Annotated in this window: 196 protein-coding genes and 1 tRNA gene (2 of these 197 running past the window's edge); 119 read left to right on the top strand and 78 right to left on the bottom strand. The window is 67.1% G+C overall.

What is annotated here, in order from left to right; translation table 11 throughout:
• Positions 1–378, bottom strand: the start of a protein-coding gene (locus tag N4261_RS20270) for a Gfo/Idh/MocA family protein (protein ID WP_261757068.1). It extends 603 nt beyond the left edge of the window; only the first 378 of its 981 coding nucleotides appear in the window; it begins with the start codon at positions 376–378; its stop codon lies beyond the left edge, outside the window.
• 114 nt (positions 379–492) lie between these two features.
• Between N4261_RS20270 and N4261_RS20265 the strand changes: the two genes are divergently transcribed.
• Positions 493–1,698, top strand: a complete 1,206-nt coding sequence (locus tag N4261_RS20265) for a multidrug effflux MFS transporter (RefSeq protein WP_261757067.1) — start codon at positions 493–495, stop codon at positions 1,696–1,698.
• Positions 1,699–1,836: 138 nt separating this feature from the next.
• Positions 1,837–2,910, top strand: coding sequence for a carbonic anhydrase (locus tag N4261_RS20260; RefSeq protein ID WP_261757066.1), 1,074 nt, complete (start codon positions 1,837–1,839; stop codon positions 2,908–2,910).
• A gap of 101 nt (positions 2,911–3,011) precedes the next feature.
• Here the strand turns inward: N4261_RS20260 and N4261_RS20255 are convergent, their stop codons facing one another.
• Positions 3,012–3,977: a polysaccharide deacetylase family protein gene (locus N4261_RS20255; RefSeq protein ID WP_435532083.1), complete on the bottom strand. Its 966-nt coding sequence runs from the start codon at positions 3,975–3,977 to the stop codon at positions 3,012–3,014.
• A 520-nt stretch (positions 3,978–4,497) separates the two neighbouring features.
• On the opposite strand from N4261_RS20255, the gene N4261_RS20250 reads away from it, so the two are divergent.
• Positions 4,498–6,327: a methyl-accepting chemotaxis protein gene (locus N4261_RS20250; RefSeq protein WP_261757064.1), complete on the top strand. Its 1,830-nt coding sequence runs from the start codon at positions 4,498–4,500 to the stop codon at positions 6,325–6,327.
• A 25-nt stretch (positions 6,328–6,352) separates the two neighbouring features.
• On the opposite strand, the gene N4261_RS20245 is transcribed toward N4261_RS20250, so the two are convergent.
• Complete coding sequence (locus N4261_RS20245; RefSeq protein ID WP_261757063.1) at positions 6,353–7,063, bottom strand: TetR/AcrR family transcriptional regulator; 711 nt, start codon at positions 7,061–7,063, stop codon at positions 6,353–6,355.
• A 214-nt stretch (positions 7,064–7,277) separates the two neighbouring features.
• Here N4261_RS20245 and N4261_RS20240 point away from each other — a divergent pair, with 214 nt between their 5' ends.
• Positions 7,278–8,339, top strand: a complete 1,062-nt coding sequence (locus tag N4261_RS20240) for an MBL fold metallo-hydrolase (protein ID WP_261760786.1) — start codon at positions 7,278–7,280, stop codon at positions 8,337–8,339.
• 9 nt (positions 8,340–8,348) lie between these two features.
• Here N4261_RS20240 and N4261_RS20235 read toward each other — a convergent pair whose 3' ends face one another.
• Entirely contained in the window at positions 8,349–9,521 is a 1,173-nt protein-coding gene (locus N4261_RS20235; RefSeq protein ID WP_261757062.1) for a serine hydrolase domain-containing protein, read from the bottom strand.
• Between the two features lie 465 nt (positions 9,522–9,986).
• On the opposite strand from N4261_RS20235, the gene mraZ reads away from it, so the two are divergent.
• The 18 genes from mraZ to N4261_RS20145 all read left to right on the top strand — a co-directional run bounded on the left by mraZ (position 9,987) and on the right by N4261_RS20145 (position 32,107).
• Positions 9,987–10,415 carry a division/cell wall cluster transcriptional repressor MraZ gene (gene mraZ / locus N4261_RS20230; protein ID WP_261757060.1) on the top strand — a complete coding sequence of 143 codons (429 nt, stop codon included), beginning with the start codon at positions 9,987–9,989 and terminating at the stop codon, positions 10,413–10,415.
• 8 nt (positions 10,416–10,423) lie between these two features.
• A complete protein-coding gene (gene rsmH, locus N4261_RS20225) occupies positions 10,424–11,440 on the top strand; it encodes a 16S rRNA (cytosine(1402)-N(4))-methyltransferase RsmH (protein WP_261757059.1) in 1,017 nt (338 codons plus the stop codon).
• Positions 11,437–11,769: a cell division protein FtsL gene (gene ftsL, locus N4261_RS20220; protein ID WP_261757058.1), complete on the top strand. Its 333-nt coding sequence runs from the start codon at positions 11,437–11,439 to the stop codon at positions 11,767–11,769. Before rsmH ends, ftsL begins: the two co-directional genes overlap by 4 nt.
• Positions 11,766–13,541, top strand: coding sequence for a peptidoglycan D,D-transpeptidase FtsI family protein (locus N4261_RS20215; protein WP_261757057.1), 1,776 nt, complete (start codon positions 11,766–11,768; stop codon positions 13,539–13,541). The genes ftsL and N4261_RS20215 overlap by 4 nt, the downstream gene beginning before the upstream one ends.
• Before the next feature lie 13 nt (positions 13,542–13,554).
• A complete protein-coding gene (locus N4261_RS20210; protein WP_261757056.1) occupies positions 13,555–15,075 on the top strand; it encodes a UDP-N-acetylmuramoyl-L-alanyl-D-glutamate--2,6-diaminopimelate ligase in 1,521 nt (506 codons plus the stop codon).
• 20 nt (positions 15,076–15,095) lie between these two features.
• Positions 15,096–16,529, top strand: a complete 1,434-nt coding sequence (locus N4261_RS20205) for a UDP-N-acetylmuramoyl-tripeptide--D-alanyl-D-alanine ligase (RefSeq protein ID WP_261760785.1) — start codon at positions 15,096–15,098, stop codon at positions 16,527–16,529.
• Entirely contained in the window at positions 16,519–17,697 is a 1,179-nt protein-coding gene (mraY, locus tag N4261_RS20200) for a phospho-N-acetylmuramoyl-pentapeptide-transferase (RefSeq protein WP_261757055.1), read from the top strand. The genes N4261_RS20205 and mraY overlap by 11 nt, the downstream gene beginning before the upstream one ends.
• Positions 17,698–17,738: 41 nt before the next feature.
• Positions 17,739–20,090: a UDP-N-acetylmuramoyl-L-alanine--D-glutamate ligase gene (gene murD / locus N4261_RS20195; RefSeq protein ID WP_261757054.1), complete on the top strand. Its 2,352-nt coding sequence runs from the start codon at positions 17,739–17,741 to the stop codon at positions 20,088–20,090.
• The gene (gene ftsW / locus N4261_RS20190; protein WP_435531958.1) at positions 20,087–21,361 is read left to right on the top strand and encodes a putative lipid II flippase FtsW; all 1,275 of its coding nucleotides are present in this window, start codon (positions 20,087–20,089) and stop codon (positions 21,359–21,361) included. Before murD ends, ftsW begins: the two co-directional genes overlap by 4 nt.
• Positions 21,358–22,446, top strand: a complete 1,089-nt coding sequence (gene murG / locus N4261_RS20185) for an undecaprenyldiphospho-muramoylpentapeptide beta-N-acetylglucosaminyltransferase (RefSeq protein WP_261757053.1) — start codon at positions 21,358–21,360, stop codon at positions 22,444–22,446. Before ftsW ends, murG begins: the two co-directional genes overlap by 4 nt.
• The gene (gene murC, locus N4261_RS20180) at positions 22,443–23,861 is read left to right on the top strand and encodes a UDP-N-acetylmuramate--L-alanine ligase (protein WP_261757052.1); all 1,419 of its coding nucleotides are present in this window, start codon (positions 22,443–22,445) and stop codon (positions 23,859–23,861) included. Before murG ends, murC begins: the two co-directional genes overlap by 4 nt.
• Positions 23,858–24,835 (top strand): D-alanine--D-alanine ligase, encoded by a 978-nt coding sequence (locus N4261_RS20175; RefSeq protein WP_261757051.1) that lies wholly within the window; start codon positions 23,858–23,860, stop codon positions 24,833–24,835. Before murC ends, N4261_RS20175 begins: the two co-directional genes overlap by 4 nt.
• Before the next feature lie 138 nt (positions 24,836–24,973).
• On the top strand, positions 24,974–25,813 hold the full coding sequence (locus N4261_RS20170; protein WP_261757050.1) for a cell division protein FtsQ/DivIB: 840 nt from the start codon (positions 24,974–24,976) through the stop codon (positions 25,811–25,813).
• Between the two features lie 8 nt (positions 25,814–25,821).
• Positions 25,822–27,051, top strand: coding sequence for a cell division protein FtsA (ftsA, locus tag N4261_RS20165; RefSeq protein ID WP_261757049.1), 1,230 nt, complete (start codon positions 25,822–25,824; stop codon positions 27,049–27,051).
• A gap of 113 nt (positions 27,052–27,164) precedes the next feature.
• Positions 27,165–28,403 carry a cell division protein FtsZ gene (gene ftsZ, locus N4261_RS20160; RefSeq protein ID WP_261757048.1) on the top strand — a complete coding sequence of 413 codons (1,239 nt, stop codon included), beginning with the start codon at positions 27,165–27,167 and terminating at the stop codon, positions 28,401–28,403.
• A gap of 490 nt (positions 28,404–28,893) precedes the next feature.
• Positions 28,894–30,936 carry a sensor histidine kinase gene (locus tag N4261_RS20155; RefSeq protein WP_261757047.1) on the top strand — a complete coding sequence of 681 codons (2,043 nt, stop codon included), beginning with the start codon at positions 28,894–28,896 and terminating at the stop codon, positions 30,934–30,936.
• A 24-nt stretch (positions 30,937–30,960) separates the two neighbouring features.
• Complete coding sequence (gene lpxC / locus N4261_RS20150; protein ID WP_261757046.1) at positions 30,961–31,896, top strand: UDP-3-O-acyl-N-acetylglucosamine deacetylase; 936 nt, start codon at positions 30,961–30,963, stop codon at positions 31,894–31,896.
• Between the two features lie 28 nt (positions 31,897–31,924).
• Positions 31,925–32,107 carry a hypothetical protein gene (locus tag N4261_RS20145; protein ID WP_435531957.1) on the top strand — a complete coding sequence of 61 codons (183 nt, stop codon included), beginning with the start codon at positions 31,925–31,927 and terminating at the stop codon, positions 32,105–32,107.
• 84 nt (positions 32,108–32,191) lie between these two features.
• Here the strand turns inward: N4261_RS20145 and N4261_RS20140 are convergent, their stop codons facing one another.
• The 3 genes from N4261_RS20140 to N4261_RS20130 all read right to left on the bottom strand — a co-directional run bounded on the left by N4261_RS20140 (position 32,192) and on the right by N4261_RS20130 (position 36,507).
• On the bottom strand, positions 32,192–33,979 hold the full coding sequence (locus tag N4261_RS20140) for an ABC transporter ATP-binding protein (protein WP_354005376.1): 1,788 nt from the start codon (positions 33,977–33,979) through the stop codon (positions 32,192–32,194).
• Entirely contained in the window at positions 33,966–35,717 is a 1,752-nt protein-coding gene (locus N4261_RS20135) for an ABC transporter ATP-binding protein (protein ID WP_261757044.1), read from the bottom strand. The genes N4261_RS20140 and N4261_RS20135 overlap by 14 nt, the downstream gene beginning before the upstream one ends.
• 418 nt (positions 35,718–36,135) lie before the next feature.
• A complete protein-coding gene (locus N4261_RS20130; protein ID WP_261757042.1) occupies positions 36,136–36,507 on the bottom strand; it encodes a COG4315 family predicted lipoprotein in 372 nt (123 codons plus the stop codon).
• 233 nt (positions 36,508–36,740) lie between these two features.
• On the opposite strand from N4261_RS20130, the gene N4261_RS20125 reads away from it, so the two are divergent.
• Entirely contained in the window at positions 36,741–37,085 is a 345-nt protein-coding gene (locus N4261_RS20125) for a DUF805 domain-containing protein (RefSeq protein WP_261757041.1), read from the top strand.
• 309 nt (positions 37,086–37,394) lie between these two features.
• Here N4261_RS20125 and ruvC read toward each other — a convergent pair whose 3' ends face one another.
• Genes ruvC through N4261_RS20100 form a run of 5 tightly spaced genes read right to left on the bottom strand, consistent with a single transcriptional unit; the run spans position 37,395 to position 42,593 of the window.
• Positions 37,395–37,943 (bottom strand): crossover junction endodeoxyribonuclease RuvC, encoded by a 549-nt coding sequence (gene ruvC, locus N4261_RS20120; protein WP_261757040.1) that lies wholly within the window; start codon positions 37,941–37,943, stop codon positions 37,395–37,397.
• Positions 37,944–37,945: 2 nt separating this feature from the next.
• Entirely contained in the window at positions 37,946–38,932 is a 987-nt protein-coding gene (locus N4261_RS20115) for a phosphatidate cytidylyltransferase (protein WP_261757039.1), read from the bottom strand.
• Entirely contained in the window at positions 38,929–39,558 is a 630-nt protein-coding gene (locus N4261_RS20110; RefSeq protein WP_261757038.1) for a lysophospholipid acyltransferase family protein, read from the bottom strand. The genes N4261_RS20115 and N4261_RS20110 overlap by 4 nt, the downstream gene beginning before the upstream one ends.
• A 7-nt stretch (positions 39,559–39,565) precedes the next feature.
• Positions 39,566–41,170 (bottom strand): GMC family oxidoreductase, encoded by a 1,605-nt coding sequence (locus tag N4261_RS20105; protein ID WP_261757037.1) that lies wholly within the window; start codon positions 41,168–41,170, stop codon positions 39,566–39,568.
• A gap of 13 nt (positions 41,171–41,183) precedes the next feature.
• The gene (locus N4261_RS20100; RefSeq protein ID WP_261757036.1) at positions 41,184–42,593 is read right to left on the bottom strand and encodes a coniferyl aldehyde dehydrogenase; all 1,410 of its coding nucleotides are present in this window, start codon (positions 42,591–42,593) and stop codon (positions 41,184–41,186) included.
• Between the two features lie 252 nt (positions 42,594–42,845).
• On the opposite strand from N4261_RS20100, the gene N4261_RS20095 reads away from it, so the two are divergent.
• A complete protein-coding gene (locus N4261_RS20095) occupies positions 42,846–43,058 on the top strand; it encodes a hypothetical protein (protein ID WP_261757035.1) in 213 nt (70 codons plus the stop codon).
• 367 nt (positions 43,059–43,425) lie between these two features.
• Here the strand turns inward: N4261_RS20095 and N4261_RS20090 are convergent, their stop codons facing one another.
• The 6 genes from N4261_RS20090 to N4261_RS20065 form a co-directional block, all read right to left on the bottom strand.
• A complete protein-coding gene (locus tag N4261_RS20090) occupies positions 43,426–43,941 on the bottom strand; it encodes a porin family protein (protein ID WP_261757034.1) in 516 nt (171 codons plus the stop codon).
• The gene (locus tag N4261_RS20085; protein WP_261757033.1) at positions 43,938–44,276 is read right to left on the bottom strand and encodes a hypothetical protein; all 339 of its coding nucleotides are present in this window, start codon (positions 44,274–44,276) and stop codon (positions 43,938–43,940) included. Before N4261_RS20085 ends, N4261_RS20090 begins: the two co-directional genes overlap by 4 nt.
• 75 nt (positions 44,277–44,351) lie before the next feature.
• On the bottom strand, positions 44,352–45,935 hold the full coding sequence (purH, locus tag N4261_RS20080) for a bifunctional phosphoribosylaminoimidazolecarboxamide formyltransferase/IMP cyclohydrolase (protein WP_261757032.1): 1,584 nt from the start codon (positions 45,933–45,935) through the stop codon (positions 44,352–44,354).
• Positions 45,936–46,023: 88 nt separating this feature from the next.
• On the bottom strand, positions 46,024–46,257 hold the full coding sequence (locus N4261_RS20075) for a helix-turn-helix domain-containing protein (protein ID WP_261757031.1): 234 nt from the start codon (positions 46,255–46,257) through the stop codon (positions 46,024–46,026).
• Complete coding sequence (dusB, locus tag N4261_RS20070) at positions 46,254–47,378, bottom strand: tRNA dihydrouridine synthase DusB (protein WP_435532082.1); 1,125 nt, start codon at positions 47,376–47,378, stop codon at positions 46,254–46,256. The genes N4261_RS20075 and dusB overlap by 4 nt, the downstream gene beginning before the upstream one ends.
• A 359-nt stretch (positions 47,379–47,737) precedes the next feature.
• Complete coding sequence (locus N4261_RS20065) at positions 47,738–48,637, bottom strand: substrate-binding periplasmic protein (protein ID WP_261757029.1); 900 nt, start codon at positions 48,635–48,637, stop codon at positions 47,738–47,740.
• Positions 48,638–48,742: 105 nt separating this feature from the next.
• Here N4261_RS20065 and N4261_RS20060 point away from each other — a divergent pair, with 105 nt between their 5' ends.
• Entirely contained in the window at positions 48,743–49,225 is a 483-nt protein-coding gene (locus N4261_RS20060) for a YqaA family protein (protein WP_261757028.1), read from the top strand.
• A 239-nt stretch (positions 49,226–49,464) separates the two neighbouring features.
• Positions 49,465–50,976 carry a carboxypeptidase M32 gene (locus N4261_RS20055; protein ID WP_261757027.1) on the top strand — a complete coding sequence of 504 codons (1,512 nt, stop codon included), beginning with the start codon at positions 49,465–49,467 and terminating at the stop codon, positions 50,974–50,976.
• Between the two features lie 449 nt (positions 50,977–51,425).
• Here the strand turns inward: N4261_RS20055 and N4261_RS20050 are convergent, their stop codons facing one another.
• The 5 genes from N4261_RS20050 to N4261_RS20030 form a co-directional block, all read right to left on the bottom strand.
• Positions 51,426–53,618 (bottom strand): prolyl oligopeptidase family serine peptidase, encoded by a 2,193-nt coding sequence (locus tag N4261_RS20050; protein ID WP_261757026.1) that lies wholly within the window; start codon positions 53,616–53,618, stop codon positions 51,426–51,428.
• 879 nt (positions 53,619–54,497) lie between these two features.
• On the bottom strand, positions 54,498–55,730 hold the full coding sequence (locus N4261_RS20045; protein WP_261757025.1) for a M20 family metallopeptidase: 1,233 nt from the start codon (positions 55,728–55,730) through the stop codon (positions 54,498–54,500).
• The gene (uraD, locus tag N4261_RS20040; protein ID WP_261757024.1) at positions 55,727–57,541 is read right to left on the bottom strand and encodes a 2-oxo-4-hydroxy-4-carboxy-5-ureidoimidazoline decarboxylase; all 1,815 of its coding nucleotides are present in this window, start codon (positions 57,539–57,541) and stop codon (positions 55,727–55,729) included. The genes N4261_RS20045 and uraD overlap by 4 nt, the downstream gene beginning before the upstream one ends.
• 48 nt (positions 57,542–57,589) lie before the next feature.
• Entirely contained in the window at positions 57,590–58,555 is a 966-nt protein-coding gene (gene puuE, locus N4261_RS20035; protein WP_261757023.1) for an allantoinase PuuE, read from the bottom strand.
• 63 nt (positions 58,556–58,618) lie between these two features.
• Complete coding sequence (locus N4261_RS20030; protein ID WP_261757022.1) at positions 58,619–59,320, bottom strand: GntR family transcriptional regulator; 702 nt, start codon at positions 59,318–59,320, stop codon at positions 58,619–58,621.
• A gap of 72 nt (positions 59,321–59,392) precedes the next feature.
• Between N4261_RS20030 and N4261_RS20025 the strand changes: the two genes are divergently transcribed.
• The 5 genes from N4261_RS20025 (at position 59,393) to N4261_RS20005 (ending at position 64,263) form a co-directional block, all read left to right on the top strand.
• Positions 59,393–59,833, top strand: a complete 441-nt coding sequence (locus N4261_RS20025; RefSeq protein ID WP_261757021.1) for a hydroxyisourate hydrolase — start codon at positions 59,393–59,395, stop codon at positions 59,831–59,833.
• A 12-nt stretch (positions 59,834–59,845) separates the two neighbouring features.
• Positions 59,846–60,649, top strand: a complete 804-nt coding sequence (gene xdhC / locus N4261_RS20020) for a xanthine dehydrogenase accessory protein XdhC (RefSeq protein WP_261757020.1) — start codon at positions 59,846–59,848, stop codon at positions 60,647–60,649.
• A 457-nt stretch (positions 60,650–61,106) separates the two neighbouring features.
• Positions 61,107–62,309: a urate hydroxylase PuuD gene (locus N4261_RS20015; protein ID WP_261757019.1), complete on the top strand. Its 1,203-nt coding sequence runs from the start codon at positions 61,107–61,109 to the stop codon at positions 62,307–62,309.
• An 86-nt stretch (positions 62,310–62,395) separates the two neighbouring features.
• Positions 62,396–63,343, top strand: coding sequence for a sugar kinase (locus N4261_RS20010; RefSeq protein ID WP_261757018.1), 948 nt, complete (start codon positions 62,396–62,398; stop codon positions 63,341–63,343).
• A 227-nt stretch (positions 63,344–63,570) separates the two neighbouring features.
• On the top strand, positions 63,571–64,263 hold the full coding sequence (locus tag N4261_RS20005) for a rhamnogalacturonan acetylesterase (RefSeq protein WP_261757017.1): 693 nt from the start codon (positions 63,571–63,573) through the stop codon (positions 64,261–64,263).
• Positions 64,264–64,360: 97 nt separating this feature from the next.
• Here N4261_RS20005 and N4261_RS26095 read toward each other — a convergent pair whose 3' ends face one another.
• Positions 64,361–66,292 carry a methyl-accepting chemotaxis protein gene (locus N4261_RS26095; RefSeq protein WP_290428833.1) on the bottom strand — a complete coding sequence of 644 codons (1,932 nt, stop codon included), beginning with the start codon at positions 66,290–66,292 and terminating at the stop codon, positions 64,361–64,363.
• Positions 66,293–66,722: 430 nt separating this feature from the next.
• Entirely contained in the window at positions 66,723–67,886 is a 1,164-nt protein-coding gene (locus N4261_RS19990) for a Bug family tripartite tricarboxylate transporter substrate binding protein (protein WP_261757016.1), read from the bottom strand.
• Between the two features lie 69 nt (positions 67,887–67,955).
• Here N4261_RS19990 and N4261_RS19985 point away from each other — a divergent pair, with 69 nt between their 5' ends.
• Positions 67,956–68,396: an HIT family protein gene (locus N4261_RS19985; protein ID WP_261757015.1), complete on the top strand. Its 441-nt coding sequence runs from the start codon at positions 67,956–67,958 to the stop codon at positions 68,394–68,396.
• A 130-nt stretch (positions 68,397–68,526) separates the two neighbouring features.
• Here N4261_RS19985 and N4261_RS19980 read toward each other — a convergent pair whose 3' ends face one another.
• A complete protein-coding gene (locus N4261_RS19980; RefSeq protein WP_261757014.1) occupies positions 68,527–68,976 on the bottom strand; it encodes a hypothetical protein in 450 nt (149 codons plus the stop codon).
• Between the two features lie 563 nt (positions 68,977–69,539).
• On the opposite strand from N4261_RS19980, the gene N4261_RS19975 reads away from it, so the two are divergent.
• Positions 69,540–72,410, top strand: a complete 2,871-nt coding sequence (locus tag N4261_RS19975) for a M16 family metallopeptidase (RefSeq protein ID WP_261757013.1) — start codon at positions 69,540–69,542, stop codon at positions 72,408–72,410.
• 228 nt (positions 72,411–72,638) lie between these two features.
• On the opposite strand, the gene N4261_RS19970 is transcribed toward N4261_RS19975, so the two are convergent.
• From N4261_RS19970 to N4261_RS19955, 4 genes are all read right to left on the bottom strand, one after another.
• The gene (locus N4261_RS19970) at positions 72,639–74,678 is read right to left on the bottom strand and encodes a M3 family metallopeptidase (RefSeq protein WP_261757012.1); all 2,040 of its coding nucleotides are present in this window, start codon (positions 74,676–74,678) and stop codon (positions 72,639–72,641) included.
• A 382-nt stretch (positions 74,679–75,060) separates the two neighbouring features.
• Entirely contained in the window at positions 75,061–75,921 is an 861-nt protein-coding gene (folD, locus tag N4261_RS19965; protein ID WP_261757011.1) for a bifunctional methylenetetrahydrofolate dehydrogenase/methenyltetrahydrofolate cyclohydrolase FolD, read from the bottom strand.
• Between the two features lie 166 nt (positions 75,922–76,087).
• On the bottom strand, positions 76,088–76,720 hold the full coding sequence (locus N4261_RS19960) for a response regulator transcription factor (protein ID WP_261757010.1): 633 nt from the start codon (positions 76,718–76,720) through the stop codon (positions 76,088–76,090).
• Positions 76,717–79,308, bottom strand: a complete 2,592-nt coding sequence (locus N4261_RS19955) for a PAS domain-containing sensor histidine kinase (protein WP_261757009.1) — start codon at positions 79,306–79,308, stop codon at positions 76,717–76,719. Before N4261_RS19955 ends, N4261_RS19960 begins: the two co-directional genes overlap by 4 nt.
• Positions 79,309–79,659: 351 nt before the next feature.
• On the opposite strand from N4261_RS19955, the gene aceE reads away from it, so the two are divergent.
• The 4 genes from aceE (at position 79,660) to N4261_RS19935 (ending at position 87,216) form a co-directional block, all read left to right on the top strand.
• Positions 79,660–82,365, top strand: coding sequence for a pyruvate dehydrogenase (acetyl-transferring), homodimeric type (aceE, locus tag N4261_RS19950; RefSeq protein WP_261757008.1), 2,706 nt, complete (start codon positions 79,660–79,662; stop codon positions 82,363–82,365).
• 141 nt (positions 82,366–82,506) lie between these two features.
• Positions 82,507–84,219: a dihydrolipoyllysine-residue acetyltransferase gene (aceF, locus tag N4261_RS19945; protein ID WP_261757007.1), complete on the top strand. Its 1,713-nt coding sequence runs from the start codon at positions 82,507–82,509 to the stop codon at positions 84,217–84,219.
• 112 nt (positions 84,220–84,331) lie between these two features.
• Positions 84,332–86,149 (top strand): dihydrolipoyl dehydrogenase, encoded by a 1,818-nt coding sequence (gene lpdA / locus N4261_RS19940; protein ID WP_261757006.1) that lies wholly within the window; start codon positions 84,332–84,334, stop codon positions 86,147–86,149.
• A 155-nt stretch (positions 86,150–86,304) separates the two neighbouring features.
• Positions 86,305–87,216, top strand: coding sequence for a delta(1)-pyrroline-2-carboxylate reductase family protein (locus tag N4261_RS19935; RefSeq protein WP_261757005.1), 912 nt, complete (start codon positions 86,305–86,307; stop codon positions 87,214–87,216).
• Positions 87,217–87,453: 237 nt separating this feature from the next.
• Here N4261_RS19935 and N4261_RS19930 read toward each other — a convergent pair whose 3' ends face one another.
• Positions 87,454–88,323 (bottom strand): HDOD domain-containing protein, encoded by an 870-nt coding sequence (locus N4261_RS19930; RefSeq protein WP_261757004.1) that lies wholly within the window; start codon positions 88,321–88,323, stop codon positions 87,454–87,456.
• A 127-nt stretch (positions 88,324–88,450) separates the two neighbouring features.
• Here N4261_RS19930 and N4261_RS19925 point away from each other — a divergent pair, with 127 nt between their 5' ends.
• Positions 88,451–89,137, top strand: a complete 687-nt coding sequence (locus N4261_RS19925; protein WP_261757003.1) for a transglutaminase-like cysteine peptidase — start codon at positions 88,451–88,453, stop codon at positions 89,135–89,137.
• 49 nt (positions 89,138–89,186) lie between these two features.
• The gene (locus N4261_RS19920; protein WP_261757002.1) at positions 89,187–91,115 is read left to right on the top strand and encodes a bifunctional diguanylate cyclase/phosphodiesterase; all 1,929 of its coding nucleotides are present in this window, start codon (positions 89,187–89,189) and stop codon (positions 91,113–91,115) included.
• 33 nt (positions 91,116–91,148) lie between these two features.
• Here the strand turns inward: N4261_RS19920 and N4261_RS19915 are convergent, their stop codons facing one another.
• Positions 91,149–91,697: an NUDIX hydrolase gene (locus N4261_RS19915; protein ID WP_261757001.1), complete on the bottom strand. Its 549-nt coding sequence runs from the start codon at positions 91,695–91,697 to the stop codon at positions 91,149–91,151.
• Positions 91,698–91,736: 39 nt separating this feature from the next.
• On the opposite strand from N4261_RS19915, the gene maiA reads away from it, so the two are divergent.
• Both maiA and pgeF read left to right on the top strand, forming a co-directional pair.
• A complete protein-coding gene (gene maiA, locus N4261_RS19910; protein ID WP_261757000.1) occupies positions 91,737–92,375 on the top strand; it encodes a maleylacetoacetate isomerase in 639 nt (212 codons plus the stop codon).
• Between the two features lie 154 nt (positions 92,376–92,529).
• On the top strand, positions 92,530–93,255 hold the full coding sequence (gene pgeF, locus N4261_RS19905; protein ID WP_261756999.1) for a peptidoglycan editing factor PgeF: 726 nt from the start codon (positions 92,530–92,532) through the stop codon (positions 93,253–93,255).
• Here pgeF and N4261_RS19900 read toward each other — a convergent pair.
• Complete coding sequence (locus tag N4261_RS19900; RefSeq protein ID WP_261760874.1) at positions 93,175–93,645, bottom strand: hypothetical protein; 471 nt, start codon at positions 93,643–93,645, stop codon at positions 93,175–93,177. The genes pgeF and N4261_RS19900 overlap by 81 nt on opposite strands.
• A gap of 322 nt (positions 93,646–93,967) precedes the next feature.
• On the opposite strand from N4261_RS19900, the gene phaC reads away from it, so the two are divergent.
• From phaC to N4261_RS19860, 8 genes are all read left to right on the top strand, one after another.
• A complete protein-coding gene (phaC, locus tag N4261_RS19895) occupies positions 93,968–95,635 on the top strand; it encodes a class I poly(R)-hydroxyalkanoic acid synthase (protein ID WP_435532081.1) in 1,668 nt (555 codons plus the stop codon).
• Between the two features lie 229 nt (positions 95,636–95,864).
• Positions 95,865–97,052 carry an acetyl-CoA C-acetyltransferase gene (locus N4261_RS19890; RefSeq protein ID WP_261756998.1) on the top strand — a complete coding sequence of 396 codons (1,188 nt, stop codon included), beginning with the start codon at positions 95,865–95,867 and terminating at the stop codon, positions 97,050–97,052.
• 136 nt (positions 97,053–97,188) lie between these two features.
• On the top strand, positions 97,189–97,926 hold the full coding sequence (gene phbB, locus N4261_RS19885; RefSeq protein WP_261756997.1) for an acetoacetyl-CoA reductase: 738 nt from the start codon (positions 97,189–97,191) through the stop codon (positions 97,924–97,926).
• Positions 97,923–98,861, top strand: a complete 939-nt coding sequence (locus N4261_RS19880) for an IclR family transcriptional regulator (protein ID WP_261756996.1) — start codon at positions 97,923–97,925, stop codon at positions 98,859–98,861. The genes phbB and N4261_RS19880 overlap by 4 nt, the downstream gene beginning before the upstream one ends.
• A gap of 304 nt (positions 98,862–99,165) precedes the next feature.
• A complete protein-coding gene (locus N4261_RS19875; protein ID WP_261756995.1) occupies positions 99,166–99,648 on the top strand; it encodes a VOC family protein in 483 nt (160 codons plus the stop codon).
• Positions 99,638–99,820 (top strand): hypothetical protein, encoded by a 183-nt coding sequence (locus N4261_RS19870; RefSeq protein ID WP_261756994.1) that lies wholly within the window; start codon positions 99,638–99,640, stop codon positions 99,818–99,820. The genes N4261_RS19875 and N4261_RS19870 overlap by 11 nt, the downstream gene beginning before the upstream one ends.
• Entirely contained in the window at positions 99,792–100,676 is an 885-nt protein-coding gene (locus N4261_RS19865; RefSeq protein WP_261756993.1) for a glycine betaine ABC transporter substrate-binding protein, read from the top strand. Before N4261_RS19870 ends, N4261_RS19865 begins: the two co-directional genes overlap by 29 nt.
• Before the next feature lie 155 nt (positions 100,677–100,831).
• Positions 100,832–101,392, top strand: a complete 561-nt coding sequence (locus tag N4261_RS19860; protein ID WP_261756992.1) for a RidA family protein — start codon at positions 100,832–100,834, stop codon at positions 101,390–101,392.
• 23 nt (positions 101,393–101,415) lie between these two features.
• Here the strand turns inward: N4261_RS19860 and N4261_RS19855 are convergent, their stop codons facing one another.
• On the bottom strand, positions 101,416–102,210 hold the full coding sequence (locus N4261_RS19855; protein ID WP_435532080.1) for an IclR family transcriptional regulator domain-containing protein: 795 nt from the start codon (positions 102,208–102,210) through the stop codon (positions 101,416–101,418).
• Between the two features lie 83 nt (positions 102,211–102,293).
• Between N4261_RS19855 and N4261_RS19850 the strand changes: the two genes are divergently transcribed.
• The 10 genes from N4261_RS19850 (at position 102,294) to ntrC (ending at position 114,029) form a co-directional block, all read left to right on the top strand.
• Positions 102,294–103,106: a TIGR00266 family protein gene (locus tag N4261_RS19850; RefSeq protein WP_261756990.1), complete on the top strand. Its 813-nt coding sequence runs from the start codon at positions 102,294–102,296 to the stop codon at positions 103,104–103,106.
• 446 nt (positions 103,107–103,552) lie between these two features.
• Positions 103,553–104,587 carry a YncE family protein gene (locus N4261_RS19845; RefSeq protein WP_261756989.1) on the top strand — a complete coding sequence of 345 codons (1,035 nt, stop codon included), beginning with the start codon at positions 103,553–103,555 and terminating at the stop codon, positions 104,585–104,587.
• A 10-nt stretch (positions 104,588–104,597) separates the two neighbouring features.
• The gene (locus N4261_RS19840; protein ID WP_435531955.1) at positions 104,598–105,464 is read left to right on the top strand and encodes a polysaccharide deacetylase family protein; all 867 of its coding nucleotides are present in this window, start codon (positions 104,598–104,600) and stop codon (positions 105,462–105,464) included.
• A gap of 45 nt (positions 105,465–105,509) precedes the next feature.
• A complete protein-coding gene (locus N4261_RS19835; RefSeq protein ID WP_261756988.1) occupies positions 105,510–106,589 on the top strand; it encodes a sterol desaturase family protein in 1,080 nt (359 codons plus the stop codon).
• Entirely contained in the window at positions 106,589–107,530 is a 942-nt protein-coding gene (locus N4261_RS19830) for an EI24 domain-containing protein (RefSeq protein ID WP_261756987.1), read from the top strand. Before N4261_RS19835 ends, N4261_RS19830 begins: the two co-directional genes overlap by 1 nt.
• Positions 107,531–107,671: 141 nt before the next feature.
• Positions 107,672–108,478, top strand: coding sequence for a competence/damage-inducible protein A (locus N4261_RS19825; RefSeq protein WP_261756986.1), 807 nt, complete (start codon positions 107,672–107,674; stop codon positions 108,476–108,478).
• 274 nt (positions 108,479–108,752) lie between these two features.
• A complete protein-coding gene (glnA, locus tag N4261_RS19820) occupies positions 108,753–110,171 on the top strand; it encodes a type I glutamate--ammonia ligase (protein WP_261756985.1) in 1,419 nt (472 codons plus the stop codon).
• Positions 110,172–110,699: 528 nt separating this feature from the next.
• Positions 110,700–111,161, top strand: a complete 462-nt coding sequence (locus N4261_RS19815; protein ID WP_261756984.1) for a hypothetical protein — start codon at positions 110,700–110,702, stop codon at positions 111,159–111,161.
• A 54-nt stretch (positions 111,162–111,215) separates the two neighbouring features.
• Positions 111,216–112,511 carry a nitrogen regulation protein NR(II) gene (gene glnL, locus N4261_RS19810; protein ID WP_261756983.1) on the top strand — a complete coding sequence of 432 codons (1,296 nt, stop codon included), beginning with the start codon at positions 111,216–111,218 and terminating at the stop codon, positions 112,509–112,511.
• A 42-nt stretch (positions 112,512–112,553) separates the two neighbouring features.
• Positions 112,554–114,029, top strand: coding sequence for a nitrogen regulation protein NR(I) (ntrC, locus tag N4261_RS19805; RefSeq protein WP_261756982.1), 1,476 nt, complete (start codon positions 112,554–112,556; stop codon positions 114,027–114,029).
• Positions 114,030–114,230: 201 nt separating this feature from the next.
• Here the strand turns inward: ntrC and N4261_RS19800 are convergent, their stop codons facing one another.
• Positions 114,231–115,301, bottom strand: a complete 1,071-nt coding sequence (locus N4261_RS19800; RefSeq protein ID WP_261756981.1) for an MBL fold metallo-hydrolase — start codon at positions 115,299–115,301, stop codon at positions 114,231–114,233.
• Positions 115,302–115,556: 255 nt separating this feature from the next.
• Between N4261_RS19800 and def the strand changes: the two genes are divergently transcribed.
• Both def and N4261_RS19790 read left to right on the top strand, forming a co-directional pair.
• A complete protein-coding gene (gene def / locus N4261_RS19795; protein WP_261756980.1) occupies positions 115,557–116,093 on the top strand; it encodes a peptide deformylase in 537 nt (178 codons plus the stop codon).
• 161 nt (positions 116,094–116,254) lie between these two features.
• Positions 116,255–118,411 (top strand): DUF6600 domain-containing protein, encoded by a 2,157-nt coding sequence (locus tag N4261_RS19790; protein ID WP_261756979.1) that lies wholly within the window; start codon positions 116,255–116,257, stop codon positions 118,409–118,411.
• Positions 118,412–118,846: 435 nt separating this feature from the next.
• Here N4261_RS19790 and fahA read toward each other — a convergent pair whose 3' ends face one another.
• The 5 genes from fahA to N4261_RS19765 form a co-directional block, all read right to left on the bottom strand.
• Positions 118,847–120,244, bottom strand: a complete 1,398-nt coding sequence (gene fahA, locus N4261_RS19785) for a fumarylacetoacetase (protein WP_261756978.1) — start codon at positions 120,242–120,244, stop codon at positions 118,847–118,849.
• A complete protein-coding gene (gene hmgA / locus N4261_RS19780) occupies positions 120,241–121,581 on the bottom strand; it encodes a homogentisate 1,2-dioxygenase (protein ID WP_261760780.1) in 1,341 nt (446 codons plus the stop codon). Before hmgA ends, fahA begins: the two co-directional genes overlap by 4 nt.
• Before the next feature lie 16 nt (positions 121,582–121,597).
• The gene (locus N4261_RS26245; RefSeq protein ID WP_435531954.1) at positions 121,598–122,005 is read right to left on the bottom strand and encodes a DUF2783 domain-containing protein; all 408 of its coding nucleotides are present in this window, start codon (positions 122,003–122,005) and stop codon (positions 121,598–121,600) included.
• Positions 122,006–122,092: 87 nt separating this feature from the next.
• On the bottom strand, positions 122,093–124,099 hold the full coding sequence (locus N4261_RS19770; RefSeq protein ID WP_261756977.1) for an FAD-dependent oxidoreductase: 2,007 nt from the start codon (positions 124,097–124,099) through the stop codon (positions 122,093–122,095).
• A gap of 4 nt (positions 124,100–124,103) precedes the next feature.
• Positions 124,104–125,057: an MBL fold metallo-hydrolase gene (locus N4261_RS19765; RefSeq protein WP_261756976.1), complete on the bottom strand. Its 954-nt coding sequence runs from the start codon at positions 125,055–125,057 to the stop codon at positions 124,104–124,106.
• Positions 125,058–125,271: 214 nt separating this feature from the next.
• Between N4261_RS19765 and N4261_RS19760 the strand changes: the two genes are divergently transcribed.
• Positions 125,272–126,105 (top strand): IclR family transcriptional regulator, encoded by an 834-nt coding sequence (locus tag N4261_RS19760; RefSeq protein ID WP_261756975.1) that lies wholly within the window; start codon positions 125,272–125,274, stop codon positions 126,103–126,105.
• Between the two features lie 59 nt (positions 126,106–126,164).
• On the opposite strand, the gene N4261_RS19755 is transcribed toward N4261_RS19760, so the two are convergent.
• The 4 genes from N4261_RS19755 to N4261_RS19740 form a co-directional block, all read right to left on the bottom strand.
• Complete coding sequence (locus N4261_RS19755; protein ID WP_261756974.1) at positions 126,165–126,797, bottom strand: hypothetical protein; 633 nt, start codon at positions 126,795–126,797, stop codon at positions 126,165–126,167.
• A gap of 95 nt (positions 126,798–126,892) precedes the next feature.
• Positions 126,893–127,171, bottom strand: a complete 279-nt coding sequence (locus tag N4261_RS19750) for a hypothetical protein (RefSeq protein WP_261756973.1) — start codon at positions 127,169–127,171, stop codon at positions 126,893–126,895.
• A 71-nt stretch (positions 127,172–127,242) separates the two neighbouring features.
• The gene (locus N4261_RS19745; protein ID WP_261756972.1) at positions 127,243–128,310 is read right to left on the bottom strand and encodes a HAMP domain-containing sensor histidine kinase; all 1,068 of its coding nucleotides are present in this window, start codon (positions 128,308–128,310) and stop codon (positions 127,243–127,245) included.
• Positions 128,311–128,312: 2 nt separating this feature from the next.
• Positions 128,313–129,017, bottom strand: coding sequence for a response regulator transcription factor (locus N4261_RS19740; protein WP_261756971.1), 705 nt, complete (start codon positions 129,015–129,017; stop codon positions 128,313–128,315).
• Positions 129,018–129,162: 145 nt separating this feature from the next.
• On the opposite strand from N4261_RS19740, the gene N4261_RS19735 reads away from it, so the two are divergent.
• The 4 genes from N4261_RS19735 to N4261_RS19720 all read left to right on the top strand — a co-directional run bounded on the left by N4261_RS19735 (position 129,163) and on the right by N4261_RS19720 (position 135,605).
• Positions 129,163–130,704 carry an efflux transporter outer membrane subunit gene (locus tag N4261_RS19735; RefSeq protein ID WP_261756970.1) on the top strand — a complete coding sequence of 514 codons (1,542 nt, stop codon included), beginning with the start codon at positions 129,163–129,165 and terminating at the stop codon, positions 130,702–130,704.
• Positions 130,701–131,900 carry an efflux RND transporter periplasmic adaptor subunit gene (locus N4261_RS19730; RefSeq protein WP_261756969.1) on the top strand — a complete coding sequence of 400 codons (1,200 nt, stop codon included), beginning with the start codon at positions 130,701–130,703 and terminating at the stop codon, positions 131,898–131,900. The genes N4261_RS19735 and N4261_RS19730 overlap by 4 nt, the downstream gene beginning before the upstream one ends.
• Entirely contained in the window at positions 131,897–135,064 is a 3,168-nt protein-coding gene (locus tag N4261_RS19725) for an efflux RND transporter permease subunit (protein ID WP_261756968.1), read from the top strand. The genes N4261_RS19730 and N4261_RS19725 overlap by 4 nt, the downstream gene beginning before the upstream one ends.
• Positions 135,065–135,254: 190 nt before the next feature.
• On the top strand, positions 135,255–135,605 hold the full coding sequence (locus tag N4261_RS19720; protein WP_261756967.1) for a bacteriocin: 351 nt from the start codon (positions 135,255–135,257) through the stop codon (positions 135,603–135,605).
• A gap of 122 nt (positions 135,606–135,727) precedes the next feature.
• On the opposite strand, the gene N4261_RS19715 is transcribed toward N4261_RS19720, so the two are convergent.
• On the bottom strand, positions 135,728–135,982 hold the full coding sequence (locus tag N4261_RS19715) for a hypothetical protein (protein WP_261756966.1): 255 nt from the start codon (positions 135,980–135,982) through the stop codon (positions 135,728–135,730).
• Between the two features lie 241 nt (positions 135,983–136,223).
• Here N4261_RS19715 and N4261_RS19710 point away from each other — a divergent pair, with 241 nt between their 5' ends.
• The gene (locus N4261_RS19710; RefSeq protein ID WP_261756965.1) at positions 136,224–136,919 is read left to right on the top strand and encodes a class I SAM-dependent methyltransferase; all 696 of its coding nucleotides are present in this window, start codon (positions 136,224–136,226) and stop codon (positions 136,917–136,919) included.
• Positions 136,920–137,047: 128 nt separating this feature from the next.
• Here the strand turns inward: N4261_RS19710 and N4261_RS19705 are convergent, their stop codons facing one another.
• From N4261_RS19705 to N4261_RS19660, 10 genes are all read right to left on the bottom strand, one after another.
• The gene (locus tag N4261_RS19705) at positions 137,048–137,302 is read right to left on the bottom strand and encodes a hypothetical protein (protein ID WP_261756964.1); all 255 of its coding nucleotides are present in this window, start codon (positions 137,300–137,302) and stop codon (positions 137,048–137,050) included.
• A 151-nt stretch (positions 137,303–137,453) separates the two neighbouring features.
• Positions 137,454–137,783 carry a hypothetical protein gene (locus N4261_RS19700; RefSeq protein ID WP_261756963.1) on the bottom strand — a complete coding sequence of 110 codons (330 nt, stop codon included), beginning with the start codon at positions 137,781–137,783 and terminating at the stop codon, positions 137,454–137,456.
• Positions 137,784–137,888: 105 nt separating this feature from the next.
• Positions 137,889–139,844 (bottom strand): MacB family efflux pump subunit, encoded by a 1,956-nt coding sequence (locus tag N4261_RS19695; protein ID WP_261756962.1) that lies wholly within the window; start codon positions 139,842–139,844, stop codon positions 137,889–137,891.
• Position 139,845: 1 nt separating this feature from the next.
• Positions 139,846–141,057 (bottom strand): efflux RND transporter periplasmic adaptor subunit, encoded by a 1,212-nt coding sequence (locus N4261_RS19690; protein ID WP_261756961.1) that lies wholly within the window; start codon positions 141,055–141,057, stop codon positions 139,846–139,848.
• Between the two features lie 11 nt (positions 141,058–141,068).
• Positions 141,069–142,406, bottom strand: a complete 1,338-nt coding sequence (locus tag N4261_RS19685; RefSeq protein ID WP_354005375.1) for an efflux transporter outer membrane subunit — start codon at positions 142,404–142,406, stop codon at positions 141,069–141,071.
• Positions 142,407–142,509: 103 nt separating this feature from the next.
• Complete coding sequence (locus N4261_RS19680) at positions 142,510–142,782, bottom strand: hypothetical protein (protein ID WP_261760873.1); 273 nt, start codon at positions 142,780–142,782, stop codon at positions 142,510–142,512.
• 69 nt (positions 142,783–142,851) lie between these two features.
• Positions 142,852–143,958 (bottom strand): alpha/beta fold hydrolase, encoded by a 1,107-nt coding sequence (locus N4261_RS19675; RefSeq protein ID WP_261756960.1) that lies wholly within the window; start codon positions 143,956–143,958, stop codon positions 142,852–142,854.
• Positions 143,959–144,183: 225 nt separating this feature from the next.
• Positions 144,184–144,945: a meso-2,3-butanediol dehydrogenase gene (budC, locus tag N4261_RS19670; RefSeq protein WP_261756959.1), complete on the bottom strand. Its 762-nt coding sequence runs from the start codon at positions 144,943–144,945 to the stop codon at positions 144,184–144,186.
• 89 nt (positions 144,946–145,034) lie between these two features.
• Positions 145,035–145,775: an alpha/beta fold hydrolase gene (locus N4261_RS19665; protein ID WP_261756958.1), complete on the bottom strand. Its 741-nt coding sequence runs from the start codon at positions 145,773–145,775 to the stop codon at positions 145,035–145,037.
• A 38-nt stretch (positions 145,776–145,813) separates the two neighbouring features.
• On the bottom strand, positions 145,814–146,503 hold the full coding sequence (locus N4261_RS19660; RefSeq protein WP_261756957.1) for an arylesterase: 690 nt from the start codon (positions 146,501–146,503) through the stop codon (positions 145,814–145,816).
• Here N4261_RS19660 and N4261_RS19655 point away from each other — a divergent pair.
• Positions 146,502–147,191 carry an ABC transporter ATP-binding protein gene (locus N4261_RS19655; protein WP_261756956.1) on the top strand — a complete coding sequence of 230 codons (690 nt, stop codon included), beginning with the start codon at positions 146,502–146,504 and terminating at the stop codon, positions 147,189–147,191. The genes N4261_RS19660 and N4261_RS19655 overlap by 2 nt on opposite strands.
• A gap of 60 nt (positions 147,192–147,251) precedes the next feature.
• Here the strand turns inward: N4261_RS19655 and N4261_RS19650 are convergent, their stop codons facing one another.
• The 6 genes from N4261_RS19650 to N4261_RS19625 form a co-directional block, all read right to left on the bottom strand.
• The gene (locus tag N4261_RS19650; RefSeq protein ID WP_261756955.1) at positions 147,252–147,812 is read right to left on the bottom strand and encodes a DUF2062 domain-containing protein; all 561 of its coding nucleotides are present in this window, start codon (positions 147,810–147,812) and stop codon (positions 147,252–147,254) included.
• Positions 147,813–148,037: 225 nt separating this feature from the next.
• A complete protein-coding gene (locus N4261_RS19645; protein ID WP_261756954.1) occupies positions 148,038–148,835 on the bottom strand; it encodes a peptidylprolyl isomerase in 798 nt (265 codons plus the stop codon).
• Between the two features lie 71 nt (positions 148,836–148,906).
• Entirely contained in the window at positions 148,907–149,218 is a 312-nt protein-coding gene (locus tag N4261_RS19640; RefSeq protein ID WP_261756953.1) for a BolA family protein, read from the bottom strand.
• On the bottom strand, positions 149,215–149,877 hold the full coding sequence (locus N4261_RS19635) for a septation protein A (RefSeq protein WP_261756952.1): 663 nt from the start codon (positions 149,875–149,877) through the stop codon (positions 149,215–149,217). Before N4261_RS19635 ends, N4261_RS19640 begins: the two co-directional genes overlap by 4 nt.
• A gap of 22 nt (positions 149,878–149,899) precedes the next feature.
• Complete coding sequence (locus N4261_RS19630; RefSeq protein ID WP_261756951.1) at positions 149,900–150,106, bottom strand: hypothetical protein; 207 nt, start codon at positions 150,104–150,106, stop codon at positions 149,900–149,902.
• Positions 150,103–151,644 carry a protein adenylyltransferase SelO gene (locus N4261_RS19625; protein ID WP_261756950.1) on the bottom strand — a complete coding sequence of 514 codons (1,542 nt, stop codon included), beginning with the start codon at positions 151,642–151,644 and terminating at the stop codon, positions 150,103–150,105. The genes N4261_RS19630 and N4261_RS19625 overlap by 4 nt, the downstream gene beginning before the upstream one ends.
• A gap of 284 nt (positions 151,645–151,928) precedes the next feature.
• On the opposite strand from N4261_RS19625, the gene N4261_RS19620 reads away from it, so the two are divergent.
• From N4261_RS19620 to N4261_RS19595, 6 genes are all read left to right on the top strand, one after another.
• Positions 151,929–153,590: a 3-(methylthio)propionyl-CoA ligase gene (locus N4261_RS19620; protein WP_290428832.1), complete on the top strand. Its 1,662-nt coding sequence runs from the start codon at positions 151,929–151,931 to the stop codon at positions 153,588–153,590.
• 204 nt (positions 153,591–153,794) lie between these two features.
• A complete protein-coding gene (locus N4261_RS19615) occupies positions 153,795–155,060 on the top strand; it encodes a branched-chain amino acid ABC transporter substrate-binding protein (protein WP_261756949.1) in 1,266 nt (421 codons plus the stop codon).
• A 482-nt stretch (positions 155,061–155,542) separates the two neighbouring features.
• Positions 155,543–156,487 (top strand): branched-chain amino acid ABC transporter permease, encoded by a 945-nt coding sequence (locus N4261_RS19610; protein ID WP_435532079.1) that lies wholly within the window; start codon positions 155,543–155,545, stop codon positions 156,485–156,487.
• A gap of 3 nt (positions 156,488–156,490) precedes the next feature.
• The gene (locus N4261_RS19605; protein ID WP_261756947.1) at positions 156,491–157,891 is read left to right on the top strand and encodes a branched-chain amino acid ABC transporter permease; all 1,401 of its coding nucleotides are present in this window, start codon (positions 156,491–156,493) and stop codon (positions 157,889–157,891) included.
• Positions 157,888–158,670 carry an ABC transporter ATP-binding protein gene (locus tag N4261_RS19600; protein WP_261756946.1) on the top strand — a complete coding sequence of 261 codons (783 nt, stop codon included), beginning with the start codon at positions 157,888–157,890 and terminating at the stop codon, positions 158,668–158,670. The genes N4261_RS19605 and N4261_RS19600 overlap by 4 nt, the downstream gene beginning before the upstream one ends.
• Before the next feature lie 16 nt (positions 158,671–158,686).
• Positions 158,687–159,403 (top strand): ABC transporter ATP-binding protein, encoded by a 717-nt coding sequence (locus N4261_RS19595; RefSeq protein ID WP_261756945.1) that lies wholly within the window; start codon positions 158,687–158,689, stop codon positions 159,401–159,403.
• A 34-nt stretch (positions 159,404–159,437) separates the two neighbouring features.
• Here N4261_RS19595 and N4261_RS19590 read toward each other — a convergent pair whose 3' ends face one another.
• A complete protein-coding gene (locus tag N4261_RS19590; protein ID WP_261756944.1) occupies positions 159,438–163,379 on the bottom strand; it encodes a hypothetical protein in 3,942 nt (1,313 codons plus the stop codon).
• Between the two features lie 289 nt (positions 163,380–163,668).
• Here N4261_RS19590 and N4261_RS19585 point away from each other — a divergent pair, with 289 nt between their 5' ends.
• The 6 genes from N4261_RS19585 to N4261_RS19560 all read left to right on the top strand — a co-directional run bounded on the left by N4261_RS19585 (position 163,669) and on the right by N4261_RS19560 (position 171,580).
• On the top strand, positions 163,669–164,091 hold the full coding sequence (locus tag N4261_RS19585) for a hypothetical protein (RefSeq protein ID WP_261756943.1): 423 nt from the start codon (positions 163,669–163,671) through the stop codon (positions 164,089–164,091).
• A 510-nt stretch (positions 164,092–164,601) separates the two neighbouring features.
• Positions 164,602–166,698: a 3-hydroxyacyl-CoA dehydrogenase NAD-binding domain-containing protein gene (locus N4261_RS19580; RefSeq protein WP_261756942.1), complete on the top strand. Its 2,097-nt coding sequence runs from the start codon at positions 164,602–164,604 to the stop codon at positions 166,696–166,698.
• Positions 166,699–166,818: 120 nt separating this feature from the next.
• Entirely contained in the window at positions 166,819–167,994 is a 1,176-nt protein-coding gene (locus N4261_RS19575; protein WP_261756941.1) for an acetyl-CoA C-acyltransferase, read from the top strand.
• Between the two features lie 272 nt (positions 167,995–168,266).
• Positions 168,267–170,165: an acyl-CoA dehydrogenase gene (locus N4261_RS19570; RefSeq protein ID WP_261756940.1), complete on the top strand. Its 1,899-nt coding sequence runs from the start codon at positions 168,267–168,269 to the stop codon at positions 170,163–170,165.
• A gap of 51 nt (positions 170,166–170,216) precedes the next feature.
• On the top strand, positions 170,217–171,077 hold the full coding sequence (locus N4261_RS19565) for an SDR family oxidoreductase (protein ID WP_261756939.1): 861 nt from the start codon (positions 170,217–170,219) through the stop codon (positions 171,075–171,077).
• Positions 171,078–171,091: 14 nt separating this feature from the next.
• Positions 171,092–171,580, top strand: coding sequence for a PaaI family thioesterase (locus N4261_RS19560; protein WP_261756938.1), 489 nt, complete (start codon positions 171,092–171,094; stop codon positions 171,578–171,580).
• On the opposite strand, the gene N4261_RS19555 is transcribed toward N4261_RS19560, so the two are convergent.
• Positions 171,552–173,129, bottom strand: coding sequence for a hypothetical protein (locus N4261_RS19555; RefSeq protein WP_261756937.1), 1,578 nt, complete (start codon positions 173,127–173,129; stop codon positions 171,552–171,554). The genes N4261_RS19560 and N4261_RS19555 overlap by 29 nt on opposite strands.
• Before the next feature lie 38 nt (positions 173,130–173,167).
• Positions 173,168–174,916 carry a hypothetical protein gene (locus tag N4261_RS19550; RefSeq protein ID WP_261756936.1) on the bottom strand — a complete coding sequence of 583 codons (1,749 nt, stop codon included), beginning with the start codon at positions 174,914–174,916 and terminating at the stop codon, positions 173,168–173,170.
• 453 nt (positions 174,917–175,369) lie between these two features.
• Here N4261_RS19550 and N4261_RS19545 point away from each other — a divergent pair, with 453 nt between their 5' ends.
• From N4261_RS19545 to N4261_RS19455, 19 genes are all read left to right on the top strand, one after another.
• A complete protein-coding gene (locus N4261_RS19545; protein WP_261756935.1) occupies positions 175,370–176,389 on the top strand; it encodes an NADP-dependent oxidoreductase in 1,020 nt (339 codons plus the stop codon).
• A complete protein-coding gene (locus N4261_RS19540) occupies positions 176,389–176,847 on the top strand; it encodes a GNAT family N-acetyltransferase (protein ID WP_261756934.1) in 459 nt (152 codons plus the stop codon). Before N4261_RS19545 ends, N4261_RS19540 begins: the two co-directional genes overlap by 1 nt.
• Positions 176,844–177,794 (top strand): glutathione S-transferase family protein, encoded by a 951-nt coding sequence (locus tag N4261_RS19535; protein WP_261756933.1) that lies wholly within the window; start codon positions 176,844–176,846, stop codon positions 177,792–177,794. The genes N4261_RS19540 and N4261_RS19535 overlap by 4 nt, the downstream gene beginning before the upstream one ends.
• Positions 177,791–178,684: an SDR family oxidoreductase gene (locus N4261_RS19530; protein ID WP_261756932.1), complete on the top strand. Its 894-nt coding sequence runs from the start codon at positions 177,791–177,793 to the stop codon at positions 178,682–178,684. The genes N4261_RS19535 and N4261_RS19530 overlap by 4 nt, the downstream gene beginning before the upstream one ends.
• A gap of 129 nt (positions 178,685–178,813) precedes the next feature.
• Complete coding sequence (locus tag N4261_RS19525; RefSeq protein WP_261756931.1) at positions 178,814–180,583, top strand: ATP-binding protein; 1,770 nt, start codon at positions 178,814–178,816, stop codon at positions 180,581–180,583.
• A gap of 223 nt (positions 180,584–180,806) precedes the next feature.
• The gene (locus N4261_RS19520) at positions 180,807–182,081 is read left to right on the top strand and encodes a BaiN/RdsA family NAD(P)/FAD-dependent oxidoreductase (RefSeq protein WP_261756930.1); all 1,275 of its coding nucleotides are present in this window, start codon (positions 180,807–180,809) and stop codon (positions 182,079–182,081) included.
• Positions 182,082–182,257: 176 nt separating this feature from the next.
• Complete coding sequence (locus N4261_RS19515; protein WP_261756929.1) at positions 182,258–182,530, top strand: helix-turn-helix transcriptional regulator; 273 nt, start codon at positions 182,258–182,260, stop codon at positions 182,528–182,530.
• Positions 182,531–182,691: 161 nt separating this feature from the next.
• Positions 182,692–185,031 (top strand): Tex family protein, encoded by a 2,340-nt coding sequence (locus N4261_RS19510; protein WP_261756928.1) that lies wholly within the window; start codon positions 182,692–182,694, stop codon positions 185,029–185,031.
• A 442-nt stretch (positions 185,032–185,473) separates the two neighbouring features.
• Positions 185,474–187,669 carry a TonB-dependent receptor plug domain-containing protein gene (locus N4261_RS19505; RefSeq protein ID WP_261756927.1) on the top strand — a complete coding sequence of 732 codons (2,196 nt, stop codon included), beginning with the start codon at positions 185,474–185,476 and terminating at the stop codon, positions 187,667–187,669.
• Positions 187,670–187,713: 44 nt separating this feature from the next.
• Complete coding sequence (locus tag N4261_RS19500) at positions 187,714–188,796, top strand: patatin-like phospholipase family protein (RefSeq protein WP_261756926.1); 1,083 nt, start codon at positions 187,714–187,716, stop codon at positions 188,794–188,796.
• Positions 188,797–189,058: 262 nt separating this feature from the next.
• Positions 189,059–190,984 carry a threonine--tRNA ligase gene (thrS, locus tag N4261_RS19495; RefSeq protein ID WP_261756925.1) on the top strand — a complete coding sequence of 642 codons (1,926 nt, stop codon included), beginning with the start codon at positions 189,059–189,061 and terminating at the stop codon, positions 190,982–190,984.
• A gap of 67 nt (positions 190,985–191,051) precedes the next feature.
• Positions 191,052–191,597, top strand: coding sequence for a translation initiation factor IF-3 (gene infC, locus N4261_RS19490; protein ID WP_261760777.1), 546 nt, complete (start codon positions 191,052–191,054; stop codon positions 191,595–191,597).
• Positions 191,598–191,917: 320 nt separating this feature from the next.
• Positions 191,918–192,121 carry a 50S ribosomal protein L35 gene (rpmI, locus tag N4261_RS19485; protein ID WP_029001830.1) on the top strand — a complete coding sequence of 68 codons (204 nt, stop codon included), beginning with the start codon at positions 191,918–191,920 and terminating at the stop codon, positions 192,119–192,121.
• 25 nt (positions 192,122–192,146) lie between these two features.
• Positions 192,147–192,503: a 50S ribosomal protein L20 gene (gene rplT / locus N4261_RS19480; RefSeq protein WP_058934277.1), complete on the top strand. Its 357-nt coding sequence runs from the start codon at positions 192,147–192,149 to the stop codon at positions 192,501–192,503.
• 146 nt (positions 192,504–192,649) lie between these two features.
• Positions 192,650–193,687 (top strand): phenylalanine--tRNA ligase subunit alpha, encoded by a 1,038-nt coding sequence (locus N4261_RS19475; RefSeq protein WP_261756924.1) that lies wholly within the window; start codon positions 192,650–192,652, stop codon positions 193,685–193,687.
• A 51-nt stretch (positions 193,688–193,738) separates the two neighbouring features.
• Positions 193,739–196,156 carry a phenylalanine--tRNA ligase subunit beta gene (pheT, locus tag N4261_RS19470; protein ID WP_261756923.1) on the top strand — a complete coding sequence of 806 codons (2,418 nt, stop codon included), beginning with the start codon at positions 193,739–193,741 and terminating at the stop codon, positions 196,154–196,156.
• A gap of 32 nt (positions 196,157–196,188) precedes the next feature.
• Positions 196,189–196,554: an integration host factor subunit alpha gene (locus tag N4261_RS19465; protein ID WP_261756922.1), complete on the top strand. Its 366-nt coding sequence runs from the start codon at positions 196,189–196,191 to the stop codon at positions 196,552–196,554.
• Between the two features lie 40 nt (positions 196,555–196,594).
• Positions 196,595–197,047, top strand: a complete 453-nt coding sequence (locus N4261_RS19460) for a MerR family transcriptional regulator (RefSeq protein WP_261756921.1) — start codon at positions 196,595–196,597, stop codon at positions 197,045–197,047.
• A 34-nt stretch (positions 197,048–197,081) separates the two neighbouring features.
• Positions 197,082–197,158 (top strand) — tRNA-Pro (locus N4261_RS19455).
• A gap of 222 nt (positions 197,159–197,380) precedes the next feature.
• Here N4261_RS19455 and N4261_RS19450 read toward each other — a convergent pair.
• Positions 197,381–198,679, bottom strand: coding sequence for an acyltransferase family protein (locus N4261_RS19450; protein ID WP_261756920.1), 1,299 nt, complete (start codon positions 198,677–198,679; stop codon positions 197,381–197,383).
• A gap of 123 nt (positions 198,680–198,802) precedes the next feature.
• Between N4261_RS19450 and N4261_RS19445 the strand changes: the two genes are divergently transcribed.
• The 5 genes from N4261_RS19445 to N4261_RS19425 all read left to right on the top strand — a co-directional run bounded on the left by N4261_RS19445 (position 198,803) and on the right by N4261_RS19425 (position 203,815).
• On the top strand, positions 198,803–200,011 hold the full coding sequence (locus N4261_RS19445) for a LytTR family DNA-binding domain-containing protein (protein ID WP_261756919.1): 1,209 nt from the start codon (positions 198,803–198,805) through the stop codon (positions 200,009–200,011).
• A 74-nt stretch (positions 200,012–200,085) separates the two neighbouring features.
• Positions 200,086–201,231, top strand: a complete 1,146-nt coding sequence (locus N4261_RS19440; RefSeq protein WP_261756918.1) for an ABC transporter permease — start codon at positions 200,086–200,088, stop codon at positions 201,229–201,231.
• Positions 201,228–202,115, top strand: a complete 888-nt coding sequence (locus N4261_RS19435) for an ABC transporter ATP-binding protein (RefSeq protein ID WP_261756917.1) — start codon at positions 201,228–201,230, stop codon at positions 202,113–202,115. Before N4261_RS19440 ends, N4261_RS19435 begins: the two co-directional genes overlap by 4 nt.
• Positions 202,116–202,145: 30 nt before the next feature.
• On the top strand, positions 202,146–203,111 hold the full coding sequence (locus N4261_RS19430; RefSeq protein ID WP_261756916.1) for an MlaD family protein: 966 nt from the start codon (positions 202,146–202,148) through the stop codon (positions 203,109–203,111).
• A gap of 104 nt (positions 203,112–203,215) precedes the next feature.
• Positions 203,216–203,815, top strand: coding sequence for an ABC-type transport auxiliary lipoprotein family protein (locus N4261_RS19425; RefSeq protein ID WP_261756915.1), 600 nt, complete (start codon positions 203,216–203,218; stop codon positions 203,813–203,815).
• 35 nt (positions 203,816–203,850) lie between these two features.
• Here the strand turns inward: N4261_RS19425 and N4261_RS19420 are convergent, their stop codons facing one another.
• Together N4261_RS19420 and N4261_RS19415 are read right to left on the bottom strand one after the other, a co-directional pair.
• Complete coding sequence (locus N4261_RS19420; protein WP_261756914.1) at positions 203,851–204,708, bottom strand: hypothetical protein; 858 nt, start codon at positions 204,706–204,708, stop codon at positions 203,851–203,853.
• A gap of 320 nt (positions 204,709–205,028) precedes the next feature.
• The gene (locus N4261_RS19415) at positions 205,029–207,242 is read right to left on the bottom strand and encodes a sodium-translocating pyrophosphatase (RefSeq protein WP_261756913.1); all 2,214 of its coding nucleotides are present in this window, start codon (positions 207,240–207,242) and stop codon (positions 205,029–205,031) included.
• A gap of 465 nt (positions 207,243–207,707) precedes the next feature.
• Here N4261_RS19415 and N4261_RS19410 point away from each other — a divergent pair, with 465 nt between their 5' ends.
• From N4261_RS19410 to N4261_RS19400, 3 genes are all read left to right on the top strand, one after another.
• Entirely contained in the window at positions 207,708–208,274 is a 567-nt protein-coding gene (locus N4261_RS19410) for a YceI family protein (RefSeq protein ID WP_261756912.1), read from the top strand.
• A 93-nt stretch (positions 208,275–208,367) separates the two neighbouring features.
• Positions 208,368–208,628, top strand: a complete 261-nt coding sequence (locus tag N4261_RS19405) for a hypothetical protein (RefSeq protein WP_261756911.1) — start codon at positions 208,368–208,370, stop codon at positions 208,626–208,628.
• 60 nt (positions 208,629–208,688) lie between these two features.
• Positions 208,689–209,201, top strand: a complete 513-nt coding sequence (locus N4261_RS19400; RefSeq protein ID WP_261756910.1) for a hypothetical protein — start codon at positions 208,689–208,691, stop codon at positions 209,199–209,201.
• A 10-nt stretch (positions 209,202–209,211) separates the two neighbouring features.
• Here N4261_RS19400 and N4261_RS19395 read toward each other — a convergent pair whose 3' ends face one another.
• The 3 genes from N4261_RS19395 to N4261_RS19385 all read right to left on the bottom strand — a co-directional run bounded on the left by N4261_RS19395 (position 209,212) and on the right by N4261_RS19385 (position 210,906).
• The gene (locus N4261_RS19395) at positions 209,212–209,688 is read right to left on the bottom strand and encodes a hypothetical protein (protein WP_261756909.1); all 477 of its coding nucleotides are present in this window, start codon (positions 209,686–209,688) and stop codon (positions 209,212–209,214) included.
• Positions 209,672–210,391 carry a hypothetical protein gene (locus N4261_RS19390; protein ID WP_261756908.1) on the bottom strand — a complete coding sequence of 240 codons (720 nt, stop codon included), beginning with the start codon at positions 210,389–210,391 and terminating at the stop codon, positions 209,672–209,674. The genes N4261_RS19395 and N4261_RS19390 overlap by 17 nt, the downstream gene beginning before the upstream one ends.
• A gap of 260 nt (positions 210,392–210,651) precedes the next feature.
• Positions 210,652–210,906 (bottom strand): hypothetical protein, encoded by a 255-nt coding sequence (locus N4261_RS19385; protein WP_261756907.1) that lies wholly within the window; start codon positions 210,904–210,906, stop codon positions 210,652–210,654.
• A gap of 223 nt (positions 210,907–211,129) precedes the next feature.
• Between N4261_RS19385 and ppa the strand changes: the two genes are divergently transcribed.
• Complete coding sequence (gene ppa / locus N4261_RS19380; RefSeq protein ID WP_261756906.1) at positions 211,130–211,669, top strand: inorganic diphosphatase; 540 nt, start codon at positions 211,130–211,132, stop codon at positions 211,667–211,669.
• A 150-nt stretch (positions 211,670–211,819) separates the two neighbouring features.
• Here ppa and N4261_RS19375 read toward each other — a convergent pair whose 3' ends face one another.
• Entirely contained in the window at positions 211,820–212,008 is a 189-nt protein-coding gene (locus N4261_RS19375; protein WP_261756905.1) for a hypothetical protein, read from the bottom strand.
• A 212-nt stretch (positions 212,009–212,220) separates the two neighbouring features.
• Between N4261_RS19375 and N4261_RS19370 the strand changes: the two genes are divergently transcribed.
• From N4261_RS19370 to N4261_RS19355, 4 genes are all read left to right on the top strand, one after another.
• Positions 212,221–214,320: a TonB-dependent siderophore receptor gene (locus N4261_RS19370; RefSeq protein ID WP_261756904.1), complete on the top strand. Its 2,100-nt coding sequence runs from the start codon at positions 212,221–212,223 to the stop codon at positions 214,318–214,320.
• Between the two features lie 41 nt (positions 214,321–214,361).
• The gene (locus tag N4261_RS19365) at positions 214,362–214,880 is read left to right on the top strand and encodes a M23 family metallopeptidase (RefSeq protein ID WP_261756903.1); all 519 of its coding nucleotides are present in this window, start codon (positions 214,362–214,364) and stop codon (positions 214,878–214,880) included.
• A gap of 221 nt (positions 214,881–215,101) precedes the next feature.
• Entirely contained in the window at positions 215,102–215,368 is a 267-nt protein-coding gene (locus N4261_RS19360; RefSeq protein ID WP_261756902.1) for a hypothetical protein, read from the top strand.
• A 242-nt stretch (positions 215,369–215,610) separates the two neighbouring features.
• A complete protein-coding gene (locus tag N4261_RS19355) occupies positions 215,611–216,657 on the top strand; it encodes a sensor histidine kinase (RefSeq protein ID WP_261756901.1) in 1,047 nt (348 codons plus the stop codon).
• A 55-nt stretch (positions 216,658–216,712) separates the two neighbouring features.
• Here N4261_RS19355 and N4261_RS19350 read toward each other — a convergent pair whose 3' ends face one another.
• Positions 216,713–219,556, bottom strand: a complete 2,844-nt coding sequence (locus N4261_RS19350; protein ID WP_261756900.1) for a PAS domain-containing protein — start codon at positions 219,554–219,556, stop codon at positions 216,713–216,715.
• Positions 219,557–219,670: 114 nt separating this feature from the next.
• Between N4261_RS19350 and N4261_RS19345 the strand changes: the two genes are divergently transcribed.
• Positions 219,671–219,868 carry a hypothetical protein gene (locus tag N4261_RS19345; RefSeq protein WP_261756899.1) on the top strand — a complete coding sequence of 66 codons (198 nt, stop codon included), beginning with the start codon at positions 219,671–219,673 and terminating at the stop codon, positions 219,866–219,868.
• 128 nt (positions 219,869–219,996) lie between these two features.
• Here the strand turns inward: N4261_RS19345 and N4261_RS19340 are convergent, their stop codons facing one another.
• Both N4261_RS19340 and N4261_RS19335 read right to left on the bottom strand, forming a co-directional pair.
• Positions 219,997–220,542 carry a hypothetical protein gene (locus N4261_RS19340; RefSeq protein ID WP_261756898.1) on the bottom strand — a complete coding sequence of 182 codons (546 nt, stop codon included), beginning with the start codon at positions 220,540–220,542 and terminating at the stop codon, positions 219,997–219,999.
• Positions 220,543–220,574: 32 nt separating this feature from the next.
• Positions 220,575–220,928, bottom strand: coding sequence for a hypothetical protein (locus N4261_RS19335; RefSeq protein WP_261756897.1), 354 nt, complete (start codon positions 220,926–220,928; stop codon positions 220,575–220,577).
• A 439-nt stretch (positions 220,929–221,367) separates the two neighbouring features.
• Between N4261_RS19335 and N4261_RS19330 the strand changes: the two genes are divergently transcribed.
• On the top strand, positions 221,368–221,871 hold the full coding sequence (locus tag N4261_RS19330) for a YciE/YciF ferroxidase family protein (protein WP_261756896.1): 504 nt from the start codon (positions 221,368–221,370) through the stop codon (positions 221,869–221,871).
• A gap of 141 nt (positions 221,872–222,012) precedes the next feature.
• Entirely contained in the window at positions 222,013–222,135 is a 123-nt protein-coding gene (locus N4261_RS19325) for a hypothetical protein (RefSeq protein WP_261756895.1), read from the top strand.
• Between the two features lie 35 nt (positions 222,136–222,170).
• On the opposite strand, the gene N4261_RS19320 is transcribed toward N4261_RS19325, so the two are convergent.
• Complete coding sequence (locus N4261_RS19320; protein WP_261756894.1) at positions 222,171–222,563, bottom strand: hypothetical protein; 393 nt, start codon at positions 222,561–222,563, stop codon at positions 222,171–222,173.
• 309 nt (positions 222,564–222,872) lie between these two features.
• Here N4261_RS19320 and N4261_RS19315 point away from each other — a divergent pair, with 309 nt between their 5' ends.
• A complete protein-coding gene (locus tag N4261_RS19315; RefSeq protein WP_261756893.1) occupies positions 222,873–223,526 on the top strand; it encodes a hypothetical protein in 654 nt (217 codons plus the stop codon).
• A 141-nt stretch (positions 223,527–223,667) separates the two neighbouring features.
• Here the strand turns inward: N4261_RS19315 and N4261_RS19310 are convergent, their stop codons facing one another.
• Positions 223,668–224,747, bottom strand: a complete 1,080-nt coding sequence (locus tag N4261_RS19310; RefSeq protein ID WP_261756892.1) for a tartrate dehydrogenase — start codon at positions 224,745–224,747, stop codon at positions 223,668–223,670.
• Positions 224,748–224,841: 94 nt separating this feature from the next.
• Here N4261_RS19310 and N4261_RS19305 point away from each other — a divergent pair, with 94 nt between their 5' ends.
• From N4261_RS19305 to N4261_RS19295, 3 genes are all read left to right on the top strand, one after another.
• On the top strand, positions 224,842–225,762 hold the full coding sequence (locus N4261_RS19305) for a LysR substrate-binding domain-containing protein (protein ID WP_261756891.1): 921 nt from the start codon (positions 224,842–224,844) through the stop codon (positions 225,760–225,762).
• Between the two features lie 183 nt (positions 225,763–225,945).
• Positions 225,946–227,160, top strand: coding sequence for a chromate efflux transporter (gene chrA / locus N4261_RS19300; protein ID WP_261756890.1), 1,215 nt, complete (start codon positions 225,946–225,948; stop codon positions 227,158–227,160).
• 279 nt (positions 227,161–227,439) lie between these two features.
• Positions 227,440–227,937 (top strand): universal stress protein, encoded by a 498-nt coding sequence (locus tag N4261_RS19295; protein WP_261756889.1) that lies wholly within the window; start codon positions 227,440–227,442, stop codon positions 227,935–227,937.
• A gap of 117 nt (positions 227,938–228,054) precedes the next feature.
• On the opposite strand, the gene N4261_RS19290 is transcribed toward N4261_RS19295, so the two are convergent.
• Complete coding sequence (locus N4261_RS19290) at positions 228,055–229,428, bottom strand: sigma-54-dependent transcriptional regulator (protein WP_261756888.1); 1,374 nt, start codon at positions 229,426–229,428, stop codon at positions 228,055–228,057.
• A protein-coding gene (locus N4261_RS19285; protein WP_261756887.1) for a sensor histidine kinase crosses the window boundary here: on the bottom strand, positions 229,425–230,686 show its 3' portion. The gene runs 679 nt beyond the window's last position; only the last 1,262 of its 1,941 coding nucleotides appear in the window; its start codon lies off the right edge, out of view; its stop codon occupies positions 229,425–229,427. Before N4261_RS19285 ends, N4261_RS19290 begins: the two co-directional genes overlap by 4 nt.

The raw sequence follows: 230,686 nt of genomic DNA, 5'->3' as shown, positions 1-230,686 counted from the left end.
CAGCGAATAGTTCACCGCCGCGCGACGACGCTCCCGCTCGATGCGGGCGATACAGGCTCGGCCCGCAGCGAAGTCGGTGGTCAGCGGCTTCTCGCATAGCACCGCCAAACCGGCATCGAAGGCCTGCTCACTCAGCGCGATGTGCGGCCCCGGCGGCGTGGCGATGTAGAGCCCGTGAAGACCCGGCTCACGGATCAGGGCATCCGCACTGGTCGCGGCACGCAGCAGCGGATAGTGAGCCAGCACCTGGGTCATGACGTCCGGGCTCTCATCCCAGACGCGGGTCACCCGCAGTCGCGCATGACCTGCCAGACGGGCCAGCATCCGCTGCCCCATCACGCCCAACCCGATCACGCCAATGCTCAACACACCCGGCACCGCAATTGCTCCTCGCCCGCAAAGTCGCCGCAGTGTAGGGGCCACCGCTACACTGACCGACCCCCGACCCCGCCGATCGCTTCGGTTGGGCGACCAACGCACGTCTGAGCCCGCATGAACCCTCAAGCCAGCCAACTGTGGCGCGCGCCCCGCTGGGCCTTGTCCATCCTGCTGGCCGCGTTGGCCACCGTCGGTCCCTTTTCCATCGACACCTACCTGCCGGCCTTCGCCGGCATCGCCCGCGCGCTGAACGCGACGCCGGTGGAGATGCAGCAGACCCTGTCCGGCTACCTGCTCGGGTTTGCGGTGATGAACCTGTTCCACGGCGCCCTGTCGGACAGCTTCGGGCGGCGGCCCGTGGTGCTCACCGGCATGGCGGTGTTCACCCTGGCGTCGATGGGCTGCGCCCTGTCCGGCAGCATCGGCCAACTGGTGTTCTGGCGCACGGTGCAGGGACTTTCCGCCGGGGCCGGTGTCGTGGTGTCGCGGGCCATCATCCGAGACATGTTCCCGCCCTCCGAAGCGCAGCGGGTGATGTCCCAGGTGACGATCTTCTTCGGGCTCGCGCCGGCGATCGCGCCGATGGTGGGCGGTTTCCTGTTCGCCCATGCCGACTGGCACGCCATCTTCTGGTTCCTGGTCCTGGTCGGCGCCGCATTGTTCATTGCGAACTGGCGTCTGTTGCCCGAGACGCTCCATGCGGACCACAAGCAGCCGTTTCATGTCGGGGACCTGATGCGGGGCTATCGCAGCCTGGTCGGCAGTCGGCGCTTCGTGCTGCTGGCCTTGGCCAGTGGCATTCCGTTCAACGGCATGTTCCTGTATGTGCTGGCCGCGCCGGTGTTCCTGGGGGAACACCTGCACCTGGCACCCACCCAGTTCTTCTGGTTCTTCCTGTTCAGCATCGGCGGGATCATGGGCGGCGCTTTCCTCAGCGGACGCTTGGCCGGCCGGATCAAGCCCCGGCACCAGATCCGGCGCGGCTTCGTGATCATGACGGTGACCTCCATCGTCAACATCGTCTGCAACCTGACGCTGCCGACCAGTCCGTACTGGGCCTTCCCGCTGATCAGCGCCTTCGCCTTCGGCTGGGCGCTGATGGTGCCCGTGGTCACGCTGATGGTCCTGGATCAGGCCCCTGACCGCCGCGGCATGGCCTCATCGCTTCAAGCCTGCGTGGGCAGCGCGGCCAACGGCCTGGTGGCCGGCCTGCTGGTCCCGCTGGTGATGCATTCGACGCTGTCGCTCGCACTCACCTCCGGGGGGCTGATGTGCATCGGCCTGGTCGCCTGGCTGTGGGTCAAGCGGGAAGTCGGCTGACCGAGCGGACCTCGCTGCCGGTCGCGCCCTCGTGAGGTCTTGCCTCATTGGATGAGGGTGTCATCCCGCGCTGGCCTCAAGCCCGCGACAAAATGTCCGAAGAAGCAGGGAGCGCCCTTTTTCCTGCAGGAGTTCCCGATGCCTCTTCGCGCCCGTGGTGGTCGTTTGTCTGCCGCGCCCTCCGCTGCGCCGCGCGCGGTGTCCATCCGCCCAGCCTCATTGACCACCGGTCCGTCCGCGTGGCGAGGCGCAATGCCATGGCTCGGATTCAGCCTGCTGGGCATCGCCTTGGCCTGGGCGATGCTGTCCCCCGCGCATGCGGCAGAGCCCTCGTCCACGCCGGCGGCCTCCGCCGCGCCGGCAGCAGAGGAATCGCCCGAGCAGTTGCGTCGGCGCCTGGCGGAACGCCTGCGTGACGATGTCAGCAGCCTCAAGCTCAACATCCCGGCCAACAAACCCAAGGACGATCCGAAGTCGCGCCGCGCAGCCGGCGGCAAGGCCGCGACCGCGGCCGTCGCCGCCTCTGCGGCGAAATCGGAGATTCGCTGGGGCTACACCGGTGATGGCGCCCCGGACCGCTGGGGGCAGTTGACGCCGGAGTTCCGCCAATGCGCCATCGGAACCCGTCAGAGTCCGATCGACATCCGCGACACCATCCGTGTCGATCAGGAAAAGATCCAGTTCGATTACCGGCCCAGCAAGTTCGCCGTGGTGGACAACGGCCACACGGTGCAGGTGAATGTGGCGCCTGGCAATGTCATCGAGATCATGGGGCGCCGCTATGAGCTCCAGGAGTTCCACTTCCATCGCCCCAGCGAGGAACGCATCAACGGCCGCCAGTACGACATGGTCGCCCATCTCACCCACAAGGACGCCGATGGCCGCGTGGCGATGATCTCGGTGCTGCTGGAGCGGGGCCAGGACCAGTCGCTGATCCAGACCGTCTGGAACTATCTGCCGCTGGAGAAGGGCGACACCTACGAAGCGCCGGTGCCCATCGACCTCAATCAGTTGCTGCCCAAGGACCGCGGCTACTTCACCTACATGGGCTCGCAGACCACCCCGCCCTGCACTGAGGGCGTGTTGTGGATGGTCTTCCGCCAACCGGTGCAACTGTCGACCCAGCAGATCGCGATCTTCAGCCGGCTCTATCCGATGAACGCGCGACCGCTGCAGGCAGCCTCGGGCCGGCTGATCAAGGAATCGAACTGAATCGCCGCGCTCCGGCAGCTTCGAGCCGGCTTCGCGTCGACATGAGGGGCTGAGACGGCACGCCGGTGAGGGCGCGCCGTCATGCGGCGGGGGCGATGGATTCAGCTGCGCTTGCGCGGCACGTTCGGCAGCTCCAGCGCCCATCGGGCAATCTGATCCTTGCGCACGAACGCGACACCGGGATGGGACGCGGCATGGCGCAGGAAATCGCCCAGCGCCTTGACGCGGGCGGGTGTGCCGCCAATGCGATCGTGGGTGGAGACCGACATCATCCGACGGCGCCGTCCCGCCTCTTCGTACAGCACGTCGAACTCGTCCTTCAGTTCCTGGGCGAAGGCGGCGGCCGTCATGGGACCTTCTGCACCGAGCCGTGCAATGTCATTGCAGCGCAAGGTGTACGGGACGATGCCGAACGGCTTGCCATGGACCTCGGTGAGCATCGGTTCGTCGGCGGACACATCGTCGATGTGATAGGCGAAGCCGAGGGATTGCAGCACCCCCAGCGTACGCGGCGTGCCTCGCATCCAGTAGGCATTGAAGCCGACCGGCCGCACGCCGGTGGCGCGCTGGATGGCGTCGATGTTGGCCTGGTAGGAGGCCCGTTCCTGAGCCTCGGTCATCGTCCAGTGCGGCTCCCAGGTTTGTCCATGGGCGGCGGCCTCATGACCGCGCGACACGATTTCCTTGGCCAGCGCCGGTTGCAGTTCCACCGCGCGGCCGATCATGTGCGAGGTCACCTTCACCCCGTGCCGGTCCCACAGGTCCAGCAGGCGAGGAATGCCCTCCCGCCATCCATAGTCGAACCAGGTGCGCGCAGGCAGGTCGGGGCCGTCGGCGGGGTTCATCGGCGCATAGGGTGAGCCATTGCCATGCTCGGTCTGTGCGCCGGCTTCGAACTGCATGGACACGGAAATCACCAGCCGGATGCCCTCCGGCCAGAAGCGGCCCTGGGCGGAGGGACGGACGATGGCCCCCGGAGCGGTCGAGGGGGGTGTCCCTGTTGCGGTGGATGCGGCGGTTGCGGGATCGGCAGCCGCCACGGTCATCGAGGCCCCGGCAGCGGCCATCGCCAGGCCGGACCGCAGGCAATGGCGACGGCTCAGGAAATCGGAATGGGCCGGATCATCGTCGCGGCGGGAGATGGAGAGCGATGCGGACGTGGAGGCCGGCGTGGACGTCACGCGGTCCGGCTTCGATGGGGTGTGGGTCATGCGCAATCCTGTTGAGGTGAACCGGAGCTGCTCGCCTGGGCGATGCAGCCTGCGTTCGACATGGTGCCGATGACAAACTGCCTGGTTCGACCTGCGTGATCGGTTCGCACCGTGGCGAGGGCCCCTGCGAGCAAGGTCAAGCGCTATCAGGACGGAACAGCACGGAACAGACAGAAACCTGCATGAACCGGACGGAACGGGCCACAAAGGACGCGCGGCCGCCTGGGCCGGCGTGAAGCTCCTCACGTGTCACTCGTTTTGCTGGTGTTAACCCTTGGTTTTGGTCGATGCGATCGGCAGAATTCGCCGCGCTTGTTTCAGCTTTGATGGATGTCATTGACAGCTGACATCGAAGTCCCACCAGCGAGGAAGTACCGTGTTGAAGACCATCAAATCCCGTCTCATTGCCATCAGCATCGCGATCGTGGTGGCCGCCGTGGCGCTGGCCACCTTCGCCAGTTACTGGGCCGTGCGTGACCATGCCCGGCGCCAGGTCCAGTCGCAGCTGACCGAACTTGCAGGCGCTCATGCCGCCGGCGTGGCGGCGTGGGTGAAGACACAAAAGGATGTGGTGGCCGCGCTCGCGCCCGCCGCGGCGTTGGACGATCCGCGTCCTGCGCTGACCCAGGCGCTGAATTCCGGCCGGCTGGATCTGGCCTATGTCGGCGGCGCCGACAAGCGGATGATCTCCATCCCCGATCGCCAGCGCGCCGCAGATTACGACCCCACCGCGCGCCCGTGGTTCAAGCTCGCCAGCGGCAGCGACCAGCCGGTGATCACGGCGCCGTATGTTGCGGCGTCGAGCAAGAAGCTGGTGGTGACCTTCGCCAGCGCGGTCAAGGTCGGCGGTGAGGTGAAGGCAGTCACCGGCGCTGATGTGACGCTGGATGATGTGATCGCCACCATGAAGGCCATCAAGCCGACCGACAGCGGCTTTGCGATGCTGCTCGACAAGAGCGGCAAGATCATCGCGCATCCGGATGCGGCACTGACGCTCAAGCCGGTCAAGGAACTGTCGGACACGCTGGATGAGCCGCTCATCGCCGCCGCGCATGGGGATGCGCTGACGATGGCAGCCATCGGTGATCACCGCTATTTCCTGAAGGCGGTGGACATCCCCGGCACCGACTGGGTGCTGGTGGCTGCGGCGGAGCGCGAGGAAGCGCTCTCCGCGCTGTCCAGCGTGCTGCGCAATGCAGGCTGGACGATGGTGGCGGTGACGCTCGCGGCGGCGCTGGTCGCTGCGGCAGCTGTCGGTGCCTTGCTCAAGGGGTTGGCCGGCATCAAACGCGCGATGAACGACATCGGCGCCGGCGAGGGCGACCTGAGCCAGCGCCTGCAGGTCAGGGGTGAGGACGAACTGGCCGAGATCTCGCGCGGCTTCAATCAGTTCGTGCAAAAGATCGAGCAGGTGATGCTGCAGGTGCGCGACACCAGCCAGTCGATTGCGGTGGCGTCCCGGGAAATTGCGGCGGGCAACCACGACCTGAGCCAGCGCACCGAAGAGACCGCCAGCAACCTGCAGGAAACCGCGAGCTCCATGGAGCAGCTCAACAGCACCGTGGCCAGCAGCGCCGACAGCGCCGCCCAGGCACGCGAGCTGGCGGACTCCGCCAGCCGTGTCGCCGAGCAAGGCGGCGCCGCCATGGCACAGGTGGTGTCCACGATGGAGGCGATCAGCGCCAGTTCCCGTCAGATCGGCGACATCATCGGCGTGATCGATGGGATCGCGTTCCAGACCAACATCCTGGCGTTGAATGCGGCCGTGGAAGCGGCACGGGCGGGCGAGCAGGGACGTGGTTTTGCGGTCGTCGCCAGCGAGGTGCGCGCGCTCGCGCAGCGTTCTGCCAGCGCCGCGAAGGAAATCAAGACGCTGATCACCGCCAGCGTGGAACGGGTCGAGACCGGCACCCGCCAGGTCTCGTCGGCGGGCGACACAATGGGCGAGGTGGTTGGCAGCGTCAAACGTGTGACGCAGATGATCGGCGAGATCAGCCATACCGCGCTGGAGCAGAGCCACGGGATTGGCCAGGTCAACCAGGCGGTGGCCCAGCTGGATCAGGTGACGCAGCAGAATGCGTCCCTGGTCGAGGAATCCGCGGCTGCGGCCGAGAGCCTGAAGGATCAGGCGCAGCGGCTGGCCGATGTGGTGGGCACGTTCCGCCTCAGCGGCGCACCGTCCTCCTCGTTCGGACGCAACTTCTGAACGCAGACCGGCGCCCGCCCGGGCGTCAGGTCTTGCCCTCGACCGCGTGGCTGCGCAGGAACATGTCGGCCGAGGCATCGGCCACCTGCCGCTGTTGGGCCGCATCCAGCGGCGGCTGGCCCATGGTGATCTGCGGCCAGAACGCAAAGCCCTTCACCAGGGCCTGCAACTGCGCGGCGGCGAAGACCGGGTCGCTGGACCTCAATCGGCCATCGGCCATGGCGGCGCGGATCCATACCGTCAGGCCTTCTTCCCGCCCGCCGAGCCGGCAGAGCATCTCCCGGGCGCGCTGAGGGGCATGGATGGCCTCCGCAATCAGCACCCGCGCCAAGTCAAGGAACTGCGGGTCGTCCGACATCGCCAGCTTCTGCTCGATCAGCATCAGCAACTGCTCCCGCAGCGGCCGATCCGCGCGATAGGCCAGTTTCACCTGCGCCTCGGTGGCCGCCCATAGCCGTTCCAGGATGGCGTCGAACAGGGCGTCCTTGCCGGGAAAGTGGTTGTAGACGGTGCGTTTGGAGACCTGGGCTCGGGCTGCGATACGGTCCATGTTCGCGACTTCGAAGCCGTGCTCACGAAACTCCGCGATCGCCGCGTCCACGATCGCCTGCCGTTTGCGATCGGTCAGCCGGGTGCGCTCAACCGGCTCCACGCTGCCGCCACACGAGGCGTCATCCGCGAGCGGGGTGGGGGCGTCGTCGGTTTCACCGGTCACTGGGAGCACGTCGGAAGTCATGCCGATGATGTTACACCGGACAGTTTACTTTTTCGATCCGGGTCACTACACTCCGCTGAAAACTACACTGTGTAGTGCATGTTTTGCACCGTTTGCAGGGTTTGCAGCGGTGAAACCCAACGAGACCGACGAGCCCCCGATGCCTTTGCCCCGACTCGCCGCGCTGATTCCCGCCCTCATCCTCGGAGTATTTGCCGTGACTGCTTCTCGTGTGATGTCTTCGCCTGTGGCCGCCGCCTCCGCTGCGGGCGGCCAAGCGCCGTCCGTCGACCAGGCGATCCAGCAATCGCCGCAATGGTCCGGCGGCAAGTTCCACAACCCGGCGGTGGAGCCCGAGCAGGGCTTCTGGAAGATGGCCGGCATCATGTGGGACGTCATCTTCCACAAGCCGGCCGGCACCGTGCCGGACCAGGCGCTGAATGTCCAGGCGCTGACCCGTTCCCAGCTGATGGCGGCGCCGGACCGCACCTTGTTCCGACTCGGCCACTCGACCGTGCTGCTGAAGCTGCGCGGCCGTTTCTGGCTGACCGACCCGGTGTTCTCCGAGCGCGCTTCGCCGTTCCAGTGGATGGGCCCGAAGCGTTTCCATGCGCCGCCGATCGCGCTGGACGAACTGCCCGAGATCGAGGCGGTGATCCTCTCGCATGATCATTACGACCATCTGGACCATGCCACCGTGCAGGCGTTGGCGCCCAAGGTGAAGCACTTCGTGACGCCGCTGGGCGTCGGCCAGCGCCTGATCGAGTGGGGCGTGCCCGCTGAAAAGGTCCAGCAGTTCGATTGGTGGCAGGGCACGACGATCGCCGGACTTCAGCTGACCGCGACGCCGGCGCAGCATTTCTCCGGCCGCAGCCTGAGCGACCGCAACACGACCCTTTGGGCGTCCTGGGTGCTGGTCGATGACGATCTGCGGGTCTTCTTCAGCGGTGACACCGGCTATTTCGACGGCTTCAAGACCATCGGCGAGCGCTTCGGTCCGTTCGACCTGACCCTGATGGAAACCGGCGCCTACGACCCGCGCTGGCCCTATGTCCACATGCAGCCGGAACAGACGGTGCAGGCCCACATCGACCTGCGTGGCAAGCGGATGCTGCCCATCCACAACGGCACCTTTGATCTGGCGATGCACCGTTGGCAGGATCCGTTCGAGCGCGTCAGTGCCCTGGCGCGACTGCGTGACGTCGAACTGGTGACCCCGTTGATCGGCGCGCCGCTGGACGTGATGCAGCCCGGCCCGACGCCCGCCTGGTGGCAAGAAGCGTCCGCCGCGCGCTGAGGCCTGCGCTCAGTCGCCGCCGCATCCCGGCGGCGCTGTCGGTGACGCGGCGGCTGTCGTCGCTGCCGCCGCGCCGGCGCTCAGCGACGTGGCAGAGGAGGGCACCGAGGAGCGCGTCGATCCGGAACCCGCAGAGCCGGACGTGGATCGCGCGCCGACAGCCCCCCGCTGCGCGGCCGTCAGCAAGGCCTGCAGAATCGCCTGTGAGCGCCGCTGTCCATACCCTTGGCCGTAGGCGGAAGAGGTGATGGCCACGACTAGGTTCCGTGTCGGGATGACATAGATCTTGTTGCCGCCATTGCCCGAGGCGAAGTGCACCGGCACCGTCTCGCCGCCGATCGGCAGCGCCTTGAAGTACCAGAAGCGGCCATAGCTGTCGGCATAGGGATCGTCCTCACCGATCGGCACCCGAGGCGCCAGCAGCGCCGCGATGCCCGCAGCGCTGACCAACTGATTCCCCCGATACCGACCTTCGCAGCGCACCAGCTCGCCGATCCGCGCCATGCTGCGCGCGCTCAGCCACAGGTTGCCCTGTCCCTTGGTTTGACCCGCCTTGTCTTGCGCCCACCGCCATTGGGTGATGCCAAGGGGGCGAAACAGCTGCACATCGGCAAAGTCCGACAGCCGCTGCCCGGTCGCCTGTGTGACGGCCACACCGACGAGGTAAGCCGTCAGCGAGTTGTACCGGTAGACCAGGCCCGGTGCCTGTGCCCGCGGGACCGCCAGCGCGAAAGCGATCGGATCCGGCGCCTCGTCCATCTTGTTTTCATTGCCGGGGGAGGCGGGGTCGTCGTCAAACGCATCCAGTCCGGATTGCATCGTCAATGCGGCGCTGAGCGGCACCTCGCCGACCGCCGTGTCGCTCGAAGCCGGCCACAGCCGCTTGAGCGGCGCATCGATGTCAGGGATGGCGCCCCTTTCCACGGCCAGCGTCGCCAGCAAGGCGGTCACGCTCTTGCCGGCTGAGCGGATGTCGTTGAGCGAGTCGGGGCTTGCGCCGTTGTCATAGCGTTCGGCGACGATCCGGCCTGATCGCATCACCACAATCCCCCGCAGGTCACCGCGCGTGTCGCCGTGCCAGTCGCGGAGCGCGGCGGCCAGGACCACATCGACGGGATCGAGCGGGCCCGACGTGGCCTGCGCCGGCGACTGGCTCTGGCATCCGGCCAGCAGTCCGGCCAAGATTCCGAGCAGAAGGACGGTCAGCCCCGTCATGGGCAAGGAATGGCTGCCACGCCGCTGCGTTGGGTGCTCTGGGGCCATTGCGCGCATCGCCATCTCCGGGTGTGGACCGGTGCAGTGTGGTCGTCCTCCGAGGCGCGGCCAAAGGTCATCGCACACCGCCAACAGCTGAAACGGTGCTGCAGGCGCTGTCCGCAGGCCGCTGACGACACCCAGCCGTGCGGCGCGCCGGGTGGCGCTCACGCAGTTTCACGGGGGTACAGACCCCTGTATTTGTTGATCCATCACTTGCACAGGGAACCTTAAGTCCTTCATTTTGAACGACTTTTATTTTGTGAAGTTGCTTGAGAATGCTTGCTAAGTAGTTGATTTGATTGGGAAAAACGCTCAATTTCCTTGACCGGAGCTAAATGCGCCATTAAAGTGGGAGAAAGTGCAATTTGGTGGGTCAAAGTGGCGAATGTCGTGTTTCAGGGGGCGAGTGCCTTGGCGTTGGACGCCAAGGGGCGCTTGTCCGTCCCTGCACGACACCGCGAAGTCCTGCAGGCGCTGTGCGCCGGTCAGTTGACGCTCACCAAGCACCCGGAAGGCTGCCTCATGGTCTTCCCCCGTCCCGCCTGGGAACAGTTCCGTGACCGTGTCGCGGCGCTGCCGATGTCCGCCGCAGGCTGGAAGCGCGTCTTCCTCGGCAATGCCCAGGATGTGGAGATCGACTCCGCCGCACGCGTGCTGGTGGCGCCTGAGCTGCGTGCCGCCGCTGGGCTTCAGAAGGACGTGATGCTGCTCGGCATGGGCAGCCACTTCGAGCTCTGGGACGCCCAGGCCTATGCCGCCCATGAGGCCGCCATCATGCAATCCGAGCTGCCCGATGCGCTCAAGGACTTCAGTTTCTGAGCCACCCCATGAGCGCCGAGCAGTCCCCCTCCTTCACCCACACGACCGTCCTGCTGGACGAGACCGTCGACGGCGTCCTGACCGATCCCGACGGCCTGTATGTCGACGGCACCTTCGGCCGTGGCGGTCATTCGCGCCTGCTGCTGTCCAAGCTCTCGGACCGGGGGCGGCTGATCGCCATCGACCGCGACCCGGAAGCGGTCGCGGCCGCCACGACCGGTCAGACGCGGGTCGACGACCCGCGTTTCTCCATCTGCCACGCCCCATTCGCCGACATGGCGGCGGAACTCGCCGCGCTGGGCATCACCCAGGTGCAGGGCGTGCTGCTCGACCTGGGTGTGTCCAGCCCGCAGATTGACAACCCGGAACGCGGCTTCAGTTTCCGGTTCGACGGCCCGCTCGACATGCGCATGGACACCACGCGGGGCGAAAGCGCCGCGGACTTCCTCGCCCGGGCCGACGTCACACAACTTGCACAGGTGATTCGTGACTATGGGGAAGAACGGTTTGCTTTGCCGATTGCAAAGGCGCTTGTGGCTCGCCGGGAAAGCGGGAGTCCTGTACGAAGCACCGCCGAGCTTTCCAAAGTCGTGGCTGGTACGGTCAAAACCCGCGAACCGGGCCAGGATCCTGCAACGCGCACATTTCAGGCTCTACGGATATTCGTCAACGCCGAGCTTGAAGAGCTGCAGCAGGGGCTGAATGCCGCGCTGAGCCTGCTCGCGCCGGGCGGCCGACTGGCGGTGATCAGCTTCCATTCGCTGGAAGACCGCATCGTCAAGAACTTCATCGCCTCGCACAGCAAGGACGAGGTCGATCGCCGCGCCCCCTTCGCCGCGCCCAAGCCGTTGCCGCTGCTGGCGCTGGGCCGGGTCAAGCCGTCGATCGGCGAGGTCCGTGCCAATCCGCGCTCACGCTCCGCCATCCTGCGGGTGGCCGAACGCACCGAGGCGCCGCTGCCTCCCGCTCAGCCGGAGCCCTCGGGCAAGCAGCGGCGTGGGGAGCGAGGAGGGCGCCGCCGATGAGCCGCATCAACCTGATCCTGCTCATCGCGGTGCTGGCATCAGGCATCTATATGGTGCGCAGCGCCTATGACGCGCGCCGCCTGTTCACCGAGCTCGACCGCTCCCAGACCGAAGCCCGTCGTCTGGAGGCCGACTACCAACGCCTGCTGGCCGATCGCCAGGCGCAGGCGACCAACCTGCGTGTGGAGCAGGTGGCCCGTGAACGGCTGAAGATGCGCCCGATCTCGCCGGCCATCACCTTCACCGCCGACGCATCCGCCCTGGCCGCCAGCGCGGTGCGCTCGACCGCGTCCAGCACGACCGCCCCGGCCACCGGAGCCGCCCGATGATCGGTCGCAAGCGCTCCCACAATGCCTCGCGCAGCGTCAGCTATTCGAGCAGCCCGCTGCTGGCCTCGAAGACCCCGCCGTGGCGGTCGCGCTTTCTCGTCGCCCTGGTCGGCCTGGCCTTCGCCGGCCTGCTCGGGCGCGCCGCCTACATCCAGTTGATTGGCGAAGACTTCTTCCAGCGCCAGGGCGAGGCCCGCTACGCCCACAAGATGGAGCTGCCGGCCAGCCGCGGCAAGATCAGCGACCGCAGCGGTCAGGTGCTGGCTGCGAGCGTCGCCGTGCCCTCGATCTGGGCCTTTCCCAAAGAAGTCGATGCCGACCCGGTGAAGCGTCGCCAACTGGCCAAGCTGCTGGACATGTCGCCCAGCGAGCTCGACAAGCGGCTCGACCCCGCCAACCGGTTCGTCTTCCTGCGCCGTCAGGCGGACGATCAGACGGCGGCCAAGATCAAGGAACTCAATCTCAAGGGCGTGTTCCAGGATCGCGAATACAAGCGCCAGTACCCCGAGGGTGAATCCGCCGCGCACATCGTCGGTTTCACCAACATCGAAGAGCAAGGCCAGGAAGGCATCGAGCTGGCTTTCCAGAAGGAGCTGCAGGGCCGCGACGGCAGCCGCTCGGTGGTGCGCGACCGCCTGGGCCGGGTGGTGGAAGACATGGGCGAGCGGGTGCCCGCGGCGAACGGCCGCGACATCGAGCTCTCGATCGATGCCAAGGTGCAGTTCTTCGCCTACCAACGCGTGCGCGACGCTGTGGCTGAAAACAAGGCCAAGGCCGGCTCGGTGGTGGTGCTGGATGTGCACACCGGCGAAGTCCTGGCCCTGGCCAACTTCCCCAGCTATGACCCGGGCCATCGCAAGAACCTGTCCGGCGAGCAACTGCGCAACCGCGCCCTGACCGATGTGTTCGAGCCGGGCTCGACCATGAAGCCCTTCACCACCGGGCTGGCGCTGGAAACCGGCCGGGTGAAGCCGGACACGCTGTTGAGCACCGGCCCGCGCAGCGTGGTGATCTCCGGCTGGTCACCCACCGATGCCCATCCGCACGGCGACCTGACGGTCACCCAGGTGATCCAGAAGTCCAGCAACATTGGTGCCGCCCGCCTGGCGCTGATGATGCAGCCGCGCGAGATGCATGAGATGTTCACCGCGATCGGCCTGGGTCAGCGCCCGCAGATCAATTTCCCCGGCGCGGTGACCGGCAAGCTGCGTCCCTACAAGAGTTGGCGCCCGATCGAACAGGCGACGATGAGCTATGGCTACGGCCTCTCGGCCTCGTTGCTGCAACTGGCGCGCGCCTACACCGTGTTTGCGCGTGACGGCGACATCATCCCGATCACGATGACCAAGCGCGGTCCCGACGAGCCGGTGGCCGGCATCAAGGTCTTCTCGCCGAAGACCGCCGCCGAGATCCGAGAGATGTTGCAGATGGCGGCCGGCCCCGGCGGCACCGCGCCGCAGGCCATGGTGCCGGGCTACAGCGTGGGCGGAAAGTCCGGCACCGCGCACAAGCAGGAAGGCAAGGGCTACGCCAGCAACAAGTACCGCTCCTGGTTCGTGGGCATCGCGCCGATTTCCAAGCCGCGCATCATCGTCGCGGTGATGGTGGACGAACCGAAGAACGGCCAGTACTTCGGCGGCGCCGTGGCCGGCCCGGTCTTCAGCCAGGTGGTGGCACAGACGCTGCGGCTGCTGGGCGAAGCGCCCGATCTGGAGGTCAAGCCTCAGATCGTGGCGTCCCAGAAGCTCCAGGCCGTGGACGAGAGTTTTTAAGCGGGCAACGATCATGTTGATGCACCTGAAATCCCCCGAAGCCGCCGCCCGCTGGCTGCAGGAATGGACACCGAGCGGTCTGCTGCGCACCGACAGCCGTGCCGTGGGCCCCGGCGATGCCTTCATCGCCTGGCCCGGCTATGCCAAGGACGCGCGCCAGTTCGTGGCGGGCGCCCTGGCAGCCGGTGCGGCGACCTGCCTGGTCGAGGACCAAGGCGTGGCCGCCTTCGGCTTCGTCGATGCCCGCATCGCCGCCTTGCCCGACCTCAAGGCCCGCTGCGGCCAGATTGCCGCAGCGTTCTACGGCCACCCGAGCGCCCGTCTGGACGTGCTCGCCGTCACTGGCACCAACGGCAAGACCTCCAGCGCCTGGTGGATCGCCCAGGCGCTGACGCTGCTGGGCGCGCGCTGCGGTGTGATCGGGACCCTGGGGGTCGGTCAGCCGCCGGTCCCCGGCGCGCCGGCGGGCGCCACCCCGTCCATTGAGGCCACCGGCCTGACCACGCCCGATCCGGTCCGTCTGCAGGAGGCCTTCAAGCGCATGGCCGATGACGGCTACGCGGCCTGCGCCATTGAAGCCTCGTCCATCGGGGTGGAAGAACACCGCCTGACCGGCACGCGGATCAAGGTCGCGCTGTTCACGAATTTCACCCAGGACCATCTGGACTATCACGGCGACATGGCCGCCTACTGGGCCGCCAAGCGCAAGCTGTTCGCCTGGGAAGGGCTGCAGGCGGCGGTGCTCAATGTCGACGACGAGAAGGGCGCTGCGCTGGCCGCCGAGCTGGCCGCATCAGGTGGTGCGCTGGACCTCTGGACCTACGGCCTGAATCGCACCGACGCCCGCCTGTGGGCCGAGGACCTGCGCCATGACGCCCAGGGCCTGGCGTTCACGCTGCGCGAGGGCGCGCAGGCGGTGGCGGTGCAGACCGCGCTGATCGGCGACTACAACGTCTCCAACCTGCTGGGCGTGATCGCCGGCTTGCGGGCGCTGGGGCATTCGCTGCAAGACATCGCCCGCGTCGCGGCCCTGGTGACCCCGGTGCCGGGCCGCATGCAGCGGGTGGGCAATGGGCGCGAGCTGCCGCAGGTGGTGGTCGACTATGCCCACACGCCGGATGCGCTGGAGAAGGCGCTGTCCGCCCTGCAACCGCTGGCCAAGGCCCGTGGCGGTGCGCTGCAGGTCGTGTTCGGCTGCGGCGGCAACCGCGATCCAGGCAAGCGGCCGCTGATGGGCGCGATCGCCGCACGGCTGGCGGCGCAGGTGGTGCTCACCAGCGACAACCCGCGGCACGAAGATCCGCGGCTGATCCTGGCGGACATCGAGGCCGGCCTTCCGGCGCAGACGTCGCATCAGGTGATCGTCGACCGGGCCGAAGCCATCGACCAGGCGGTGAGCCAGGCCGGTGCGCGCGACGTGGTGCTGATCGCTGGCAAGGGCCATGAGGACTATCAGGAGATCGCCGGCGAGCGCCGCGCCTTCTCCGATGTGCAGGCCGCCCGCGCAGCACTGATCGAAAGGGCCGGGCTGTGACCGACGCCACGCTGCCGATGATGACGCTGGGTCAGGCGCATGCGCTGCTGCAGCCGCTGCTGCCGGGCGTGGTCCTGGTGGGCGATGCGGCGACGCCGCTGTGGCGTGTCCATACCGACACCCGCAGCCTGCGCGCGGGCGACCTGTTCGTGGCGCTGCGCGGCGAGCGCTTTGATGCCAATGACTTCCTGCCCCAGGCCAAGGCCGCCGGCGCGGCCGCGGCGCTGGCGGAGCGCGGTCTGGACGAGGCCGGCATGCCGGGCCTGCAGGTGCCCGATGCCAAGCACGCGCTGGGCCTGCTGTCGCAGGCGTGGCGTGCGCAGCACCATCTGCCGGTCATTGCGGTCACCGGCAGCAACGGCAAGACCACGGTCACCCAGATGATCGCGTCCATCCTGCGCGCCTGGCTGGGCGATGCGGCGATGTTGGCCACCGAAGGCAACTTCAACAACGAGATCGGCGTGCCGCTGACGCTGCTGCGGCTGCGTCAGAACGAATCGGTCTGGCACCGCGCGGCCGTGGTCGAGCTGGGCATGAACCATCCCGGCGAGATCGCTCCACTGGCGGCGATGACCCAACCGGGCGTGGCGCTGGTCAACAACGCGCAGCGCGAGCACCAGGAATTCATGCACACCGTGGAAGCGGTGGCGCGCGAGAACGGCGCGGTCATCGATGCCCTGGGTGGTGCCGGTGTGGCGGTGTTTCCTGCCGAAGATCCTTGCGCACCGGTGTGGCAGTCGCTGTCTGCCGGTCGCGGCACGCTCACTTTCGCGCTGCAGGGCCAGGCCGATGTCATGGGTCGGGCGCAGTGGATCGCACCGGGCGATGACAGCGCGGCCGGCACCACCGGGCATTGGGCCATCGAGATCCTCACCCCCGCCGGTGCCGTGCCGGTGACCCTGGCGATGGCCGGTCAGCACAACGTGCGCAATGCGCTGGCGGCCGCGGCCTGCACCCTCGCGGCCGGGGCGCCGCTGGCAGCCATCCGCGACGGCTTGCAGGCCTTCAAGGCGGTGAAGGGCCGGTCCGCGCTGCAGACGGCGATCTGGAGGGGACGCCGCATCACCCTGATCGACGACAGCTACAACGCCAACCCCGACAGCGTGCGGGCCGCCATCGACGTGCTGGCCGAGTTGCCGGGTGCGTCCTGGCTGGTGCTGGGTGACATGGGCGAGGTCGGTGATCAAGGCCCGGCCTTCCACCGCGAGGTCGGCACGCATGCGGCCGATCAGCGCCTGGCGGCCCTGTGGACCGCCGGTGCAGCGGCCCGCGACGCCGCCCAGGCCTACGGCACCGGCGCGCGCGCCTTCGACACCGTGGCCGAACTCATCGCCGCGCTGGATGCGGCGCCGCAAGTGCAGAACATCCTGGTCAAGGGCTCGCGCTTCATGAAGATGGAACAGATCGTGGCCGCCTTGCAGTCCGGCGGCCCAGGAGGAACCCATGCTGCTTAGTCTGGCCCAGTGGCTGCAGGCCAATTTCCCTGACCTGGGTTTTCTCCGCGTCTTCAGCTACATCACCTTCCGCGCGGTGATGGCGGCGCTGACGGCCTTGCTGATCGGCCTGGCCTTCGGTCCGTGGGTGATCCGTCGCCTGACCGAAATGAAGATCGGCCAGCCGATCCGCGAATACGGCGTGCAGCAGCACCTGTCCAAGAGCGGTACCCCGACCATGGGCGGCGTGTTGATCCTGATCGCCATCGGCGTGTCCACCCTGCTGTGGTTCGATTGGGCCAACCGCTTCGTCTGGGTGGTGATGCTGGTGACCATGGGCTTCGGCGCCATCGGCTGGGTCGACGACTACCGCAAGGTGGTCAACAAGGATCCGGAGGGCATGCGCAGCCGCGAGAAATTCTTTTGGCAATCGCTGATCGGCCTGATCGCGGCGCTCTACCTGGCGTTCAGCGTGTCCGAAACCAGCTTCTTCGGCGTGGTGCAGCTGTTCTTCCGCTGGGTGTCGAGCGGCTTCTCGACCGAACTGCCGCCCAAGGCCGACCTGCTGCTGCCGTTCTTCAAATCGGTCAGCTATCCGCTGGGCGTGTTCGGCTTCATCGGCCTGTCCTATCTCGTGATCGTCGGCACCAGCAATGCGGTGAACTTCACCGACGGCCTGGACGGCCTGGCGATCATGCCAGTGGTGATGGTGGGTTCCGCGCTGGGCGTGTTCGCCTACCTGACCGGCTCGTCGGTGTTCAGCCGCTACTTGCTGCTGCCCTACATCCCCGGCGCGGGCGAGCTGTTGATCTTCTGCGCGGCGCTGGCGGGCGCGGGTCTGGCGTTCCTCTGGTTCAACACCCATCCGGCCCAGGTCTTCATGGGCGACGTCGGCGCCTTGGCGTTGGGCGGCGGGCTGGGCACGCTGGCGGTGATCACCCGCCAGGAGATCGTGCTCGGCATCATGGGCGGCGTGTTCGTGGCCGAGGTGCTGTCGGTCATGCTGCAGGTCAGCTGGTTCAAGTACACCAAGAAAAAGTACGGCGAGGGCCGACGCATCTTCAAGATGGCGCCGTTGCATCACCACTTCGAGAAGTCGGGCTGGAAGGAGACGCAGGTCGTCGTCCGGTTCTGGATCATCACCATGCTGCTGTGCCTGGTGGGTCTGGCCAGCCTGAAGCTGCGCTGAGCACCGCGCGCCACGACGAACCGACCCAGGATACGACACCCATGGACTTCCCCGCGCTCTTCCAGGAACAGCACGCCTTGGTGCTGGGCCTGGGCGACTCCGGCCTGGCGATGGCGGCCTGGGCCGCACGCCTGGGTGCGCGCGTGACGGTCTGGGACAGCCGCGAACAGCCGCCGCAACTCGCCGCGCTGCGCGAACGCCTGCCTGACGCGGGCTTCATCCATGGCGCACTGGACGCGTCGCAACTGGACGGCGTGACGCTGCTGCTCAAGAGCCCCGGCCTGTCGCCGCTGGATGCGCGCCTGCAGCCGTTGCTGGCCCGCGCGGCTGAGCGCGGCCTGCGGGTGCAAGGCGAGCTGGATCTGTTTGCGCAGGCGCTGGCCCAGCTGAAGGCGTCCTATCGCTATGAGCCGGGTGTGCTGGCCATCACCGGGACCAACGGCAAGACCACCACGACCAGCATGACGGCGCTGCTCGCCGAACGCGCTGGCCGCCGTGTCGCAATGGCCGGCAACATCGGGCCCACGCTGCTGGGCACCTTGTCTGACGCCCTCGATCGCGAACCGCAGCCGGTCTCAGCGGAAGACGCGGCTGCTGCCGAGGCGACGGCGCCTGCGGAGGGCGAGGATCGGTCGGATGAGGCCCATGAGGCCCATGAGGCCGATGTGGCGGATGCAGCCGATCTCGCTGATGCAGCCGATCTCGCTGATGCGGCTGATGCGGCGCACGCCCCGGCGTCCCCCGTCCATGCTGACGATTGCGCAGCCACCGAAGCCACGATCGCGGAAGATCCGTCCGTTGTGAGTGCCGATGCGGTCAATGTGGCTGCTTCCGATGCGGACACCATGGGAGGGGCCGAGACCCCGGCCGACACCCACGCCCAGACCGAGCCCGCACCGCCGACCGAGTACAGCGCCGATCTAAGCGGGGACGCGCTGGCGCAGACGTCCGTCAGCGACGATGCGTCCACCGACGTGCAGAGCGCCGCCCATGCGACGCCGATCGAGACTGCAGCTGGCGCAACGTCCGCCGCAGCAGTGGCCGTGACCACGGCGCAGGCCCGCATCGCGCTGCCCGAGTCGCCGGCCCAGGCCGCATCCACGCCAGCGCCGACCGAGGCCGCAGGGCAGGCCGATGCGGCACTGTCGGCGGACATGATCCATTCAGCCGACGGGTCTGCCGAGACCCCGTCGTTGCCGTCATCCGTGGACGCATCGACGGCAGACGCTACCTCGTCGACCGCCACGCTGATCGAGCCGGTGGCGGCCGATCCGGAGCGCACCGTCCTGGAGACGGTGGCGGACCTGCTGGACGAAGCCCCGCTGCCGATCAAGCCGCCGCCGCCGAAGCCGGCGGAATTCGAAGCCTTGCCGCAGGTCTGGGTGCTGGAGTTGTCCAGCTTTCAGCTCGACGGCGTGCAGGGCTTCGAGCCGAGCGCCGCTGCGGTGCTCAACATCACCCAGGACCATCTGGACTGGCATGGCGACATGCCGGCCTATGCACGGGCCAAAGGCCGCATCTTCGGCGAGCAGGCGGTGATGGTCATCAACCGGGACGATGCCGAGGTCGAGGCCCTGGTGCCGGCGCCCATCCAGGTCAAGCAGGGACGCGGTCGTCCCAGCAAGACGGTGGAGCGGGAGGTGGTGCGCTTCGGCCTGGATGCGCCGCGTCGGCCGGGCGACTTCGGTCTGGTCGTCGAGAACGGCATGGCCTGGCTGGTGCGCGCCCGCGAGCAGGAAGAAGAGCTCAAGGGTCTGAAGCGCCGCAAGGGCGAGGACGATGAACCGCTCTCGATCCAGCGCCTGATGCCGGCCGATGCCCTGCGGGTGCGCGGCCGCCACAACGCCGCGAATGCGCTGGCGGCGCTGGCACTGACCACTGCCATCGACTGCCCGCTGGCACCGATGCTGCACGGGCTGCGCGAGTACCGCGGTGAACCGCACCGCGTCGAATTCGTCAGCACGATCAAGGGTGTGGATGTCTACGACGATTCCAAGGGCACCAACGTCGGCGCCACCGTGGCGGCGATCCTGGGCCTTGGCGCGGATCGCGCTCCGGCCAAGCTGGTGATGATCCTCGGCGGCGATGGCAAGGGCCAGGACTTCTCCCCGCTGGCGACGCCGATCGCGCTGCATGCCCGCGCCGTGGCGCTGATCGGGCGCGATGCGCCGCAGATCGAAGCCGCGCTGCAGGGCAGCGGCGTGCTGATGCATCGTCACGATTCGCTGGAAGCCGCCACCCACTGGGCTCTGGTCCAGGCCCTGGCGGGAGACAGCGTGCTGCTGAGCCCGGCCTGCGCCAGCCTGGACATGTTCCGCAACTACGCCCATCGCGCCGAGGTGTTCATCGCCACCGTGCGCGAGCTGGCGCAGGATGAGGGACTGATCGAATGAGCCCGATCACCGGCTTCATCGAGACCGTCGGCGCCCGCGTGCGGGCGCTGATGTCGCGTCGCGACGCGGCCGCCGTCGGCGGCGTGGACGTGCCGGTGCGTGACTGGGTCTCGACCTCGGCCGGCCAGCCGACCCGCATCCTCGGCTTCGACCTGACGTTGGTCTGGGTGGTGCTGTCGTTGCTGTCGCTCGGTCTGCTGATGGTCTATTCGGCCTCGATCGCGCTGCCGGACAACCCCAAGTTCGCCAAGTACGCGCCCATGCATTTCTTCATGCGGCAGTCCACCTTCATCCTGCTGGGCTTGCTGGCCGGCTGGATCACGGTGATGGTGCCGGTGAATGTGTGGGAGCGCCATGCGCCGAAGATCTTCGTCGCGGCGCTGGTGCTGCTGGTGGTGGTCCTCATTCCGCATGTGGGCAAGGGCGTGAATGGTGCGCGCCGCTGGCTGCCGCTGGGGGTGATGAACTTCCAGCCGTCCGAACTGGCCAAGCTGGCCATCGCGATGTATGCGGCCAACTACATGGTCCGCAAGATGGAGATGAAGGAGAACTTCTTCCAGGCGGTCTGGCCGATGGCGTGTGCGCTGGCCTTTGTTGGCGTGCTGCTGCTGGCGGAGCCGGACATGGGCGCGTTCATGGTGATCGCGGCGATCGCGATGGGCATCCTGTTCCTGGGCGGCGTCAACGGGCGGATGTTCTTTCTCAGCGTGGCGGTGCTGATCGGTGCGTTCGTGCTGATGATCACCTTCAGTGATTTCCGCCGCGAGCGGATCTTCGCCTACCTCAATCCGTGGGATGAGAAGTATGCGCAGGGCAAGGCCTACCAGCTCACCCACTCGCTGATCGCCTTCGGTCGCGGCGAGTTCTTCGGGCAGGGCCTGGGCTCCAGCCTGGAGAAGCTGCACTACCTGCCCGAGGCCCACACCGACTTCCTGCTCGCGGTGATCGGCGAGGAGCTGGGCTTCATCGGCGTGGCGATCGTGATCTTCGCCTTCTTCTGGCTGTCTCGCCGGCTGTTCCACATCGGCCGGCAGGCGGTGGCGCTGGACCGGGTCTTCGCCGGTCTGTATGCGCAGGGCATCGGCATCTGGATGGGCGGACAGGCCTTCATCAACATGGGCGTCAACCTGGGCGCCCTCCCGACCAAGGGGCTGACGCTGCCGCTGATGAGTTATGGCGGCTCGGCCACAGTCCTGAATTGCGTGGCTTTGGCGATTGTTTTGCGAATCGATATCGAGAACCGACAGTTGATGCGGGGAGGGCGGGCATGAGCACGCGCCACCTCGTGGTGATGGCCGCCGGCACCGGCGGCCACGTGATTCCCGGCCTGGCGGTCGCGGCAGAAATGCAGCGTCGCGGCTGGACGGTATCCTGGCTGGGCACCGAAGCCGGCATGGAGAACAAGCTGGTGCCGCCGTCCGGCCTGCCGCTGGACCGCCTGGCCTTCGCCGGCCTGCGCGGGAAGGGTCTCAAGCATGCGGTGCTGGGAGTGGGGCGTCTGTTCCGTGCCTTGGCGCAGAGCGCGCATGTGCTGGGCGAGCGCAAGGCCGATGCGGTGCTGGGCATGGGCGGCTATGTCTGCCTGCCAGGCGGCCTGATGGCTTGGCTGATGCGTCGGCCGCTGTTGCTGGTCAATGCGGATGCGGCCCTGCTGCTGTCCAACAAGGCCTTGGCGCCGGTGGCCAGGAAGATCGCCTTCGGCTTCGACGGCCTGGCTGCGATCCAGCAGCGCAAGAGCGTCGTCACCGGCAATCCGGTGCGTACCGAGATCGAAGACCTTCCCGCGCCCGAGCTGCGCTTTGAAGGACGGACCGGTCCGTTGAAGGTGCTGGTGGTGGGCGGCTCGCTGGGCGCGCGCGCCATCAACGAGGTGCTGCCCCAGGCGCTGGCCCTGTGGCCTGAGGCCGAGCGGCCGCAGGTGACCCATCAGACAGGCGAAGCCAACTTCCCCTTGGTGCAGGCCGCGTATGAGCGCGCCGGTGTCCAGGCCGAGGTGCTGCCCTTCATTCATGACATGGCCGCGCGGCTCGCTGACGCGGATGTGGTGATCTGCCGCGCCGGCGCGGTGACGGTGTCCGAACTCTGCGCGGCGGGTGCCGCCAGCATCCTGGTGCCGCTGGTGGTCAGCACCACCTCGCATCAGCGCGACAACGCGCAGTACATGGCCCAGCATGAAGCGGCGGTGCATCTGCCGCAGGCCGAGCTGTCCGCACAGGCGCTGCACGATCTGCTGCAGGCGCCGCGTGAACGGTGGCTGGCCTATGCCGTCAAGGCCCGCTCGCTGGCGCGCCCGCGGGCCGCCTCGCGGGTGGCGGATGAGATCGAGGCCATGCTGCCTGCAGGAGCACGCGCATGAAGCACGCCATCCAGCGCATCCATTTCACCGGCATCGGCGGGGCCGGCATGAGCGGCATTGCCGAGCTGCTGGCCGCGCAGGGCTATCAGGTCAGCGGCTCCGACCAGGGCGAGGGCGAGACCACCCGCCGCCTGCGCGCGCTGGGCGTGACGGTGCACATCGGCCATGCGGCCTCGCATGTGGGTCAGGCCCAGGTGCTGGTGAAGTCCAGCGCGATCAAGGCGGACAACCCCGAGCTGATGGCGGCGCACACCCAAGGCATTCCGGTGCTGCTGCGCGCGCAGATGCTGGCGGAGCTGATGCGCCCGCGAATGGGCATCGCCATCGCCGGCACCCATGGCAAGACCACCACCACCTCGCTGCTCACCTCGGTGCTGCTGCAGGCGGGTTTGGATCCGACCTATGCCATCGGCGGACAGCTGCTGGCCAGCGGCGCCAATGCGGCGCTGGGTCGGGGCCCGCACATGGTGGTCGAGGCCGATGAGTCCGATGCGTCCTTCCTGCATCTGCTGCCGCAGATGGCGATCGTCACCAACATCGATGCGGACCACATGGACACCTACGGGCACGACATGGCCCGTCTGCGTCAGGCGTTTGTCGACTTCCTGCACCTGATGCCCTTCTGGGGTACGGCGGTGCTGTGTGGGGATGACCCCGGCGTGCGCAGCATCCTGCCGATGCTGTCCCGACCGGTGCTGCGCTACGGCATGGACGCCGCCAACGAGGTGCGCGCGATCGAGGTGCAGGCCGATGCCGGCGGCCAGATGCGCTTCACCGCGCTGCGCCGCCATGTTGACGGCCAGGCGCTGGCGCCGCTGCCGGTGCAACTGCGGCTCGCGGGTCAGCACAACGTGCTGAATGCGCTGTCGGTGATCGCGATGGCGATGAGCCTGGGCATTGCGGACGAGCCCTTGCAGCAGGCCCTGGCGAACTTCGGCGGCGTGGGACGTCGCTTCCAGTCCTACGGGGACCTGCCGGTGGACGGTGGCGCGGCGTTGCTGATCGACGATTACGGCCACCATCCGGTGGAGATGCAGGCGGTGCTGAATGCGGCCCGCGGCGCCTATCCGGGCCGTCGGCTGGTGCTGGCCTTCCAGCCGCACCGCTACACCCGCACCCGGGATTGCTTCGACGATTTCGTGTCGGTGCTGGCGCAGGCGGATGCGGTGCTGCTCACCGACATCTATGCCGCGAGCGAATCGCCGCTGCCCGGCATCAGCGGTGAAAGCCTGGCCCAGGCCGTGACGACCCGCGGCACGGCAGCCGGCTATGTGGGGGACTGGCAGCAACTGCCCGAGGCCATTCGGGCCGAGGCACGTGCTGACGATGTGGTGATCGTGATGGGGGCGGGCTCGATTGCGGCCGTGCCCGCACGCACCGTGGAATTGATGACGCAAGGGAAGGGCCGCACATGACGCTGGACCTCAACATGGACCGGATCTCGGTCTCCGCGCTCGGCAAGGTGGCCGTGCTGTTTGGTGGCGATTCGGCTGAGCGCGATGTCTCGCTGATGTCAGGTGACGGCGTGCTGGCCGCCCTGCGGGCACAGGGGGTGGACGCCCATGCCTTCGATCCGTCGAAGCGGCCGCTGCAGGCGTTGAAGGACGAAGGCTTCCAGCGCGTCTTCATCGCGCTGCATGGTCGCCATGGCGAAGACGGCACGGTGCAGGGCGCGCTGGAACTGCTGGGCATTCCCTACACCGGCTCCGGCGTGATGGCGTCCGCCATCGCCATGGACAAGATCACCACCAAGCGGATCTGGCTGGCCGATGGCCTGCCAACGCCCCGCTGGGTCAGCCTGCGCCGCGACGAGCAACAGCGCGAGCGGGTGCGCACCGTGCCGGACGAGCTCGGCTTGCCGCTGTTCGTGAAGCCGCCGCATGAAGGCTCGTCGATGGGGGCGAGCAAGGTGATGGGCTATTCGCAGATGCAAGAAGCCGTGGAGCTCGCCGCCCGCTTCGACGCGGTGGTGCTCTGCGAAGAATTCATCGACGGGCAGGAACTCACCTGCCCGGTGCTGGGCGACGGCGAAGACGCGGTGGCCCTGCCGGTCATCGAGATCCGCGCCGAGCAAGGCAACTACGACTACCAGAACAAATACTTCACCGACACCACGCAGTACCTCGTCGCCCAACTGCCGAGCGAGCTGCAGGAGGAAGTGCAGACGCTGGTGCTGGCCGCCTATCGCTCGCTGGGTTGCCGCGGCTGGGGCCGTGCGGACCTGATGCGCCGCAAGAGCGACGGCAAGTTGTTCCTGCTGGAAATGAACACCTCGCCCGGCATGACCTCCCATTCCTTGGTGCCCAAGGCCGCGCAGGCGGTGGGCGTCAGCTATGAACACCTGTGCCTGTGGCTGTTGAGCCAGGCCCGGTTGGACAGCCAAGCCTGATCGCCGCGACGAGCGCAATACCCGACCCCAACCCCGACCCCGACCCCGACCCCGACCCCGACCCCGACCCTAAACGCCGGACCCAGCCCCGTTCGAACACCCATCCCCTTCACCCACATCGACCGAGCCATCGCCACCATGGGCGCCACCTTCACCAGCCAGGCCACACCGTTGCCGTCGGACATCCGAGTGATGAACGCCGTCGCGGCGTTGCTGACCTTGCTGGTGGTGGCGGGCGGCCTGGCGATCGGGTTGCAGTGGCTGGTGCGGCAACCCTTCCTGGCCATCCGGTCCATCACGGTGGAAGGCGACGTCACCCGCAACAGCAGTGCCTCGCTGCGTGCCAATGCGCTGCCGCGTTTGAGCGGCGGTTTCCTGACGATGAACCTCAAGAGCGCGCGGCAGGCGTTCGAATCGGTGCCCTGGGTTCGGCACGCCACGGTGCAGCGGATCTGGCCGCGCCAGTTGGTGGTGCGTCTGGAAGAACATCGCCCCGCCGCCTATTGGGAAACCAAAGCGGAAAACGCGGACGCGGACAGCGACGCGGTGGTCGACACCCAACTGGTCAACAGCTTCGGCGAGGTGTTCGAAGCCAACCTCGGCGATGTCGAGGATGACGATCTGCCCACCCTGGCCGGCCCGGAGAAAACCTCCGGCGCCATGTTGTCGATGTGGCGGGAACTCGATCAACTGACCCGCAGGAAACTCAATGAAGGCGTGGAGCGGCTGGATTTGTCCGGACGAGGCTCCTGGCGCGCCACGCTGGAAAAAGGGTCGGTCATCGAATTGGGACGCGGGACCGAGGCGGAGGTGGTTGCGCGATATGGCCAATTTATCGCCAGCATTCCCCAGATCACCGCGCGCTATCACACCTCGCTGATTTCGGCCGATCTCCGCCATGAGCAGGGATATGCGGTTCGGCTGGCCGGTGTGACGACGGTTTCAAACGCGCCCAAGGGCGCCACCAAGAAGAATTGAGGACAGGCATGGCCAAGGAATACAAAGATTTGGTCGTCGGGTTGGACATCGGTACCGCCAAGATCATGGCGGTGGTGGCTGAGGTGATGGGCAATGGGGAATTGCGCATTGCCGGTCTGGGCGTGGCGCCCAGCCATGGACTGAAGCGCGGCGTGGTGGTCAATATCGACGCCACGGTGCAGTCGATTCAGCAGGCGCTCAAGGAAGCCGAAATGATGGCCGACTGCCGGATTGCCCGGGTTTTCACCGGCATTACCGGCAGCCATATTCGCGGTCAAAACTCCACCGGCATGGTGATCGTGCGGGACAAGGAGGTCACCCCGGTGGATGTGGCGCGGGTGGTTGAAACCGCCAAGGCCATCAATATCCCGAACGACCAGCGGCTTTTGCTGGTCGAGCCTCAGGAATTTGTGATCGATGGCCACGAGGTCAAGGAACCCATCGGCATGAGCGGGGGGCGGCTGGAGGTCAAGGTCCACATCGTGACCGGCGCTCAGAGTGCGGCTGAAAACATCGTCAAATGCGTGCGTCGCTGCGGCCTGGAAGTGGAGCAGCTTGTGCTGAATCCGAGCGCCTCCAGTTTGGCGGCACTCACTTCCGACGAGCGGGACCTGGGCGTCGCGCTGGTCGACATCGGCGCCGGCACCACCGATGTGGCGATCTTCACCGGCGGGTCGATCCGCCACACCGCCGTCATTCCAATCGCCGGGGATCTGATTACCAGCGATATCGCGATGGCCCTGCGCACGCCGACCAAGGATGCGGAGGAAATCAAGGTCGAGCACGGCGTGGCCAAACAATTACTGGCGGATCCGTCCGATCAGGTGGAAGTGCCGGGTTTGGGCGACCGGGCACCCCGCATGCTCTCCAAGCAGGCCTTGGCGGGCGTGATCGAGCCGCGCGTGGAAGAAATCTTCTCGCTCGTGCACCAGGTGATCCGGGAATCGGGCTATGAAGAGCTGCTGTCGTCCGGGATCGTGCTGTCGGGCGGATCGTCGGTGATGCCTGGGATGGTGGAACTGGCGGAGGATATTTTCCTGAAACCGGTACGACGGGGAAATCCCACTTACAACGGTGCCCTGTTTGACATGGTGGCCAATCCCCGTTCCGCCACCGTGATGGGTTTGCTGGAAGAGGCCCGCCTGTCGCGCACCCGGGGATTCAAGGCGGCCCAGCAGGCAGGTTCGGTGAAGACCCTCTTCGGACGGGCGAAGGATTGGTTTCTTGGTAATTTCTAGAGTTTTCCTGGCCTCTGTGACCGGGTATGGCCCCGGAACGAGGGGCAAAAATGGGGCGCGCCCCACTTCAATTTTGCTGATGGTAGTTGCACAATATGGACAGGAGGTTTGATATGGCCATCGAGATGATCGAAGAGTTTGATCAAGGCACCCAGATCAAGGTGATCGGTGTGGGCGGCGGCGGCGGTAATGCCGTTGAACACATGATTGCGCAAGGTGTCCAGGGCGTGGAGTTCGTCGTGGCGAACACCGATGCACAGGCCCTGAATCGCTCCAAGGCTGACCAACTCCTGCAACTGGGCCATACCGGCCTGGGCGCGGGTGCCAAGCCCGAGGTCGGCCGCACGGCCGCCGAAGAGGCCGAGGCGCGCATCCGCGAATCGATCACCGGTGCGCACATGCTGTTCATCACCGCCGGCATGGGCGGCGGCACCGGCACCGGTGCGGCCCCCGTGATTGCGCGCATCGCCAAGGAGATGGGCATCCTGACCGTCGGCGTGGTCACCAAGCCGTTCGAATTCGAAGGCTCGCGTCGCGGCAAGGCCGCCGATGCCGGTCTGGCCGAGCTCGAAGCGAATGTGGATTCGCTGATCGTCGTGCTCAACGACAAGCTGCTGGAAGTCCTGGGCGACGACATCACCCAGGATCAAGCCTTCGCGCATGCCAATGACGTGCTGAAGAATGCGGTGGGCGGCATCTCGGACATCATCCACATGCCTGGCCTGGTGAACGTCGACTTCGAAGACGTCAAGACGGTGATGAGCGAGCCCGGCAAGGCGATGATGGGCACGGCGGTGGCCGCTGGTCCGGACCGTGCCGCCAAGGCGGCCGAGCTGGCGGTGGCTTGCCCGCTGCTGGAAGGCATCGACCTGTCGGGCGCGCGCGGCGTGCTCGTGCTGATTGCGGCGGGTCGCAACAACTTCAAGCTGGCCGAAAGCCGCAACGCGATGACCGCCATCAAGCGCTATGCCGCGGACGATGCGCACATCATCTACGGCACGGCCTACGACGACAGCCTGGGCGACCAACTGCGCGTGACCGTCATCGCGACCGGCCTGAGCCAGCGCAACCAGAAGCAGCAGCCGTTGCAGGTCGTGCAGCAGACCCAGTTGCGCACTGGCACCGACAACATGCCGGTGCTGACGCAACCGGTGGTCATGCCTGGATCCGCGGCGGCACAGGGCGGCATCGCCACCCCGGCCGCCACGATGAGCGCAGCGGACTTCGGCAGCATGAACGTGCCGAGCGTCTGGCGCCATGGCCGTACGGCTGCAGCCAAGGTCGAGGCCCTGTCGTCCAACGGCATGGACGAAATCGAGATCCCGGCCTTCCTGCGCAAGCAGGCGGACTGAGTCGACCTCGATCGACACGCCAACTCACCATCAGCTTCAAGGCCATGCCGTCACCGGCATGGCCTTTTTTCTGGGTGAGCGCTTTTTCTTGTTTCAATTCTGGGCTCGTCCGCCAAGCGGAACTTCGGCACACTTGCGGCCCATGCGCCAGCGCGCAATAACACCGACAGAGTGCTGAATGGTCCAGGGAAGCCGAACAAGGGAGACAGCGACCGATCGCGCCGCGCGTGCGTTGGGTGCCGCCCGTGAGGACGGCGGTGGGCTCCGTGGCCCGATCCGGCTTCTGATGGCATTGATCGCTTTGATTGGTGCGATGGCATCGATCGCAAGGATTGCATCGATCGCAACGATCGCATCGATCTTCGGATCCCGGACGCCAGCCCGCACCGTGACGGCGGGGCTGTCGAATCTCTCCCAAGGTGCCGAGTCTGCCGCGCGCGCTGCGCTCACGGCGCGTTGGCCGCAGCTTCAATGGCTGCTCCTCGGGGTCTTGTCCGCGCTGATGTCGCTCTGTCCGGGGCTGGTGGCCGCACAGGTGGCTCAAACCGAGCCTCAGCCAACCCTGGTCGCACTGCCGCCGAAGGCCGCCCTGGTCGAAGGGGCTCCGGGCTCGGTGCTGGCCCCGATGACCGGGCCGGGTGCCCAGCGGGCCACCGAGGCCTGGGTGGCCACCACCGATTGGTCGCCGGAGCAACTCCGTGCCTGGTGGCGCGGCTTGCGCTCGATGGACGGCGGCGAAGGCAAGCTGCCGGCCGATCTCTTGCCCCCCACCCAGTCGCAGGCTTGGACAGCGGTGTCGCTGCCCGAGGTGCAGCAACGTGAGGCCGCAGGCGAAGAGGGCGGCGAGTCACGCCGATTCCAGATGCGTTGGTACCGGGTGCGCTACGCCGCACCGCAGGGTCGCTGGCCCACCAGCGTGGCCCTCTACATGCCGCGTCTGGTGGCACTGGCCGCGGCGGTGCTGGTCAAGACCGATGGCGGTTGGCGTCCGGTGTTCGACAACCAGTCCGGTGCGCGGGAGCAGTGGGTGCGGCCGTTGTGGGTGGTCCTGCCGGCCGCGCTCACCGAGTTGCAGGAAGAGCGCGAAATCGAAGTCGTGATCGCCGTGCCGGTGATGCAGGGCGGTTATTACTCGGTGTCCAGCGTGTGGCTCGGGGCCCGTGAAGACCTGGAGCCGCGGCATGATCGCCGCTGGGCGCTGCAGGTGGGCGTGCCGCAGGCGACCGGGCTGACGCTGGTGACGATGGGCCTGTTCGCGCTGGCGCTGTGGTTCAAGCGCCGCGAGGATCCGGCCTATCTGCTGTTTGCACTGGCCAGCGTGGCCTGGCTGCTGCGCAATCTCCACTATCACCTGGACCTGCCCCGTACCCGTGACGCCCTGGAATGGTTCTGGTGGCTGACCCATGCGTCGATGTCCTGGGTGATGCTGCTGACCTTCCTCTTTGCGTTGCGCTTCGCGCGGCAGCGCTTTGCCCGATTCGAGCGGCTGGTCGGGCTCTTCGTGCTGGTGGCCAGCCTGGCGTCGCTGCCGCTGTGGGGGCGGGGCTTCGATTCGCTGGTGCTGATGCACATCTGCAATGCGGTGGTGGGGCTGGCGGGCACCGGCTTTGTCGCCACCATTGCGTGGCGTCAAGGCACGCGGGAGCTGCGCCTGATCGCGGCGGCCTTGGTGATCGGCATTGCCCTGGGCATTCACGACCTGGGCCTGCTGGCCGGCTGGTGGTGGCCGGAACACGTCTATCTGATGCCGTTCTCCACCTTGGTGATCCTGGCCAGCTTCCTGTATGCGGTGCAGTACCGCTACATCGAGGCCCTGCGCGGCGTGGAGCGCGCCAATGGTGAGCTGGCCCAGCGTCTGTCCGAGCAGAGCGACCAGTTGCGCGCCCAGCACGACAAGCTGCGTGAAGCGGAGCGGCAGCAGGCGCTGCTGTTGGAGCGACAGCGTTTGATGCAGGACATGCACGACGGGCTGGGCTCGTCGTTGCTGTCGGCGATGGTGGCGGTGGAGCAGGGCTCCATGCCGCAGGAGCAGGTGGTCGACGTGCTGCGTGAATGCGTGGATGACCTGCGGCTGGTGATCGATTCGCTCGAGCCGGTGGGGCATGACCTGGTGTCGCTGCTGGCGACCATGCGCTATCGCCTGGGCAAGCGCCTGCAGCTCGGCGGACTCCGGCTCGAGTGGGATGTGCATGACCTGCCGGTGCTGGAATGGCTGGAGCCGCCGGATGCACTGCATGTGCTGCGGCTGATGCAGGAGGCGTTGACCAATGCGCTCAAGCATGCACGCGCCTCGCGGGTGCGTGTGGTAACGCGGGACCTGGGTAAGCGGGTGGAGATCCGGGTCGAGGATGACGGCGAGGGCTTCGACGTCGCCAGCGTGGCCCAGGGCCGCGGCTTGCGCGGCCTGCAGCGCCGCGCCCGGCAGCTCGGTGGCAGCATCCGGGTGGACAGCAGCCCCGGACACGGCACGGTGGTCACCCTGCGGCTGCCGGTGCATCGCAGTGATGCGGAACCGTTGCCCCAGCAAGGTTGACGCGGTTTTGGGACAATGCGCCCCATGCTGAAGCAACGAACCATCAAGTCGCTGACCCGGGCCGTCGGTGTCGGCATCCACAGCGGCCAGAAGGTCGAGATCACGCTGCGTCCCGCCGCGCCGGGCACCGGCATCGTGTTCCGCCGTGTCGACCTGGCCCAGCCGGTCGATATCCCGGTGAGCACGACCAATGTCTGCGACACCCGCATGGCCACCACCATCAGCCCGAAGGGCGATCCTGGACAGCCCAAGGTGCAGACCATCGAGCACCTGCTGTCGGCCTGCGCCGGCCTGGGTCTGGACAATCTGCTGATCGACATCAACGCGGATGAAGTCCCGGTGCTGGACGGCTCCGCCGCCAGCTATGTCTTCCTGCTGCAGTCGGCCGGCATCGAGCTGCAGAACGCGCCCAAGCAGTTCCTGCGGGTGAAGAAGCCGGTGGAAGTGCGTCGCGGCGAAGGCAAGAGCCTGATGTGGGCCAAGCTGGTGCCGCACCATGGCTACACCCTCAGCTTCCAGATCGAGTTCGACAACCCGGCAGTGGCCGCCACCGGCCAGCAGTACGTGTTCGACATGGGCAGCGGCGAGTACAAGCGCGAGATCGCGCGGGCCCGCACCTTCGGCATGACCAAGGACATCGAGCTCATGCGCTCGCGCGGCCTGACGCTGGGCGGCAGCATGGACAACGCCATCGTGGTGGACGACTACCGCGTGCTCAATGCCGAGGGCCTCCGCTACGACGACGAGTTCGTCAAGCACAAGATTCTCGACGCCATCGGCGACATGCAGGTGGTCGGCCATCCGCTGCTGGCGGCCTACACCTCCTTCAAAGGCGGCCATGCGCTGAACAACCTGCTGCTGCGGGAGCTGCTGGCAGACGCCGAGGCGTATGAGATCGTCACCTTCGAGGACGACCGCGAAGCCCCTCCCGGATTCGCCGAACTGGCGCCCGCCTGGTGACCGGTCGACCCGAGGAGTCCGTCTCGTGATGATCTTCCGACTCGTCTTCGGCTTGCTGCTGTTCGCGGGCCTGATCTGCTTTGCGGTCTACATCGGCACCAAGCAGCCGGTGTGGCGCCACCGCGGCATCCTGCTGATCAAGTGGACCGTGATCGCCGGCATCGGCTTCTTCGCCGTGCTGATCCTGGAACGTCTCGCGCTGCTGTTGTAGGGCTCGCGCCAAGGCGGCAGCGGGGGCTGACCGTCTCGGCGCGCCGCTGACAGCCGCATCGGCCGCGGGCGGCGCCGGGGAGGCTCACTCTTCCAGCGCCTGCAACTGCACCAGCCGCTGGTAGAGGCCGCCGTCGATGCGCATCAGCGCGTCATGGGTGCCGCGCTCGGCCAGGCGACCGTGATTCAGCACCACGATCTGATCGGCATCGCGCAGCGTGGACAGCCGGTGCGCAATCGCGATCACCGTGACCCGACCGTGCAGCGCGCGAAGGGCGTCGCCGACCTGCGACTCGGTGGCGCTGTCGATGTTGGCGGTCGCCTCATCCAGCAACAGGATGCGCGGATCGCCGGCCAGGGCGCGGGCCAGGGCGATCAACTGCTTCTGGCCGGTGGATACCGCCAATCCGCCGTCGCCCAGGCGGCTGTCGTAGCCGTTGGGCAGGGCCATGAGGAAGTCATGGGCCCGGGCATCGCGGGCGGCGGCTTCGATGCGGTCGTCCGACATGGCGCGGCCCATGCGGATGTTCTCCCGCACCGTGCCGGCGATCAGATAGGGCTCTTGAGGGACCAGGCCCAGCGCGGCGTGGAAGGCCTCGTCCGGCAATTGTTCCAGGGCCTGCCCGTCCACGAGGATGCGGCCTTGCTGCGGCTGATAGAAGCGCAGCAGCAGCGCCAGCAGGGTCGACTTGCCGGAGCCGGTGTGGCCGGCGATGCCGACGAAGCTGCCAGGCGCCACCTCCAGATCCAGATCGTGCAGCACCGGCTGCCCCGGCTTGTAGCTGAACTGCAGATGCTCGAAGCGGATCGCCCCCTGGGTCACCCGCAGGTCGGCGCGTTGGGAGCGCGGCTCGGCCGGCTCCTGCAGCAGCGCCCGGACCCGCGAGGCGGCCACCAGCGCCTGCTGCAACTGGCTGAACTGCATGGTGATCTGGATCAGCGGTTCGACCACCCGGGCGATGTAGGCCAGGAAGGCATAGAGCAGGCCGACCTCGATCCCGGAGACCTCGCGCAGGCCGAAGCCGTAGATCACGGTGACGATCAGCAGGACATTGAGCAGGTCCAGTGCCGGGCGCAGCAACCAGGCATTGGCGCGCAGTTCCAGCACACGCGCCTGCAGCTGCGCCTGATTGGCGGCCTCATACCGGGCGGCGAAACGCTGGGAGGCGCCGGCGGACTGCAGCATCGCCATGCCGGCCATGCTCTCGGCCATCTGGGCATTCAGGTCCGCGCGCAGGGCACGGGCGCGTTGCACCGGCTCGCTGCTGGCCCGCTGGTACAGCCAGATGATGCCGGAGCTGGCGGGCACCAGCGCCACCACGATCAGCATCAAGCGCCAATCCAGCCAGGCCATCGCCGCCAGCGCGCCCAGCACCACGATGCTGGAGTCCAGCATCACGAACAGCACCTGGCGGTAGAGGTTGTTCACCGCATCGGTGTCGTTGGTGATGCGGCTGAGCAGCTGACCGGAAATGCTGCGGTCGAAGAAGGCCATCGGCTGCGCCAGCACATGGGCATACACCTGCTCGCGCAGCCGCAGCACCGAGCGCCGAGCCACCGAGGCCATGCGCCGCAACTGCGCATACCGCAGCAGGCTCGCCGCCCAGCCGCTGAGCAGCATGGCGCCCAGCAGCAGCGCCATCGCGGCCAGGTCGAACTGGCGTGGCAGTACATGGACATCGATGAAGTGCTTGCCCAGGATCGGCCCGATGGCCTCCAGGGCGGCGGCGACCACCAGCCAGCCTAGTCCCTTCACCAGCCCGCGGCGTTCGGGCGCGGCGGCCTGCGCCAGCAGCTTGAGTGCTTCGCGCGGGGAATGGTCGGTGCCGGGGGCGGCCTTGCGCCCGTCGGCGGCGGTCTCAGGCAGCGTCAAGGCTGGCCTCCAATTGTTGATAGCGCCACTGGCTGGCATACCAGCCGCCCAGGGCCAGCAGGTCCTCATGGCGACCGCGTTCGACGATGCGGCCTTCACGCAGCACCACGACTTCGTCGGCCTCCATCACGGCGGACAGCCGATGGCTGACCACCACCAGGCTGCGCTCCGGATGTCGCAGCCGCAGCGCGCGCCAGTGGTCGAGGATCTGGGTTTCGGTGCCGCTGTCGACGGCGGAGAGGGCGTCGTCCAGCAGCAGCACCGGTGCGCCGGCCAACAGGGCGCGAGCGATGGCCACGCGCTGACGCTGGCCGCCGGACAGCGTCACGCCGCGCTCACCGACCAAGGTGTCATAGCCCTGCGGCAGTTGGGCGATGTCGTCATGCACGGCGGCCAGTTCGGCCATCTCCATGATCTGCTCGCGGGTGGCCTCGGGGCGTGCCAGGGCGATGTTCTCCGCCACCGAGGCCGAGAACAGGAAGGGTTCCTGCGGCACCCAGGCCAGTGCCCGGCGCAGCGCCTCCAGCCGGATCTCCGGCGCGGCCAAGCCACCCACCCGCACCGTGCCGACGTTCGGTTCGTACTGGCGCAACAGCAGCCGCAGCAGAGTGGACTTGCCGGAGCCGGTCGCGCCGACGATGCCCAGCGTGCGGCCCGGCGCCAGGGCCAGCTGAATGTCGCGAAGGGCCGGACGGGACATGCCGGGGTAGTGGAAATCGATGCTGTCCCAGGCGATGTCGGCCTGGGCGGGGACGTCGCGGGTGCCGGTGTCCACCAGCCCGGGGGGCGCCTCCAGGACCGGATGGAGCCGGGACCAGGCCGCGCGGCCGCGTTCGAGCAGGGACAGCACCCAGCCGGCGGCGAACATCGGCCAGATCAGTTGCCCGAGGTACATGGTGAACGCGGTCAACTGGCCGATGCTGATCACGTTCGTGCCGACCAGCCAGGCGCCGACGCCCAGCGCAATCACGGTGGCGGCGGTCAGCGACAGGCCCACCGCCGGCTCGAACATGGCTTCCCAGCGCTGCGCCTGGAACGTGGCGGTGCCGGCCTCCTGCGCCAGCTCGCTGAACTGGGCGCGGCTGCGTCCGACCAGCCCCAGGGCGCGCACCGTGCGCACGCCGGCCAGACTGTCCTGCACCTGCTGATTCAGCGAGGAGAAGCGTTTCAGTGAATCGGCGGAGGCCACATGCACATGGTTGGAGATGCGCCAGAACGCATACGCCATGAGCGGGAAGGGGATCAGTGCGGCCAGCCCCAGTCGCCAGTCGATGCCCAGGGTCATCATGGCCAGCACCAGCATCAAGGTCAGCGATCCGTCGAAGGCGGCGAGCAGGGCTTCGCCGGCGGCCATCTCGATCGCATCGACATCATTGGTCGCCAGCGCCATCAGATCGCCGGTGCGCTGCGCATGGAAGAACGTCGGCCCCTGGCGGGTCAACTGCGCATAGAGCCGGGTGCGCAGCTGCCGGCCCAGCTCATAGGCGGTGCGGTACAGCGCCAGCCGCCAGCCCACCCGCAGCAAATAGATCACCAGACCGGCGAGCACCAGCAGGCCCAGCTCGCGCAGCAGGTCCCAGCCGGCGATGCGGTGGGCCACCAACGCATCGACCACATGGCCGACCTGGCGGGGGATCCACACGGTCAGGATGGCGATGGTGCTGAGCATCAAGGCACTGGCGGCATAGGGACGCCAATGGCCGCGGATGTGGCCAGCGATCAAACGGGTGAGGGACATGAGCGACTTGGGGGAGGGGTGGCCGGCATTGTGCCGCCGGCAGCCGAGATGGCTTCGACGGTGCCTCCGGCGCGGTGCGGCAGACGGTCCGCGCACCGTCCGCTCAAGGCCTGCTCAAGGCCTGCTCAAGGCCTGCTCATGGCCCGCTCATGGCCCGCTTATGGCGTGTGCGGTCCACGTGCTGGGGCTGAGCCGGGCGAGGGAACTTGGATCGGCGCCGCAGACGCTCAGCCTTGAGACAGGTTGAGCGTCTGGCGAGGCGGTTTCACGGGGGCATCGATCCTGCGGCCGGCGGACTCATGGGCCTATGCCAGCGCGTTCCGGCGCGATCCCCTCGTGCGACGCTCAGCAGGATGGCGATCAAGCCGACGAGATGTGGCGCTGGCCTGAGGGGTGCGGGCCGGACGGTGGACGCGGATCAGGGCTTGGCGGTGTGCCAGACCTGATTGACGCCATCGCCGGTGCGGTCACCGGGTTTGGTGTCCTTGACCCAGAAGTAGAGCGGCTTGCCTTTGTAGGCCCACTGCTTGGCGCCGTCATCGCGGGTGATCAGGGTCCATTCGCCGGCGGGCTTGTCGTCGGCCTTGGCGACGAGTGGGGGCCAGTTCTTGGCGCAGGGGCCGTTGCAGGCGCTCTTGCCGGCGGTGTCCTTGTCGAAGGTGTAGAGCGTCATCTCGTTGGGGCCCACGAGGGCGCCGTCCTTGGCCATGGCGGGGGCCTGCTGTGCGCAGGCCAGGCTGGCGGCGGCCAGGAGGGAGGTGGCGGCGATGAGTCGCAGCGATGTCTTCATGCAGAGTCTCCTTGGGGGTGATTGCAACGACGCGGGCGCTGGGGGGAGGCCAGGGCCGGGGGCCATTGTGTCTGCATCGGCGGATTCGCGCGGATTTGTCCTTGATGGCTCGGGAGTTTCCCGATCCCCGCCCCTCGGGGGGATCGTTTTTGTGATGGTGGGTGGGTAGGATCGTGCGGATTCCAATAGCAACCACTGGATCCGAAGATCCGGACACGAGGAAAGAGGGAACCATGAACTTCACCGACGCCGTCAAGACCTGCTTCAGCAAATACGCCGACTTCACTGGGGTGGCCAGCCGCTCGGAGTACTGGTGGTTCACCTTGTTCATCATTCTGGCGGCGATGGTGACCAGCCTGATCTCCGACAAGCTGGCCGCGGTGCTGTGGGTGGCGATCTTGCTGCCTTCATTCGCGGTGGCGGCACGTCGTCTGCATGACATCGACCGCAGCGGCTGGTGGCAGCTGATCAGTCTGATTCCGCTCATCGGCGGACTGATTCTGCTGTACTGGCTGGTGCAGCCCAGTGGCCCGAACCGTTATGTCGGCGGCGTGGATACGCCCGGCGCATCGGTCTGAGGTCAGGGCTGGAGCGGCGGGCTGCAAGTTCATTCCTCGCTCCATGACAACCGGCGCAAGCCGAGAATCCACGAACAGCAAAGCCGAGCGCAGCGTCGCCGCCTCTCAAGCGGAGCACGGAGATCCGGCTTTGCCGGGCTCCTGCTCGTCCTCCTGGGGGCCGGCGGCAGCCGGTTGGGGACTAACTAACCACCGCTCAGCGAAAAGGCGAGCGCAGCGTCGCCGCCCCTCAAGCGGAGCATGGAGATCCGGCTTTGCCGGGCTCCTGCTCGCCCCCTCGGGGGCCGGCGCCAGCCGGTAGGGGGGGGCCTAGTATGTCCTTCCGCCCTTGAATTGCGCGTGCTGCTTGCGTTGCAGCGTCGTGCTGCGGCTCATGGCCTCGAACGAGACGCGCGCATGCGCATGCATGATCGCGATGCCCAGCGCATCCGCAGCGTCCTTGCCAGGCTCGCCCGGCAGGCCCAGCAGCCGCTGCACCATCGCCTGGATCTGCGCCTTGGCCGCGCCGCCATGACCGGCTATCGCCTTCTTCATCTGCACGGCGGTGTACTCCGAGACGCCCAGGTCGCAGGACACGAGCGCCGTCAGCGCCGCGCCGCGCGCCTGTCCCAACAGCAGGGTCGACTGCGGATTCACATTCACGAAGATGATCTCCACCGCCGCGCAATGCGGCTGGTAGCGCGCCACCACTTCGCGAATGCCGTCATACAGGATCTTGATCCGGCCCGGCAGGTCGCCGGTGGGCACGCCGTTGGTCTTGATCGTGCCGCTGGCGACATACGCCAGCTTCGAGCCTTCCGCGTCGACGACGCCAAAGCCGGTGGTCTGCAACCCGGGATCGATGCCGAGGATTCGCATGATCAGGTCCATCCTCCGAAGTACCAGCGCACCGAATGGAAGAACACCGGCGCCGCAAAGCACATCACCGCAATCCGGTCCAGCAGGCCCACCGCACCGGTGATGGCGCTGCGGTTGCCCCAGGCGTTGATGCCGGCATCCCGCTTGAGCGCCTGCATGACGAAGGTGCCGAAGCTGCCGCAGCCGGCGGCAATGAAGGCCGCGCCCGCCGCCTGACCGACCTTGAACGGCGTGATCCAGTACAGCAACGCTCCCGCCAGCGCGGCGGCAAACGCGCCGATCCACCAGGCCTTCATGGTGAACGAGCGACTGATGCGTCGCGCCACCGGCTTCGCGCGGAACTTGCCGGTGGCCACCGCCTGGGCGATCTGGCCGCACGCCACCACCGCCACCAGGAAGAACAACAGAAAGGCGCCGCGACCCTGGTACTTGGGGATGTCCAGCAGCAGCAGCGCCGGCGCATGCGACAGGCCATAGACGCACACCATGATGCCCCACTGGATCTTCGCATTGCGCTCCAGGAAACGCGCGGGATCATCCGCCAGCGCACTGGCCACCGGAATCGCCAGGAAGCCGTAGACCGGAATGAGCACCGAGAACAGGTCGAAATGACGGGTGCCCACCAACACGTACTGCAGCGGCAGGATGACGAAGAACGCCAGAATCAGGCCCCGATGGTCGGCGCGCCGGGTGTGCAGCAGGGTGATGAACTCGCGGAATGCCAGGAAGGAGAACACGCCGAACAGCAGCGTGGCGCCCACCGGTCCGGACACCCAGGCGGCCCAGAACAGGCAGGCCCCCACCCACACCATGTTGAGTTCATGCCGGAAGCGCGCCCAGCGGGCCTGCCATTCCTCCTGCTCCTCTTCCGGGCGCTCTCGCAGCGACCACAGCACCGAACCGATGCTCACCAGGATCAGCATGCCGAACAGCACCACGAACAGGAAGGCGACCTGTTCGCTGGTGGACAAGGTCTTGAGCCACCTCATTCCTTCCACCCTCCGGGACGCAACGCCATCACGGCCGCGCGGGCGCGTTCCAGAAAGGCGCGCTTGTCCTCGCCTGGCTCGATCCGCATCGGCTCACCGAAGGTGACGGTGCACAGGATCGGCACCGGCACGACCTCGCCCTTGGGCATGACGCGCTGGACGTTGTCGATCCAGGTGGGGATCAGCTCCACATCGGGGAATTGCTCTGACAAATGGAAGAGTCCTGCCTTGAAGGCCTGCGGCGCGCCCTTGTTGGAGCGGGTGCCTTCGGGAAAGATCACCAGGGAGTCGCCGCCCTGCAGCGCCTCGACCAACGGCTCGAGCGGATCTTCATCCGGCGTGCTGCGGGTGCGGCTGACATAGACCGCATTGAAGACGGCGGTGGTGAGCCAGGTGCGCAGCTTGCTGCCCGTCCAGTAGTCGCGGGCGGCGATGGGTCGGGTGCGCACCCGCAGCTCCCCGGGCAGAGAGGCCCAGATGAGCACCCAGTCGAAGTGACTCTGGTGGTTGGCAAAGTAGATGCGCTGTTCAGCGGTGGGGGGGCAACCTTTCCAGTGCCCCTGCGCACCAGTGATCAGGCGCGCCAGCCAGGCCAGGAAGAGGCCGGTGAGATCGGCAAGAACCATGGCGCGATTATCTCTGCCCGCTGTCGACCCGGATCATGTCCGCCGCCTTCTCTGCAATCATGACCGCCGGCGCGTTGGTATTGCCGCTCACGACCGCCGGCATGATCGAGGCATCCACCACCCGCAGCCCTTCGATGCCGCGCACCCGCAGGCGCTCTTCCACCACCGCCTGAGCGTCGCGCCCCATCCGGCAGGTGCCGACCGGGTGATAGACCGTGTCCACCCGCTGCCGCAGCAAGGCCTCGATGCGGTCGTCCTCGTCGATGCCTGCGCTCCACAGCTCGCGTGTCCACAGCGCCTTCATGCTGGGCGCGCGCATCAGGTCACGGGTCAGCCGGTAGCCCTCGATCAGCTCACGCACATCCTCCGGGTCTTGAAGGAAGGCCGGGTCGATCAGCGGCGCTGCGAGCGGGTCGGCGCTCTGCAGCCGCAAATGGCCGCGGCTGCGTGGGCGCAGCAGGCACACATGGCAGGACAAGCCGTGACCCCAACGCAGGCGCCGCGCATGGTCCTCGACGATCGACACCACCAGATGCAGCTGCACATTCGGTGCGGGGAGGCCGGACCGGGTGCGCAGAAAGCCGCCGCATTCGGCGAAGTTGGTGGTGATCATGCCGCGGCGCGTCGAGCGGTAGCGGGCGATCTCCTGAAGCAGTCGCACACCGCCGCGCATCGAAAAGCCGGCCAGGTCGATGCGATCGGAGGCATAACCGAACACGAAGTCCGGATGGTCATGCAGATGGGCGCCGACCCCGGGCAGATGCTGCATCACGGGCAGACCGAGCGACCGCAGCGCCTGCCCGTCGCCGATGCCGGACAGCATCAGCAGTTGCGGAGATTGCAGCGCACCCGCCGAGACGATGACTTCACGGGCGGCGCGCCAGGTGCGGCGCTGGCCGTGCTGCAGCGCCTCGACACCGACGGCGCGGCGACCCTCGAACACCAGCCGCAGCGCCCGCACGCCGGTCTGCACCTGCAGGTTGTGGCGCCGGCCCAGGTGCGGATGCAGATAACCGCGTGCCACGCTCCAGCGCTCGCCTTCGAACTGGGTGACCTGATAGGTGCCCAGGCCGTCCATCGAGGCGCCGTTGAAGTCGTCCTGCTCGGCGTGTCCGGACTCGCGCGCAGCGGCGCGCCAGGCGGCATGCACCGGGCTGTCGGTGCGCAGGTCGCCGACCCGCAGCGGCCCGTCCTGACCATGCCAGGGCGCGCCCAGGCGGGCATTGGCTTCGGAGCGAATGAAATAGGGCAGAACCTCGTCATAAGACCAGCCCGCATTGCCGGCAGCGGCCCAGGCGTCGTAATCACTGGGATGACCGCGGGTGTAGACCATCGCATTGATGGCCGACGACCCGCCGAGGACCCGGCCGCGCGGCTGATAACCACGTCGTCCGTTCAGGCCGGGCTGAGGCGTGGTCTCGAAGCCCCAGTTGTGCAGGCGTGTGGCGATCTGCAGCACGCCGGCAAACGGCGTCTGAACGACCCAGTCGTCACCGCGTCCGCCGGCCTCGAGCAACAGCACCTGGCAGCCGGGCGACTCGCTGAGTCGGCTCGCGAGTGCGGCACCCGAGGAGCCGCCTCCGATGATCAGGTAATCGGCATCCGCATTCATGAAGGCGGCGCGCTCAGGCGATCTTCTTCAACAAGCCCAGCAAACGATCGAAGGTCTTGCCGTACGGCGGATAGAACAGCTTGGTGCCGGCGAAGCGCGATTGCAGGAACACCGGCTTGAGCTTGCTGAAGGTGTTGAAGCCCCAGACCCCGTGATAGGCCCCCATGCCGCTCGCGCCGACGCCGCCGAAGGGCTGCTCCTCCTGCCCCAGGTGCCAGATGCAGTCATTGACCGTCACCCCGCCCGCATGGGTGCGCGCCAGCACCGCGTCCCGCGCGGCGTGGTCGTTGCCGAACCAGTAGAGGGCGAGCGGGCGGTCGCCCGCGTTGATGTGTGCGATGGCGTCCTCAGGTCGGTCGTAGCCGATGATCGGCAGCAGCGGACCGAAGATTTCCTCGCGCATGACGGTCATCTCGGCGGTGGTGTTCAACAGCAGCGTGGGCACCAGGCGGCGATCGGTCGGATGGTCCTCATGCGTGGGCAGCAGGGTGGCGCCGCGCGCTTGCGCATCGTCGAGCAGGCCTTGCAGCCGGGCGTGGTGGCGCGGACTGACGATGGCGGTGTAGTCCGGGTTGTCCGAAATGCGCGGATAGTGGCGCCGCACCGCTGCGATCAGGGCGTCCGCCAGCGGTCGCACCATCGCCTTCGGCGCCAGCACATAGTCCGGCGCCACGCAGGTCTGGCCGGCGTTGAGCAACTTGCCGAAGGCCAGTCGCTCGGCGGCCTGCGCCAGGTCGGCGCTGGCGTCGATGAGGGCCGGCGACTTGCCCCCGAGCTCCAGTGTCACCGGCGTCAGGTGCTTGGCAGCGGCTTGCGCCACGAGGCGTCCGACGGCGGTGGAGCCGGTGAAGAACAGATGATCGAACGGCAACTGGGTGAAGACCTTGCCGACCTCGGCATCGCCGGTGATGACCGTCATCTCCTCCAGCGCGAAATGCTCGGCCACGATCTTGGCCATCAGCTCGGAGGTGCGAGGGGTCAGCTCGGAGGGCTTGATCATCACCCGATTGCCGGCCGCCAGTGCCGCCAGCGCCGGCGCCATCGCCAGGTAGTAGGGATAGTTCCACGGCGCCACGATGCCCACCACGCCCAAGGGCTGCGGCATCAGGCGATTGCTGGCCGGCAGGAAGTGCAAGGCGGTGGGCGCGCGCTTGACTGCCATCCAGCGCTTCACATGCTTGATTGCGTGGCGCGCGCCGGACTCGACGGTGAACAGATCGGCCAGCAGGCTTTCCTGATGCGATCGATGGCCGAAGTCCTTGGACATCGCCTCGGCCAGCGCGTTGGCATGGGTGCGGGTCATGCGACGCAGGCGTTCGAGCCGATCCCTGCGTTGCGCGAGGCTGGGCAGCCGATCCCGATCGAAGGCGGCGCGTTGCTGTTCCAGCACCAGATGCAGATGTTCGTGAGGGGCGTTGTCCATGGGGCGAGTCTCCGCGTGTTCTTCTGATTTCTCGTCTTGGGGGGGGGCAGTGCGCACCCCCCATCTGCTACCAGTTTGGAGTATTGCCGCGAACCGTGGGATGCGTAGACATTTTGGTGACGCGCAGGGAGCCGTCTTCCGACGCATGCGAGCCCTCCCATGCAGATCGATTTTTTCACCGCACTCAAGTCCGCGAACATCAGTGATGACACCGCCAAGGGCGTCGTCGGTTCGCTAGAAAGGCACATCACCATGCAGATCAGTCAAGCCGTTCAGCCCGTCATCCAACGCATGGACAGCCTGGAGGCTGTGATCTCCGCGAAGATCGATGCGCTGGTCACCGTCAAGAGCCAGGCCGAACTCGAGCGTGAGCGGCGTCATCAGCGCATGCGCTGGGTCATCGGCACCAGCATCGGCGCGGTCGGCGCCACGCTGGGTGTGCTGAAGCTGCTGGGCATGTTCTGACGCGTGGACGAGGGCGCTCCGTTCGGAGCCGTGCATCACCGCGTGGAACCGGCATTCGGTGAGTGAGGCCGCGCGGCAAGGTGGCGCTGCGGCCTGGGTGCAGCGTCATTGGCGCAGTGGCCCGGGTGCCGCGATGGGCGGCGTCGTCGTGGGCGGGAGCGGCAGCGGCAGCGGCCTGGGTGACGCGATGCGTTGCGGCGAGGTGTGGGCAGCAGAGCGAGGCACAAGTCGACCTGCCGCAGGTACAGGCGAGCAGGTCTGGCGAGCAGGTCAGGGGAGCAGGTAAAGGCGAAATACAGACGAAAAAAAGCCCGGCAGATGCCGGGCCTTTTGAGGCGAGGGCTCCGAAGAGCCTTCAGCGCATCGCTCAGAAGCGATAGCCAACGCCCAGGGTGAAGCCAGTGCCCTTCACGCCGTCCTTGTCGTAGTAGCTCATGTAGTCAACGGTGCCGTAGACGTTCTTGTTGAAGCTGTAGCTGGCGCCGACGCCGTAGGACACGTCGTTGCCGGAATCGGTGCCGCTGGCGCCTTGGAACGACTGCTTCAGCTTCAGGTCAGCGTAGCCCAGGCGGCCGAACACTTCGAAGCCGTTGCCGAAGTCGTACTTCGGCTTCAGGTACACGCCGTAAGCGCGCGAGACCTTGGTCTTCAGGCCGAAGGTGTTGTCGTCCTTGACGCCGGTGGCCAGCATGCCTTCGATGGCCAGGTTGGGGTGCACGTTCCAGCCGACGATGCCACGCAGCATGCCGGGTTCCAGATCGGTGCCAGCGTCGATGGTCACAAAGGTGTAGCCCACTTCACCGTAAACGGCGGAAGTGTTCGATTGGGCTTGAGCGGCGCCAGCCAGCAGCAGGGCGGCGGCGATAACGGAGATCTTCTTCATATGACTTTCCAACTAATCTGGTTCAGCACTTGAGTGGTGCGGGTGGGGAAGTTACCAATCCAGTTTGGGGCGGTCAATGTGACAGAAGCAAAGTTGTCCAAATTTTTAAGCGCGAGTTGTCGGAAGGAGACGAAGGTGCGATCTGTGGCTGCGGCATCCCACTGATTGGGGGTGTTGACGACGTTGTCCACATTTGAGCTATGGACGAGGGAGAAACACGCATTCTGTTTCATCCCAAGACCAATGAAAAAGCCTGGCGGTGCCAGGCTTTGCTTCGATTTCATCGGGGTTCTGAGGCCTTCGACCTCAACGGATTGCCCTGGCGTGGTGCGCACCACAGTGGACTCTCATCACCTGGCGTCCAGTGATTCGATCACGCTGTGGCGGCGCTTTGCTTGTGGCTGTGGCGATCAGTGGCGGAAGTGACGCACGCCGGTGAACACCATCGCGATGCCACGCTCATTCGCGGCTGCGATGACCTCTTCATCGCGCATCGAGCCGCCCGGTTGAATGACGCAGCTCGCGCCCGCATCGGCCAGCACATCCAGTCCATCGCGGAACGGGAAGAAGGCATCGCTGGCCACGGCCGATCCCTGCAGCGTGAGGCCGGCGTTCTCGGCCTTGATCGAGGCAATGCGGGCGGAGTCGATGCGGCTCATCTGACCGGCACCCACACCCAGCGTCATGCCGCCGCCGCAGAACACGATGGCATTGCTCTTCACGTACTGGGCCACGGTCCAGGCAAACATCAGGTCGTCCAGTTGCTGCGCGCTGGGCTGCAGCGAGGTGACGACCTTCAGGTCCGCCTTGGTGAGGAAGTGGTTGTCGGCGGTCTGCACCAGCAGGCCCGAACCCACACGCTTGACGTCCTGCGCATTGCGTCCCTGTTCGAACGGGGTCTTGCCACCGGCGGCCGGCAGCTCGATCTGCAGCAGGCGAACGTTCACCTTGCTGGCGAAGATCTCACGCGCCTCGGCGCTGAAGGACGGCGCCATCAGCACTTCGACGAACTGCTTGGCGACGAGCTGCGCTGCCGCGCCATCCACCTCGCGGTTGAAGGCGATGATGCCGCCGAAGGCGCTGGTCGGATCCGTCTTGAAGGCCTTGGCATAAGCCTCTGCCGCATTCGCAGCCACCGCCACGCCGCAGGGGTTGGCGTGCTTGATGATCACGCAGGCCGGCACGTCGAAGCTCTTGACGCACTCCCAGGCGGCGTCGGCATCGGCGATGTTGTTGTAGCTGAGTTCCTTGCCCTGCAGCTGCTTGCCGGTGACCAGCGAGCCGGGGGCCGGATACAGGTCGCGGTAGAGCGCGGCGCTTTGATGCGAGTTCTCGCCGTAGCGCAGATCCTGCACCTTGATGAAGCTGCTGTTGAGCTGCGCGGGGAACTCGGCCAGCGAGCCGTCGTCCAGGCGTGCGCTGAGGTAGTTGCTGATTGCCGCGTCGTATTGGGCGATGCGGTTGAAGGCGGCGACCGATGCCGCGAAACGGGTCTTGTCGCTGGTCTTGCCGTGCGCCTTGAGCTCTTCCAGCACCTGCGCGTATTGCGAAGCGTCGGTCAGCACGGTGACGTCCTTCCAGTTCTTCGCCGCGCTGCGCACCATGGCCGGACCGCCGATGTCGATGTTCTCGATCGCGTCTTCCAGCGTGCAGCCGGGCTTGGCCACGGTGGCTTCGAACGGATAGAGATTCACCGCCAGGATGTCGATGGTGTCGATGCCGTGCTGCTGGATGGCGCTCACATGCTCGGGCAGATCGCGACGGGCCAGCAGGCCGCCGTGGATCTTCGGGTGCAGCGTCTTGACGCGGCCGTCCAGCATTTCCGGGAAGCCGGTGTGCTGGGCGACTTCGGTCACCGGCAGGCCGGCGTCGGCCAGCAGCTTGGCGGTTCCGCCGGTCGACAGCAGCCGCACGTTCAGTGCGTGCAGGGCCTGGGCGAATTCGACGATGCCGGTCTTGTCGGACACCGAGATCAGGGCGGTCAGTTGGGCCATGGAAGTTCTCTGGAGACAGGGGGATTCGGAGGTGGGCAGCGCAGGCGATGCCCGAGGGGAGGAGTGCGTGGCGGCGGTTGGCGCCAGGTCAGATCAGCTTGTGCTCCACCAGCTTGCGGCGCAGGGTGTTGCGGTTGATGCCGAGCCATTCGGCGGCCTTGCTCTGGTTGCCTTCGCTGTGTTGCATCACGACTTCCAGCAATGGTTTCTCGACCAGCCGGATCAGCATTTCATGCATGGAATGCGGGTCTTCGCCACCGAGGTCACGGAAATAGGCTTCCAGGTTCTCACGTACGCAGGTTTCAATCGGTTTGGGCGTCATGCCGTCAGCCTTCTTTCTTCTCGGTCTTGCTTCTGATCTCGATCGTCGTCGGAATGGCGATCGTGGTGTTCTTGTTGTTGTTCTTCATCGGGGTCGTCGTTCGCGGCGTGCGGCGTGGTCCGCAGGTAAGGCAGGCGGTCGTGATCGACGGCCAGTGCATCCAGCCAATCCGTCAGCGCGCTGACCTGGTGCTCGCAGCTCTCCAGCGTATTCATGTGGCGACGGAAGGCGTCGCCACCGGGCAGCGCCTGTACCGCCCAGCCGATGTGCTTGCGCGCGCTGCGCATGCCGGTGAGCTCGCCGTACAGGCTGTAGTGATCCTGCAGATGGTCGATCAGCCAGCGCTTGGCATCGGCAATGCGGGGCGCGGGCAGAAGCTCGCCGGTGGACAGGAAATGCGCGATCTCCGCAAAGATCCAGGGCCGGCCTTGCGCCGCGCGGCCGATCATCAGCGCGTCGGCGCCGGTGGCGGCCAGCACCTCGCGGGCCTTTTGCGGGCTGTCGATGTCGCCATTGGCGACGACCGGTATCCGCAAGGCCGCCTTTACCGCGGCAATGGTGTCGTATTCCGCCTGGCCGCTGTAGCCCTGCTCGCGTGTGCGGCCATGCACCGTGACCATCGCAATGCCCGCGCTCTCTGCGGCCCGCGCCAGCGTCAGCGCATTCTTTTCGGTCTGGCACCAGCCGGTACGCATCTTCAAGGTCACCGGCACGCCGTGGGGCGCGCAGGCCGCGACCACCGCATCGACGATCTCCATCGCCAGCGCCTCGTCCTGCATCAGCGCGGATCCGGCCCATTTGTTGCAGACCTTCTTGGCTGGGCAACCCATGTTGATGTCGATGATCTGCGCGCCGCGATCGATGTTGTAGGCGGCGGCCTCGGCCATCATCGCCGCGTCGGTGCCGGCGATCTGCACCGAGATCGGTGCCGCCTCGCCCTCATGGTTGGCGCGTCGCGAGGTCTTGAGGCTGTTCCACAGGTCCTTGCGCGAGGTCACCATCTCGCTCACCGCATAGCCCGCGCCGAGCTTCTTGCACAGCACGCGGAACGGGCGGTCGGTCACCCCGGCCATGGGAGCGACAAACAGCCGATTGGGCAAGCGATAGGGGCCCAGGATCATCGGACCGGGCAGCGGCGAAGGCATGGAGAAACTGCACAAAAAAGAGGCAGAAGTATAGCCTCCCGGGATGCGCCCGGCGGTCGGTCAAGCGCCTCGGGATCCCGGATAAGCAGGACATCGCGCCACCGATGTGCGCGCGTCGTGACCGGGAAGGTCCCGCCGGGAGCCGCTTGGCGACAGAGGGCAGCCCCGTGGGCACGGGCTCGAACGTTCAATGTGGTGGGTTCGCGTGGTGCGTCCTGCGGCGCGTCCATGCAGCGGATTCATTTGGCGCGTGCGCGCGCCGCCCGCATCTCGTGCATGGCGCATTCGAGGTTCGCGTGACCGATGTCACGAGCCGTTGCGACGGCATGCGCGGTTCAGGGCGCCGATTGCCGGCGCCACAGGAGCAGGCCTTGGTCCACGAAGCGGTTCATCACCTTGTCCTGACTCAGCTTGTAGACCGCTCGCGCCAGCCGGCCACGCAATTCCGGCGAGTTGCAGCGGGAGCGGTGGGACAGCGTCAGATAGAGCCCCTCATGCGCGACCGGCGGCGTCAGCGCCTTGATCGAGGGGGCGCCGATGCGCGCGGCATAGGCTTCGGCCGGCGCGTCTTCATAGATCATGTAGTCAGCCCGGCCTCGCTGCAGCATCTGGATCGCTTGCTCGATGCTGGCCACCTGTGTGACCTTGAGCGACTTGCGCGCGAAGTCGTCGAATTCGATACCGAAGCTGTTGTTGATCACCGTGACGCCTTGCCGTCCGGTCAGGTCGCCCCAGCGCTTGTAGAGGAGGGCGCTGTCCTCACGGGTCCAGACCACCGATCGCGTCTCGCGGAACGCGGGGTGAAAGTAGTCCATGTAGTCGGTGCGCGGCAAGGTGAAGAAGGCGCCCGCGATCAGGTCGATCCGGCCCGCGCGCATTTCTTCCTGCACCCGCCCCCACGGGCCGACATACCGTGTGTCGATCGGAATGCCGATTTCCTTGGCCAGCCATTGCATCAGCTCGGCATTGGCGCCCACGAGTCGCTGCTCATCGTCCGGATTGCGCCAGAGGTACGGTGGGTATTGCGGGTTGCCTGAGGCGATCAACTGCGTGCAGCCGGCCACCGCCGCAGCGGCAGGCATCGGGCTTGCCTGAGCCGGTGCAGACTGGACCGCGGGCATCTGGGCATGGGCCTGGGAACTCAGGCGCGGACAGGCTGCCGAGCCCAGCAGCACAATCGCGATTCCCGCGCTCCAGGCTGCAGCCAGGCTGCGAACCGACCTGCGAACGGACATAAGCACCTCAATCGATCGTCAAACCGCTCTTGTGCTCTTTTCTCGTTGTGACGGAGAGGGCGGCGCTGACGGACTCCTCCGCAATGCCTTCGGATAATCCCACGCATGGAAGCATGGCTGCAACAGATGATTCACCTGATGCTGGAAGCGTTATCGCTGCCGCAAGTCGGGTTGGGTGCGGTGTTCGTGATCGCCTTGATCTCCGCCACCCTGTTGCCCCTGGGCTCCGAGCCGGTGGTGCTGCTGCTGGTCAATGCCAAGCCCGAATTGTTCTGGCCCGCCATTCTGGTGGCCACGGTGGGCAACACCTTGGGCGGGGGCATCAGCTGGTGGATGGGCTGGGGTGCCGAACGTGCCTACGAAGCGGCCACGCACCACACGCCGCGCGATCAACGGGTACTGGGCTGGTTGCGTCGCTTTGGCGCCAAGGCCTGCTTGCTGAGCTGGTTGCCCATCGTCGGTGATCCGCTATGCGCCCTGGCGGGATGGCTGCGGCTGCCGTTCTGGCCGTGCCTGGGCTACATGGCGATCGGCAAGTTCGCCCGCTACCTGCTGATGACCGCACTGGGTGTGTACCTGCTGCGCTGACAGCGCTTCGGGCTGACGCGGCAGGCAAGGTCAGGGTGGGCGTCCGCCGGCGCTCCCGCCTCCCCCGAACGGATCCTGCGCATAGGTGTTCTCGCCAATTCGGGGGGCTGGGCCGGCAGGCCGATCCGCCGCCACAATGTGCGACACATCCAGCACTTCCGGACCGCCGGTAGCGAACCGATGGACGCGACCGCCCCAGGTCGGCCTTCTGCGCGCCGGTGACCGACAGGAGATTTCGAATGAGCACCCCCACCAGCACCGCGTCTCGCACGCCCGCCTATGAGGCCCTTTGCCAGCGCCATCAGCGCCTGCACCGGCTCAACCATCTGCAGTCGATTGCGTCCTGGGACCAGTCCGCCTTCATGCCGGCCAAGGGGGCCGAGGCCCGTGCCCAGGCGCTGGCAGAGATGGGCGGTTTGCTGCATCAGCAGGCCACCGATCCGGCGCTGCGTGATTTGCTGTCGGCGGCCGAGCAGGAACCGCTGGATGAGGTGCAACGCGCTTCGCTGAGGGAGATGCATCGCGTCTGGCGGGCGGCCAATGCGCTGCCGCAAAGTTTGGTGGAGGCCAAATCGCTGGCCAATTCCCATTGTGAGCATGCCTGGCGCAGCCAGCGCGGCGCCAATGATTGGGCCGGCTATGTGGAGAACCTGCGCCCGGTCGTCCGGCTGGCGCGCGAGGAGGCCCGACTGCTCGCCGAGGATTCCGGCCTGAGCCGCTATGACGCCTTGCTCGACCAGTACGAGCCGGGCATGCGTGCCGCAGAGGTGGATCGCGTCTTCGGCGAATTGCGCCAATGGCTGCCCGACCTGATCCGCCAGGTGATGGCGCGTCAGGCCGACGAGCAGATGCTGCATCCGCAGGGCACGTTCCCGGCCGCTGCGCAACGCGCCTTGGGCCTGGATGCGATGAAGCTGCTGGGCTTCGATTTCGAGGCGGGTCGGCTGGACGAGAGTGCCCATCCGTTCTGCGGCGGCGTGCCGGAAGACGTGCGCATGACCACGCGCTATCGCGACGACAGCTTCCTGCAAAGCCTCACCGGCACCATCCATGAGACGGGCCACGGACGCTATGAGCAGAACCTGCCCCGCGAGTGGCTGGGCCTGCCGATCGCCAATGCGCGCTCCATGGGTCTGCATGAAAGCCAAAGCCTGTCCTTCGAGATGCAGCTCGCCGCCCATCCCGGCTTTGCGAAGCTGCTCGAGCCGCTGGTCACGCGGCACCTGGGTCATCAGCGGGCTTTCTCCGCAGACAACCTGAACAAGATGATGACCCGCGTCGCCCCCGGCTACATCCGCGTGGATGCGGACGAGGTCACTTATCCCGCCCATGTGATCCTGCGCTATGAGATCGAACGCCCGTTGATCGAGGGCCAGATCGAGGTCGAAGACATCCCCGCGCTGTGGGACGCCAAGATGCGGGAACTGCTCGACCTGGACACACGCGGCAACTACAAGGATGGTCCGATGCAGGACGTCCACTGGGGCGCCGGGCTGTTCGGCTACTTCCCGTGCTACACCCTGGGCGCGATGTATGCCGCGCAGTGGTTTGCCACCATGCGCCGCGAACGGCCCACCCTGGACGATGACATCGCCCGCGGCGACCTGGCCCCGGTGTTCGATTGGCTCCAGGCTCGCATCTGGAGCCAGGGCAGCCGGTGGGAGACACCGGAGCTGGTGCAGCGCGCCAGCGGCGAGTCGCTCAACCCGGCGCATTTCCGCCGGCACCTCGAGTCCCGCTACCTGGGCTGATCCCGGCGCATCTGCACGAAAAAAAGCCCGACCCACGGGCGGTGGGTCGGGCAAGAGCGCAGGACGCCGCCTGGACGCTCGAACGAGATCGAGCGTGGTGCTGCAGCGTGGCGAGGTGTGGAGCGCGTGAGCGCCGGCGTGAAGCGACCCGGAAGGGACGCGGCCTGGGCGCTGTCGACAATCGGGAGGGTCAGTCGGCGTGGAGGCCGTCTGGGGCCGGCGGCGCCCCCCTTCGGCAGGGACGCGGGGGCGTGGTCTGCGGGGGGAGGGCGGTGCGGCGTGTCTTCATGCTTCGCATCATCGCTGTCACGCGAAAATCTGAGACCCAAAGAACAAGGCGCAAATCCGGCCAAACAAGTGGCTGGAATTTGCGCCTATTTCCTGGCTTTGCGTGAATCAGCGCACAGAGCGCCCACGGTCAGCCGGGTTCAGGGTCTGGACAAGCCGCTTCAGCGGACTTCCATGCCGAAGGTGTTGGCGATGAACGCCAGGATGTCGGCCCGCTCTTCGATGATCTTCGAGGTCGGCTTGCCGGCGCCGTGGCCCGCCTGCGTCTCGATGCGGATCAGCTTGGGCGCGGTGCCGGTGTCGGCGGCCTGCAGCGTCGCGGTGTACTTGAAGCTGTGGGCGGGCACGACGCGGTCGTCGTGGTCGCCGGTGGTCACCAGGATGGCGGGATAGCGCTTGCCGCTGTGGACGGTGTGCAGCGGCGAGTACTTGATCAGCCAATTGAAGTCCTCGGCATTCTCCGAGCTGCCGTAGTCGGACACCCAGGCCCAGCCGATGGTGAACTTGTGGAAGCGCAGCATGTCCATCACGCCCACCTGCGGCACCGCGGCGCCGAACAGGTCCGGACGCTGGTTGACCACCGCGCCGACCAACAGGCCGCCGTTGGAGCCGCCGTTGATGGCGAGCTTGGCCGGCTGGGTGTACTTGTTCGAGACCAGCCATTCGCCGGCGGCGATGAAGTCGTCGAACACGTTCTGCTTCTTCTGCTTGGTGCCTGCCTCATGCCAGGCGGCGCCGTACTCGCCGCCGCCGCGCAGCACGGCCAGCACATACACGCCGCCCATCTTCATCCAGGTGGCGGCGGTCACGCCGTAGCCTGGGGTCATTGGCACATTGAAGCCGCCGTAACCGTAAAGCAGCGTCGGGTGGGTGCCGTCGAGCTTCAGGCCCTTGCGGTGTGCGATGAAGATCGGGAACTTCGTGCCGTCCTTGCTGGTGACGAACACCCGCTTGCTTTCGAACTGGTTGGCATCGAAGGCGGTCTGGGCGCGCTTGAACAGCTCGGTCTTGCCGCTGGCCACATCCAGGCGATAGATCTCGCCGGCGGTGGTGAGGCTGGTGTAGCTGAAGAAAGTCTCGCCGTCATTCCACTTGCCACCGAAGCCGGAGGCGGTGCCGATGCCGGGCAGCTTCACGTCCCGCACATGGCGGCCGTTGGTGCCCACCACACGCACCAGGGTGGAAGCGTCCGCCAGATAGCTCAGCACCAACTGGCCACCGACGCCGGAGGCGCCGACCATGGCTTCCTTGGCTTCAGGCACCAGCGTGGTCCAGGTCTTGCCATCGGGGGCGGACCAGTCCTTCGGCAGGTCGATCGCCAGCAGTCGGCCGCGCGGCGCGTCCTTGTCCGTCTTGAGGATCAGTCGCTGGCCGTCGAGCGCGACGGGGATGTATTCCGCATCGAAGCTCAAGGTCAGCGGGACCGGCTTGGCACCGGCATAGCCGCCCTTGTCGTCCAACGGCAGGAGCATCAGGCCATTCTTGCGGCCCGATCCCTTCCACACATTGATGATGGCCACGCGACCGTCGTCGGTCACTTCGGTGCCGAAGCCCCATTGCTTCTCGGCCGGGTTCTCGGTCACCAGCACGTCGGCGGACTGCTCAGTGCCCAGGCGGTGGTAGTAGAGCTTCTGGAAGTAGTTGGCGCCAGTCAGGGCCTCGCCGGCCTTGGGCGCGTCATACCGCGCATAGAAGAAGCCCTTGCCGTCCGGCGTCCAGGAGGCCGACGAGAACTTCACCCATTCGATGGTGTCCGGCAGGTCCTTGCCGGTGTCCAGGTCACGGACCTTCCAGGTCTGCCAATCCGAGCCGGCGCCGGCGATGCCGTAGGCCAGCAGCTTGCCGTCCCGCGAGACCGACAAACCGGAGAGCGCCACCGTGCCGTCCTTGGACAGCGTGTTCGGATCCAGCGCAATCTGCGGCGTGTCCTTCAGCGCGCGCGCGGTGTAGAGCACCGATTGCTGCTGGAGGCCGTCATTGCGCGTCCAGAAGTAGCGACCGCCTTCCTTGAAGGGCACACCGAACTTCTCAAAGTTGTAGAGCTCGGTGTAGAGCTTGCGCGCCGGCATGCGCTGCGGCATGGCGGCCAGGAACTTGTCGGTGACCGCGTTCTGAGCCTGCACCCAGGCCTTGGTGTCCGCGCTGTTGTCGTCTTCCAGCCAGCGATAGGGATCCGCAATCACGGTCCCATGGTAGTTATCGGTCTGCTCGACCTTGCGAGTGACGGGATAGGCCAAGGCCTGCGCCGACGCGGCGGCGGGCGAAGATGCACCGGCCGGCGCCTGGGCCGAGGCGGTCAGGCCGGTGCCGAGGCCGAGCACCAGCGCGGCGGTCAGCGAGAGACGGGAAGTCATGAGCGGAACTCCTGCGAGTCAAACAAAAGCGCCGCCCCAGGTTCGTGGCCCGGAGCGACCGACGCATTGTGCCGAGTTCGCGCGGGGGTGCCTGAGGTCAGTCAGGGGAAGCCCTGAGAGGGCGTTCCGTCTTCGCTGTTCCCCCTTCGTCGAACGAGCAAGCTCCAAGGGGCCTCGCTCTCCTTCCCTCCACCGGGCAAGATCCGAGGGACTGCGCTCTCCTTCCCTCCACCGAGCAGGATCCGAGGGACTCCGCTCTCCTTCCCTCCACCGAGCAAGATCCGAGGGACCGGGCCCCCTTTGCTCCGTGTCCCCCTTCGCCGGACTTCGTCCGACGAATTCCTCCTAATACCTCCGCAAAGGGGGCCCGGTCCCTCGGATCCGATGCACCCAGCTCTTCCCGGCACCATCCCATCCCATCCCATCCCATCCCGTCCCATCCCGTCCCGTCCCGTCCCGTCCCGTCCCGCCCTATCCATCCACCCCGCCACCCCCTGGACAAAGAGGGAAAGCGTGACGGCGACTACACCGCCGAGGAGAGGGAGGGGGAAGAGGTCGAGGAAAAGATGCGCGGTGCGCGGTGCGTGGTGCGTGGTGCGCGGTGCGCGGTGTGGGGTGTGGGGTGGATGGGATGACAGCGAGCGTGTCGACTCGGGTGCGGGGTGGGGGGCGGAGTGAAGTATTAGGAGGAATTCGGCACCCGTAAGGGTGACGAAGGGGGACATGAACGGAGCCCCCCACCCCGTACCCGAGTCTTGCTCGGTGGCGGGAAGGTGGGAGGCCTGTGGAGGTCGAGGTCGAGGTGGAGGTGCGCGCGTCTGATCGCGTTGCCAGAAAAGGGACCGACGACTGACGACCAACGAAAAACGATGAACCCCATCAAGCCTTCTTCAACAGATCGAACAAAGCCCGCGCCACCACTTTGGTGGCGCGTTTCAGATCGTCGAGTTCCAGCCGCTCATCGGCGCGCTTGGCGTGGGACTCGAGCACGGTGCGGGGCCCGGCGCCGTAGATGGCGGCGGGGATGCCGTATTCGCCGTAGAGACGCACGTCGGTGTAGAGGGGCGTGCCGGAGGTGGGGATGGGCTCGCCGAACACGGCAGCGCCGTGGCGCTGCAGGGCCTCGACCAAGGGCTGGTTGCCTGGCAGCGGCTTGAGCGCATGCGCCAGCAGCAGGCGTTTGATGTCGACCTGGATGCCGGGGAAGGCGGCGGCCGCCTGTGCGATGACGTCTCGAATCTCCTGTTCGACGACGACGGGATCTTCTTCCGGAATCATCCGGCGATCCAGCTTCAGGACGACCTTGCCGGGCACCACATTGGTGTTGGTGCCCCCTTCGATGCGGCCGACGTTCAGATAGGGATGCCGAATGCCGTCGACTTTGGACGTGACCTGACGGTAGGCCACATTGCGGGCGTACAGCGCGTTGAGGATGCCGACAGCGCCTTGCAGGGCGTCGACGCCGGTGTCCGGGATGGCGGCGTGGGCCATCTTCCCGTGCACCGTGACTTCCATCTGCAGGCAGCCGTTGTGGGCGGTGACGACCTGGTAGCTGAAGCCAGCGGCCAGCAGCAGATCAGGCCGCGTCAGGCCCTGCTTGAGCAGCCATCCGGGGCCCAGCTCGCCGCCGAATTCCTCGTCGTAGGTGAAGTGCAGTTCCACGCCGCCCTTGAGCGGCACGCCCAGCGATTCCAAGGCGCGTACCGCAAAGGTGTAGGTGGCGAAGTCGCTCTTGCTCACGGCGGCGGCCCGGCCGAACAGCCGCCCGTCCTCGATCGCAGCGCCGTAGGGATCGTGGATCCAGCCGTCTCCGGGGGGCACGACGTCCCCGTGCGCATTCAAGGCGATGAGCGGGCCACCGGCCTCATAGGAGCGCCGAACAATCAGGTTGGTGAGCGATTCAAGGCCGTAGTTGCGCACCAGCTCAGCCGGAACGGGATGTCGCTCCGCCGTCAGACCCATTGCCGCGAGCAACTCCGCCGTGCGTTCCGCATGCGGGGCGTTGTTGCCCGGTGGCGTGTCCGTGGGAACGCGGACGAGGGCTTGCAGATAGCGGACCTCATCGTCGAAATTCGCCTCAATCCAGGCGTCCAGGGCGTCGTAGGCAGTCATAGGGATTCCAGCAGCGCCTGGAAGGCGCGCACGCAGAGTTCGGTGTCGTCGTTGGTGACGGATTCAAGCGGGTTGTGGCTGATGCCGAGGTTCATTCCGCGTTGGAACAGCATCGCCTGCGGCATGGCCTGATGCAGCTTCATCGCGTCATGTCCCGCGCCGGAGGGCAGTCGGTGTACCGGCAATCCCAATGCGGACACCGCCGATTCCCAGCGCTGCTGCCACTGTGGATCGCTCGGCGCCGCGGCTGCGGCTTCCGTGCGTTCGAGGGTGACGCTCAGGCCGCGTCGTTCGCAAATCTCGGCCAGCCGTTGACGCACATCGGCATCGAGCGCGTCACGGGCGGCATCGGTGGTGGCGCGCAGGTCCAGGCTGAATCGGCAGCGTCCCGGAATCACATTGATCGACCCCGCGGGCACCTGCAACTGACCCACCGTGCCCACCACCTCGGGCACGGCGCTGGCGCGCTCTTCCACGTAGAGGATCAGTTCCGCGACGGCCGCTGCGGCGTCGCGCCGTCTGCCCATCGGCGTCGTGCCGGCATGAGAGGCCAGACCGCGGATTTCGCCGAGGTAGCGGATGCTCCCGTTGATCGAGGTGACGACACCCAGCGGCAAGTCCATCTCATTGAGCACCGGGCCTTGTTCGATGTGGACTTCCACGAATCCGAGGTAACGCGCGGGGTCCCGCTGAAGGGCCTGGATCGACGCCATCGTGGCCGGCAGACCGGCCGCGGCCATCAGGTCGCGCATCACCACACCGTCGGCATCGGCCTGATCCAGCCAGGTCGGATCAAAGCGCCCGACGAGCGCGCTGGAGCCGAGGAAGGTGGCCTTGTAGCGCTGGCCTTCTTCCTCCGAAAAGCCGACGACTTCGATGCCATGCTTCAGGCGCCGGCCCTGCCGATGCAGCTCACGCACGCACACCATCGGCACCAGGATGCCGAGCCTGCCATCGTATTTGCCGCCGTTGCGCACGGTGTCGTAATGACTGCCCGTCAGCAGACGACGGCCATGCGAGCGAAGACTGCCGCCCCCCGGTGCGGCATCTTCAAGATCGTCGAAGCCGTGATAGACGCCCACGACATTGCCCACCGCATCGATCGAGACCTCGTCGAAGCCGCAGTCGCGCATCCACTGCGTCAGTTGCTCGGCACAGGCGCGATGCGCGTCGGTGAGGTAGGTGACGGTCAGTTGGCCCTGCTCCGCAAAGCCGGGATCGGAGAACCGCGCCAGCGATTCGGCCCAGTCCCACACCTGATTGCCCAAGGTCGGCGTGATGCCGAACTTGTCGTTGAGCCGGATCTCCGCGATCCGATGGATGTGGCGCAGGCATTCGGGCCGCTCCACATCCGGGTGCGCGCTCAAGCGCCGCGTGAAAGTCTCGATGATCTGGCGCCGTGACAGCCCGTTGCCACGCGGCCCACGTACCGCGAGGATGAAGGGCCATCCGAAGCGGGCGTTGTAGTCGGCATTGAGTTGCTGCAGCTGCGCAAACTCCTCGGGCGAGCAGTGCGTCAGTCCGGCGCGGCGTTGTTCATCAGTCGACTCGGCGGTGAGCGATTGGCTGACCATCGCCTTGCCGGCCAGTTCCGGATGCGCGCGGATCAGGCCCAGCTGTTCGGTCAGGCTCGCCTTTCGGACCACGCTGGCGAGTGCGTGCTTCAGCGCGGCGAGGCTGGGAAAGCCCGCCGCCGGCCGCTGAGCGAAGGCGCGTTGCGCGATCCAAGGCGAGTGCTCGTACACGCCGTCCAGCAGCGACACGAAGCCCGGCTCGTCAGCCGCATTCAAGACATCAAGCGTGAGGGTCATGGGGGCAGCGTCGTGGGTGGGGAGGGGCGAACCGTCGAGGTGCTGGCATCAGGCCCACACAAAGGCCTTGGTGGCATCGAACGGATGGGTGGCGCGCCAATGGCGGGCAATGTCGATCCGCCGCGTGACCCAGACGCGGTCGTGCTTCTCGATGTGGTCGAGGAAGCGTTGAAGCGCGCGCAGGCGCCCCGGACGACCAAGCAGGCGGCAATGCATGCCGATGCTCATCATCCGCGGCGTCTCCGCGCCCTCCGCATACAGCACGTCGAAGCTGTCGCGCAGGTAGTCGAAGAATTCGTCGCCGTGACTGAAGCCCTGCGGCAGCGCGAATCGCATGTCGTTGCAGTCCAGCGTGTAGGGCACCACCAGGTGGGGCGCGAGCTGGCCGTCGGTCTTGCGGACCTGCAGCCAGAAGGGCAGATCGTCGCCGTAGTAGTCGCTGTCGTATTCGAAGCCGCCGAAGTCCGCCACCAGCCGGCGGGTGTGCGGGCTGTCGCGGCCGGTGTACCAGCCCGACGGGCGTTCGCCGGTCATGCGCTGGATGATCTCCATGCCGATCTCCATGTGCTGGCGCTCGGTGGCCTCATCCATGCCCTGGTAGTGGATCCAGCGCCAGCCGTGGCAGGCGATCTCGTGGTTCAGTTCGACAAAGGCGCGGGTCAATTCCGGATGCCGCTCCAGCGCCATCGACACCCCGAACACGGTCAGCGGCAGCGCCCGTTTCTCGAATTCCCGCAGCAGCCGCCACACGCCCACGCGCGAGCCGTATTCGTACACGCCTTCCATGCTGAGATGGCGGGCAGGATAGGCGGCGGGGTTGAACATTTCGGAGAGGAACTGCTCGCTGCCGGCGTCGCCATGCAGCACCGAGTTCTCGCCCCCTTCCTCGTAATTGAGGACGAACTGGACGGCAATGCGGGCCTGGCCCGGCCACTGGGCATGAGGCGGATGCTCGCCGTAGCCGACCAGGTCACGCGGATAGCCCGGCGCCCGCATCGGCGGCATCGGCGCCATCGGCGACCTCGGAGTAGACGAGGGAGAAGGGGAGCGACTCATGTTGTCAGGCCTCGTGCGGCGTCACAGCTTCAATACCGATTTCAAATCCTGCACCCGCGGGTTCAGGCGCAGATTCGCTTCCACATTGCCCAGATGGGCCTCCAGCAACCTGAGTGCGGCGCGCTTGTCGCGCGCTTCCAGCGCATCCACGAGGGCTTCGTGCTCCGATTGCGATTCGGCCGCGGAATGCGAGCTCTGGTACATCAGCGCAATCAGCGAGCTGCGCGACAGCAGGTCGGTGAGCATTTGCGCCAGCACCTCGTTGCCCTGCATGCGGGCGAGGATCACATGGAAGTCCGCCAGCAAACGCGTGCGTCCGGGGACATCGGTGCGGGTCACGGCTTCGCGCTCCTGCTTCAGATGGCTTCGCAACTGGCGGATCTGCGCCGGGGTGATGCGCTGGCAGAGGTCCGCCACCATGGCGGCCTCCAGCATCTGGCGGACCTCGAACACCTGCCGCGCCTCTTCCACGCTGGGCTCGGCCACGAAGGCGCCGCGCGCCGGCTCGAGTCGCACCAGGCGGTCGCGGCTGAGCTGGTTGAGCGCCTGTCTCACCAGGGTGCGCGAGCAATCGAAGATGTCGGCCAACTGCTGCTCGACCAGCTTGGTGCCCGGCATCAGACGCCGCTCCACAATGGCCTGCGTGATCGATGCGGTGATGCGCTCCGTCACCGAGCCGGCGGTGCCGTCCTTGAGGGTGGAGCTGGAATCGAGTGCGCTCATGGGCTCGCAAGTGTATACACTTTGGACTTCATTTTGATGGTGGCTGGCCTCGCGGCGGCCTCTGAGATCGCGATGGGAAAGCTCACCACCCATGTGCTGGACACGATGCACGGCGGCCCCGCTGCCGGCATGGCCGTGCGGCTGTATCGGCTCACTGCTGCGGGCGCTGCAGGCGATGCGGGCGTTGCAGGCGATGCAGGCGATGCAGGCGTTGCGGGCGATGCAGGCCGGCCCGTCAAGGCGGCTCGCCTCGCCACACTGCTGAAAACCATCGCGCTGAATGCCGACGGGCGCGCCGATGCGCCCTTGCTGGAGGGCGAGGCCCTGCTGGCCGGTCGCTACCGTTTGGTGTTTGCGGTTGCGGCCTATTTTCAGGCGCGCTCGGTGGACCTGCCCGAGCCCGCGTTCCTCGACGAGGTGCCGATCGACTTCGGCATTGCGGATCCATCGGCGCACTATCACGTGCCCTTGTTGACCACGCCCTGGTCGTATTCGACCTATCGCGGCAGCTGAGCGCCAAGCCCGATGCGTCCTTGGCAGACACTCGCTGCTCATCTCGCGCAGGCGCCGGCCGTGCTGGTGCGGGTGGACGAGGTGCAGGGCAGCGCCCCGCGAGAGGTCGGCGCATGGATGGCCGTGACGGCGACCGAGCTCATCGGCACCATCGGCGGCGGACAGCTGGAGTTCGAGGCACAGGCCAAGGCCCGCGCGGCGTTGGCGGCCGGTGGGGGCGTCGATGTGCGGCAGCGTGTTGCCCTGGGCCCCAGCCTGGGACAGTGCTGTGGCGGCGTCGTCTGGCTGTGCTTCGAATGGCTGGACGCGTCGGCCATCGACACGCTGGCGGAACGGCTCGGTGCGCAATCGAACTGGCGGCCGATCGCGCTGTTCGGCGGCGGGCATGTCGGCCGCGCCATGGTCGAATTGCTCGGTCGATTGCCGGTACAGGTCCACTGGATCGACAGCCGCGACGGCGTGTTTCCAGCGCCGATGCCGGACAACGTCCGCAGCGAGCATTCCGAGCCGGTGCAGGGTGCCGTGTCGTCGCTGGCCGCCGGCGCTCGCGTTCTGATCATGAGCTTCAGCCATGCCGAGGATCTGGACATCCTTGCGGCCTGTCTGAAGCGGCAGCGCGAGCACGGGGATCTGCCTTTCATCGGCTTGATCGGCAGCAAGTCCAAGTGGGCCACCTTCCAGCACCGGTTGGAAGCCCGCGGCTTCAGTGCGCAGGAACTGGCGCAGGTCACCTGTCCGATCGGCATTCCCGGGATCTCGGGCAAGCAGCCGGAAGTGGTCGCGCTGGCGGCGGTCGCGCAGCTGATGTTGGGTTGAGCCGCATCGCGTTGCGAATCGGCCCGCGTCGGTTGCCTTGCTGCCGTGCGGGTCGTGGTGCAAATCGGGTGTCTGGGGCGTGCCGGCGCGTTGCGCGGCGGGCGTGCGTCGCAGAATCGTCCCGGAACTGCCATGCGGGCCATGCGAAACCGCATCTGAACTGTATACACTTTACGCCTGAGAACTCCTGCAGCATCCACGGGCTTCAGCGCCGGTATCTGCGTCGTCCAAGTCACCTCATGGTGGGGCGCGATGTCGGGGCGATGTCGGGGCCATATCGGCGCCATGTCGGCGCACGATCGACGCCATCGACGCCATCGACGCCATCGACGCCATCGACGCCATGGGCGACAGGGTTTCTCCAGACGTCGCCGCGGCGCCCCGAATTTCAGCGCGACGCTTGCCGGACCACAGCGCCCGCAGTGGTGGTTCGGTCTCTGTTGAATGTGCTCCCTAGATGGACAGCTATCTGCTTGACTGGGCCAACCTGCTGCTGCGTTGGTTGCATGTGATCGTGGCCATCGCCTGGATCGGTGCCTCCTTCTATTTCGTCTGGTTGGACAACCACCTGATCAAGCCGCAGGCGGAGGACCTGAAGGCCAAAGGCGTGGACGGCGAGCTGTGGGCCGTGCATGGCGGGGGCTTTTACAACCCACAGAAGTACATGGTCGCGCCGGCCCACCTGCCGCAGCACCTGCATTGGTTCTACTGGGAGAGCTACTGGACCTGGATGAGCGGCTTCGCGCTGTTCGCCTTGCTCTACCTCTTCAACGCCCACACCTATCTGATCGACAAGCGCGTGCACGACTGGTCGGCACCCGCGGCGGTGGCGTCGGCGCTGGGATTCCTGGCCGGCGGCTGGCTGATCTACGACCAGATCTGTCGCCGCTTCGGCCGCAAGGCCGATGGCTCGATCGGCAACGACGGCATCGTGCTCGGCTTGATCGCGCTGGTGGTGGCCGTCGCGGCCTGGGGCGCCTGCCAGCTGTTTTCAGGGCGTGCGGCATTCCTGATCGTGGGCGCGATGATCGCCACGATGATGAGCGCGAACGTGTTCTTCTGGATCATTCCGGGCCAGAAGCAGGTGATTGCGGACATGCGCGCCGGTCGGCCGGTGGACCCGATCCACGGCCAGCGGGGCAAGCAGCGCAGCGTGCACAACACCTACTTCACGCTGCCGGTGCTCATCGCCATGCTCTCCAACCATTACGGGATGCTCTACAGCCATTCCCACAACTGGTTGGTGTTGATCGCCTTGATGCTGACGGGTGCCCTGGTGCGGACCTGGTTCGTGAAGCGCCACAAAGGCGTCAATGCCTGGCCCCTGCTGGTGTTGGTGGCCGGATTGCTCGGCGGCCTCATCGTGGGGCTCAAACCCGCGCCTGCCCCGGCGGTGGCGCTCGCGGCGGGCTCGTCCGCCATGCCGGCAGTCCCCACCTTCGATCAGGTCCGCCAGGTGGTGTCGCAACGTTGCCAGTCCTGTCATAACGCCGCGTTGGCGCCCAAGCGCATCCAACTGCACACGCCCGAGTTGATCGAGCAGCATGCCCAGGACATCTACCAGCAGGCGGTGGTGCAGAAGGCCATGCCCTTGAACAACGCCACCGGCATCACCGACGACGAGCGCGCCTTGCTGGGGCGCTGGTTCCTCGCGCGTTGACGCGCTTCCCTAGGGTCTGCCCCAGGGCGGGGGCGTGACGCTCTTGGTCCAAAATCCGAAACGACGTTTCAAAAAACGGAGTTTCCATGGGCAAGCGGGTGGCGGTGATCGGTGAATGCATGCTGGAACTGCAGGGCGGCGCCTTCGGGCCGAACACCCTCGGTTATGGCGGCGACACGCTCAATACCGCTGTGTACCTCCGACGCTTCGGCGCCGCGGCAGGCATTGAGGTGACCTACGCGACGGCCTTGGGCGACGACGCGCTCAGCGACGGCCTCCTGGCGCAGTGGGCGGACCAAGGCCTTGAGACCGGGTTGGTACGTCGCCTGCCCGGGCGGCTGCCGGGGCTCTACATGATCGTGGTGGATCCCACCGGCGAGCGCAGCTTCCATTACTGGCGCGACAGCGCAGCGGCCAAGGCCTATTTCGAGGTCGATCAGACGCCGCTGGAGGCGCAGGCCGATGACTTGGATGCGCTCTACCTGAGCGGCATCAGCCTGGCCATCCTGCCGCCGGAGGGCCGACAGCGCCTCTTCGCATTGATGCGTGCCCTGCGGGCGCGCGGGGCTGCGGTGGTGTTCGACAACAACTATCGCCCACGCCTGTGGCCCGACCGCGCGGAGGCCCGGCGCATGTTCACCGAGGCGCTGTCGATCGCCAGCATCGGGCTGGTGACGGCGGACGACCACCAGGCGCTGTTCGAACTGCCGAGCCTGGCCGCCGCGATCGCCAGCGCGCAGGAGCTGCCGCCACCGGAGCTGCTGATCAAACGCGGCGCCGCCTCCACGCTGGTGCGCGCCGCAGAAGGCACTGGCGATTGGCTGGAGGCGCCCACCGAGCCGGTCGCTCAGGTGATCGATACCACCGCTGCCGGCGATTCCTTTGCGGGCGGTTATCTGGCGCGGCGCCTGGCGGGAGAGGATGCGCGCTCCGCAGCGCGCTTCGGCAACCGCGTGGCCGCCCGGGTGATTCAGCACCGAGGCGCGATCGTGCCGGCGCAGGTCATGGTCGACCTGACGGGGGCCTGCGCATGATGGCGAACGACGCGACCCGGCCGCCCGCGAAGCGGGCATGGCGCATCGGCGGCTGGCTGCTCGCGGGGGCAGGGGGACTGGCGCTGGCTGCCTGCGGGGCCGCGCCGGAGACGCAAGGGGCCGCGACGGCACAGACACCGACGTCAGCCCGGGCATCGTCCGCGTCGGCTCCGGGCGCCGGTCAGGCGGCCTCGTTGGCGTCCACAACGACCCCATCAGGCAGCGCATTGCGCATCATCCTCGTCGGCGATTCGACGATGGCGACGCGCAGCGGCTATGGCGATGCCCTGTGCGCGCGCTTCAAGCCGGAGGTGAGCTGCGTCAATCTGGCGCGAGGCGGCCGCAGCAGCAAGAGCTTCCGTGCCGAGGGCTTGTGGGACCAGGTCATGACGCTGCTGAAGACGCGCGCGCCGGGCCAGACCGATCTGGTCCTGCTGCAGTTCGGCCACAACGATCAGCCCGGCAAGCCCGGTCGATCCACCGATCTGGCGACCGAGTTCCCGGTCAACCTCAGCGGCTATGTGGACGACGTGATCGGCGCGGGCGGCCAGATCGTGCTGGTCACGCCGTTGACGCGTCGCAGCTTCGATCCGCAAGGCCGCTTGAAGAACGACCTCCGGCCGTGGGCGGAGACGACCCGACGGATTGCTGAGGATCGTCGGGTGCCGCTGCTGGACCTGAACGCCGTCAGCGTCGATGCGGTGCAGGCCATGGGAGAGGCCCAGGCCGATACCCTGGCCATGGCGCCGAAGCCTGCGGATGCACCGGCGCAGCCATCGTCCGGTTCCGAGCGCGCGGGGGCTGCCAATCCGGTGTTCGACCGGACGCATCTGGGCCCGAAGGGCGCGGCGCTGTTTGCCGGCATCGTCGTCGACCAGCTGGTCTTGATCGATCCCTTGCTGCGTTCGCGATTGCGCTGATGCACGGATGCACGGATGCACCGATGCACCGATAAAAAAACGGCGCGCCGAAGCGCGCCGTACCCGAGTCAACCGCGTGCGAGCGCGGGGGCGTCGATCAGACGCGGAACTGGCCGACCTGAGCCACCAGCCTGTGGGCCTGCTCACGCAGGCTCTCGGCAGCGGCGGTGCTCTCTTCGACCAATGCGGCGTTCTGCTGCGTGCCCTGATCGAGCTGCGCGACGGCGCCGTTGATGCGGTTCACGCCCTGCGCTTGTTCGCGCGAGGCGGTGGAGATCTCTCCGATGATGTCGGTCACCCGGCGCACGCTGGAGACGATGGCCTGCATCGCCGCACCGGTGTCGCCGACCAGGCGTGAGCCGGATTCCACCCGCTCGCCGCTGGTGGTGATCAGGCCCTTGATCTGCTTGGCCGCTTCCGCACTGCGCTGCGCCAGCTGGCGCACTTCCGCCGCGACGACCGCGAAGCCCCGGCCTTGTTCGCCGGCGCGTGCCGCTTCCACTGCGGCATTCAGCGCCAGGATGTTGGTCTGGAAGGCGATCGAGTCGATGGTGCCGATGATGTCGCTGATCTGGCGGCTGGCCGCGCTGATGGCGTCCATCGTGTGGACCACTTGCTGCACCACCTCGCCGCCGCGTTGCGCGGCACGGTCGGAGTCACCCACCAGTTGATGGGCCTGCTCGGCGGAGGCGGCGGTCTGGCTCATCGAGCTGGCCAGCTCTTCCAGTGCGGAGGCGGTCTCCTGCAGATGGCTGGCCGATTGTTCGGTGCGGCTGGACAGGTCGCGGCTGCCGGCGGCCACTTCGGCGCTGGCGGTGCCGATGCTGTCGCTGGCATTGCGCACTTCGCTGATGGTGCGCGAGAGCTGCAGCCGCATGCGCTCGACGCCTTCGGCCAGCGCGCCCAGGTCATCCTGCTGATGGATCACCACCGGTTGTGTGAGATCACCGGCCGCCACAGAGGCCACGGCCCGGTTGAGCTTGTCCAGCGGTTGTCCCACCCAGCGGCCCAGCAGCCAGGTCACGCCCAGGCCCAGCAGCACCACGGCCACCAGCATCAGGCCCCACAGCGCCCACAGCGTGCTGTAGTGCGAGGCCAGGGCATTGGAGCGCGAGGCTTCCGCCACCACCCACCAGCCGGTGGCTTCGGAGCGGCGGGCCACGGCGAAGGCATCCTTGTTCTTGTCGCTGTAGACGGCGGTCACATCCTCGAGCATGCCGTCCTTGTCGGTCGTCAGCGTCTTCAGGAGCTGCTCGGCCTGCTCCGGCTTGAGCACCTCAGCCAGCTTCTTGCCCTGCTGGGTCGGATGCGCGCGCAGTTGCGCGTCGGCCGGCGTCTTGCCCGGATCCAACAGGTACAGGCCGCCGGTGTCGAACAGTTTGACTGCGTCTGAGAGGCGGACCAGCTCGTCTTGCAGTCCGCGCATGTCGAAGCCGATGAACAGGATGCCGACGATCTTGCCGCCCGCGTCTTTCACCGGCGTGTAGCGCGTCATGTAGGGCATGCCGAACAGCGTGGCCGGACCGACATAGGTCTGACCGGACGAGACCTTGGCGAACGCCGGGTTCGCCGATCCCATCAGCGTGCCCATGGCGCGCGAGCCATCCTGCTTCTTCAGCGAGGTGGTGACCCGCAGGAAGTCGTCGCCCTTCTTGGCGAAGATGGTGGCCACACCGCCGGTGCGGCGGGTAAAGCCGTCGGGCAGCTCCAGGTTGTCGTTGAGCTTGCGACCGTCGTAGGACAGTTCGCCGTCGGCGTCCTGCGTGAACTTGCCGTCCTGCAGGTCCGCCGCGAGCACGTCGTAGAGCTTGTTGGCGGAATCCCGGGCGGTGCGATCCAGTGCATCCGCCACGCGGGCCACCGACGAGGCCTCGCTGGCCATGTAGTCGAAGGTACGTTCACGCGCCTGGTTGGTCAGCACCCACGACAGGGCGCCGCAGATGATCACCAGCAGCACGGCGATCGAAGCGCTGGCCAGCAGGGAGACGCGGCGAGCGACGGTCGTTCGGACATTCTTGGCAGTGGTCATGGCAGCAGGCAGTTCATGGCAAAGGGGCACCGGGCGGGTGCGAAAGCGAGGGAGTGATCGGGAGGTCTCCAGCGCGCTTTTTTCTTCTTCACTGCGCGCAGATCAAACTTTATTCGCCGCTGAGCGATTAGCGACCCATTTGGACCCCCTGTTGCCAGGGATAACCCGCATCTATTCACCGTTCACGTGAAGTAATGCGCGGGCCTATGACAGCGCTACCAAGGGCGGCCTTCGCCCCAGGCCTCAGAGGGACGCGTACGTCCGTTCTCAACGATGACAAGCCTCGGAAAGTAGGCGAGCACTGACCGGTCCGCCATCAGGCGCAGGCCGACCGAGCGCGAATCCGGTCCACCATGTCGTTCGGCGGGGGCAGGTCATGCCCCTTGGCGCGGCGTCAGGTGCGTGCTGGGATGGCCCGGGCGGTCGCGGCCTATTCCGCGCTGATGCCGCGACGCCGGATCAGTGCATGCCACTGCAGGGTCTCTTGCTGGATGAATGTCGCCAGGTCGCCGGGGTTGCCGGGTGCGACCTCCAGACCGAAGGCTTCCAGCCGCGCCTTGAGCTCCGGCTCGTTCAAGGCCTTGACGAGTTCAGTCGACAGCCTGGCGACGATCGCGTCCGGCGTGCCCTTGGGGACAAAGAGGCCCTGCCAGGCGCTGACGTCCACGTCCTTGATGCCCAGCTCGTCGAAGGTGGGCACCTCCGGCAAGGCGGCGATGCGATGCGGGGACAGCACCGCCAGTGCCTTGAGCTTGCCGGCACGCAGATGGGGCAGGGCGGCGGCGGTGTCCAGGATGCCCATCGGCACCGTGCCGCCGATCAGGTCCTGCGTGGAGAACGCGGTGCCGCGATACGGCACATGGACGATGTCGCTGTGGGTGCGGTCCTTCAGCAATTCCATCGCCAGGTGATGCGGGCTGCCGATCCCGGGGGAGGCATAGCTGTACTGTCCTGGCCGCGCCTTGACCTTCTCCAGCCATTGCTGCGCCGACGAGAACCCGGCCGACGGATTGACCACCAGCAGCAGCGGAAAGCGGGCCATGAAGCCGACGGGTGCCAGATCGCCCACTGCATACGGCAGCTTCTTGTAGAGCGCGCTGTTGAACACCATGGCGCCGTTGTCGCCGGTGAGCAGGGTGTAGCCGTCCGGCGCGGACTTGGCCGCGTTGTCGGTGCCGAGGATGCCGGCCGCACCAGGGCGGTTGTCGATGATCAGCGTCTGGCCGAGTCGCCGGCCAAGCACCGGCGCCAGTTGACGCGCGAGGAAGTCCGACCCGCCGCCCGCCGGATAGGCCACGACCCATCGCACCGGCTTGCTCGGCCAGGTGTCCGCTTGCGCGGCGGCCGGCTGCCATGCGGCCAGCGACACAACCAGCATCGGCAACGCGAGCACGGCCGAGGCGGCGCCACGCGTGACGGCCCGGCTGATGGCTGCGATGGCGCTGACGGCGCAGTCACCGGGATGGCCGATGGCACTGGCACTGGCACTGGCGCCGATCATGCGCCGCTGCGCAGGGCATGCCGTCCCCGCTTGCCGCATCCGAAGTCCCGTCCACAGGGAGGCGCCTTGTGCATCGGTCGGGCTTGCGGGCATGGGCGAATCTCCTGGTGTCGTCGGCTAGAGTGGCCGGATCTTAGCCAGCGGTCTGCCGCGACCCTTCCCATGGAACATCCCGATTGCCCTCTTTGCCGCGACGTCGGCGGCGTGTGGGTGGCCTCGCAGCCACGCTTTCGTGTCATTCGCGCCGAGGATGCGGACTTCCCCGCTTTCTATCGCGTCGTCTGGACCGCCCATGTGGCCGAGTTCAGCGACCTGAACGCGCAGGAGCGCGCCGCGTGCATGGCGGCCGTGCTGCAGGTGGAGCAGGTGCTGCGGCGCACGCTGGCGCCCACGAAGATCAATCTCGCGGCCCTGGGCAACGTGGTGCCGCACCTGCACTGGCATGTGATCGCGCGGTTCGACTGGGACAGTCACTTCCCCAATCCGGTGTGGGGCGAGCGCCGCCGTGCGGTCGACGCTGGCGCTGCGGCACGTCTGGCCTTGCCGCTGGAGGCGCTGGACGCGCAGATCCGGTCAGCGATCGAATCGATGTCTGACGCCTGACGCTCAATGCCCGATGCCCGATGCCCGATGCATAAAGCCTCTTCGACGGGGCGGCGGTCGTTCGGCATGGAGCGCGCAGACGCCGCCGATCAAGCGTCGATCACCGAAACGCCTCTTGCTGACGCGCCAGTCAATCCAGCAACGCGACGCGCTGGCTGCTGCGGTCGTCGGTGTTGTCGACATTGCGGAAGCTGATCTGCATCACATAGAGCTTGTCGGCGCCGTCGGTCTGGCAAGTCAGGGCGTGCACGGCGCGGCGCACATCCCTGCGGTACTCATAGGGGCCACCGCGTTGCAGCACCTCGGTGATGGTGTTGCCGCTCAGGCGGAAGCTGACGGTGGTCACACCTTCGCGCTGCTCGCGTGCCTGGGGCAGTGCCAGCGACGTGGACAGGGCCTGCTCGACGCCCGGGCAGGTGGCCCGCACATTCGTGTGGGCGACCTCGCCAGGACGACGTCCGCTGACTTCGACCCGCTCCAGATCGTTCGGTGCCGCTTGGGCCAGTCCCGCGATGAGCGACAGCGCCGAGAATGCAGCGGCCGAAAGGGTCGTGGACAGGCGGATGGATGGGGTGGACATGACGGATCTCCTTGAGCTGCTGAGGTTGCCGTCCCGATCCGCATCCTCGCGGGCCTTTGAACGGTTGACTGCAGGTTAGGCAGACCCGAAGCGCAGCAACAGCGCGCCGCGACAGAGCGCTCGGATGAGGGGCTGTAGCGGCGATTTCCCGCGACGAACTGCGGCCTGACCGGACGAAGTGCAATCGACGAAAGGCCTTTATCCATCGGACAAAAGTCATGTTGACCGGTCCACCTCTCCGTCAATTCATGAGGCTGAGGCCGATGATGACAATGGGGTGAACGCCTGTGCTCAAAGCGGGCCATGACTTCCCTCATGCAAGGGCTGAAAGCCATGGCGTCCCGGCCACTTCGGCCGATTCGTGCGCCTCGCGCAGATGGCGGTGCATCGATACCTTGTCGCGCGAACGGAAGGCCATAGCCTGTTTATGGAGTTTTCAGCGGACGTCGTTCGCACGCTGCATTCACCGGAGGTTTGCAGATGACCCGGGTCCATCGCCTTCAGAATTTGCGACGGGCCGCGATGGGCGGTTGGTTCAGAGCAAGTGACGGAGCAAGTGGTTGATGCATTTCCCAGTTTTGTATTCGCGATCCCTGACCGTGCGCCGGTCGATGCGTTGGTCGGTGTGGTCCGCCGCGGTGACCTTGTCCCTCGCCGCGGGCGGACTGCAGGCGCAGACGGTCACGCCCAGCAGCGCGGCCAACAAGGTGTCGGCCTCTCAGGGGGTTCGCAAGCTCGGCCCCACACCGGCCAAGGCGAGCGCCAAGGCGGGGGCCACTCAACCCACCTTCGTGCGGGAACTCGGCGGCATTTCCGAATACCGGCTGCCCAATGGCCTGCAGATCCTGCTCTTTCCGGACGAAGCTCAGAGCACCACCACCGTCAACATCACCTACCGGGTGGGCAGCCGGCATGAATCGTCCGGTGAATACGGCATGGCCCATCTGCTTGAGCATCTGATGTTCAAGGGCACGCCCACCCACCGCCGGATCGATGTGGACTTTGCGTCGCGCGGCATGCGCGCCAACGGCACGACGACGGCCGACCGCACCAACTACTACGCCGAATTCAACGCCGATCCCAAGACCCTGGACTTCGCCCTCACCCTCGAGGCCGATCGGATGGTTCACAGCTTCATCGCCAAGTCCGCCTTGGACAGTGAGATGACGGTCGTGCGCAATGAATTCGAGCTGGCGGAGAACGATCCCCTGCAGGTGCTGAATTCGCGGGTGCTGGGCGTGGCCTACGACTGGCACAACTATGGCCACGACACGCTGGGCCCGAAGAGCGACATCGAGAATGTGCCCATCGAGCGCCTGCAGGCCTTCTACAAGCGTTTCTATCGCCCCGACAACGCCACCCTCATGGTGGCGGGGCGGTTCGATGTGGCGAAGACCTTGGCGCTCATCGGTCAGCGTTTCGGTCCGGTGGCGCGCCCCAAGTTCCCCATTCCGCATCCCTACACCGTCGAGCCCGCGCAGGATGGTGAGCGCAGCGTCGTGGTTCGCCGCATCGGCGGACAACCGGCGTTGATGGCCTACTACCATGTGCCCGCCTTTGCCCACCCGGATTCGGCACCCTTGCGCGTGCTGGGTTTGTTGCTGTCCCTGGAGCCGAGCGGGCAACTGTACAAAGCGCTGGTGGAGCCCCGCCTGGCCTTGACGGCCGGCCTCTCCGGTCTGGGCGGCACTGACGCGGGTGGCATCCGCGCCTTCGCCGTCCTGCCGCCCGATGCTGACCGGGCCGCGGTGGAGGCGCGTTTGCTGGACATTGTCGAAGGCCGCAACGTCGCCCCGTTCGATGAAGCCGAACTCGCGCGGGTGCGCGATCTGGCGGTGACCGGCTACCGGGAGCAGATGAAGAATCCGGAAGCCTTGATTCAGCAGATCTCCAGCCTGGGGGTGAGCGACTGGCGTCTGCTGTTCCAACTGATGGAAGACCTGCCCAAGGTCACGCTGCAGGATGTGGAACGGGTGCGCCGCGCTTATCTGCGGCCGGCCAATCGCACCTTGGGCCGCTACCTCCCGTCCGAGGCGGTCGAGCGCGTGGAGATCCCGCTGGCACCGCCGATGGATCAGCGCCTGGCGGGATTGACGGGGCCACCCAAGGTGGAGGACGGCGAACGTTTCGATCCGACCCCGAAGCATCTGGCCGATCGAACCGTGACCCGTCAGTTGCCTTCAGGCATCGCGCTGTCCACGCTCACCAAACGCACCCGCGGCAAGACGGTGACCTTGCAGATGAAGCTGCGTTGGGGCGAGCGTCGCGAGACCTTTCAGCACCTCGGGACGGAGGTCGTGGCGAGTCTGATGTCGGAGGGCGCGGTTGGACTGTCCAAGCAGGCATTGCAGGATCGGTTGATTCAGTTGAAGGCCAACCTGAACATCCGCAGTGGCGATCAGGGGGCTGAGCTCGTGATCAGCGCCGAACAGGACACGCTGATCGATGCGCTCCAGGTCGCTGCGGAATTGATGCAACGTCCCTTGTTGCCGCAGGACGCGTTCGAACGGGAACGTGCGTCGGCCTTGGCAGCGCTGGAGGGCGCCCGCCAGGAGCTTGAAACACTCAGGCAGGCAGCGGTGCGGGATCACTACAACCGCGCCCGCGGTGTGGGTCCGACCGATCCGGACTATCTGCGTTCCATCGACGAGCAGGTTGCGAATGTGAAGGCCACGAGCCTGGCCGACATCCAGCGTTTCCATGCCGACTACTGGTCGGCGAACGATGCCCATGTGGCCGTTGTCGGCGCGGTGCCGGACGGATTGGATGCCGCCGTGGAGCAGCTGTTCGGCGCGTGGAAGAAGCCACAGGCGCCGCAATTCGTGCGCCACATCGGGAAGGCGGATCAGATTCCGGCGGCCCGTTTTGACGCGGTCGCCCGCGACAAGACCAGTGCGGCGATGCGCATGCGGCTGGACTTCGCGCTCAACGACCGCCATCCGGACTATCTTCCGCTGGTCGTGGCCACTCATATCCTGGGCGCCGGCGGGCTGGAGAGTCGTCTCTCGGTGCGGGTGCGGGATCAGGCGGGGCTGAGCTACGGGGTGGGCGCCTCCTTGTCTGCGGCCCACTTCGGCGACGATGCCGAGCTGATCATCGGAGGCAGCTTCGCACCACAAAACCGGGAACGGATGCTGACGCTGGTCGGAGACGAGTTGCGCCGCATGAGCGAGCAAGGCATCACCCCGGACGAGCTGCGTCGCGCCAAGGCCGATCTCATGGAGGCTCGTCGCCAGGCTCGTGCCGACGATGGCGAACTGGCCGCCGGATTGCTCTCGCAAAGGGATCAGGGCGAGACCTGGGCGGATGAGGACAAGCAGGACGCGCAGGTTCAGGCGCTGACCGTCGAGCAGGTCAACGCGGCTTGGCGCCGGCATATCCGGCTGGATGGCTTTGTGACGTCGACCGTCGGTGACTTCAAGGACCGGCGCTGACGCTGCCGTGACGGAGACTGAGCAGAGCCCGCGCTTTTAGAAGCAGGCGCTCACAAAAGGCGGCGATCAAAAAAGCGGCGCCCACAAAAGGCGGCCCTGAGATGAAAAAGCCCCCCAAGAAGTTGGACTGCTGCCCAACCTCTGGGGGGCCGTTCAGAAGGGCCGCCTTTGCCTCGCCGGTGCGGCGCAGGGACTTGTCCCCGCCCGTCCCTCGAGCCTGTCAGGACCTCACGCCATGCCCTGATGGCGCAGGAGTGCGTCGATTTGCGGTTCGCGGCCACGGAAGGCTTTGAAGTTGTCCATGGCATCCCGGACGCTGCCCATGGACAGGATCTCGTCCAGATAGCGACGGCCGGTGGATGGATTGAACACGCCTTCTTCCTCGAAGGCGCTCCAGCAGTCGGCCGAGAGCACCTCGGCCCACTTGTAGCTGTAGTAGCCCGCCGCATAGCCGCCGGCAAAGATGTGCGAGAAGCTGTGCTGGAAGCGGTTGAAGGCGGGCGGCGGATTCACCGACACCTCGGCGCGCACCTCCGCCAGCAGGTCCTGGATGCGCGCTTCGGCGCCGGGCTCGGCATGCAGGCGCATGTCGAACAGGGCGAACTCGATCTGGCGCAGGGTCTGGAGACCGGCCTGGAAGTTCTTCGCGGCCAACATCTTGTCGAACAGGTCGCGCGGCAGCGGCGCGCCCGTGTCCACATGGCTGGACAGTTGCTGGATGACTTCCCATTCCCAGCAGAAGTTCTCCATGAACTGACTGGGCAGCTCGACCGCATCCCATTCCACGCCGGAGATGCCCGACACGCCCAGCTCGGCCACACGGGTCAGCAGATGGTGCAGGCCGTGACCGCATTCATGGAAGAGGGTGATGACGTCGTCATGCGTCAGCAAGGCCGGTTTGCCATCGGCACCCTGAGGGAAGTTGCAGACCAGGTGGGCCACCGGGATCTGTTCCGCGCCGGGGACGGGCAGGTCGGGTCGGGCCCAGCGGCTGCGGACTTCGTCCATCCAGGCGCCGGGCCGCTTGCCGTTGCGGGCGAACAGATCCAGATAGACCTGACCGATCAGTTGGCCGTCCCGGCGCAGCTCGCAGAACTGCACGCTGTCATGCCAGACCGAGGCCGCCACCGGCACTAGCTGCACACCGAAGAGCCGGTCGACGATGCGGAACAGGCCGTCCAGCACCCGCGGCAGCGTGAGGTACTGGCGCACCTCCTGATCGGAGAAGGCATAGCGCGCCTCCTTCAGCTTCTCGGAAACATAGGGCAGGTCCCAGGCCTGCAGGTCGTCCATCCGCAGGGCGGCCCGGCCGAAGTCCCGCAGTTCGTCCAGGTCGCGCTGGGCATAGGGGCGGGCACGACGGGCGAGGTCGCGCAGGAAGTCCAGCACCTGGGCCGGCGAGGTGGCCATCTTTGGTACCAGGGACGCCTCGGCGAAGTTGTGGAAGCCCAGCAGCGCCGCTTCTTCCTGGCGCAGGGTGAGCAGCTCGCTCATCAGCGCGGAGTTGTCCCATTCCGGCTTGTCGCCGAGCTCGCTGGCACGGGTCACATAGGCGCGGTAGAGGCGCTCGCGCAGGGCGCGGTCCTCGGCGTACTGGATGACCGGCATGTAGACCGGGAAGTGCAGGGTGAGCTTGTGGCCGTCCTGCTGCTCGGCCTGCGCGGCGGCGCGGGCATTGGCCACGACGTCCGCCGGCACGCCCTTGAGCTCGTCCGCGCTGGCGAAATAGCTCCAGCTGTCGGTGGCGTCCATCACATGCTCGGAGAAGCTTTGACCGAGCTCGGCGCTGCGTTCCTGGATCTTGGCGAAGCGGGTCTTGGCCTCGCCTTGCAGCTCGGCGCCAGACAGCACGAAATCGCGGATCGCATGCTTGAGCAACTGTCGGCGCTCCGGGCTCAGGCCCTCCTGCGCGGCGATGGCCTTGTACTTGGCATACAGCGCCTCGTTCGCGCCCAGGCCGGTATAGAACTCGGTCACCGTCGGCAGCATGGCGTTGTAGGCCTCACGCAGCGCCGGGGTGTTGGCAACGGCGTTGAGATGGCCGACGGCGCCCCAGGCGGTGCCCAGTCGCTCGGTGGCCACGTTGAGCACCCGCGACAGCGTCTCGTAGTCCGCCGGGGCGTCCGAGGCGGTGACTTTGTCCAGCGCCTCCTGCGCCTGCGCCAGCAAGGCGGTGATGGCCGGCTGGATATGCGCCGGCTCGATGGCGGCGAAGTCCGGCAGCGGCGCGGTCGAAAGCAGCGGGTTGGGGGCGGCGTTCTGGTCCATGCAGTCCTCAGGGTACGGTCAATGCCGGGTGAGTGTCTCAGCCTTTCACCCGTGTTTGACGTTGGGGTTTCTATCGCGCCACTTAGGGGCTGCCTATCGTGGGCAGACCTGGGGCGGAACACAACGCCCACTTTGGGGTGGGCCCACCCGGTTCAACCGCCAGAACGAGGGGGAGGACGTGACGCGGTCGTCGGGGCGGCGCCAGCCTCCCCGGCTGACCCAGCGAACCCTACCGTGCGTGTCCCGCCTCAGCCGCCAGCCGCCAGCCGCCCGCCGCCAGCCGCCGCAGCCTCAGCCTCAGCCTCAGCCTCAGCCTCAGCCGGGCTGTCGGTCCATCCGATCTATCCGATCCAGCTGATCCAGCCCGCCGTGCGTTGGACGATCAGCCCCGCGCGGCGGCGGCCCGTTCGGCCGACTCGATGGTGTTGACCAGCAGCATCGTGATGGTCATCGGCCCGACGCCGCCCGGCACCGGCGTGATCCAGCCCGCCACCTCGCGAACGCCGTCGAAGTCCACATCGCCGCACAACTTGCCGTCGTCGTTGCGGTTCATGCCGACGTCAATCACCACCGCGCCCGGTTTGACCATGTCCCGCGTCAGCACATTGCGCTTGCCGACCGCGGCCACGACGATGTCGGCCTGGCGGGTGAAGTGCGCCAGGTCCGGCGTGGCGCTGTGGCACACCGTCACCGTGGCATGGGCCTGCAGCAGCAGCATGGCCATCGGCTTGCCGACGATGTTGCTGCGACCGATCACCACCGCATGCTTGCCCTTGGGATCGACGCCGATGAATTCCAGCATCTTCATGCAGCCGTAGGGTGTGCAGGGCTTGAAGCCGTCCTGACCGACCATCAGGGCGCCGGCGCTGGCGACATGGAAGCCGTCCACATCCTTCTCCGGGGCGATGGCTTCGATGACCTTGTGCGCATCGATGTGCTGGGGCAGCGGCAACTGGACCAGGATGCCGTGGATGGACGGGTCGTTGTTCAGCGCGTCCACCCGGGCCAACAGCTCGGCCTCGGTCAGGGCGCCGTCGTACTTCTCCAGCACCGAATGCATGCCGGCGTCCTCACAGGCCTTGACCTTGTTGCGCACATAGACCTGGCTGGCCTGGTTGTCGCCGACCAGCACCACCGCCAGGCCCGGCTTCACGCCTTGCGCGGTGAGCGCGGCCGCACGGGTGGCGACTTCGGCACGCAGTTGCTTGGACAGGGCGTTGCCATCGATGAGTTGGGCGGTCATGGGCGGTACTCCGGAAACAGGGGGCAGTGAGGAAATCGGTTCGGGCGCTGGGCCCGGGGCGATGCGGTGAGGGTCGGGCCCTGGTGGCGCGACCCGTCGGCCTCGCGCGGCAGGCCAGAATGCAAAGAGGCCGCTTTGCAGCGGCCTCGTGGAGTGCGTGGGTCGGTCAGCCAGCCTTGGCGGGCGTGTTCGCACCGAGCGCAATCTTCAGCAGATCGGCCACGGTGTTGGCATTGAGCTTTTCCATGATGTTGGCGCGGTGGGCCTCCACCGTTTTGATGCTGATGCCCAGGTCGTCGGCAATCTGCTTGTTCAGGCGGCCGGCGACGATGCGCTCCAGCACCTGCGCCTCACGGGTGGTCAGGCGCGACAGCAGCGCATCGCGGCTGGCGGCTTCCTGCTGGGTGGCGAAGGCGCCGCGGGCCTGGTCCAGCATGCGCTCGACCAGACTGAGCAGTTCCTCTTCCTTGAACGGCTTCTCGATGAAGTCGACCGCGCCTTTTTTCATCGTCTGCACCGCCATGGGCACGTCGCCGTGACCGGTGATGAAAACGATGGGGAGCGGGCTCTTGCGCTCGATCAACTTGTCTTGCAGATCCAGTCCGCTCATGCCTTCCATGCGGATGTCGGCAATCAGGCAGGCCACTTCACGTGGGTCGTAGCGGCTCAGGAAGCTTTCGGCGGAGTCGTAGCACTTGACCCGGTAGTCCTTGCCCTCCAGCAGCCACTGCAAGGAATCTCGCACTGCCTCGTCATCATCGACGACGTAGACATTACCCTTCTTCGGAATCAAGCTCATGGTGTTGCTGCGGTGTTGTGTGCAGTCCCCGTGCCGGCATCCCTGTCCTTGTCTAGGCCGGGGAGCTGAGGCTCGGGTCGCGGGATGTCCACGGGGATCGTGAACGCGAACCGGCACCCGACGATGGACGCGCCATTGTAGAGGTTCTCGGCCCGTATCCTGCCCTGGTGGGACTCGATGATGGACCGGCATAACCCTAGGCCGATGCCCAATCCATCGGCCTTCGTCGAGAAGAAGGCCTCGTACATGCGCTCGATCACTTCCTCGGGCAGCCCGGGGCCCATGTCGGTGACCGAGAACTCGATGTTCGCGCCGAGCTCCGCCGTGTGCTTGGGCACGACGCGCAGCTCGATGTGGCGACGCGACGGCGGCAGCGCCGCGTTGTCGATCGCCTCGGCGGCATTCTTCAGCAGGTTGAGCAGCACCTGCTCGATCAGGATGGGGTCGACCCGCATCACCGGCAGGCGCTGCGCCACATACGTGTGGATCTGCACGTTGCGCCGGCGCAGCTCGATGCCGGCCAGCTCGACCGAGTCCTCCACGATCGAGGCGGCAAAGGCGGGCTGGCGCTGCGGTTCGCTCTTCTTCACGAAGGCGCGGATGCGGTGGATGATCTGCCCCGCCCGCTGCGCCTGCTTGGCGGTCTTCTCGAGCGCGGAGATCAGGTCGTCCTTGACGATGTTGTCATTGCGGACCCGCGAGACCATGCCGTTGCAGTAGTTGCTGATGGCGGTCAGCGGCTGGTTCAGTTCATGGGCGACGCTGGAGGCCATCTCGCCCATGGTGATGAGTCGACTCGTGACCTGCGCCTTTTCGGTCTGCTGCTGTTGCTGCGCCTCCGCATGCCGGCGGGCGGTGATGTCGGTGGCGATCAGCATCTGGGCGAGTCGGCCGTCGGTCCACTGCAGGTAGCGGGCGCGCACATCGAACCACATGTCCAGCTGCGCGATGAACACTTCGCGCGAATCCGCGCCGATCTCGGTCAGGTGCTGCGCGGGCAGGCTGCCGAACTCGTCGATGTCCTCGTCGGTCTCCGGCTCCTCCTTGGGCGTGGTGCCGGTCAGTTGCGAGCCTGCCAGCATCGCATGGCCCTTCGGATCGGCGCCGAACCACAGCCGATAGCTGCGGTTGGCGAAGAGCAGTTCGCCCTGTTGCACCGACAGCACCGACACCGCCGCATCCAGGCCCTCCAGCACCGTGGTGAAGCGCTCATGCGAGGCGGAGAGCTGGTCACGCACCCGCTTGGCCTCGGTGATGTTGGTCATCGAGGTCATCCAGCCGTTCTGCTTGCCCTTCGGGTCGATCAGCGGCGAGACATACATGCGGGCGTCGAAGATGCTGCCGTCCTTGCGCATCACCTTCACTTCGGAGCCGCCGGCCGGGCTGCGGCCCTGCATCTCCTGCTGCAGCAGCCGCAGGTTCTCTTCGTAGCGGTCGGGCGGCCAGTAGGGGAAGGGGGGCTTGCGGCCGATCAGCTCGGACTCCGAAAAGCCGGTCATCGCGCAGAAGGCCGGGTTCACATAGCTGATGCGGGTTTCCAGGTCCATGGCCCGCATGCCGGTCAGCATGGAGTTCTCCATCGCCCGACGGAAGTTGGTCTCCGCCGCCAGTGCGTTCTGGACCTGTGCCCGGCGCCGCATGTGTTTCCAGGTGCCCAGCAGCATCCACACGGTGAGCACCGACAAGGCCATCACCATCCAGAACAGCGTGTTGGAGATCAGCCCGATGGAGGTCCGATAACCCTGGCCGCGCAGCACCAGCCCCGGTGCGGGTGCCATCGGCACCTCGTAATAGATGGGCGCGCGCGTGAGGCGCTTGCCTGGCATCGGGGTGACGGTGCTGGCGACGACCTGTTCACGCGGATCGAGGATGGCGACCGCATGCCGCGCGGTCACCTCGGCGGGCACCGAATAGCGCAGCAGGCCTTCGACCGTGTATTCGGCGATCAGCACGCCGGCGAAGCCGTTGCGGTCTGTCACCGGCAACATCAGCTGGAAGACGGTGGTGTTGTTGGCGTCGGCGAAGGGCGCGGAATAGACCCGGGTGCGGCGGTCCCGCACCGCCTGGAAGGCGCGCTCGGGCTCGCTGTTGGCGCGGCCGTTGGGCATGGACGGGTCGTTGCCCGCCAAGGTCATCAGCGTCTCGGCCTGATCGCCGTTGGCCGCCACACTGGCGCGGCGCTCGCGTCGGGCGCTCAGCCAGGTGATGTGGGTGATCTCCGGCCGGCTGCGGGCGATGGCCATGGCCTTCTGGCTGAAGTCCAGCGCGTCTGACGCGCGATTGACCACGTCCCGGGTCAGCGGGCTGAGCAGGTCTTCGTTGTCGATCAGGCGGGAGCGGATCTGCTGCTGCGCCATCTCGGTATCGCGCTTGACGGCTTCCGCCTCGCGCTCGATTTCCTCGTTCCTCAGGTACCAGAAGGCGGACACGATCGCCGCCAGAAACAGCAGCACCGACAGCAGCGGCCCGAGCGTGGCGAAGCGATCCTGGCGCGACGGCGACTGGCGCCGCCACCAGGACGAGACCAGACGTTTGACAGGGGTCAGGGTGCGGCGAAGGTAGCCTTGGACAGCGAGGCGAGACAGCATGCGGCGGATTATCCCGGTCGATGTCGCCCCTCTCCGAGCGTGGGCACCCGGGCATTCCCTGATCGGTGTACAGCGTCCATCCAGTCTGCGCGCAGGCTCCCGGCGATGGTGCGGTGCAGCATTGAACTCTCACAATGTGAAACGTCGTCGCGCTATTTGGAAAATGCGAGGCTTGTGAGAAACTCCCGCGCCGTGGGCCTCAAGGCCCGGTGGGAAGCCCTGCGCGCCTGAGCGTGCAAGCACCTTCCGGGTGCAGGGCCATGACCTTTTCGGCAGAGGCCAGAACCAGGCCTCGTGCCTAAGCTAGACCCTTTCGCATCGGCGACAGAGAAACAGGAACAGGAGACAAACATGTCCGCGCAGCCCCAGTCCTTCCTAGGCGCAGCCGCCAATGACACCGACGCTCTCGAGACCAGGGAATGGCTGGACGCGCTGTCCGCCGTCATCGGTGAAGAGGGCGGCGACCGCGCCCACTTCCTGCTCGAGACGCTGATCGATCACGCGCGCCAGGCCGGCATCGACGTGCCGTTCTCGGCCACCACGGCCTACGTCAACACCATTCCCGCCGACAAGGAAGAGCGCTTCCCCGGCAACATCGAGATCGAAGAGCGCCTGCGCGCCTTCATGCGCTGGAACGCGATGGCGATGGTGGTGCGGGCCAACCGCCTGCATCCCGAAGACGGCGGCGACCTGGGCGGCCACATCTCCAGCTTCGCCTCGCTGGCGACGATGCTGGGCTGCGGCTTCAACCACTTCTGGCACGGCGACGACGGCGTGCACGGCGGCGACCTGCTCTACATCCAGGGCCACAGCGCCCCCGGCATCTATGCCCGCGCCTTCCTGGAAGGCCGCATCACCGAAGAGCAACTGAACAACTTCCGCCAGGAAGTCGACGGCCAAGGCCTGTCGAGCTACCCGCATCCGAAGCTGATGCCCGAGTTCTGGCAGTTCCCGACGGTGTCCATGGGCTTGGGCCCGTTGATGGCCATCTACCAGGCCCGCTTCCTCAAGTACCTGCATGCCCGCGGCATTGCCGACACCTCCAAGCGCAAGGTCTGGGTGTTCCTGGGCGACGGCGAAATGGACGAGCCGGAATCGCTGGGCGCCATCGGCCTGGCCGCGCGCGAGAAGCTCGACAACCTGATCTTCGTCGTCAACTGCAACCTGCAGCGCCTGGACGGTCCGGTGCGCGGCAACGGCAAGATCATCCAGGAGCTCGAAGGCGAGTTCCGTGGCGCCGGCTGGAACGTCATCAAGCTGATCTGGGGTTCCTACTGGGATCCGCTGCTGGCCCGCGACAAGCAGGAGCTGCTGCGCAAGGTCATGATGGAGACGCTGGACGGCGACTACCAGGCCTACAAGGCCAATGACGGCGCTTTCGTCCGCAAGCACTTCTTCGGCAAGCACCCGGAGCTGCTGAAGATGGTGGAGAACATGTCCGACGAGGACATCTGGCGCCTGAACCGCGGCGGCCACGATCCGCAGAAGGTCTACGCGGCCTATCACCAGGCGGTCAACACCGAAGGCCAGCCGACGGTCCTGCTGATCAAGACCGTCAAGGGCTACGGCATGGGCAAGATCGGTGAGGGCAAGAACACCGCTCACCAGACCAAGAAGCTGCAGGACGAGGACATCAAGGCCTTCCGCGACCGCTTCAACATCCCCATTCCCGACAGCGAACTGGCCAAGATCCCGTTCTACAAGCCCGCCGACGACACGCCCGAGATGCAGTACCTGCATGAGCGTCGCAAGTCGCTGGGCGGCTATCTGCCCAAGCGCCGTCCGCAGGCCGAGGAATCGCTGAAGGTGCCGGACCTGGCCACCTTCCAGGCCGTGCTGGACCCCACTGCCGAAGGCCGTGAGATCTCCACCACCCAGGCCTATGTCCGCTTCCTGACCACGCTGCTGCGTGACAAGGAACTGGGCCCGCGCACCGTGCCCATCCTGGTCGATGAGGCCCGCACCTTCGGCATGGAAGGCCTGTTCCGCCAGATCGGCATCTACAACCCGAAGGGTCAGCTTTACACCCCGGTCGACAAGGACCAGGTGATGTACTACCGCGAGGACAAGGCCGGTCAGATCCTGCAGGAAGGCATCAACGAAGCCGGCGGCATGGCCAGCTGGATCGCTGCGGCGACGTCGTATTCGACGAACAACCGCACCATGATCCCGTTCTATGTCTACTACTCGATGTTCGGCTTCCAGCGCATCGGTGACCTGGCCTGGGCGGCGGGCGACATGCAGGCGCGCGGCTTCCTGCTGGGCGGCACCTCCGGCCGGACCACGCTGAACGGCGAAGGTCTGCAGCATGAGGACGGCCACAGCCACATCCTGGCCGGCACCATCCCGAACTGCATCAGCTACGACCCGACCTTCGCCCATGAAGTGGCGGTGATCCTGCACTCCGGCCTCAAGCGCATGGTGGAGAACCAGGAGAACGTCTACTTCTACATCACCCTGCTCAACGAGAACTACCCGATGCCGGGCCTGAAGGCCGGCACCGAGGAGCAGATCCTCAAGGGCATGTACCTGCTGGAAGAAGCCGCACCGCAAGCGCTGACGGTCAACCTGCTGGGCTCGGGCACCATCCTGCGCGAAAGCCAGGCCGCCAAGAAGCTGCTGGAGTCCGAGTGGGGCGTGGGCGCCAATGTCTGGTCCTGCCCGAGCTTCAACGAACTGGCCCGCGACGGCCAGAACGCCGACCGCTGGAACCTGCTGCATCCGACCGAGCTGGCATGCGTGCCCTACGTCACCCAGCAACTGAGCAAGGTGCAGGGTCCGGTGATCGCGTCGACCGACTACATGAAGAGCTATGCCGAGCAGATCCGGGCCTACATCCCGGTCGGCCGCCAGTACAAGGTGCTGGGCACCGACGGCTTCGGACGCAGCGACTTCCGGTCCAAGCTGCGCGAGCACTTCGAGATCAACCGTCACTACATCGTCATCGCCGCGCTGAAGAGTCTGGCCGACGAGGGCAAGATCCCGGCCGCCAAGGTGGCCGAGGCGATCAAGAAGTACGGCATCAACGTCGACAAGATCAACCCTCTGTACGCTTGACCCCGCGCGACCCGCTCCCGCCGGCCCCTTGAAGGGGCCGAGCCCGGAGGACCGGCACTGCCGGCGTCCCGGGCTCCGTCTGGTGCAGACCAGGCCGGCAGGGGGAGGGGGCGACACTGAAATTCATTGGAGACATCCAACATGGCATTGGTTGAAGTCAAGGTTCCGGACATCGGAGACTTCGCGGAAGTGGCGGTGATCGAGCTGCTGGTCAAGCCCGGCGACACGGTCAAGCAGGAACAGAGCCTGGTCACCGTCGAGAGCGACAAGGCGTCGATGGAGATCCCGTCGTCGCACGCCGGCGTGGTCAAGGAAGTGAAGGTCAAGATCGGCGACAAGATCAGCGAAGGCTCGCTGCTGGTCGTCATCGAATCGGCCGATGCCGCAGCGCCTGCACCGGCACCTGCCGCGGCTGCACCGGCGGCCGCAGCTGCAGCGCCGGCGCCTGCTGCATCGTCTGCCGCCCCCGCTGCTGCCCCGGCAGCCCCGGCGCCCGCCGCATCGGCCGGTCCGGTGGACATCGTCATTCCCGACATCGGTGACTTCGACGAAGTCGCCGTGATCGAGGTGCTGGTCAAGGTCGGCGACACCATCAAGCCCGAACAAAGCCTGATCACCGTCGAATCCGACAAGGCCTCGATGGAGATCCCGTCCTCGCACGGCGGCGTGGTCAAGGAACTGCTGGTCAAGCTCGGCGACAAGGTGGCCAAGGGCACCAAGATCGCCGTGGTGGAAGCCACTGGCGCCGTGGTGGCCGCACCGGCTGCCGCACCGGCATCGGCACCCGTTGCGGCCGCACCGGCCCAGGCCGCTGCCGCCCCGGCGCCCGCCCAGGCGAGCGCGCCGGCCTCGGCCGAGCGCCAGGTGCCGACCGCCGCGCTGCCGCCGCATGAGCCGACCGCGCCGCAAGGCAAGCTCCCGCATGCCTCGCCGAGCATCCGCAAGGTCGCCCGCGAGCTGGGCGTGCCGCTGCAAGAGGTCAAGGGCTCCGGCGCCAAGGGCCGCATCACCGAAGCCGATGTCCAGGACTTCGTGAAGGCCGTGATGGCCGGCAAGGCCCAGACCGTGGCCCAGAAGGCCGCCGCACCGGCCGCCGGTGGAGGCGCCTTCCCGGGTCTGCTGCCCTGGCCCAAGGTCGACTTCGAAAAGTTCGGTCCGGTCGAGCGCAAGGACATGTCGCGGATCAAGAAGATCAGCGGCGCCAACCTGCATCGCAACTGGGTCACCATCCCGCATGTCACCAACCACGACGATGCGGACATCACCGAGCTGGAAGCCTTCCGCGTTCAACTGAACAAGGAGAACGAGAAGTCCGGCATCAAGGTGACGATGCTGGCCTTCATGATCAAGGCCACCGTGGCGGCCCTGAAGAAGTTCCCCGAGTTCAATGCCTCGCTCGACGGCACCGGCGACAACGCCCAGCTCGTCCTGAAGAACTACTTCCACATCGGCTTTGCCGCCGACACGCCGAACGGGCTCGTGGTGCCGGTCATCCGTGACTGCGACAAGAAGGGCATCTTCCAGATCAGCCAGGAAATGTCCGAGCTGGCCAAGAAGGCCCGCGACGGCAAGCTCGGCCCGGCCGACATGACCGGCGGCTGCTTCTCGATCTCGTCCCTGGGCGGCATCGGCGGCACTTACTTCACGCCGATCATCAATGCGCCGGAAGTGGCGATCATGGGCGTGTGCAAGTCCCAGACCCGCCCGGTCTGGGACGGCAAGCAGTTCGTGCCGCGCCTGATCCTGCCGCTGTCGCTGAGCTGGGACCACCGCGTCATCGACGGCGCTGCGGCGGCACGCTTCAACGTGTACTTCGCCTCGCTGCTGGCGGACTTCCGTCGCATCGCGTTGTGATGCGGCTTCCGGTGGCGGCTGGCCGTCACCCCTGCCCAGGCCCGCGCCCGGCTGCCCTCGGGCAGCGCGGCGCCCGCCCGGCGCGCTAAGAAACAGACAGTGAGAGACACAAATGGCACTGGTTGAAGTCAAGGTCCCCGACATCGGTGATTTCAAGGATGTCGCGATCATCGAGATCCTGGTCAAGGTCGGCGACACCGTGAAGCAGGAGCAGAGCCTGATCACGGTGGAGTCGGACAAGGCGTCGATGGAGATCCCGTCCTCGCAGGCCGGCGTGGTCACGGCGCTGAAGGTCAAGCTCGGCGACAAGATCAATGAAGGCACGGTGTTGCTGACGCTGGAAAGCGAAGGCGCTGCCGCGCCTGCGCCAGCCGCTTCAGCCCCCGCACCGGCGCCCGCCGCGGCGGCTGCGCCTGCTGCTCCGGTCGCCCCGACCGTTGCGGCGCCACAAGCCGCGACCTACGCCGGAAGCGCTGACGGCGAGTTCGATGTGATCGTGCTCGGCGGCGGTCCCGGCGGCTACTCGGCCGCATTCCGCGCGGCGGACCTGGGCCTGAAGGTCGCCCTGGTCGAGCGCTACGCCACACTGGGCGGCGTGTGCCTGAACGTGGGTTGCATCCCGTCGAAGGCGCTGCTGCATGTGGCTGCCGTGATGGACGAGGTCAAGCACTTCGCCGACCTGGGCGTCGAATTCGGCGAACCCAAGGTCGAACTGCCCAAGCTGCTCAATCACAAGAAGAAGGTGATCGGCAAACTGACCGGCGGCCTGGCCATGATGGCCAAGATGCGCAAGGTCACCGTGGTGCGCGGCTACGGCACGCTGCTCGATGCCCAGCATCTGAGCGTCGAGGAAACCAGCGGCGAGGCGCAGGTCCGCACCGGCACCACCCAGACCCTGAAGTTCAAGAAGATCATCCTCGCAGCGGGCTCGCAGGCCGTGCGGCTGCCCTTCATGCCCGACGACCCGCGGGTGATCGACTCCACCGGCGCGCTGGAGCTGACCAGCCGGCCGAAGCGCATGCTGATCGTCGGCGGCGGCATCATCGGCCTGGAGATGGGCACCGTCTACTCGACGCTGGGCGCGCGCCTGGACGTGGTCGAAATGCTGCCCACGCTGATGACCGGCGCCGATCGCGACCTGGTCAAGGTCTGGCAGAAGATGAACGCGCCGCGCTTTGACAACATCATGCTGAACACGAAGACCGTGTCGGCCGAGGCGACGCCCGAAGGCATCAAGGTGACCTTTGAAGGCGAAGGCGCACCGAAGGAGCCGCAGGTCTACGACCTGGTGCTGCAGGCCGTCGGACGCAGCCCCAACGGCAAGAAGATCGGCGCGGACAAAGCCGGCGTGGTCGTGACCGACCGCGGCTTCATTCCGGTGGACGTGCAGATGCGCACCAACGTGCCCAACGTGTTTGCCATCGGCGACCTGGTCGGCCAGCCGATGCTGGCGCACAAGGCGGTGCACGAAGGCCATGTGGCGGCGGAAGTCATCGCCGGCGAATTGCTGGGTGACGAGGCGCTGGCCAAGTCGCGCTTCGATGCCCGGGTGATCCCGAGCGTGGCCTACACCGATCCGGAAGTGGCCTGGGTCGGCGTGACCGAAGACGAGGCCAAGGCCCGCGGCATCAAGGTGAAGAAGGGCCTGCTGCCCTGGAGCGCCTCCGGTCGCGCCATCGCCAACGGCCGCGACGAGGGCTTCACCAAGCTGCTGTTCGATGAGGAGACCCATCGCATCATCGGCGGCGGCATCGTGGGCACCCATGCCGGCGACATGATCGGTGAGATCGCGCTGGCCATCGAGATGGGCGCGGATGCGGTCGACATCGGCAAGACCATCCATCCCCATCCCACGCTGGGCGAAAGCATCGGCCTGGCGGCGGAAGTGGCCCATGGCTCCTGCACCGACGTGCCGCCTCCGCGGAAATAAGGCCGTCGCGTGAACCGACCCGAAGCCCGGCTCTGCGAAGTGCCGGGCTTTTCTTCTTTTGCGTTTCTGTGCGCCAGCGAACAGATGCGAAGCGCCGAACGTGGCACCGTCCGCCGCGCGCGCGATGTGCGCCTTCGTGCCCGATGATCGATGTCATGACCCCAGTTTCCCGTCTGCCGCCGCCCCTGCAAGTCCTGGATGGGGCCGCCACCGCGCGAGCCTTGCCCTGGTCCTTGTTGATGGAGGAGATTGCGCAGGTCTGCCGCGAGCACCGCGAGGGGCGCCTGACCTGCCCCCCGCGCCAGGTCTTGCCCCTGGCCCAGGACGGCGTCCTGCTGGTGATGCCCTGCCTGAGCGACAGCCTGTCGATCACCAAGCTGGTCAGCGTGCATCCGCTCAATGCCGCACTCGGCCTGCCGACGATTGCGGGGGAAGTCGTGGCCATGGACAGCCGCACCGGCCAGCGCCTGGCCGTGCTGGACGGCCCCACGCTCACGGCCCGCCGTACTGCGGCGGTCAGCCTGCTGGCCCTTCAGCATCTCCAGCGTGCGGCGCCCCGGCGTGTGCTGGTGGTTGGTGGCGGCGTGCAGGCGCGGGCCCATGTGCAGGCGATGCAGGCCTTGCATCCGCAGGCCAGCATCCATGTGCAGGGTCATCAGGAGGTGCCGGCCTTCGTGGCGGAGTTGGGCGTCGAGGCCCTCGTGCCGGAGGCCCAGACTCGGCATGAATGGGATGTGATCGTGTGCGCCACCACCAGCCGGGTGCCGGTGCTGCGGCCCGGGGTGGGGGAGGGCGCCGTCGTCATCGGCGTGGGCGCCTTCCGCGAGGACATGGTGGAGCTGCCGCCCGAACTGCTGCGCAGCGCGCAGGTGTGGGTGGACGATCCCGTCGGCGCGCAGGCCGAGGCCGGCGACCTGATGGCGGCCGGCCTGTTCCAGCCGCAGGACGCGCTGGACGATCTGGTGCTGGGCCAGCGCCCGATCGACGATCGGCGCACCCGGGTGTTCAAGAGTGTGGGCTGCGCGCGCTGGGATCTGGCCGCCGCCCGGGTGGCCGTGCGGCGCTGAGGCGGGGTGTTGCCCATCGCCCCGGACGGAAGCGATCAGGCGCGCAGGCGCCGCGCTCGGCGTGGGGGGCGAGGCGATCGCCGCGCTTGGAGTGCAGTGCTTGGCCGCAGGCGAGCGAGAGGGTCCGTGACCGGGTTGGGGCTCGAGATCGAAATCGAGATCGAGATCCGCGCCGCGTCCTCTGCGGTTCAGGTCCGACCCGGCTTGACGCGGTTTCGCTTCAGTCCGGCCGTGGCCTCAGGACTCGTCCAGCAAAGGACGCAGGGCCTCGTCCCATTGCTCCAGGTCGTCGTCCGACAAATGCAGCCAGGACAGCGCCGCAGTCCGGTTGGCGGCCCAGTCGAGGTCCTCATCCAGCCCTTCGTGCTGGCGCATGAGGTGCTCGGCGATCAGGCCGGCGGCAATCAGGGTGCGGATCTCCGGATCCACGCCGGTGTCCTGCAGGGCTTCGAAGTCGTGATGCAGGCGGATCGCCGTCATCATCTCCGCCCCGAGGTGCCACACCTTCACCACCAGCGCGCCGACCACCGCATGGTCGGTGCGGTGATTGGCGTTCTCGGTGGCGATGAACGGCCGGTCGATGCGGGCCGCCGCTTCCACCATGGTGGCGCCATAGCCGCGTACGCTTTGCAGCAGGACCGGCATGCCCACATGGCAGAACAGGCCGTAGCTGTAGGCCAGGTCGGCCCGCATGCCGGGCAACTGGCGGGCGATGAACGCCATCGCGACCGCCCGCTTGGTCGACCGCTGCCAAAAGCGCAGCAGGTGCGGGCTGTTGACCGGAATCGCATGCCGGACCAGGAAGGCCTGCATCAGCGCCGCGCTCTCGTCCAGGCCCAGCCGGTACATCGCCTGCCCGACCGTGGTGCAAGGCACGTGGCCTGCCACGAGGTGCAGCGGGCTGTTGGCCACTCGAAGCAGCGTGGCCGACATCGCCACATCCGCCGCCGCAATGCGCCCGACCTCATTCAGATCGGGTTGCGGACGCGCGGCCATGGCGGTCCGCAGGCGCTCCAGCAGCTCCGGGCAAGGGGGAATCTGGATCTGACGAAGGGGCCCGTTGTTGCGGGCGCGTTCCAGTTCCTGGTGGACGGCTTGGGTCTTCATGGTCGCGTTGGATTATCCGGGCGCTTGCAGACACATGTGGTCACACGCCTGCGGCAAATTGCCGCTTGTGTTCGGTCTTGTCGCCTGTCGCCCAGGGTAGTTGTAAGAGACGGATACATTCCTGCGCATGCTCATCGCCCGCCATTCCCGTCGCCGCAGCGTCGGTCAGGTCCATCCGGGCGTGGCCGCGTTGGTGTGTGCGGTCGGCCTGTGGGCGGCGAGCGCCTGGGCCTGGGATCGGGACCGTCTGAACGAGAGTGCCGCTCGCTTGTCGCCCAGGACGCAGGCCCAGGTGCGGGCCATGATGCAGATGGCCGATCGCGCCGCAGCGCTGCCGGACGACGCGCAGCGGCTGACCTTGGTGAACAACTTCTTCAACCAGCGCATCGCCTTCCGGGACGACCAGGCGGTCTGGGGCCGCATCGACTACTGGGCCACGCCGCTGGAATCGCTGGACAAGGGTCAGGGCGACTGCGAGGACTACGCCATCGCCAAATACCTGACCCTGATGGAGGCGGGCGTGGCGCAGGCGAAGTTGCGCATGGTCTATGTGCGAGCCCAGTTCCAGGGACGCGCGCAGGCACACATGGTGCTCGCCTACTATGCGCAACCGGAGGCGGAGCCTCTGATTCTGGACAATATCAATCCCGAGATCCGTCGCGCCTCGCAACGCGACGATCTCTCGCCGGTGTTCAGTTTCAACGGCGAAGGGCTTTGGACAGGCGTGGGCAGCACATCCGCCGGCAATCCGCTGGTGCGGTTGTCGCTGTGGCGGGACCTGCTGGCCCGGGCGAAGGAGGAGGGTTTCCAGTGAGGTCGCGACGACATCGGGAAGCCGCCGGAGGCAACGGAGAATTCACGACATGTCGCTGATAAGACAAATCTGGTGCCTGGTGCTGGGCGCGGTGCTGGCCTCGGTGCTGGGCGGGGTGGCGGTGAGCACCTGGTCGCTGCGCGAGCTGCTGCAGACGCAGGCGCAGCTCAAGAACAACGACAACGCGAATGCGTTGGCGCTGGCACTGTCACAGCAAAAGGGCGATGCGGAGCTGATGTCGCTGCTGATCTCGGCGCAGTTCGATGCGGGCGCCTATGAATCGGTGCGCTGGCGCGATGCGCAGGGCAAGGCGGTCTTCGAACGCCACATCGAGACCCCGCAGACCTCTCACGCGCCGGCCTGGTTCGTGGCGGTGCTGCCACTGAGCGTGGCGCCCGGCGTGGCCAAGGTTTCCGACGGCTGGCGAGCGGTCGGCGAGGTCGAGGTGCGGGGCCAGACCGGCTATGTGCATGAGGCGCTCTGGCGGGCGACGCTGAATTCCACCCTGTGGCTGCTGCTGGTCGGCGTGGTGACCGGCGTGGCGGCGGCGCTCGTGCTGTCCCGGCTGCGGCGTCCGCTGGACACGGCGGTGCGACAGGCCGAGGGCGTGTCCCAGGGGCGCTTCGAGACCGTCCTGGAGCCACAGGTGCCGGAGATGCGCAAGCTCACCAGCGCGATGAACACGATGGTGGTGCGCACCCGGCAGATGTTCGAGGCCCAGGCCGAGCAATTGCGCACCCTGCATCATCAACTGCTGTGCGACGAGCTCACCGGCCTGTCCCACCGCCGCCAGTTCGTGGCGGAGCTGAGTTCGGCGCTGGACCGCGACGATGGTCCGCTGCGCGCCGGGCTGGTGCTGGTGCGCCTGCGCGACTTGCCGGGCCTGAATCAGCGGCTGGGTCACGGCGCCACCGACCAGGCGCTGATGGCGATCGCCCAGGGCCTGCGGGTGTATCCGGAGCAGGTGCGCGGCTGTCTGGCCGGCCGCTTGAACGGGTCTGACTTCGCATTGTGGTTGCCGGCGCCCGGTGTGGTGGGTGACACCGCCACCGCCTTGGCCGATGCGCTGCGCGCCGGGCTGCAAGGGCTGGGGCAGGGCATCGGTGTGGCGCTTGGCGCGGTGGAGTTGCCGCGCGACCAGCCGATGAGCGCCTGGTTCGCCGCCGCCGATGCTGCCTTGGCGCGCGCCGAGCTGGGTGAAGGCGTGGTGCTGGAGCTTCGCCAGGCGCCGCCGTCCGAGGAGGTCGCCCAGGGCGAGCGTGCCTGGCGTGCATTGATTTCCGACGCGCTGGCCCATCAGCGCAGCCGTTTGCTGGAGTTCCCGCTGATCGGCCGCGACCGGCAGGTGCTGCACCTGGAATGTCCGCTGCAGCTCAAGCTCAATCCGCTCGGCGAGTTCGAGCCCGCCTCGCGCTGGTTGCCGCTGGCATTGCGTCACCGGCTCAGCGCCGAGGCCGATCTGCAGGTGCTGGCCCTGGCACTGCAGGCGGCGCAGCACGACCAGCGCGCCCGCTGCATCAATGTGGCGCCCGCGTCACTCAACGATGGCAGCTTCATCGCCCGAGCCCGGGAACTGGTGCAGTCGGCGCCCTCGGCCGTGCGTCGGCTGGTGGGGGTGGAAGTCGCCGAGCCGGCCGCGGTGCAGAACTTCGAATCCTTGCAGGAGCTGGGTCGCCAGCTGCGGCCGCTGGGCACGCTGGTCGGGCTGGAGCATGCCGGGGCCGGCTTGGCGCAGATCGACCGCCTCTTCCAGGCGGGCCTGGACTATGTGAAGCTGGACAGCTCGGTGGTGTCCGGCGTCTCGGCCGATGCGGGCCGGGCGGCCTTTGTCCGGAGCCTGGTCGTGATGCTGCGCAGCCTGGCGCTGAAGGTCTATGCGGAAGGCGTGACCGATGCGCTGGATGCGCAGGCGCTTTGGGACTGCGAGCTCGACGGCATCACCGGGCCCTGGGCTTCGGCGCAAGGCATCAAGCCCTGAGCATGGCCCGCGGCGGGCCACCGCCGCGCGACCTCAGTCGATGTCGGCCGTGTGCAGCGGATAGCCCTCGCCGCGGCGACGGTCGTCAAAGAAGCGCTGCAGGGTTTCGCGAACCGTGTGGAAGGCCAGCTCATCCCACGGCACCTCATGTTCGTGGAAGAGCTTGGCTTCCAGCGTCTCGGGCCCGGGATTGAATTCCGGACTCAGCAGTGTGGCCCGGTAGAACAGGTGGACCTGGCCCACCCGCACCACGTTCATCACGCAGTAGAGGTTGTGCAGCTCGAAGCGGGCGCCGGCTTCCTCGTCGGTCTCACGTGCCGCACCTTCGGCCACCGTCTCCCCCAGCTCCATGAAGCCCGCGGGCAGGGTCCATTTGCCCAGCCGGGGTTCGATCGCCCGCCGGCACAGCAGCACCTGGTCGTTCCAGACCGGGAGCGTGCCCACGACATTGAGCGGGTTCTCGTAATGGATGGTGCCGCACACCGTGCAGGTGGCGCGAGGCCGGTTGTCGTCCGCCGGGATGCGGTAGTCGATCAGGCCGCCGCAGGTGGGGCAATGCTGGAAGCGCCGCGCTTGGAACATGGACCGAGTGTAGCGGCCCCGCGTGGCATGATTCCTCGGATGGAGCTCTACAACTACTTCCGTTCCTCGGCCTCCTATCGGGTGCGCATCGCCATGGCGCTCAAGGGACTGACCTTCGACTACAAGCCGGTCCATCTGGCCCGCAACGAGCAGTTCCAGGAGTCCTACGCGGCGGTGTCTGCGTCGCGTCTGGTGCCGCTGCTGCGGGACGGGGAGGCGAGCGTGACCCAGTCGATGGCCATCATCGAATACCTGGATGAGATCCATCCCACCCCCTCGCTGCTGCCCGGTGATGCGCTGAGCCGCGCCTACATCCGCGCGCTGTCCCAGGACATCGCCTGCGAGATCCATCCGCTCAACAACCTGCGGGTGCTGCGATACCTGGTCAAGGACCTCGGCGTGACCGACGAGAACAAGACCCGCTGGTACCGCCATTGGGTCGAGAGCGGCCTGGGGGTGGTCGAACATCGCCTGGCGCAGGAAGGCCGCGCCGGCCGCTTCTGCTTCGGCGAGACGCCCACCATGGCCGACTGCCTGCTGGTGCCCCAGGTCTTCAATGCCCAGCGCTTCGACTGTCGGCTCGACCATGTGCCGACCGTCATGCGCATCCACGACCACTGCATGACTCTGGAGGCCTTCCGCCTGACCCATCCCGATGCCTGTCCCGATGCAGCGTGAGTCCGACCCGATGAGCCGATCGACGATGAGCCACCCGCCACGGCATCCCGCAGCGCATCCAGCGACGCACGCCTCAGCGCAAGCGCCCTGGCACGCCGACTGGCTTCGACCCGACTGGCAACTCCCGCCCAGCTTCCCCGGCGTGGAGGCCTTCATGACCACCCGCGCAGGCGGGGTGAGCGTGGGCGGCTACGAGAGCCTGAATCTCGGACGCGCCGTGGCGGACGATCCGGCCGCCGTGACCGAGAACCGGCGCCGCGTGGCTCAAGCCGTGGGCGCCTCGCCGGTGTTCCTGAAACAGGTCCACGGATCGACGGTGCTGCGGTTGGAGCCGACCCATGTCGCGGCGGATGCGGATCCGCCACCCGCAGATGCCAGCATCAGCACCGACCCGTCGATCGCCTGCGCCGTCATGGTGGCCGACTGCCTGCCGGTCCTCTTCGCCGCGCCCGGTGCCGTCGGTGCGGCCCATGCGGGTTGGCGCGGTTTGGCCGGCGGCGTGCTGGACCACACGGTGGCTGCGCTGTGCGAGGCCGCTGGCACCGATCCGCGATCGATCCATGCCTGGATGGGCGCCTGCATCGGTCCGGAGGCGTTCGAGGTGGGCGCCGATGTGCTGCAGGCGTTTGAGGTCGATGCGGTCCACCGCGATCAGCCGCTGTTCCGCTTCCAGCCGAACGAGGCCGGCGAACCGCGCTGGCGCGCCGATCTGGCCGGCCTGGCGCGTCGTCGATTGCAGCGGCTGGGACTGGTCCCGGCGGCCATCACCGGCGGAGGGTGGTGCACCTTCAGTCAGCCGTCACGGTTCTTTTCGTTCCGCCACGAGCGGGTCGATGGCCGGCGCAGCGGCCGCATGGCGGCGGTGATCCGATTGCGCTGAAGACGCGGAAGACGCCAAAGACTCCGCGGACGCTGAAGACGCTGATGGTGGCGGGCCGTCTGCGTCATGTGGCGGCGTGTCGTCGGATGCCGCCGGGATGACGACTGCCGAGGCCAGGGGAGGCCTTGCTGCCTGCGCCGCATCGGGTACGGGCGACGGGTCGGTGGTGACCTCGAGCGTTGTGGCCTGTGCGGCGGCCGCCGCTTCGGCCTTTCGCCGCAGGGCCCGACGGGCGGGTGCGCCCATCAGGTACATCACGATCGACAGCGGCAACGCCCCATACAGCACGAAGGTCACCAGCGCGCCCAGCACCGTGCCTTGCGGACTGGTCGCTTCCGCAGCGGCCATCAGCAGCACGACATACATCCAGGCGATCGCGATGAGGACCATGAAAAGCGTCAAAGGCCAGCGCTGAAAACTGCGGTGATCGGTGGGCGGGCATCGCCACGCTGTGTCACGCGGGGGTAAGCTGGACGGGCTACAAAAGTCCATGAGCATATGCGAAGGCTGCGCTGTCTTCCGGGTGGATGACTGTGGCAAGCTTCTTGCTCGGATCAGCACAAGGAGACTCATGAGCGCGATGCACGCCGCCGGCACGACTGATGCCCCCGCCCCCGCCGAATCCGCAGCCGCGTCATCGGCCGCGTCATCAGCCGCGTCATCGGCCACCCCGCATGACTTCGAGCATCTGGCCGCGCAGGCCACCGAGCTCATGTCCGGCTGGGCCCAGGGCTTTGGCGACGCGCTCAAGCAGTTGCAGTCCATGCAGATCCCGCCCGACGCCTGGGCTTCGCTGCAGCAGGATTACCTGCGCCAGGCCGGGGAGCTCTGGAACCGCACGCTGCATGAATCCCATGAAGGCGCCGTGGCGGCCGCCGCGGCCTCCGAGCCGCTCAAGGACCGCCGCTTTGCCAACCCATCCTGGAACGACAACCGGCTGGGTCATTTCACCGCTGCGCTCTATCTGCTGAATGCCCGCACGCTGCAGCAGATGGCGGACCAGGTCCAAGGCGACGACAAGACCCGCGCCCGGATTCGTTTTGCAGTGCAGCAATTTGTCGACGCGACGGCACCCAGCAACTTCCTGGCTTTCAATCCAGAGGCCCAGCAGCGCGCGCTCCACACCCAGGGCGAGAGCATCGCCCGCGGCATGCAACTGCTGATGGAAGACATCCGCCGCGGTCATGTCTCGCAAACCGACGAAAGCGCCTTCGAGGTCGGCCGCAATGTGGCCACCACCGAAGGCAGCGTGGTGTTCGAAAACGACTTCTTCCAACTGCTCGAATACAAGCCGCTGACCGCGCAGGTGCATGAGCGTCCGCTGCTGATGGTGCCGCCCTGCATCAACAAGTACTACATCCTGGATCTGCAGCCGGAGAACTCGTTGATCCGCTATGCGGTGGCGCAGGGGCATCGCACCTTTGTGGTGAGCTGGCGCAATCCCGATGCGAGCTGCGTGCACTGGAATTGGGACGACTACATCGAGCAGGCCGCGATCAAGGCCATCGAGGTGGTTCAAGCCATCAGCGGCAGCAAAACGCTCAACACCCTGGGCTTCTGCGTGGGGGGCACCATCCTCTCGGCCGCGCTGGCGGTGCTGGCGGCGCGCGGCCAGCAACCGGCGGCGAGCGTCACCTTGCTGACCACGCTGCTTGATTTCTCCAGCAACGGCATCCTGGATGTCTTCATCGATGAAGCCTCGGTGCGGCTGCGCGAGCTCACCATCGGCCCCCAGGCGCCCAACGGACCGGGCCTGCTGCATGGTCAGGAACTGGCCACCACCTTCAGCTTCCTGCGCCCGAACGATCTGGTCTGGAACTATGTGGTGGGCAACTACCTCAAAGGCGACCCGCCGCCGGCTTTCGACCTGCTCTACTGGAATGGCGACGCCACCCATCTGCCGGGGCCCATGTACTGCTGGTATTTGCGCCACACCTATCTGCAGAACGATCTGAAAGTCCCGGGTCGCCTGACCACCTGCGGTGTGCCGGTCGACCTGGGCGCGATCAAGGCGCCGGTCTATGTCTACGGCTCGCGGGAGGACCACATCGTTCCCTGGGAGGCGGCCTACCGCAACACCCAGGTGTTCACCGGGAAGAAGCGTTTCGTGCTGGGCGCGTCCGGGCACATCGCCGGCGTGATCAATCCCCCGGCCAAGAACAAGCGCAGCCATTGGATCGGCAAGACCGCCGCGCTGCCCGCCGACGGCCAGACGTGGATGAAAACCGCCGTGGAGCATCCAGGCAGCTGGTGGCCGGACTGGTCCGCCTGGCTGGCCTCGCACGCGGGCGCCCAGAAGGCCGCGCCGCGTACACCGGGCAATCGGCAATACACGCCGATCGAGCCGGCGCCAGGTCGCTACGTCAAGGAGCGCGCATGAGCGCCTGCGGCCCTCGACACGCCTCCGTCGACCGTCGACGACCGGTCTGGCCGACCCCGTCCCGCCTGTCCGACCCCAGCGCCTCGGATCCCAAACCCAAAGCCCTGAATCCTGAATCCTGAACCCTGAACCCTGAACCCTGAACCCTGAACCCGACAAGAACGAGACGCCAGAACCCGGAGGTTCCAGGCGTCCGCCCCCTCGTTTGACGCCTTTCAAGGAGAGAGACATGAGCACAGCCCAAGACATCGTCATCGTCGCCGCGGCCCGTACGCCGATCGGCAAATTCGGCGGCGCGCTGTCGAAGACGCCCGCCAGCGAGCTGGGCGCGATCGTCATCCAGGAATTGTTGCGCCGCAGCGGGCTGCCGGCCGACCACATCAACGAGGTCATCCTGGGTCAGGTGCTGCAGGCCGGCGTCGGCCAGAATGCGGCGCGACAGGCGGTGATCAAGGCCGGCCTGCCGGTGCATGTGCCGGCCATGACCATCAACAAGGTCTGCGGCTCCGGACTCAAGGCGGTGATGCTGGCCACCCAGGCCATCCGCGACGGCGATGCCGACATCCTGATCGCCGGCGGTCAGGAAAACATGAGCCTGTCGCCGCATGTGCTGCCCGGCTCGCGTGACGGCCAGCGCATGGGCGACTGGAAGCTGGTCGACACCATGATCGTCGACGGCCTCTGGGATGTGTACAACCAGTACCACATGGGCATCACCGCCGAGAACGTGGCCAAGGAATACCACGTCAGCCGGGCCCAGCAGGACGAACTGGCGCTGGCCAGCCAGCAGAAGGCCGCCGCCGCTCAGGATGCAGGCCGCTTCACCGCCGAGATCGTGCCGGTGACGCTGCCGCAGAAGAAGGGCGATCCGATCCTCTTCTCGGCCGATGAATTCATCAACCGCAAGACCAACGCCGAAGCGCTGGCGGGCCTGCGCCCCGCCTTCGACAAGGCCGGCACGGTGACCGCCGGCAATGCCTCCGGCCTGAACGACGGCGCGGCCGGGCTGCTGCTGATGAGCGAGGCCAAGGCCCGTGAGCTGGGCCTGCAGCCGCTGGCCCGGATCGCCTCCTATGCCAGCGCCGGCGTGGATCCCGCGACCATGGGCATGGGCCCGGTGCCCGCCTCGAAGAAGGCCTTGCAGCGCGCGGGCTGGCAGGCCAAGGACCTCGATCTGCTGGAGATCAACGAGGCCTTCGCCGCCCAGGCCTGTGCGGTCCATCAGCAGATGGGCTGGGACACCGCCAAGGTCAATGTCAATGGCGGCGCGATCGCGCTGGGCCATCCGATCGGCGCGTCCGGCGCCCGTATCCTGGTGACGCTGCTCCACGAAATGATCAAGCGCGACGCCAAGAAAGGCATTGCCAGCCTCTGCATCGGCGGCGGCATGGGCGTGGCGCTCTGCGTGGAGCGCTGAGGTTCACGTCGGTCGTCGGGGCCATTGACCGGCGAACCCGCTGAGCTTGTTGCATTCGAATCGCGTCTCTTCATCTCACACTTCGGGATCTCCAGCGCAAAGGCGCGGCGCATGGCGGTCCATCCTGGAGACAACCATGAGTCAGAAAATCGCATATGTGACCGGTGGCATGGGCGGCATTGGTACCGCGATCTGCCAGCGTCTGCACAAGGACGGCATGAAGGTGATCGCAGGCTGCGGGCCCAGCCGGGACTACACCAAATGGCTCAATGAGCAGACGGCACTGGGCTACCAGTTCTATCCGTCGGTGGGCAATGTGGCGGACTGGGAGTCCACCGTCGCGGCGTTCGATCGGGCGGTCGCGGAGCACGGCACCATCGACGTGCTGGTCAACAACGCCGGCATCACCAAGGACCGGATGTTCCTCAAGATGACCCGCGACGATTGGGACGCGGTGATCGACACCAACCTCAACAGCATGTTCAACGTCACCAAACAGGTGGTGCCCGGCATGGTGGACAAGGGATGGGGGCGGATCATCAACATCTCGTCGGTGAACGGGGAAAAGGGCCAGGCCGGCCAGACCAACTACTCCGCCGCCAAGGCCGGCATGCATGGCTTCACCATGGCGCTGGCGCAAGAGCTCGCCAGCAAGGGCGTGACCGTCAATACCGTCAGCCCCGGCTACATCGGCACCGACATGGTCAAGGCGGTCCGGCCCGACATGCTGGAGAAGATCGTGGCGCAGATCCCGGTCAAGCGCCTGGGCGAACCCGAAGAGATCGCCTCCATCATCGCCTGGCTGGCCAGCAGCCAATCCGGCTTCACCACCGGCGCGGACTTCAGCTGCAACGGCGGCCTGCACATGGGGTGAGCAAGACCTTGACTGAGCGGTTGAATGCGCCCTTGCCCGGGATCGGGCTAGGGGCTGGGCTAGGGGCTGGGCTCGCGGCTGGAGCTGGCACTGAGGCTGGGTCTGGAACTGGAACTGGAACTGGAGCCGGAACCGGAACCGGGACTGGCACCGGCACCGGGACTGGCGCTGGGCCTGCCCTGATCGGCTCCTTCGACAAGGGCCTGCGCATCCTGGATCTGATCGTCCAGGCGCAGCGCCCGCTGCGGTTGCAGGATGTGGCGGATGCGCTGGACATCGACAAGAGTTCGGCGCTGCGCTTCATGGCGACGCTGCAAAAGCATGCGCTGGTGTCACGCGACCCGATCGACAAGACCTTCACGCCGGGCGCCCGGCTGGCGCTGTGGTCCAGCGGCTTGGGCCCTGAGACGCGGCTGACCGAACGGATTGCCCCCCATCTGCGCGCCCTGGTGGATGACACCGGCCAGACCGCGCACCTGGCGCTGCTCAGCGGCGATGGCGTGCGGCTGGTCGAGGTGTCGCCGGGCCGCGGCGAACTGGCCGTGCGGCAGACCCCAGGCGACTGGGAGCCGCTGTATTGCTCCGCCGTGGGCAAGGCTTTGCTGGCCTTCCTGCCGATGGCGGCGCAGCGCCGGCTGATCGACTGCCTCAGCTTCCGTGAATTCACGCCGAGCACGCTCAGCTCCGTGGCCCTGCTGCGGGCCGAACTGCGCGATGCGGTGCATGCGGGCATCGCCTTCGACGAGGCGGAGAACCACCCGGACATCCACTGCATCGCCGCCCCGATCCGCGACCGGTCGGGCTATCCGATGGCGGCGATCGGCATCTCCGCGCACCGGCGCAGCTTGGCCCAGACGATTCGCCTGCAGGGCGACTGGATCGCCGCTGTCCATCGGCGCGCGCAGCAGGTCACCGCGGAACTGCTCGGCGGCTGATCGGTTCCCGCCTGACCCCGGCCTGACCCCGGCCGGTCCCGGTCGGCCCCGATCTGCCCCCATCAGCGCTGGCCTGCGCCGGTCTGCCTGGCGCCCCCGCGAGCGAATTCGGGATGACCCCGTTGGACTGACTCCTTCAGACTGACTTTGACTCAGGCTGATTGACTCTGACGGCCTTCGTCCCCTGCATCTGCGATCCCGTTCCGGCTTCACGGTCGCGAGTTGATTCATCGTCAACCACACGACTTGTCGATCGTGGCGACCGCTCCTACTGTCGCGTTCCCCAGTCGACGAGGAGCGGGCCATGCAGGTCCAACGCATTGATCATTTCACGCTGCGAACGCCGCATCTGGCGCAGACGCTGGCGTTCTACGAGTCCGTGGTCGGACTGACCCCCGGCCCTCGACCGGCCTTCGGCTTTCCCGGCGCCTGGCTCTATGCCCAGGGCCGTCCCATCCTGCATCTGGCCGAACTGGTCCCCGGTGCGAATGAGGCGCTGACCCGTTACCTCGGTGACCCGGCGGTGCGGCCCGGCGGTGGCACGGTGGACCACATCGCCCTGCGCTGCACCGATCTGCCGGCGCTGGAACAGCGGCTGCGACGCTTGTCCGTGCATTACGAGGCCCGCACCGTGCCCGCCTTGGGCGAGCACCAGTTGTTCGTGATCGACCCGAACGAGGTTCGAATCGAGTTCATCTTCGATGCCGCCGAGCCCGCGAGTTGGCACACCGATGCCGAAGGCGTTTCTCTGACGACGTCCGCAACTGCTGCAAAGGTTGGCGCATGAAGACCACCACCTCACACGCCGCTGGGTCGGCAACTGGCCACGGCGCCTCGGGGGCGTCGGCCACATCTGCGGCGTCGGCCACATCGGCGGCGTCAGCCACATCGGCTACATCGGCTACATCGGCCATATCGGCAACGGCCGCCGTGTCCGCACCGCGCGACGTGCCGGCTGACACCGCGCGCGCGGCGGACCGCGAGGCAACCACTGGTCTGCCCTCGGGGGCACCGTTGCGCATCGGGGTCATCGATCTGTCCTTCCACGCCGCCAGCAGCGGGGTGGTGGCGGCGCTGTTGCGCCGGGACGGCATTCCCTTCGAATTCCGTCACGCACCGCATGAAGCCTTGTTTGGCTTGCTGGCCAATGACGAGATCGATCTGGCGATCTCCGCCTGGCTGCCGGGCAGCCACGGCGCCTACATCCAACCCTTCGAGGATCAATTGGTCAAGCTGGGTGTGCTCTACCAACCGTACGCGATCTGGGGTGTGCCGGACGAGGTGCCGGTGCAGGAGGTCGAGGCCGTGGCCGACCTGCTCAAGCCCGCCGTGGTCGCGCGCATGCGCAAGACCATCCAGGGCATCGGGCCTGGTGCGGGGATCAGCCGGTTCTCACGGGAAATCATGGACGCCTACCGGTTGGGTGAGGTGGGCTATGAGTTTCGCAATGGCAGCCTTCAGGATTGCGTGGGCGCCTTCGAATCGGCGGTCCAGGCGCAGCAGTGGGTGGTGGTGCCGCTCTGGCATCCGCAGTTCCTGCACAACCGGCATCGCATTCGCGCACTGCGCGAGCCGCTGGGCCTGCTCAGAGGCCAGGACGAGGCCACGCTGGTGCTGCGCCGATCGGCCTTGTCGCGGGTGCCCGCCAGGACGCTGAACTGGATGCGTCGGATCTCGCTGGGCAATGCCGTGGTGGCGGCGCTGGACGATCAGATCAGTCGTGGCGGCCTCACGCCCGAAGGCGCCGCAGCGGACTGGATGGCGCGCCATCCGGAGATCGTGGCGTCTTGGGAGGCGCAGGAGCCTCCCGCTTGACGGGCGTTGTCGACACCACCCGCCGTCCGGCAGCCCGAGCCAGCCCCGGCACACCCCCCAGGCCGGGCACGTCCAGCACATCCAGTGCGTTTGGTACGCCCCGAGCCCGCGTTGCCAGCGAGCCCCTTTGCCCATCGCCTCCACAGGAACTCATGATGCCGATCAGCGCCGATCCGCCGACCTTTGCGTCCTCGACGTTCAACTCAGCCCCGTCGGAGGGTCATGGCATCGCCATGCGGTCACCTGCCTCGGGACTGCCCATGGAGCGGCTGGCGGCCTTGGGTCTTCAATTGCCACCACCGGCACTGCCGGTCGGCGCCTACGAGCCGTGGCAACGCGTGGGGACGCTCATCACCACCTCGTTTCAATTGCCCTGGCAGGGCGACCGGCTGGCCTTCACCGGCCGGCTGGGCGAGACGCTGTCGATCATGCAGGGCCGTGAGGCCGCGGTGTTCTGCGCGCTGCAAGGCATGGCTCAGCTGGCCTCAGCCGCTGATGGCGATCTGAATCGCATCCGGCTGATCCGCGTGGATGGTCATGTGGGTTGCGTGCCGGGCTTTCGGCACATTCCGCAGGTGCTGGATGCGGCGTCCACCTTGCTGAGGGACGTCTTTGAACCCCGGGGCCGGCATGCGCGTACTGCGCTTGGGCATCAGGTCATGCCGCTGGACGCCCCAGTGATGCTGGGGTTTCTGGCTGAACTTGTTTCGGGCTGACGAGTGGCGGGGAGGTGTGGCCCTCAGCCCTTGATCTGCAGCAGCCGCGACAGGCCCTGTGCGGTCTCCTGCAACCGTGGCAGCCCTTGCTCCAGCAGGATCTGCGGCGGGGTGCGGCTGGCTTGGGTGCTGATGTTGATCGCCGCCAGCACCCGACCGTTGCGTCCGGTCACCGGAACGGCCAGCGCGATCAGGCCGTCTTCCAACTCCTGGTCGACCAGGCACCACTGCTGCTGGCGAGCCTGTTCGATGGCCACGTTCAGTTCTTGCTGATCGCGCACCGTGCGGCTGGTGTAGGCCTTGAGCGGCAGCTTGGCCAGTTGCGCCTCGCGCTCCTCGTTGGGCAGCGCGGACAGCAGCACCCGGCCCATGGCGGTGCACCAGGCCGGCAGGCGGCTGCCCACGCCCAGCGTCATGCCCATGGTTTTTCGGGTGGGCATGCGCAGGACAAACACGATGTCCGAACCTTCCAGCACCGCGATCGAGCAGGATTCCTTGAGTTCGCTGGACAGTTGCTGCAGCAGCGGTTCCGCGAACTGCCACAGCGGTTGGGAGGAGAGGTAGGCAAATCCCAGATCCAGGATCTTGGGCGTGAGTTCGAACAGGCGCCCCTCGGCGCGCACGTAGCCCAGCGTCTGCAGGGTCAGCAGGATGCGTCGCGCGCCAGCGCGGGTAAGGCCGCAGCGACGGGCGACCTCGGTGAGCGTCTGGCGTGGGGCGTCAGCGCCAAAGGCGCGAATGACCGACAAACCACGTGCGAAGGATTGCACATAGCTGTCGCCGGGCTTGAGCGTCGGAGCGCTGTCGTCGCTGGGCATGGGCGTCATGGTTCAAGTATAGGAAGGTGGAGAAACGTTAATATCCGGCCCGTTTCATTGAGTTGTGACTGAAGGTGATCACCATGGGCATGGATGTAGTCGACTACGAAATCAAGGGCGCCGAGATGCAGTTCGTCGAGGTCGAACTGGATCCTGGGGAAGCGGCCATCGGCGAAGCCGGGAGCATGATGTTCATGGATGCCGGCATCGGCATGGACACCGTGTTCGGCGATGGCTCGGCCAGCCAGGGCGGGTTCTTCGGCAAGCTGCTGGGCGCGGGCAAGCGGCTGGTGACAGGCGAATCGCTGTTCACCACCATTTACACCAACCAGGGGCAGGGCAAGCAGCGGGTCGCCTTTGCGGCACCGTATCCCGGCAAGATCTTGCCGATGGACCTGGCCAAGCTCGGCGGCACGCTGATCTGCCAGAAGGACGCGTTCCTGTGCGCGGCCCGCGGGGTGTCGCTGGGCATCGCCATCCAGCAGAAGCTGTCGACCGGCTTCTTCGGTGGTGAAGGTTTCATCATGCAGAAGCTCGAGGGAAATGGCCTCGCATTCGTGCATGCGGGCGGCACAGTGGTTCGTCGCACGCTGCAGCCGGGGCAGACCCTGCTGGTCGATACCGGTTGCGTGGTGGCGTATACCCCGAACGTGAATTTCGAGATCCAGTACGTGGGCAAGATCAAGACCGCGCTGTTCGGTGGCGAAGGCCTGTTCCTGGCCAAGATGACCGGTCCGGGCGAAGTCTGGCTGCAGAGCCTGCCGTTCTCGCGTCTGGCGTCCCGCGTGTTCGCTGCGGCGCCTCAGCGCGGCGGCTCCCGCGAGGAAGGCTCGATGCTGGGCGGATTCGGCGCTGCCGGCCTGCTTGGCGGCATCCTGGGCGGCGACGACGAGTAAGTGCCGCCTCACCCGCCTGGCCTGTGAAGGCCAGGCGCGGGGGATCACCTGGAGGAGCGGGAGGGCCCGCATGGCCGCGCCGCGCCGGCCGGCCTCCAGGACTCGCACGGCCCGCACGGCCCACACGCCCCGCACGGACCGCCACGTGGCCCGCATGGCCCGCACGACTGCGGTCCGGCCCCACGTCAGTCCGGCACAGCCGTGCCGGGCGGGCCTGGATCTCCAGCCATCGGGCAGGTAAGGGCGGGCAGTCATGCGCCTTTGTCGGCATGAACGGTGCCCGGCGGTGGCCCGGAGTCTGCCGACTGCGAATCTCCGTCGATTGTTGACGGCGCCCACAGATGGCGGGGGTGCAGGCCACACTTCCATGGCTTCGGCACAGGCATCCGGCCTACACTTGAGGGCTGTCACGGCGTGACCGCCGCTGCCTTGTTCAAGGATCTCAGATGTTGTTCTCTCCCGCGCGGACGCTGGTCGCCGCCCTGGCCCTGTCCACCGCTGGCTGGGCCGCCAGCGCCGGCGCCACCTCGGTGCCTGCCGCTGCCCCACCGGTCGCCACCAGTCCCATCTTCGTGCTGAACTCGCTGGATGCGGACATCAGCGTGATCGACCCCAAGGGCTTCCGCGAGCTCAAGCGCATTCCGACCGGCAAGGAACCGCACCATCTCTACCTGACGCCCGACCGCAAGACCATGGTGGTCGCCAATGCGCTGGGTGATTCGCTGACCTTCCTGGACCCGGTCACTGCCGAAGTGCAGCGCACCGTGCGCGGCATTCCCGATCCCTACCACCTGCGCTTCTCGCCCGACATGAAGTGGCTGGTGCTGGCCGGCAACCGGCTTGACCATGTGGACATTTACAAGTGGCAGCCGCAGAACCAGGCCCAGCCGCTGGTCCTGACCAAGCGCTTCGCCGCCCCCAAGACGCCCAGCCACCTGTCCATCGACAGCAAGAGCTCGGTGGTCTATGCCAGCTTGCAGGACAGCAGCGAATTGCTGTGCATCGACCTGAACACGATGACCCCGCGTTGGAAGGTCCCGGTCGGCAAGCTGCCGGCCGACATCTACCTCACGCCCGACGACAAATACCTCCTGGTCGCGCTGACCGGCGAGCGCAGTGTCGAGGTCTACGAGGTGGGCGGCGCGGCGCAGCCGCGGCTGGTCAAGCGCATCGAGACCGGCGACGGCGCGCACTCGTTCCGCGCCCTCGGCGACAAGCGTCATGTGCTGGTCAGCAACCGCGCGGCCAACACCATCAGCAAGATCTCGCTGGAGAGCTTCACCGTGGTAGACACCCTGCGTGCCCCCGGCGGCCCGGACGACATGGAAATCCTGACCGACGGCCGCACGCTGATGTTCACCTCCCGCTGGGCCCGCAAGCTCACCGTGATGGACCTGCAGACCAAGCAGATCCTGCAGCAGGTCAAGGTCGGCAAGTCCCCCCACGGGGTGTGGACCCTCGACCAGATGCCGCGCCAGTGAGGCCTCGATCGTGACACACCCGATCCGGACGTCCCCCGGCCGACGCGCGTTGCTCACCCTGCTGGGTGCGGCCGTGGTCGCGCCGGGCGTCGGCGCGCAGCCCCAGGGCGCGCCCTGCGACAAACCGGTCTACCTGACCTTCGACACCGGGCACATGGGGGTCGCGCCGCTGATCGTGGACACGCTCAAGCGCTTCGATGCCAAGGCCACCTTCTTCCTGGCCCAGGAGCCAACGATGGACGGCGGCCAGACCCTGGACGACCGTTGGGCGCCCTGGTGGAAGGCGCTGGCGGCGCAGGGCCATGATTTCGGCTCGCACACCTGGTTCCACGACGCCTGGGCGGCGGACCTGCCGGACGGCCGCTTCCGCTTCCGTCGCGCTGCGGGCGAACAACCGGTCCAGATGGTCGAACTCACCGCTGCGCAGTACTGCGAAGAGCTCAAGCGTCCCGCCCAGCGTTTCCTGGAAATGACCGGGCGGCCGATGTCGATGATCTTCCGTGCGCCGGCCGGCCGCACCTCGACAGCGCTGCTGGCGGTGGCGCAGTCCTGCGGTTACCGTCATGTCGGCTGGAGTCCGTCCGGTTTCCTGGGCGATGAACTGCCCAGCGACCGGTTCCCCAACCAGGCCTTGCTGGAGCAGGCGCTGCGCCGGGTGAAGCCGGGCGATATCCTGATGGCGCATCTGGGCATCTGGTCGCGCCAGGACCCGTGGGCGCCGACGGTGCTGGAGCCCTTGCTGCAGGGATTGAAGTCCCGCGGCATGTGTTTTGCGCCGTTGCGGGATCATCCCGACTATGCGGCCTGGATGCGCAAGCCGGCCGAGTCGGCACTGGCGCAGGGGCCGGCGAGCAGCAGGCCGCGGCAGACGAATTGACGGCGGGTGGCATAACGCGAGGACAACGGGAGCGTTGATCAAGTGATGGACTGGTTCACCGATCTGTTTGGCCAGGCGCAGCAGGCGCTGTATGAGGGCGTGGTGCAGCCCATCGTGTTCGGCCTGGGCTACGGCAACCTGCTGGAGGACGCCTTCGATGCCACCGGCTGGTTGCTGGTCGGCCTGATGCAGATCGCCGTGCTGCTGGTGGTCCTCGGCGCACTGCAACGCTGGCGCCCGGCGGAGCCGGTGACCGATCGCCGCGCGATCCGCATCGACGTGATCTACACGCTGATTCAGCGCCTGGGGCTGTTCCGGCTGGCCATGTTCTTCACCATGGTGCCGGTGTTCGACACCATGACCGGCCAACTGCGTCTCTGGGGCATTCCCACCTTCCAGCTCGATGCCGTCTGGCCTGGCGTGACCGACCAGGCCTGGATCAGTTTCGTGATCTACCTTCTGGCGTTCGACCTGCTCGGCTACTGGCTGCATCGTGCGCAGCACCAGTTCAACTGGTGGTGGGGATTGCATTCCTTGCACCACAGCCAGCGCCAGATGACGATGTGGAGCGACAGCCGCAACCATCTGCTGGACGACCTGCTGATCGACAGCGCGGTCGCGCTGGTGGCGCGCATGATCGGTGTGGGTCCAGGTCAATTCGTGGCCCTGGTGGCGATCTCGCAACTGCTCGAAAACCTGCAGCATGCCAACCTGAGGATGCACTTCGGCGCCCTCGGTGAACGGCTGCTGGTGAGCCCGCGGTTTCACCGCCTGCATCACTCGATCGGCATCGGTCATGAAGGCCATGGCCGCGGCACGCTGGGTGGTCATAACTTCGCCGTGCTGTTCCCGATCTGGGACGTGATCTTCCGCACCGCCAATTTCCAGGACCGCTGGGACCCGACCGGCATTCGTGACCAACTGCCCGAAGAGGGCGGCCGCGATTACGGCCAAGGCTTCTGGGCCCAGCAATGGCTGGGGTTGCGGCGCATGTTCGGCGGAAGGCGTGCGGGATTCTCCTCGCCGGTGTCGTCCCCAATGCCCACTTCCCTGCCCACTTCCCTGCCCACGCCTGCGCCTGCGCACACCACAACAACACGCCTGACCTCCGGAGGGGACGACTGATGATCAAGCCCATGAGCCGCATCGCGGACGGCTTCTGGCGCGCGGCCGCCTACTGCCTGCATCCGCGGGTGATCGGCTGGTCGCTGCTGCCCTTGATCCTGCTGGCGGCATTGAGCGCGGTGCTGTCCTACTTCTTCTGGGAATCCGCGGTGGCGGGTGTCCGGGCGACGCTGGAATCCTGGAGCCTGATCGAAGGCCTGTTGAAGTGGCTCGACAGCCTGGGCGCCGGTGGCTTCCGCACCGTGCTCGCGCCGATGGTGGTCATCGTGTTGGCCTCGCCAGCGCTGGTGATGCTGTGCCTGCTGGCGGTGGCCGCGATGATGACGCCGGCCCTGGCCGATCTGGTGGCGCAGCGCCGGTTTCCCGGGCTGGAACGCAAGCATGGTGCGGGCTTTTTCGCCAGCCTGGGCTGGTCGCTGGGCCACACGCTGGTGGCCATGGTGGTGCTGGTGCTGTCGCTGCCGTTCTGGCTGATCCCGCCGATTGCCTTGATCGTTCCGCCGCTGACGCTGGGATGGCTCTGCTACCGCGTCTTCACTTTCGATGTGCTGTCCGAGTTCGCCTCCGCGCCCGAGCGTCGTGCCTTGCTGTCGGAGCATCGGCTGCCACTGATGCTGGTGGGCCTGGTCACCGGCTACCTGGGCGCCGCGCCGGCGGCCCTGTGGGCGTTCAGTGCGCTCACCCTGGCACTGGCCCCGCTGTTCGTGCTGCTGTTCGTTTTCCTGTCGACGCTGGTGTTCGCCTTCAGTTCGCTGTGGTTCTCGCACTATGCGCTGGCGGCCTTGCAGGACATGCGTCGCACGAACACGGTCACGCCGCGTGAACCCGATCCGGTGATGGATGTGCTGCCCGCCAACTATGCGACCGCGCCGCCCTTGCCCTCGGATGGCCCGGACTTCGGTGCGCCCGCGCTCGACAAGCCGTCCCCGCTCAACCCCTGACCCCCGGCGGGGCGACCGCCTGCGGGCGGCACCCGGCCAGTCTGCGGCAGCCGTTTCGGCGACGCCGCTTTCACCTCCTGCGTGTGCACGTGCGCACGTTCCCACATCTCCACACGTCCACCTTTGGAGCCACGATCGACCATGAACATCGGCCTCATCATCATTGGCGACGAGATCCTGTCCGGCAAGCGCCAGGACAAGCACCTGGCCAAGGTCATCGAACTGCTGTCGGCGCGCGGCCTGTCGCTGTCCTGGGCCAAGTACCTGGGTGACGACCGCGATCAACTCACCCGCGAGCTCAAGACTGCTTTCGACAGCGGCGAGCTGGTCTTCAGCTGCGGCGGCATCGGCGCCACACCGGATGACCACACGCGCCAGGCCGCTGCTGCGGCGCTGGGCCGGGAGATGGCGCTCCATCCGGAGGCGGCGGAATCAATCTGGCAGCGCGTCCAGCAGATGGCCACCGAGCAGGGCACGGTGGCCGAGCGCGACCATCCCGACACCCACCGCCGCATGGAGATGGGCGTGTTCCCGGTGGGCGCGAACGTCATCCCGAATCCGTACAACAAGATCCCCGGCTTCTCGGTCGGCACCGTCTATTTCGTGCCGGGCTTTCCGGTGATGGCCCATCCGATGATCGAATGGGTGCTGGATCAGCAGCATGCGGACCTGCACCGCGCCGTCGGCCTGCGGGAGCGCTCGATGATCGTGCAGGGCGCGATGGAGGCCTCGCTCACGCCGCTGATGGTCCGCATCGAGTCCGAGTTCCCCGGCATCAAGGTCTTCTCGCTGCCGAGCGTGGACCATCCGACCTGGGGCCGCCACATCGAACTGGGCGTGAAGGGCGTCACCGGCACTTCGGACGACGCGCTGACCGCCGCCTACGACGCGCTGCGCCAGGGAGTCGTCCAGTTTGGTGCCTCCATTGGCACTGAATTGGTGCGATGATGCACCACGGCGAGCCGGGATGCCTCGGCGCGGCCGGGCGGTTCGGGTGCCTGTCTCAGAGGGGCGCCCCCGGCTGGCGCGCGCCGCACGCGCGCCAGCGCCGCATGCACCGAGCTGGCGCCTGCGACGTCATCGGCCGGTAATCCGTTGGCATGCAAACTGCTAATTGGTCCCGTGCTTGAGGCGCGGACGTCGTTCCAATGAGGCACGAGCTTCACCGCGCATCCTGTCTGCCGAATCTTTCTTTCTAATCCAGCCCCCCGAGGAGTGATTGATGGCCACCAAGACCGTCGCCGACGTGATGAACCTGGTCAAGGAGCATGAGGTCAAGTTCGTTGACTTCCGCTTCACCGACACGCGCGGCAAAGAACAGCACGTGTCCGTGCCCGTGTCCGCGTTCGACGAAGACAAGTTCACGTCGGGCCATGCCTTTGACGGTTCCTCGATCGCCGGCTGGAAGGGCATCGAAGCATCCGACATGCTGCTGATGCCGGATCCCAACACCGCCAACGTCGACCCGTTCTACGAAGAGCCGACGCTGATCCTGACCTGCGACGTCATCGACCCGACCGACGGCAAGGCCTATGAGCGCGACCCGCGCTCGCTGGCTCGTCGCGCCGAGGCCTACCTGAAGTCCTCCGGCCTGGGCGACACCGCCTACTTCGGTCCGGAACCCGAGTTCTTCATCTTCGACAGCGTCCGCTGGAATGTGGACATGTCCGGTTCGTTCGTGAAGATCGAATCCGAAGAAGCTGCCTGGAACACCGGCAAGGAATACGAGCACGGCAACAGCGGCTACCGTCCCACCGTCAAGGGCGGCTACTTCCCGGTGCCCCCGGTCGACAGCGGCCAGGACATGCGCTCGGAGATGTGCCTGATCCTGGAACAGATGGGCATCCCGGTCGAAGTGCATCACCACGAAGTGGCGAACGCCGGCCAGATGGAAATCGGCACCAAGTTCAGCTCGCTGGTTCAGCGCGCGGACTGGCTGCAGCTGCAGAAGTACATCATCCAGAACGTGGCCCATGCCTATGGCAAGACCGCCACCTTCATGCCCAAGCCGATCGTCGGCGACAACGGCTCCGGCATGCACGTCCACCAGTCGGTGTGGAAGGACGGCAAGAACCTGTTCGCCGGTGACGGCTACGCCGGTCTGAGCGACTTCGCGCTGTACTACATCGGCGGCATCATCAAGCACGCTCGCGCGCTGAACGCCATCACCAACCCCGGCACCAACAGCTACAAGCGTCTGGTTCCCGGCTTCGAAGCCCCGGTGAAGCTGGCCTACTCGGCCAAGAACCGTTCGGCCTCGATCCGCATCCCGTACGTGGCCAACCCCAAGGGTCGTCGCATCGAGGCGCGCTTCCCGGATCCTTCGGCCAACCCGTACCTGGCCTTCTCGGCCCTGCTGATGGCCGGTCTGGACGGCGTGGAAAACAAGATCCATCCGGGCGAAGCCGCCACGAAGGACCTGTACCACCTGCCGCCGGAAGAAGACGCGAAGATCCCGACCGTCTGCCACAGCCTGGACCAGGCGCTGGAGTATCTGGACAAGGACCGCGCGTTCCTGACCAAGGGCGGCGTGTTCACCGATGCCTACATCGATGCCTACATCGAACTGAAGATGCAGGAAGTCCAGCGCTTCCGCATGACCACGCACCCGGTCGAGTTCGACATGTACTACTCGCTGTAATGGCAACAGGGCAGGGCGTCATGTCCCCACGGCACACGACGCCCCGCCCGCCTTCCCGACCGGCCGCACGCGAGTGGGCGCCGGCACCCCATCCGGGGCGACATGAGGGAAGCCAAGAGGGACGACTTCGGTCGTCCCTTTTTCATGCCCGGCGGGTCGACTCGACCCCCCCGCGAGCCGGCGCAGGCACGATCGCTCTGCAAGCGCTGCAAGCGCTGCAAGGTCGGCACGGTGTGAGGCGTGTGCCTGGTCTGACCGGTGGGGCAGGGCGCTCGGTCGCGCGGCATCGTCCTGAAACCTGCCGTACACCGGACGTTGGCTCGGCCCATCGCGGTCCGGTGTGCAGTGTTCCCGCTGCGTACACCTCGCAACAGCGAGAAGCTATGACCGTTTCCTCCCACAGCCCGGCTTGGGTCACAATGAGTATCGACTCAGGTCAGTGGGAAGCAGGGAATGCAGATGAAGCGGGTTGGGTGTCCTCGAGGGAAAGCAGGCGGTTGGCTCGTCCTGGCGACGCTGGCCGCGACCATGGCGGGCCCCGCCGTGGCGCAGTCGGTGGTCTACCGGTGCCCGGGGCCGCCGGTGCTCTACACCGATGCGCTCTCGGCCAAGGAAGCCGCGGACAAGGGTTGCCGCAGCATCGAGGGCACGCCGATCACCGTGTTCTCGCCGATCAAGCCCAAGAACGCGCCCGCGGCCGCGCCCACCTCCAACGCCTCCGGGACCCAAGGTGAGCTGCGTGTCGACCCCAAGGACCAGAAGGTGCGCGACAACGAGCGCCGTCGCGTGCTTGAGCAGGAACTGCGGGAGGCCGAAGAGCGTCTCACCAAGCTCCAGCAGGAATACAACAACGGCCAGCCCGAGCGGCGTGGCGACGAACGCAACTACCAGAAGTACCTGGACCGCACCGCCGAGCTCAAGGCCAGCGTGGCGCGCCAGGACAGCGACATCCAGGCCATCAAGCGCGAACTCGCCAAGCTGCCGCCCTGATTCGGGTGCGGTGGTTCAGGCTGCGCCGCGCGATGACGGCGACGACGCAGCACGATGAACGCCAAATCCACTCCGGCGCCCGATTCCGCGGCGCCTGCCCCTTCCCCCAAAGCCCGGTCCGGCGGCGCCAAGGCGCGTGCCGCCCCTGCGGCGGCGGCCGCTTCCAGCACGGCCCCCTGTGATGCCGTCACGGGCGACGCGACACTGCCCCCCGCGGTGCCGCTCGGCACCGTCCCGCCCGCGGCGACCCCACCCGGCACGCCGAAGAACGGCCTCGACCCCAGTCCCTACCAGGCCTTCGATCTGCTCGCCACCCTGGTGGCGGTGGTCCGGCCGGATGGGACCTGCGAGTTCGCCAACACCGCTGTCGAGACCCTGTTCAACCTGCCGCGTCGCGCGGTGCAGGGCAGCAATCTGCTGGAGTGGTTCGCCGATACCGCCCGGCTGGTCGACGCCCTGGAAGGCGTCAGCCGCAATGACTTCTCCAGCAGCCGGTTCGACGCCCAGATCCGCCGCGGTCCACGGGCGCATGACGACCTGCTGCCGGTGCATGTGATCGTCAGCCAGACCGAGGACTCCCAGCGCCTGGTCATCGAGTTGATCGAGAACGCCCAGCAAAGCCGCCAGGACCGGGAGGAGCGCAACCTCGACCAGGTCCGCTCCACCAAGGAGCTGACCCGCAACCTGGCGCATGAGATCAAGAATCCGCTCGGCGGCATTCGTGGTGCCGCGCAACTGCTGGCCCTGGAGCTGCAGCCGACCGACCTGTGGGCCGAGCTGGAGGAATACACCGAGGTCATCATCCATGAGGCCGACCGCCTGCAGTCGCTGGTCGATCGCCTGCTGGCGCCGCATCGTCGGGCCCAGGTGGTGGGGGATGTGAACATCCACGAGGTTTGCGAACGGGTGCGCACGCTGGTGCTGGCGCAGTATCCGCGTGGCCTGAAGCTGCTGCGCGACTACGACATCTCGCTGCCCGACTTCCGCGGCGACCGGGAACAGCTCATCCAGGCGGTGTTGAACATCGTCCAGAACGCCGCCCAGGCGCTGCATGAGCGCATCGCAGAAGGCGACGCGCAGATTGCGCTGCGCACCCGGGTGGCCCGACAAGTGACGATTGGCAAGCAACGCTGGCGCTTGGCATTGGAATTGCATATCGAAGACAACGGCCCGGGCGTGCCGGATGAGATCAAGGACCGCATCTTTTTCCCGCTGGTGTCGGGCAGGGATGGGGGCTCAGGTCTCGGACTCACGCTGGCGCAGACGATCGCCCAACAGCACCAAGGGATGATCGATTGCGACAGTCAGCCCGGCCGGACCGATTTTCGAATCACCCTGCCTTTGCCTTGAGCCGCGGTCACAAGCCGACAACGAGGTAAAGGGGAGCCATAGATGAAGTCGATCTGGATTGTTGACGACGACCACTCGATCCGTTTTGTGTTGGAAAAGGCGCTCACGCGCGAAGGACTGCCGGTACGCAGCTTCAGCCAGACACGCGAGGTGCTCGCCGCGCTGGAGGAGGACACGCCCCAGGTGCTGGTCTCCGACATCCGGATGCCGGGCGGCTCCGGTCTGGAGCTGCTCAACACCATCAAGAAGCAGTTGCCGGGTCTGCCGGTGATCATCATGACGGCCTACTCCGACCTGGACAGCGCGGTTTCCGCCTTCCAGGGTGGCGCCTTCGAATACCTGCCCAAGCCCTTCGACCTGCCGCGCGCGGTGGAGCTGATCCGGCGCGCGCAGGAGGAGAGCGAGCGCGAATCGGTGATGGAGGAGGCGCAGGTCCAGATGCCCGAGATGCTGGGCCAGGCCCCGGCGATGCAGGACGTCTTCCGCGCCATCGGCCGACTCAGCCAAAGCCATGTCACCGTGCTGATCACTGGTGAATCCGGCTCGGGCAAGGAACTGGTCGCCCGCGCGCTGCACAAGCACAGTCCGCGGGCCGAGGGGCCGTTCGTCGCCATCAACACCGCGGCGATTCCGAAGGACCTGCTGGAGTCCGAACTCTTCGGTCACGAGCGTGGTGCCTTCACCGGCGCGCAGGCGACCCGGCGCGGTCGCTTCGAGCAGGCCGAAGGCGGCACGCTGTTCCTCGATGAAATCGGCGACATGCCGCTGGACCTGCAGACCCGGTTGCTGCGGGTGCTGTCGGACGGCCAGTTCTATCGCGTCGGCGGTCACAGCCCGCAGCGCGCGAATGTGCGGGTGGTGGCGGCCACCCACCAGAACCTGGAGACGCTGGTCAAGGACGGCCGCTTCCGCGAAGACCTGTTCCACCGGCTCAACGTCATCCGCCTGCGTCTGCCGCCGCTGCGTGAGCGACGCGAGGATGTGCCGCTGCTGGCCCGTTATTTCCTGCAGCGCAGCGCCGGCGAGCTGGGGGTCGAAACCAAGCGGTTGTCCGAAGCGGCCCTGCAGCGCCTGGTGAACTTCGATTTCCCCGGCAATGTGCGCCAGTTGGAGAACATCTGCCACTGGCTCAGCGTGATGGCACCCAGCCTGGTGGTGGAAGCCAAGGACCTGCCGCAGGAACTGCTCGCGTCGCCCGGTCAGTTGAGCAGTGTCACCACCGATGTGACGCCGGTCGGCACCGGTCTGCTCAGCACGCCGGTCTCGCTGCCACCGGGCGCGGTGACGCTGCCGCCGTCGCCCGATGCCTGGGTGGCGGAAATGGCCCGCGAAGCTCGCCGCCTGCTCGCCGCCGGTGAGCCGGATGTGTGGGATGTGCTGACCCGTCGTTTCGAAGCCAGCCTGATCCTCACCGCGCTGGACCTCACCCGAGGCCGACGCATCGAGGCCGCGCAGAAGCTTGGCATCGGTCGCAACACCATCACGCGCAAGATTCAGGAATTGAACCTGGACGCGTGACGGACGCCGAGTCGCGCAGCGGCCGGTAGGACGTGGGGACACGGCCTGCCGGCCGTTTTCATTCAGCCTGGAGATTGCGTGTCTGCGCTGATGTCTGCGTGCATGCATGCGTGCCTATGCGAATGCGCGGATGCGCGGATGCTGACTCGCATGCGGCGAAGCCGGCGTTCAGGGTCGACTTCGGCCCCCTCCCGCAGCCGGTCAGGCGCGAGCCGCCTGGCTCGCCTTGTCCACCCACAGTCCCAGGCCCTGCGCATTCAGCTCCACATCCATGGCGAGCAGGTCGGCCACGCGGTCTGCCGTCATCGCATCGCCCAGGTGGGCGGCGACGCGGCGTTGATACAGCGCCAGCAGATCCCGCTTGAGTGCGACGTGCCGATCGGCGGCGTCTTTCAGCTTCATCGCGATCGCGGCCATTTCATCCACCTGCCCCAGCAGCAGGTCTGCGAGCCGCCGCACATCGGCGGCATCGCGGCCGATGCGGCTGTAGTGCGTCAGGAACATCCGGGTGGGCTGGGTCTGCATCATCCGCTCCACCGAGGCGCGCAGCGCGTCGGGCTCGAACTGCACCGGCGAGCTGGTCGGCATGATCCATGCGCCCCGCACCGGGTCGTCGAACTCACGGTAGGACAGGCCGAACGTGTCCCCGGTGAACCAGCCGCCGCTGGTCTCGTCCCACACGCAGAGATGGTGACGGGCATGGCCCGGGGTGTCGATCAGGCGCAGCGTCCGGGCGCCGACGGTGACGCGTTGCTCATCCACGCTCGCGACCGCACGCGACTCGGGCACCGCCACCCGCTCGCCGTAGGAGCGGCGCATCTCCGCTTCACCGTACACCGCCTGTGCGCCGGCCCACAACACCCGCGGGTCGATCATGTGCCGCAGGCCACGCGGATGCACCAGCATCGTGGCGGTCGGCAGTTCCCGCATCAGCGGGCCGACGCCGCCGGCATGGTCCAGATGCACATGGGTCGGGATCACCCAATCCACCGCATTGCGGGCCACGCCCAGCGCATCGAGGGCCGCTAGCAGCCGCGGGACGGCCAGCGCGGTGCCGGTGTCGATGAAGGCCGCGCGGCCCGCATCGACGATCAGGAACGCCGCATCGAAATGATCGCGTTGGAAGGCGGTGTCGATGGCGTAGATGCCGTGCCCCAGGTCTTCCAGAAATACCGGCAAGATGCGCGTTCCGTGGCCTGCGGCATCGTGGGCGAACGGGAGCGACGAGGACGCCGGTGTGGCGGGCGCCGGGGGCGCGATAGGCGTGCTCAAGGTGATGTCTCCGACGACTTCTTAGAATCCCCGCAGATTACGTGAACTTGAGGAGTCGGCTGCCGCAGGCGGGCTTCCACGCGAACATCCGAGTGCGGCTCCCCGTGACCGCTGTCACAGGGATTCGCCCCCGCGAAGGAAACGGATGGAACGCGCGGGCCGGAACTCGCACTTCAGGCGACACCATTCCGCACGTCTCACGTCTCACGTCTCACGTCACCCCGTTCACGCCCCGACCCCTGTCAAGGACACCCCATGGCCATTCGAGAACTTCTCAAGATGGGCGACCCCCGCCTGCTGCGCCACGCCCAACCGGTGCGCGAGTTCGACACGCCCGAGCTGCAATCGCTGCTCCAGGACATGTTCGACACCATGAAAGCCGCCAACGGCGCGGGCCTGGCGGCGCCGCAGATCGGGGTGGACCTCCAGGTGGTGGTGTTCGGCTTCCAGCGCAACGAACGCTATCCCGACGCGCCCCCGGTGCCGATGACGGTGCTGATCAATCCGACCATCACGCCGCTGTCCGATGCGATGGAAGACGGTTGGGAAGGCTGCCTGTCCGTGCCCGGCCTGCGGGGCGTGGTGCCGCGGCTGCAGCGCATCCGCTATCACGGCTTCGACGAGAAGGGCGAGCCCATCGACCGAGAGGCCGATGGCTTCCACGCTCGCGTGGTCCAGCATGAGTGCGATCACCTGATCGGCACGCTCTATCCGATGCGGATCAAGGACTTCAGCCGCTTCGGCTACACCGAGGTGCTGTTCCCGGGCATGGATCCGAATACGGACGATTGAAGTCGGTGGGGGGGGGATCGCCGTGCGAAGGTCCGCCCTTGCCCGTGTCCAGGCAGGGCCGGCCCGCTTGACCGATCTGCAACACCGCGTCAAGTTGTAAGCAGCGGTGCACCGATCTGGGGTTCAGACGTTAAGAAAGCTCCGCAGGTGGAGCCGTGGGCATGACACAGTCGATCCGATCTTTGCCGTCACCGAAGGGCGCCGGGCCGCGTGGGCTCCCGGCGCGCTGGTTGTTCCTGGCGCACCTGGCGCAGTTGTTGATGCCGCGGTCCCTGGTCTGGCAGATGCAGTCCATGATCCGGCGGCTCGTGGCGCGGCCGGTGCTGGCCGTGCTGCTGGGACTGTGGTCGACCCTGGCCCTGACCGGCGCCGCCTGGGCGGACCCGCCCACCCGCGCCGGCCGCGTCGCCGACGTGATCGGCCAGGTCTGGCTGTATGACGCCGACGCGCGGGAATGGATCCAGATCCAGCGCAACCAGACGCTGGCCGAGGGCGACCGTCTGCGCAGCGAGGACGATGCCCGTGCCACGTTGAGCGTCGGCTCCACCACCCTCTGGCTGGATGGACGCAGCGAGATCGAGTTCGATGCGCTCAACGACAACCGCATCACGGTGCAGATCATTTCCGGCGCGGCGGGCCTGCGCCTGCGCAATCAGGAAGCGGCCGAGGAATGGTCGATCCGCACGCTGGAAGGCCGCTTCAGCTTCGAGCGTGAAGGGCTCTACCGGATCACCCAGGAAGAGCGCGGCAGCCAGGCCCAGTCCTGGCAGGGCAAGCTGCGTTTCGACTCGCGCGCGAGCGAGGTCCAGCCGGTCTGGCTCGCGACCAACGAACAGGCGGAATTCTGGTGGGACAACGGCGCCCGCACCGAGCGCCAGCCCCTGGAGCGCGACACCTTCGCGCAGTTCATGCTGGGCGATGCCCGTTCCACCGGCGCCTTGCCGGCGCTGCCGGCGCAGGTGGTGTCGCCGGAGATGACCGGCGTGGAAGAACTGGGTCGCTACGGCACCTGGCAACAGAGTCCCGATTACGGCCATGTCTGGGTGCCGACCACGATCGTGGTGCAGGACTGGGCACCGTATCGATACGGCCGTTGGGTCTGGAGCCGCCACTGGGGCTGGACCTGGGTCGACGACATGCCCTGGGGCTTCGCCCCGTTCCACTATGGCCGCTGGGCCTACTGGCGCGACCGCTGGTGCTGGGTGCCCGGCCCGTATGCCGCCCGGCCCGCCTATTCGCCGGCGATGGTCGGCTGGGTGGGCGGCTCGAGTGTCAGCGTGGGCATCACCATTGGCGGGCGCCGTCCGCCGCCGCCGAGCTACGGCGGCTGGGTCCCGCTGGCTCCGCGTGAAGTGTTCGTGCCGCGTTATCGCTACAGCCCGGACTACTGGCGCCGGGTCAATCCGCACATCGAACCCGGTCGCGTCACGCGTCCGAACGATCCGCTGCCGCAGTACCGTTTCGAGCGGGAGCACGGCCGCCTGTTCACGCAGCAGCCGCCGCCGGCCCGTCCGGTCACCAGCGCGCCGTTGATGCCGCAGCGTTCCTGGCCGGAACGTCCGGGCGGGCGCGGCGATGGGCGCCCTGACGGACGTCCTGATGGACGCCCGGACGGCCGCAACGATGACCGCAATGTCGGCCGTCCGGACGGTCGCCCCGATGACCGCAACTTCGGTCGCCCGGTGGGACAGCCGGTCAATCCGACCGTGACGACGCCCTCGGGCTCCACCAACGCGCCCGGCCGCAACCTGCCGATCATTGTCCCGATGCATCCGAATGAGTCCGGTCAGCCGCCCGCGCAGACCGGGCCGCAGATCCAACAGCCGGTTGTGGGCCAGCCGCAGCGCGGTCCGGATGTCCGCCGACCTGACGACCGCCGCGAAGGCGATCGTGACGGCCGGCCGGCGTGGCAGGGCCGCGATAACCGGGGCGATAACCGGGGCGATGACCGACGCGAGGGTCGCGGCGACCACCGCGGTGACTGGCAACGTCCGGATCGACGGGAGGAGCCGGTTCGTGTCGCACCGCCGCAAGCGCCGCGCATCGAGCCGCCCCGGATGGAGCAACCCCGGTTCGAACAGCCGCGCAGGGACTTCCCGCGTGTTGAACAGGCCCCGCGCTTCGAGCCGCCTCGGGTGGAGTCGCCTCGAATGGAGCCACCGCGCATGCCAATGCCGCAAGCGCAACCTCAGCCACAGCCCCGAGTCGAGGCGCCACGGCAGGAGCCTCGCCGGGTGGAGGCGCCGCGTCCTGCGCCGGCGCAGCCGACTCAGGGTCCGGGCCGGGGAGACGACGTCAGGCGGCAGAACGAACGCTGACGGCCGGCCTGAGAGCCGCCTGCAAACGCCGCTGGCAATCACGCCCGCGGCGTTTGACTTTCTGGACCTTGGACGTTCAAGCACGCCCGCACATCGAGCACCCGCGATGGTCAGCGCAGAGGGCGTCGCTGGGCCGGTGGTTGGCCACGGGCACGCGATTGGCCAAAGACCGACGACGACCCACGACGACCGACGACGACCGACGGCGACCAGCGACGACCGACGGCGACCAGCGACGACCGACGGCGACCAGCGACGACCGACGACCACCCGCGACGACCGGTGATGACCGGTGATGACCGGTGATGACCGGCGACGACTGGCAGACGCGTCGCTGAAGCCAGGATGCCGACGTCTGGCGCCTCGCCGCCGGGGCAACGCCGCGCGGACCACCACCGCGGCTCGTGCGCGGTGCTGGCCCTGCGACGCGCCCGTTCAGCCCACGGCGGGCAGCACCGTCCCGACGCAGGCGCCAAAGCCGATGCGTCGACGGCCCTCGGCGGTGCAGAAGCCCACCAGGGCCACGCTGTCGCCGTCCTGAAGGAAGGTGCGCTGCTCGCCGTTGGGCAGGGTCAGGGCTTGCTTGCCGCCTTGCGTCAGCTCCAGCAGCGAGCCGCCCTGATCGGCCGCCGCGCCGCTCTGGGTGCCGGAACCGAACAGGTCGCCAGGCTGCAGGTTGCAGCCGTTGCTGGCGTGATGGGTCAGCATCTGGGCGAAGGTCCAATAGGCATCGCCAAAGTCCGAGCCCATCAACCGCGCCGGCAGCTCGCCCGCCTCGCGCATCGCGCGGGTCTGCAGATGCACTTCCAGCTGGATCGAGATGGCGCCGCTCTCCCGGTTCGCGGCCCCGTCCAGATAAGGCAACGGCGCAGGGTCTCCCTCCGCCCGCACGAAGGCCCGGCGGAACGGCGCCAGGGCCTCCGCCGTGATCACCCAGGGCGAGATCGTGGTCGCGAAGCTCTTGGCCAGGAACGGTCCCAGCGGCTGGTATTCCCAGGCCTGCACATCCCGCGCGGACCAATCGTTCAGCAACACCAGACCGAAGAGATGCTGCTCTGCGGCGTCGATGCCGATCGGCTGTCCAGCCTCATTGCCGACGCCCACCAAGGCGCCCACCTCCAGTTCGTAGTCCAGGCGCTTGCAGGGGCCGAAGCTGGGGGCCTCGGCATCCGGCGCCTTCGTCTGTCCCATCGGTCGCCGAAAGGTCTGGCCGCTCACACCGATGGACGACGCCCGGCCGTGGTACCCGATCGGCACCCACTTGTAGTTGGGCAGCAGCGGCTGGTCGGGGCGGAACAGCTTGCCGACGGCGGTCGCGTGATGGATGCCGGCATAGAAGTCGGTGTAGTCGCCGATGCGGCAGGGCAGGGTGTGCTCGATCTCGCTGAGCGGGATCAGCGCCTGGGACAGACGCGCCTGAAGCTCGGCTGGAGCGTCCGACCGCAGCGCGGCGAACAGCTGCAGCCGGCAGTCGCCACGCAGGTGCGCACCGGCGGCCATCAGCGGGTTCAGGCCCAGCGATTCGCAGGCGCGCAGGGCGGTGGCGACCGGTTCGGAGAACACGCCCGCGTCGGCCGCGCGGATCAGGTCCAGCGCCTGGTCGCCGATGGCGGTCATCGGGCGGAAGCTGCCGGTGCCGGTGCCGGTGCCGGCCGCCGCTGCACCGTCGTCGCCCGTTTGCGGCGAACGTTGACGAGCCATGCCCAGCGGCAGGTTCTGGATCGGGAAATCGGTGTCGGGCTGGTTGGCCGAGTCGACCCAGCTCGTCAGCGCCGGATCGTGGGTGTGGTCGAGATGGCGCCAGGTGTCGGCGGCAAAGAGGGAATGGCTCATGGGGTGGGAGGTGTCGAGAAATGATCGTGGAGCCCGCGCCAGCAGGCGGCGTACTGGGTGTCGAGCGCGCCGCCGTTCATCGCATAGGCGGTGGGGCGGAAACGCCAGCGGCTTTCAAACATGAAGGCCAGGGTGTGGTCGAGCTTTTGCGGTGTCAGCGTGCGGGTGCTGGCGGCCTCGAAGGCATCGGCATCCGGCCCGTGCGGCACATGACTGTTGTGCAGGCTGGCGCCGCCGGGACGGAAGCCCTCCGGCTTGGCGTCGTACTGGCCATGGATCAGGCCCATGAACTCGCTCATCAGATTGCGGTGATACCAGGGCGGGCGGAAGGTGTCCTCCTGCACCAGCCAGCGCGGCGGGAAGATCACGAAGTCGCAGTTCGCGGTGCCCGGCGTGTCGCTGGGCGAGGTCAGCACGGTGAAGATGGACGGATCGGGATGATCGAAGCTGATCGACCCGATCGTCATGAAGGTCGCGGTGTCGTACTTCAGCGGCGTGAGATTGCCGTGCCAGGCCACCACATTGAACGGCGTGACCGCCTGCTGATTGCGCCACAACTGGCCGCCGTACTTGCGGATGACCTCGTACGGCGCGTCGGCCTCATGCGCCGCGACAGGTGCCTGGAAATCGCGGGGATTGGCCAGCCCGTTGGAGCCGATCGGTCCCAGCTCCGGCAATCGGAACGGGGCACCGTAGTTCTCGCAGACATAGCCCCGCGCGGTCAGCTCCTGCAGCTCCACACGGAAGTTCACCCCACGCGGCACCAGCGCAATCTCACCGGGGACCACGTCCAGCAGGCCCATCTCGGTGACCAGGCGCAGGCCGCCTTGCTGCGGCACGATCAGCATTTCGCCGTCCGCATTCATCAGCGCACGCTGCTGCATCGAGCGGTTGCAGAGGTAGACCAGGGCGGCCATGCCGGTCTGGCCGTCGGGATCGCCATTGGCGACCAAGGTCTTCAGGCCATCGACGAAGTCCACCGCCACCTCGTCGGCGGGCAACGGAAACGGATGCCAGCGCAGCGGATCCGGCGGCACCGGCACGCCGCCGGCCGCGCCGGAGGTCCATGCCGGCGCGTCATAGGGCTGGAAGGCCCCGGTGACCACCGACGGCTGGCGGCGGTACAGCCAGGTGCGGCGGTTCTCCACCCGTGGCGCGGTGAAGGCCGAGCCCGACAGCAGTTCGGGATAGAGGCGGAGCGGCGCGCGCTGCGGGCTGTTGCGCCCCTTTGGAAGCGCGCCGGGCACGGCCTCGGTCTCGAACTGATTGCCGAAACCGTGTTGGTAGCGCAGCGCGCCGGGCGGGGTGGCCGCAGGGGCCGAGTCATCGGTCGTCATGGGGGTGTGGACGGGGTCAGGGGCGTTCATGGCTGTCCTTGTGGGAAGCGGAAACCGCAGAGACGGCGGAGGAGGCATCGGTCGGTGAAGCGGCCGCATCGCCGGGCCCGGTCGCGCTCGGGGCCACCGTGGCGGTCGTGTCCGGAGCGACCGCTCCCGCAGCGGGTTGGGATGCAGAAGGGGATGCGTTCGATGCGGCAGGCGATGCGGCTGTCGATGTCGATGGCGTTGACTTCAACGGCGCGGTGGCCGCCGCCAGGGCCTCCAGCAGCACGTCCTGCTGACCGATGTGATTGGCCAGCAGCAGGATGAGCCGGGCGTTGAGGGCCTGGCTCTCGATCGGCGACAGGTCTTGATGCGCCGCCAGCAGCGCTTCGTAGAAATCGTCGCCGGACTGGAAATGGGGGTGGGTGATGAGTGCCATCGTCGATGCGTGCCGATTGGTGGGGAGCGTCGCGTTTGCTGCGTGGTTGGCCGGGGTCGGGCGGGTGGGTGGCGCTGGTGGCGCGGATCACGGGCGCAGCGCCAGCGCGCGGCGCACGGCGGCTTTCAACTGCACCGGTTCCACCTGCCGCCACCGCGCACAGACATGCTGGTCCGGACGCATCAGCACCACGCTGCCGGGGCGTGCGTCATAGCGGGTGCGCAGCAGGCCGTCCGGGTCTGTGAGGACCATAGCGCCCGCATCGGGCAACTGCAACGCAGACGTGCCGCGCACCACGAGGACGGTAGGCGCGGGCAAGCCCTCGAAGGCCTGCAGGACGGCGTGGACGATGTGCGCCGTCTGCATCGTCCCTGCGGCCTCGGTCGTCTCTGTAGTTACGGATGCGGCTTCGGAAGTCTCTTCCGCTTCATCCGCTTCATCCGCCGGTGCCCGCATCGCTGTCGCGCATGCCGCGATCTCTCCCGACGAGGCACCCGAGACGCTTCGGTCCCCGCCGCCTTCGGCCGCAAACACCAGCGCGGTGAAACGGCCGGCCCGGGTGAGGCGCAGCAACCAGTCCGGTCGTCCCTCGATCATCACGGGGGCATCCAGGGCCACCGCGCCGAGGCGCATCGGTCCCTCGAATGCGGCGCTGATGGCGGCCGGTTCCTGGCCACTGCCGCTGTCCGCTGTCTGGCCCACATCCGCCGTATTCAACGTCGACTGCGCCAACACTGAAGGCACCGACAGCCGGCCGCTGTTGACCAGCCGCCGGGCAAAGTCGAAGTCACGGGCCAGGTCCAGCACGGCGGCGCGGAACAGGTGACTGATCTCGCTCTTGGGCGTGATGAAGTCGGTGGCGCGGCTGGAGTGGCGAATGTTCTCGTCGGCGGCGGCCTCGCGCTCCCGGGCGTAGCTGTCCAACAGGTCGGAGCCTGCCTCGCCGCGCAGCACGCTGGCCAGCTTCCAGGCGAGGTTGTCGGCATCCTGCACTCCGGAGTTGGCGCCGCGCGCGCCGAAGGGCGAAACCCCATGCGCCGCATCCCCGGCGAAGAGCACCCGGCCATGCCGGAAGCTCGCCATGCGGCTGCAGGCAAAGGTGTAGACGCTGGCCCAGACCAGCTCGATCTCGGGTGCCGTGCCGTCGCCTCCTGCGGCCTGCGAGGCCTGGGTCATCAGCGCCCGCACCCGCGGCAGGATGCGTTCAGGCTGTTTTTCGAGTTCCGGATCGGCGTCCCAGCCCAACTGGAAATCGATGCGCCACACGCCCTTCGGTTGACGATGCAGCAGCACGCTGCGGCCGGGGTGGAAGGGCGGATCAAACCAGAACCAGCGCTCGGCCGGGAACGGCGCGGTCATGCGCACATCGGCAATCAGGAAGCGGTCCAGGAACCGACGTCCCTGGCTGCCCAGGCCCAGTCCGGTCCGGATCGGCGAGCGGGCGCCGTCGCAGGCGACCAGGTAATCCGTCAGCAGGGTGTAGTCGCCTTCCGGCGTCTGGATGCGCAGCGAGATGGGCGCGTCCGACGACGTCGGCACGATGACGTCGATCAGCGCGTGATGCCAGCGCAGGTCCACGAGCGGGAGCGACAACGCGCGTTCCACGAGGACGCCTTCGACCTCGTACTGCGGCAGGTTCACGAAGGCCGGACGTTGATGGCCGCCTTCGGCCGACAGGTTGAACTGGTAGACCTGCTCGTCCCGGAAGAAGACCCGGCCCACGTCCCACGACACGCCGCGATCGACCAGCCGTTGGCCGCAGCCCAGCCGGTCGAAGATCTCCAGCGTGCGCTTGGCAAAGCACAGCGCACGAGACCCCACCGAGAGCCGCCCGTCGTCATTGAGCAGCACGACAGGCACCTGCTGCAGCGCGAGGTCGATCGCCAGCGACAGCCCCACCGGGCCGGCACCGACCACCACCACCGGATGCCGCGCCGGGGTGGCGAGGTCCTGGTCGCGGTGGCGTCGATAGGGATAGCGGACCTGCTGGTAGTCGACGTCGACGTCGACTTCGGCGCCCACGTCGTCCCCGTCGACGCCCACGTCCACGCCAACGTCGATGCCGACGCGATCTGCGGCCTGCGGCGCCGTCATCGCCTCAGCCTTCCAGCGTCTTCCACATCGCCTGGTCGCGCTCGGCGGTCCAGATGCGCGGGTCGCGATGGGCGGTCACTTCATCAAAGCAGCGTGTCACGTCGAAGGGCATGCAGTGGTCGAAGATCACCCAGTGGCCGTACCTCTGCTTCATGACCGCATAGGTGTCCTTGTAGACCGCGTTCAGGTCCTTGCCCGCCGCGACCCCGGCCGTCACCGCCGCGTGCAGATCGGCGATGAAGGCGCGGGTGCCGGCCAGGCCTTGGGCCACGCGTTCCGGCGTGGTCAGTGCGGCGCCGCGGCCGGGCACCAGCGCCGCAGGCTGCAGGGCGGCCATGCGTTCCAGCGTCTGAGGCCAGTCGGTGAAGTAGGCGTCGCCGGCGTAGGGCGTGGCGTCGAACTCCACCAGGTCGCCGGAGAAGAGGATCTTCTGCTGCGGCAGCCAGGCCACCGTGTCGCCCTTGGTGTGGCCGCGGCCGAGCTGCAGCAACTGCACTTCCAGCGAGCCCAGCCACAGGCTCATCGAACCGGTGAAGGTGAGGGTCGGCCAGGTGAGGCCCGCGGGCACCGTCTCCACATCCCGGAACAGCCGCGGAAAGCGGCCGATCTCGCTGGCCTTGTCCTGCTCGCCGCGCTCCACGATCAGGTCGTAGGTGTCGCGGCTGGCGATGATCTGCTGCGGCGCATAGGCCGAGGCGCCCAGCACCCGCACCGCGTGGTAGTGGCTGAGCACCACGTATTTGATGGGTTTGTCGGTCACCTCACGGATGCGCCGGATCACGTCCTGCGCCATGGCGGGCGTGGCCTGGGTGTCGATCACCATCACCGCGTCGTCGCCGATGATCACGCCGGTGTTGGGATCGCCTTCGGCCGTGTAGGCATAGGCGTTCTCGCTGAGCTTGACGAAGGAAACCTGCTTCTCGTCGAGATCGGCCTGGCTGGCGAATTTCTTGCTCATGGGCGGTGCTTTCCTGGGCGGCGGCGGGTGGGAACCGGGTGATGCGGTGCGCGATGCAGGGGCGATGCAATGGGCGAATCGGTCCACTGAGGCATTCGTCCAAACTGAATGCGTTCAACATCGATGAATTTTTGACCGCTCGCCGCGAATATAGCGCCGGCGTGAAACCTGTTCAACAATAACGAACTCGCAAGCCCGGTTTTCTCTTCCATCCATGAGCCACGACGACCCCTCCGACCCCACCGGCGACGACCGCCGCGGCATCCAGAGCATCGAGGTGGGCGGTCGCCTGCTGAAGGCCGCGGCGGCGCGCGGGCAGCCGATGCCGCTGAAGGCGCTGTCTCAGGCTGCAGACATGACACCGGCCAAGGCGCATCCGTACCTGGTAAGTTTCTGCAAGCTGGGGCTGATGAATCAGGATCCGGCGACCGGCTATTACCGGCTGGGCCCGCTGGCGCTGGAGATGGGGCTGATCGGCCTGCGGCAGATCGATCCGATCCGCGAAGCCACGGCCATGCTGGAGGATCTGGCGCAGGACATCGGCCATACGGTGGCGATCGCGGTTTGGGGCTCGCAGGGTGCGACCATCGTGCGCACGGCCGATTCACCGGCGGCGGTGCATGTGACGATGCGCCACGGCACCGTGGTGTCGCTGTTCGATACCGCCTCGGGCCCGCTGTTCGCGGCGCATCGCCCGGTGGCGGAGGTCAAGACGCTGCTGACCGATGCCCGCCAGCGCGGCCCGATGGACCTGGCGCGGGTCGGTCGCCATGACCGCCGCCGCGCCGTCCCGAGCTGGGCCGAGTTTGCGCGGCAGTTGGCGGAAATCCGCGAGCGCGGGATGCACCGGTCGGTCGGGGGCATCGTCGAAGGGGTGAGTGCGCTGGCAGTGCCGGTGTTTGACGGCGACGGCCAGATGACGATCGCGCTCACCGCGATCGGACCGTCCGGCGCCTTTGATTCCGAATGGGAGGGCGAGGTGGCGCAGCGGCTCTCCCGCGCGGCGGCGGAACTGATGCAGCGCATCGGAGGGCGAGCGCCTGGTTGATGCCGGGCCTGTCGGCGAGGGCGGGGAGGTTGGAGAGGTCGATCATGGCCGGCAGGGTCTCACCGACACACGCGGATCGGCGCCGTCTTGCTGCCATAGGTGGCCGAGAGCGTCGATTGCGCCTCGACCCACCGCGACAGCGTGCGGCGGATGGTTCCATCCGGCAGGCGCTCCGTCTTCAGGCAAAGCCCGGGATCCAGGCCCATCGCGATCTTCTCTTCGAAGGTGGGTTTCGGCGTGTTGGCGCGTGGGTCGTTCACGGCCGGATTGGACAACGCGCCCCGCATCACCTCGCGGCTAGGCGCCAGGGCCAATCCGGTGGACCCCGACGGCCCCGTCGAACCGGTCGGCCCGCTTCGCCCGACTCCCGAGGCCGCCGCGCCAGGCGATGCGACCGACGCGCCATCCAGACCAACCGCACCGTGGGATGACGGGGCCTGGATCGGCGCTGCGGTCTCCGGTGGCACGGCCAGCGCAGGCGGTGGCAGCACGGGCACCGGCAGCGTCGGCAGCGGCTGAAGGATCAGACGAGCCGACGTCGCGGGCGGCGGCAGCCGCGGTGCCATGGAGGGCGCCGGCGTTTCCCTGCGTGCCGGGGCCGTGGCAAGAGGCAGAAGTCGCAATGTGATGGCGACCGGTGTCGTCGCGTCGTGCGGGGCCACGAGCGCCGTGCGCCACAGCGTCATCAGCATCGCCAGATGCACTGCACCGACGACGGCAGCCGCCGCAAGGCGTCGGCCCCGCGGCGACGCCGCTGCCCGCGCAGGCGGGACGTCCCTGACCGCCGTCAATGAACCACCTCCGGCAAGCCGGCGGGCGCGCGTCGCGGTCGGGCCATCGGCAGACAACGCAGCGGCGGGAGCGCCACGGCCCCCTCGTCGGGCTCATCGAACAGCGGGTCCGGCCATCCGGACTCGCAATCGAGCGGCATGAGGGGAGGCCGGGCGAACGGGGACCACAGCGGCCAGGTGGCGACAAGCAGCACCAGGATCCTTGCGTAGAGATGAAGGGAGACGATCAGCCAGTCCCGCCACAAGGGCAGCGAGGTTCGAAACGGTGATCTCATGCGCTGGCGCTCGGCGGTCTGACGGTGCGCCGATGCTAGGGACGCCATCCGTTGCCTGCCGTTCGCCAAGGTTAGGCTGGGTAAATATGGCTCCTGGGCAGTGCCATCCGCATCGTCAATCCGCCCCCTGGCCGCGCTTGTGCACGGATCTCGCCCCCATGCAGGGCAAAGGCGCGCTGGGCGATGGCCAGGCCCAGGCCCACGCCCTGCACATTCTCCGACCCGGCCACTCGCGCAAAGGGCTCGAAGATCCTGTCCAGCATGTCCGGCGGCACGCCTGGACCCTGGTCTTCGATCCAGCAGTTCAGGCTGTCGGTGGCGGCATCGATCTCGACCCTGACCTGCACCTCGCTGCCTGCCGAGGTGAACTTGATCGCATTGCGGATCACGTTCTCGAAGGCACGGTAGATCAGCTCGCCATGCACTTCGGCCACGAACTGGCCCTGCGCTTCCAGCCGGAGTGATTTGCCTTGGGCCTGGGCTTCGAACTGAGCGTCCTCGGCGATCGCCTGGAGCAGGTCCAGCACATCGATCCGGCTCGCGGGCGTGAAGCCCGCGCCGGCTTCCAGGCGGTGCCAGGTCAGGAGTTCCTCGATCAAGGCGTCCAGGCGCTGGCTCTCCCGCTCGATGCGGTCGAGCATGGCATCCGTTTGCTCCGGGGATTGCCGCAGCAGTCCGATGGCCAGTTGCAGTCGCGCCAGCGGCGATCTGAGCTCGTGCGAGATGTCGTGCAGCAGCAGGTTGCGGGATTCGGTGACCTGTTGGAGCTGCCTCGCCATGCGGTCGAAATCGCCGGCCAGGTCGACGATCTCATCATTGCGCCGCCCCATGCGGTCCTGCACCCGGGTATCCAGATGGCCTTCGGCCACCCGGTGCAGGGCCCAACTGAGATGGCGGATCGGACGTGACAAATACCATGCCAGCCCCGCGCTGGTGAGCAGCATCGTGACCAGCACCGAGCCCAGCGGCACGACCGGTACCAGGCCGAAGAGCAGCATCATCTCGGCATCGTTGGGCGGTGGACGACGGCCGGTGAGGTGAAAGTAGAAGGTCACGCAGACCAGGGTCAAGGTCATTCCGGCCCATTGCGACAGGAAGAACTTCCAGAACAGGCGTCCGGTGCGCCGGGTGCCCGCCATGATCAATCCTCCAGCAGTTGGTAGCCGCGCCCGCGCACGCTCTGGATCCAGGACTGCCCATCGGCGCGCAAGCCGAGCTTTTGCCGGATGCTGCTGATGTGGACGTCGATGCGTCGATCGAACGGCGCCAGCGGCTGGCCGAAGGCCTGCTGCGAAATGTCCTGCTTGCTGATCAGCTGGCCCGCATGCCGGATCAGGATCTCCAAGAGCGTGAACTCGGTGCCGGTCAGATCCAGCGGCTCGCCTTGCCAGAGTGCCCTGCGGCTGCCCGGCCACAGCTGCAACGGGCCGGCCTGAAGCATTTTGGAGGCGGGCGGACCCAGCGGCGAGAGCGTGGCCGCACGGGCCTCCGTGCGCCGCAGGATGGCCCGGATGCGCGCCACCAGTTCGCCGGGGGTGCAGGGCTTGGGCACATAGTCATCGGCGCCCATGTCCAGGCCCACGATGCGGTCGATGTTGTCGCCGCGGGCGGTGAGCATCACCACCGGCACGAGGCTGCTGCTGCGGATGCGGCGCAGCGCCTCGATGCCCGACACCCGCGGCATCATGATGTCCAGGATCACGATGCTGTAGGCGGTGCTCGTCGCCGCCAGGACGCCGGCCTCGCCGTCATGCACCGCATCCACCTCGAAGCCTTCTCGCACGAGGTACTGCGACAGCATCGCGGTCAGGTCGACATCGTCGTCCACGATCAGGACCTTGTTCATCGGCCTTGTTCCGTGAAAAAAGGAAGGAAGTATCCCGTTCGGCGACGCCTGCATGGGCGTGGCACCGCAGGCATTTACCCAGCTTAACGCAGGGCGCGCCCGGTTAACGGACCTGCTCACTAGCATCCGGCGAGCAGGTAAATCCATGATCCGAGCATTCATCCTTTCAGAGCGGGCCGTCGTTGCGACCGTCCTGTTCTGGGCCCTGGCCGGCTGTGCCGTGGGCCCGACCTATTCCGGGCCGCCGCAGGCCGCCGCATCGTCCTGGCAGGCACCGCTGCCGCATGGTGGACAGGTCGGCGGGCTGACCGACTGGTGGTCGCAGTTTCACGATCCCGCGCTGAGCCAGCTCATCGCCTGGGCCGAGGCCGACAGTCCCACACTGACCCAGGCCTGGGCCAGCATTCAGAAGGCCCGCGCCACCCTGATCCAGGACCGCGCCGGCGGTCTGCCGTCCCTGACCGGCACAGGCAACGCGAGTCGCAGCAAGCAGCTCACCGGCACCCAGAGCGCGATCACCCGCATGGCCAGCGCCGGTTTGGATGCGAGCTGGGAAATCGATCTCATGGGTCGGATCCGCCGGATGAGCGAGGCCTCGTCGGCGCGCGTCGAGGCGCGTCAGGCGGACTGGCACGAGGCGCGCATCTCGCTGGCCGCCGAGGTGGCGGACACCTATGTCCAATACCGGGCCTGCGGGCTGCTGGCCCAGTTGTATGAGCGCGAATGGCAGTCGCTGGCCGCCACCGAGCGCGCCACCGCGGCCATGGTGCAGGCCGGCTTGTCCGCCCCGTCCGACGGCGCACTGGCCCGGGCGAACTTGGCCAGCGGCCGATCCACCCTGCTGCGCCAGCAGGCCGATTGCGCGATTCAGGTCAAGGCGCTGGTCTATCTGACGGGTCAGGAGGAAGCGTCGTTGCGAGACCAACTGGCCGGGAGCTCGGTGATTCCCCAGCCTGCCGAGTTGAGTGTGGACCGCCTGCCCGCCGACGTGGTGCGTCAGCGTCCCGACGTGGTCTCGCTGGAACGCGAACTGGCGGCCACCAGCTCCGAGATCGGCGCAGCGCAGGCGGACCTTTATCCGAGCTTCTCGCTGACCGGTTCGATCAGCCGCAACAGCCTGTCGGGCGGGGGCGGTTACAGCGCCTGGTCGTTCGGTCCGTCGTTGTCGCTGCCGCTGTTGGATGGCGGCAAACGTCGGGCGGCGGTGGACACGGCCACGGCCAGTCATGCGAGCGCGTTGGCCGCCTATCGGCTGGGGGTTCGCGCCGCCGTGAGGGAGGTGGAGGAATCGCTGGTCAATCTGCACAGCAGCGGTGAGCGCGCGACGCAGGCCCTGCATGCCGCAGAGGAATACCGACGCTATCTGAGTGCTGCGGACATGTCGTGGCGCGCCGGCACCACCAGCTTGTTGTCGCTGGAGGAAGCGCGCCGTGCGGCGCTGAGCGCCGACATGGAGGTGCTGACCCTGGCGCAGAGCCGGGTCAGCCAATGGATCGCGCTCTACAAGGCCTTGGGCGGCGGCTGGTCGCCCGATGCGGCGACCCCGGCGGAGACCACATCGGTCCGCTCGTCCGAGCCCGCACCCACCCCATCGACGGCGCCCCCGACGCCCACCGCGGCGACGCGGGTGGGCGCCGCATCGCGGACGTCGAGCCCCATCGAGATTCACACAGGAGCACAGCCTTGAATCGGCCCATGCGTCGCGGGGCCGCCTTGGCGGTGACCGCATTGTTTCTGACCCTCTGCGGCTGCCGGGCACCGCAGGCGACCGATGGGGCCACCGGTGCCGCCAGCGCCGCCAGCGAGGCCTCCGGCGCCAGTGTGCTGACCGTGGAGCTGGTCGTACCCACGTTGCAGCAGTGGCCGCGGACGGTACAGGCGACTGGCAGTCTGAATGCCTGGCAGGAGATCATCGTCAGCCCCGAGACCGGCGGTCTGCGCGTGGCCGAACTGAGCGTCGACGTCGGCGCGCGGGTGCTCCGCGGCCAAGTGCTGGCCCGGCTGGCCGACGAGAGCCTGAACAACGAGCGGCTCAAGCAGCAGGCGCTGGTGGCTCAGGCCCAGGCGTCGCTGGATCAGGCGATCTCGAACGCACAGCGCGCTCGGCAGGTGGAGTCCAGCGGGGGGCTGTCCGCCCAGAGCATCGAGCAGTACCGCATCAGCGAGGCGACGGCGCGGGCCAATCTCGCGTCCGTCCAGGCCGATCTGGCGGCGACGCAGCTCAAGTTGCGCCAGACCCGCATCCTGGCGCCTGATGATGGTCTGGTGTCGGCTCGTCCCGGCGTGCTGGGCAGTGTGGTCAGCGCGGGTTCGGAGCTGTTCCGCTTGGTGCGGCAGGGGCGGGTCGAATGGCGCGCGGAGGTGGATGCGCAACAGCTCGCCAGCCTCCGTGAGGGACAGCGGGCGAGGGTGACCTTGCCGACGCAGCAGCAGGTGGACGGTGAGGTGCGTTTGGTCGGCCCTGTGCTCAGCACCGACACGGGCCGGGCGTTGGTTTATGTCAGCCTCCCGGACGATCGCGCCGTGCGTGTGGGCATGTTTGCCAGCGGCGTGATCGAGCTGCCGGCCACGGCGGCGCTCACCTTGCCGCAAAGCGCGCTGGTGGCGCGCGATGGCCGTGACTATGTCTATCAATGGCAGTCGGGCAATGTCGTTCAGAGCGTGGCCGTGGTGACCGGTCGTCGCCAGCAAGGCCAGGTGGAGGTGCTGTCCGGCCTGGCGGCGGGGGCGAAGGTGGTCGCACGCGGCGCCGCATTCCTGTCCGATGGGGCGCGCGTGACGGTGGTGGCGGCTCAACCCGCATCGACGGGATCGACGGGATCAACGGGCTCAACGGGGCCGACGGCATCGATCGCAGCCCCCTTGCACGGAGCTTCGCCATGAATTTCTCTGCCTGGTCGATCCGCAATCCGGTGCCGGCCATCCTGTTGTTCGTCCTGCTGACGGTGATCGGTCTGATCGGCTTCGGCAAGCTGCAGGTCCAGGATTTCCCCGACATGGATCTGCCGACGATCCAGATCCAGGCGTCTCTCGAAGGCGCGGCGCCGTCCCAGCTGGAAACCGAGGTCGCACGAAAGATCGAGGACAAGCTGGCATCCCTGTCCCAGCTGGACCACATCACCACGACCATCACCGATGGCGCCGTCTCGATCAGCGTCAGCTTCGACATCGAGAAGAACGCCGAGGAGGCATTGAACGAAGTCCGCAATGCGGTGGATGGTGCGAAGGCGGACCTGCCGGCCAGCATGGCGGCGCCCACCGTGTCCAAGCTCACCACGGCGTCCTCGGCGTTGCTGAGCTTCACCATCGAATCGGACCGGCTGGATGAACAGGCACTGTCCTGGCTGGTCGACAACGAGGTGGCCAAGGCGATGCTGGCCGTCAAGGGCGTGGGCTCGGTGGCGCGGGTGGGGGGCGTGGACCGTGAGGTCCACATCGACCTGCAACCTGCGCTGATGGCCGGGCTGGGCGTCACGGCCTCCGATGTGTCGGCGCAATTGAAGGCGGTGCAGAAGGAGAGTTCGGGCGGGCAGGGCGACCTGGGGGGAGAGCGCCAATCGGTGCGCACGCTCGCCACGGTGGAGCGGCCGCAGGACCTGGGCGCGGTGTCGCTGCCGCTGGCGGACGGGCGTCGGGTGCGACTGGATCAGATCGCCCGTGTGACCGACAGCCATGCGGAGCGATCCACCCTCGCGCTGCGGGACGGGCGACCGGTGATCGGTTTCCAGGTCACCCGCTCACGCGGCTTCTCGGACGTGGGCGTGGCGCGCGCCGTGAGGCAGGCGGTTGCCACCTTCGCGCAGACGCATCCGAACGTGCGCATCAACGAAGCGTTCAACACGGTCGACCCGATCGAGGACAACTACCACGGCTCGATGCAGCTGCTGATCGAGGGCGCGCTGCTGGCGGTGGTGGTGGTGTGGTGGTTCCTGCGCGACTGGCGTGCCACGTTGGTCTCGGCCGCTGCGCTGCCGCTGTCCATCGTGCCGGCGTTCCTGGCGATGTGGCTGCTGGGCTATTCGCTCAACACGGTGACGCTGCTGTCGCTCTCCCTGGTGGTCGGCGTGCTGGTGGACGATGCCATCGTGGAGATCGAGAACATCGAGCGACACTTGCTGATGGGCAAGCGGCCGTATGAAGCGGCGATGGAAGCGGCCGATGAGATCGGCCTGGCCGTGATCGCCACCACGTTCACGCTGGTGGCGGTGTTTCTGCCCACGGCCTTCATGGGTGGGATTCCGGGCAAGTTCTTCCGACAGTTCGGCATCACCGCGTCGGTGGCGGTGCTGGCCTCGCTGCTGGTGGCGCGACTGCTCACGCCGATGATGGCCGCCTATCTGCTCAAACCCAAGCGCGTGCCGATGGGCACTGGCGATGGTTCAGGCGCGGGTCCAGACGCTCGTGCAGGTCACGGCGCCGGCCCGGCGGACGGTCCACTCATGACCCGCTACCTGGGTTGGGTCCGCAGCAGTTTGCGGGCACGCAAGCGGACGGTGGCTGGGGTGCTGGTGTTCATGGTGATGTCGCTGGCGGTGGTTCCCTTCATCCCGACGGCCTTCATGCCGGCGCAGGACAAGGCACAGAGCACGGTCAGCCTCAAGATGGCGCCGGGCACCACGCTGGAGATGACCGCCGAGACCAGCCGTCGCGCCGCCGAATTGCTCAGTGGCATGGCCGAGGTGCGCAGTGTCTTCATCGCCGCGGGCGAGGCGTCGACCGGTGGCGGCATGGGCGGCGCCACACTCGCCGACCTCACCAGTGCCACGCTCACCGTGGACCTGGTGCCGCGCAGCGAGCGCGACATGAAGCAGTCGGAAGTCGAGGCCCAGATGCGTCAGTTGCTGCGGTCGATCCCCGGGGCCCGCATCTCGGTGGGCAGCAACGGCAATGGGGAGTCGCTGCAGCTGACGCTGGCCAGTGATGATCCCGAGGCCCTGACGCGAGCCGCCACGCAGGCGGAGGCGCAACTGAGAACCCTCCAGGGCATCGGCAACGTCACTTCCAGCGCGTCGTTGCAACGTCCCGAGATCCAGATTCGTCCGGACAGTGCGCGTGCGGCGGCATTGGGCGTGACCACGCAATCGCTGGCCGATGCCGTGCGGCTGGCCACCTATGGCGATTATTCGCAGGCATTGCCCAAGCTCAACCTGCCGCAGCGGCAGATCAATGTTCGGGTTCGCCTGGACGAGCAGGTCCGGCGTGACCTGGATGCGGTCGGCCAGCTTCGTGTGGCCGGCGCCCACGGCACGGTGAGCCTGTCGTCGGTGGCGGACTTGTCGCTGGGCAGCGGGCCGTCGCAGATCGATCGGATCGATCGATCCCGCAACGTCACGCTCACGGTGGAGCTCAACGGCCGCGCCATCGGCGATGTGCAGCGCGAGGCGCTCGCGCTGCCGGCGCTGCGCACGCTGCCCGCGGGCGTGCATTTTGTCGACCAGGGTGAATTGCAGCGCATGGCCGAGCTGTTCCAGAGCTTCGGCCTGGCGATGGCGATCGGCATCTTCTGCATCTATGCGGTGCTGGTCCTGCTGTTCCACGACTTTCTGCAGCCCGCCACCATTCTGTGTGCGCTGCCCCTGGCGCTGGGGGGCGCGTTGATGGCCTTGTGGATGACCAGCCAGTCGTTCTCGATGCCGGTGGTGATCGGGGTGCTGATGCTGATGGGCATCGTGACGAAGAATTCGATCCTGCTGGTCGAGTACGCCATCGTGGCTCGTCGCTTGCAGGGCCTGTCGCGCCTGGACGCGATCGTGGACGCCTGTCACAAGCGCGCCCGGCCGATCGTCATGACCACCATCGCCATGGGCGCCGGCATGATGCCCAATGCGCTCGGCCTGGGGGCCGAACCCAGTTTTCGGCAACCGATGGCCATTGTGGTGATTGGGGGGCTGATCACGTCCACGGCACTCAGCCTGCTGGTCGTCCCGGTGGTGTTCACCTATGTGGACGACCTGCTCATCTGGCTGCGCGCCAAGGTGCGGCCGGCGCGCGCTGGTGGCCCCGTCGGGGCCGCTGCGTCCGGAGACCTTGGTGCAGGGCGGCTGTGATGGCGGGCTGGGCAGGCCTCGGCGGATCCGATGCCCGGCATCGGAGGGCGTGCACTGAGCGGAAGCGGCGTCCGATTGCGTCCATCATGGGATGCCAACTGATGGCGGGATCCGGGATTGCCCCCACCTGGAGGCGATGCCGCCAGGCCTGAGCAAGGGCGATGGCGCCGTCGATCTCTCAGGAGTTCCCATGAATGCCTCCACGCCATCCGCGCCCACCGACAAAGACCTGGCCGAACAGGCCCGCCCCGGTCACGGGGTGCCCTCACAGGATCCCTCGCCAGGGGCGCAATATCCCCTGAAACCCGAAGAGGCCGAGCGCGAACGCAACTCGGTGCTGGCCGGTGGCGGGGTGATCGTGGGTGTCGCAGCAGGCGCTGCCCTGGGCGGTGCCATCGCCGGGCCGGTGGGCGTGGTCGTTGGCGGCACGGTAGGCGGCGTGGCGGGCGCTGTCGGCGGTGTGGCGGCCGGGCCTATGGTCAATCCGGACGAGGGGGGCGATGACAAGTTGCCCGCCGAGAAGCCGTCGTCTGCGGCTTAAGCGCTGTGATCAGGCGGCGTGGCGCCGGCGACGCTGCGCGCCGTGGCGGCTGACCTTCGCTTCTGAGGCGATCTGCCGCGTGCGGCGCAGGCAGTCTCGTGGCGCGTGGTCGAGGTCGATGCTCAGTCAGCCGAAGCCACTTGCCGATCTTCCGCCGACGCATCGCGACGGCCGGTGATGTAGACCGTCGGCAACTGAGCGCGCTTGACGGTGATGACCACCGGATCCAGCGTGACGATCGAGGCGCGCAGTTCGCGCTGGCCTTGAGCGTGGGCGATGCCGAATCCGACCGCCAGCGACGCCAGTGCGCCGAAGATCACCGCCTTGACGGTGATGCTGGTGGCAGAGGGCAGTGCGAGGTGGCGGGCGGTGGTCATGGTGGGCTCCTGAAGGCGTTGGCGTTGTCGATGAATGCAGTGTCGTCATCGAGTGGCCGGGTCTCCAGGGGAAGGCGATGAAGCTGCAGCGCGGTGGCGTGGAATGCCATGGCGGCGGACAGACGGATGCGACCGACCTGACGTTTCCCCACGCGTCAGGCGACGGCGCGACCCATGCCGCTGCTACGCTTGGCCTGGACATGACGGGGGAGGAGCGATGCAGAGCAGGCAGGAGACGCCCGTGGCGGCGTGGGTGTTCGAAGGATCCGGTCCAGGCGCGCAAACCAAAGATGGATGCTCTGTCGAGGTCTACCGCCGGTCGCGGTATGCCGGCGAGCTCGAGGAGATCCGGCCGCATCTGCCGTCAGGTGCCGCCGTGCTGGAGCTCGGCTGCGGCACGGGACTGCTCACGCACCGGCTGCTCGAGTTTGGCTGTCAGGTCACCGGCGTGGACAACTCCGCCGAGATGCTGGCGCATGTGTCGGATCGGGTCCGGCGCATTCATGCGGACATCGAAGGGCTCACGCTGCCAGAGCGCTTCGATGTGGTGCTTCTGCCCAGCGGGTTGATCAATCACGCCGATCCCACCGTTCGAGGCGCTTTCCTGGCAGCCGCCAGACGCCATGTGGCCCCCGACGGCCACCTCATCGTGAATTGCCACGATGCGGCCTGGCTGCGGACGGCAGAGGTGGGCACGGTCGGGCAGACGGCCAGCCTGAAGTTGGCGTTGACCGAGGTGTCCAGAACCACCGTCGACGGTGAAGACCGTGTCCACATGGTGCTTCGTTACACGATGGACAGCGAGTCCTGGACGCACGCATTCTGGGCAACACCGCTCGACGAATCAGCGGTCAAAGCCCTGCTGCTGGCGAACGGCTTTCAGCGGATGGAGGCCCTGGACGAACGTCGCCGGTGGTTTGCAGTCAGACCCGGCTGAGCGTCAGGGCCGCGATTCTTCATCGCCTGACCATGAAAAAACGCCTGACGAAGGTCAGGCGTTTGGGGAGCGGCGAGCCGGGCTCGCGTCTGGACTGGCTGAATCGACAGTTCGCGAGGGGATGGCGCTCAGTCAGCCGAAGCCACTTGCCGATCTTCCGCCGACGCATCCCGACGGCCGCTGATGTAGACCGTCGGCAGCTGAGCGCGCTTGACGGTGATGACCACCGGATCCAGCGTGACGATCGAGGCGCGCAGTTCGCGCTGGCCTTGAGCGTGGGCGATGCCGAATCCGACCGCCAGCGACGCCAGTGCGCCGAAGATCACCGCCTTGACGGTGATGCTGGTGGCAGAGGGCAGAGCGAGTTGGCGGGCGGTGGTCATGGTGGGCTCCTGAAGGCGTTGGCGTTGTCGGTGAATGCAGTGTCGTCATCGAGTGGGCCAGCTTCCAGCGGGAGGCGACGAAGCTACAGCGCCGTGGCGTGAAATGCATCCGGCGCGGATGAGCCGGAGCACCACCCCCTGGGAATTCGCGTCAGTTCAGGGTTCTCTGGAGCTGGTCCAGAAGCACCATGCCCATGACGCCCATAAAGAGCCCGCTGTATAGGGAGCTGATCGCCCACAGCAAGAGCCACGGGCCTCTGTAGCCATAGACGCTCCTGCATCGGCGGGAGACCAGGACCAGCGAGGACGGGATCAACATGACCGCCGCCAACCCTAGCAACGGGAGCGAGAAAAACAGGAAGTAGATCCCCGCTCCGGGAGCGCCCTCCAGGGCGTGAGGTTCGACGCCGGAGAGCATCCACCAGAGCGGAAGGAACGCGAGCGCGACGAGGATCAGCCCTACAGTTTGGAAGGTTCTCATCCGCAGGACTGTCCGCCAACGCTGTGAGGCGGATGTGAAGTCACGCAGGGCGCGCCGGCTTGCTGCACCATCCCGGTGCCAGGCCGGCCCCAGCCCTTCCACCCTTCAAGGCCGTGCCAACGCCTCCACCGGATCCAATCGCGCGGCGTTGCGCGCGGGCAGGAAGCCGAAGATGACGCCGATCAGGCTGGAGACGCCGAACGCGCCCAGGATCGCCGTGGTGGAGATCACCATGCTGAATCCCGCCGCCCCGGCGAAGTGGTCGAACAGGAAGCTGCCGCCCACCGCCAGCGCCACGCCCAGTCCGCCTCCGATCAGGCAGACCAGTACCGCCTCGATCAGGAACTGCCGCAGGATGTCGCTTTGCCGCGCCCCCACCGCCATGCGCACGCCGATCTCGCCGGTGCGCTCGGTGACGGACACCAGCATGATGTTCATCACCCCGATGCCGCCCACCAGCAGCGAGATCAGCGCGATCGACGAAATCAGCGCCGTGATCGTGGCCGTGGTCTGCTCCACCGTCTTGCGGATGCTGTCGGTGTTCATCAGGAAGAAGTCGGTGGTGCCGTGGCGCTGGGTCAGCAGCGTCTTGATGCCTTGCTCGGCGGCCGCATTGGGCACCGCATCGCTGACCCGCACCGTGATGCCGCGCAGGTAGTCCTGGCCGGTGAGGCGACTCATCGCGGTGGTGTAGGGCAGCCAGATGTTGATCGCGTCGTCGTTGCCGAAGGCACTGGCCTTCTTGGCGGTCACGCCCACGATCCGCACCGGCACGGCGCCCAGCAAGATCACCTCGCCCAGCGGCTGGCCGCCGTCGGGGAACAAGGTCTTGCGGGCGTTGTCGTCGATGACGGCCACCTGCTCCTGCAGGCGCTCGGCCTCCGCATCGAACGGCTGGCCGATAGCGAACTCGTAGCCGCGCACCCGGAAGAACTGCTCGCCCACGCCGGTGATGGTCGCGCTGACATCGATGTTGCGGTAGCGCAGCCCCGCACTGACGCCGACCGACGGCGTGACGCTGTCGACATATTCCAGCTGCGACAGCGCCGTTGCATCGCCCGCGCGCAGGGTGCGGATCGCCCCGGCGCGGCGGTCGCCGAAACCGGTGCCGGGCATGACGTCGATGGTGTTCGTGCCCATGGAACTGATGTCGGCCAGCACCTTGCGCCGCGTGCCTTCGCCCAGCCCGACCACCGACACCACCGACGCGATGCCGATGATGATGCCCAGCATGGTCAGCAGCGTGCGCAGCCGGTGCGCCGTCATCGCGCGCAGCGCCATGCGGGTAGCCTCGGCCACGCGGCCCAGTACCGCGCGCCAGGCGGCGCCGCCGGGCGCTGCAGGCGCGGCCGGCTTCACCGCCAGCGGTGCCGCATCCGGTTTGCGCCGGTCGGCGACGATGCAGCCATCGCTGATCTCGATCACGCGTTGGGCATGGGCGGCCACCTGCGCGTCGTGGGTCACCAGGATGATGGTGTGCCCGTCCGCATGCAGCTCCTCGAGGATCTTCATCACCTCGCGGCCGCTGGCCTGGTCCAGTGCGCCGGTGGGCTCGTCGGCCAGGATCACATCGCCGCCGTTCATCAGCGCCCGCGCGATCGAGACCCGCTGCTGCTGGCCGCCCGACAGTTGCCCGGGGCGATGTGTCAGCCGTTCGGCCAGGCCGAGTCGGGCCAGCAGTTGCGTGGATCGCTCATGTCGATGCTCGCCCTGCACGCCGGCGTAGATGGCGGGAATCTCCACATTGCCCAACGCGGTCAGGTCGCCCAGCAACTGGTAGCGCTGGAAGATGAAGCCGAAGTGCTCACGACGCAGCCGTGCCAGTTCATCGGGCGTCATCGCGCCGGTTTCCTGGCCGGCCACCCGGTAGCTGCCGCGGGTGGGCCGATCCAGGCAGCCGAGGATGTTCATCAGCGTCGACTTGCCGGAGCCCGACGGACCGATGATGGCGACCATCTCGCCGGCCTCGATGGTGAGGTCGACATCGCGCAGCACGGCGACCACGCCGTCGCCCGCCGGGAATTCGCGGACCAGGCCGCGCAGTTCAAGCAGCGCTGCCATGTCAGACCGGCGGCGGGCCGCGACGGCCGCCCTTGTCCTGGCCCGCCCCGCCGGCGATGGCTTCGCTGGTGACGACCCGTTCGCCGTCACGCAGTCCGTCCTGCACCTCGGCCCGCACCCGGTTGTTCAGGCCGATGCGCACCTGGCGCTCTTCGATCCGCCCCTCCGCGCCCTGTACCCGCACCGTGTACTGACCGGTCTTCGCGTCGCGCTTGCCCAGCGCCGTCGCTGGCACGGTCAGCACGCCCTTGGCTCGCGCCAGCACGATGGTGGTCTGGGCCGTCATGTTGATGCGCAGGGTGCCGTCGTCATTGGGCACGTCGAAGATGCCGTTGTAGTAGATGGCGCTGGTGGAGGTGCTGGATGAGCTGGAGCTGGTGGTCGACGTGCTGCTGGCATCGGCCAAGGTGGTGTCGCCCGGTTCGATCGCCCGCAGCGAGGCCTGGATGCGGCGATCCGGATTGCCCAGCAGCGAGAAGTAGACCGGCATGCCGGGTTTGACGCGCGGCACATCGGCTTCGGAGATCTTGGCCTTGATGGTCATCGTGCTGAGCCGCGCCAGCTTGATGATGGTGGGTGCCGACTGGGTGGCATTCACCGTCTGGCCCTGCTCGGTGACGATGGCCACCACCGTGCCGTCCATCGGCGCGAGCACCCGGGCATAGCCGAGGTTCAACTGCGCGGTGTCCACATTGATGCGGGCCTGCGCCACCATCGCCTGCTGGGAGTCGACCTCCGCGCGCGCGGTGCCCAGCGAGGCTTCGGCGGTTTCCAGGTCCGCTTGTGCACCGGCGTCCGCCGCGCGCAGTTCACGCTGGCGCTTCAGCGCGAGTTCGGCCTGCGCGAGGGTGGCCTTGCGCGAGCCGAGCAGCGCTTCGGCGCTGCGCAGGGAGGCTTGCGCATCGCGCAGGGCGTTCTGCTGGGTGAGGGCATCGATCTCCGCGATCAACTGGCCTTCCTTGACCTTCTCGCCCAGCGCGACATGCAGCCGCTTCACTTCACCGGTGGCCCGTGCGCCCACGCTGACCAGCTTGAAGGCATTGATGGTGCCGGTGGCCAGGACCGACTCCTCGATGTCGCCACGCTCCACGGCCGCCGTGGTGACCTGCGGCGGCGGCGGCGGGCTGAACCACACCGACTTCACGATCAGCGCGACGATCGCCAGGATCACCGCGAGCAGCACCAGCCGCCCCGGCTTCAACCAGTTCTTCATTCCGAAAATCCTCAGCTTGATGTGTTGTTGTCGTCGTTCCAGCCGCCGCCCATCACCTTGTAGAGGGTGATGCGGTTGAGCTGTTCGGACAGGCGCAGCGTGATCAGCGATTGCTGCGCGCTGTAGAGCGAGCGCTGCGCGTCCAGGACGTCGAGTTGGGTGCTGCCGCCGGCGCGGTACTGCGCCTCGGCCAGCCGCAGCTGGCGCTCGGTGGCGGCCAGCAGGTTGCGCTGCGAGGCCAGGCGTTCATCCAGCGTGGCGCGGACCGACAGCGCATCCGCCACTTCGCGGAAGGCGGTCTGCACCGTCTTGTCGTAGGTGGCCAGCGCGATCTCGCGGCTGACCTCGGCCTGTCGCACCGCGGCGCGGCTGGCGCCGCCATCGAACACCGGCATCGAGATCGACGGGCCGTAGCTCCAGCTGCCGCTGCCGCTCTTGAAGAGATCGGACAGGGCGCTGCTGCCGCGACCGGCACTGGCAGTGAGGCTGATGGTCGGAAAGCGTGCGGCGCGCGCGGCGCCGATGTCGGCATGGCTGGCGATCAGCGAATGCTCGGCGGCAACCACATCCGGCCGGCGCAGCAGCACGGCGGACGGCACGCCGCTGGGCAGGTCGACCAGCAGGGTGAGGTCGCGTTCCGCATCCTCCGCCCGAGGTTCCAGCGCGGCGGGCAGGGCGGCACCGGTGAGCAGCTCCAAGGCGTGCCGATCCTGCTCGAGGGTGGCGGGCCAAGTGGCGACATCGGCTCGAGCGGATTCCACCGCCGTCTGTGCCTGTGCCAGCGCCAAGCCGGAGATGGCCCCCGCCGCGTGGCGACGCTCGGTGAGTGCGAGGCTGCGCTCTTGGCTGGCCAGCGTCTGCTGGGCCAGGGCCTGACGTTGCAGGTCAGCGGCCCAGGTCAGCCAGGCGCTGGTGACTTCGGCCACCAGGCTGATCTGCACGCTGCGTCGGGTTTCGTCGGTGGCCCAAAGGGCTTCCTGGGCCGAAGCGCTCAGGTTGCGCACCCGGCTGAAGACATCCAGCTCGAAGCTGGACATCGCCAACTGCAACGACACGGATGGGCCCGCACGGCTTCGGCTGGCGCTGGCGCCGGCATTGACCGCGGGCAGGCGCTGGGCATCGGTCTGGGTGAAGGCGGCGCGTGAACGTTCGACATTCAGCGCGGCCACCCGCAGGTCGCGGTTGTTGGCGAGCGCCAGGGCGACGGTGTCGCGCACCCGGCTGTCGGTGAACATCGACCGCCAGGCGAGGGCCGCGCTGTCGCTGGCGGCGGCGGTGCCCGCATGCGGCACGGCGGCGTCGGGCCGCACATAGTCGGGGGCCAGGTTCACGCAGCCGGCCATCGCCAAACATAGTGTGATCGGCAGGATCAGCCGGGCGATGGCGCGTGGATCGGTGGCGCGGCGTGGGGCGGCGGCCCCGGCGACCGGTGGGGCGGTGCCGCCGCCGTGGTCATGAACGCGAAGGAGGAGGGGGTGGCGACGAGGCGCGCGATCGGAAGTCGGCATGAATCGTGTGAGGCGATGACAGCCGCATCATGCAGCAGCCCGCCGCCTGGGTGTTGACTCGGCCGTAAAGCGTGTTTGTCAAGATTGATGCAATTCGACGGAGACGGGCAATGAAGCTGATGGCCGCGAGGCCAGTGGCCTGCATTTCATGCATTTCGCTCATTGCATCCATTGCATCCATTGCATCCGTTGCATCCGTTGCATTGATGGCATCCATTGCGGTCCGTCCGCCACTGCTCCAGTGGCGACGCTTGGCCGAGCAGACGCCGCCCGCGCGGCCGGGGCCTCAGTGCGCGTTCAAGCCGCGCAGCAGCGCGTCGTGAAACTCGGCCGGCGATTCGACTTGCGGGCCGTGTCCCATGTCCGGGAACTCCACCAGCGTCGCGTTCGGAATCGCCTTCGCCGCGAGGCGACCCAACGCTGCGTAGTGGCCCAATTGCGCCTGCAGTGCCGGGCTGGCGCGGTTGGCACCGGGTGCGGTGCGGTCCTTGCCGCCGATCATCAGCAGCGTCTTCACCCGGATCTGGCTGAGCTCATGCACCACCGGCTGGCTGTAGACCATGTCGGAGGTCTGGGCCTGGTTCCAGGCGACGAGCGCCTTGCCGTGCCCACTGTAGAGCCCGGCCTGCATCAGCACCCATTTGTCGTACTGGGGCTTCCAGTGGCCGTTGAAGTAGAACTTCATCTGGTAGGCCTTGATGCTGTCGTAGCTGGTCTTCAGTTCGCCGCGATAGAGGTCGTCGATCGACGCATAGGGCACGCCCTTGGCCTGCCAATCCTCCAATCCCAGCGGATTGACGACCACCAGTTGCTCGACTGCTTGCGGATACTGCAGCGCATACCGCATGGCCAGCATGCCGCCCATGGAATGGCCGATCATCGTGGCCTGCTGAATGTGGAGGGAGGCCAGCAGCGCCTGGGTGTTGGCGGCCAATTGCGCGAAGCTGAACTGGTAGCTCGCCGGCTTGGTCGAGGCGCAGAAGCCGATCTGATCCGGCGCGATGACCCGAAAGCCCGCCGCGCTCAGTGCGGTGATGGTGGCGTCCCAGGTGGCGCCGCAGAAGTTCTTGCCGTGCAGCAGGACGGCGGTGCGGCCATTGGCTTTGCCGGTGGGGGCGATGTCCATGTACGCCATCTCCAGCGCTTGCTGCTGCGAGGTGAAGCGAAATCGCTGGACCGGATGCGGGTAGACAAAGCCTTCAAGCTGCGCGCCGTAGGGCGTCACCACTGGGGATGAGGCGGCGGCGGCCGGTGCGGCTGGTCCCGATGGCTTGAGGGGTGGCGTCTGCGCTGAAGCGCCGTGGGCCGACAACAGCAGCACTGCGGTGGCGACCAGCGAGGTCACTGTGGACAAGGTGGACGGGGCGGGCTGGGCGGGCGAAGCAGCGCTCATCAAGAACTCCGGTTGGGGACGGTGCGTCGGCGCGCACGCAGGGATTGCATCATGGCGTGCGTTGCCGGATCCGCAGCGGCGACCGAGTGCGTCGTTCGCGAAATGCGCACAGCGCGTTGGGGGACGGCCGTCGCCCGCCGGCACGCCCGATTGCGGGCGGGTGCGGCCATGACGTGGCCTGCTGGGTGGCATGCGTGGATTGCCGCCCCTCCGGCAGACCGGGCCTCACATCGGCGGCTGGCCGTTCGAGGCGGTGACGCCGCCGTCCACCGGCAGGTTCACGCCGTTCACGAAGCGGGCGTCGTCGCTGGCGAGGAAGGCCACCACGCCGGCGATGTCCGCGGGCTCGGCGACGCGGTGCAGCGGCAGTCGCTCCATGAAGCGGTTCACGAGATCCTTGTCCTTGAGCATGTCTTCGGTCATGCCGGTGCGGGTGAGCGAGGGGCAGACGGCGTTGATGCGAACGCCCTTGCTGCCGAAGTCCAACGCCAGCGACCGGGTCAGGTTCACCACGCCGCCCTTGGCGGCGTTGTACGCGCACATGTTCCAGTCGGCGCCAAGTCCGGAGACCGACGCCGTGTTCACGATGCAGCCCTCGCGCTTGAGCAGTTCGGGCAAGGCGGCGCGACAGCCGTGGAACACGCCGCTGAGGTCGACGGCCAGGGTCTGCTGCCAGTCGTCCATCGAGACGTCGAGGGCGTTGCCGTCGGCGCCGATGCCGGCGTTGTTGACCATCACGTCCAGCCCGCCAAAGCGGTCGACTGCGGCCTTCACCAGCGCTTGCACCTGAGTGAAATCGGCCACATCGCAGATCTGGGTGAGGGTGCGTTCCTTGGGCAGTTCCTTGGCGACCTTGTCGAGGTCGTCCGCCTTGCGGTCGCACAGCACCACATTGGCGCCTTCCTGCGAGAAGCGCTCGGCCACCCCGCGGCCAATGCCCGATGCCGCGCCGGTGACGATCACCGTCTTGTCCTTGAATCGTTCCATGATCAGCTCCTGTTGATCACGGGGAGGCGGCAAGGGTCGTGCCCAGGGAAACTCCGCTTCTGCAGGACGAATGGGGAAGCTGAGCCGCGTCAGGTCGGCGACGCATCAGCAGGATCAGGCAAACGCGGCGTCAAGATCGGTGACGCCATGCGCTGAAGAAACGACAACAGCAGGGTCGCCGCTCCGTCGGGACAGGCCTGAAGCAACGCGTGTGGCCCCTCGATGTCCGCGTGGATCGCGGAGGGCAGCGCCCGGCGTATCAGGTGGGCGGCCGACGACGGCACCAATCGATCTTCGGTAGCGCGCAGGTCCAAAGTCGGCACGGAGATGCGCGACAGTGCGACCGTCACGTCCACTTGGGTGACGGCCCGAAGCCGCGACTGGAGGACGTTCGCATCAACCCGGTTCAATGCGGCGGTCATGGCGCGGCTCAGGCCGGGTGTACCGAACCGCCCCAACAACATCGCGTCGCGCAACGACGCGGGCAGATGATGGACGGGCGCAATGCGTGTGAACGCGCGGAGCCCTGCCAGCCATGGTCTGGGATTGCGGGCGAAGGTGCAGCACAGCGCCAGTCCCCGCAGGCCTTCCGGCGCTTCGGCAGCCAGTGTGAGCGCCACCGGACCGGCGAAGGATTCACCCAGCAGCACGAACGGCTCATCGGTGGGAAGGCGTGCGCGGGCGAAAGCCAGGTGGCCGGCGTAGTCCATGGGGCCGTGGGTCGGATACCGAATCAGCCGGGTGTCCACCGTGTCCCGCAGCGCCTCCAGCAGCGGAGAGAAGAGGTCCCCCGTGCCGTCCAGACCGGGCAGCAGCACCAGTGCGGTCATGGGCCCGCCCGTGAACGGTCAGCGACCATCAGCACCGTTCAAAGCAACGGCCGCAGCGATTTCCAGACGTTGTCCAGCATCACCGGATGCGCCTTGGCCAGCGGATGGATGCGGTCGCCCTGGAACCAGTCGGCGGCGTCCTTGCGGTCAGCCACGCCGGCGAGGAGGAAGGGGGCGAGGGGGATCTTCTGCTCGTCGGCGACCACACGAAAGCCATTCTCGAAATCGCGGGCGTAGCTGGCACCCATGTTGGGCGGGATCTGCATGCCGACCAGCAGCACCTTGGCACCGGCCTGCTTGCCGGCCTGGACCATGGCGCGCAGGTTGTCGCGGGTCATGTTGAGAGGCAGGCCGCGCAAGGCGTCGTTGCCGCCGAGCTCGATGACCAGGTGCGTAGGTTGATGCTGGGTCAGCAACTGGGGCAGGCGGGAGCGGCCGCCGGAGGTGGTGTCGCCGCTGATGCTGGCGTTGATCACCTCGGCCGGCAGCTTCTGGGCTTGCAGACGTTGGTCCAGCAGGGCCACCCAGCCGGTGCCGCGGGCCAGGCCGTACTCGGCGGAGAGGCTGTCGCCCAGCACCAGGATGCGGCGGGGCGCGGCAGTTTTCGGCGCTGCGGTTTGGCCTTGTGCGGCGGCAGGTCCGGCCAATGTCGTTGCCAGGGTTGTGGCCAGGGCATAGGCGCTACAGTGCTGGATCCATTCACGGCGGCGCATCTGCGGTTGATTCATGGTTCAGAACATCCTCGAAGTCGATCACGTCAGCAAATCGGTGCAGGACGCCAGTGGCGTACTGACCATTCTGCATGACATCACCTTCCAGTTGCAGGCCAAGGAATCTGTGGCCATCGTGGGCGCCTCGGGTTCAGGCAAGAGCACCTTGCTGGCCATCCTGGCGGGCCTGGACACGCCCACCAGCGGCACCGTTCGCCTGCGCGGCCAGGACATGTTCGCTCTGGACGAGGACGGTCGCGCGGCGTTGCGCGGCGCACACCTGGGCTTCGTCTTCCAGAGCTTCCAGTTGCTGGCGCACCTGACCGCGCTGGAAAACGTCATGCTGCCGCTGGAGCTGCGCGGCGAGCGAGATGCGCGCGCCCAGGCGCGGCAGATGCTCGAGCGGGTGGGCCTGGGGCAGCGGCTGTCCCATTACCCGCGCGTGCTCTCCGGCGGCGAGCAGCAACGCGTAGCCCTGGCGCGCGCCTTCGTGCAGCAGCCGGACTTGTTGCTCGCGGACGAGCCCACGGGCAGCCTGGACTTCGCCACCGGCGAGCAGGTCATGAACCTCATGTTCGACCTCAATCGCGAACTGGGCACGACCCTCATCATGGTCACCCACGATCAGGCGATTGCCGCCCGCTGCGAACGGCAGCTGAGGATCTCTGCGGGCCACCTGCAAGACATCACGCTGATGGAAGTCTAGGGAGGCGTTGCATCACGGCCGGGAGGCGTGATGCCGAGCCTTCCTCGGTCCCGTGCGGGCTCAGACCCGCAGTTCCCGCTCCCGCAGCCTGCGTCGGCGCTCCATCCGGATCACGGCCCACCACCCGAGGTAGACCACGATGTAGAGCGCGGTCCCGAGCACCGCGCCCGCCAGAGGCAGCCCGACCAGCAGCGGCGCGCCGAGCTGCGACAGCCATTGGCTGACCGCCGGCCACCAACTGCCGGGCTCACCCCAGTCGAGCGCCAATTCACTGGGCGCCGAGATCGGCCCATGGACGCCGAGCACCTGCCGCCCCAGAAAGATGGCCAGCCCCCAGATCGGGACCAGCGTCAGCGGATTGGTGAGCCAGGTGGCGGCGATGGCGGCCGCCACGTTGGCGCGGCAGGCGATGGCCACGACGGCAGCCATCAGCATCTGGGTGGGCAGCGGAATGACCCCGACCGCCAAGCCAAGCGCCGCCCCCAGGGCAACCCGGCGCCGATGGGCGACCCAGAGCCAGGGCCGTTCCCTCAGATAGGCGCCAAGCCATCGCAGGCCGGGGGTCTGGGACAGTGACTCAGGCGAGGGGAGGAGTCGTTTGGCGATGCGGGTGGCCGTCATGGGGAGCAGGTACTGCGGCAGTGCGCGCCACCGGCGCGAGCGGGCGACAAGCACCGCCTGCGGGCGAGCAAGGCGGGGTCATCCGGCGCAGCACCCCAGGTGCGGCGCTGGACGAATGAAATGACAAGGGCCCGCGGCTGACGAATCAGCAACGCGGGCCCGAGAGTATGACGGCCGGCAACCCGGCGCGTCGAGAAGCTGATCAGGGAGATCAGTTCAGGGAGATCAGTTGGCCGAGAACTTGTAGTCGGTCTTGGCCTTGTTGCGCAGTTCTTCCTGGAACGCAGAGACCTTTTGCTGGCCCATGCGCTGGATGATCTGGCCCTTCACGTCATCGAAGGCGGGGAACTGCGCTTCACGCGACTCTTCCAGCTTGATGATGTGATAACCGAACTGCGACTTGACCGGTTGCTGGGTCATTTCGCCGGCCTTGAGCTTGGACATCGCCTGGCTGAACTCGGGCACGAAGGCGTCCGGAGCGGACCAGCCCAGGTCGCCGCCGTTGGTGGCGGAACCGGTGTCCTTGGAGTTCTTGCTGGCCACGTCCTCGAACTTGGCGCCGCCGTTGAGCTGCTTGATCAGCGCCTTGGCGTCGTCTTCCTTCTCGACCAGGATGTGACGGGCGTGGTACTCGGTGCCGCTGGCCTGGGCCTTGAACTTGTCGTATTCGACCTTGGCTTCGGCTTCGGTGACCGGGTTCTTCTTGGCGTAGTCGGCGAACAGTTCGCGGATCAGCAGCGACTGGCGGGCCAGTTCCAGCTGAGCCTTGTAGTCCGGCGTCGCGGCCAGGCCGCGCTTCTCGGCTTCCTGCATGAAGATCTCACGCAGAACCACCTCGTCCTTGACCTTGGTTTCCATCTCCGGGCTGCGCGGCTGGCCGGACTTGGCGATCTGGCTGATCAGCAGGTCAGCGCGGGCCTTGGGCACGGCCTTGCCGTTGACGGTCGCGATGTTCTGCGCCAGGGCCGGCAGGGACACGGCGCCGATGGCCGCCACGGCGGCCGCAATCACAAACTTCTTCATGGATAAAGGGCCTTTCAGAGCTCCCGGTGAGCGTCAAGCGCTCCAAAACAAAGCGCCGTAGACGGCGCTGCTTATTGGACCTGTTTCTGCTGTTCGTCGGGCGCGCGGGCATCGATGGCCAGTGCGTGTATGCCCTTCTTCATCAGATCGGCGAGGGCATCATATACGAGCCGATGTCGCGCCACCCTGGGTAAACCGGCAAAGCGCGAGCTGACGATTTCGAGGTAATAGTGCCCCCCTTCGCGGGCGCCAGCATGACCGGCGTGGTGGGCGCTGTCGTCGCGCAGATGCAGCGAAACGACCGGATCGAGCGCGGCGCGCAAGCGCGCCTCGATCTCCGCAGAGGGCGTGGCCATGGGGTTTGTCGGGGATTCGGTGGTCATGGCTGATGTTTTTCGGGGCCGGCGGCGCCGTCGGCGGGCTCGGCGGTTTCGGGCAGATGACGGGCCATGTAGAGCCCCTGCGCGAGCACGAACAACACGATCAAACCGGTCACGCCGAAGACTTTGAAGTTGGCCCAGGCCTCGGTGGTGAAGTGGTAAGCGACGTAAATATTGGCAAAGCCCAGGGCGGTGAAGAAGCTCACCCAGGCCCAGTTCAGCCGCGCCCAGATCGCATCCGGCAGTTGCAGCTCACCGCCGAGCATCTTGCGCAGCAGGTCCCGGCCCAGGGCCAGGCGGCTGACCAGGAAGACGATCGCAAACGCCCAGTACAACATCGTCGGCTTCCACTTGATGAAGGTCTCGCTGTGGAAATAGATGGTGGCACTGCCCATCACGGTCACCAGCGCCAGGCTGATCCACAACATCAGGTCGACCTTGCGCCGGGTCGCCTTCAGGAACACGACCTGCGCGACGGTGGCCACCATGACCACCAAGGTGGCCAGTAACACCGGCGCGACCTCGGCGTCGACCTTGCCGCCGGACACCAGGAAACCCAGGTGGTCGGTGGCGAAGGCCGCCGCCCAGTCCTGCCGGCCATCCGCATACTTGAAGGTCACGAAGAACAACAGCAGCGGGAGGAAATCGAGCAACAACTTCATTCGATCAAGGGGTCTGCGGCGCTCAGCGCTGGGGCATGAAGTCTATCGCGGCCGAGTTGGTGCAGAACGGTTCGGCGTCGCGGTGGCGGACCGGGTCGTCGAGCTCGCGGTCGCGTTCCTGATGGGTGAACGGCGCCGCCTGGGCGCTGCGTGCCGGATCACGCTGCCCGTCCCGGTCGACGCCGGTGTCGGCGGAACAGGTCGGAGGGCGGTCTTGATCCTGGCTCATGACGAACAGGAGACCTCCAGCTGCTGGGCCCAGTCGGGCGGGAAATCAGCATCGGCGGCCCGGGCGGGCTCGTCGAACGGATGGCGCAGCACGGCCAGCAGCCGTTCCACTTCACTGAAGTCGCCGGCCTGGGCACGCTGGATGGCGGTTTCGGCCAGGTGGTTGCGCAGCACCACCGCCGGATTGACCGCATTCATTCGCGCCGCACGGGTGACCGAGGCGTCGGCGGGTTCGGCATTCAGGCGCGCGGCATAGCGCTGCGCCCAGGCGTCGAAGGCGGCGCGGTCCAGGAAGAGGTCACGGATCGTCGATTGCGCCGGATCGTCGATCGCCAGATCCGCCCGGAAGGCGGCGAGCCGGCGATGGGCGATGGTGTAGTCGGTGCGATGCGCCGACAGCAGGCGGAGCCAGTCGTCCACCAGCACGCCGTCTTCCGCAGCCGCGTCGGTGTCGGCGAGCAGGCCCAGCTTGGCGCGCATCGCGCTGAGCATGGCCTGGCCGAAGCGCTCCCGGTAAACCTCCAGCGCTTCCAGCAGGTCGTCGCCGGCGGCTTCGGCATCGGTGTCGGCGTTGGGCATCAACGGCAGCAGTGCCTGGGCCAGCGCATGCAGGTTCCAGAAACCGATCTGAGGCTGGCGCGCAAAGGCGTAGCGGCCTTGATGGTCGGAGTGGTTGCAGATGTGGCCCGGGTCGAAACCGTCCATGAAACCGAACGGGCCGTAGTCCAGCGTCAGGCCCAGCATCGACATGTTGTCGGTGTTCATCACGCCGTGCATGAAGCCCACCGCCTGCCATTGGGCAATCAGCTCGGCGGTCTGCCCGGCCACCTTGGCCAGCACCGCCGTCACCGGTTGGGGCGCGTCGGCGCATTCGGGCGCGTAGTGCTGAACGAAGAAGTCGAACAGGGTGCGCAACTGCGCCGGCAGGCCATGGTGGGCGAAGTGCTCGAAATGGCCGAAGCGCAGGAAGCTCGGCGCGACCCGCGTCACCACGGCGCTGGTCTCCAGGGTCTCGCGTCGCACCGGCAGCGCGGTCGAGCCGGTGATGCACAGCGCGCGGGTGGTCGGAATGCCGAGGCCGGCCATCGCCTCCGAGCACAGGAACTCGCGGATCGAGGACCGCAGCACCGCGCGCCCGTCGCCGCGCCGGGAATAGGGCGTGGGGCCGGCACCCTTGAGCTGCAGCTCCATCGGGCCATTCGGGGTGCCGAGTTCACCGACCCAGAGCGCTCGTCCGTCCCCGAGCTGACCTGCCCAGGCGCCGAACTGGTGACCGCTGTAGACGCTGGCCAAGGGCCGCATGCCCGCGTGGCGGGCGTTGCCGCTGAACACCGCCAGGGCACCGGGCTGCTGCCACCAGTCCTGCGGCCAGCCCAGCAGGGCGGCGCAGTCCGGGCTGGTGGCGACCCAGTGCGGGTCGGGCAGGCCGGCGGCATTCAGCTCGGTGAAGAAGTCCGGTCCCAATGCCGCGAAGCGGTTGGTCCAGGCCGTCGCATCAGTCCCTGACCAGGGCGGTGCGAGCATCTCGGGCGCATTCATCCGGGCAGTGTAGCGAGCGAGGTTTCTCATTGTCGGCACGGGGGCCTTGCGCTGCTTGCCTGGGCAAGGGTCCGGCGGAGCGATGGTGGCGGCGCCTGCGGCTCGCAAAAACCGAGGTGCCGCCCAGGAAATCCCCTATGCCGCAATCGCGGCTGCGTCACTAGGGTGACGCCAACCGCACAGACCCGCGCATTAGACTGGTCCGCACAAGTGCCCGCCGGGCCCCGTGGAGGTGTTCATCACCGACCGGGCCGGAGCAGGCCGACAAGATCTAGGAGACACACATGGCGCTGATGGGCCAGATGATGTCGATGCCGCTGCTGATCTCTTCATTGATCCAGCATGCGGCCCGGCATTCCGGGAACACCGAGATCGTCAGCAAGCGCTGCGAGGGCGACCTGCATCGCACGACTTGGTCCGAGGTCGTGCGGCGCGCCCGGCAGCTCGCCCAGGCGCTGGATCGCCTGGGACTGGCTGCCGGCGACCGGGTCGGCACGCTGGCCTGGAACGGCCACCGTCACCTGGAGATCTATTACGGGGTGTCGGGCTCGGCGCGGGTCTGCCACACCATCAATCCCCGCCTGTTTCCCGAGCAGATCGCCTGGATCGCGAACGATGCGCAGGATGCCGCACTGTGCTTCGACCTGACCTTCCTGCCGCTGGTGGAGAAGATCGGGCCGCAGCTCACCACGGTGCGCCACTTCATCCTGATGACGGACCGGGCCCACATGCCGGCGCAGACCACGCTGCCGGGGCTGCTGTGCTTCGACGATCTGCTCGCCGCCGAGGACGGTCACTACGTCTGGCCGGAGTTCGACGAACACACCGCCTCGACCCTCTGCTACACCAGCGGCACCACCGGGCATCCGAAGGGCGCCGTCTACAGCCACCGCAGCACCGTGCTGCATGCCTATGCGGCGGCGCTGCCGGACGCGATGGCCTGCTCGCGGCGTGACGTGATCCTGCCGGTGGTGCCGATGTTCCACGTCAATGCCTGGGGCCTGCCCTACGCGATGGCGATCGTGGGCTCGAAGGTGGTGTTTCCCGGGCCGCATCTGGACGGCAAGTCGCTCTACGAGCTGTTCGAATCGGAGCAGGTCACCTTCAGCGCCGGGGTGCCGACGGTCTGGCTGGGCCTGCTGAACTATGTTGCGACCAACGCCCTGCGCTTCAGCAGCTTCAAGCGCACGGTGATCGGCGGCTCGGCCTGTCCGCCGGCGATGCTGCGCACGCTGATGGACGACTACGGCGTGGAGGTGATCCATGCCTGGGGCATGACCGAACTGTCGCCGCTGGGCACCTTGTCCAAGCTGGGCAGCGACGAGCTGAAGCTGCCGCTTGCCGAGCAGCGCCACCTGCTGGAAAAGCAGGGCAAGGCGATCTACGGCATCGACATGACGATCGTCGACGACCAGCGCCGCGAACTGCCTTGGGACGGCCGCAGCGCCGGCAACCTGGTGGTGCGCGGCCCCTGGGTGATCGACAGCTATTTCGGCCAGACCGCGTCGCCGCTGGTGCCGGTGTCCGGCCAGGATGGGCGCGATGCCGGGCTGTGGTTTCCCACCGGTGATGTGGCGACCATCGATGCGGCCGGCTTCATGCAGATCACCGACCGCAGCAAGGATGTGATCAAGTCCGGCGGCGAATGGATCAGCTCCATCGAGCTGGAGAACATCGCCATGGCCCATCCCGGCGTGCACGAGGCCGCCGTGATTGCGGTGGCGCATCCCAAGTGGGACGAACGGCCGCTGCTGGTGGTGGTCCCCAAGCCGGGTGTCACGCTCACGCGAGACGAGGTGCTGGCGTTCTACGAGGGCAAGATCGCCAAGTGGCAGGTGCCGGACGACGTGGTCGTTGTGGCCGAGATCCCGCACACCGCCACCGGCAAGATGCTCAAGCTGAAGTTGCGCGAACAGTTCCGCGGCCATCGCCTGCCCGGGTGCTGAGGGCGGGTCTGTTGATCGGCCGCTCTGGCGCTGTGATGCGGGACGCCTCGCGTTCGCTACGGCATCCGCCCGGCCCTGTTGTTGTTCCCGCGGCCTGATGGCCGCTGATCTCCGGCCTCGGTTCAGGTCCTGAGCGAGGCGCATCGTCCTGTCGTCCCTCGCTTTCGAAGAAGCCTTGCAACACAACCACATCAGGAGACATCCATGAGCAAGCACAGCAAGCGTTCGATCCCCGGCCTGCACCTGCCGCTGGTGCGCACGCTGTCGGTGGCGGCGTTCGCCGTCGTGGCGGCCACCGGCGCGCAGGCGCAGAAGGGCGAGACGGTGAAGATCGCCTGGATCGATCCGCTGTCGGGCCTGATGGCGCCGGTGGGCCAGAACCAGGTGAAGTCCTTCCAGTTCTTTGCCGAGAAGTTCAACGCCAGCAACCCGGCGGGCGTGAAGTTCGAGATCATCGCCATCGACAACAAGCTCAGTCCCGCCGAATCGCTGAACGCGCTGAAGTCCGCGATCGACCAGGGCGTGCGCTATGTGACGCAGGGCAATGGGTCGGGTGCGGCGCTGGCCATCATCGATGCGGTCAACAAGCACAACGAGCGCAATCCCGGCAAGGAGGTGCTCTACCTGAATCACTCGGCGGTGGATCCGGACCTCACCAACAGCAAGTGCAGCTACTGGCATTTCCGCTTCGATGCGGACACCTCGATGAAGATGGAAGCGCTGACCACCTTCATGAAGGACCAGCCCGACATCAAGAAGGTGTTCCTGCTCAACCAGAACTATGCGCACGGTCAGCAGGTGGCCAAGTACGCCAAGGAGATGCTGGCCAAGAAGCGGCCGGATGTGCAGATCGTCGGTGAGGATCTGCATCCGCTGGCGCAGGTGCGGGACTTCGCGCCGTATGTGGCCAAGATCAAGGCGGCGGGGGCGGACAGCGTGATCACCGGGAACTGGGGCTCCGACCTGGCGCTGCTGGTCAAGGCGGCGAATGAGGCGGGGTACAACGGGAAGTTCTATACCTACTATGCCGGGGTGACCGGCACGCCGACGGCCATTGGCGCTGGCGGGGCAGGGCGGGTCTATCAGATCTCCTACAACCACAACAGCCTGGGTGGGCAGACCGAGCAGTGGGCCAATGAGTACAAGGCCAAGTTCAATGACGACTTCTATACCGGGAGCGTGCTGCACATCTACAACGCGCTGAGCCAGGCGATGGCGATGGCCAAGAGCACCGATCCGGTGAAGGTGGCGAAAGCGCTGGAAGGTCTGAAGTTCAAGAGCTTCAATGGCGATGTGGAGATGCGCAAGACCGACCATCAGCTGCAGCAGACACTGTTCCTGACCGTGTGGCAGAAGGCGGATGCGAAACGCAGCTATAGCGTGGAGAACACGGGCTATAACTTTGCGCCGGTGAGAACGTTCGATCCTTACATCTCCAGCACTCCCACCTCCTGCCAAATGAAACGGTGAAGGGGGGCTGGGCTACTGCGCGGGCCGATCTTGGGTCCGCGGTGCTCGCCGTACGGGAGTACGGCTGCGCGCCTCGGACCCAACCTCGGCCCGCTCGCTACGCCCCTCCCCCCTTCACCCGAGCACCTCGGGCACTGCTGGCATGCCGGCTGCGCCGGTAGCCTAGGTGCTGGCTTGTGGGGCGCGCCGAGCACCTCGGTCACTGCTGGCATACCGGCTGCGCCGGTAGCCTAGGTGCTGGCTTGTGGGGCGCGACGAGCTTCCGAGCACCTCGGTGACGGCTGGCGTGCCGGCTGTGCCGGTAGCCTAGGCGCTGGCTTGGGGGCGGCGAGCGGTTGGTGGTGGGGGCTGGGGCGGGGCGATCGATCGATCGATCGATTGAGTTGGATGACCTGCACTTTTTGAATCAAGGCTGAGCACACGACGTGGAACAAATCCTGATCAACCTGCTGAACGGTCTGTCCTCAGGGCTGCTGCTGTTCATGCTCAGCGCCGGCCTGACGCTGATCTTCAGCATGATGGGCGTGCTGAACTTCGCCCACGCCAGCTTCTACATGCTCGGCGCGTATGTGGCCTACACCATCACCGGATGGATCGGCTTCTGGCCCGCCTTGCTGCTCGCCCCGCTGGTGGTCGGCGGACTCGGCGCCCTGTTCGAACGCGGCGCGCTGCGCCGGGTCCATAAGTTCGGCCACGTGCCCGAGCTGCTGATCACTTTCGGCCTGTCCTATGTGGCCCTCGAAGTCGTGCAACTGATCTGGGGACGCACTGCCCTGCCGTTCTCGCCCCCGCCGTCGCTGCAAGGCGCCGCCTTCACCCTGGTGCACGCGCCGCAGCAGAGCCTGTCCCTGGTCTGGGGCGATGCCCCCGCCGCGCTGTGCGCCGCCGCCAGCTGCTCCAAGTTCCCGCTGACCCGCGCCTTCATGATGCTGGTCGCGCTGTTCATGCTGCTCGCCCTCTGGCTGCTGCTCACCCGCACCCGCATCGGGCTGGTGATCCAGGCCGCCCTGACCCATCCGGAGATGGTGGAAGCCCTCGGCCACAACGTGCCCCGGGTGTTCATGCTGGTGTTCGGCAGCGGCTGCGCCCTGGCCGCGTTGGCCGGAGTGATCGGCGGCATCACCTTCGTGACCGAGCCCGCAATGGCAGTGATCGTCGGGTCGATCATCTTCGTGGTGGTGGTGATCGGCGGCGTCGGCTCGCTGGCCGGCGCCTTCGTGGCGTCGATCCTGATCGGCCTGCTGCAGACGCTGCCGTTGACGGTCGACGCCTCGCTCGCCAAGGTCTTCCAGCTCGGCCCCGAGACCTTTGGCTATCCGCTGCTGAAACTGACGCTCGCCCAGGTCGCCCCCATCCTGCCGTATCTGCTGATGGTGCTGATCCTGATCTTCCGGCCCAAGGGCCTGCTTGGCACCCGGGAGGACTGACCCATGGCCGCCGTGATGCCTTCGCCTCCCCCCGCCCCATCCTCCGCCGCAGCAGCTGCAGCCGGCCCGTTCCCTACCGCGCGCGCCACCGCCTCGGACCGACGCCGTGCGCCGCGCGGATCCACCTATCACTTCAAGCCCTACAACGTCGGTCGATGGCTGGTCTGGGGCGCCTATGCCGCCGCGTTGATCGTGGCGCCGCTGTTGTGGACCAGCAGCCTGGCACAGACCATGCTGTCCCAGATGGGCATCGCGATCATCGCCTGTCTGTCCTACAACCTGCTGCTCGGCCAGGGCGGCATGCTGAGCTTCGGCCATGCGGTCTACAGCGGGCTGGGCGCCTACCTGGCGATCCACACCTTGAACCTGGTCTCCGGTGGTCAGTTGGCCTTGCCGGTGAGCCTGGTGCCGATCGTCGGCGGTCTGGCCGGCCTGGGCTTTGCGGCGCTGTTCGGTTGGGTGTCGACCAAGAAGTCCGGCACGCCGTTCGCGATGATCACGCTGGGTCTGGGCGAGCTGATCTGGTCGATGTCGCTGATGCTGCCGGAATTCTTCGGCGGCGAGGGCGGGATCTCCGGCAACCGGGTGGTGGGCCAGCCGTTGCTGGGCATCAGCTTCGGTCCGCAGATCCAGGTCTACTACCTGATCGCGGTCTATTGCTTCATCTGCACCGGGCTGCTGTATGCCTTCACTCGCACGCCGCTCGGCCGCATGCTCAATGCGGTGCGCGACAACCCGGAACGGGTGCAGTTCATCGGCTATGACACGCAGTGGGTGCGCTTTCTGGCCTTCCTGATCTCCGGCTTCTTTGCCGGTGTGTCGGGTGGGCTGTCCGCGCTGAACTTCGAGATCGTCACCGCGGAAGTGGTGGGTGCGGCGCGTTCCGGGGCCTATCTGCTGTTCACTTTCCTGGGCGGCGCGACCTTCTTCTTCGGACCGATCATCGGCGCGGTGTTGATGGTGGTGGCGCTGGTGCTGCTGTCGGAGCTGACCAAGGCCTGGCTGTTGTATCTGGGACTGACCTTCCTGTTCATGGTGATGTATGCGCCGGGCGGCTTCGCGGCGTTGATCATGATGAACCTGCGGGTGGCGGCGTTCGGCAAGCTGCGGCAGCTCTGGACGTCCTACCTGGCGCTGGGCGTGACCGGCCTGACGGTGCTGCTGGGCGGATCGGCCATGGTGGAGATGCTCTATCACCTGCAGCTCAACGAGGCGCTGGGGCCGGAGATGCGCTATCTGGGCGCGACGCTGAATGCCAAGTCGCTGGATGCCTGGTTCGGCGCCGGCTTCGTGCTGCTGACCGGACTGGCGCTGTTCGAGGTGGCGCGCCGCCAGTACAAGCGCGAGTGGGACGAGGTCCAGGCGGACATCGACAAAGAGATCAAGCGCCGGGAGAGCCTGTGAGCACGACCTATGCATTGGAACTGCGCGAGGTGCGCAAGCGCTTCGGCAAGAGCGAGATCATCCGTGGCGCCGAACTGGCGGTGAAGCCCGGCGAACGGGTGGCCATCATCGGTCCCAATGGCGCCGGCAAGTCCACGCTGTTCAACCTGATCAGCGGCCGCTTCACGCCCAGCAGCGGCGAGATCCGCCTGTTTGGCGAGCGCATCGACCAGTTGCAGCCCTACCAGATCAATCGCCGCGGGCTGTCGCGCAGCTTCCAGGTGTCCAACCTGTTCACGCGGCTGTCGGTGTTCGAGAACATCCGCTGTGCGCTGCTGTGGTCCATGGGCCACCGGTATGCGTTCTGGAAGTTCCTGGCGGGGATGGATGACGTCAATGACCGGGTCGACGAATTGCTCGAGATGATCCATCTCGACAAGAAACGCGACGTCCCGGCGATGAACCTGACCTATGCGGAAGCCCGTGCGCTGGAGATCGGCATCACCATCGCCGGCGGGGCCCAGGTGATCCTGCTGGACGAGCCGACCGCCGGCATGAGCAAGAGCGAAACCCATCGCTTCATTCAGCTGATTCGCCAGGTCACCGAGGGGCGCACCCTGCTGACGGTGGAGCACGACATGGGCGTGGTGTTCGGTCTGGCCGACAAGATCGCGGTGCTGGTGTATGGGGAGGTGATTGCCTTCGACACGCCGGAAGCGGTGCGGGCCAATCCCCGGGTGCAGGAAGCCTATCTGGGCTCGGTGCTGGCCGAAGCCCAGGCGCAGGCAGCAGGCGCCTGAGGCGCGGAGGCAGGACATGAACGACGCACGCACGCTGAAGCTGGACAACCTGCATGCCTTCTATGGCAAGAGCCATGTGCTGCATGGGGTGACGATGGAGGTCCGACCTGGAGAGATCGTCAGCTTGCTCGGACGCAATGGCTCGGGGCGATCCACCACGGTGAAGACGATCATGGGCCAGGTCGACGGCACCGGCTCGGTGACCTGGGGCGGCAAGCCCTTGCTGGGGCAGAAGGCTTATGAGGTGGCGCATCAGGGCATCGGCTATGTGCCGGAGAACCGCGACATCTTTGCCCGACTGACGGTGCATCAGAACCTGATGCTGGGCGAGAAGTCCGGGCGGCGCGGCAAGACGCCGCGCTGGAGCTACGACGACATGTACCGCATGTTCCCGCGGCTGAAGGAGCGACAGCACACCGAGGCGGGCGTGCTGTCCGGCGGTGAGCAGCAGATGCTCACGCTGTGCCGCACCCTGATGGGGGATCCGGACCTGATCATGATCGACGAGCCGACCGAGGGCTTGGCGCCCAAGATCGTCGAGCTGGTGGCGGATTATCTGAAGACGCTGAAGCAGCGCGGCGTGTCGGTGCTGCTGGTGGAGCAGAAGCTGGCGATTGCGCTGGAGATCTCCGAACGCTGCTATGTGATGGGCCATGGCCGCATCGTGTTCGAGGGCACGCCCGCAGACCTGCGGGCGAATGCCTATGTGCGCAAGGAGTGGCTGGAAGTGTGAGCACCGGGCGTCCCGGTGTGCGCACGGCCGCACCTCATGCGTAGGCTTCTGAAGCCTTGTCCACCAACGGTGCCTCCTGCGCCGCCGGCTGGAGCGCCTCGATCCGCTCGGCCGCATCGGCCTGAATCTCTGCCGGCGTCTTGAGTCGTCGCCGCGTTCCCGTCGTGCCAGGCACGGTGAAGATGCGATCGAGAACCTCGTGGACCTTCTCGATCGCGCCAAGGAGGTCTTTCAGTTCGTGGTGTTCCCAGCGGCTTGTCTCGCGCAGGGCGGATTGGATGATGCGCGGCTCCGCGTATAACCAGCCGTGCGCTTCCAGGGCGGAATGGATCCATGCCGCAGGAGCCAGCAGCAGGATGTTGGCGGCGGCCGGGCCCAGTTTGAGGTCATCCGACCAAGCCAGGGCGGACCCCTTGTTGAGGCCGTCGTGCAGGGCCAGTGTTCTGTTTTTTCGTTTGTCTACGTTCGTACTGCCCGGGGCGCTGTCCCGCTCCGACGTGGGTGCTGCCTTGACCGGTTGTTCCGGTTGATCCGGTTGAGACCCACGGTAGTGGCCGTAGCGGTTGAACACCAGGTCGGTGATGCTGTCCAGTTCCCACAAGGACGGAATCGCCAGACGCACGGCGCCGCTGGCAATCAGCCGGTCGAGGTCGGACGGCGGTGCCAGCGAAGGAATGGTGATCGGTGAGCCTTCGCGGCTTTCGTCGGTGAGGCAGTCCATGGTCCAGGAGGCTTCCAACCTCACCCCATCCGGTATCAGGGCGGATGGCAGCAGGCCGGGGCCGGTGCGCAGCAGGCGCAGGCCCGGCGCTAGGCGCAGGTTCAGTGGCTCGTCGGTGTCCTGGCGGGCATCCGCAATCGTGAGTTCGCGCAGGAAGGGCGTTGATCGGAGAAAGTCGTTGATCAGGCTGGTGGGACTTCCGATCGGCAGCGTCAGCTCGGTCGCGGCGCTCAGCAACTGCGGCAACTGCCGGGGGATGCGCCTCAGGATGTCGATGGGCAGTGCCTCCCACGACAGGACCTCGCTGGCCGGAGCCTGGCGCTGCTCCATCGGGGTGGGCACGCGGCCCCACATCGCGGGCACCGCCAGGCTCAGCAGCAGGGCGGTGGCCTGCTCGGGCTCCTTGAGCGCGGCGACTTGAATGCGCAGCGCGTCCCACTGGCGCTGATGAACCCAGATGCAGTGGAGGTTCGGCAGTTCGTCAAGCGCCGTCATCCAGCTTGGGAGATCGAGGTGTTCCCCGGCGGAGACCAGATCCAATGTGCGAATCGAGCGCGGCATCCACGCCATCGGCGCCAAGCCGCTGGACAACCGATGAAGGGTCAGGCGGCGGATCTTCAGATCGCCGACCTGCTGTCGGAAATCGTCGACGTCGCGCGGTTCGGCCTGCTTCAGGCGCAGATCGATTTCCGGCGCATCGGGCGCGTCGCGGCGAAATCCCATCTGATGGAGCAGGGCCAGCGGCGGCAGGTCCAAGCGCGGTGGGGTCGCATCGTGGGAGCGCTGGGGCAGGCTGATGTCGTCGGTCAGGGCAATGGGCTGGCCGACGGCTTGTTCCACGTGCCGCAGCAATTGGGTGACCACCGCTTCTCTCAGGGCTTGCTGGCCGTCGGGTTCGCCGACGGCTTCGGCCCACTGCATCAGGGCAGCCCGGCATCGGAGCTCGTCCTCGGTCTTGGCCCGTCTTCCCTGTGGGGTCCATTGAGTGAGGGCTTGTTGCGCTTCGCGCAGAACCATTGCCGCGTCCAGACGCTTGTCGGGCGGGAACCAGCGTCCGCGCCTTTGACTGAGGTCGCGCAGCGCCACACGCATGGAGGGTGACAAGAGCGTGTCGGGCAGGCATCGCAGCAGCTGCTGAGTCCGGACAACGTCTGAGGTGTCGGTCACGGGGATCCCCACTGCGTCGGTGGGCGCCTGCTGTGGCGTCATGAGGGTGTCGTACAGGTTGGTGAGGGCGGCCATCGACGGACGGGCAAACGGGCCCTGAAGGGTGTCCATTCGCACCTCGGTGGGTTCGGTGTGGAGTGCCAGCGGCACCGGCCGACCCGCCAGGCGCATTGGCGGCAGCCAGCCGGGCGAGGTGTAGAGCTGCAGGGTGGGCGGCCCCAGGCTCAAATCCAGCGCAATCGCCTCGCTGGCGACGATGTCGAGCGCCTCCAGTCGCTCCAGCCGGGGGCAGGCGCGCAGCCAGTCGTGCAGTTGGGTGCTGGACATTCCTGAGGGGAGGCAAAGGTGTCGCAGATGAACCCCGAGCTCGCGCTGAACGTCCGCTGAGATGGACGAGATCAGATCGCACTCGAACTCGCTCAAGTCGATGAACGCAGCGGCCTCACACAAGCCGTCCCACAGCACGCTCACGACCTGCCCCCATCCTTCATGGGTCGACAGCTGTCTCATGGACTTCCACTGCTGCGCGTCATCCGCGCTCAACGCGAACCGCTTCAGGCCGCTCAATGACCGTTCGTGGACCATTGGCGCGTGGTTGGGCCAATCGATGGGCACCATCACCTGGCGCAGTTGGGGCAGGTGCGTGTGCAGGCGCCGTAAGGTCTTGGCGTCGAAGCCACCTCGGCACTTCGACAGCCAGAGCGAGCCCACGCGCAGACCGTGGACCAAGCTCTCCAGGACAGCGTCCGGCGGGATCTCCAGCAGCTCGAGCCCACGGAGCGGCAACGCCGCGGCACTGGCCCTGAACGCCGCCGGTGCGCGAGCCCGGTGGTCGCCCAGCACCAGGTCGAATGGCGCGGCGCGTGGGCCCAGCGCCCGGATGTGCGCCACCGGGGGCAGTTCGAGCGGCAGCCCGTGCTCCTCGAAGAGAAGCTGGACGTCGCAGGAGGGACGCTGATCCGACCACAAGATCACCAATTGTTCGGCGACCTCATCGCGGACCAGTTGCCGGTCGGGATGGTCGGTCTCGGTCACCCAGGCGCGCAGGGCTGCCACGGCCGCCAACTCGGTGGGCGTTCTCAGCCGGTAGCCGTCCGGGGTCAGCACGCGCGCGACGGCATCGATGTGGTGCAGCACGATGAGCGCCGCTTGCGCCTCGGCCGGTGTGGGCGGCCGGTCTCTGCTCCAGGCGGGCATCAGTCTGACCGTGTCATAGATCGGTCGCGCCAGCAGCGGCAACAGCGAAGCGGGCATGGCCTCCATGATCCGGGTCATGCCATGCAGCATGGTTTTCAGATTGTCAATGCCGCGGTGTTTGGGCTTCGGATCGGCCCATTCGGTCATTTGTGTCTTGATGGCGGACAGGCTCAAGAGCGTCTTCGAGAGTGGCGCGAGAGGGCTGGCACCGGGCGTGCGGGGCGCTGAGGCCTGGAGCGCCGCGTTGGCGAGCGAAGCTTGAGCGGAAGACGGGGGGCTGGCGGGATGAGGCAGCGCGCCTGCGAGTGATCGATGGCCGGGCACGCTGTCGCCAGCAAGGGCCACCGGGTCATCTGGCGTCGCCAGGCAGAGCACAGGGCGGCCGGTCGTTGGAGGGATGGACGCCAAGGCCTGTCGTCTCATCGACGCCGATGGGCCGATCCGCACCCAGCGGGGGTTGGAGAACGCCGAGGGAACGGCGAACGGCACGACCACCTGTTCAAGGCGTCGGGCCGGGCCGAGGTCGATGCAGGGGGCGTGGTCGACGCGGGTCCTGACGTCGGGAAACTCCAGCACACGCAGCTGATCGGCGTGTTGAATCCACCGATGGATGGTGTCCAGATCGCAGCCGGGCGGCAGTCGAAGTTCGGTCACCTGGGGAGCCAGCAGCGCGATGACGCCCGATGGCACCAGGCAATGGGCGGGGTCGTGCGCGGACAGGTCGATTCGCTCCTTTCGCCCTTCCAGCGCCTGCGCCAGCGTTTGAACCACCCGCGCGGCGAGCGGTGTCCGATGGAGGAAGTCCTGCAAGGCGGACGGCAGCGATGCGGGCGTGGCGAACTCAGCGTGGGCGTGGGCGGCTCGGGGCGTGGTGAGAGGGGGGATGTACATGGCGGCAGTAGAGGGCGCGGAGCGGATGAGGAACACGGAAAGCGGCTGCGAAGCCATGCGCTCAGTAGCACGCCGCCGTGCCGCTGGTTCTGCGGGTTGGCGCCTTCGCGCAGCAGGGCGACAAGGGCTGCCGCGGGGATCCCGACGAGCCTGACCCTCGACGCACGCGACTGGAAGAGGCGCCTGGACGGGGGGCCACCGAGTCCCCTGATCAGGGTGGGGGGTGGATGACAAAACCGTGTCGGCCGGGACTACATTGATTGCACAACATAGAAAGAAAGGTCGGGCCATGGATATCGTGCAACCGTGGACGAGTGTCGCCGCCGGCTTGGCGGGCCTCGCATTCGCCGGCATTGGCGTGAGCTGGTGGTGGTCGCGTCGACTGGACAAGTCGCGCCGATTGATCGACCGATTGAAGGCGTCCCGTGAACTGCTGGACCAGCAGAACAACCAGGCGCGGCGCCAGATCGAGCATCTGCAGCTGGAGCTGACCGAGTTGCGCCTCATCGCCGAACGGGTGCGCCGGCGCGCGGCCAACACCATCAGCCCGCCGGACACGCTGGGCCCGATGATCGAGCCGCGTCCGCGTTCGGTGGCCAACGGGCTGCTGATGTCCGACAACGCCCCTGGCGCGATGTTCTCCAACGCCGAGGACGAGCACGACAACAGCGGCTTCGAGCCGACGCAGATCGACCGTCCGCGCCTGCGCTGAGACTCGCTGACACGTCCTCAGGGACTTCCGTGGCGACGCCTGCGCGCCGCCACGGACGCAGCGCGTCCTCACCCCCCCTTGGCGGTCCTGAACCTGTGGCGCACGCCAGTGCGTCCGTCGTTTCCGCCTTCATCTTCCCGCAACGCGCCGGCTTTCGGCGTCATGATGCGTGGCCTGCGTCGGCCGTCCTGGACCGACTGCCTCTTTCCGAAGATCCGCCGGGGATCCGCGGCGCCCGTGGCTCGCCGGCCGGGCGCCGTCCGCGCATGGGTGGCTGGTGACGCGTTGTCACAGCAGAGACAATGCGCCCGCCTGCGGCCTGCCTAGAATCGAACGATCGTTCTTTTCGCCTCGGCGCTCGGCGGCGCGTTCTCCGACATGGATCCGGAGGGCGTCGGCGCAAGACGGATGGGCGGATCCGCTGGTGGCCAGCGGCACATTCTTGAATCGACATGCCGGTGCGGAGAACACCGGCGGCGAGGCCTCTCACCAGTACTGGAAGGAAGACACATGAGTGCCAGTTACGAAGTACGCGGCTCGGTGGCCGTGATCACCTTGAACAATCCGCCGGTCAACGGCCTGGGCTATGCGACCCGCAAGGCCACGGCCGAGGGCATTGAGCAGGCGGAGAACGATCCGGCGGTCAAGGCGGTCGTCATCTCCGGTGCCGGCAAGGCGTTTTCCGGTGGCGCGGACATCCGCGAATTCGGCTCGCCCAAGGCCTTGGCCGAGCCCAACCTGATCTCCCTGATCAACCGGGTGGAGTCCTGCACCAAGCCGGTGGTGGCGGCGATCCACAGCGTCTGCATGGGCGGTGGCCTGGAACTGGCACTGGGTTGCCACTACCGCGTGGCCGCGCCCGGCACCAAGGTGGCCCTGCCGGAGGTGAAGCTGGGCCTGTTACCGGGTGCGGGCGGTACCCAGCGGCTGCCGCGTGCGCTGGGAGTGGAGCCGGCGCTCAACATGATCGTCAGCGGCGAGCCGGTGGCCAGCGAATTGCTCGCGCAAGTGCCGGGCCAGGTGCTGTTCCAGAAGATCATCGACGGTGACCTGATCGACGGCGCCGTGGCCTATGCGATGGAGATCGCCGAGAAGCGGCCCCTGCCGCGGGTGCGTGATCTGAAGGCGCAGCATCCGGAGGCCCAGGGCTACTTCCAGTTCGCCCGCAACACGGTCACCGCCATGAGCAAGCACTTCCCTGCGCCGCTGCAGTGCGTGGATGCAGTGGCTGCGGCGGTGAGTGCCAAGTTCGAAGACGGCATGCGCACCGAGCGCGAGGCGTTTGCGCAGCTGATGCTCACGCCCGAATCCAAGGCGCTGCGCCATGCCTTCTTTGCTGAACGGGCCGCGGCCAAGATTCCGGATGTGCCCGAGGACACGCCGCTGCGTCCGGTGCGCAGCGTCGCCATCATCGGTGCCGGCACCATGGGCGGTGGCATTGCGATGAACTTCCTGAACGCCGGCATTCCGGTGGTCATTCTGGAGACCAAGCAAGAGGCGCTGGAACGCGGCATCAACACCATCCGCGGCAACTACGAAGCGCAGGTGCGCAAGGGCAAGCTCAAGCAGGACAAGTATGTCCAGCGCATGACGATGCTGCATGGCACGCTCAGCTATGCGGAGATCGGCGATGCGGACCTGGTCATCGAGGCGGTGTTCGAGGACCTCGCGGTCAAGGAGCAGGTGTTCCGCCAGCTCGACAGCGTGATGAAGCCGGGCGCGATCCTGGCCACCAACACCTCCACCCTGGACGTCAACAAGATCGCCGCCTTCACCAAGCGGCCGCAGGACGTCATCGGCACCCACTTCTTCAGTCCGGCCAATGTGATGAAGCTGCTGGAGGTGGTGCGCGGTGCCGCCACGGCCAAGGATGTGCTGGCCACGGTGATGGCCATGGGCAAGAAGATCCGCAAGACCTGCGTCGTGTCGGGTGTGTGCGATGGCTTCATCGGCAACCGCATGATCGAGCAGTACAGCCGGCAGGCCGGCTTCCTGCTGGAAGAAGGCTGCACGCCGCAGCAGGTGGACAAGGCGGTCGAGCGCTTCGGCTTCGCGATGGGGCCGTTCCGCATGGGCGACCTGGCCGGCAATGATGTGGGTTGGTACATCCGCAAGCGCCGCTACATCGAGAAACCGGACCTGCGCTATTCCCGCACCGCCGACGTGCTGTGCGAGATGGGCCGGTTTGGCCAGAAGACCGGCAAGGGCTGGTACGACTACCTGCCGGGTCGGCGCGATGCGATCCCGTCCAAGGTGGTGGTGCAGATGATCGACATGCACCGGGCGACGCTGGGCATCACGCCGCGCAAGATCAGCGACGAGGAAATCGTGCAGCGCCTGGTGTTCGCGCTGGTCAACGAGGCGGCGCGCATCCTGGAAGAGGGCATTGCGCTGCGCGCCTCCGACATCGACATGGTCTACCTGACCGGCTACGGCTTCCCGCTGTGGCGCGGCGGGCCGATGTGCTATGCGGACACCGTGGGGCTCTACAACGTCGTGCAGGCGATGAAGCGGTTCGCCCGCAATCCCAACGATGACGCGAGCTTCTGGGTGCCCGCGCCCTTGCTGGCCCGTTTGGTCGAGCAGGGCAAGGGCTTCAACGACTGACCCACCGATCGCATCCACAGCCCAACGAATCCACAGCCGACGCCCGCACCCGCAGGCGCCGGGCGACCCCGCAGAGGGCGCCCGGGCGGGGCGGCACCGGCGACTTCCGGAGCAACAGACATGAGCAAGGCACTGATCGTTTCCACGGCACGCACGCCGTTGGCCAAGAGCTGGAAGGGCAGCTTCAACATGACCCACGGCGCGACGCTGGGTGGCCATGTGGTGAAGGCGGCGCTGGCGCGCGCCGGCATCGACGGCGGCGAGGTCGAGGATGTGTTGATGGGCTGCGCCACGCCGGAAGGCGCCACCGGCGGCAACATCGCGCGCCAGATCGCACTGCGGGCAGGCTTGCCGGTGACGGTGGCGGGGCAGACCATCAACCGCTTCTGTTCCAGCGGCCTGCAGACCATCGCGACGGCGGCGCAGCGCATCATCGCCGGCGAGGCCGATGTGTTCGTGGCCGGCGGCGTGGAGAGCATCTCCTGCGTGCAGAACGAGGCCAACCGGCACATGCTGCATGAGAGCTGGCTGTCGCAGCACAAGCCGGAGATCTATTGGTCGATGCTGCAGACGGCGGAGAACGTGGCCCAGCGCTACAAGATCTCCAAGGAGCGCATGGACCAGTACGGCGCGGGCAGCCAGCAAAAGGCCTGTGCGGCGCAGGCGGAGGGCCTGTTCAATGACGAGATCGCGCCCATCACCGTGACCCGCGGCGTGGCGGACAAGACGCTGGGCATGATCACCCAGGAGGTGACCGTCGGCATCGACGAAGGCCTGCGGGTGGGCACCACCTACGAGAGCATCAAGGACATCAAGACCGCGGTGGCCGGCGGCGTGGTCACAGCGGGCAATGCCAGCCAGTTCAGCGACGGCGCGGGCGCCTGCGCCATGGTCAGCGAGTCCTATGCACAGAAGAAGGGGCTCACGCCGATCGGCCGCTTCCTCGGTTTTGCGGTGGCGGGATGCGAGCCCGACGAAATGGGCATCGGCCCGGTGTTCGCGGTGCCCAAGGTGCTGGCGCGGCTGGGCCTGAAGGTGTCGGACATCGACCTGTGGGAGCTCAACGAGGCCTTCGCAGTGCAGGTCCTGTACTGCGCGGACAAGCTGGGCATTCCGATGGACCGTCTGAATGTGAACGGCGGCGCGATTGCGATCGGCCATCCCTACGGCGTGTCGGGCCAGCGCCTGACCGGTCATGCGCTGATCGAAGGCAAGCGGCGCGGTGCCAAGCGGGTCTGCGTGACCATGTGCATCGGCGGCGGCATGGGCGCGGCCGGCGTCTTCGAGGTGCTTTGACCCGCCCTTGACCCTTGGGCGTGGACGCCGGGACGGCCTGCAGGCCGTCTTCGGATGTGCGGTGCCGCGTCGGTGGCACTTGCGGCGAATGACGGGCGGCTGAGCGGAGCGCGCCACGGGCGCTCCGACATCGGCTCGGTGGACGCCGCGCAGCCGGTGCAACGACGATGGCGTCGCGCCGCTGCCGCGAGTCACTCGCAAGCCTGCGAACCGAGCCCTGCGTGCCGGCTGACTGCGCCGCAGCTCGGACGGAACACAAAGAGGAGCGCCCCATGCGCGAGACCCTGGATTTCCTGCTCCATGACTGGCTGAATGTTCAGCAGCTGAATGCCAGGGAGCGCTTTTCCGACCATTCCCGCGAGACCTTCGATGCGGTGCTCGATACCTGCGAGCGGATCGCGCGGGAGAAGTTTGCACCGTTCAATCGGTTGGTGGATACCGAAGAGCCTCGCTTCGACGGGGAGCGGGTCCACCTGCCACAGGCCACGCATGACGCGCTGGCGGCGTATGTCGGTTCCGGCATGCTGTCCGCGGCGCAGGATGACGCACATGGCGGCATGCAGTTGCCATGCGTGGTGGAAATGGCGGCGAACTGTTTCTTCAGCAAGGCGAGTGTGGCCATGAGCGGCTACGCCATGCTGACCAACGGCAATGCCAACCTGCTGATGGCGCATGGCACCGAAGCGCAACGGCGCGTCTTCGCGATGAATGAGTTCAGCGGGCGCTGGTTCGGGACGATGTGTCTGTCGGAACCGCAGGCGGGCTCGTCGCTGTCGGATGTGGCGACCCGGGCCGAGCCCGATGGGGCGGACTTCGAGGCCGATCCGCTGGGTCCGCGCTATCGCCTGACCGGCCACAAGATGTGGATCTCCGGCGGCGAGCATGAGATCACCGAGAACATCGTGCATCTGGTGCTGGCCAAGATCCCGGGCCCCGATGGCAAGCCCTTGCCCGGCACCAAAGGCATTTCGCTGTTCATCGTGCCCAAGCATCTGGTGGATATCGACGGACAGCTCACCGGGGAACGCAATGACGTGGCCCTGGCCGGGCTCAATCACAAGCTGGGTTACCGCGGCACCACCAACTGCCTGCTCAACTTCGGCGAGGGTCGCTTTACCCCGGGTGGCCAGCCCGGCGCGGTGGGCTATCGGGTCGGCCAGCCCGGTGACGGCCTGCGCTGCATGTTCCACATGATGAACGAGGCCCGGATCGGCGTTGGGCTGGGCGCCGTGATGCTGGGCTATGCCGGTTATGAGGCCAGCCTGGACTACGCCCGGCAGCGGCCCCAGGGGCGGCCTATGACGGCGGCGGGCAAGGATGCGAGCCAGCCGCAGCGGCCGATCATCGAGCATGCGGACGTCAAGCGCATGCTGCTGGCGCAGAAGAGCTATGTCGAGGGCGGTCTGGCCCTGGCGCTGTTCTGCGCGCGCCTGGTCGATGAATTGCACACCGCGCCGCCGGAGGCTGCGGACGGGGCGAAGCTGCTGCTGGAGGTGCTGATCCCGATTGCCAAGAGCTGGCCCAGCGAATGGGGTCTGGAAGCGAACTCGCTGGCCATCCAGGTGCTGGGCGGTTACGGCTACACCCGCGATTTCCCGGTGGAGCAGTACTGGCGCGACAACCGCCTCAACATGATCCATGAAGGCACGCATGGCATCCAGGCGCTGGATCTGCTGGGTCGCAAGGTGGTGATGGACGGCGGCCGCGCACTGATGGCGCTGGCCACGCGGGTGAACGACACTGTGCAGCGCGCGGCCCAGGTGCCGGGCCTGTCCGAGGCGTCGAATGAGCTGGCGGCCGCGCTGGCGGCTGTGGGCAGCACGACGAAGAAGGCGTGGTCGACCGGCGTGCCGGAAGAGGCCCTTGCCAATGCGACGCCCTATCTGCAGGCCTTCGGCCACACGGTGCTGGCCTGGATCTGGCTGGATGTGGTGCTGAGCCTGGAGGCGGGCGCGGTCCGGACGGCGTTCTCAGCTGCGCCCACGCACGACGACCAACGCCGTGAGCCATCGGCAGCGGATCGGCCCCGGCGCGAGGACGACTTCGCCCAGGGCAAGCGAGCGGCGCAGCGCTACTTCTTCGCTTATGAGTTGCCGAAGATCCACGCCTGGCTGGGCGTGGTCGCCCGCCGCGAGTCGCTGACCCGCGAGATGCAGGATCGCTGGTTCTGATTCCGCAGTCCCCATCCACCAGCGCCGACGCGCATTCGCCAGGAGACAGACATGAACAGCAACAACCACAGCAGCAGCGGCAATGGCAATGGCAATGGCGCCGGCCACAGCCGCAGTGACACCACCAGACGGGTCCAGGACCTGTTCGATCTGAGCGGCCAGGTGGCCCTGATCACCGGCGGTTCCCGCGGCTTGGGATTGCAGATTGCGGAGGCGCTGGGCGAGGCGGGCGCCAAGATCATGCTCAGCTCGCGCAAGGCGGCCGATCTGGAGGAGGCGATGGCCCATCTGCAGGACCGCGGCATCGACACCCGCTGGATCGCGGCGGATGCGGCCGATGAGGCGCAGGCCCGCGGCATCGTGTCGCAGACGATGGAGCGGCTCGGCCAGATCGACATCCTGGTCAACAACGCGGGCGCCACCTGGGGCGCGCCGGCGGAGGAGCATCCGGTGCAGGCCTGGGACAAGGTGATGAACCTCAACATCCGCAGCCTGTTCGTGATGAGCCAGGAGGCGGCGCGCCAGAGCATGATTCCGCGCCGCCATGGCCGGATCATCAATGTGGCGTCGATCGCCGGCCTGAGCGGCAACAGCGGCCTGATGAAGACCATCGCCTACAACACCAGCAAGGGCGCGGCGGTGAATTTCACCCGCGCGCTGGCCGGCGAGTGGGGGGTGCACGGCATCACCGTCAATGCCCTGGCGCCGGGATTCTTTCCGAGCAAGATGACCCAGGGCCTGATGGCGCACATCGGCGAGGACGCCCTGGCCGCGCATGCGCCGCTGCGGCGCATCGGGGACGATGAAGACCTCAAGGGCGCGGCGCTGCTCTTCGCCAGCCGGGCCGGCAAGCACATCACCGGCCAGATCCTGGCGGTGGACGGCGGCGTGTCCGCGGTGCACGGAAGCTGATACAACTGCGCCCCATGAGCCTTCCGCCTGACGCGTCATCCCCCGGGACCGAGGTCCTCCCGCTGAGCTTCCCGGTGCACATTCCGTTTGTGCAGCAGCTCGGCTTCGAACTGGTCCGCATGGCGGACGGCGAGGCGGAACTGCGGGTGCACATCCGCGAGCCGCATCTGAATTCCTGGGAGGTGGCGCATGGCGGTGTGCTGATGACCTTGCTGGATGTGGCCATGGCGCATGCGGCCCGCAGCCTCCACCGCGACCAGCCGGGCTTCGGCCCGGGCGTGGTCACGGTGGAGATGAAGACCAGCTTCATGCGGCCCGGCGAGGGATCGCTTCGCGCCGTCGGGCGGCTGCTGCATCGGACCACCACGATGGCCTTCTGCGAAGGCTCGGTCTATGGCGAAGACGGGCGTCTGTGCGCCCACGCGACCGGCACCTTCAAGTATTTGCGTGCGCTGCCCGGCAAGGGACGCAGCCTCAAGTCATTGCAGCGCCGCGACGGTTGAGCGCGACATCGGTCTCGCTGCGCTCGTCGTCGACGCTACCAATCCGGGACCCGGCGTACGCGGCAGCGCCGACCCTGACGACTGATTCCGCCCGATGGCCGGAGCGGGCCCTGGCCGCGTGAGGCGTCCGGGGCACGGAGGGCGGCGAGGCCCAGGGGTCTCGCTCGGAGGGATCCAGGACGGCGTAGGACCGGCTGGCCGATATCGATCGGCGTGCGGGCCGTATCGGTAGCGTGGCGTCCAACGCGGCGGACTGTTCAGCCGCTTCAGCCGCTCCAGCCGCTCCAGCTACCTGAACGGGAATGGGTCTGGAAGGCCGCCGGGCCGGCCGCTGCGGCCGCGGTGGGGGCGGACGCGACGGCGGCGGTGGTGGCGCCATGTCGCCGGGCCTCACACTGAATGTGGACCGTACGTGGCGATCGCCGACATCGCGAGCGGGAGCGGGCGCGTCAGGCGCCGGTACTCGATCTGCAGGTCGGGACGGCGGCGTTGACCGTGGCGCTTGGCTTGCCACGCTCGGCCTGTCCACCAGCGCTTCACGTCGTTGTTGCTCTGCCGGTGTGTGGGCCAGGCAGGCATGCAGCCGATTGCCCGCGCGTTTGATCAGCTCGTTCTTGCTCTTTGGTGCCCATGACTTGCCGCGGATGTCCACCAGCGCGTCCACCGCAGCGTCCACCGCGATGCCGTACCGGTTCAGTTCGCGCAGCGACAGCAGCTCCACCTTCCTGCCCGGGCAGTTGCTCCGCTGCAGTGCCAGCAAGGTCATCCGACCGTGGGGCGACAGCAACGGGACGGGGGTGCGCCAGACCACCCGTCGCAAAGCGCTGAGTTGGGCGGGGCTCACCGGCACCGGGCCCTGGCTGTCGACGGCGGCGTGGTCGACGCCCAGGCGGGCGACGGATGAACGGGCGACGCCAGCGCGGTCTGCGGAGGCACTGTCGAGGCCTTCACGCGCGGCGGCCTGTTGCTGAAGGTCGCGAACGGCCTGCCAGGCTTCCTGATAGTGGGCGGCGGTGGGCCAGGACTTCGGGATCTGGTGTTCCCTCAGCTGTTTCAGCAGCCCGTTCAGATCATTCATCTGGGTCAATTGCGCGTGCTCCACCACCGCATGCTCTCCCGATGCAGCATCGAGGAACAGGCGATGCGCATGGGCGGGATCGCGCCAGCGGGGATCGATCTGTGGCGTGATCACCACCTGAACGTGAGGCGGGAGGGCGGCGAACGCCTGTGGGTCCGCGGGGACGTCAGCGAAATGGATGACCTGTGCATGGGGGCACCAGCTCAGCCAATGCAGATCGCTCGGCGACCAACCGGTGGGCATGCGCACCAGGTTGATGTGGTCGGCCGGCCACCGCCAGCATCGGGCGGTGGCCGCCGCCACCTCGGCGAAGGTGAACGCATGCAGATCCAGCTCTGTAATCCACCGGGCAACGCTGCGGTCCAGGACCTCCTGCAGGGCGGCTGAGGTGGATTCGAGGCGACGGGGCTCAGCCGTCGCGCCGAACGGGGAGGGGGGCGACAGGGTCGGCGACGGCGCGGTGAGGGTCATGGAGACTCCGTGGATGCGATGGATGGAGGCCCGTTGAGTCAGCGAACGCCGTCAACGGTTGGGGGTGGGGGCTCTTGGGCGGGCGTCGTGCCCAGCGTGTTGTCCGTCTCCTCGCGCGGGTCCGGTCGTCGCTTTGAGGGAGAGGGGAATGGCGAGAGGCGCTTCGCCGCTGGCAACGGCGGGAGTGCCAGGAATTCTTCGCCCAGCGTGTCACGCCTTGATCGCATGGGCGACAAGAGTTTCTGAAGCCGGCGCATGAGGTCCCCACTGCGGCGGCTGCCCGCGTCGGCGTCGGTTCGGGCTTCGCGCGCGGGTCCGACCGGGTTCGACCGCTGCCTGGCCGAGGCGGACGCCGCGATCTTCGGCGTGGTCGGCGGTGGGGTGTCCGGGTTTTGGGCTCCCGCACTCGCTGGGCCGCTGCGCGGGGCCTCCTTCGTTGGTTCTGAGGGGGCGAGCGAGCCCTGGTCCTGCCGAGGAGCCTCCAGGCTGTGGCTTTGAATGCGCGCTGGCCGAGCGAACAGGGCGCCGCCCTCCAGACCTGCGAGTGGATGGGATCGTTGGTGGGGACCCCCGGCCGACGGCGCGGTTGGCGGGGTGGGGGGTGCCGACTCGGTGGAGAGACTGCCTGGTGATCCACTGCCGACGCGCGAGCTCGGTCGCAGTCCCAATCCTCTGGCGATCAATGGGGGCAGCAAGAGCGTGGCCAGGGAACCGGCCTGCGGCGACTGATGGGGGGCGGCAGGGAAGTGGAGTGGACCCGCAGACCACCACATCGCCGGCATGGTGGTGGCGCGCACCTGGGTGCTGGGGTGCGGCTCGCTGTTGGCACGGGAGATCAGGGGACGTCGCGCCGTCTGGGCCTGCCGGACGTGGCCATCGCCGGTCCTGCGCTCGGGCGTGGCTGGAGCGGCGAGCGGTTCCCGCAGTGGGGGGGAGCGGGTCTCGAATCGGCGCTGGCGTGCGACGTCGATCAGCTCGGCCAGCGGCAGGAGCGCCGGCGTGTCACTTGCAGGCTGCAGCAAGGTGGCCGCCGCCTCTTTGACGGCCACGTCCACCAGGTGGATCTTCCAGGCCGCCAGCGTCTCCATCCTCGAATCGGGCCTCAGGTTGTGCTGAAGCGCCAGGAAGGCGGTCCGCCCCTGGCTCGACAACAGCGGCAGGGGCGTGTGCTCGATCACGTCGGTGATCACCTTCGCCTGCACCACATCCAGCGGCCAGCAATGCACATCGGCGCCCTGAAAGGGAGGAAGCCGGGAGCGGGCCTGATCCACCAATTGACAGGCCGCCTCCATGGCATCCTGGTAGCGCTGCGGAGACGGCCAGTGTTCAGGCAGGCCGTCCCTGCGAAGTTGCATCTCCAGGGCCTGGGCGTCGAGATGCTGCGTTGCATGGGCGTCCAGGTAGGCGTGATCGCCCGATTTGGCGGTGCTCAGGAACAGTCGGTGGCGATGGGGGTCCGCGCGCCAATCCGGATGCGGTTCCGGCGTGATCACCACCCGAACCGGCGGGGGCAGGGTGTCGAAGGGATGGCGATCCTGCGGCAGGTCTGAACAACTCACCATGTTGACCTGGGCGAGCGCGGCCAGCCAGGCGAAATCCCGGGGCGTCCAGCCCTGAGGCATTTGCACCATGTCAACGCTGCCCGCCAGCCGGCGCCAGATGTCCCGGGGCACGGCCGAGACCTCGCGGGCATGCCAGTGCCGCAGATCCAGCCTCTGACGCGGGGCTTGATGGCCATGACGTTGGGCGTGCGCCAGGGCCTGGGCCAGGGTTTGCTGCAGCGTCATCCCAGTGTTCGACTGAAGGTCCAGTGAGGGGGCGCAGCAGGCGCTCTGGCAGGCCGGGGCGGATCCGGCGGAATTGGCGTCAGCGGCGGATTTGGGCGAGGTCTCCGGCATGTGGCGGGAGTCGGCGTGCGACCGGTCATGGCCTGACAGGTACCCGCCGCCAAGGGCTGTGCTGTGGTTGGAACGCATGGAGACATCCGTCTAGTGGGGAGCCTCGATTGAGTCCGGTGCCCAGGGGGTAAGTTCGCAGTCGAACCCGACACTGGCTTTCGCAGATGCGGGCGTCTGTGATCGCCGCCGCAGCCGGGCGATCCAGACGTCCCGCTCGTGGTTCGGGCCTGCATCCGGGGCATGGCGCGCGTCACGGGCGGGGCTGTCGCGCCAGCGACCATGCATCCGGCCCGGAACATGGTCGAATGCGCGTTGGTCCCAAGATTTCAGAGGAACACCGCCATGAGCAACATCAATCGTCAGATCCAGTTGGCCTCGCGACCCACCGGGGAGCCGGGCGTCGAGAACTTCAAGCGGGTGGATATCCCCATTCCCGAACTGAGCGAGGGTCAGGTGCTGGTGCGCCATCACTACCTCAGCCTGGATCCGTACATGCGCGGTCGCATGAACGACAGCAAGAGCTATGCGCAGCCGCAGCCTTTGAACGAGGTGATGATCGGCGGCACCGTCGGTGAGGTGGTGGCGTCGAAGAACACGCATTTCGCGGTAGGCGATTCGGTCGTTGGCATGGGCGGCTGGCAGGAGTACCAGGTGGTGGATGCCCAGCAGCGCGGCGTGCTGCAGAAGGTCGACACCACGCATGTGCCGCTGTCGGCCTACCTCGGCGCGGTGGGCATGCCCGGCGTGACCGGCTGGTACGGCCTGGTGAAGATCATCGATCCCAAGCCCGGCGAGACCGTGGTGGTGAGTGCCGCCAGTGGCGCGGTGGGCGGCGCGGTCGGCCAACTGGCCAAGGTGCGGGGGGCGCGGGCGGTGGGCATTGCCGGCGGTGCCGAGAAGTGCCGGTATGTGGTGGAAGAACTGGGCTTCGACGACTGCATCGACTACAAGCAGCATCAGGATGTGCGATCGCTGTCGGCCGCGCTCAAGGTGGCCTGCCCGCAGGGCATCGATGGCTACTTTGAAAACGTCGGCGGGATGATCCTGGATGCGGTGATGCTGCGTGCGAACCCGTTCAGCCGCGTGGCCATGTGCGGCATGATCGCCGGCTACAACGGCGAGCCGATTCCGATGACCGCGCCGCAGCTGATCCTGGTCAATCGCATGAAGATCGAGGGCTTCATCGTGTCCGAACACATGGCGGTCTGGCCTGAGGCGCTGAAGGAGCTCGGCACGCTGGTCGCCACCGGCAAGCTGAAGTACCGCGAGACGGTCGCCCAGGGCCTGGACAGCGCCCCCGAGGCCTTCCTGGGCCTGCTCAAGGGGCGCAACTTCGGCAAGCAGCTGGTCAAGCTGATCTGATGTCGGCCTTGCATTGGACCTGCGAGCACTTCGACGAGCTCACCACCGCATCGCTCTATCAGCTGATGCGGCTGCGGTCGGAGGTGTTTGTCGTGGAGCAGCGCTGCGTCTATCTGGATCCGGACGGGCTGGATGACCGCGTCTGGCACCTGTGCGGACGAACAGACGACGGTGCACTGCACGCCTATGCCCGCCTGCTGCCGCCATCGCTGGGTGAGGGCGCGGCCCGCATCGGGCGGGTGATCACGGCGCCGGCCGCCCGCGGGGGCGGCCTGGGGCGCACCCTGATGCAGCAGGCCCTGGCGGCCTGCGGGCGCCTGTGGCCGTCGAGCGCGATCGAACTCGGCGCCCAGGCGCATCTGCGCGACTTCTACGGCAGCTTCGGCTTCACGCCGATCTCGGAGGTGTATGACGAGGACGGCATTCCCCACATCGACATGCGAAGGGAGTCGACATGAGCGGTAGCGCTGGAACGAGCGATCTGATCCTGCATCACTATGGCAGTTCGCCCTTTGCCGAGAAGACCCGGTTGATGCTGGGATTCAAGGGATTGGCCTGGCAGTCGGTCACCGTGCCGATGATCCAGCCCAAGCCGGATGTGGTGGCCCTGACGGGCGGCTACCGCCGCACGCCCTTCCTGCAGGTGGGGGCCGACATCTATTGCGACACCGCGCTGATCGCCGAGGTGCTGGAGGCCCGCCAGCCCACGCCCAGCCTGTTTCCGGCGGCGCTGGCCGGCCAGGCGCGGGCGCTGGCGCAGTGGGCCGACACCGACCTGTTCTGGACGGCGCTGCCATACGCCATGCAACCGGCCGGTGTGGCGGCGCTGTTTGCCGGTGCACCGCCCGAGATGCTGGCGGCGTTTGTGCAGGACCGCCGCGCCATGAGCGAAGGCATGCCCCGGCTGAGCGGGCCGGATGCCACCGCCGCCCTGACGCAATACCTGGATTGGCTCAGCGCCATGCTGGCCGATGGCCGCCCGTGGCTGCTGGGTGAGCAGACCAGCATCGCCGACCTCAGCGTCTATCACCCGCTCTGGTTCGTGACCCGCGCCGGCGCACAGGCCGAGATCCTCGCCCGCCATGAAGCCTTGAAAGCCTGGATGGCCCGCGTGGCGGCCATCGGCTACGGCGAGCGAGCGGGCAAGCTGGACGGGGCGCAGGCGATCGACCTGGCGCGCGGTGCCACACCGGTGTCGACCACGGTGGTGGCCGGGCTGGGATTTGCGGCGGGCGACCGGGTCACGGTCACGCCGATGGACTATGCGCGCGATGCCGTGGCCGGCGAGCTGGTCGGACTGGACCCTCGCCGCGTCACCATCGCTCGTGACGACGAACGGGCGGGGCGGGTGCAGGTGCACTTTCCCCGCATCGGTTATGCGTTGAAGGCGGAGACCACAGCATGAAGAACTTTCAAGGCAAGACGGCGGTGATCACGGGCGCCGGCTCCGGCTTCGGGCTGGAGGTGGCACGGATCGCTGCCGCTCACGGCATGAACCTGGTGCTCTGCGATGTGCAGGCGGACGCCTTGGACAAAGCCGCGGCGGAGTTCGCTGCGCATCCGGTGCTGGCACGTCGCGTGGATGTGGCCAAGGCCGACGAGATGGAAGCGCTGGCCAATGCCGTGCGCGAACGCTTCGGCGCGCCGCATGTAGTCTTCAACAATGCCGGTGTGGGCTCGGGCGGGCTGATCTGGGAAAACAGCCTGCGCGATTGGGAATGGGTCCTGGGCGTGAATCTGATGGGCGTCGTCCACGGCGTCCGGCTCTTCACGCCGATGATGCTGGAGGCGGCGAAGGCGGACCCGAGCTGGGAAGGCCACATCGTCAACACCGCGTCGATGGCCGGCATGCTGAATCCACCCAACATGGGCGTCTACAACGTGTCCAAGCATGCGGTGGTGTCGCTCAGCGAAACCTTGTTCCAGGATCTGGCGCTGGTGACGGATCAGGTGCGGTGCTCGGTGCTGTGTCCGTTCTTCGTGCCGACCGGGATCACCCAGAGCCATCGCAATCGGCCGGAAGCGCTGGAAGCCTCGGCGCCGACGAAGAGCCAGTTGATCTCGCAGGCGATGACCGACAAGGCGGTCAGCGCGGGCAAGGTCAGCGCCGCCGATGTGGCCCGGATGGTGTTCGAGGCGATGTCGCAGGAGCGCTTCTACATCTTCAGCCATCCCAAGGCGCTGCACGCCGTGCAGACGCGGCTGGAGGATGTGATGCAGGCCCGCAATCCCACCGATCCGTTCCAGGACAAGCCGGAGATCGGCGCGCAACTGCGCCAGGCCTTGCGCGGCTGAGTCGGCGAGGCGAACGCACCCCGCCGCGGCGCGCACCATCCGCGTGCAGCGCGGCCGCCGCGGTGGGTAGGCGTGTCGAAGGACGGCTCGGTGTGACTTTTTCCATCGGCCGACACCCCCGGATGCGGGTTGTACGAACCTCCCGCGGTGGGCGGCCGGGACCAGAATTCAGGCGTGGTCATCGCCCTGCGCCCCTCCTTGAAACACCTGCTGCTGCGCGCCTTCGCCTTGCTGGCGATCGGTATGTCGGCGGCGGTGCTGTGGCTGTCTCTGGCCGCGCAGGGGCATGCGGATCCGCGTGACTGGCTGACACCCGAAGAGCGGGCCTGGGTGTCGCAGCATCCGGTGCTGCGGGTGGGCGGCTCGGCCATGTACGGGCCGTTCAGCTACCAGGATGACGACGGTCGGATCACCGGCCTGTCGGTGGATTACGCGCGACGCTTGTCCGAGCTCAGCGGCCTGCGCTTCGAATTCCAGCCGCCGCAGACCTTTGCCGAGAACCTGGCTGATCTGGCCGAAGGCGAACTGGATCTGCTGATGTCGCTGCGCGAGACGCCCGAGCGTGCCCAGACGCTCGGTTTCACCCGTCCCTACATCCAGGTGCCGGCGGTGCTGCTGCGCCGTGCCGGTGACGACAGCGGCCCGCTGCGCCCCGGCGAGCCGGTGGCCGTGGCGCGCGGCTATGCGGTGGCCGAATTCCTGCGCGAACGCTATGCGACGAATCCGCTGCAGGTGGAGGCCGATGACCGCGCGGTGTTGCGCCGTCTGGCCGGTGGCGAGGTGAGCGCCGCCGTGGTGGATCTGGCCGGCGCCACCTACCTGATGCGACGCGACGGCATCGGCAATCTGCGGGTGGTGGACGACATCGGCTACGCCTATGCGCTGGGCATCGGCTATCGACGCGACTGGCCGATGCTGGGCCGCATCCTCGACAAGGCGCTGCTGCGCATCGGCGAAGGCGAGCGGCAGGCGATTGCCGATCGATGGATCACGCAGGACACCGAGGCGATGCGCTGGCAGCGCCGGGCGCTGTGGGCCGTCGGCCTGGCCCTGGCGGCGGTGGTGCTGGGCCTGGCGGTGGTGCTGTTGTGGAATCGGGCCCTGCAGCGCCAGGTGCGCGTGCGGGGCGAGCAACTCCAGCGGGAGCTGGCGGAGCGGATCCGGCTGCAGGACGTGGACCAGGCGCGGGCCTTGGCCGAGGTGACGAGCCGGACCAAGAGCGAGTTCCTGTCGCAGGCCAGCCATGAGCTGCGCACGCCGCTCAATGCGGTGCTGGGCTTCAGCCAATTGCTGGCGAGTGATCCGAAACGGCCGCTGGACGAGCTGCAGCAGATGCGGGTGCAGCACATCGACGACGCGGCCCGCCATCTGCTGGTTCTGATCGAAGACATGATGCTGCTGTCGCGGGTCGAGTCCAACACGCTGACGGTGCAATCGCTGCCGGTGCAGGCAGGGCCGCTGCTGCGCCGCTGTGTCGAGCTGGCACAGCCGGCGGCGGAGGCGGCGGGCGTGGCGCTGCGCATTGGCATGACGCCGGACGAGGGCAGGACGCTGCCTCAGGTCCAGGCGGATCCGATCCGACTCGAGCAGGTGCTGCACAACCTCATCTCGAACGCGATCAAGTACAACCGCCGGGGCGGCTGGGTGACGGTGCGTGCCGAGGCGGCGCCGCGCGGCTTCCTGATCGAGGTGGCCGACAACGGCCTGGGCATGACGGTCGACCAGCGGTCGCAGCTGTTTCAGCCGTTCAACCGCCTGGGTCGTGTGGATCAGCCGGGAACGGGCATCGGGCTGGTCATCTGCAAGCAGCTCGTGGAGCGCATGGGCGGACGCATCCTGGTGGACAGCGAAAGCGGACAGGGGAGTCGCTTCACGCTGGAACTGCCGGCGGCGGGCTGAGGCGGGCCGGGGCGCTGGCGTCATTCGCTCGAAAGCGAGAGGATCTCGGGAAGCCGGCCGGCCGTGGGCGGTCGTCGGCCGTCGTTGGTCGTTGTGAACCGTCGTGGACCGACGTCAAAAGGGCGGCCCACCCCGCGGCCTGGAGGCCTCGTGCCGGTCCTTTGCGTTCCTTGGAACAAGGTCTGGCACACTGCCCGGCCTTTCGCAGTTCCCCACCCTCGCCATGACCACTTCTGATTCTCCTCGCCATGTCATCGTCATCGGCGGCGGCCCCGCCGGCTTGATGGCGGCGGAACGCCTCGCCCAGGCGGGCGTGAGTGTCGACCTGTATGACGCGATGGCCTCGGTGGGGCGGAAGTTCCTGCTGGCCGGCAAGGGCGGCCTCAACCTGACCCATTCCGAAGTCCGCCCCGATTTCGACACCCGTTTCTTCGAACGCCAACCGCATGTCGCCGCCTGGCTCGACCGCTTCGACGGCGAAGCCCTGCGGGCCTGGGCGGCGGGCTTGGGCGTGGAGACCTTCGTGGGCACGTCCGGCCGCGTCTTCCCCCAGTCCCTGAAGGCAGCACCGCTGCTGCGTGCGTGGCTGTCGCGGCTGCGGGGGCAGGGCGTTCGCTTCCACATGCGCCACCGGTGGCTGGGCTGGACCGACGACGGCGGCCTGCGCTTCCAAGGACCGGACGGTGAGCACCAAAGCCGCGCGGACGCCGTGGTGCTGGCGCTCGGCGGCGCCTCGTGGCCTCAACTGGGGTCCGATGGCGCCTGGGCGCCGCTGCTCAGCGGCGTGGGGGCTGAGGTTGCGCCGCTGCGCGCGGCCAACTGTGGCTTCGATCTGGGCCCCCGCCGCCTGGATGCGGCGGCGGATGCCGCGCCCGGCTGGTCACCGTTTTTCGCCGAGAAGTTTGCCGGACAGCCGATCAAGCCGGTGGCGCTGAGCGCCGAGGGCGTGGAAGGTCGCCGCTTCGCTCGTCAAGGCGAGTTCGTGGTGACCGCGACCGGCATCGAAGGCTCGCTCGTGTATGCCGCATCCGCGCTGCTGCGGGAGGCGATCGAGCGCCAGGGCGAGGCGGTCGTCCATCTGGACCTGCTGCCCGGACGCGACACCGACTGGGTGGTGGAGCAGGTGGCGTATCCGCGGGGCTCGCGTTCGCTGTCGTCCCACCTCAAGAGCCGTCTGAACATCGAGGGCCTGAAGGCCGGGCTGCTGCATGAGGTGCTGTCCAAAGAGGAATACGCCGACCCGGCGATCCTGGCCCGCACGCTCAAGGCCCTGCCGCTGCGTTTGCGCGCGGCGCGTCCGGTGGCTGAAGCCATCAGCACGGCGGGCGGTGTCCGGCTGGAATCGCTGGATGCCCAACTGATGCTCAAGGCCCGCCCCGGCGTGTTCATCGCCGGTGAGATGCTGGACTGGGAAGCGCCGACCGGCGGCTATTTGCTCACCGCCTCCATGGCCAGTGGCCTGGTGGCCGGGGAGGGCGCTGCCGCGTTTCTGGCCTAGGTTGCGGCTGGCGTCGGATGCGCTGATTTGACTATCTTGATGGGCAGAATAGGCGGCGTCGGACTGGTAGCCGGTTCGACTACCTCAGCGACTATGTCTTTTCGGACAACCCGCAACCGGTGGCGCTGGGGCCCCAGGCGCAGCAATTGTCCCGACTGACCTGACCCGGCGTTGCCATGGACAAGCGCATCCGCCACGTCGATCGAGACCGCGACCGGGAGTTGCGGGATGAGATGTACCGCAAGGTCGCCAAGGGCGAGGTCACGATCGGTGAAGCGGTCAAGCTGATGCGCAAGAGCAGCCGGTTGACCCAGCCCGAGTTCGCCAAACATCGGGCCATCGAGCGCGATGTCGGCAATCCGACGATCGAGACCCTCAACAAGGTGGTGAAGATTTTCGGCTTGCAGGTCGGCTTCGTGCCGCGTCCACGTCCGCCCGATCTGACCTGACATTCGTCGTTTCCGGCGCCATGTGCCGGCGCGGGCCCGCAGGCCGCGCCGACGCGATCTGCAACCTCCTGCGACGCGTGATGGGCCGGACCGGCGTCAAATGATGGCAAACTTCCGCGCTCCTTTGTGCCTCATGGCCCGGCCACGGGCCCGTAGTTGTCTTGGACAAGATCCTGCTTCAGATTGCCGCCGAGCTGAATGTGCGCCCGGCGCAGGTCAATGCCGCTGTCGAGCTGCTGGACGGGGGCGCGACCGTGCCCTTCATCGCCCGTTACCGCAAGGAAGCGACCGACGGCCTCGACGACATCCAGTTGCGCGAACTCGAGGCGCGCCTGTCCTATCTCCGTGAGCTGGAGGACCGCCGCGAAGCGGTGCTCAAGAGCATCGAGGAGCAGGGCAAGCTCACGCCGGAACTGGCGGCCGCGATTGCCGCTGCGCCGACCAAGCAGGAACTGGAAGACCTGTACCTGCCCTACAAGCCGCGTCGCCGCACCAAGGGCATGATCGCCCGCGAAGCCGGCCTGGAACCGCTGGCCGACAAGCTGTTCGCGGATCCCACACTGGATCCGATGGCCGAAGCCGCCGCCTTCCTCAACCCGGACGCCGGTTTCGCCGATGCCTTCGCGGTGCTGGACGGTGTGCGCGATCTGCTGTCCGAACGCTGGGCCGAGGATGCGGTGCTGATCGGCAAGCTGCGGGAATGGCTGTGGGAGGAGGGCCTGTTCAAGTCCAAGCTGATGGACGGCAAGGACGAGAACCATCCCGACATCTCCAAGTTCCGCGATTACTTCGACTATGCGGAGCCGATCCGCACCGTGCCGTCGCACCGCGCGCTGGCGGTGTTCCGCGGTCGCACCCAGGAATTCCTGGACGCAAAGCTGGCGCTGGACGAAGAAGTCGTCCCGGGTCAGCCCTCGCTGGCCGAGGGCCGCATTACCCGCCATCTGGGCTGGAGCCATGCGAAGCGCCCCGGCGATGAATTGATCCGCAAGACGGTGGCCTGGACCTGGAAGGTCAAGCTCTCGCTCAGCTTGGAGCGCGACCTGTTCGCCCGCCTGCGCGAGGAGGCCGAGAAGGTCGCCACCAAGGTGTTTGCCGAGAACCTGCGCGATCTGCTGCTGGCCGCACCGGCTGGCAAGCGGGTGGTGATGGGCCTGGACCCGGGCATCCGCACCGGCGTGAAGGTGGCGGTGGTCAGCGACACCGGTCGGGTGCTGGACACCTCCACCGTCTATCCGCATGAGCCCAAGCGCGACTGGGAAGGCTCGATCCACACCCTGGGCCGCCTGTGTGCCACCCATGGCGTCAACCTGATCGCAATCGGCAACGGCACTGCCTCGCGCGAGACCGACAAGCTGGCCGCGGACCTGATCAAGCGCATCCAGCAGATGGCGCCGGGCACGATGATCGAGAAGGTGGTCGTGAGCGAGGCGGGGGCGTCGGTGTACTCGGCCTCGGAATTCGCCTCCAAGGAACTGCCGGAGCTGGATGTGTCGCTGCGCGGCGCGGTGTCGATCGCCCGTCGACTGCAGGACCCGCTGGCGGAGCTGGTGAAGATCGATCCGAAGTCGATCGGCGTGGGCCAGTACCAGCATGACGTCAACCAGAGCGAACTGGCGCGCACCCTGGACACCGTGGTGGAAGACTGCGTGAACTCGGTCGGTGTGGATCTGAATACCGCCTCGGCGCCGCTGCTGTCGCGGGTGTCCGGCCTGTCGGCCAGCGTGGCGAATGCGATCGTGCGCTGGCGCGATGCCAACGGCGCCTTCCGCAATCGGCAGCAATTGCTGGATGTGGCCGGCCTGGGCCCGAAGACCTTCGAGCAAGCCGCCGGTTTCCTTCGGATCCGCGACGGTGAGAATCCGCTGGACATGAGCGGCGTCCATCCGGAGACCTATCCGGTGGTGCAGCGCATCCTCAGCCAGGTCGGCCGGCCGATCGCGGACATCATGGGCAAGAGCGACGTGATCCGCGCGCTGCGGCCCGATGCCTTCGCCGATGAGCGCTTCGGTGCGATCACCGTCAAGGACATCCTGGGCGAGCTGGAGAAGCCGGGCCGCGACCCGCGCCCGGACTTCAAGGTGGCCCGCTTCAATGATGGCGTCGAAGACCTGAAGGACCTCAAGGAAGGCATGGTGCTGGAAGGCACGGTGTCCAACGTGGCGCAGTTCGGTGCGTTCGTGGACCTTGGCGTGCACCAGGACGGCCTGGTCCATGTGAGCCAACTCGCCAACAAGTTTGTCAACGACGCCCGCGAAGTGGTGAAGACCGGCGACATCGTCAAGGTGAAGGTGCTGGAGGTCGATCTGGCCCGCAAGCGCATTTCGCTGACGATGAAGCTGGATGCCGCCGCGCCGCGCGCAGGCGCCGGCAAGGGCGGAGACAACGCCTTCCGTCCCGCCGGCCGCAACGAGCGGCAGGGCGGGGCGCGTCAGGCACCCGCCGCGGCGCCGGCCGCGGGCAGTGCGATGGCAGCGGCCTTCGCGAAGCTCAAGCGCTGACGGATTCAAGGGCAGGGGCATGGCTGCCCTTGACCTTGGCGCGCGCTGATTGCTGATCGCTGGCCGACGGCGGCGCTGCCGCACGTTGTCCAGCGGACGTCTCAGGCCGGAAGCGGCGGATCGCGTGGGCGGTCCGCCGCTTCTGCATTCAGCCCACAGCCTGCCCCGTTTTCTGACCCCCTGGCTGTCCACCTGTTCACGGATCGGGCCGGCGCATGGCGCTGACGGGGTGGATCGCCGCAGCGAGGTCATGACACGCGGCGATGATTCCCGGTTCGTGGCGTCGGGCTGCATCTGGCGCCCCGGAATTCGCAGCTGGTCGCAGTGGCGACGACGCGCCGCCGTCGCCGACATACCCTGCGTCCCGATCGAGTCCTTATTTCCGGATTCCCGGATTCCCGGATCCTCTGATCCTCTGATCCTCTGATCCCTGGAGCCCCCATTGAAGACCCACGCCATTGCCCGGGCCTGTCTGCTCGCCTGCCTGCCTGTTGCCGGATGGACGGCCTTGTCGCCCGCATTTGCCCAGGAGGGCCCGCCGGGAGGGGACGCCCCGTCCCGCAGGCTGGACCGGGTGGAGATCACCGGGGGCCGGCAGTCCGACAACGACCTGCGCCGCAAGGCCTCGGTGGCCAAGCAGGTGTACGGACGCGACGAGCTCGACAAGTACGGTGACACCAATGTGGCCGACGTGCTCAAGCGCTTGCCCGGCATCAGCATGGTCGATGGCGCGGTGCGCATGCGCGGGCTGGGCAACGGCTACACCCTGGTGCTGATCAATGGAGATCCGGCGCCGCCGGGATTCAAGCTGGACCAGCTGGATCCCGCGCAGATCGAGCGCATCGAAGTCACCAAGGGCGCGACGGCGGACCAGAGCGCGCAGTCGGTGGCCGGCGCGATCAACGTGATCCTCAAGGAGCCGCCGCGCCTGTCGCAGCGCGAGCTGCGCCTGGGGGCGGGCTACAACATCGAGAGCCCGCGGCCTTCCGGCACGTTCACCCTGAGCGAGAAGGTCGGGCCGGTCTCGTTCACCTTGCCGGTGTCGGGCTTCATGTGGCTGAACCGTCAAGAGCTGGATCTGCGCCGCCCCGGGACCGACGAGAACGATCAGCCGGTCGTCGCCGCCCAGCATGCGCAGACCCGCAACCATGGCCACGGTTTCAACAGCTCGCCGCGCCTGAACTGGCGACTGAGCGATGACGAGACCGTCACCCTGCAGGGCTTTGCGCAGCGCGGCGAGTGGAACAGCGACACCCGCGTGGTCAACGGCGGCACCTACAACAGTCCAAAGCTGGACAACAGCTCCGACAACGACGGCACCTGGCAGATGCTGCGTGCCAACGCCCAGTGGAGCAAACGCTTCAACGACACCCAGAAGTTCGAGCTCAAGGCCGGCGCCCAGAACGCCAAGGCGAGCTGGGACAACCGGATGTTCAACGCGGTCACGCCGGTGCGTGCCATTGGCGGCAACACCGACCGCGGGCTGACCCAGGCCGGCAAGTTCAGCCAGTTGCTGGGCGAGGACCATACCCTGAGCGTCGGCTGGGACCTGGAATGGCGCCGCCGTGAGGAAACTCGCACCACGACGGTGGCGGGCGTGGGCCAGTTGCCGGCGGTCAACGGCGAGGCGTTCACCGCGCGCATCGACCGACGTGCCTTCTTCGTGCAGGACGAGTGGGAGATCAATCCGCTGTGGTCGGCCTCGCTGGGCCTGCGCAGCGAGCACGTCGCCACCACCAGCAGTGGCATCGGCGTGGACGTGACCAACCGCAGCAGCGTGCTGAGCCCGTTGCTGCACCTGAACTGGAAGCTCGATCCCAAGGGCCGGGAGATGGTGCGCGCCAGCCTGACCCGCAGCTACAAGTCGCCTGAGATCGGCCAACTGATGGGACGGTACGCGCTCAACAGCAACTACCCGCTGGAGACGCAGACCAATGAGGAACTCGCCCCGGACCGGGTCGGCAACCCGTTGCTCAAGCCCGAGCTGGCCACCGGCATCGACATCGCTTACGAGCGCTACATGGCGGGCGGCGGTTTGTTCAGCCTGGGCTTCTTTCATCGCAACATCAACAACTTGATCCGCAACGTCACCACGCTGGATGCGCCGACCGCGATCGTGCCGGTGCCGCGCTATGTGATGCGGCCGACCAACATCTCCCGCGCCACCACCAGCGGCATCGAGATGGAGCTCAAGGGCCGGGCTGGCGAGCTGATGCCGATCTTCTTCGACCCCAAGACCGCACTGAACCTGCGCAGTGCGCTGAGCGTGTATCGGTCCCGGGTGAAGGCCTTGTCCGGTCCGGACAACCGGCTGGACCAGCAGCCGCCGTGGTCCGGCACCCTGGGCTTCGACTACCGGTTCTCCGGGCTGCCCCTGACGGTGGGCTCCACCCTGGTCTACACGCCGGGCTACAGCACGCAGCAGACCGAGCGTCAGACGCTGGATCAGTGGCGGTCTCGGCAATTGGACTTCTTCGCCCAATGGACCTTCAGTCCGAAGACGTCCTTGCGTGTCTCGGCCAATAATCTGGCCCCGCTGGGCAATACCCGTCTGACGACGGTGGCCAGCGGCGACTACACCTATGCGGACCGCGGTTCCCGCACCATGGTGGGCATGGCCCTCGAGATGAAGCTGTAAGCGACCCGACCGCGGCGGGTTGCCGACGAAAGGATGACCCGCCGATGCAGGCCTTGCAGATTCTGGCCGGACCCCGCGCGCGGCAGCGCCTGCGTGAACGCGGCCTGCGCGCCGAGGACGTGCATGTCGTGCCCGGCGCGGCCGGCGGTCCGAAGGGGCTGATCCTCAGCGCGCTGGATGCGCATCTCTTCGGCGAGTTCCTGCCATCGGGCGGGCAGGAAGTGCATCTGCTGGGCGCCTCCATCGGCGCCTGGCGGATGGCGACAGCCTGCCTGTCGCGCACCGTGACGCAGACCGACGCGGAATTCGAGCGTCTGGCGCACGATTACGCCCATCAGGACTACGACGCGGCGCCGGGCAAGCGCCCGACCGCGGCGACCGTCTCCCGCGCCTTCTCCGGCAAGCTGGACGAGATCTTTGGCGGGCGCGAGGCGGCGGTGCTCAGCCATCCGCAATTCCGACTGCATGTGTTCACCTCGCGCGGCCGCCATGTGCTGGGACGGGAAGGGCGCTTGCGCACGCCGCTGGGCTATCTGGGCGCTTTTGCGGCGAATGCGGTGTCGCGCCGCGCCATGGGATCGTGGCTGGAACGGGTGGTGTTCTCCGACAGGCGTGCCCCCCTGCCGATGCCGCTGGCCGACTATCGCAGCCATCAGGTGCCGCTGGACATCGGCAATCTCAAGCCGAGCCTGCTGGCCAGTTGTTCCATTCCGTTCTGGCTGCAGGCGGTGCACGACATCGCCGGCGCGCCCGCGGGGGCCTATTGGGATGGCGGCATCACCGACTATCACCTGCACCTGAACTATGCGGCGATGGTGGGCGACGGCCTGGCGCTGTATCCGCACTTCCAGGCCCAGGTCATTCCCGGCTGGCTGGACAAGGGCCTCAAACGCCGTCACCGCAGCAGTGCCTTCCTGGACAACGTGGTGCTGCTCACGCCAAGCCCCGAATGGATCAAGACGCTGCCCAACGGCAAGCTGCCCGATCGCAACGACTTCCAGCACTACATGAACGATGTGCCTGGTCGGGCCCGGGATTGGCTGCGGGCGGTGCGCGAGGGCGAGCGGCTGCGGGACGAGTTTCGCGAGGCCTGCGCCAGGCCGTCGCTGGAGGTCGGGGCACTTTGAGCGGCGTGCGGGGTGGCTGCGCACGGGTTGTGCGCTACACTTGACGCCTCTTTTTCCTTCACAAGGACCGGGAAAGGCGATCAGGTTATGACACCGCGAACTACGACCCCCACTGCAAAGGTTTAGTCGGCCGCGGCTCGTCACGTCTTTCCATCAGCTGTCCGGTTCCCGATCTCTCGCAGATCGAGTCCCCCAGGACCAGCACCCCAGAAGAAGCGCGGCAAGTGGCCGCGCTTTTTTGTTTTCTGGAGTACCCCCGAACATGTCGAACATTTCCATCCAACTGCCCGACGGCTCCAAGCGTGAGTTCCCGCATCCGGTCACCGTGGCCGACGTCGCGGCTTCGATCGGCGCCGGTCTGGCCAAGGCTGCCCTGGCGGGCCGCGTGGGCGCCGGTGACGACGCCAAGCTGGTCGACACCAGCTTCCTGATCGACCAGGACACCCGTCTGGCCATCATCACCGAGAAGGACGCGGACGGCCTGGAGGTCATTCGCCACTCCACCGCTCACTTGCTGGCCTATGCGGTGAAGGAGCTGTTCCCGGAGGCGCAGGTCACGATCGGCCCGGTCATCGACAACGGCTTCTATTACGACTTCTCCTACAAGCGCCCGTTCACGCCCGAGGATCTCGCGGCGATCGAGGCCAAGATGGCCGAGCTGGCCAAGAAGGATGAGAAGGTCACCCGGTCGGTGCTGCCGCGCGACGAGGCGGTGCAGTACTTCAAGGGCCTGGGCGAGGCCTACAAGGCCGAGATCATCGCCAGCATTCCGGAAGGCCAGGATGTCTCGCTGTATGCGGAAGGCGGCTTCACCGACCTGTGCCGCGGCCCGCACGTGCCCTCTACCGGCAAGCTCAAGCACTTCAAGCTGATGAAGGTGGCCGGCGCCTACTGGCGTGGCGACCATCGCAACGAGCAGCTGCAGCGCATCTACGGCACCGCCTGGGCGACCAAGGACGATCTGCAGAACTACCTGCGGATGCTGGAAGAAGCCGAGAAGCGCGATCACCGCAAGCTGGGCAAGGACCTGGACCTGTTCCACATCGACGAGCATGCGCCCGGCGTGGTGTTCTGGCATCCCAAGGGCTGGACGATCTGGCAAGAGGTGGAGCAGTACATGCGCCGCGTCTACCGCGACAACGGCTACCAGGAAGTGAAGGGGCCGCAACTGCTGGACAAGTCGCTGTGGGAAGCCACCGGCCACTGGGACAAGTACCGCGACAACATGTTCACGACCGAGTCGGAAAAGCGCGATTACGCGCTCAAGCCGATGAACTGTCCGGGTCACATCCTGATCTTCAAGCACGGCATCAAGAGCTACCGCGATCTGCCGCTGCGCTTCGGCGAGTTCGGCCAGTGCCACCGCAACGAGCCCACCGGTGGCCTGCACGGCATCATGCGGGTGCGCGGCTTCACCCAGGACGATGGCCACATCTTCTGCACCGAAGACCAGATCCTGGCCGAATGCGTGGCCTACACCGCGCTGCTGCAGAAGGTCTATCAGGACTTCGGCTTCACCGACATCATCTACAAGGTGGCCACCCGTCCCGACGCGCGCATCGGCTCGGACGAAGTCTGGGACAAGGCCGAGTTCGCGCTGATGGAATCGCTGCGCGCCTCCGGTGTGGAATTCGTGATCGCTCCGGGCGACGGCGCCTTCTACGGCCCGAAGATCGAATACACCCTGAAGGACGCGATCGGCCGGCAATGGCAATGCGGCACGATGCAGGTCGATTTCTCGATGCCTGGCCGGCTCGGGGCCGAGTATGTGGCCGAGGATGGCGAGCGCCATGTGCCGGTCATGCTGCACCGCGCGATCGTCGGCAGCCTGGAGCGTTTCATCGGCATCCTGATCGAACAGCACGCCGGCGCGCTGCCGGTTTGGCTGGCGCCGACCCAGGTGGTGGTGGCCAATATCACCGACGCTCAGGCGGACTATGTCGGTGACATTGTGAAAGCGCTGCAAAAACAAGGGGTTAGGGTTCACGCAGATTTGCGTAACGAGAAGATCACGTATAAAATCCGCGAGCATTCGCTGCAGAAAGTGCCGTTCATCCTTGTCGTTGGCGATAAGGAAAAGGCGAACGGCGCGGTTGCAGTGCGCGCCCGAGGCAACCAGGACCTGGGTGTGATGTCGCTGGAGGACTTCGTCACGAAGCTCTCGACGACCATCACCGACAAGGCCTGAGTCGGGCGCTTTTTGCGTTGTATAGATCACTCGGACCTGTGCCAGGGCCCGCTGAAAGGTAACCACCATCGCTACTTTTGCTGACCGTCGTGCGATTCCCGAGCGCAAGCACCGGTTGAACCGCGAAATCATCGCCTCCGAAGTCCGCCTGAATGGCCCAGAAAACGAGCCGCTTGGCATCGTGAGCATTCAAGAGGCACTGCGCATGGCCGGTGACCTGGACGTCGATCTGGTCGAGATCGCAGCCACGGCAGTCCCTCCGGTCTGCCGGCTGATGGACTACGGCAAGTTCAAATACCAGGAGCAGAAGCGCGCCGCGGAAGCCAAGGCGAAGCAGAAGGTCATCGAGGTCAAGGAAGTCAAGTTTCGTCCGGGTACGGACGAAGGCGACTACCAGATCAAGATGCGCAATCTGCGTCGCTTCATTGCTGAGGACGGCGACAAGGGCAAGGTCACGCTGCGTTATCGCGGCCGCGAGATCACCCACCAGGACATCGGCATGCGCATGCTGGAGCGCATCCGTGATGAACTGTCGGATGTCGCGGTCGTCGAGCACATGCCCAAGCTCGAAGGTCGGCAGATGATCATGGTGTTGGCGCCCAAGAAGCGTTGACCCCCGGGCCAGCGGGTACGCTGGCCCACCCCCCCGAGGGGGTGCAAATGGTGCCGGGCCCTGGCCTGACACATTGGCAAGCAGGCCGTCCCTGGGACGGCCCGGCGGACGGCCTCAAAGGCTCCGCCTTGTTCCCGGATGGGAGCAAACAAAACCGGGCAGCGGCCCGGTTTTGTTTGCTGGGATGGATGGCCTTCGGGTTTGTTCGTTCCGGTCTGAACCTGTCGATGGGTCGTCGGCAGGTTGATTAGTCTCCTTCAGGCCATCAAGTACCGTGAATCCCGCGGTCGCCTGGAGGGACGCACATAGAAGGAGCAGTCATGCCCAAGATGAAGACCAAGAGCAGCGCGAAGAAGCGTTTTCGCGTCCGTCCGGGTGGCACCGTCAAGCGCGGTCAAGCGTTCAAGCGCCACATCCTGACCAAGAAGACCACGAAGAACAAGCGCCAGCTCCGCGGCGCCGCGAACGTGCATGAGACCAACATGGGCCACATCGCTGCGATGCTGCCCTTCGCTGGTCTGTAATCCAGCCTAGACAAGGAGATACAACATGCCTCGCGTCAAACGTGGTGTAACCGCCCGTGCTCGTCACAAGAAGGTCCTGGCTCTGGCCAAGGGCTTCCGTGGTCGTCGTAAGAACGTCTTCCGCATCGCCAAGCAGGCGGTGATGAAGGCGGGCCAATACGCCTACCGTGACCGCCGTGCCAAGAAGCGCGTGTTCCGCCAGCTGTGGATTGCCCGTATCAACGCGGCAAGCCGTGGCCTGGGTCTGAGCTACAGCAAGTTCGTGGCTGGCCTGAAGAAGGCCCAGATCGACATCGACCGCAAGGTCCTGGCCGATCTCGCCGTCAACGATCCTGCTGGTTTTGCCAGCATCTTCGCCAAGGTGAAGGCCGCGCTCGCTTAATTGCCAACTGCACGCGCGTCCCAAGACGCGCGGCAGACGGCTGCCTCGGCTCGCCGAGGCGCCTCTTTTGAAGGCCGACACCCCCGTGTCCGGCCTTTTTTCATTTCGGCATCTTCCGGTGCCTCCGAATTTCTAGTCGCCCCGCGATGAACGACCTCGATCAATTGCTGCAACAGGCCACCGGCGATTTCGCCGCCGCCGCCACGCCCGCCGATCTGGAGAACGCCAAGGCCCGCTTCCTGGGCAAGACCGGCCAGGTCACCGATCTGATGAAGGGCATGGCGAGCCTGCCGGTCGAGGAGAAAAAGACCCGCGGCGCGCAGATCAACCAGCTCAAGCAGGGCATCGAGGCGGCACTCGCCGCGCGTCGCCAGGCGCTCGCCGACGCGGAGCTGGAAAAGCAGCTCAAGGCCGAGGCGCTGGACGTCACGCTGCCCGGCCGCCAGCGCGGCACTGGCGGCCTCCACCCGATCACCCGCGCCATGGAGCGGATCGAGGCCATCTTCGGCTCGATGGGCTTCGACGTGGCCGACGGCCCCGAGATCGAGAACGACTGGTTCAACTTCACCGCGCTCAACACGCCCGAGGACCATCCGGCCCGCTCGATGCACGACACCTTCTACATCGAGGGGGGGCATGTCTTGCGCACCCACACCAGCCCGATGCAGATCCGCTATGCGGTGCAGCACGTCAAGAAGCATCGCCATCTGATCGACGCCGGGCAACCCATGCCCGAGATCCGGGTGATCGCCCCCGGACGCACCTACCGGGTCGACAGCGATGCCACCCACTCGCCGATGTTCCACCAGGTCGAAGGCCTGTGGGTGGGCGAGAACATCAGCTTCAAGGACCTCAAGTCCGTCTACGTGAACTTCATGCAGCAGTTCTTCGAGACGACGGACATGGAGATCCGCTTCCGCCCCAGCTACTTCCCGTTCACCGAGCCCAGCGCCGAGATCGACATGATGTTCGGCACCGGACCGCTGAAGGGCCGCTGGCTGGAAGTGTCCGGTTCCGGTCAGGTGCATCCGCAAGTGATCCGCAACATGGGCCTGGATCCGGAGCGCTACATCGGTTTCGCGTTTGGTTCCGGCATCGACCGGCTGGCCATGCTCCGCTACGGCGTCAACGACCTGCGGCTGTTCTTCGACGGCGACCTGCGATTCCTGTCGCAGTTCAAGTAAGCCTCGCACCCCACAGTCGTTTGAGTCGCCTAGAGCGCAAGAGAGATAGACATGCAATTCCCTGAGTCCTGGCTGCGGGCCTTCTGCAATCCCGCGCTGAACACCCAAGAGCTGGCCGAGCTGCTGACGATGTCCGGTCTGGAAGTCGAAGAGCTGCGTCCGGTGGCGCCGCCCTTCCACGGCATCGTCGTCGCCGAGATCGTCGAAGCCGTCCAGCATCCGGATGCCGACCGACTGCGCGTGTGCAAGGTCAATGCCGGCGGACCGGAGCTGTTGCAGATCGTCTGCGGCGCGCCGAATGCCCGCGTGGGCATCCGCGTGCCGCTGGCCACCATCGGCGCCGAACTGCCCCCGGGCGATGACGGCAAACCGTTCAAGATCGGCAAGGGCAAGCTGCGCGGCGTCGACAGCTTCGGCATGCTGTGCTCGGCCCGCGAGCTGAAGCTGGCAGAGGACCATGGTGGTCTGCTGGAACTGGCGCTGGATGTGCCGATCGGCCAGAACATCCGCGACCACCTGAAGCTTGACGACACGCTGTTCACGCTGAAGCTGACGCCCAACCTGGCGCATGCCTTGAGCGTCTACGGCATCGCTCGCGAGGTCTCCGCCCTGACCGGCGCCCCGCTGATCGCGCCCGACATCCGACCCTCTTCCGTCGCCCATCAGGACAAGCTGCCGGTGCGCATCGAGGCGCCGGACCTGTGCGGTCGCTTCTCCGGTCGCATCGTGCGCAACGTCAACACGCAGGCGAAGACGCCGGCGTGGATGGTGGATCGCCTGGCGCGTTGCGGCCAGCGTTCGGTCTCGCCGCTGGTCGACATTTCCAACTATGTGATGTTCGAGCTGGGTCGTCCGTCCCACATCTTCGACCTGGACAAGATCCACGGCGAATTGGTCGTGCGCTGGGGCAAGGCCGGCGAGCAGTTGAAGCTGTTGAACGGCAACACCATCGAGCTGGATGCGCAGGTGGGCGTGATCGCCGACCGCGAGCAGGTCGAGTCTCTGGCCGGCATCATGGGCGGGGACGCGACGGCAGTGTCCGACGCGACCCGCAACGTCTATGTCGAGGCCGCGTTCTGGTGGCCCAAGGCGGTGATGGGGCGTTCGCGCCGCTTCAATTTCTCCACCGATGCGGGACATCGTTTCGAGCGGGGCGTGGATCCGGCCGGCACGGTGGACCACATCGAGCGCATCACCCAACTGATCCAGGAGATCTGCGGCGGAGATGCCGGCCCGATGGACGACCAGACCGTCGCACTGCCCGAGCGCAAGCCGGTGGCGCTGCGTGTCGAGCGCGCCGCGAAGATCATCGGCATGCCGCTGACCCAGGCGGAGTGTGAAGGCGTGTTCCAGCGCCTGGGCCTGGAATTCAGCGTCACCGCGCCGGGCGTGCTGACGGTGGTCCCGCCCACGTTCCGCTTTGACATCCAGATTGAGGAAGACCTCATCGAGGAAATCATCCGCGTGCTGGGCTATCCCAAGCTGCCGTCCACGCCGCCGTTGGCGCCGGTGGTCGGCAAGGTGCGCTCGGAGTCGCGCCGCGCGGTGCACGCCTTGCGCCATGCCATGGCCGCGCGAGACTATTTCGAGACGATCAACTTCAGCTTTGTCGAAGCGCGTTGGGAGCAGGAATTGGCCGGCAATGCTGCGCCGATCCAACTGCTGAATCCGATCGCCGCGCCCCTGGCGGTGATGCGCACCAGCCTGCTGGGCTCGCTGGTGCAGGTGCTGCGCAACAACCTGTCGCGCAAGGCGCCGCGCGTTCGCGTCTTCGAGATCGGGCGTGTGTTCCTGCGGGATGCTTCCGTCGTCGAAAGCGACACCACCATCGCCGGCATCGCCCAGCCGATGCGACTGGCCGGCCTGGCCTGGGGCCCGGCCGATCAGCAGCAATGGGGACAGAAAGACCGCCCGGTCGACTTCTTCGATGTGAAGGGCGATCTGGAAGCGCTGTTCGCGCCCCGCGTGCTGAGCTTCGAGCCGGCCGAGCATCCTGCGCTGCATCCGGGCCGCAGCGCCCGTGTGCTGCTGGACGGCGACGCCATCGGCGTGATCGGCGAGCTGCATCCGAAATGGCGTCAGGGCTATGAACTGCCCAGCGCCCCGGTGCTGTTCGAGCTGTCGCTCGATGCGGTGCTGGCCCGCACCCTGCCGCAGGGCAAGGGCGTGCCGCGGCTACAGGCGGTGCAGCGGGATCTGGCGGTGATCGTCGGCGAGCAGGTCACGCACGCTGCTTTGATGCAAGCCATCGAAGCCAGCGGCGAAGCCCTGGTACGCTCCGCGCGTTTGTTCGACGTCTTCAAGCCGGCCCAACCGTCGGGTGAACTGAAGGCGGGCGAGCGCAGCCTGGCCGTCCGGCTGGAACTGCTGGACGACGAGAACACCCTGACCGATGAGCGCATCGAGCAGGCGGTGGCCAAGGTGGTGGCGCAACTGGGCGAACAGCTCGGCGCGCGGCTGCGCGGCTGAGCGCGAGCCCGAGGAGGGAGAGAGGGAAGCCAATGAGCGACGACGAATTGAATGCGCAGGCCCGGGTGCTGCTCGGCAGCTTGGAAACGCCGACGCTGACCAAGGCCGAGCTGGCCGAACTGCTGTTCGACAAGCTCGGTCTGAACAAGCGCGAGTCCAAGGACATGGTCGAAGCCTTCTTCGACATCATTCACGACAGCCTGTCCAGCGGTCGCGAGGTGAAGCTGTCGGGCTTCGGCAACTTCAACATCCGGCGCAAGGCACCGCGGCCCGGGCGCAATCCGCGCACCGGGGAGGCGATCCCCATTGCGGCGCGTAATGTGGTGACGTTTCACGCCAGTCACAAATTGAAAGAAGCGGTCCAAGGCAACACGCCGGCGGCCGGAGACTTCGAGTAGAGTCTGACCTCCCTCCCAGCCGCCGGAGCACCTGATTCCAATGGACATCGCGCTTCCCGCCATTCCTGCCAAGCGTTACTTCACCATCGGTGAGGTGAGTGAGCTGTGCGGCGTGAAGCCCTACGTGCTTCGCTACTGGGAGCAGGAGTTCACCCAGCTCAAGCCGATGAAGCGGCGCGGCAATCGCCGCTACTACCAGCACCATGAAGTGCTGCTGATCCGCCGCATTCGTGATCTGCTGTATGACCAGGGCTTCACCATCAGCGGCGCGCGCAATCAGCTGATCGAGTCCGGCCATTCGCAAAACGCGCATGACTTCCGCGCCGAGGCCCTGGTGGCCGCCGCGCAGATCGAGAACGCCCGCGAATACCAACGCGCACTCGCGGCGGATGTGGCCGACGGCTCGGCGCACACCACCGTCTCGCTCGAGAAACTCTCGCTGGAGCAGGTGCGCGACGAATTGTTGGCCATTCGAGAGAGTTTGCTTGCATGAAGCGCAAAACTGCGTATAGAATCTGAGGCTTCGTCGGGGTGTAGCGCAGCCTGGTAGCGCACTTGCATGGGGTGCAAGGGGTCGCGAGTTCGAATCCCGCCACCCCGACCAACTAATAAGAAAAAACGAGAAGCCCGGTACCGCAAGGTGCCGGGCTTTTTCCATTCCAGTGTCGAATCCATCGATGCAGATGCAGATGCAGATGCAGATGCCGATGCAGATGCCGATGCCGATGCCGATGCCGATGCCGATGAGCCTGCTGACCGATTCCATCCCGAACTGAAGGCCCAGGCCCTGTTGCAATGGGTGAGCGCATAGGGCCGGGTTGCAGCGCTAGGCAGATGCGCGTGCAGATGCGCGTGCAGATGCTCGCGCCGACGCCGATCCCGGTTTCCCGTGCGCCGGGCGCGGTGCGACGCCCATCCACGGGCGCAGCCAATTCAATCGCATCGTCAGCCAGGCGGCCAGCAGGCAACCCAGCGCAGTGATCGCGACGACCGCACTGACCTCCAGCGCCAGCGGCCATTGCAACGGCGCCAGGGCATGCGCGCTGACCACGGTGACCGTCTGATGCACGATGTAGAACGGAAACACCGCCATCGACAGCCAGCGCAACGCCGGGCCATCCCGATGGGACAAGAGTTGCCTCGCCCAACCGAGCGCCGCCACGATCGGCAGCCACTGCCGCGCCGCCGAGAGTGATCGCAGCGCCATCAGATCGGCTTGCGGAATCTCGGACTCGCCATAGGCGGCCACCCATTCGGTAAAGCCCACCTGTGCCGCGACCGCCAGCCCCAGTGCCAGCCAACGCCATTGGCGCGCCGCCGCCCAGGCGCCGTGACGATCATCGCGGTGGCCGAACAGCGCCATCCCCAGCACGAACATCGAGAACGACAGCGCGTGGTTGTAGGGATCGTTCACCAGGTCGTGGGTGACCGGATGCTGTGCCATCCAATGCTGGCGCAGCAGGGCAAACAGCAGCCAAGGCACCCACAGCAGGCGCGTCCCGCTGGCCAGGCGCGCCCAGCCGGCGTGGGTGGTCCAGCGACTTGCCTTGAGTGCCAGCAGGCCCACCATCGAGTAGACCCACAGATACGGCAGAAACCACAAGTGGTTCCAGGTCGGCAGCTTGAGGCAGTGACCGTCGCGGCAGAAGCCGTGATAGGCCTGGAAATAGAGCGACAGGAAGTCCAGGTAGCTGCCGCTGTAGTGCAGCTTCTCGACCACCTCCAGATACGACTGCGGCGGCACGATGACGATCATTCCGAAGATCAGCGGCAGCAGCAGGCGTTTGGACCGCAGGCCCAGCAGACCCGCCTGGCCGCGCTCCGCCATCAGCGCCAGCGCGGCCCCGCCGATCAGGAACAGCAGCGACATCCGCCACGGGTTCAGCCACACCATCCCCGATTCCAGCGCCACGAGGGGGCGCGGCGACTTCACATGCCAGTCCCAGCTCACATAGAACATCCCCACGTGATAGAGGATCAAGAGCCCGAAGGCGATGACGCGGAGCCAGTCCAGTTCGGTCAGCCGCCGGTCGACGAGCGGTGTGTTCGGCACGCCGAGGTGGGAGGGTGGCGGCGCAGCGTGGCTGTCCGCCGGCAGGGGAATGGGGCATGAAGGGCTGTTCATGGCCTGCAGCATCGGCCCGCGGGCCCGCGAGGCGCCACCGATGTGACGACCCGCCCCCCGGCGGTGACGAGCCGCGCCGCCAGAGTGATGAAGCGGCGCCAACCGCGCCTACACTGCGCCGCCATGACACAGGACGACTGGCTGCGCTTCTATCTCCGACGCCGCACCGCTTTCGAGTGGACGGCCTGGACGGCGATCCTGCTGGGGTCGGCGCTGGCCAACACGGTCACCGTGTATCTGGATGTCCAGCGAGCCCGGTTGCCGTTCGAGTGGTGGGAGGTGGCCAGTTGGGAATTCTCCAGCGCGCTGATGTGGATCCTGCTGGTCCCTTGGATCGTCCGCGCGATGGATGCCAAGCCGCTGCGATGGGGCCAATGGCGTCGCAACCTGCCCTGGCACCTGCTGTTCAGCCTGATCTGCAGCCTGGTGCATGTGCTGGGCATGGTGGCCCTGCGCAAGCTGGTCTATGCGGTGCAGGGGCACACCTACGACTTCGGCCCGTGGGCGCGGGAGCTGGGCTACGAGGCCCTCAAGGATGTGCGCAGCTATGCGTTCGTCGTGGTGGTTGCTGGCGCCTACCGGCTGATGCTGTGGCGCTGGCAGGGCGAGGCCAGCCTGCTGGCCGAGGCACCGTCGACGGCGCCCGTGCCGGGGCCGGCGCGTCTCGGGACTGGGTCTGGCGATGCAGTCCGGGCGTCCGTGGATGCGCATGGGCGCCGCGAAGACCATGATCGCACCCGTGGCGACGCTTCGGCTCGTGCCGCGCGCCCAGCGCCGGGCGATGACTGCAGCCCGGTGCACGACGACGAGGTCGTTCGCACGGTGTCGAGCCCGGGCAATGGGCGCAGCCCGGATTCCGGCGATGCCCCGCTGTCGATCGTGCTCACGGCTGAGGATCCAACGAACGGCCGCTCCCGCAACGCAGGCACACCCTCTGATCCTGCCGATGCCGATGCCGATGCCGCGCCGTTGCCACCCCACGCCCGCGCGATGGACAAGCCGCCGCGCCCCGAGCGTTTGCTGGTGAAAAAGCTGGGCAAGGAATTTTTGTTGCCGATGGCGGAAATCGAATGGGTGCAAGCCTGCGGCAACTACATCAACCTGCATCGGCAGCATCACGACTATCCGCTGCGCAGCACCTTGAGCGCCTTTGAGCAGACCCTCGATCCGGACGAATTCGTCCGCGTCCATCGCAGCTATCTGGTGCGCTTGCGGCTGATCGAGGCCATCGAGCCCACCGAGGCCGGCGATGCGCACCTGCGTCTGCGCGACGGCAGCCGGCTGCCCTGCAGTCGCACCTATCTCGACCGATTGCGACAGCAACTCACCTGAATCGGCGCGTGCGTTCGCCCTCCGATGCAAGTGCCGCCCCGGGAGCGCGCGCGGGCGGCTATGCTCTGGAGCTCATGGAGCCAGAGACCGTCACCGATCCCTCGCCCCGCCTCCTGCGCAGCCAGGATGAAGGCGGCCGTGTCCAAGCGCGACTGGAAGGCGACTGGACGCTGCTCGCCCTGCGCGAGCGCGTTGAGGCGCTGCGCCAGGAACTGTCCGCCTTGCCGAAGTCGGAGGTCCGTTGGGACCTCAGCGCGGTCAGCCGGCTGGATCCCACCGGCGCCTTGCTGCTGTGGCAGGCCTGGGGGCGACGACAGCCTGACCAGATGACCTGGCCGGCAGAGCCGCTGGCGCCGATGTTCCAGGCGCTGTTCGCTCGGCTGAGCGCCAAGCCGGGCAAGCCGGCCCGACCGCCGCGCCGCGAGAGCGTCCGGCAGTTGGGGGACGGCCTGGTGAAGCTGGCCGGCCATCTGCTGGATGCGACCGCTTTGCTGGGGCAGGTGGTGCAGGACCTGGGCCGCATGGCCCGCCATCCGGGCCTGATCTCCTGGCGCGACATCTCCGCCCACATCTATCGCAGCGGCGCCCAGGCGCTGGGCATCACCGCCTTGGTGGGTGTGCTGGTCGGCATCACCTTGTCCTACCTGACCGCCAAGCAGTTGCAGAACTTCGGCGCCGACATCTATGTGATCAACATCCTGGGCATCAGCGTCTGGCGTGAGCTCGGGCCCCTGCTGGCGGCGATTCTGGTGGCCGGCCGCAGCGGTTCAGCCATGACGGCGCAGCTCGGCGTGATGCGGGTGACCCAGGAACTGGACGCCTTGTCGGTGATGGGCATCTCCCACACGGTGCGCCTGGTGGTGCCCAAGATGGCGGCCCTGGCACTCTCCTTGCCACTGGTGATGGTGTGGACCAGTAGCATGATCCTGCTGGGCGGCATGGTGGCCGCCCGGGCGACGCTGGGCCTGGATTACGTGCAATTCCTGCAAGGTCTGCCGGCGGCGGTGCCGGTGTCCAACCTGTGGCTGGGATTGGCCAAGTCGATGGTGTTCGGTCTGATGATCGCCTTTGTGGCCTGCCACTTCGGTCTGAGGATCAAGCCCAACAGCGAGAGCCTGGCGGCCGGCACCACCGTGTCGGTGGTCAGTGCGATCACGGTCGTCATCATCGTGGACGCGATTTTCGCGGTCATGTTCTCGGACCTGGGGTTGAAGACATGAGCGGATTGATGGACCGAACCGGTGTGCCACCGGCGCACGTGGCGGCCGAGGCCGATGCGGGCACCGGTGTAAAAGCGCCCGAGGTCGTCATCGCCGTGCGCGATGTCGGCACCGTGCTGGGCGGGGTGCGCATCCACAAGCATCTGGACCTGGATGTCTATGCCGGCGAGGTGCTGGGCATCATCGGCGGTTCCGGCAGTGGCAAGACCACGCTGCTGCGTCTGATGCTGGGTCTGGAGCGCCCCACCGAGGGCGAGGTGCTGATCTTCGGCCACAAGCTCGGCAACTGCCAGGCCACCGATCTGGCGCAGGTGCGCCACCGCTGGGGCGTGCTGTTCCAGCAGGGTGCACTGTTCTCGGCCTTGAGCGTGTTCGACAACGTGGCGCTGCCGCTGCGGGAATTGAAGAGCCTGCCCGACGACCTGATCGCCGAACTGGTGATGCAGAAGCTGCAGCAGGTCGGCCTGAAGGTGGAGGACGGCATCAAGATGCCGGCCGAGCTTTCCGGCGGCATGATCAAACGGGTCTCGCTGGCGCGGGCACTGATCATGGATCCGCAACTGCTGTTCCTGGACGAACCCACCGCGGGCCTGGATCCGGCCAGTTCCAAGAACTTCGTGCAGCTCATCGAGAGCCTGAAGCGCGAAATGGACCTGACCGTGGTGATGGTGACCCACGACGTCGACACCCTGTTCGCCTTGGTCGACCGTGTGGCGGTCCTGGCCGATCAGCGGCTGGCCGCCATCGGCAGCCTGGAGGAGGTGGTGCGGCAGCCGCATCCCTTCATCCGCAACTTCTTCCTTGGCCATGTGCAGCGCTGCGCCGTGGACAACCTTCGCAGCTACCGCGACGAGCTCCACCAGCGCGACGCGATGCCCGCCTGACCGCCGGGACGAAAGGACCCGACCGATCTCATGGAAAACAAAGCCCATGCCCTGGCCACCGGCCTGTTCGTCCTGCTGCTGGGCGCGGCGCTGGTGCTGGTGGTGCTGTGGTTCCGCGATGACCGCGGCTCGACCCAGGACTTCACCGTCGTCGCGCGTGCCGGGGTGCCCGGCCTCAACCTGAAGGCGCCGGTCAAGCTGCGCGGCGTGGTGATCGGCAAGGTCGACAGCATTGCCTTCGATCCGAAGGAGCCGCGCCAGATCCTGGTCGGCATCGAGGTGGACGCCGCAGCGCCGGTTGCCGCCGGCACCGTGGCCAAGCTCGGCTACCAGGGCATCACGGGGCTGTCATTCATCGATCTCAACGACGGCGAGACCCCGCGCGATCCGCAAGCCAGCGTGCTGGTGACCCGCCGCATCGATCTGGCGCCGTCGGTGCTGGATCAGCTCAGCGACGCCGGACCGAAGCTGGTGCAGGGCGCGATGAACACGATGGACCGCATCAACCGGGTGCTCAGCGACAGCAATCAGCAACAGCTCAGCGAGACCCTGGTGCAACTGCGCGAGGCGTCGGTCGGGCTCAATCACCTGATCGAGGAGCTGCGTCCGACGGCCAAGGCCTTGCCCTCGCTGGTGAAGAATGCGGACGGGCTGGTCGTGGCCGGCCAGCGCACCCTGGGACAGGTGGACACGCTGGCCAAGCAGGGCGGCGAACTGGTCGAGGAATACAAGACCCGCGCCGTGGCGTTGGAGAAGCTGGGCGACGCGGCCACGCAGATGCAGACCACGCTGCGGCGGGTTGAATTGGCGCTGGTCGGTTCGTCCGACAAGCCCCGCCAGCGCGCCGTCCTGGACGATCTGGCGCAGGCCGCCAAAGCCCTGGAACGCGCCGCGCAAACCCTCGGTGACCAGCCGCAAAGTCTGATCCTGGGACCCAAGCCTGCGTTGCCGGGCCCCGGCGAAGCAGGCTTCGACGCCGGCTCGAAAGGGAAGTGAGCCCCATGACCGAGCGCCTGCACCACCACGCTGACCGGCCGTCGACCACACCGCTCGACCTGCCCGCGACGACCGCGCCCAACGATCTTTCGATCCCTCTTCGCATGACACGAACGACTCCTTCCGGCCGTCGCGCCGTACTGGCGGCACTGGCCGGCGCCGCGACCCTGCCCTGGCTGGCGGCCTGCGGCAGCCGCGGCCCGGCCCCGCAGCAAGTCGACCTGGGACCGATCACCCCGTGGCCGGCCGAGGCCGCCGCCCTGGCACGCCGGGTGGATCTGCAGGCGGTCACCGCGTCGGAAGTGCTGCAGGGCACGGGTCTGGTCTATCGCCTCAGCTACAGCGACCCCTATGCCCGCCGCGTCTATCGCGACACCCGTTGGGCCGCGCCGCTGCCGGTGCTGGTGGCCACGCGGCTGCGGCAGCGCATCGCGCGCGCGCCGGTCTCCGCGGGTGCGGATCGATCGCCTGCGGTGGCATTGACGCTGGAGCTGGAAGACTGTGTGCAGACCTTCTCGAGCGCCGGCCAGAGCGAGGTTCAACTGCGGTTGATCGGCACGGTGGGCGACGGCTTGCGTCGGGTGTTCGATCGCTCGGCGCCTGCCGGTGCGGATGCGGCGGGCGCCGTGCGCGCGACCTCTCAAATCATTGACGCCTTGGCCCCGGAGATCGCGGCCTGGGCTGCGTCGCTGCCGGTGCGTTGAACGTCGGTTGCGAGCGCGACGTCAGTGCAAGTGCGTCAGTGCGAGGCCGCGACGCCGCCGCTCATGCGCTGCTGGCGTTGACGCAGGAAGGCCTCGGCCATGTGTGACTCGGGCTGCAGCCGCTGGCCGATGTAGAGCTCCTGGCGGCGTTCGGTGATCTGCGCGCGCAGCCGGTTGGCCATGATGGTCAGCGGCTCCAGGCCTTTCTTCTCGGCCCGCTCGATGGACTCGCACAGCTGGTGCATCTGATGATTGGTCAGTTGCGCATGGTGCGCCTGCACCACCCGCAGTCGGCCTTGCACCGCGCGTTCGGCCTGACGCAGCCATTGCATCACCGCATCGGCGTCGCCGCCCTTGACCTTGATGACGCTCTCGCCGGCGGCCAGCAGCAGTGTTTCCAAGCGGGCGCGATCCTGCGCGGCATAGGCTTCGTTCACCTCGGCCATCTTGCTTTCGCGGCGCTGCCGTTCCTCATCGTCCGGCGCAAGGTCGGGATGCAGCCGCATCGCAGCGCGACGGTAGAGCGTCTTCAGCGGTGGCGGGCCGACCTGGATCAGGCCACCTTCCGGCTCGGGCGGCAGCGGGGCGCCCGGCGGCAGCATCAGCAACTGGGGCAGGGCGGTGGCGCGGGGAATGTCGGGGGCACGGGTGTCGATGCCGTGACGGGACATCGATTCGTGCAGGTAGCGCATCGCGCAGTACAGCTGCGATTCCAGCGCGTCCAACTCCATGTAGAGCGGCCCCAGCGTCGCCACATAGCGATCGATGAAGCGCTGCACCCGGGCCCGGCAGGTGGCGTAGTCGCGCTCCTGCTCGGCCAACAGACGGCGCAGATCAGCCAATTGCTCGCGGCGGGCGTCAAGTTCGCGCGGCGTGATGGCCTGGCTGGTCATGTTGTCGGGGATCCCTGAATGCTGGATGGTGTGATGCGTCAATTCTGCCGTGTGCGGACAGGCGCTCAAAGCCCAAACTGTCGGGCACCGGGCGGTTTTTCTCAGCGTTTTCACCAGGATGGCGCCAAGCGGGCCATCCTGGGGTCAATTTGACGGATTGAAGGGCGACGTTCGCCCGTGCGGGCGTGATCTTCCCGATCTTCCGCCGCTGGGGCCCCGGACGCCAAGGGCCCGGCGACGGATCACCGCCCCCGTTGCTTCGGCACCCAGCGCCGACCGGCCGCCGTTGCGTCCGAGCGGTGGTCGGTCAAGCGCGGGCTTCAGGGTTGCGACGCCGCGCTGGCCGACGCGCTCGCGCTGTCGGCCGGCGGACTGGCGATGATCTCCGGCAGAGACCCCGCCACGGAGGCCGAAACCTCCGGCGCCGGCGCCGACACGGGGGGCGGCATGTGCGTACCGGCGGCCGGGCCGGTGAGGGCGGCCGCCGGCAGCAGCGGCACGATCAGCAGGGCGACGATGTTGATGATCTTGATCAGCGGATTGACGGCGGGTCCGGCGGTGTCCTTGTACGGATCGCCCACCGTGTCGCCGGTGACGGCCGCCTTGTGCGCATCGCTGCCCTTGCCGCCGAAGTGGCCGTCCTCGATGTACTTCTTGGCGTTGTCCCAGGCGCCGCCGCCGGTGCACATCGAGATGGCGACAAACAGCCCGGTGACGATGGTGCCCATCAGCATCCCGCCCAGTGCCGCAGGGCCCAGCAGCAGCCCGACGACGATCGGCACCACCACCGGCAGCAGCGACGGCACGATCATTTCCTTGATCGCGGCGGCGGTGAGCATGTCCACCGCGCGGCCGTACTCGGGCTTGCCGGAGCCGTCCATGATGCCCTTGATGTCCCGGAACTGGCGGCGGACTTCCTCCACCACCGACCCGGCCGCCCGGCCCACCGCTTCCATGGCCATCGCGCCGAACAGGTAGGGGATCAGCCCGCCGATGAACAGGCCCACGATCACCAGATGGTTGCTCAGGTCGAAGCTCACCGACAGCCCGCGCGCTTCGAGCGCATGGGTGTAGTCGGCGAACAGCACCAGGGCCGCGAGGCCGGCGGAGCCGATTGCATAGCCCTTGGTGACCGCCTTGGTGGTGTTGCCGACGGCATCCAGCGGATCGGTCACATCGCGCACGCTGGCCGGCAGATCGGCCATTTCGGCGATGCCGCCCGCGTTGTCGGTGATCGGCCCATACGCATCCAGCGCCACCACGATGCCCGCCATGCTCAGCATCGCGGTTGCCGCGATCGCGATCCCGTAGAGCCCGGCCAGTTGATACGAGGCCAGAATCGCCACGCACACGAACAGCACCGGCCAGGCGGTGGAGCGCATCGACACCCCCAGGCCCGCGATGATGTTGGTGCCGTGGCCGGTGGTGGAGGCCTGGGCGATGTGCTGCACTGGCTGGTAGTCGGTGCCGGTGTAGTACTCGGTGATCCACACCATGGCCGCCGTCAGCACCAGGCCGACCAGGCAGCAGAAGAAGAGTGCATGGCCGCTGATGGTGCGGTGGTCCGGCAGCGTGAGGTCCTGCGGGAAGATCGCCCGGGTGACGAAGTAGAAGGCGATGGCCGACAGCACACCCGCCACGATCAGGCCCTTGTACAGCGCCGGCATCACGTTCTTCATGCCGGGGCTGGCCTTGACGAAGCCGCAGCCGATGATGGAGGCGATGATCGACACCCCGCCCAGCACCAGGGGATAGATCAGCGCCGCGACCGACATGCCGCCAAAGGTGAGGGCGCCCAGTGCCATCGTGGCGATCAGCGTCACCGCATAGGTTTCGAAGAGATCGGCGGCCATGCCGGCGCAATCGCCGACGTTGTCGCCCACGTTGTCGGCGATCACGGCCGGGTTGCGAGGGTCATCCTCGGGGATGCCGGCCTCGACCTTGCCCACCAGATCGGCGCCCACGTCGGCGCCCTTGGTGAAGATGCCGCCGCCCAGCCGCGCGAAGATCGAGATCAGCGACGAGCCGAAGGCCAGGCCCAGCAGCGGCTTGAGGGTGGCGCTGTCCACCTGCTCGCCGCCGCGGCTAACCCACATGAAGAACAGGCCCACGCCCAGCAGACCCAGTCCGACCACCAGCATCCCGGTGATGGCGCCGCCTTTGAAGGCGACGTCCAGCGCCGGGCCGATGCCCTTGGTGGCGGCCTGGGCGGTGCGCACATTGGCGCGTACCGAGACATTCATGCCGATGAAGCCGCAGGCGCCGGACAGCACCGCGCCCACCACGAATCCGATGGCGGTGGGCAGGCCCAGGAAGATGCCGATCAGCACCGCCAGCACCACCCCGACGATGGCGATCGTCTTGTACTGCCGCGACAGGTAGGCCGCCGCCCCCTGCTGGATGGCCTGGGCAATCTCCTGCATGCGGGGATTGCCGGCATCCTGGCTCAGGATCCAGCTGCGTTGAATGAAGCCATAAAGCACCGCGGCTATCCCGCAGGCCAGCGCGAAATACAGCGCCACACTTGTCGACATGCGTTGTCTCCTCTGGCTGATCGCCGTTTATTTGAGACGCCCTGATGCCTGCAGCGCCGGCCCTGCGCGCATGCCACAGCTACAGTCCGTCGATTGATGCTAAGCCTGGGGACACCGCGTGGCATAAGCGTTTACCAGCGGTTTGCCGGCGGGGTGTCAGGCCTTGCAGGGGCGCGGCGCAACGACTGCCCCTGGGCATGCGGCCTGCCGCGCGGGGCGCTCAGGGCGGGGGACTCGCACGCCCTGGCTGGGCCGGGCCGATCGGTTCGAAAGCCGGCCGGCGGCACGTCCCGCTCGCCGTCGCATGACGCAGGGAATGGCTTCAGCCGCTGTCGATGGCGAGTTCCAGGACGGCACCGGTGCGGGTACCGTTGTCGAGAATCCAGGGTGCCATTCGTCGCGTGAACGGGTGACCGCACTTGGCGGTCGCCTGGCTCTTTGTCTTCCTGTTCCAAAGGACTGCCCATGAAATCGCTGCTGCTCATTCCCGCGTTGATGGCCATTGCCGCTCACGCGGCGCCCGTGACCTACGACATCGATCCCACACACACCTTCCCCAGCTTCGAAGCGGATCACATGGGCCTGTCGTACTGGCGTGGGAAGCTGAATCGCAATGCCGGCACCATCGTGTACGACAAGGCCACCGGGGCCGGCACTGTCGAGGTGAAGATGGATCTGGCCAGCATCGACTTCGGTCTTGATGCGATGAATGCCTGGGCGGTGGGCAAGGACTTCTTCAACGTCGAGAAGCATCCCCAGGCCACCTTCAAGGGGCGTTTCGATGGCATCAAGGCGGGCATGCCCAGCCAGGTGGTGGGCGAGCTGACCCTGAACGGTGTGACCCAGCCGATCACGCTGACCGTCCACCAGCTCAAGTGCATGCCTCATCCGATGAACAAGCGCGACTTCTGCGGTGCGGATGCCTCGGGGAGCTTTCAGCGCGATGCCTTCGGCCTGAGCGCGGGCAAGGACTGGGGCTTCAAGATGGCGGTGAATCTGCGCATCCAGGTGGAGGCGGTGGCTCGAGAGTGAGGATTTCCTGATCCCGCGGCTGGGGCAGCGGCGCGACATGTCATTTCGCTCGCCGGGTTGTTATCCTCCCGACCTCGTTCCCTCGCGCGCCCCATGTTGCACACCTCTCCCATCAAGATCGTCGCCGGCATTGCATCGGTCATTCTGGCGGTGACCGGACTCTATTTGGCTTGCCAGATGCGTCAGGGCGCGGTCGACATTCTCTCGGTGACACGCTTGCGCCTGCCGTTCACCGCGACGCAGACAGCGCGCCCGGCCGAGGTCGCGGCGAAACCCGCCGGCGTGCGCGTCATCCCGATCGGTGTGGCGGCCACGCCGAGTTCGGGAAATGCCGGACGAGCGAACGGCGGGTGATGCCGGTCGCCTGCTGGCCCTGTGTCGGGATGTCCGTGGCATCCAACGTCTGACGGACCGATGCGATTCCCCCGCCGCTTTGATGAGGCCTGGATGCATCCCCCGGATGCTGCCGGCGTGGTCGATGCGGCGTTGGCGCTTCGCCTGCGGGCATGGTGCGAGGGTGGCGCCTTTCCATCGTTGACCGAGCCGCTTCGCGTCGCCAGCACGGCGCCCCACCCGGCGCTGGACGGCGCGGCCTGCGCGCTGGACGGCAGCCATGAGCTGGCGCGCCGGGGGCGATGGCGTGGGCTGCTGTGGCGCATGCAGATCCTGTGGCGGGACTGTGCGGCGACCGGGGCGCTGGCCACCGATCCCTGGGACTGCGGCTGGTGGCGACCGGAATCGCTGGGTCTGGCCGCGGCCTTCCGACCGCGCCGGGCGACGCTGTTGATGGTGCGCGACGTCGACCGGACCGCCGCGGTGGCGTGGGTGTCCACACTGCGAGAGGGTGGGGCGGCCGATGCCTATGAGTTTCCGGTGCGGGTGCTGGTCGTGTCCACGCCAGCCCTCGGGGGAATGTCGCGGCTTTAGCGCCGAGGTGTTACTGGCACGCGCCTCCGCGCCACGCGCTCATCGGGACCAGCTTGCGCGCCTCACTTTCCCCAGCCATGCAGAACTTCACCGTGTAGCCGTGCGTGGGGTCCGAGCGGTCGGAAGGGCGCACATTGAGAAACACAGAATAGACCACGCCGCTCCTCAATGGCGTTGCCCCCGTGTCTTCAGCGCCGGCCCTGGATTCGCCGTAGGGGTAGCAAGCACCCGCCATCTCGGTCACTGGCAGCGACGGCTGGAAGATGATCCACCAAGCCCTTGAGGAGGGCTGGACGGAAACATCCGAGACCGCAATCGCCTGCAGCGTCGCGGACCGATCGCGATCCATGTCCTTTGCGGACAAGGAGAAGCACGGCAGGCCGTTTCGCAACTCGACCGTCGCTTCACCAAGACGGGACGTCGCCCACGCGGTGCTGCATGTCAGCGACAAGGTCAGCATGCCGATCAATTCAAGGCAGATGCGCATGGTCGGAGGGATTCTGTAGAAAGCCGCTGAGCACGACTTCGAAGAGAGGGAGATCCTTGCTGTACTTGGGCTGTGCCATGACAGAGGCATCCTGCAAATGCTTCAACACGAAATAGTCCGCGAGGAGGTTGCCCTGCGCCTCCATGTTGTAGTCGCCGAGCGAGCGCCCCGGCGCCAATTTGTACTCGTAACCGAGACCGATACGGATGGCGCCGCGCAACATCACCCAATAGCCCAGTTGGTGCTGCCATACGTGCACCATCTCATGCATGAACCACCATTGAGTCGCGGCATCCTTCAGCGAAAAGTCTTCCTCAAACTTGGCGTAGTTGAAATAGATCTCTCCGTTCGGCGTCATCGCGGTGTCGTCTGGCTGAAGCCCGAATGGAAGAAACTCGTTGCGATGTATCCAGACTTGGGTGTAATTGATCGAACCCTTGAACAGCTTCTCACAGAGCGCGATCTCTCCAGATGTCAGACGTCTTTTGGCGTCCACCGGCGTTCCAGACTGCGGCGGAGGCGGCACCAGTGCGCTCGGCAGCAAAGAGAGATCCATAGGCTCGACACGCAAATGCAAGTGCGCTGGCTGGTCGTGCTCGTCCACCCAAGATGTTTGCAAGGTACCCGGAGTCAGACTCTCGGTTGCAAAAGTGCTTTGGCGTGTTTCGGTTCCTAGCGGGCCAGGGGTGAGTGCTCGAGCCATGTCAGCCTCTCTACTACACAGGGGGCGGCTGGCTGGTAGGCGCCCATGCTCTGTCATGATGATCTCGTCGACACCACACAGTCTAGCGAGTGCAGCCTCATTCCCTCGTTGACCATGGTCACATGAGAGAGGTTCTTCGGCGGCCGAAACTACACGGCGGCGTGGATGGCCCGATCATCCTGATTCATCGCTGGTGCATCCACCAGGATTCACTGACCAGTGGTGCAACAGTCGAAGGGCGGAGCCATTGCTCCGGAAGATTATTCTGCCGAAGCCACCTGCACGTGGTCAGCCGACATGTCGCGGCGGCCGGTGACATAGACCGTGGGCAGTTGCTGCCGCTTCACCGTGATCACCACCGGATCCAGCGTCACGATCGACGCACGCTGCTCGCGTTGGCTTTGCGCATGAGCGAGGCCCAGACCCAGCGCCAGCGCCGCGGTCGCACCGAAGACGAGCGCCTTGACCGTGGTGTGCGTGGCCGAGCTGAGGGCGAGGCGTTGGGTGGCGTTCATGTCGGTCTCCTGAGGGCGTTGCGGTGTCGATGAATGCAGTGTCGTCATCGCCGTGCACGACCTCCAGCGCCGGCCGACGAAATGGCGGCGCGGCGGCGTGAACTGCGCGCGCGACGGACGAGCCGTCGGCGTGGCGTTACCCCCGGTTGCTGCGCTGTCAGGCCGGTATCAGGCGAACGCCTAGAATCCCGGCTTTACCGGTTCCCCAGCTGTCCACACCATCATGAGCCTGCACAAAGTCACCCCCGGCCCGAAGGCGCCCGAACAGTTCAACGTCGTCATCGAGATCCCGATGAACGCGGACCCGATCAAGTACGAGGTCGACAAGGAAAGCGGCGCGCTGTTCGTCGACCGCTTCATGACGACCGCGATGCACTATCCGTGCAACTACGGCTACGTGCCGCAGACCCTGGCCGACGACGGTGATCCGGTCGACGTGCTGGTGATCACCCCGTTCCCGCTGACGCCCGGCGTGGTCGTGACCTGCCGCGCCATCGGCGTGCTGCAGATGGACGACGAAGCCGGCGGCGACGCCAAGCTGCTGGCCGTGCCGACCACCAAGATCCTGCCGATCTACGAGCACTGGACCAAGCCCGAGGACATCAACCAGATGCGCCTGAAGGCCATCCAGCATTTCTTCGAGCACTACAAGGACCTCGAAGCCGGCAAGTGGGTCAAGGTCAAGGGCTGGGAAGGCCCGGAAGCCGCCAAGAAGGAAATCACCGACGGCATGGCCAACTTCGCCAAGGCCCAGCAAGCCTGATTGCTGGCCCTCGCCTGAGCACGGAGCCCGGCGGCAGCGCCCCGCTCCTCCAAATAGACCGCCTGCCCGGCTTCGCCGGCAGGCGGTTTTGCTTTGGCCCGCGAGGTGGCGCAGAGCGGGCGTCTCCAAGGCGGCGCTCGCGCCACCCGGTCATTCGCCAAGCTCGCGCAACGCCGGCACACGTCCAGCGGTGTTGGCGGTCACGGCAGCGCCGTCGACGAGCGTGTCCGAGCACTCGGCGGGCCCAAAAGCCTGTCCCTCGCCCAGTGCACCTGTAAATCGTCGCAAAAACCACACATCCCGCTCGCCGGCTCGATCTTTATCGAGAACAATTCGCATTGGCATTCGTAATGCAAGGCGGGCTTGTCGGCTTCGCGACGTTCGAAGCCGATCGCAGGTGGCGCCGGGGTACCGATGTCATGCCGTCGCCTCAGGGCGGGACCGGCGCGCGGTCGGCACCGGGCATCGCCGCGCCCAGGCCCGAGCCCGGCACCGACTGGGCGTCCATGAGGCGCTTGCACACGCCGTCTTACCAACCTTTGGATCACCCGATGAAGCAACCTTTCCTGATGACGGCCTGCGCCCTGGCCGCCTGCCTGGCGACGGGCCATGCCCAGGCCCAGGAGGCCACCACGCTCGAGAAGATCACCGTGTCGGCCAAACGTGCCAACCGCGTGTCCAAGGGCGCCACCGGCCTGGCGATGGAGCTGAAAGACACGCCGCAGAGCATCAGCAACATCGATCAGGAAGACCTGAAGAACTTCGGCCTGACCGGCAGCAATGAAGCCTTGGCGCTGGCCACCGGCATCAACGTCGAGCAGTACGAGACCAATCGCGCCACCTTCAACTCGCGCGGTTTCGAGATCCAGCTGACCGAGGTCGACGGCCTGGGCATGACCAATTCCTGGGGCACCGTGGTCGGTCGCGAGGACACCTACCTGTTCGAGCGCATCGAGCTGATCCGCGGCGCCAACGGCCTGCTGACCGGCGTGGGCAATGCCTCCGGCACCATCAACTACATCCGCAAGCGGCCCAAGAACGAAGACGGCGGCGAATTCATCGTCTCCGGTGGCTCCTACGGCCTCAAGCGCGCCGCGCTGGACTACAACAAGGTCCTGACCGACGACGGCACCTGGGCAGGCCGCCTGGTGGTCGCACATGAGGACAAGAATTCGTATCTGCGCGGCCTCCAGGACAAGCGCACCTCGTTGTATGGCGTGGTGGACGGCCAGATCGGCACTAACGGCGTCCTGACGCTCGGCATCACCGCGGTCGATGCCCAGCAGGATTCGCCGATGTGGGGCTCGCTGACGCTGCTGCGCTCCGACGGGACTCAGGCCGACTTCGATGTGGGCTCCTCCACCTCGCAGAAGTGGACCTACTGGAACACCAAGTCCTACAACGCCTTCGCCGAGTACGCCCATCGCCTGTCGCAGGACTGGGAGGCCAAGCTCACCTACAACTACCGCCATGCCAACGAGGCCAGCCGCCTGCTGTATGCGTATTCGCTGACGGGTGTGCTGAATCCGGACAACACCGGTCTGGTCGGATGGCCCTATCGCAGCCTGGGCAGCACCGACAACAACGTGCTGGACGCCAATGTGACTGGCAAGTTCTCGGCCCTGGGACGTCAGCACAGCCTGGTGGTGGGCCTGTCCCAGTCGCGCCAGAAGACTGCGGTGGACACCTTCGCGGTCCTGGACCACATGCTGGACCCGCTGCCCGCCTTCCCCTTCGGCGGCGATGCCTACACCCAGCCGCAATGGGGCCCGCGCGCGCCCAGCACCCGCGGCGAGCAGACGCTGAGCCGTTTCTACGCGGCGTCGCGCCTGTCGCTCACCGATGCGCTGCACGCCGTGGTCGGCGTCAATGCGGTGCGGCTGGAGCGTAGTGGCGCCTCCATCTACGGCAATGCCGCCACCAACACGTCCTATCCCGACACCAAGAAGGCCAGCCCCTATGTCGGCCTGACCTACGACATCACGCCGGACCTGCTGGGCTACATCTCCTATTCGGACATCTTCCAGAACCAGGACCAGACCGACGCCGAGGGCAAGTACCTGGCCCCGATGAAGGGCGTGAACACCGAGGTGGGTGTGAAGGGCGAGTGGCTGAACAAGTCGCTGCTGACGACCTTCGCGCTGTTCCAGGCCAAGCAGAACGGCCTGGCCACCTACGCGGGCAAGGTGACCGATCCGGCCAGCCCGATCGTGGGCCAGGACTTCTATGAAGGCAAGGATGTGAAGTCCAAGGGGTATGAAGTCGAAGTCACCGGACGCCTCAACAAGGATGCCAAGGTGACGGTGGGCTACACCCGGCTGATGCTGACGGGACCGGACGGCAACGACATCTATGAATGGGTCCCGCGTGACACGCTGAAGGCCCGCATCGACAGTCGCGTGCCGATGCTGCCCGCGCTGCGCGTCGGCGTCGGCGCGCGCTGGCAATCCGCCGTGAGCAAGATCGGTAGCGTGAAGCAGGGCGCCTACATGGTCACGAACGCCTTCGCCTCCTACGAGCTCAACAGCAAGGCGACGCTGCGGGTCAACGTCGACAACCTGTTCGACAAGAAGTACGTGGGCGGCCTGGCCTACGGCGCCATCTACGGCTCGCCGCGGACCGCCGGGGTCTCGCTCGAGTACAAGCTCTGAGCAGCCCAGGCCGGCCGGCGTGCCGGTATCCTGCCGGGCTTATGAAGCGTCGAACTGTCATTGCGCTGTCCAGCCTGCTGGCGTTGGTGGTCGCTGGTTATCTGATCCCGGAGGCGACCGTCATCCCGGTGGGCGGCGCCGCCGCCTCGGACTGGAATCCGAAGTCCTTCTGGTTCGAGCCCTGGGGCAAGTCGGGCGTGCACAAAGGGATCGACATCTTTGCCAGGCAGGGGCGCCCGGTCGTCGCGACGACTGGCGGCATCGTGCTCTATCAGGGTTCGCTGGATTTGGGGGGCCATGTGGTCGCCGTGCTGGGTCCGAAGTGGCGCATCCATTACTACGCCCATCTGGCCGAACCCTCCGACGCGCCGCTGTTCGTGGCGCGCGGTGAGCGCATCGGCTCGGTCGGCACCAGCGGCAATGCGGCAGGCAAGCCGCCGCATCTGCACTACGCGGTGCTGTCGGTGGTGCCGCTGCCGTGGCGCTTCAGCACGGCGACCCAGGGCTGGAAGCGCATGTTCTTCCTCGATCCCGGCGCGGTGATCCTGGGCGGCCTGTAGAACCTTTCAACGCGTGGACCGACAGGAGGGGGACCGGCAGGTGGACTCACGCAAGGTCTGACCGACAGCCGATCCAGTCCCGCCCTGCGGCCGAAAACCGCCTGAAGGACCGGGAAGGACCGGGAACGACCGGCTCGACCCTGCGGTCAATCGCAGCGCCTCAGGCGGTGCTCCTGGGCGCGCAGGACGCCGTCCGGCACCGCCGTTGCTGAGGGGCCGGGATGCTGTCCCCTGAGCTCGAGAACGCCCTCCACACCTGGCGCATCGCCGAAGCCGAGCTGAGACGCCTGGAGGCGTCCCTCACCGGCGTGAATGCCAAGGATCAATCCCCTGCCGTCCGCGAGCGCCTGCTGATCGCCTTGGCCGATCAGCAGGCGTTTGCCCTGGAAATGCTCAATACCGTGCTCGCGCACGTCCAGGATGACCTGCGCCGGCTGCGTGAGCGCTCGGTGCGGCCTCAGACCTCGGAGGCGGACAGCGATTCCTGAGGCAGCCTCCCACTGTCCAGTGCCCAGTGCCCAGTGCCCAGTGCCGCCCCGAGCGCCATCCTGCTGCCGCCTCACGGGTGCCCGAGCGGGCCGCGGCCTACGGGGCAGCCGTGCACCGCTGCAGCGAGCCTTCCAGGCCTCAAGCCGTTGTGTCCGCGGCGCTTCTCGCGCTTGAGTGCCCTAACGCACAGACGCTGGGTCACTCAGCCGTCACTGTGAGGCCTCAGCCCGCGAGAACCTCCATGACCTATCACAGTGACCTCTCCACGACGATGGATCATCAACTGCGCGCCTATCGCCACTTCGACCTGGGCGACGATGACCCGGATCGTCTGGCCACGCGCCTGGTGGCCGCGATGCCGACGGCCTCCTTTGCCAGAGCCGGCTCCTGGCGTCCGTTCGTGGCCGAACTGCTCACCATGAGCCCCTTCGACAGCCCGATGGTCAGTCTGGCCGATGCCCGTCGAGAACAGTTGCTGGAGCAGGGCACCTCCGCCTTGTCGCGTCACTGGGCCAGGCATGAGCAAAGCGTCAAGCCCGCCGCGGTCGGCTTGCAGGCCGCCGAGACACGACGCAACGACATCCTGGCCCTGGTCGCCCATGAACTGCGGGATCCACTCGCTGCCATCGGCGCCGCGCTGGCCGTGATGGACCACCGCGGGAACGCGCTGGATGCGGCTGAACGCGCCGCCATCGGTCGGCAACTCCATCTCAGCGTGCGCCTGGTCGGCGACCTGCTGGACAGCTCGCTGGTGTCCCGCGACACCTTGACGATTCACCGCAAGCGCGTCCTGCTCAGCGACATCATCGCGACCGCCCTGGAAACCACCGCGCCCAGCCGCGCGGCCAAGCACCACGCGCTGGTCGTGCATCTGCCCGACGGGCCCCTCTGGGTCTATGCCGACACCGTCCGCATGTCGCAGGTGCTCGGCAATCTGCTGTCGAATGCGGCCCGCTACACCGACCCGCGCGGCCGGATCGAGATCCGGACCGAGGTCCACGGCGACAGCGTCGCCGTCGTGGTCCAGGACAACGGGCAAGGCATGACCCCGCAGACCCTGCTCCGGGTCTTCGATGCGTACTACCAGGGGATACGGCCTGCCGGCTCGATCTATCGCGGATTGGGCCTGGGCTTGGCACTGGCCCGCGCGATCGTCGACCTGCACGATGGCACCATCACCGCCGCCAGCGCCGGTCCGGGACTCGGCAGTGAGTTCCGAGTCAACCTGTCGGTGTCGATCGAGCCGCCGCGCCTCGACGAGACCGTGGCAGCATCCCAGCCGGAATAAGAGGGCGGATCCGCTGCGATCCCGCCCTCACCGCTGGCGCCGCCTGCCCCCCGGGTCAACTGCGCGGCGTGGCGGTCTCCAGCGCGCGCTGCACGGCCCCCGCGTCAAACGGCTTCCTGAGCAAGGTCACGCCGTGCCCGATGGCGTCGCGCAGCTCATTGCCGTCGGCATAGCCGCTCATCAGCACCACCCGCAGCGCCGGACGCGTGGCCCGCGCCAGGTTGGCCACCGCCACCCCGTTCATGCCGGGCATGGCGAAGTCGCACAGCAGCAGGTCCACAGGACGCTGTTCAATGATCGCCAGCGCCGCCTCGCCGCCGCTGGCCTCTTCCACCCGATGCCCGGCGCCGCGCAGCAAGGCCACCAGGGAGCTGCGCACATGATCGTCGTCGTCCACCACCAGGATGTCGGTGCCCGCCATGGCGCTGCCGATGGCCGCGGGCAATGCCGGCGCGGACGCCTCCGCCGGCGGTGTCGCACGGCGCAGGGAGACGATGACGGAGGTCCCGGTTCGGCCGTCACTCTCGATTCGCACCGAGCCCCCCACGCGGTCGGCCATGCTGTAGACCTGCGCCAGTCCCAGACCGCTGCCCTTGCCGATGTCCTTGGTGGTGAAGAAGGGCTCGAACGCCTTGGCGATCACGGCCTCGCTCATGCCGGTGCCGGTGTCGATGGCGCGGATCTCCACCCGTTCCGGCTCGGCCGCCAGGCCCACCGCCACGGTGAAGCAACCACTGCCGACCATCGCGTCCCGGGCATTGATGGCCAGGTTCAGCAGCGCCATCTCCATCTGCGTGGCATCGGCATGCACCCACAAGTCGGGGCATTGAATGACACAGTCGACCTCCGGTCCCAGCGTGGTCCGCAACAGGTCGCGCATGCTGTCCAGCAGCGCGGACAGTCGCACCGCCCGCACATCCGGCGCCTGACGACGCGAGAAGGTCAGCAACTGCGCGGTGAGCCGTGCGCCGCGCTGCGCCACTTCCACGCCGCTCGTGGCCCATTTGTGCACATGCGCCAGATCGTCGGGTCGACGCCGGATCAGCTCGAACCGGGTGTTCAAGGCCTGCAGCACATTGTTGAAGTCATGCGCCACGCCGCCGGTGAGCAGGCCGATGGATTCCATCTTCTGCGCCTGCAGCAGCGCGGCCTCGGTGCGGGCGAGTCGGGCTTCGGCCTCGCGACGGGCGGTGACCTCATAGACGAATTGGTAGGCGCCGATGCGACGGCCATCCGAGGCGAACAGCGGATGGAAATGCAGCTCGTACCACCGCCGTGCCAGCGTGGGTTCGCCGAATTCAAGTTCGTCCACGAAGGCGTCGCCTTCCAGCGCACGCGTCCAGGCCGCTCGGACCTCCGCCTGGTGGTGGGGCCACGCATCGAGCAGCGCCAGCAGATGGTCGCCCACCTGCGGGCGGAGTCCGTAGACCCGCTCGAATTCATCGGCACAGGCCCGATTGATTGCGAGGATGCGGAAATCCGGCGCCACCACCTGGATCAGCGCATCGGTGCCTTCGACGATGTCGGCGAACACCTTGCGCTCGGCCAGGAACTCGGTGAGACGCTGCTCCAGCGTTTCGTTGAGTTCGCGCAGTTTGGCCTCGTCGCGCTTGCGCCCGGTGATGTCGACCGCGGTGCCGATCACCCGCACGCAGCGGCCCTGTTCATCGAACACACCGCGCCCTTTGGCGGCCACCCATCGCACCAGGCCGTCTTCGCGGCCGATGGTGCGGTATTCCACGTCGTACACCGCCCGTTGGACGGGATCCCTGGCGTTGTTGTAGGCCAGGAACACGGCGTCTCGGTCGTCCGGATGCAACCCGTTGTAGAAGTCGCCTTCCAAGGTCACCGGTCGGTCGCTGAAGATTCCGAACATGTGGCGCAGGCGCGGCGGCCAGTAGAGCGTGTTGGCCACATGGTCGACGTCCCACAGGCCCACTTCACTGGCCTCGGTGGCCAGCCGGAGCTGCTCCTCGCTGACCTCCAAGGCCTTTTCCGCATCCATTCGCTCGGTGACATCGACGCCGACGACCAGGATGCCGTCCACTTCGCCCGATGCTCCCACCGTCGGCTGATAGACGAAGTCCAGCCGTCGGTGATGCACCTCTGCGGTGGTGTCGTCGTGCAGCTCGACATCCGCCGCCAGCGCGGCATAGGCCCGACCGGAGGCGTAGACACCGTCCAGCAGCTGCACATAGCCTTGCCCCACGACTTCCGGCAGCGCCTGCGCCACGGTGCGGCCGCGCAGTTCGCGCTGTCCGACCAGGCGCTGATAGGACGGATTGACGAAGGCGAATCGATGCTCGGGGCCGGTCAGTACCGCAATGAAGATCGGCGCCTGATCGAACAGCTGGGCCAGCCGGGCCAGGTCGGACTGCGTCTTCTGCCGCTCGAGCACCTGATCGGTGGTTTCGGTGCACAGCACCAGCACGCCGCCGACGCCGTTGGGCGCGTGGCTGTCATCGATGCCGGCGTAGGAATAGGTCCAGTAGACATCTTCGAGGCGTCCGTTGCGCTCGATCGGCACGAGCTGGTTCTCATGCCAGGTGGCCGGGCCGCCGGCGAGCACGCCTTCGATGTCGGCACCCACGATGGGCCAGATCTCGGGAAACGCCTGCTTGCCCGGCAGGCCGAGGATGCGCGGATGCTTCTCCGGTCCCAGCGACACGCTGTAGGCGTCGTTGTACAGGCACAGCAGCGCCGGTCCCCAGAAGATGAAGGCGGGATGCCGCGTCGTGAGCAGCATCGCCACCATGGTGCGCAGGCTGGCGGGCCAGGTGGCCGGCGCACCGAGTGGGGTCGATGCCCAGTCATGCGTGCGCATCCGCCGGGCCATCTCGCTGTCGCCGGCCAGGAACCGCAAGGTGTGGGGAAGCGGGCTGGGGGCGGAAGCGGTCATGCGCGGCATTCTATGCAGCGAATCTGTCGGTCCTCGGCGCCGGAAGACGCCCAGGGGCCGATGGGGACGGCACACACCAGGCTTGCGCGCGGACAGACGAGGTCGACCGATTTAATGGCAAACGCGCTGGATTCACTGGGTCAGTGGGAGACGATCATGGTCCATGCGCTGGACCCTCGCCAGGCGGATTGCCGCCCGGGCGACGGCGACCTGCCGACCACCTCGCGTCCGTCAAGGATGTGCGATTCACGAAGCGAGTCGACGAATCAGCGCGCCGTCATCGCCGATCCACCGTCGGTGATCGCCTATTGACGATGACCGATCAGCGCGGAGCGATCACCGACCACCGATCACAGAGCATCAATCGCCAATCGTCGATGACCGATTGCCGATTGCCGATTGCCGATTGCCGATCGGCAATCAGCAATCAGCGAGGCCGCTTAACGGTAAACATGCTGCCCGTGATTCGACTTCCAGATCGACTCGAAATGCTGGGCATCGTCATCATTCCTGGCCCGAAGTCCCATCAGGATGCCGCCCTGGCGCACGCCTTCCTCGTAATGCTTGACCCGCTCTTCCGGCAAGCTCCAGCCGACCAGCGCGCCAATCAGTCCGCCTCCGGCCGCACCCGCGCCCGCGCCGGCTGCAGCAGCCGCCAAGGGACCCGCAATCACGAGGCCGATGCCGGGGAGCGCAATGCTGGTGCCCACCGCCGCCACAGCCGCGGCGATCGCACCGAGCGTGCCCCCGATGGCCCCGCCGATGCCCGCACCCTCCGCCGCCTTGTTGCCCAGCTCGGTGGTGACCGCGTCGCTGGCGAAGTGATGCTTGCGTGTGTCGTTGGACATCACCAGGTCCACATCCTTGGCGTCGTAGCCGCGTTGGCCTGCGGCGTCGAAAGCCGCTTCAGCGCTGGCGCGATCGGGAAAGAGGCCAGTCACCAGACGGTCATGGTGGTCGGAGGTGTTCTTTGAGAAGCTGTTCATGGTGTGTTCCTCGGTGTGTGGAAGAGGCGGATTCAATTGCGATCGGTGCGGGCGGGCAGGGCATCGGTCGACGCCATGCTGTCGGTCGTGCCGGTGGGAGAAGGGGTCGCGTTGCCGGCGGCCGGGGGCGTCATTCGTTGCGAGGTCTGTGCCGCTTGTTCGGCCGCCGTGGGCCCGGTGCGCACGACGGTGGCGGTGTCACTGCGCGGAATGGCTTTCTCGTTCGCAGCAGCGGCGGTCTGCGGGGTCACGCCCACGGCCGTCGGTGGCGTGACGGTGGCGCTGCTGGCGGCGGGCGCAGTGGTGGCCGTCTGTGCCAGCGCTGCGGCGGTGAGGGCGGCGGCCGCCATGCCCAGGCTGACGAAGGCAATGCGAGTGGTGTTCACGGTTGTTCCTTGATGGGGAGGAAGCCGCTACTTGCCGGGAATCGGCTCATCGGGCGGCAGGCCCGAATGAATGCAAGGCAAGCGGGTCGCCCGTGCCCATGCCTGCCTCACTGCGTCGGAAGATTCCGCCGTTCGTTTGATCGATCAACGGCCCGGAGGCCCGATGGACACGGCCGATTCGTCCCTCTCGTAGCGCGCGCGACCGATCGCTGTCAGAGGAGGCGCGGGCGGAAAAACAGGGGTGCGAGTGGCCATGGGTGCGTCGATTGCTGGTGAAGCAGGGTCCGGCGCTCTTGCCGGGCAGTGGCCCTATCAGGGCTCGCGCGTGTGCCGATCGCTTCTCCTCCGACCGTGACGGTCTGGGCCGATTTCCGGTAACAAAGTGACCTGGTGAGCCTCGACCCTCAACCCACGCCCGAACGGCGTTCTGGAGCATTCCATGAGTCAAATCTCAAGCCTGTCCGATCTGTATGTCGACGAACTCAAGGACCTGTGGTCGTCCAACGACCAGATGGCCAAGGCGCTGAAGAAGATTGCCCCCAAGGCCACCCATCCGAAGCTGACCAAGATGCTGGATGCCGCTCAATCGGGCATCGCCAGCCACACCGACCTGCTCAAGGCACTGATTGCGAATCAGGGCGAAAAGGTGGCCAAGGAGCATTGCAAGGGCATGGAGGGGCTGGTGAACGAGGCGATGAAGCACGCCATCGACCATGCGCCCGAGAAGGGCCCGGTGCTCGATGCAGTGATCATTGCGCAGTACCAGCGCATGACGCATTACGGCATCACCGGCTTCGGCACCGTGGCCGCCTTCGCCAAGGCCCTGCGACTGCAGGACGACAACAAGCAGCTCAAGGCCGCCGTGAAGGACATGATCGGTGCCGATGAACTGATGTCCGAATTGGCGGAAGCCGCGGTCAATCAGGAAGCCGCAGAGCATTGAGGCGCCGACGCTGACTACAGGGCCGCATGATCCCGCGTGAGGGGGATCCGGGCTGCTGAGCGAGTGATCGAGTGAAGGTCCTCGACTGGTCTGGAAGGCGTCGTGCGTGCGCGTACGGCGCCTTTTCCTCGTCAACAGGGGATGTTGCTGCAGATGGCGCGTCCCGTATCGCTGCGCGGCCCCAGCGCGATGGCGATCGCCATCGTCATCGCCATCGCGGGCGATATGGCCATCGCCATCGCCATTGCCATCGCCAAGCGCTAAGGTCTAAACGCTACGCGCTGGCCAGGTGGAAACGATCACGCAGCCAGTCGTTGGGGCTCCATCGGCCGAGGGATGCGTTGCGCTGATCGCCGGTCCGCCGGCGCCCAGACCTGTCGGCCGACAAGCGCTGCCAGCCCCGGCCAGTCGCTGCCACGCGGCAGCGCATGCTTGAGCGCCAGCGGGCTGACCCGGCCGCCGCGGGCCACCAGGCGTCGGGCCACGGTCTGACGTCGTCGGCGCAGCCGTGGCAGCAGCCAACGGTTGGTGGGGCGTTCCGGCACGACGTTGCGATGCAAGGTGCAGCGATGCTCCGCCATCAGCAGATGCCGCAGCAGCACCTCCAGCTCGGGGCGCTCCAGTGCGCGCCAACTCACCTTCAGTCGTGTGAGCGCGAAGTGCAGATGCGCCTGCTCATCAGAGTGAGCCACATGGAATCGGTTTCGAACGGTCCTGACCATCGATGAGCTCCCGGTGTCCGACTTCCGCTGCGATGGTGCCCGGCCAGCCGGCCATCGGCGGACCCTTGGATGGTTCGCTTATCTGGTTATCGGCCAACTTGCGCCGTTCCTGAAGCGAGATCTGCAGCGGAATCTGGAGCACGCCGGTGTGCCCCGCCCACGCTACGATGCCGCCGACCGAACGAGGGAGTGATCGGATGCCACAGGCACGGAGTCAAGGAGAAGGCCGACAGCCACGGTGCGAGGCAGATCGGCGCACCGGCCGCGCGGTGGCTCCGCGTGGCTGATCCGTTCCTGGCCCGACCCCCTCGAACGCGGCTGGTCATCGGCGCCGCGTTCGCCCTGATGGTGCAGGGCGTCTGGCTGGCGATGCTGCGCACCGACCGTGCCTGGCCCGTGCATCCGTTGGATCTGCCCGGCGTCCGGGTTCGGTTGCTGGAAACCGAGGTGCGGCCGGCGCCGCTACCGCCATCGCCACCGCCCCGCGTGGTGGCTCCGCGGCCTCCAGGCCCTCCGGCGCTGGGCGATTTCTTTCTCGACCCGGTCGTGGCGCCGTCGGCGTCCACCACGACCGAATCGACGTCCGCGCCTGAAGCGGTCCCGCTGCCCGCCACGGAACGTCGATCTCGCTTGAACCTGGCGCTCCCGCCCCGGCGCGCGGCGTCCGACAGCCCGGCTGAGACGATGGCCGAACAGGCCACGCGGGATCCTCGCGCCAACCGCGAGCGACGCGGTGTGGAATGGGCGATCCAGGATGCGGCGGGCACCTTGCCGGTCGTGGTGCAGGCCGGCACCAGCGGCTCGGGCACGACCCTGGTGCGACAGGGCAGCAAGTGCACCCGGATCACCGAGAACCGGGTCGCCGCGCTCCATCCGATGGACGCGCGGCTGCGCGATGCACCTGCGGTGGCGGGCGAGTGCTTCGGCAAGTGACCGTCAGCGGTTGCTGACCGACAGGGCCGCTTGCGAGGGCCGGTCGACCTAGCCGGTCGACCTGCCCGGTGGACTTGGCCGCCGACCGTCCACCGAACGGCGGCCTTTGCGATGGCATCGCAAGCACCATCGCCGTCCCGCTCAGGCTTGAGGGGCCAGCACCAGTTGTTCGATCGCCCGGCCCAGCGCCTCGGTCGTGGCCTGTCCGCCCAGGTCGGGCGTGTGCGGGCCCTGCTTGAGCACCGTCTCGATGGCCTGCAGGATCGCATCATGGGCATCACGGTGGCCGAGGAAGTCCAGCATCAGCGCGCCCGACCAGATCATCGCGATCGGGTTGGCAATGCCCTGGCCATAGATGTCCGGCGCGGAGCCATGCACCGGTTCGAACAGCGAGGGAAACTTGCGCTCCGGATTCAGGTTGGCCGAGGGCGCCAGGCCGATGGTGCCGGTGGTGGCCGGACCCAGGTCCGACAGGATGTCGCCGAACAAGTTGGACGCGACGACCACATCGAACCGCCCCGGCTGCAGCACGAAGCGCGCGCTCAGGATGTCGATGTGCTGCTTGTCCACCGTCACCGCGGGATAGTCGCGGCCCACGGCATCCGCCCGGCCGTCCCACCACGGCATGCTGATCGCGATGCCGTTGCTCTTGGTAGCCACGGTGAGGTGCTTGCGGTTCCGTGCATTGGCGAGCTCGAAGGCGTACTTCAGCACCCGGTCGGCACCGAAGCGGGAGTAGACCGATTCCTGGATCACGATCTCTCGATCGGTGCCCGCATACATGATGCCGCCCAGGTTGGTGTATTCGCCTTCGGTGTTCTCGCGCACCACCAGATAGTCGATGTCACCGGCCTTGCGCCCGGCCAGCGGGCAGGGCACGCCGTCGAACAGACGCACCGGGCGCAGGTTGATGTACTGGTCGAACTCGCGGCGGAACTTCAGCAGCGAACCCCACAGCGAGATGTGGTCGGGCACCTTCGCCGGCCAGCCGACGGCGCCGAAGAACACCGCATCCATCGGGCTGAGCTGGTCCTTCCAGTCGTCCGGCATCATCTGGCCGGTCTTCTCGTAGTAGTCGCAGCTGGCCCAGTCGATGGGCTCGAACTGGATGTCGATGTTGAACCGCTTCGCGGCGGCCCGCACCACGCGCAGCCCTTCGGGCATCACTTCCTTGCCGATCCCGTCGCCCGGGATGGCGGCCACTTTCAAGGGCTGAGACATGGGTCGTCCTCATTCGCTGGTGGAGAAGCCGCCATCCTAATCACACACGATCTCCCTACAATCCCGCCGCATGTGAAGCCTGTATGCACGGTTCATGAACAATGATCCCCTGCCCGAAGACCTTCGGGTGTTTGCCGCCGTGGTCCGCAAGGCCAGCTTCGCTGCCGCTGCGGAAGGCCTGGGCGTGTCGCCGTCCTATGTCACCAAGCGCATCCAGATCCTGGAGGCCACGCTGAAGACGCGGCTGCTCCACCGCACCACACGCCGCGTGGGCGTGACCGAGGACGGTGAACGGGTCTATCACTGGGCGCTGAAGATCCTGGACGATCTGGACCACCTGATCGAGGAACTGGGCGTCACCCGGTCCTCGCCGCGCGGCACGCTGCGAGTGTGCAGCAGCTTCGGATTCGGCCGGCGGGTGGTGGCGCCGGCGCTGTCGGCGCTGGTGGAGGCGCATCCGGCGCTGCAGGTGCGCTTCGAGGTCTTCGACCGGCTGGTGGATGTGGCCTCGGAGGGCTTCGATCTGGATGTGCGGGTGGGCGACGACATCGCCTCCCACCTGATCGCCAAGCGCCTGGCCGCCAACCACCGCGTGCTGTGTGCCGCGCCGAGTTACCTGGCGCGGCGCGGCATGCCGCGCACGCTGTCGGAACTGGCCACCCACGATTGCCTGGTCATCAAGGAGCGTGACCATCCCTTCGGTGTCTGGCGACTGCGCCACGGCAAGCAGGAGCGGATGATCAAGGTGCGCGGACCGCTGTCCTCCAACGACGGCGACATGGTGATGCAATGGGCCGTCAACGGGCGCGGCATCGTCTTGCGGTCCACCTGGGATGTGGACCCCCTGATCGCTGCTGGCCAGTTGGTCCATCTGCTGCCCGAGTTTGTGCAGGAGGCCAATGTCTGGGCGGTCTACCCGTCCCGGTTGAGCACCTCGGCCAAGGTGCGGGTCTGCGTGGACTTCCTGGCCGCGCACCTGGCAAGAACGCTCAAGCAAGACGCCTCGGCGATCTGAACGGATCGGCTCGGCTTGCCACCTCGCTGGCTGCTGCCGACGTCATTGATCACGTCATCTCCCTTCACATCGATACGGGCGTCGCTGTTGGCATCGGCATCGGCATCGGCATCGGCATCGACATCGACATCGACATCGACATCGACATCGATCGGACAAGCCGACCCGCCACAATCCGCCCCCATGACGCCGCCTGACGACATGCCAGCACCAGCCTCCGCGCCTGCCTCACCGGCCGAGGTGTTCTGGGCTTTCCTCAAGCTGGGGCTGAGTGCCTTCGGCGGTCCCTCGGCCCACATCGGCTACTTCCGCGCGGCCTTCGTCGAACGGCGCCGCTGGCTTGACGACCGACGCTTCTCCGACCTGCTGGCATTGAGCCAGTTGCTGCCCGGCCCGGCCAGCAGCCAATTGGGCATGGCGCTGGGCCTGGAGCGCGCAGGCGGGCTGGGCGCGTTGGCCGCTTGGGTGGGTTTCACCCTGCCGTCGGCGCTGGCCATGATCCTGCTGGGCTACGGCATGGCGCGATGGCAGGGATTGGCCGAATCCGGCCTGCTGCACGGGCTCAAGATTGCTGCCGTGGCGGTAGTGGCCCATGCGGTGCTGAGCATGGCGACCTCGCTGTGCCGCGGGTGGGTGCGGGCCACGACGGCCATCGGCGCTGCCGCCTTGGTCTTGGCGATGCCCGGCATGCCGGCGCAATGGCTGGCCATCCTGCTGGGGGCGGTGGCGGGGCGGTTGCTGGTCCAGCGCCAGTCGCTGACACCTGTGGCACCGCACGGCGGGGGGCTTTCCAGGCGAGCGGGCAGTCTGGCGCTGGTCACGTTTGCGCTGCTGCTGGTCGTTCTGCCGTGGCTGGCGGCATGGTCGGCGTCGCCGCTGGTCCAGGCGGTGGCGGTCTTCTACCAGGCCGGCGCGCTGGTGTTTGGCGGCGGGCATGTGGTGCTGCCGCTGCTGCAAGCGGGCGTGGTGGGCCCCGGCTGGGTGAGCCAGGAGGCCTTCCTGGCCGGCTATGGCGCGGCCCAGGCGCTGCCAGGGCCGCTGTTCGCCTTCGCTGCCTACCTCGGCACCCTGCTGCCGGCGCCGCTGGGTGGCTGGGGCAGCGGCCTGTTGATGCTGCTGGCGATTTTTTTGCCGGGGGCGTTGTTGATCGTCGGTGCGATGCCGTTCTGGGATCAACTGCGGCGGCAGCCTGCGGTGCAGCAGAGTCTGGCCGGCATCAATGCCGCCGTGGTCGGCCTGCTGGCGGCGGCACTCTACCGGCCGATCTGGACCAGCACGATCGGTAGCGTGGGCGATCTGCTGTTGGCTGGCCTGGCCTTCGGCCTGCTGGTGTCAGGACGCGTTCGACCGCTCCTGGTGGTGGCCTTGTCGGCAGCCGGCGGATGGGCGTTGAGCTGAACTTGATCCCCCAGGGATCCCGCCAGGGTGCGGCTTTCCTCCGCTGGATCTCCGAAGGCCCCGCTCGACGCCTTCGGCCTGACCGGCTCCGCGGCGGAATGCGCTTGTCCCGCCGCATCAGTTTTGTATTCGATGCACAGATAGGGCATTGACTTTTATCAGGCGCAATTTCCTGTTCAAGCGCAAGCTGTCGGTGGGTCCACGAGGTCCATGTCGTCGCGCCATCGGTCGATGGGCAACGTGGCAGTGCCAGTGGACCTTCACCCCAGGAGCCGCACCATGTATCGCTCGATTCTTGTTCCCATCGATGGCAGCGAGACCGCCTCGCGGGGCTTGCAGGAGGCCATCGGCCTGGCCAAGGCCCTGGGCGCCCGGATCACGCTGCTGCATGTGCTGGATCTCTATCCATTCTTCGGCCACAGCGCCGGCAGCGGCGACCTGGAGCGCCTGCTGGCGTCCCGGCGCGATGCGGCCCATGCGCTGCTCGCGTCATCGGCACTGGATGTCCGGGATGGCGGCGTGTCGGTCAAGACCGATCTCAAGGAATCACTGGACAAGCATGCCGGTCCGCACATCGTGGCGCAGGCGATCGAGCATCACTGCGACCTGATCGTCATGGGCACCCACGGTCGGCGCGGCGTGACCCGGTTGCTGCTGGGCAGCGACGCTTCGCTGGTGCTGCGCGACAGCCCGGTGCCGGTGATGCTGGTGGGACCGCCCGCCGGCAAGGGACCTGAACAGGCTGAGGCAGCCTCACGGATCGGAGCGGGCTCATGAGCTGGGTCGGCCTGCTGGTGATGGCACTGTTGGCCACCGGCCTGGCGCTGCTGGTGACCCAGGTCGTGCAACGGCTGCTGACGCGGGACTGAGGGCATCAGGCGCGGGCCGGTTCGCTCATTTCAAGCCCAGGCGGTTCAGCTTCTTGATGAGGCCCACCCGCGAGATGCCGAGTCGACGCGCCGCCTCCGACTGATTGCCGCCACTGGCTTGCATCGCTTCGCTGATGAGCCGGCGTTCGAGCTCGGTCAGCGCTTGGTCCAGGAGACCGCCGGCATCGTCGCTCGCCGCACTTGCCGCCGGTACAGATGACGGCGTCTCGCCGGCCGCCAGGCACAACGCGTCCGCATCAAGCTCCTGTTGCCCCGGCAGCAGCAAGGCGGCGGCCGCATCCACCACGGCCTTGAGCTCCCGCACATTGCCGGGCCAGTCGCGGGCGCTCAACCAGGCCAGTGCACTGGCCGAAATGCCCACGCCACGCTGCTGAGCGAACCGGGCGCTCAGCACCGGGACATCCTGGCGCCGTTCCGACAAGGCCGGGGTGCGCAGCACCACGCCTTTGAGCCGGTAGTAGAGGTCTTCGCGGAACTCGCCGGCGCGCACCATGGCTTCCAGGTCGCGGTGGGTGGCGGCCACCACGCGGACCTCGCTGCTGCGGGTGATGCGTCCTCCCACCGGCATGTAGCTGCCCTCCTGCAGGAAGCGCAGCAGTTTCACCTGCATCGCCGGCGGCATCTCGCCCACTTCATCGAGGAACAGCGTGCCGCCGCGCGCGACCTCCACCAACCCCGGCTGGTCGCGGTAGGCGCCGGTGAAGCTGCCCTTCACATGACCGAACAACTCGCTCTCCAGCAGCTCGGCCGACAGCGCACCGCAGTGCACCGGCACGAACGGCGCCGCCGCATGCGCGCTGTGCTCATGCAGGGCGCGCGCCACCAGTTCCTTGCCGGTGCCGGTGGGCCCGAGCACCAGCACGTTCACCCGCGTCGGTGCCACGCGCCGCACCATGCCGCGCAGCGATGCCATCGCGGGGGCCTGACCCACCAGGCCCATCGATTCCTCGCCGTGGTCCTGGCGCAGCCGGATCAGCTCCAGATCCAGCCGATGCTTGCGCAGGGCCCGCATCACGACAAAGCGCAGCAGCTCCGGGTCGATCGGCTTGGGCAGGAAGTCCCAGGCACCCAGCTCTGCCGCGCGCAGGGCCAGGTCATGCTGGGCATGCCCGGTCAGCACCACCACCGGCGCGCCACTGAAGCCCGGGATCAGCGCCAGCCCCTGCTCGGGGTCCATGCTCGGCGGCATGGCCAGGTCCAGCAGCACCAGGTCCGGCCGCTCGCGGGCAAACATCGCCAAGGCCTGATCGCCGTCGCCCGCGGTGAGCACCTCGTGGCCGAGGTTGCGCAGGAAGGCACCGCCCAGCCGCTGGAAGGCGGGTTCGTCGTCGACCAGCAGCACGCGGCCAGGGGTGTCGGTCGTGGGAAGCGGGCTCATCGGGGAAGCTCCAGGGTGAAGCAGGTGGACCAGGGCGGACGCTCGCTGAGCAGCGCCCGGCCCTCGTGCGCCTGCGCAATGCGGGACACGATCGCCAGGCCCAACCCGGTGCCGCCCGGGCTGCGGGAGGCGAAGGGCTCGAAGAGACGATCGCGGAAGTCCGCCGGCACGCCCGCGCCCATGTCGCACACATGCAGGCGCAGCAGCGTGGGGGTGATGTCGATGTCCAGGACACAGCCGTCCGGCGAGGCGCCGCGGGCGTTCTCGATCAGGTTGACCAGCGCCTGTTCGATGCGTCGGGCATCGAGCCGCTCGGTCCACAGCGACTGCGGCCAGGCCTCGCTCAGGCGCACGTCCGGTTCCCGTTGCACCAGTCGGTCGACCAACGCGCGCAGGTCGCTGCGTTCGGCCTGCAGCTTCCAGGGCTTGGCGTAATCGAGCAGGTCGCTGGTGAGGTGGGCGATCCGGGCCACCTGGGTGGCGACCTCCTGCCGCGTGTCGGCGGGCGCCAGCGCCACGGCCATGCCGATGATGTTGAGCGGGTTGCGGATGTCGTGGGCCACGGTGGCCGCCAGCGCGCCCAGTTCCGCCAGTCGGGCCTGGATCTGGCGTTCCCGCTCGCGCGCGGCGACCAATTGCGCCTGGGCCACCCGCTGGGCCGCATCGGCCAGCACGCTGGCGAAGAGTTCCGCCACATGGCGCTGGCCGGGCGGGGCGGCGTCCCAGCCGGACCACTGCGGCGACCAGGCGGTGCCGTCGTGCCGCAGGGCGAGCAAGGGCGGATGTTGAATTCTGTCGACGGAGGGGGGCGTCGGCGCCAGGGATGTCCGGCCGGCGTCCGGCGCTTCGGAGGGCTCTGACGGCTCCAGACGCAAGCGCTCCGAGGATGAGGAAGGCTGGGAACGCTGGGACGGTTGGGGTGGCTGAGCCGGCGCGGACATCGCGGCGGGATCGTCGATGACCACCGCCACCGCCGTCCCCAGCCGCTGGCTGAGGAGCCGTGAGGCGGCAGCGGCCAGGGTGTCGAGGCGATCCGGGGTCTGCAGTGCGTCGCGCCAGCGTCCGAGGTCCTGCGCGCTGACGGCGCCGCCGGGATAGATCAGTCGCTGGACAAACCGACGCACCGGGCCGTTGAGCGCCAGGCAGCCGGCCGCCACGGCCAGGCCGCTGAGCCAGCGGGATTCGAAGGGCAGCAGCAGCGGCATCAGCCCGACGATCGCCGCGCCTGCGGCCAGCAGCAGCGTCCAGACCAGCGCCT

Origin of the sequence: Roseateles amylovorans (assembly GCF_025398155.2) — a bacterium.
Lineage (GTDB): Bacteria > Pseudomonadota > Gammaproteobacteria > Burkholderiales > Burkholderiaceae_C > Roseateles > Roseateles amylovorans.
The sequence above is the reverse complement of the archived record's forward strand: the minus strand, read 5'-3'. Positions and strand labels throughout refer to the sequence as shown.

Excerpts from the sequence above, each read along its gene's own strand:
- N4261_RS20265 (WP_261757067.1), top strand. The coding sequence starts at position 493 with ATGAACCCTCAAGCCAGCCAACTGTGGCGCGCGCCCCGCTGGGCCTTG.
- N4261_RS20260 (WP_261757066.1), top strand. The coding sequence starts at position 1,837 with ATGCCTCTTCGCGCCCGTGGTGGTCGTTTGTCTGCCGCGCCCTCCGCT.
- N4261_RS20255 (WP_435532083.1), bottom strand. The coding sequence starts at position 3,977 with ATGGCCGCTGCCGGGGCCTCGATGACCGTGGCGGCTGCCGATCCCGCA.
- N4261_RS20245 (WP_261757063.1), bottom strand. The coding sequence starts at position 7,063 with ATGACTTCCGACGTGCTCCCAGTGACCGGTGAAACCGACGACGCCCCC.
- N4261_RS20240 (WP_261760786.1), top strand. The coding sequence starts at position 7,278 with ATGTCTTCGCCTGTGGCCGCCGCCTCCGCTGCGGGCGGCCAAGCGCCG.
- rsmH (WP_261757059.1), top strand. The coding sequence starts at position 10,424 with ATGAGCGCCGAGCAGTCCCCCTCCTTCACCCACACGACCGTCCTGCTG.
- ftsL (WP_261757058.1), top strand. The coding sequence starts at position 11,437 with ATGAGCCGCATCAACCTGATCCTGCTCATCGCGGTGCTGGCATCAGGC.
- N4261_RS20215 (WP_261757057.1), top strand. The coding sequence starts at position 11,766 with ATGATCGGTCGCAAGCGCTCCCACAATGCCTCGCGCAGCGTCAGCTAT.
- N4261_RS20210 (WP_261757056.1), top strand. The coding sequence starts at position 13,555 with ATGTTGATGCACCTGAAATCCCCCGAAGCCGCCGCCCGCTGGCTGCAG.
- N4261_RS20205 (WP_261760785.1), top strand. The coding sequence starts at position 15,096 with ATGACGCTGGGTCAGGCGCATGCGCTGCTGCAGCCGCTGCTGCCGGGC.
- mraY (WP_261757055.1), top strand. The coding sequence starts at position 16,519 with ATGCTGCTTAGTCTGGCCCAGTGGCTGCAGGCCAATTTCCCTGACCTG.
- murD (WP_261757054.1), top strand. The coding sequence starts at position 17,739 with ATGGACTTCCCCGCGCTCTTCCAGGAACAGCACGCCTTGGTGCTGGGC.
- ftsW (WP_435531958.1), top strand. The coding sequence starts at position 20,087 with ATGAGCCCGATCACCGGCTTCATCGAGACCGTCGGCGCCCGCGTGCGG.
- murG (WP_261757053.1), top strand. The coding sequence starts at position 21,358 with ATGAGCACGCGCCACCTCGTGGTGATGGCCGCCGGCACCGGCGGCCAC.
- murC (WP_261757052.1), top strand. The coding sequence starts at position 22,443 with ATGAAGCACGCCATCCAGCGCATCCATTTCACCGGCATCGGCGGGGCC.
- N4261_RS20175 (WP_261757051.1), top strand. The coding sequence starts at position 23,858 with ATGACGCTGGACCTCAACATGGACCGGATCTCGGTCTCCGCGCTCGGC.
- N4261_RS20170 (WP_261757050.1), top strand. The coding sequence starts at position 24,974 with ATGGGCGCCACCTTCACCAGCCAGGCCACACCGTTGCCGTCGGACATC.
- ftsA (WP_261757049.1), top strand. The coding sequence starts at position 25,822 with ATGGCCAAGGAATACAAAGATTTGGTCGTCGGGTTGGACATCGGTACC.
- ftsZ (WP_261757048.1), top strand. The coding sequence starts at position 27,165 with ATGGCCATCGAGATGATCGAAGAGTTTGATCAAGGCACCCAGATCAAG.
- lpxC (WP_261757046.1), top strand. The coding sequence starts at position 30,961 with ATGCTGAAGCAACGAACCATCAAGTCGCTGACCCGGGCCGTCGGTGTC.
- N4261_RS20145 (WP_435531957.1), top strand. The coding sequence starts at position 31,925 with ATGATCTTCCGACTCGTCTTCGGCTTGCTGCTGTTCGCGGGCCTGATC.
- N4261_RS20135 (WP_261757044.1), bottom strand. The coding sequence starts at position 35,717 with ATGTCCCTCACCCGTTTGATCGCTGGCCACATCCGCGGCCATTGGCGT.
- N4261_RS20130 (WP_261757042.1), bottom strand. The coding sequence starts at position 36,507 with ATGAAGACATCGCTGCGACTCATCGCCGCCACCTCCCTCCTGGCCGCC.
- N4261_RS20125 (WP_261757041.1), top strand. The coding sequence starts at position 36,741 with ATGAACTTCACCGACGCCGTCAAGACCTGCTTCAGCAAATACGCCGAC.
- ruvC (WP_261757040.1), bottom strand. The coding sequence starts at position 37,943 with ATGCGAATCCTCGGCATCGATCCCGGGTTGCAGACCACCGGCTTTGGC.
- N4261_RS20115 (WP_261757039.1), bottom strand. The coding sequence starts at position 38,932 with ATGAGGTGGCTCAAGACCTTGTCCACCAGCGAACAGGTCGCCTTCCTG.
- N4261_RS20110 (WP_261757038.1), bottom strand. The coding sequence starts at position 39,558 with ATGGTTCTTGCCGATCTCACCGGCCTCTTCCTGGCCTGGCTGGCGCGC.
- N4261_RS20105 (WP_261757037.1), bottom strand. The coding sequence starts at position 41,170 with ATGAATGCGGATGCCGATTACCTGATCATCGGAGGCGGCTCCTCGGGT.
- N4261_RS20100 (WP_261757036.1), bottom strand. The coding sequence starts at position 42,593 with ATGGACAACGCCCCTCACGAACATCTGCATCTGGTGCTGGAACAGCAA.
- N4261_RS20095 (WP_261757035.1), top strand. The coding sequence starts at position 42,846 with ATGCAGATCAGTCAAGCCGTTCAGCCCGTCATCCAACGCATGGACAGC.
- N4261_RS20090 (WP_261757034.1), bottom strand. The coding sequence starts at position 43,941 with ATGAAGAAGATCTCCGTTATCGCCGCCGCCCTGCTGCTGGCTGGCGCC.
- purH (WP_261757032.1), bottom strand. The coding sequence starts at position 45,935 with ATGGCCCAACTGACCGCCCTGATCTCGGTGTCCGACAAGACCGGCATC.
- N4261_RS20075 (WP_261757031.1), bottom strand. The coding sequence starts at position 46,257 with ATGACGCCCAAACCGATTGAAACCTGCGTACGTGAGAACCTGGAAGCC.
- dusB (WP_435532082.1), bottom strand. The coding sequence starts at position 47,378 with ATGATCCTGGGCCCCTATCGCTTGCCCAATCGGCTGTTTGTCGCTCCC.
- N4261_RS20065 (WP_261757029.1), bottom strand. The coding sequence starts at position 48,637 with ATGTCCGTTCGCAGGTCGGTTCGCAGCCTGGCTGCAGCCTGGAGCGCG.
- N4261_RS20060 (WP_261757028.1), top strand. The coding sequence starts at position 48,743 with ATGGAAGCATGGCTGCAACAGATGATTCACCTGATGCTGGAAGCGTTA.
- N4261_RS20055 (WP_261757027.1), top strand. The coding sequence starts at position 49,465 with ATGAGCACCCCCACCAGCACCGCGTCTCGCACGCCCGCCTATGAGGCC.
- N4261_RS20050 (WP_261757026.1), bottom strand. The coding sequence starts at position 53,618 with ATGACTTCCCGTCTCTCGCTGACCGCCGCGCTGGTGCTCGGCCTCGGC.
- N4261_RS20045 (WP_261757025.1), bottom strand. The coding sequence starts at position 55,730 with ATGACTGCCTACGACGCCCTGGACGCCTGGATTGAGGCGAATTTCGAC.
- uraD (WP_261757024.1), bottom strand. The coding sequence starts at position 57,541 with ATGACCCTCACGCTTGATGTCTTGAATGCGGCTGACGAGCCGGGCTTC.
- puuE (WP_261757023.1), bottom strand. The coding sequence starts at position 58,555 with ATGGCGCCGATGCCGCCGATGCGGGCGCCGGGCTATCCGCGTGACCTG.
- N4261_RS20030 (WP_261757022.1), bottom strand. The coding sequence starts at position 59,320 with ATGAGCGCACTCGATTCCAGCTCCACCCTCAAGGACGGCACCGCCGGC.
- N4261_RS20025 (WP_261757021.1), top strand. The coding sequence starts at position 59,393 with ATGGGAAAGCTCACCACCCATGTGCTGGACACGATGCACGGCGGCCCC.
- xdhC (WP_261757020.1), top strand. The coding sequence starts at position 59,846 with ATGCGTCCTTGGCAGACACTCGCTGCTCATCTCGCGCAGGCGCCGGCC.
- N4261_RS20015 (WP_261757019.1), top strand. The coding sequence starts at position 61,107 with ATGGACAGCTATCTGCTTGACTGGGCCAACCTGCTGCTGCGTTGGTTG.
- N4261_RS20010 (WP_261757018.1), top strand. The coding sequence starts at position 62,396 with ATGGGCAAGCGGGTGGCGGTGATCGGTGAATGCATGCTGGAACTGCAG.
- N4261_RS26095 (WP_290428833.1), bottom strand. The coding sequence starts at position 66,292 with ATGACCACTGCCAAGAATGTCCGAACGACCGTCGCTCGCCGCGTCTCC.
- N4261_RS19990 (WP_261757016.1), bottom strand. The coding sequence starts at position 67,886 with ATGCCCGCAAGCCCGACCGATGCACAAGGCGCCTCCCTGTGGACGGGA.
- N4261_RS19985 (WP_261757015.1), top strand. The coding sequence starts at position 67,956 with ATGGAACATCCCGATTGCCCTCTTTGCCGCGACGTCGGCGGCGTGTGG.
- N4261_RS19980 (WP_261757014.1), bottom strand. The coding sequence starts at position 68,976 with ATGTCCACCCCATCCATCCGCCTGTCCACGACCCTTTCGGCCGCTGCA.
- N4261_RS19975 (WP_261757013.1), top strand. The coding sequence starts at position 69,540 with ATGCATTTCCCAGTTTTGTATTCGCGATCCCTGACCGTGCGCCGGTCG.
- N4261_RS19970 (WP_261757012.1), bottom strand. The coding sequence starts at position 74,678 with ATGGACCAGAACGCCGCCCCCAACCCGCTGCTTTCGACCGCGCCGCTG.
- folD (WP_261757011.1), bottom strand. The coding sequence starts at position 75,921 with ATGACCGCCCAACTCATCGATGGCAACGCCCTGTCCAAGCAACTGCGT.
- N4261_RS19960 (WP_261757010.1), bottom strand. The coding sequence starts at position 76,720 with ATGAGCTTGATTCCGAAGAAGGGTAATGTCTACGTCGTCGATGATGAC.
- N4261_RS19955 (WP_261757009.1), bottom strand. The coding sequence starts at position 79,308 with ATGCTGTCTCGCCTCGCTGTCCAAGGCTACCTTCGCCGCACCCTGACC.
- aceE (WP_261757008.1), top strand. The coding sequence starts at position 79,660 with ATGTCCGCGCAGCCCCAGTCCTTCCTAGGCGCAGCCGCCAATGACACC.
- aceF (WP_261757007.1), top strand. The coding sequence starts at position 82,507 with ATGGCATTGGTTGAAGTCAAGGTTCCGGACATCGGAGACTTCGCGGAA.
- lpdA (WP_261757006.1), top strand. The coding sequence starts at position 84,332 with ATGGCACTGGTTGAAGTCAAGGTCCCCGACATCGGTGATTTCAAGGAT.
- N4261_RS19935 (WP_261757005.1), top strand. The coding sequence starts at position 86,305 with ATGACCCCAGTTTCCCGTCTGCCGCCGCCCCTGCAAGTCCTGGATGGG.
- N4261_RS19930 (WP_261757004.1), bottom strand. The coding sequence starts at position 88,323 with ATGAAGACCCAAGCCGTCCACCAGGAACTGGAACGCGCCCGCAACAAC.
- N4261_RS19925 (WP_261757003.1), top strand. The coding sequence starts at position 88,451 with ATGCTCATCGCCCGCCATTCCCGTCGCCGCAGCGTCGGTCAGGTCCAT.
- N4261_RS19920 (WP_261757002.1), top strand. The coding sequence starts at position 89,187 with ATGTCGCTGATAAGACAAATCTGGTGCCTGGTGCTGGGCGCGGTGCTG.
- N4261_RS19915 (WP_261757001.1), bottom strand. The coding sequence starts at position 91,697 with ATGTTCCAAGCGCGGCGCTTCCAGCATTGCCCCACCTGCGGCGGCCTG.
- maiA (WP_261757000.1), top strand. The coding sequence starts at position 91,737 with ATGGAGCTCTACAACTACTTCCGTTCCTCGGCCTCCTATCGGGTGCGC.
- pgeF (WP_261756999.1), top strand. The coding sequence starts at position 92,530 with ATGACCACCCGCGCAGGCGGGGTGAGCGTGGGCGGCTACGAGAGCCTG.
- N4261_RS19900 (WP_261760874.1), bottom strand. The coding sequence starts at position 93,645 with ATGGTCCTCATCGCGATCGCCTGGATGTATGTCGTGCTGCTGATGGCC.
- phaC (WP_435532081.1), top strand. The coding sequence starts at position 93,968 with ATGTCCGGCTGGGCCCAGGGCTTTGGCGACGCGCTCAAGCAGTTGCAG.
- N4261_RS19890 (WP_261756998.1), top strand. The coding sequence starts at position 95,865 with ATGAGCACAGCCCAAGACATCGTCATCGTCGCCGCGGCCCGTACGCCG.
- phbB (WP_261756997.1), top strand. The coding sequence starts at position 97,189 with ATGAGTCAGAAAATCGCATATGTGACCGGTGGCATGGGCGGCATTGGT.
- N4261_RS19875 (WP_261756995.1), top strand. The coding sequence starts at position 99,166 with ATGCAGGTCCAACGCATTGATCATTTCACGCTGCGAACGCCGCATCTG.
- N4261_RS19860 (WP_261756992.1), top strand. The coding sequence starts at position 100,832 with ATGCCGATCAGCGCCGATCCGCCGACCTTTGCGTCCTCGACGTTCAAC.
- N4261_RS19855 (WP_435532080.1), bottom strand. The coding sequence starts at position 102,210 with ATGCCCAGCGACGACAGCGCTCCGACGCTCAAGCCCGGCGACAGCTAT.
- N4261_RS19850 (WP_261756990.1), top strand. The coding sequence starts at position 102,294 with ATGGGCATGGATGTAGTCGACTACGAAATCAAGGGCGCCGAGATGCAG.
- N4261_RS19845 (WP_261756989.1), top strand. The coding sequence starts at position 103,553 with ATGTTGTTCTCTCCCGCGCGGACGCTGGTCGCCGCCCTGGCCCTGTCC.
- N4261_RS19835 (WP_261756988.1), top strand. The coding sequence starts at position 105,510 with ATGGACTGGTTCACCGATCTGTTTGGCCAGGCGCAGCAGGCGCTGTAT.
- N4261_RS19830 (WP_261756987.1), top strand. The coding sequence starts at position 106,589 with ATGATCAAGCCCATGAGCCGCATCGCGGACGGCTTCTGGCGCGCGGCC.
- N4261_RS19825 (WP_261756986.1), top strand. The coding sequence starts at position 107,672 with ATGAACATCGGCCTCATCATCATTGGCGACGAGATCCTGTCCGGCAAG.
- glnA (WP_261756985.1), top strand. The coding sequence starts at position 108,753 with ATGGCCACCAAGACCGTCGCCGACGTGATGAACCTGGTCAAGGAGCAT.
- N4261_RS19815 (WP_261756984.1), top strand. The coding sequence starts at position 110,700 with ATGGCGGGCCCCGCCGTGGCGCAGTCGGTGGTCTACCGGTGCCCGGGG.
- glnL (WP_261756983.1), top strand. The coding sequence starts at position 111,216 with ATGAACGCCAAATCCACTCCGGCGCCCGATTCCGCGGCGCCTGCCCCT.
- ntrC (WP_261756982.1), top strand. The coding sequence starts at position 112,554 with ATGAAGTCGATCTGGATTGTTGACGACGACCACTCGATCCGTTTTGTG.
- def (WP_261756980.1), top strand. The coding sequence starts at position 115,557 with ATGGCCATTCGAGAACTTCTCAAGATGGGCGACCCCCGCCTGCTGCGC.
- N4261_RS19790 (WP_261756979.1), top strand. The coding sequence starts at position 116,255 with ATGACACAGTCGATCCGATCTTTGCCGTCACCGAAGGGCGCCGGGCCG.
- fahA (WP_261756978.1), bottom strand. The coding sequence starts at position 120,244 with ATGAGCCATTCCCTCTTTGCCGCCGACACCTGGCGCCATCTCGACCAC.
- hmgA (WP_261760780.1), bottom strand. The coding sequence starts at position 121,581 with ATGACGACCGATGACTCGGCCCCTGCGGCCACCCCGCCCGGCGCGCTG.
- N4261_RS26245 (WP_435531954.1), bottom strand. The coding sequence starts at position 122,005 with ATGGCACTCATCACCCACCCCCATTTCCAGTCCGGCGACGATTTCTAC.
- N4261_RS19770 (WP_261756977.1), bottom strand. The coding sequence starts at position 124,099 with ATGACGGCGCCGCAGGCCGCAGATCGCGTCGGCATCGACGTTGGCGTG.
- N4261_RS19765 (WP_261756976.1), bottom strand. The coding sequence starts at position 125,057 with ATGAGCAAGAAATTCGCCAGCCAGGCCGATCTCGACGAGAAGCAGGTT.
- N4261_RS19760 (WP_261756975.1), top strand. The coding sequence starts at position 125,272 with ATGAGCCACGACGACCCCTCCGACCCCACCGGCGACGACCGCCGCGGC.
- N4261_RS19755 (WP_261756974.1), bottom strand. The coding sequence starts at position 126,797 with ATGCTGATGACGCTGTGGCGCACGGCGCTCGTGGCCCCGCACGACGCG.
- N4261_RS19750 (WP_261756973.1), bottom strand. The coding sequence starts at position 127,171 with ATGAGATCACCGTTTCGAACCTCGCTGCCCTTGTGGCGGGACTGGCTG.
- N4261_RS19745 (WP_261756972.1), bottom strand. The coding sequence starts at position 128,310 with ATGGCGGGCACCCGGCGCACCGGACGCCTGTTCTGGAAGTTCTTCCTG.
- N4261_RS19740 (WP_261756971.1), bottom strand. The coding sequence starts at position 129,017 with ATGAACAAGGTCCTGATCGTGGACGACGATGTCGACCTGACCGCGATG.
- N4261_RS19735 (WP_261756970.1), top strand. The coding sequence starts at position 129,163 with ATGATCCGAGCATTCATCCTTTCAGAGCGGGCCGTCGTTGCGACCGTC.
- N4261_RS19725 (WP_261756968.1), top strand. The coding sequence starts at position 131,897 with ATGAATTTCTCTGCCTGGTCGATCCGCAATCCGGTGCCGGCCATCCTG.
- N4261_RS19720 (WP_261756967.1), top strand. The coding sequence starts at position 135,255 with ATGAATGCCTCCACGCCATCCGCGCCCACCGACAAAGACCTGGCCGAA.
- N4261_RS19715 (WP_261756966.1), bottom strand. The coding sequence starts at position 135,982 with ATGACCACCGCCCGCCACCTCGCACTGCCCTCTGCCACCAGCATCACC.
- N4261_RS19705 (WP_261756964.1), bottom strand. The coding sequence starts at position 137,302 with ATGACCACCGCCCGCCAACTCGCTCTGCCCTCTGCCACCAGCATCACC.
- N4261_RS19700 (WP_261756963.1), bottom strand. The coding sequence starts at position 137,783 with ATGAGAACCTTCCAAACTGTAGGGCTGATCCTCGTCGCGCTCGCGTTC.
- N4261_RS19695 (WP_261756962.1), bottom strand. The coding sequence starts at position 139,844 with ATGGCAGCGCTGCTTGAACTGCGCGGCCTGGTCCGCGAATTCCCGGCG.
- N4261_RS19690 (WP_261756961.1), bottom strand. The coding sequence starts at position 141,057 with ATGAAGAACTGGTTGAAGCCGGGGCGGCTGGTGCTGCTCGCGGTGATC.
- N4261_RS19680 (WP_261760873.1), bottom strand. The coding sequence starts at position 142,782 with ATGGATGCCATCAATGCAACGGATGCAACGGATGCAATGGATGCAATG.
- N4261_RS19675 (WP_261756960.1), bottom strand. The coding sequence starts at position 143,958 with ATGAGCGCTGCTTCGCCCGCCCAGCCCGCCCCGTCCACCTTGTCCACA.
- budC (WP_261756959.1), bottom strand. The coding sequence starts at position 144,945 with ATGGAACGATTCAAGGACAAGACGGTGATCGTCACCGGCGCGGCATCG.
- N4261_RS19665 (WP_261756958.1), bottom strand. The coding sequence starts at position 145,775 with ATGACCGCACTGGTGCTGCTGCCCGGTCTGGACGGCACGGGGGACCTC.
- N4261_RS19655 (WP_261756956.1), top strand. The coding sequence starts at position 146,502 with ATGGTTCAGAACATCCTCGAAGTCGATCACGTCAGCAAATCGGTGCAG.
- N4261_RS19660 (WP_261756957.1), bottom strand. The coding sequence starts at position 146,503 with ATGAATCAACCGCAGATGCGCCGCCGTGAATGGATCCAGCACTGTAGC.
- N4261_RS19650 (WP_261756955.1), bottom strand. The coding sequence starts at position 147,812 with ATGACGGCCACCCGCATCGCCAAACGACTCCTCCCCTCGCCTGAGTCA.
- N4261_RS19645 (WP_261756954.1), bottom strand. The coding sequence starts at position 148,835 with ATGAAGAAGTTTGTGATTGCGGCCGCCGTGGCGGCCATCGGCGCCGTG.
- N4261_RS19640 (WP_261756953.1), bottom strand. The coding sequence starts at position 149,218 with ATGACCACCGAATCCCCGACAAACCCCATGGCCACGCCCTCTGCGGAG.
- N4261_RS19635 (WP_261756952.1), bottom strand. The coding sequence starts at position 149,877 with ATGAAGTTGTTGCTCGATTTCCTCCCGCTGCTGTTGTTCTTCGTGACC.
- N4261_RS19630 (WP_261756951.1), bottom strand. The coding sequence starts at position 150,106 with ATGAGCCAGGATCAAGACCGCCCTCCGACCTGTTCCGCCGACACCGGC.
- N4261_RS19625 (WP_261756950.1), bottom strand. The coding sequence starts at position 151,644 with ATGAATGCGCCCGAGATGCTCGCACCGCCCTGGTCAGGGACTGATGCG.
- N4261_RS19620 (WP_290428832.1), top strand. The coding sequence starts at position 151,929 with ATGGCGCTGATGGGCCAGATGATGTCGATGCCGCTGCTGATCTCTTCA.
- N4261_RS19615 (WP_261756949.1), top strand. The coding sequence starts at position 153,795 with ATGAGCAAGCACAGCAAGCGTTCGATCCCCGGCCTGCACCTGCCGCTG.
- N4261_RS19610 (WP_435532079.1), top strand. The coding sequence starts at position 155,543 with ATGCTCAGCGCCGGCCTGACGCTGATCTTCAGCATGATGGGCGTGCTG.
- N4261_RS19605 (WP_261756947.1), top strand. The coding sequence starts at position 156,491 with ATGGCCGCCGTGATGCCTTCGCCTCCCCCCGCCCCATCCTCCGCCGCA.
- N4261_RS19595 (WP_261756945.1), top strand. The coding sequence starts at position 158,687 with ATGAACGACGCACGCACGCTGAAGCTGGACAACCTGCATGCCTTCTAT.
- N4261_RS19590 (WP_261756944.1), bottom strand. The coding sequence starts at position 163,379 with ATGTACATCCCCCCTCTCACCACGCCCCGAGCCGCCCACGCCCACGCT.
- N4261_RS19585 (WP_261756943.1), top strand. The coding sequence starts at position 163,669 with ATGGATATCGTGCAACCGTGGACGAGTGTCGCCGCCGGCTTGGCGGGC.
- N4261_RS19580 (WP_261756942.1), top strand. The coding sequence starts at position 164,602 with ATGAGTGCCAGTTACGAAGTACGCGGCTCGGTGGCCGTGATCACCTTG.
- N4261_RS19575 (WP_261756941.1), top strand. The coding sequence starts at position 166,819 with ATGAGCAAGGCACTGATCGTTTCCACGGCACGCACGCCGTTGGCCAAG.
- N4261_RS19570 (WP_261756940.1), top strand. The coding sequence starts at position 168,267 with ATGCGCGAGACCCTGGATTTCCTGCTCCATGACTGGCTGAATGTTCAG.
- N4261_RS19565 (WP_261756939.1), top strand. The coding sequence starts at position 170,217 with ATGAACAGCAACAACCACAGCAGCAGCGGCAATGGCAATGGCAATGGC.
- N4261_RS19560 (WP_261756938.1), top strand. The coding sequence starts at position 171,092 with ATGAGCCTTCCGCCTGACGCGTCATCCCCCGGGACCGAGGTCCTCCCG.
- N4261_RS19555 (WP_261756937.1), bottom strand. The coding sequence starts at position 173,129 with ATGACCCTCACCGCGCCGTCGCCGACCCTGTCGCCCCCCTCCCCGTTC.
- N4261_RS19550 (WP_261756936.1), bottom strand. The coding sequence starts at position 174,916 with ATGACGCTGCAGCAAACCCTGGCCCAGGCCCTGGCGCACGCCCAACGT.
- N4261_RS19545 (WP_261756935.1), top strand. The coding sequence starts at position 175,370 with ATGAGCAACATCAATCGTCAGATCCAGTTGGCCTCGCGACCCACCGGG.
- N4261_RS19540 (WP_261756934.1), top strand. The coding sequence starts at position 176,389 with ATGTCGGCCTTGCATTGGACCTGCGAGCACTTCGACGAGCTCACCACC.
- N4261_RS19535 (WP_261756933.1), top strand. The coding sequence starts at position 176,844 with ATGAGCGGTAGCGCTGGAACGAGCGATCTGATCCTGCATCACTATGGC.
- N4261_RS19530 (WP_261756932.1), top strand. The coding sequence starts at position 177,791 with ATGAAGAACTTTCAAGGCAAGACGGCGGTGATCACGGGCGCCGGCTCC.
- N4261_RS19520 (WP_261756930.1), top strand. The coding sequence starts at position 180,807 with ATGACCACTTCTGATTCTCCTCGCCATGTCATCGTCATCGGCGGCGGC.
- N4261_RS19515 (WP_261756929.1), top strand. The coding sequence starts at position 182,258 with ATGGACAAGCGCATCCGCCACGTCGATCGAGACCGCGACCGGGAGTTG.
- N4261_RS19500 (WP_261756926.1), top strand. The coding sequence starts at position 187,714 with ATGCAGGCCTTGCAGATTCTGGCCGGACCCCGCGCGCGGCAGCGCCTG.
- thrS (WP_261756925.1), top strand. The coding sequence starts at position 189,059 with ATGTCGAACATTTCCATCCAACTGCCCGACGGCTCCAAGCGTGAGTTC.
- rpmI (WP_029001830.1), top strand. The coding sequence starts at position 191,918 with ATGCCCAAGATGAAGACCAAGAGCAGCGCGAAGAAGCGTTTTCGCGTC.
- rplT (WP_058934277.1), top strand. The coding sequence starts at position 192,147 with ATGCCTCGCGTCAAACGTGGTGTAACCGCCCGTGCTCGTCACAAGAAG.
- N4261_RS19475 (WP_261756924.1), top strand. The coding sequence starts at position 192,650 with ATGAACGACCTCGATCAATTGCTGCAACAGGCCACCGGCGATTTCGCC.
- pheT (WP_261756923.1), top strand. The coding sequence starts at position 193,739 with ATGCAATTCCCTGAGTCCTGGCTGCGGGCCTTCTGCAATCCCGCGCTG.
- N4261_RS19465 (WP_261756922.1), top strand. The coding sequence starts at position 196,189 with ATGAGCGACGACGAATTGAATGCGCAGGCCCGGGTGCTGCTCGGCAGC.
- N4261_RS19460 (WP_261756921.1), top strand. The coding sequence starts at position 196,595 with ATGGACATCGCGCTTCCCGCCATTCCTGCCAAGCGTTACTTCACCATC.
- N4261_RS19450 (WP_261756920.1), bottom strand. The coding sequence starts at position 198,679 with ATGAACAGCCCTTCATGCCCCATTCCCCTGCCGGCGGACAGCCACGCT.
- N4261_RS19445 (WP_261756919.1), top strand. The coding sequence starts at position 198,803 with ATGACACAGGACGACTGGCTGCGCTTCTATCTCCGACGCCGCACCGCT.
- N4261_RS19440 (WP_261756918.1), top strand. The coding sequence starts at position 200,086 with ATGGAGCCAGAGACCGTCACCGATCCCTCGCCCCGCCTCCTGCGCAGC.
- N4261_RS19435 (WP_261756917.1), top strand. The coding sequence starts at position 201,228 with ATGAGCGGATTGATGGACCGAACCGGTGTGCCACCGGCGCACGTGGCG.
- N4261_RS19430 (WP_261756916.1), top strand. The coding sequence starts at position 202,146 with ATGGAAAACAAAGCCCATGCCCTGGCCACCGGCCTGTTCGTCCTGCTG.
- N4261_RS19425 (WP_261756915.1), top strand. The coding sequence starts at position 203,216 with ATGACACGAACGACTCCTTCCGGCCGTCGCGCCGTACTGGCGGCACTG.
- N4261_RS19420 (WP_261756914.1), bottom strand. The coding sequence starts at position 204,708 with ATGACCAGCCAGGCCATCACGCCGCGCGAACTTGACGCCCGCCGCGAG.
- N4261_RS19415 (WP_261756913.1), bottom strand. The coding sequence starts at position 207,242 with ATGTCGACAAGTGTGGCGCTGTATTTCGCGCTGGCCTGCGGGATAGCC.
- N4261_RS19410 (WP_261756912.1), top strand. The coding sequence starts at position 207,708 with ATGAAATCGCTGCTGCTCATTCCCGCGTTGATGGCCATTGCCGCTCAC.
- N4261_RS19405 (WP_261756911.1), top strand. The coding sequence starts at position 208,368 with ATGTTGCACACCTCTCCCATCAAGATCGTCGCCGGCATTGCATCGGTC.
- N4261_RS19400 (WP_261756910.1), top strand. The coding sequence starts at position 208,689 with ATGCGATTCCCCCGCCGCTTTGATGAGGCCTGGATGCATCCCCCGGAT.
- N4261_RS19395 (WP_261756909.1), bottom strand. The coding sequence starts at position 209,688 with ATGCGCATCTGCCTTGAATTGATCGGCATGCTGACCTTGTCGCTGACA.
- N4261_RS19390 (WP_261756908.1), bottom strand. The coding sequence starts at position 210,391 with ATGGCTCGAGCACTCACCCCTGGCCCGCTAGGAACCGAAACACGCCAA.
- N4261_RS19385 (WP_261756907.1), bottom strand. The coding sequence starts at position 210,906 with ATGAACGCCACCCAACGCCTCGCCCTCAGCTCGGCCACGCACACCACG.
- ppa (WP_261756906.1), top strand. The coding sequence starts at position 211,130 with ATGAGCCTGCACAAAGTCACCCCCGGCCCGAAGGCGCCCGAACAGTTC.
- N4261_RS19375 (WP_261756905.1), bottom strand. The coding sequence starts at position 212,008 with ATGCGAATTGTTCTCGATAAAGATCGAGCCGGCGAGCGGGATGTGTGG.
- N4261_RS19370 (WP_261756904.1), top strand. The coding sequence starts at position 212,221 with ATGAAGCAACCTTTCCTGATGACGGCCTGCGCCCTGGCCGCCTGCCTG.
- N4261_RS19365 (WP_261756903.1), top strand. The coding sequence starts at position 214,362 with ATGAAGCGTCGAACTGTCATTGCGCTGTCCAGCCTGCTGGCGTTGGTG.
- N4261_RS19360 (WP_261756902.1), top strand. The coding sequence starts at position 215,102 with ATGCTGTCCCCTGAGCTCGAGAACGCCCTCCACACCTGGCGCATCGCC.
- N4261_RS19355 (WP_261756901.1), top strand. The coding sequence starts at position 215,611 with ATGACCTATCACAGTGACCTCTCCACGACGATGGATCATCAACTGCGC.
- N4261_RS19350 (WP_261756900.1), bottom strand. The coding sequence starts at position 219,556 with ATGACCGCTTCCGCCCCCAGCCCGCTTCCCCACACCTTGCGGTTCCTG.
- N4261_RS19345 (WP_261756899.1), top strand. The coding sequence starts at position 219,671 with ATGGCAAACGCGCTGGATTCACTGGGTCAGTGGGAGACGATCATGGTC.
- N4261_RS19340 (WP_261756898.1), bottom strand. The coding sequence starts at position 220,542 with ATGAACAGCTTCTCAAAGAACACCTCCGACCACCATGACCGTCTGGTG.
- N4261_RS19330 (WP_261756896.1), top strand. The coding sequence starts at position 221,368 with ATGAGTCAAATCTCAAGCCTGTCCGATCTGTATGTCGACGAACTCAAG.
- N4261_RS19325 (WP_261756895.1), top strand. The coding sequence starts at position 222,013 with ATGTTGCTGCAGATGGCGCGTCCCGTATCGCTGCGCGGCCCCAGCGCG.
- N4261_RS19310 (WP_261756892.1), bottom strand. The coding sequence starts at position 224,747 with ATGTCTCAGCCCTTGAAAGTGGCCGCCATCCCGGGCGACGGGATCGGC.
- N4261_RS19305 (WP_261756891.1), top strand. The coding sequence starts at position 224,842 with ATGAACAATGATCCCCTGCCCGAAGACCTTCGGGTGTTTGCCGCCGTG.
- chrA (WP_261756890.1), top strand. The coding sequence starts at position 225,946 with ATGACGCCGCCTGACGACATGCCAGCACCAGCCTCCGCGCCTGCCTCA.
- N4261_RS19295 (WP_261756889.1), top strand. The coding sequence starts at position 227,440 with ATGTATCGCTCGATTCTTGTTCCCATCGATGGCAGCGAGACCGCCTCG.
- N4261_RS19290 (WP_261756888.1), bottom strand. The coding sequence starts at position 229,428 with ATGAGCCCGCTTCCCACGACCGACACCCCTGGCCGCGTGCTGCTGGTC.